This is a genomic window from Dokdonella koreensis DS-123 (genome assembly GCF_001632775.1).
In the GTDB taxonomy this organism is placed as follows: Bacteria; Pseudomonadota; Gammaproteobacteria; order Xanthomonadales; family Rhodanobacteraceae; genus Dokdonella; species Dokdonella koreensis.
In genome coordinates this window covers 574,529-805,214 of sequence record NZ_CP015249.1, presented here as the reverse complement: position 1 = coordinate 805,214, position 230,686 = coordinate 574,529, and the positions used below count along the sequence as shown (strand labels likewise).

The following is a 230,686-nucleotide window of genomic DNA, read 5'->3' as shown; positions in this document are numbered from 1 at the left end:
TACTGCAGCGGCCCGACCAGCCGTCGGACGCCGGCAGCGTGGCCACGATGTAGGGCACATCGACATCCCAGTTGCCGAAGCCGCCGAAGATCTGTTCGCCCACGCCCAGGCGCGTGATGCTCAAGCGCCGCCGCAGTTGCACCGGCAGGCCGTTGCCGGGCACGTCGATGTCCACGTTGGTGAAGCTGGTCTGGCCGTCGTGCAGGTTGACGCTGTCGCCCAACAACTCCGAGGTCAGCGGCGAGACTTCCTGCGCGCTGCGCAGGCGGTCGGCGTACTCCTGGAACGGAGACGCGTACGCGCCGCCACGCACGCAGGTCTCCTCGTCGTCATCGTCGCCGGTGCATTCCCGTTCGGAGACCGCCGCTGACGGCGCGTCCGCGCCGGGCGGCCCGACCGGCGGCGCCGCCACGCCCAAGACCGGCACGGCCAGTGCCAGCAGACCCCAAACCGCAACGATCAGTCCCCCGGAGGGACGAAGTCCACGCAACACTCGGTCCGGCACGGACATGCAACACTCCTTTGCAGGCCGGACCGATTCCTCTCGGCGATGAGGCACGGCGCGTTGCGCGCCGGCCCGAACGTCTCAACGGAGAGCCGATCCGATGCCTTGACGATGACGCCGGGGTGACCCCCTGCGGGCTTCCCTGCAGCGTGGACCGACCTTAACCGATACGCGTCGGTCCTGGGAAGCGGACTCTTGTGACGAAAATGCACAAGGCGCTTTGGCGTCCTTCTTCCCCGCGCAAGCTCGTCACCCATCATGCCAGCGGCCTGTCTCCCGAGACGCGACAGCGGCATTCTTTCCAATAGCGGCGCCGCACCAATGCGCTTTGGGAAACGACCGCCGTCAGTCCTTGCGTAGCGACGTCATCGGATCGAGGCTGGAGGCACGTCGCGCCGGCAGGTAGCTCGCCATGAGGCCCACCAGCACCATCGCCAGCGGCATCGTCGTGAAGGTGGCGGCGTCCACCGGTTGTACGTCGTACAGCAGGCTGCCGAGCGCGCGCGTGAACGCGAGCGCCGCGAGCAGGCCGATGCCGACGCCGACACCGACCACGCGCGCGCCTTGCAGCACCACCAGGGTGCGCACCTGCGAGGCCCGCGCGCCCAGGGCCATGCGTACGCCGATCTCGCGCGTGCGCTCGGCCACGATGTAGGACAGCACGCCGTAGAGGCCCACCGCACCCAGCACCAGCGCCAGTATCGAGGTGATCCCCAGCGTCAGCAGCGTGAAGGTCAACTGCACCATCGAGCCCTCGACCAGGCCGGCCATCGTGTACACGCGGTACATCGGCGCTTCCGGCGCCACCTCGCGCACCAGTGCGCGCACGTCCGGCGCGATCGTGTCGGCGCGGCTGGTGCGCACCACGTAGCCGGGCGAGGAAACCGGCCGGCCGCCCTTCTCGGTGGTGTCCACCAGCGGGAAGTAGACCACCGGCTCGGGCTTGGCGCGGAAACCCTGCTGCAGCACGTCCTCGACCACGCCGACCACGGTCTCCCAGCCGGTCTGGTTCTGGCGCTGGAAGCGCTTGCCGACCGGGTCCTCGCCCGGCCACAGCAACTGGGCCGCGGACCGGCTGACGACGACGTTGCCGAGCGTACTGCCGTGGTCGGCATCGGTGAACGCGCGCCCGCCGAGCACGGCGATGCCCATGGTCTTGAAGTAGTCGCCGGCGCTGTAGGTGTAGCTGATCAGTGCGCGGTCGTCCGGATTGGCGCCCGCGGCCTCGGTGCGCACGCGCATGGTGGCAGTGCCCTCGTCGAGCGGGACGTTCTCCACCAACCCGGCGGACTGCACGCCGGGCAGCGCCGCCAGGCGCTCCAGGAACGCCAGGTGGAAGCGCGCATAGGAAGGGGCGTCCTTCAGTTCCGCCCGGTCCGGCGCGAACTGGAACGTGAAGATGTCCTGGGTGTCGTAGCCCGGATCGACCTGCTGCAGCGCATAGGCGCTGCGCAGCAGCAGGCCCGAGCCGATCAACAGCACCAGGGCCAGCGCGGTCTGGCCCATCACCAGGCCGTTGCGCACCCAGTGGTGCCGGCGGGTCATGCCGCGACCGCCCTCGCGCAGGCGCGTCAGGTCCGGCCTGGCCGCGCGCAGGGCCGGCAGGCCGCCACAGACCAGGGCGACCACCCCGGCCAGCGCGGCCGTGAAAAGCAGGGTACCCAGATCCATGCCCACCAGGTCCAGCCGCGGGATGCCCGGCGGTGCGGCGTGCAGGAACAGCGGCAGCGCGCCGGCCGCCAGCACCAGGGCGACACCGCCGGCCAGTGCGGCCACGATGATCGCCTCGGCCAGCTGCAGGCGTACCAGCTGGCCGCGTGCCGCACCCAGCGCGCTGCGCACGGCCAGCTCGCGATGGCGACCTTCGGTACGCACCAGGAACAGGTTGGCCACGTTGGCGCAGGCGATCAGCAACACGATCGCGGCCGCACCCAGCAACACCCACAGCGGCCGCGCGATCGAGCCGAGCAGTTCGTCGGCCAGCGGGCGCACCACCGCCCGGTGCAGCGCGACCGTGCGCGCATAGCCGGGCGCCGCATCGCCGAAGCGCTCCGGTGCGCGGCGCGCCAGCGCGGTCAGCTCGTCGGCCAGCGCCTCGGGTGTGACGCCGGGCTTCACGCGACCGATCAGCGGATAGTCGAAGTCGCCCACTTCCTTGATGTCCGCCGGCTTGATCGTGCTCGATACCCACAACCGCGTATCGCTGCTCGGGTAGCGGAACTCCGGCCCCATCACGCCGATGACGGTGCGCTCGGCGCCCGAGGCCCAGACCGCGCGGCCGATCACGCCCGGGTCGCGCCCGAACCAGTCCGCCCACAGCGCATCGCTGATGACCACGGTGCGGCTCTCGTCCGCATCCACCGGGAGGCGGCCGAGCACCGGCGTGGCGCCCAGCGTGGAGAACAGCGAATTGGTCGGCCAGGACATGCGCACGCGTTCGGCGCGATCGCCCACGCGCAGCGTCGAGGTGAACGAGTTGGAGGTCGACACATCCTCCAGCAGCTTGGATTGCTCGTGGTACTGGATGAAGAATTCCGGCGCAGCGTCGAACTCCGCCGGCAGCTGCGACCCCGGTGCCGAGGAGGCGATGTAGACCAGCCGATCCGGCTGCGCGTACGGCAGGCGATCGAGCAGGACCGTCTTGACCACGCTGAACATGCCGACCGTGGCGCCGATCGCCAGGCCCAGCATGCCCACGGCGATCGCGGTGAACCCCGGGGTGCGCTTCAAGGTGCGCATCGCCTGACGTAGATCGGTCAACCACTGGTTCATCGTCGCTCTCTCATCCGCGGTCGCGGGACGGGCCATGACGCGATGCGATCGGCGATCGCACCGTCCGCCCCACGCTCGGTGCGCGGGGCACCGGTGGGTGCAGCAAGCCGCATGCCAGCAATTCCATTCTGAAAAATCAGTGGCTTGCGACACGCAAAGGGCACCACCGTGTTCACCGCCGCAAACGACCTGTCCGCCGCCGAACAGCCGTCACCGGCTGCGGACACCGCTGCCGGCCCCTCCCGCGGCTATCCCGATTCGTCGCGATGCTTGCCCGATCCGACGGCCGCTCGGTGCGACGCCGCTACCGGGCCGACACCGCTGCTAGCATCGCCCGGGTCCGGAAACGCCGTCCTGCCGCCCCCTGCCCATGACCGGTCCCGCCGCCCCTCCCCTCGCCGACGCCAGTCTGCTGGCCGCCACGATTGCGCGATTCGCGCCGGTCGACGGACTTCGGGCGACGCCGATCGCGGGCCTCAAGCTTTTCCGCGGCTCCACGCCGACCGAGCCGACGCATTGCGTCTACGAGCCCAGCCTTGCGGTGATCGCCCAGGGCGCCAAGCGCGTCGAACTGGCCGACGAGGTCTACGAGTACCGTGCCGGCCAGGCCTTGCTGACCTCGCTCGACCTGCCGGTCATCTCGCGCATCAGCCAGGCCTCGCCGGAGCGGCCGTACCTGGGCCTCGCCCTGACTCTGGACAGCCGCACGATCATGCAGCTCGCGGTCGAGGCGGACCTGCCGCCGGTGCGCGAGGCCGCACCGCGGGGTTTGCTGGTCGGCGGCATCGACGATGCGCTGATGGATGCGCTGGCGCGCCTGGTCCGCCTGCTCGACCAGCCGGCCGCGATGGCGCTGCTGGCGCCGCTGGTGCAAAAGGAGATCACGCTGCGGCTGCTGATCGGCCCGGACGGCGCACGCCTGCGCCAGCTGGCCGCCGCCGGCTCGCGCGGGCACCAGGTGGCGCGCGCCGTCGCCTGGCTGAAGCAGAACTTCGCGCAGACGCTGCGCATCGACGACCTCGCCACGCGGCTGCATATGAGCCCGTCCAGCTTCCGGCTGCATTTCCGCTCGGTCACCGGCATGGCACCGCTGCAGTACCAGAAGCAGCTGCGCCTGCAGGAAGCGCGCTGGCTGATGCTGAACTCGCACCTGGACGCCGCGAGCGCCGCCGCCCGCGTCGGCTACGAGAGCGCCTCGCAGTTCAGTCGCGAGTACAGCCGCGTGTTCGGCGCCCCGCCGGCGCGCGACATCGCGCAGTTGCGCAAGCGGGCCGTCGGTCCCGGCACGAGCACCGAAGCGGCCGCCCACGTCGCCTGAGCGGCGTGGGCGCCGGCCGCGGTGCGACACCACCGCACCCGCTTGCGCCTGTATCCCGGACACCTTCCGGGAGACCCGAGCGATGAAGCGCGCACACCCTTTCCAGCTCCGCGCCATGGCCATCCTGGCCGCCGTGACCACGCTTGCCGCAGGTGCCGCCCACGGCCAGACCGAAGTCTGGCGCCGCGCCGAGCGCATCGACCTGCGACCCGATGGCAGCCCGACCGCGCTGCGCTTCGCGCTCACCAGCGTCTCGATCAGCGACGACGGCCGCTGGGTCGTGTTCGCCTCGCTGGCAAGCGATCTCGTCACCGGCGACAGCAACGGCCGCGCCGACGTCTTCGTGCGCGATCGCCACGACCAGACCACCCGGCGCCTGAGCCTGCGGCCCGACGGCAGCCAGACCGGCGCCGCCAGCACGTTCCCGACCGCCAGCGGCGACGCGCGCTTCGTGAGCTTCGTCTCGATCGACGACCAACTGGTGCCCGGCGACGGCAATTTCGGCCGCGACGCCTTCCTGCTCGACCGCGACGCCGACGGCAACGGCGTCTTCGACGAGCCCGGCACCGCCCAGATCACGCGGGTCGGTGTCGACGGCACCGAAGCGCAGCTCGCGGCCGGCGTTCGCGACCTGGCCGGGGCGGTCAGCGCGCACGGCACGCACATCGCATTCGCCACCGCCCAGGCGATCGCCGGCGACGACACCAACGCCGCGTCCGACGTCTACGTACGCGATCGCCAGGCAGCAGCCACGGTGGCGATCAGCCGGTCCACCGACGGCGTCATCGGCGACGACGACAGCCCGGACGGGTTCGCGGCACCGATCCGCCTCAGCGACGACGGCGCACGCATCGCGTTCACCTCCGACGCCGGCAATCTCGTCGGCGGCGACGGCAACGCCGGCGTCGACCTGTTCGTACGCGACCGGGACAGCGACCGCAATGGCGTCTTCGACGAACCCGGCGGCACCACCACCGTGCGCGCCAGCGTCCGTTCCGACGGCAGTGCGCTGGGGCTCGGGCCGTTCGTGCAGTACGACTTCAGCCGCGACGGCCGCATGCTGGCGATGGCCGCACCCGACCCCGGCGGTCCCAACCCGTCCGGCCGGTCGATCTTCCTGCGCGACCTCGCCAGCGGCACGATCGCGCCGCTTGCTTTCGTGGCCGCCCAGTGGGTGAAGGGACCCGCCACGTGCTGTCGCAACGAGTCGCCCCTGCTGGCGCGCCACGCCGCGGTGGTGGCCTTCACGGCCAGCCAGGCGTATGTCCTGGACGGCACCACCACGACGCGCGGGGATGTCTTCGTCCAGACCCGGGACGGTGCGCTGACGCGAATCACCGACTACCCGGTGCCCACCTCGCTCTACGACGGGGATAGCTACGAGGCCGTTGCGCTCTCGCCCAACGGCGCTTACCTGCTGGTCCACCACATCAAGGCCGGCGGCAGCATGGGCCCGAACGAGGGCTACTACGTCTACCGGCGCGAGGCGATCTTCGCTGCCAGCTTCGAATGAACCGCGCCCGCCGGCGCACGGGCGGCCACGCCGACGATCGGCAGCCGGGGGTGGCGCACCACCGCGATCGCGGCGAAACCGGCCTCGCCGAGCCGGGCCCCGCAGGCATGGGCAATCGGTTCGAGCTGCGCCGCCGCAGGCGGCTCGAACACCAGCCATAGCCGGCCGCCCGGCACCAGCACGCGGGCCAGCACCGCCAGCTCCACCGTTGGCTGCTGCCAGAACACGTTGACATCGACGGCGAAGGCCCGGTCGAAGCACGCCGCGGGGACCGCCAGCTCCGCCAGGGCGACCTGCTGCAGCGTCACCCGGCCCGCCACCAGACCAGGCGCCACGCGCCGCCCCGCCGTCGCGACCGCCGCCGCCGAGCGATCGATGCCGGTGACGTGACCGCCGGCCAGCTGCGGCCACAACCGTTCGATCGCCCTGCCATTACCGCAACCGATCTCCAGCACGGTATCGTCGGCGCGCGCTTCCAGGCGCGCCAGCGCCCAGGCGATCCGATCCGGCAGCGCCGGGCTCATGCATCCGGTCCCGGCAGGCACGGCATCGGCCCGTCCTCGGCCAGCGCCTGGAAGCGGCCGGCCCGCACCGACGACAGCAACCCGCGCCGAGACAGGAACACGGCGTGAACGAGGCCGTCTTGCATGAGCCACCATCGACCGCCGGAATGTCGAGCATTCTCGCGTATCCACCACCGCGTTGCCGGGAGCGGTGCGTGAACCCCGCGCATCAGCGTATCGATCGATGTCGCGTAAGCCGCGGGCGCGAACCTGATCCTTCCGTATGCGAGCGGCCACATGCCGATACCGCCGGACGGCATGCCTCGGCACGCAGGTTCGCCCCGACTCGTGCGCGCTTCACGCCTTGGCGCCGGATGCGGGCCTCGCCTTGCGTTGCCGCTTCGGCTTGGCGTTCTCCACATCCGGCTCCGGCACCGGCAGGCCGCGCGCGTCGAGCTTCGGCTTGGGCTTGTACTTGCGCTTGAAAGCCGGCGCCAGGAACAGCTCGTCGTACAACGCCTTGAGCCGCTGATGCGCCCGGTAGGCGTAGCCGGCCATCTCGATGCAGGCCAGGTGATGTTCCTCGGCCACGTCCATCCAGTCTTCCAGCATCCGCTTGCCGTCCGGGTACTGCACCGCGGCCAGCAGGTCGTCTTCCGGCTCCACCAGGGCGGCCATCGCCCAGCGGCGGCGCCTGGACTGCTCGCTGCGCGCGTCGACCAGATCCTTTTCCCAGGTTTCCAGCTCCGCCACGGTCATCGCCGGCGCGTGGCAGAAGAACGGCGAGTAGCCCTTCAGCGGCAGCACCTCGCCGCTCTCGATGCCGGACTTCAGGTCCTTGCGCGGCGGCGCTTCGCGAAAGATCCAGCGCGGCCAGTTGCCCAGCCACATCGGCTTCTGGTTGGCGACGACCTTGTCGGAGAACCGCACGATCCCGCCGATGGCGGGGGCAACACGCGCCTGTTTCATGGCAATCACCTCTCTCCTTGGTTGCATGAAACATCCGCCCGGCACGCGGCACTGCGCGATCCGGCGGATGTCTTCGTGTCCCGGTGGCGCCGGGATGCCGGGCGGCGCGGAACCGTGGGTTCCGAGCCAAGGGGAGCAGTCTGCCGACCCGGCGTATCACCCGCTGAGATGATCCGGTCGAGAGGCGCGTGATTGCCGCCTGGATCCGGATCCCGAATCAGGCTGTTTGCTGTTCCGCAGGGGCCGAAGGCCGTGCCGGAAGCGCGCCCGGGCGACCCGGGCCGATCCGATCACGGCATTCCGTTGCAGCTACTTCAACCAACCTCTCGCAATCGCCTTCCGGCTCAACACGATCAAGCCGATCGCGATCACCAGCACCAGCCCCTGCAGCACCACCGCCACCGGTCCGGCCAGCGTGGCGGCGTCCGCCAGGACGAACAGGCCGTAGTCCTGAACCACGATGCCGATGAGCGACAGGACGAACACGGGCAGCGCCCATTTCTTGCGCAGCAGCAGTGCGATGCAGCCCAGTACGCCACCGAAGACGGCGATGGCGGTGGCGATGACGGCCCAGGTCGGGCGGGCGGCATAGAGCGCCTGGTGCGCTTCGGGCAGTTGCGCGATGTCGGCGGGCGTGAGGCGAAGATCGGAAATGAAGGCCGCGCAACCGAGCAGGTTCCACAGCAGCGCAACGATGGCAACGACGGTGAACCAACGGGGTGGAGCGTTCATGTGTTCCTCCGGGTGCTCGGGGTGGGGATGAAGCAGCGATGACGATGCGGCGCGTCGACGAGACGCGGCGATCGCGTCCGCGCAAAGACAGGCGCGCCACCGAAGGCGGGAATGACGGCCGGCGGCGCCGTATCCGCGAGGCGGGACCGGTGCGGATGATAGGACCTGCGGCATGCGAGCGGGGACCAGGGTGAACCGGGCGTGGCACGTCGGGGTGACACGCTCGTGCAGCGCACGTCTCGTGTGCCCTCCGTGATGCCCGGAGGCGATTGGCGATGCGCTGCATCGGCATGCACCTCATGAACACGATGGAACACGGGACCGCTCCGCTGCGTCGCGCGCGCCGGCTGCCGCGCCGGCCTGCGCGGCAGCGGAACCGCATTTCCCCGTGCGCCTTGCACATGCCTTTGTCTCCCACGCCTCTAGGACATGAGCGGCACGAGCATCCACACGCCTTGAGCGGTGGCTGCCCGCCTGCAGGCACAGCGCCGGTGCGCCTGCCCCCTGGATCGACTGCGCGGTCACTCTAGGCCAGCGGATGGTGCCCCACAAGTGACGGCCGACCGAGCGTATCGGCCACGACGCGCGCCGCGCGCCGGAACGTACGGCCCTGGAACCGTGCCACCGTCGTCGGGGTGAGATGCGCTGCACGGCCGCGTCGTCCGGCAGGGCGCCCGTCGCGATGCCCAGCCAGCCCCGCCGCGGCGTGCGCCGGCGGTGTGATATTGATGACCGCACTGCCCATCACCACGGCCGGACCATGCTGCATCACCTCTCGCTCGGCGTCACCGACATCGCCCGCTCGGTCGCGTTCTACGACGCCGTACTGTCGAAGCTGGGCTTCGAACGCGTATGGTCGGACCTTGACGACGGGCCGGCGGACGCGGCGGTGGGCTACGGTCCGCCCGGTGGCGGCGACAAGCTGGCGCTGAAGCAGCGCGCCGGCGCGCAGGTGGCGCCGGGCCCCGGGTTTCACCTGGCGTTTGCAGCCCCGAGCCGGGCGGCCGTGCATGCATTCCATGAAGCCGCACTGCGCCACGGCGGCCGGGACAACGGGCCGCCGGGGCCGCGGCCGGACTATGGCGCGCACTACTATGCGGCGTTCGTCGTCGACCCGGACGGCTATCGCATCGAGGCCGTCATCAACACGCCGGGCTGACCGTCTCCCGGCAGCGGCGCACACCGGGCCTGGAGTACCGGTTGCGATCCTCAAGCCTCGCGCTGCGGATCGTGCGCGTCGCCGAGAGCCACAGCCCCACCAGCGCCCATGCCCATACCCATGCCACCGGCGCCACCACCGCCGCCGCCCTTGCCGCCTCCCTCGCGCGCGCCCTCGGCCTTGGCCCCACCTCCCTTGCCGGAACCGCCGGCCGGTCGCGTGGGTCCCTGCCGCGGAATCGCCAGCTGCGCGGGCACCGGCTCCAGGTCCAGCACCTGGCGGATGAACGTGCGCAGGGACACCACCAGCTCCGCGGTGTGCACCGGGCGGCCAGCGGCCAACTCGGCGGCGGCCTGGGCCGCCAGGCGCACCTGCTCCTCGGTGCCCAGCAGCAGGATGTCGGAAAGGGCAGCCTCGACCGCATCGCGCACGCGGCGCGTGCGGTCGCTGGCAGGCCAGGCGCTGTCCGGTGCTTCCGGGTCGGCCGCGTCGGCAATGCGCTCGCTGCGCAGGCGCAGGTCTCGCAGGTGCGTGGGGTCCACGCGCAGGTCGCCGGTGAACGACCCGCCCAGCGTCTTGTAGGCGGCGATCAATGTACGCAACCGCTCGTTGATCTGGCGGTTCTCGCGCTCGCGGCGCTGCTGGATGGTCTGCATGACCACCAGGCGGATGCCGACACCGATCAGCGTGATGACGGCCAGCCCCAGCACCGTGGTCAGCAACGCCTGCCAGGAACTGAAATCGAGATTGCGCATGCGGCACTCCGTCGGGGGATGCTCACGCCCGGCTCGCCCGGAGCGACGTGCGCACCGGCGATCGTGGCGCCTGCGGCGTACTGTACCGCCCCCCGGAGCAGCCGGATGGGAACGGCCGGGACACGGCGGGCGAGCCTTCCGGCCGATCCCTGCACCGGCGGCAGCGCCGATCGCGCGCACGGCGCGCCCGCCGGAGAGCTGCCTGGCAGGATCGGGCAAGCCTGGAGCAGGATATGGCTGGCGCTCCCGGCCCCGCGACGGCGATACTGCCTCGCGCGTTTCGCGCCCTGCCCTGCGGCTCCGTCCACGCGCCTGCGGCGCCCTGCCGCGCGCCATACCGGACTGACCGCGCAGGTCGCCGCGACAATGCACACACTCCCCCACCCTACGGAAACCGCTCCGCCATGAACGTCAAGGCCTACGGCGCGCATGCCGCCGACAAACCGCTCGAACCCCTCAGCATCGAACGCCGTGCCCCCGGTCCGCGTGACGTACAGGTCGACATCGCCTACTGCGGCGTGTGCCATTCGGACCTGCACACCGTGCGCTCGGAGTGGGGCGGCACGCTGTACCCGTGCGTGCCCGGCCACGAGATCGTCGGCCGCGTGACCGCGGTGGGCGCCGAAGTGTCGCGCTTCGCCGTGGGCGACACGGTGGGCGTGGGCTGCCTGGTCGGCAGCTGCCAGCAGTGTGCGTCCTGCGCGGAGGGGCTGGAGCAGTACTGCGAGAACGGCTTCGTCGGTACCTACAACGGCCCGACGGCCGACGCACCGGGCCACACGCTGGGCGGCTACGCACAGCGCATCGTGGTGGACGAAGGCTTCGTGCTGACGATCCGCCACCCGCACGACCAGCTGGCCGCGGTGGCGCCGCTGCTGTGCGCGGGCATCACCACCTATTCGCCGCTGCGTCACTGGCAGGTGGGCCCGGGCAAGACGGTGGGCATCGTCGGCATCGGCGGCCTGGGCCACATGGGCGTCAAGATCGCGCGGGCGATGGGCGCACAGGTGGTGGCGTTCACCACGTCCGAGGCCAAGCGGCAGGATGCGCTCGCGCTGGGTGCACACGAGGTGGTGATCTCGCGCGATACCGACGCCATGCGTGCGCAGGCCGGCCGCTTCGACCTGATCCTGGACACGGTGGCGGCCAGCCACTCGCTGGATGCGTTCTCGACCCTGCTCAAGCGCGACGGCACCCTGGTGCTGGTGGGCGTGCCGGAGCATCCGCACCCGTCGCCGGCCGTGGCGCCACTGATCTTCAAGCGCCGCGCGATCGCCGGCTCGCTGATCGGCGGCATCGCCGAAACGCAGGAGATGCTCGATTTCTGCGCCGAGCACGGCATCGTCGCCGACATCGAGCTGATTGCGGTGCAGAAGATCGACGAGGCCTATGACCGCATGGTCCGGAGCGATGTCAAGTACCGCTTCGTGATCGACAACGCCACGCTGGCCGCCTGAGGCCCACGACCGGTCGGCGCACGGCCTCGCAACGGCGCATCGGACCGTTCGATCCTCGGCGGAAAAAGCAGCCGCCCCGCTGAGGGTCGGGACGGCTGCCCGGCGGTGGAACGGGCGCTCTTGCAGGGACGCCCGCCATCGACGTGCCCCCATCCACCCAGGAAAGGGGCGCGTGTCCGGCCCAACGAAGCCGCCACCGCCGGTGAAACGGCCCGCTTGCGGCCGCGCCATCATCGACGGCATCCAGACGCGGCTCAATGCTCGCCCGAGCGGCCGATCCATGCCGCGGTGCGGTTGGTCCCCGAGAGCGCCACGCGCCGGTGCGGACGGTGGCGGCGGCACGCCGCCACCCCGGTCATCGCCCCATCGATCTTCGATCTTCGCCGGCGACGTCCGCACGTCGGGCCGATGGTGTCGCGGGGGCGGCACACGATGTTGCAGCCGGCCCACCGCCGCTCGCCCGCGTGAAGCCGGTCACGCCCGCATGGCCGGCACGGCCCTACGCTCTGACCCGCAGGGGGCGCCATCACGTAAGGAGACACCGATGAAGAGAGTCAGCTTCCCGCTCGCGGCAGCAGCGGCCTTCCTGGGCTGGACCGGGTCGGCACAGGCGCTGCCGCCCGAAGTCGCGTGCTATGTGGAAACGCCCGCGCTGGATCAGTTCACGCGGCCGGTCTGTTCGGACAGCCACTACAGCGTGGGCACGACCACGGCCGTGTTCGAGGTGTTCAACCTGGCCGCGGGCGTGGCCTACACGCTGGACTGGGACCACGCCGGCTGCATCGACGACGAGGTCCAATGCGTGCTGCCGATCGCCAGCAGCACCGTCAGCGGCTCGATGATCAACGTCACCGTGACGGTCACCAACCTCGCCACCAGCGAAGTGACGGTGACGTCCGTACGGGCACGCAATCTGGTCGATCCCTAGGCCGGGCGGTGGAGAACAGCCGGGGCCGCCGTTGCCGGCAGCCCCGGTCCTTGCGGGCTCGCCGGACCGGTGCGCGCGGCGCAGGTTTTCGCCGCCGTCCGCACGGTGCTCGATCGCCGCACACGGTTCGCTCCCTGCCGGGACGGAACAGGCCGATAATCGACACCGGGCCGTGCCGCCCAGCCGATCGCCAGGAGCCCGTCATGTCCGCTCTCGCCACGCTCGCCGCTGCCCTCATCGCCACGCAAGCCGCCCAGGCACCGCCGCAGCCCACTGGAGCGGCCATCCCGCAGCAGCGCGCGGCGGTGGAACGCTCCGAACGCATCATGGCCGAGGCACAGCGCCGGCCGGGCCTGCTGGCGCAGTACCTCTACATGCGCGACGCGTACACCGGCAGCACGGCGGTGCCGTTCCGCCTGATCTTCAACCAGTACCTGAGCTGGTTCCAGACCTGGGTGGGCGACTACGCCGATGCGCGCACCACCTTCACGATCGCGCAGACGGCGCAGAAGGGCGACAGCCCCTCGCCACTGGACGGCGGCTACGCGGCGACGCCGGCGGTTGAGGCGATCACGGAACTGGCCCGGGACCGCCAGGCGGTGTTCTTCAACGAGAACCACTCCAACGCGCTGACGCGCACGCTGACGGTGCAGATGCTGGCACGGCTGCGCGCACTCGGCTTCGATCATTTCGCCGCCGAAACGCTCTACTCCACCGACAAGAAGCTCGGCGAGCGCGGCTACCCGACGTCCGCCAGCGGCTTCTACACCGAGGAGCCGGTCTATGCGGAAATGGTGCGCACGGCGCTGAAGCTGGGCTATACGGTGGTGGCCTACGAGGCCGAGTCCGACGCGATCGCCGATGCGCGCGAGCGCGAGCAGGCGCGCAACCTGATCCGCCGCGTACTGGACAAGAACCCGCATGCGCGCCTGGTGGTCAACGCCGGCTACGCCCACATCCAGGAGGCCGGGCGCTACTTCGACGGCAAGGCGATGGCGCAGCATTTCGCGCAGTTGTCCGGCATCGATCCGCTGACGATCGAGCAGACCTTCATGACGCCGCATGCCGTGGCCCGGGACGACCACCCGGTCTACGCGGCGGTGATCGGACCGACGCACACGGACCGGCCGGTGGTGTTCCGCAACGCGGCCGGCGCGGCCTGGTCGCTGCGGGCAGAGGCCTACGACGTCAGCGTGTTCTTCCCGCAGGAAGTCTGGCGGCGCGGCCGGCCGACCTGGCTGGCGCTGGACGGCGAGCGCCTGCCGTACCCGGTCACCAGCGCGCTGTGCGACAACCAGTATCCCTGCCTGGTGGAGGCGCGCTACGCGAACGAGCCGGACGAGGCGATCCCGGCGGACCGCGTCGTGTTCGATCCCGCCAACGACGCCCGCAACAATCGCGACCGCGTGCGCACCTCGGCCGACGCGGAGCCGACCGCGGAGCTGTACCTGCGGCCGGACCGCTACCGCATCAGCGCGCGTTCGGCCGACAATCGCGTCCTCGGCCGGCGTACCGCGGAGGTGCGCACGGCAACCGCCGCCAAAGGATCCTGACCGCATGAGCCTCGACACCATCCGCACCGAGCGCGCACCCGCGCCGGTAGGCGCCTACCCGCATGCCCGCCGCGTGGGCGACCTGCTGTTCCTGTCCGGCGTGGGTCCGCGCCTGCCGGGCAGCGGCCAGATTCCCGGCAACCTCACCGGCCCGGACGGAACACTGGCCGCCTACGACATCGACGCGCAGACGCGCCAGGTGTTCGCCAACGTGCGGGCAGTGCTGGAAGCGAGCGGCGCACGCTGGGAAGACCTGGTGGACGTGACCGTGTTCCTGACCGACATGGCACGCGATTTTTCCGTCTACAACCGCATCTGGGCCGAGCACTTCCCGGACGTGGACACCGCCCCGTGCCGCACCACGCTCGGCATCACCGCCCTGCCGACGCCGATCGCGATCGAGCTCAAGTGCGTCGCCGCGCTGCGGCGCGCGTGACCGCGCTGGCGTACCCTACGCGCCTCGCACACCGACAGGCGACCACCGATGCTTGCCCCGCCCATCAATCTCCAGCGCTGGATCGACGAGCACCGGCACCTGCTCAAGCCGCCGGTCGGCAACAAGTGCATCTACGACGGCGACTTCATCGTGATGATCGTCGGCGGGCCCAACGCGCGCACCGACTACCACTGGGAGGAAGGCCCGGAGTTCTTCTTCCAGCTCGAGGGCGAGATGGTGCTGAAGATCCAGGAGGACGGCGCGGTGCGCGACATCCCGATCCGCGCCGGCGAGGTGTTCCACCTGCCGCCGCGCATCCCGCATTCGCCGCAGCGCCTGCCCGACTCGGTGGGCCTGGTGATCGAGCGCAAGCGGCTGGCGCACGAGGACGACGGGCTCCTGTGGTTCTGCGAGCGCTGCAACCACAAGATCTACGAGGAGTACTTCCACCTGGTGGACATCGAGCGCGACTTCGGCGCGGTGTTCGAGCGCTTCTACCGCTCGCACGAGCATCGCACCTGCGGCGCCTGCGGCCACCTCAATCCGGCGCCGGCGCGCTACGTGGCGGAAACCTAGGCACAGCCGCAACCGACGGCACGCGATGCACGGGTGACTCCGGCACGGCCCGTACTCGCACCGCGCACGTTCCTCGTCCAGCGGACACACCCGGCCCGCCGCGTCTCCCGCCGGCCACTGCGCGAACGCTGGCCCTTGGCGGCAGCGGCCGGCGACGCTCCTGGGCGGCGGATTCGGGGCCTGCGGCGGGCAAACCGAAGGCCGGCGCATGAACGCGGCCCGCAGCGGTACCGGCGCGCGCGCCGCTCTGGGATGATGCCGGCCTGATGCTGCGGCCCCTGCTCCAACTCAAGCCGCGCGACGTGCCCTACCGGGTGGCGCTGCGCAACACCCTGGCCGTGGTGGCGCCGCTGGCGATCGCGGCGGCCACCGGCCATACCGCCGCCGGCGTGGCGATGGCCACCGGTGCGCTCAACACGATGTTCTCGGACCAGCCGGGGCCGTACCGGCTGCGCATGCAGCGCATGCTGCTGACCGCACTCGCGGCGGGCCTGTCGGCGTTCGCCGGCATCACGCTGGGCGCCGACACCACGCTGCTGGCGATGGCCGCGCTGCTGTGGGGCTTCGGCGGCGGCCTGCTGGTGGCGCTGGGGCCGGAACAGGCGCGCACCGGCCTGACCAGCATGATCCTGCTGATCGTCACGTCCGACATGCACCGGCCGCCGGAGGAGGCAGCCGTCGCCGCGGCCCTGATCTTCGCAGGCGGCCTGCTGCAGACCGCCACGGCGATCGCGGCATGGCCGCTGCAACGCTACCGCCCCGAGCGCTTCGCGCTGGCGACGGTGTTCCGCCAGCTGGCGGCCACCGCACGCCAGCATCCGGGACCGGACCAGGCGCCGCCGACCACGCAGGCGGTGCAGGATGCCGTCCTGCTGCTGCACGGCCAGCACCGCGCGCGCGGCGTGGCTGTGCAGGCCTTCCGCGTGATCGCCGAGATCTGCGAGCGCATCCGCCTGGAGCTGCTGGCGCTGTGCGAGATCCACGAACGCCTGGCCGAGCCGCAGGCACGCGAGCGCCTGGGCGGCGTGCTGGAACATGCCGCCTGGGTGCTGGACGGCCTGGCCTACGCGCTCGAGCACGCCGAGTCGCCGACCGCCGCGGCGGCCGCGGTGGCGACGCTGGATCCGCTGGTGGCCGCCCTGGCCGACACCCGCACCAACGCGGTGGACGGCTACCTGCTGCGCATCGCGGTCGCGCGCGGCCAGGGGCTGGCCGGCCAGTTGCGCTCGGTGGTGCGCAACAGCGAGTTCGCCGGCAGCCGCGGCGAGATCCGCGCCGAGCAGATGGAGGCCCGCCTGCCGGCCGCCCTGCAGCCGCGTGGCACGCTGGCGACGCTGCGTGCCAACCTCAACCTCGCCTCGGTGGCCTGCCGCCACGCGCTGCGCTGCGGCGTGTGCCTGGCGATCGCGGTCGCGTTCGAGCGGCTGCTGGCGATCCCGCACGGCTTCTGGATCCCGATGACGGCGGCGATCGTGCTCAAGCCCGACTTCGCCAGCACCTTCAGCTTCGGCGTGCTGCGCGTGGCCGGCACGCTGGCGGGCCTGCTGCTGACCACCGCGATCGCGCACCTGGCGATGGACGACATGGCCGCGCGGCTCGTGCTGCTGGCGGTGTTCTGCTTCGGCTTCCGGCTGCTGACGACGATGCACTACGGGCTCGGCGTCGCGCTGCTGACCGGCCTGCTGGTCATCCTGCTGTCGTTCGACGGCCTGTCGCCGGCCGACACGATCGTGCCGCGCGGCATCGCCACCGTGCTCGGCTGTGCGCTGGCGCTGGCCGCCTATGCCCTGTGGCCCACCTGGGAGCGACTGCGCGTGCGCACCGCCCTGGCGGCGATGATCGACGCCTACCGCGCCTACGCGACCGCGCTGCTGACCGAACGCGACGCGGCGATGATCGAGACGCGCACCGCCGCCCGCGCCGCGCGCACCAACGCCCAGGCCTCGATCGACCGCCTGCGCGGCGAGCCGCAGCGCGACCGGCGCGAGCTGGTGCTGGCCGAAGCCCTGCTGGCCAATGCCAACCGCCTGGTGCGCGCCTGCATGTCGCTGGAGGCCGTGCTGCAGGACGCGCCCGACCTGCCCCAGCGCGACCACGTGCTGGCCTTTGCCGGCCGTGCCGACCAGGCGCTGGCGGCGATCGCCGACGCGCTGCGCCGCAATACGCCGCTGACGCTGCCGTCCCTGCGCGGCGAGGAGCGCCTGCTGGCCGTCGAGCTGGACCCGGGCGCCGCCGGCGACGAGGCGACGCGAACCGCGATGATCGCCGTGGCCGACACCTGCGACCGCATCGCCGACAGCGTCGATACGCTGGCGTATCTGCTGCGCCCGGCCGCCAGCTGACTCGCCATTTCAGGTCGTCGGTTATCGCACCTCAGCCGCATCACAAAGCGATACCTCCCCAGCCGCTCCAGGTGCTGCGCCGATGCGCCATTGCCTCCGCCTCCGCACGTAGGATGCGCGCCCGATGGGGCCCCTGAGGCGCGGTGGGCCGGTGCCGGATCAGCCCCAAGGCGCGGGCAGGGAGGTCCGCACGTTCGTCGTCGGCACAGGAGGTGCTGTCGACGAACCCCGGCGCCGGCTCGCGCACCCGCAGGACAGGAGTCCGGAGGGCGCGCCTCCGGGGTGCCTCTCTCTTTGACTGCTTTCTCTGACTGCGCGCATCCCTGCGCTCCGCCCTCCGGGCCGGCTTCGCCGTTCGCGCCGCTCCTGCGGCGCAGTGGACACGCAAGAGAAAGTGACTCGGCCGCCGACAGGCGGACGCGACCCCGAAGATGCCTCCCCGAAAACCGCGGAGGTAGCGACGCCTCCGAAGGAGATGGGCCTGCCGGCGCAGAACAAGCGCCGACGACCGCAGTACCGCCCCGCCGGGAAAGGTAAACTCCGCCCCATGCTGAAAATCGACACCCACGCGCACATCCTGCCCGACACCTGGCCCAACCTCGCCGAGAAGTACGGCGACGACCGCTTCCCGGTCATGGTGCGCAGCGACGGTCACCACCGCATCTACAAGGACGGCAAGTTCTTCCGCGAGGTCTGGGCCAGCGCCTTCGACCCGGAGGTGCGCATCGCCGACTACGCGCGCTTCGGCGTGGACGTGCAGGTGGTCTCCACCGTGCCGGTGCTGTTTTCTTACTGGGCCAAGCCCAGCCAGGCGCTGGAACTGCATCGCTTCCTCAACGACCACACTGCCGAGATCTGCCGCCGCTACCCGCGCAACTACGCCGGCATCGGCACCGTGCCGCTGCAGTCGCCGACGCTGGCGATCCAGGAAATGGAGCGCTGCATCGAGCAGCTGGGCCTGTCCGGCGTGCAGCTCGGCTCGCACATCGAGAACTGGAACCTCGACGCTCCGGAGCTGTTCCCGTTCTTCGAGGCCGCGGCGGACCTCGGCGCGGCGCTGCTGGTCCACCCCTGGGACATGATGGGCCGCGAGACGATGCCCAAGTACTGGCTGCCGTGGCTGGTCGGCATGCCGGCCGAGCAATCGCGCGCGGCCTGCTGCCTGATCTTCGGCGGCGTGCTCGAGCGCCTGCCGAAGCTGCGCGTGTGCCTGGCGCACGGCGGCGGCGCCTTCCCGTACACGATCGGCCGCATCGAGCACGGCTTCCGCATGCGTCCGGACCTGGTCGCCACCGACAACGCGCGCAACCCGCGCGACTACTTCGAGCGCCTGTACTTCGACTCGTGCGTGCACGACCCCGCGGCCCTGCGCTACCTGATCGACGTGGCCGGCGCCGAGCACGTCATGCTCGGCACCGACTATCCCTTCCCGCTCGGCGAGCAGGAGCCGGGCAGCGGCATCACCGCGCTCGGCCTGCCGCTGGACCGGCAGGCCCGGCTGTTCCACGGCACCGCGCTGGAATGGCTGGACCTGCCGCTGAACCGCTTCGCGAACGATCCGGAGTCTTCCGAATGAACCTTCTGCGCATTCCGGTTGCGCTGGCCCTGCTGGGTGCGTCCGCCCTGGCCGGCGCCCAGGCCCGCACCAGCTACGATCTCAACGAAGGCCGCGTGCGCTTCACGGTGCCGCCGGACTGGGCGGCGATCATGGAGAAGACCGAGGGCAACCCCCAACTGGTGGTGTTCCGCGTGCCCGACCCCACGGCCGAAGGCAGCGAGGACATGGCCAGCGTCACCGTCAAGACGCAGGCACTGCGCGGCACCGCCACGTTCGGTGGCCTGGTGCAGGAAGAGTTCGAACTGTCCAAGCAGCAGACCGGCTACGAGCGCGACCCGACCGGTGCCGGCGAGAACGTGCACCAGTACTTCGTGCAACGCGGCCCCACCCGCTACCTCGTGCACGACCGCTTCCGCGAGAACCGCGGCGTGTGGGTCCACATCCGCTGCCAGCGCCCGCTGCTGGCGGCGACGCCCGCCACCTGGAACCAGCAGTTCGACGCCGCCTGCCAGCGCGTGGTCGCCTCCACCGGAGGCGGCGCATGAGCGCTGCCGTCGAGCACTCCTCGCAGGAAGACTGGGCACTCGGCCAGGACGCGGCCGACCCGCTGGCACGCCTGCGCGACGAGTTCCTGATCCCGCGCCACGGCGAGCACGAAGTGGCGTACTTCTGCGGCAACTCGCTGGGCCTGCAGCCACGCGCCACGCGGCCCGCGCTGATGGCCGAGCTGGACGCCTGGGCCGAGCACGGCGTGGAGGGCCACTTCCGCGGCGCACTGCCGTGGATGGACTACCACAGCTTCGTCCGTGACGACCTCGCCGCCGTCGTCGGCGCGCAGCCGCAGGAAGTGGTCGCGATGAACTCGCTGACGGCCAACCTGCACCTGCTGATGGTCAGCTTCTATCGCCCCACCGCCGAACGGCCGGCGATCCTGATCGAGAAGAACGCCTTTCCGTCCGACCGCTACGCCGTCGAGTCGCAGGTCCGCTTCCACGGCTTCGACCCCGCCGACGCGCTCATCGAGCTGGAAGGCGACGAGAGCGGCGGCACGCTGTCGCAGGACGCGATCCTCGACGCGCTCGACCGCCACGGCCCGCGCATCGCCCTGGTGCTGCTGCCGGGCGTGCAGTACCTGACCGGGCAGGTGCTGGACCTGCGCGCGATCACCGAGGCGGCGCACCGCAAGGGCTGCGTGGTCGGTTTCGACCTCGCCCACGCCGCCGGCAACCTGCCGCTGGCGCTGCACGACACGCACTGCGACTTCGCCGTGTGGTGCAGCTACAAGTACCTCAACTCCGGCCCCGGCGCCGTCGCCGGCGCCTTCGTGCACGAGCGCCACGCGCACACGCCGCGCCCGCGCTTCGCCGGCTGGTGGGGCCACGACCGCGCCACCCGCTTCCGCATGGGGCCCGATTTCGTGCCGACCCCCGGCGCCGACGGCTGGCAGCTGTCCAACCCGCCGGTGCTGGCGCTGGCGCCGCTGCGCGTCTCGCTGGCCTTGTTCCGCACGGCCGGCATGGCCGCGCTGCGCGCCAAGTCCGAGGCGCTGACCGGCTACCTGGTCTGGCTGATCCGCAGCGAGGTACCGGACGTGCTCGACATCCTGACCCCGGACGAACCCGCCCGCCGCGGCTGCCAGCTCTCGCTGCGCGTGCGCGGCCCGCGCGACGCCGGCCGCTCGTTGTTCGAGTACCTGGAGGCACGCGGCATCGTCGTCGACTGGCGCGAGCCGGACGTCATCCGTGCCTCGCCGGTGCCGCTGTACAACCGTCACATCGACTGCCTGCGGCTGGTCGAGGCGGTGAGGGCGTGGCGGTCTGCGGCCTGAGGCACTGCACGGCGGCGGCATCCATGGGCCGAGAATCTACATCCATGCGTGTACGTAAGATGTGGCGGCGCCTCTGGCGCGTGCGACCGCCCGATAGACGGTGTGCAACTGACGCGCCCCCGGGCTGCGAGGACCTGGCACGCAGTCAGCCAATCGGGGCTCCGCTAGTGGATCCGCCTCCGGCGCTGGCTCAACCAGCCAATGCCAGCCAGCAGCAATAACACCGCCGCCCCAAGCCTTACCATGAACGACAGTGAAGGCACGGGCTCTGGAACAGGCGGCTCGATCAGCGTACCGCTGATGGAGACGGTGTAGATCAAGACGCGCCCCGCATAGGGAGGCGCCGCGGTATCGGCATGTCGCCAACTGAATGCCAGCGTCGAGCCGTCATCCGAGAGATCTAGCTCCGGGGCGTGGCTTGGATGGATCGGGCCTAGAGAAGCACTGACATTGACCATCTCGCCGGTCCGACGATCCTTGACGTATATGGCGGGCGTCACACCGGGATCAGGCAAGATGGTCGGCGAGCGAGAGGTGAACGCGAGATAGCGGCCATCTGCGCTCATGACAATGCGCTGCCCGCCTTCCGGAGCAGGCGCATCATCCCAGGATCGGCTGACCAGTTCGATAGTACCTGTATGGATATCGAGCAGATACACATTAGGGAAAGGAGTATCAGGATCGACGCCCTGTACAAACTCGGTACCGTAGGACGAAAACGTCACGTACCGCCCGGCAGCTAGACTGCGTGCACCCAGATCGACCGAAAAACTGGGGCCGGGATAGGTGAACTCACCACCATGCCAAGGTCGCGTCAGCCGCCGCTTGGCTCCGGTCGACCGATCATGCAAGAACAGGTTGCTGACCTGCCCTGGATTGTCCTCCGTCAGATTGCTTGCGCAACTACTGAAGACTATATATCGGCCATCATCAGAGACAACGCCAAATATTCCGGAACTGCAGTTCCCTTGAATGCCATCCTGCGTCCCCGATACGAGCTCAAACTCCCCGCTTTGCCAGTCCCTCAGGTACAAATCGAATCCAAATGGGCCGTTGATATCAGGTCCGCCGAGAAGATTGTCGGCGCTCGCGAATAGGAGCTTGCGCTGCTGAAACATTGTTGCGGCAAAAGAAGTGCCGCGCACATGCGGCTCTCCAGCGCCATCCCTGCCCACTAGAATGGTCGTTTGCGCATCAACGTCACGCAGAAACACATTGACGATCCCGTTGTCGTGGTAATCCCAAGGCAGGACTGGATCGAGTCGTCCATTGGAGTTGAAGAGAACGTATCTCCCATCACTTGAAGGGAAACCAGGCCCACTATTGAACCGATGCTCCTGATTCAGGCTGTCGACGCTGATACGTGCAACCTGCCTGGTGGAACGATCAAGAATGAAGACATCGGAGCGCTCGTTGCTGTCTCCCGTGACGACATCGTCAGATAGACACAGGAAGGTCATGTAGTCCGCCCGCGACGACAGCATTGGTGATCCGCATGGACCAAAAGCCGGACCGCCCCCATAGCCATACGTTTCCAGCATGGGCGGGCCGATCGACAGCGCAGCACACGCATGCCCCACCAGCGCCAACTGGAAAGCGAAGGACAGGCAGCAAGCTCTACTGAAAGCCATTGGCAAATATTAGATCAGGGCGCGCACGGAAAGCCTCGACGATCGGCGCTATCCGCGCCAAGCCGTCATGCACCTTGGACTGTCCGCATGTAGAAGACAATCCGGCCGATACTCCCCAAGCCTTGCCAGTGGGAAGTAGAGACTGACGTCCCTGCCATCGCCTCTTGAAGACCATCAGTGACAGGTTGCCGATGGCTTGGTGTGATCGCTGCTCGTTATAGCTCAGCATCCATCGCGCCATTTGCGCCCGCGCATCATTCGGTGCCTGAAAGCAGTTCGCATCGAGCACCCCGGCTCGAAACGTTCCGTCGAATCGCCCGACGTAAGCGTTCCGAGCCGGGCAGCCGGGCTCGGCAAAGTGCCACGCAACACCGGCTGCCCGTGCCCGCATCGTATCGCTTCGGAACTCAGGGCGGTTTTTGTTTCGGATCATCGCCCGGGCTCGCCGCGCCATTCGCACAGTTGCCCATGCGTGGGTACCACACGTGCATCGCTGATACTGAAACGGCCAACACCTCGCGCGCAAAATCATCGATCACATTGAACATTCGAAACGCCTAGCCGTTACTCGAGGCGTCATGCATGAAGTCCATCAACCAGCCAGTTCGGCGATCGGATACACCAGCGGTTGACATTCGCATCCGGTGGATGTCGGCGGCAGCGCCGGCACAGCGTAAACTCTTGCTCCCGGCACAGTCGGCGCGCTCGCTCGCATCTGGCGCCGCTGTTGTTTCGGTGACAGCCCAGTGGATCGCGGTGCACTGCCCGCGCGACACCATTGATGTGTTCGCCAGCATCGGCGGGCGAACCTGCTAGCTCACGCGGAACCGTCGCGATCTCAACCACCCCAAACCGGCGAACAGCAAGACGATCGCGGCGCCGGTACGCGCGATGGCACCCATCGATGGCACCGGCTCGGGCGCAGGCGGCTCGGTCGGCGTGCTGCCGATCGAGACGGTATAGACCAACGTGCGGCCGGTATAAGGCGCCGGTGCCGTCTCCGGATAGCGCCACGCAAAGGCCAGTGTTGAACCGTCGTCGGACAGATCCAGGTTGGCAACAATGCTCGGATGCATTGCGCCCAGTGGGGCACTCGCATTGACGACCTCTCCGGTCCAGCGGTCTTTCACGTAGATAGCGGGCGTGGCTTCAGGACTGGGCAGAATGTCCGGCGAGAGCGACGCAAACGCGATGTATCGACCGTCGGCACTCATGTCGATGTTCGTCCCGCCTCGTGCCGCAGGCGATCCATCCCAGGCGCGGCTGACCAGCTCGATACTCCCATCGCGAATGTCGAGTAAATAAGAATTATAGTTATAAGAATCTGATCCAATTCCCTCAACGAACTCTGTTCCATTCGAAAAGAACGTCACATAACGATCGGCAATGATTCGACGCGCCCCCACTCCAAACACGTAGGCGACCCAACGATAAGAGAACTCGCCACCATGCCAGGGCCGGGTCAGGCGGCGCTTTTCTCCCGTAAGACGATCATGAATGAACAGATTACTGACCTGCTGTGGATTATCGTCGGTCAGATTACTTGAGCAGCTATCAAAAACCACATAACGTCCGTCCCTGGATAACACACCTACCGTCCCGGACCCGCAATCCCCTTGAACCTTGCCATCCGCACCGGAAATCAACTCCACACGTCCGGTCCGCCAGTTCCTTATATAGATATCGTAGGCAAAAGGACCATTTGCATCCGTCTCCCCCAAGAGATTGTCCGTACTGGCGAACATCACTTCGTCCGACTCGAAACCAGCCGCACTGAGCACAGTCCCACTGAATCTTGAAGCACCCAGAAAATCCTTGCCCACCAGCACAGTAGTGCCAGAGAGAATGTCACGCAGGAAAACATTCCCTATCCCGTAATCATAATACTTCCACGGCAGAACCGGATCCAACGGTCCGTTCGATCCGAAAAGCACCATGCTGCCATCGTCGGAGGGGATACCCCATCCGCTATCGAATCGATAATCTTGTTGAGCGCTATCGACACTGACCCTCACGACTTCTCGAGTCGTCCTGTTCAACAGAAAGCTGTCGGCACGATCATTCTCATCTCCTGCCACTACGTCTCCGGACACGCACAAGAATGTCAGATAGGTGGCTGTTCGAGAGAGAACGGGACCTCCGCACGGGCCGAACGCTGGCTCACCCCAGTGACTGTACGTTTCCAGAACCGGAGCCCCAAGCAAGAGAGCTGCCGAGGCCTCGCCAGCCCCGAACAGGAACACCCCAGTCAATAGGGCTCTATTGAAATCCATTGGCAAAAATCCTGTCAGGACGTGCGCGAAAAGCCTCGACGATAGGCGCTATGCGCGCCAGAGTATCATTGGCCTTCGATGGCGGATAGGTAAAAGGCGGCTCTCCTACATTGCGCCCTATCGGCACTGCGCCCGGAAAGGTCCCCGTCTCGAACAAGCTTCCAGCCCACGAGAGTCCAGGATTGGAATAAGCATCGATCAGAGGGCACGCTGCATCACTTGAACACAACGGACCAGCGGCGCCCGTGTTTCTCGAATAGGACATGACGGTACGGAACGCAAATTGCGGTTGTGCCAGATTTGCGTTGCGGTGACCGAATGACCACGGACAGGAAGGAAATCCGGAGCTCGGCATCTCCATATTGGCGGGATCATGCTCCATGCCCAGCAAATGCCCCAGCTCATGAGCAAAATTCAGACGATCGGCGGCACAATCGGGGTCGAATACCATATAGGCCTTTCTTTCAAACTCCGGCCCCGGCCCGATCGGCGGAGAGTAGTTGTAGTACCGCTGAACAAAAGCCACTCCGCATGAAAGTTCTTCAGTCCCATCTTTTCGGGCAAGAGCGACTATATCCGCACCATACGTATCCCTCAGCGCCCTGACCGCCGGGGTGCCTGGATAGGTCCAACCGGGATACACACCGGGCGTCTCTATTGTTCCGGCCAATCGATTCAGACCAACCGCAATGGAGGCAAGATCGTAAGGCGGCGATGCGGTCTCCGGAACGGCTTGGATTCCACTCAAGTAGAACCTGACGGAGTTAACCAGGCTATTGCGGAGACTCTGGTTGGCCTCGTCGATTTCCCTTTGCGCCACCACCCTGACTCCGCCGAGCGTGCTTCCGTTCGCGATGAAAACTGCCGACGTGTACAGCACCAATACATCAATCTTGCTGACCGCCGTAGGCAAAGGACCCGGGCATGAGAGATCCCAGCTGCCAGGCCCGGCCGGGTGCTCGTTCGTCGCCGGCTCCAGGGGCAGTTCGCTTTGGGAGTCATTCACCGCCATCTGCGGCGGCTCGTTCCGCTCCGGATGAAGCTGCCACCAGTCCGGATTGACGAGTCCCAGCTCTGTCCGCTTGCCCTCGCGGGGATTCAACGCGTACTTCCCGCCCGACCCCCAGATGCGCCCGGCCAGATAGCCCTTCTCGAAGGTCAACGCAACGACGTAGCCGTCCGTTCGCCCGTACCAGCGCCACGAAAAATCTTCGGGAGCGACGTTCGGATCCGGCAGCTCGATCGTCTCCGGGCCATCACCGACCAGCAGGATCATGTAGCCCTGCCTCGGCGACCAGAACTCCCGGTGGACAACGATTTCACGCTGTCCCGGAAGATTCAACGTAATTGCCTCAGCCGGCTGCTGGATCGCCTGCTGATCAATCTCGATATGCCACGTCTGCGACCAGGGACCCGGCTCGGCCGGCGGCTCCTGTGTCTGCACTTGCGTGAACAGCCTCGGCGGCTGCTCCTGCGCGAGCGCGGGAATCGCCGCCATCGCACACCCATGACAATCCACTGCAACGCCTTCGACCACCGCGACATGTACACCCCTGTTTCCCTGTTTACGGACAGCCGAATGGCCCTGAATGACTGCGACAAGACGCGCATGCCCCAGAGAATCCGCGCAACCGTGAGTAGCGGCCGAATCGGAGAGCCGGCTCGTTGTCCGGCACTGGAAGAGCCTGTCGCAGGAGTGGCTTCTGGCGCCTGACGGACGCGTACCGGAGGCCGGACCGCTTATCCGCCCGCACGCGCAAACGCCACGCGTTCGCGGTATCGTTGCCGCCAGGGGAAGGAGGGCCTGAACCGCTCCGTCCCGTCCGGGTGCAACGCATGCGGGGGACCTAAGAGCTGTGACGTCCAGAAACCTGCTCCTGGCCGCCGCCTTGGCGGCCGCCTGCGTGCTGCTCCGGCTGTTCCAGGTGCCGATGGCCGGCGTGCCGGCCAGCTCGCTGCTGTACCTGCAGGCGGGCCTGCTGTTGACGATCGCGATGTTCGACCCGGGCCGCCGCGTGCTGGCGATCTGCCTGGGCGCGACCGCGCTGACCTGGATCGCGCAGGTCTGGCCGGTCTACGGCGCGCGGGCGCTGATCGGCGTACCGCTCTACGCCGTGCATTTCCTGCTGGCGGTGGGTGGCGCCCGGTTGGCGGGCTGGCCGCGCGCGAACGCCGCGCCGCTGGGCACCGGCGACATCCTGCGCTTCGTCGGTGTCTGCCTGCTGCTGCTGCCGGTGCTCTCCGGCTCGGCGGCGGTGCTGATACCGCTGCTGGCCCTGGACCAGCCGGCGCCGCCACTGGTCGAGCGCATCGTCGAGGCGGCGGTGGCCACGCACCTGGGCATCCTGGTGCTGACGCTGCCGGCGGCGTTCTGGCTGACCGAGGACGGCGCCGAGCGGCGGCTGCGCGCGGACGCGGTGCTGCCGGCGGCGGTGCTGCTCGGGCTCGGCTTCGTCCTGGGTCGCTGGCAGGGCACGGCGTTCGGCGAATCGCTCGGCGCGTGGATGCTCTCCTACCGGCTGCTGGCCGCGGCAGCGATGGCCTGGTGCGTGATGCGGCTGCCGGCACGCTGGTCGATGCCGGCCGTGGCCGGCGTGATGCTGATCCTGGTCTACGCGGTGGCCGAGCGTGCCGACGAGGCGACCAACCTGCTGCAGCCGGTGCTGCTGGGCCTGGAACTGCTGGTGCTGGAGGTGCTGCTGCTGGTCCTGCACGTGGCGACCCGCGACGGCCGGCTGATGCACGAGCGCCTGATCGAGGAAGCGAGCTACGACAGCCTGACCGGCCTGCCGAACCTCAAGGCGCTGCGCCGGCGCGTGGCCGCGGACGACGGCACCGACGAGGAACTAGGCTACCTGGTGGTCGACAACGCGGACCGCCTGCTGGCCGGACTTGGCCTGAATGCGCACACGGCGCTGATGCAGGCCGTGGCGGCGCGGCTGGCCGAGCGCGTGGCACCGTACTACGTGACCAGTGCGCAGTTCGTGCTGATGCGCCGCAGCGAGGACCAGCGCCATCCGGACTGGCAGCAGGTCCTGCAGCGGCTGGAGAGCTTCGATTTCGAGTGGAACGGCATCCACTACCGCGTGGTGCCGTACGTGGGACATGCGCGCATCCGCAACAGCCAGGCGGCCGGACTGGACGCGGCGATCATCGCGGCGTCGCAGGCGGCGTTCCAGGCGCGCATCCTGCGCGAGGTCATGCCGCTGAAGGAGGGCGATACCGCGCGCATGCAGGACGTGGCGGCGGCGCAGCGCAAGAAACTGGACGAGGCCTCCAACACGCTGGCCCTGCTGCGCACCGGCGAGGTGGCGCTGTACTTCCAGCCGATGCGTCGCATCGACGATCCGCAGCGCGGCCCGGTGTCGGCTGGCGAGGTGGTCTGCCGGCTGCGTACGCCCGAAGGGGAGCTGCTCTCGCCGGCGCACTTCACGCACGAGCTGGAGGCGGCCGGCCGGCTGGTGGAGCTGGACCGCGCGGTGATCCGCGAGCTGTTCCGCTGGATCCGCGCGAACCGCCAGCAGCTGGGACACATGCAGCACATCGGCATCAACCTGACGGCCCAGAGCATCACCTCGCCGGGATTCGTGCGCGAGCTGCTCGGGCTGATGCGCAACCCCCCGCTGGCATCGGACGTGTTCTGCTTCGAGATCACCGAGTCGGCGGCGATCTCGGACCTGGAGGTCAGCCGTCGCTGCCTGAACGACCTGCGCATGCTCGGCTGTCACGTGGCGATCGACGACTTCGGCACCGGCATGCAGAGCTTCGAGCGCCTCAAGCAGCTCCCGTTCGACATGCTCAAGATCGACGGTTCGTTCGTGCGCAACGCGTTGCGCATCGACAGCGACTACCAGCTGGTGCGCGCCTCGGTCACGATCGCGCATGCATTCGGTGCGGAGGCGGTGGCCGAGTATGTCGAGAACGCCGAGGTGTTCGGCTGCATGAAGGAGCTGGGCGTGGAATGGGTGCAAGGCAACCTGCTCGGCAAGGCGGCGCCGATCGAGTGGCTGGTGCGCCCGGGGCCGTGGCCGACCTAGCCGCGGCCGCCGGCACGCCCCCCGCTGCCGGACACAGCGCCCGCGACACCCCGGCCGGGGCCTTCGCACCCGCGGCTTGCATGCCGCGCTGCCGGCCCTGACGCCCCAGCCCCTGGCAGCACAGGCTGTGGCGACCGCGACCGGTCAAGCATGGATCGACGCGGCACCAGCAGGCAGAATCGGCGTCCCCGCCACTGCCGCACAGGCCCGCATGAATCGTCCCGCCATCACACTCGTCGGCGCCGGCCTGGTCGGCGCGCTCCTGGCCACCCTGCTCGCGCAGCGCGGCTTCGCGGTGGAGGTGTTCGAGCGCCGGCCCGATCCGCGGCGGGTCGGCTACGCGGGCGGGCGATCGATCAACCTGGCGCTGGCCGAGCGCGGCCTGCATGGGCTGCGCCTGGCTGGCCTGACCGAGCGGGTGATGGAACTGGCGGTCATGATGCGCGGGCGCATGGTGCACCACCCGGACGGGCGCACTGAACTGCTGCGCTACGGCCGCGACGATTCGGAAGTGATCTGGTCGATCAGCCGCGGCCGCCTCAACATCGCGCTGATCGATGCGGCGGAAGCGGCGGGGGCGCGCATGCACTTCGACCAGCGGCTGGAGGCGGCGCACTTCGGCGATGCGGTGACGCTGACGTTCCACGACGAGGCCGACGGCAGCACCCGTACGCACGTGGCCACCTCGGTGGTCGGCGCGGACGGCGCCGGCTCGGCCCTGCGCGCGGCGATGAATGCGGTGGCGCCGCTCGGCGAGCGGATCGAGCCGCTCGGCCACGGCTACAAGGAACTGGAAATCCCGCCGCTTCCGGCGCTTCCCGCCAGCGCGTTGTCATCGGAACAGGCCGCGGCGCAGGCACGCGGCGAGCGCTTCGCGATCGAACCCAATGCGCTGCACATCTGGCCGCGCGGCAGTTACATGTGCATCGCGCTGCCCAATGCCGAAGGCAGCTTCACGGTGACGCTGTTCCTGGCCAACGAGGGCGACCCGAGCTTCGCGACGATTCCCGCTCCGGCAGCGGCGCGCGCGTTCTTCGCGCGCGAGTTCCACGACGCACTGGCCCTGATCCCGGACCTGGAGGCGGATTTCGCCGCCAACCCGATCGGCGTGCTGTCCACGCTCTACCTCGATCGCTGGCATCACGGTGGCCAGGCGCTGCTGGTCGGCGATGCGGCGCATGCGATCGTGCCGTTCCACGGCCAGGGCATGAACTGCGGCTTCGAGGATGCGGTGGAGCTGGCCGACCTGCTCGCCGAGCGGCCCACCGCGTGCGAGGCGGTGTTCGCGGAGTTCGCGCGCCGGCGCAAGCCCAATGCCGACGCGATCGCGGCGATGGCGCTGGAGAACTACGTCGAGATGCGCGATCGCGTGGACGATGCGGACTTCCTGCTGATGCGCGCGCTGGACCGCCAGCTGGCCGAGCGCCATCCGTCGTTGTGGATGCCGCGCTACGCGATGGTCACGTTCACGCGGATGCCGTACGCGGTCGCGTTCGAGCGGGGCCGCCTGCAGAGCGAACTGCTGCGCGGCTTCACCGCCGGCAAGCAGCGGCTGGACGAGATCGACCTGGCCGCCGTCGACGCCGCGGTCCGCACGCGGTTGCCGCCGCTGCCGGTGTGAACGCGCACGCGCCGGCCGCGGTCGCCGCGTCGGCACGCCGGCTGCTGGCGCTGTACCGCGCCGCGCACTACGCCGTACGCCTGCCGGGTGGCCGCCGGATCGCGCTGGTGCTCGACGCCAAGCCGCATCCCACACTGGAAGCCTGGCTGTGCGGTGCGGACTGCGCCGTGCTGACCGCCTGCAATCCGTACTCGCAGCCCTTGCCCGCGGCCGAGAACCGCAGGCGCCAGCGCGGCCTGCTGGCCGAGCTGCGCGAAGCCGGGGCGCGCGTGCTGCCGGCGGCAGGCCATGGCGACGGCTGGCGCGAACCGTCGCTGCTGGCGGCCGGTGTGCCGCTGGGACTCGTCGACGCGCTGGCCGTGCGCCACGAACAGAACGCGATCATCGTGGCGGATGCGGACCGGCGGCTGCGATTGCGTCTCTACCGGCGCGACTGGCGCGAGGCACTGACGGACGCACGGGACCACGGCGACTGGGCAAGGTAGGCGCGCATCCGCGCACTCGCCGGGCGGTCACCTGCCGCCCCATCGTGCGATGCCGGACCGCGCGGCGACCACAAAAAAACAAACGCCGCCCATCCAGGGCGGCGTTTGCGGTGCAGGCGCATACGGGACTAGGGGGACCGGATACACCATTGCTTTCAGGCATCGACACGTACGGGGGAGTGCCGATACCTACGACTATAAACGCAGGCCCGCACGAAAACCGGACACGCGGTCGCGAAGATACGAAAATTTTCGTCGCAGAAATTTTTTGGCCGTCCAAATCGATGATTTGTCGACGATTCCACCCGCGTTATGCCGGGAAGTTATGGACGGCTATTTGAAGCAGAGCGCCTGACGTACCCATCCGGGCTGCAACGAAACCGTCATTCGTGAGGGACCGGCTGAACGTTTTTCGCGTGGTCGTACAGGGCTTTTCGCGGCGCACCGGTGATCGCCGCGGCGAGCTTGGCCGCACGCGCGGGCGGCAGCTCGGAGGTCAGCGTGGCGAATACACGCCGCCCTTCGGCCAGCACGCGATCGGCGTCCTCACCGTGGGCGCCGCCGACCAGCACCACGAACTCGCCGCGACGCTGGTCGGCGTCCGTGGCGACGCGCTCGGCGAGCGCGCCGAGCGGCTCGGCCAGGATCGTCTCGAAGCGCTTGGTCAGCTCGCGCGCGAGCACGCCTTCGCGCGCGGGCCCGAACACGGCGGCCATGTCGGCCAGCGATTCGGCGATGCGGTGGCTCGATTCGTAGAAGATCAAGGTGCGCGTTTCGGCCGCGAGCAGCTGCAGGCGCTCGCGGCGGCCCGCCGGCTTGGCCGGCAGGAAACCCTCGAAGACGAAGCGGTCGCTCGGCAGTCCGGCCACCGACAGCGCCGCGATCGCCGCGCAGGCGCCCGGGACCGGCGAGACCACCAGGCCCGCCGCACGCGCGGCGCGCACCAGCCGGAAGCCCGGATCGCTGACCAGCGGCGTGCCGGCATCGCTGATCAGCGCCACGTCCTCGCCCTGGCGCATGCGCTCGACCAGCCGCTCGCACTGCTCGCGCTCGTTGTACTCGTGCAGCGCGACGGTCGCGGCGGCACTGCCGACGCGCGCCAGCAGCGGTGCGCTGTGCCGCGTGTCCTCGGCGGCGATGACCGTGACGCGGCGCAGCACCTCGGCGGCGCGCAGCGTCAGGTCGTCGAGATTGCCGATCGGGGTGGCCACGACCCAGAGCTGGCCGGGAGAACCGGACATGCGCGCCTCATGCGAATCCATTGGGAACCGGCATTGTAGGCTGCCGCCCCGGAGCGCCGTTCCGGCCGCGCTCCGGGGCGCCTGTTATCATCGCGTTCCCAGCCGGCCGCCTGCGGTGCCCATGTCTTCCGAACGCCGTTTCCGCCCTGCCGTGGTCCTGACCGTGGTCCTGGCCCTGCTGGCCGGCGCCTGTTCGACCCTGCCGGTCGGCCGCCCGGCCGATGCAGGCCTGGCCGACCGTGCCGAACAGCTCTACCGGGACGGCCAGCTGGACGAATCGGCCAACCTGTTCCTCAACCTGGCCAGCCAGAGCCGCGCCGATGCCGCCGCGCACTATCGCCTGCGCGCGGCCGAGGTGCTGCGCGACGCCGGCCGCCTGGATGCGGCCGCGCAGGCGATCGCCGACATCCGGCGCCGCCGCCTGCAGGGCGACGAGCCGCAGCGGCTGGACCTGCTCGATGCCGAGATCGCGCTCGGCCGCGGCGACGCGACCCATGCGCTGGACCTGCTCGACCGGGCCGAGGGAGAAGCGCTCGCGCCGGCCCTGCGCCTGCGGCAGCTCGAGCTTCGCGCACGCGCGCAGGCGACGGCGGGCGACCGCTTCGCCGCGGCGCGCACGCGGGCGGCGATCGATCCGCAACTGGCCGGGGCCGATCGCGACCACAACCGCAGCGAGATCGTCGAGACCCTGCTGGCGCTGGAGCCGGCGGCGCTGATCGCCCGTGCCGAGACGCTGCAGGCGGATGACCCGCTGCTGCCGTGGATCGAGCAGGCCCTGCGCCGCAAGGGGTCGATGCTGCCGCGGCAACTGCCGCAGGCCAACCGTCCGGTCGGAACGCTGACTCCGGACGACAGCGGCCAGCTGCAAGCGGAAGGGTATCGCCCGCTGCGCCAGGTCGCGCTGCTGCTGCCGCTGTCCGGCCCGCTGGCGGGCGTCGCGCAGTCGATCCGCGACGGCTTCTTCACGGCGTACTTCGCCGACGCCTCCGAGCAGCGGCCGACGGTCCGCGTCTACGACGCGGGCGATACGCCGGCGGCGGCGGTGGCGGCCTACCAGAAGGCGGTGGCCGACGGTGCCGACCACGTGGTCGGACCGCTGCAGCGCGAGTCGGTCGGCGAGCTGTTCCGCCAGCCGCTGCCGGCGCGCGTGCTGGCGCTCAACCATCCCGACAGCGGCGAAGTGCCGCCGCCGGGCAATGCCGAGTTCGGCCTGCTGCCCGACGCCGAAGGCGCCCAGGCGGCGCAGCGCATGCTCGATCGCGGCATCGCGAGTGCGGCCGTGATCGCCGCCAAGACCGACTGGGCCGAGCGCGCGGCGCTGGCGTTCCGCACCCAGTTCGAGGCCGGCGGCGGCCGCATCGCCGGCGAGGCACGCCTGCTCGACAACGAGGTCAACTACCGCAACGCGATCACCCAGGCGACCGCGAGCCTCGGGGCGGACGGCGGCATCTTCATCAGCATGCGGCCGCAGCAGGCCCGCCTGCTGGTGCCGCAGCTGGCGATCGCCAGCATCTCCGCGCCGGTGTTCGGCACCTCGCACATCTACGCCGGCGACCCGAACTCCGGCTTCGACCGCGACCTCAACCAGGTCGAGTTCTGCGATGCGCCGTGGCTGTCCACCCCGGTGCCGGGGCGCCCGGACCGCGGCAACATCTCCAACCAGATCGCCAGCGCCAACGGCGTCGGCGCGCGCCTGTTCGCGTTCGGCATGGACGCCTACGCGCTGCTGCCGTACCTGGGCTGGATGCTGCAGCATTCGGACCAGTACATCGACGGCGCCACCGGCCAGCTCACCGCGGACAGCTTCGGCCGCATCCACCGCCGGCTCGGCTGGATGCGCTTCGAGAACGGCATCGCCCGACCCGCCCAGGGCGTCCTCAGCCCGGTACCGGCGGCTCCCGCGCTGCAATGAACATGCGCCTGGCCGGCGCCCGCTACGAGGCGCTGGCGCTGGCGCACCTGCAGCAGGCCGGTCTGCGGCTGATCGCCCGCAACGCCACCTACCGGCAGGGCGAGCTGGACCTGGTCATGAGCGAGGGCGAGACCGTCGTCTTCGTCGAGGTCCGCTACCGCCGGCACGCGGCGTCCGGCAGCGGCCTGGAATCGGTCGGCGCCGCCAAGCGTGCGAAACTGGTCCGCGCCGCCGGGCTTTTCCTCGCGGCGCATCCGGCGCTGGCGCGAAGGCCCTGCCGGTTCGACGTCGTCGCGTTCGGTGCCGACGCCGGCGCCATCGACTGGCAGCGCAACGCCTTCGACAGCTTCTGAAGAGGTCCGCCCCATGAATGCTTCCCGTCCGCTCCTCGCCGTGCTCGCCGCCGCCTCGCTGCTGCTCGGCGGCTGCGCGGCCCTGGTCGTCGGCGGCGCCGCCGCCGGTGCCGGCGCAGCGCACGACCGGCGCTCGACGCGCACGGTGTTCTCCGATCGCAACATCCAGCTGTCCGCCTACGACGACCTCAACAAGGACAAGGAGCTGGCGCTGAAGAACAACGTCTCGATCGTCGTCTACAACGGCGTCATGCTGCTGGTGGGCGAGGTGCGCAGCGCCGAGCTCAAGCAGCGCGCCGAGGGCATCGTGGCCGGTTTCGCCGGCGTACGCCGCCTGGTGAACGAGATCGAGGTGCGCGAGCCGGAGGGCTTCTGGTCGCGCCGCCGCGACAACACGATCACCGCCCACGTCAAGACCGCCCTGCTCGACCTCACCAGCCTGCAAGGCTTCGACCCCACGCGCATCAACGTGACCACCGCGCACCGCACGGTCTACCTGATGGGCCTGGTCGACGACGAGGAAGACGAAGCCGTCTCCAGCATCGCCCGCAACGTCAACGGCGTGGAGCGGGTGGTCAAGGTCTTCGAGTACCGCGACTGACTCCTCCTTCCCGTCCACCGACCGCCCCGGCCGCCGCCATGCCGCTTTCCCCGCCCGTCCTCGACCGCCTGCGCACGCTGTTCCCCGGCGATGCGCTGCTGACCGCGCCTGCCGACTGCGCGCCGTACGGCCGCGACGACTCCAAGCGCGAGGCGCTGCCGGATGCGGTGGTGCTGCCGACCACGCACGCCCAGGTGCTCGACCTGGTGCGGCTGTGCCGCGAGCACCGGCTGCCGCTGTTCGCGCGGGGCCGCGGCACCGGCACCACGGGTGCGGCGGTCCCCCTCGGCGGCGGCCTGGTCGTCGGCTTCGAGCGGATGAACAAGATCCTCGCCATCGACGCCGACAACCGCGTCGCCGTGGTGGAGCCAGGCGTGCTCAACGGCGACCTGCAGGCCGCCGTCGCCGCGCACGGCTTCTTCTGGCCGCCGGACCCGGCATCGGCCGCCACCTGCACGGTGGGCGGCAACATCGCCTGCAACGCCGGCGGGCCGCGCGCGGTCAAGCACGGCGCCACCCGCGACAACGTGCTGGCCGTGCGCGCGGTGGCCGGCAGCGGCGAGGATTTCCGCTTCGGCAAGGCGACCAGCAAGGCCGCCACCGGCTACGACCTGGCCCGGCTGATGGTCGGCTCCGAGGGCACGCTGGCGCTGGTCACCGAGGCGACGCTGAAGCTGGTGCCGCTGGCCTCGGCACGCGCCACGCTGCGCGCGACCTACGTCGACATCGAGACGGCCGCGGCCGCGGTGGCGCGCATCATGGCCCAGCCGGTGACGCCGTGTGCGCTGGAGTTCATGGATGACGAGGCGTTGCGCCTGGCACGCCTGCACGGCGGCGAGGCGATCCCGGTCGCCGGCGCGCTGCTGCTGATCGAGGTCGACGGCGAGGCCGACGCGTTGCCGGCCGCGGCCGAGGCACTCGCCCACGCCGCCCGCGGCGCGGGCCTGATCGACCTGGCGATCGCCAGCGACCCGCGCGACGTCGAGGCGATCTGGGCCGCACGCAAGGCGCTGAGCCCCAGCCTGCGCTCGATCGCGCCGAAGAAGATCAACGAGGACGTGGTCGTGCCGGTCAGCCGGCTGCCGGCCCTGGTCGCCGGCCTCAAGGCGATCTCGGCACGGCACGGCATCCCGATCGTCAACTTCGGCCATGCCGGCAACGGCAATGTCCACGTCAACCTGCTCTATCACCCGGACGACCCGGCGCAGGCGGCCCAGGCGCCGGCCTGCCTCTCGGCCGTGTTCGACCTGGTGCTGTCGCTGGACGGCACGCTGTCGGGCGAGCACGGCATCGGCCTGGCCAAGCGCCCATTCATGCGGCGCGCGCTCGATCCGGTCGCCATCGAGCTGATGCGCCGGATCAAGACCCAGTTCGACCCGGACGGCATCCTCAATCCGGGCAAGCTGCTACCGGACTGAGTACGCCGGCCCTGCCACCGCGCGACCGTTCCGCGTTCCCGGGCATCCGGTCCTGGCGCCTGCCGCGCCCGGCATCGCGCTGCGTGCGGCCCCCAGGGTCCTTTCCCTCCCCGAAACCGGATTCCACGATGCTGCGTACCCTCTCGCTTTCGCTGTGCCTGGCGGTGTCGGCTCTCGCTCTGCCACCGGCCCGGGCCGATGTCGCCCAGCCCGGTGACGACCCGCAGATCGCACAGGCCTTCGACGCCGACCAGCGCGAACGCGCCGAGCTGCCCCGGCAGACCTCCCAGGACGCGCTGCGCAGCTTCGCCCGGCAACTGGCCCTGCACGACGCCGAACGGCGCGTGGCCGTGCAGGCCGCGTTGCGCGAGCAGCGCCTGCGCACCGCGGCCGACTACCGCAAGGCGGCCACGATCATGCAGCACGGCCAGACCCCTGCCGACTACCTGATCGCGCATGCGCTGGCGACGATCGGCAGCACGCTCGCGCCGGACGATCGCGAACTGCGCTGGCTGGCAGCGGCCACGACTGATCGCTGGCTGCTCTCGCGCAAGCAACCGCAGTGGTACGGCACGCAGCCGGTCTGCGATGCGCGCGCGACCCCGCCGACCTGCCGGCTGGACGTCGCCGAGACCGCGGTCAGCGACGACGAGCGCGCCGCCGCTGGTATCGCACCGCTCGAGGAACTCAGGCGTGAGGCCGACGCGCGCGCGACGAAGCTCGGCGCCCAGTTGGGCGCGTCGAAATCACCGTAGCTGCCAGCGAAAGCCCGGTCCGCGCCGAGACCACGGCGCTCCCGGCGTGACCTGGTACGGGCGTCGCTTCGTTCGCGCCCGAGTCATGCACCGCTCCGGGGCCTGTGCGACGACGCCTGTCCCGCGGAAAAAGCGGCCGGCCTGGACAGGAGCGGGGCGCGCTAGAGCCAGCCTTCGAGATCCGGGCTGACCGCGGAGGAAACATGCAAGTCGCGCCGGGGGCCACGGCGTTCGTAGACGTCTACCTGGCCGTCGACCTCGATCTTCATGTATTGCGGGAACCCGGCCGGCGCGTGGCCGTCCACCCACAACGTGCCGTGGTAGAGACCGGTTCTCGTGTCCAGCACCGTGCCGTCGGATCGGGCCTTCACGATGACGACGACGTCGTAGGAGGCATGCACCGTCAGCTCGACCACCACATCTTCCGGAACGCCGTAGCGTGCTTCGTACCAGGATGGCAAGACGTCGCCGGCGACCGTGAAGGTGGACGGATCGAGCGGTCCGTCCGCGCAACCGCTGGTTCCGATCGTGAGCGTTCCGACCAGGGCCAGGAAAGCACGCCGATTCATGGACCGGTCCCTCGTCGACTAGGACAGCGCGTACAGCGCGAGCCCCAGCACCAGCGCCGCATAGACCCCGGCCAGCACGTCGTCGAGCATGACGCCGAGGCCGCCTTCGACGCTACGATCGGCCCAGGACACCGGCCAGGGCTTCCACACGTCGAACAGCCGGAACAGGAAGAACGCCGCGGCGATCCATCCCCAGTGAAGCGGCAGCGCCAGCAGCGGCAGCAGCGTGATCCACTGGCCGACGAACTCGTCCCAGACGATGACGCCGGGATCCTCCAGGCCGAGCCGCTTCACGACCACATGCGAGGCCCAGACGCCGAGCGCGAATGCGGCCACGAGACCAGCCAGGTAGACCGGCAGCGGGCAGCCGCTCAGCGGCAGCCACAGCAGGACGGCGACGGCGGAGCCGGCGGTTCCCGACGCGAACGGGCTGAAGCCCGAACCGAAGCCCGATGCGATCCAGCCGGCCGGATGGCCGAGCACGGCGCGGCGCTGCGCCGCGTCGAGCCTCATGCGAAATGCTCCCAGCCGCGCGCCGGCAGTGTGATCGGCGCACCGTCGGCATCGAGCGCGCGCACGCCGGCCCCTTCCACCACGCGGCCGATCCGCGTGGCGCCGCAGCCGATCCGCGCCAGGTCGCGCTGCAGGTCGCCGGCGCGGTGCGCGGGTGCGGTGAAGGCCAGCTCGTAGTCGTCCCCGCCGGCCAGTTGCAGGCGCGCGCGGTCGGCCGCCGCAAAGGCGCCGAGCAGGGCCGGGCTGGACGGCAGGGCGTCGGTCTCGATGTCGATGCCGACGCCGCTCCGGTCGGCAATGTGGCCCAGATCGGCCAGCAACCCGTCGGATACGTCGATACAGGCGGTGGCGGCGCCGCGCAGGGCCGCGCCGGCGGCGATGCGCGGCTCGGGCCGGTCCAGGCGCGGATCGAGCTGGGCGCGCAGGGCCGGATCGCCGGACCGGCGCCGCAGCCACAGCGCGGCGGCGGCGTCACCGAGCGTGCCGGTGACGAAAACCGCGTCGCCGACGCGCGCGCCGTCGCGGCGCAGTGCCTGTTCCGGCGGCACGAAGCCGTGCACGGTCACCGTGATGGTCAGCGGCCCGGAGGTGGTATCGCCGCCGATCAGCGCGACGCGATGCTGGGCGGCCAGGGCGCCGAAGCCGGTGCAGAAGGCCTCGACGAAGGCGGCATCGGCGGTCGGCAGCGTCAGCGCCAGCAGCGCCCAGGCGGGCGTGGCGCCCATCGCGGCCAGGTCGCTCAGGTTGACGGCCAGCGCCTTCCAGCCGATGTCCGCCGCCGCGGTGTCGGCCGGGAAATGCACGCCGGCGACCAGCGTGTCGGTGCAGATGGCCAGCTCGTGGCCGGGCGGCGGCAGCACCAGCGCGGCGTCGTCGCCGATCCCCAGGCGCACGTCGTTGCGCTCGATACCGGCACGGCGGCGGATCAGGTCGATCAGGTCGAACTCGCTCATCGGCGGACTCCTGCCCCGCGCCGGCGTGCTAGCGGCCGCGGTACTCGGGGGCGCGCCATTCGGCGGCCAGCTTGTCGAGCACGCCGTTGACGTAGGTGTGCCCGTACTCGGAACCGAAGCGCTTGACGACCTCGATCGCCTCGTTGATGACGACGCGGTACGGCACGTCCGGCCGATGCCGCAGCTCCCAGGCCGACAGGCGCAGCACGGCGCGCTCGATCGGGTCGACCTGCGCGATTTCGCGGTCCAGGTGCGGCTTGAGGCCTTCGTCGAGTTCGCTGCAGTGGGCCTCGACGCCGCGCAGCAGCTCCTCGAAGTACTCCAGGTCGGCGATCTCCATGTCCTGCTCGTGGCGGAACTGCTCGATCACGAGGGTCATCTTGCTGCCGGACATCTGCCAGGCGTAGAGCGCCTGCAGCGCACGACGGCGGGCGCGGGCGCGGGCGGCCGGGTCGACGCCGGTTACGCGATGCGAGGGGTTCACAGGAGCCTCCACAGGTCAGCCATTTCGATCGCCGCCAGCGCGGCCTCCTCGCCCTTGTTGCCGTGTGCACCGCCGGCACGGGCCTGGGCGTCGGCATGACGCTCCACCGCCAGCACGCCGTTCAGCACCGGGATGCGGTAGTCGAGCGCGACGCGCATCAGGCCGTCGGCGCAACCGTCGGCGACCTGCTCGTAGTGACGCGTGTCGCCGCGCACGACACAGCCGAGCGCGACGATCGCGGCATGGCCGCCGGCTGCCGCCAGGCGGGCCGCGACGGCCGGGATCTCCCAGGCGCCGGGCACGCGCACGACGTCCACCGCAGCCGCGTCGACGCCGTTCTGCGCGAACGCGGCCTGGGCGCCGGCGACCAGGGCATCGACGATGCCGGGGTTCCAGCGGCTGGCGACGATCGCGTAGCGCGCGTCAGGGACGGGGCGAAGCTCGCCGGCGAGGTTGGGCATGGGCTTGGGTTGCGCGACGGCACGGGGCGGGCGGCGGCCCGGGGGGGAGCATTATCCACGGATGCCGCGGCCGCGTGCGTGCGCGGTGCGCTCAGGTTTCGTCCCAGCTGGCCACGTCGAGGCCGAAACCGCCGAGGCCGACCAGCTTGCGCGGGGTACCGAGCACGCGCAGGTGGCGCACGCCCAGGTCGCACAGGATCTGCGCCCCCAGGCCGTGCTGGCGCCATTCGGCGGCAGCCGCCGCGGGACGGGCCGGCGCCTGGACGAGCTTGTCGAGCAGCGCGGCCTCGGCGTCGACCTCGCTCAGCACGACGACCACGCCGCGGTCCTCGTCGGCGATCCGGCGCAGCGCGGCGGTGACCGTGAGGCCGAGGTCCTCGCGCTTGAGGTGCAGCACGTCCGACAGCGTATTGCGCACGTGCACGCGCGTGAGCACCGGCGCGCCGTCGTCGACGCAGCCGCGCACCAGGGCGTAGTGCAGCGCGCCCTGCAGGCGATCGCGGTAGACCACCAGGCGGAACGTGCCGAATTCGGTCTCGACCGCCACGTCGCACAGCCGCTCGACGGTCTTCTCGGTCGCCAGGCGGTAGCGGATCAGGTCGGCGATCGTGCCGATCTTGAGACCGTGCCGGGCGGCGAAGCGCTCCAGCTCCGGCCGCCGCGCCATCGAGCCGTCCTCGGCCAGGATTTCCACCAGCACGCCGGCCGGCTCCAGACCGGCCAGCGCGGCGAGGTCGCAGGCGGCCTCGGTATGGCCGGCGCGCGCGAGCACGCCGCCGGGCTGGGCGGCGAGCGGGAAGATGTGGCCGGGCTGGACGATGTCGGCCGGGCCCGCGTCCGGCCTGACCGCCGCCTGGATCGTGCAGGCACGGTCCTGCGCGGAGATGCCGGTGGTGACGCCCTCGGCGGCCTCGATCGAGACCGTGAAGTTGGTGTGGTACGGCGAGGTGTTGTCGCTGACCATCGGCTTGAGGCCCAGCTGCCGGCAGCGTTCCTGCGTCAGCGGCAGGCAGACCAGGCCACGGCCCTCGCGCACCATGAAGTTGATGTCCTCGGGCCGCACCTTGGCGGCGGCCATGATGAGGTCGCCCTCGTTCTCGCGGTCCTCGTCGTCGAGGATGACGACCATGCGCCCGGCGCGGATGTCCTCGAGGATCTCGGGAATCGTGTTGAAGCTCATGGCGTGTCTCCGGCCGGTGCCAGCCGCAGGCGCTCGATGTAGCGCGCCAGCAGGTCCACCTCGAGATTGACCGGGTCGCCGGCGCGGCGCGCACCGAACGTGGTGACGGCCTGCGTGTGCGGAATCAGGTTGACGCCGAAGCGGCTGTCCTCGACCGCGTTGACCGTCAGGCTGACGCCGTCGATGCAGATCGAGCCCTTGGCGGCGATGTAGCGTGCCAGCGCCGGTGGCGCCTCGAAGGTCCAGCGTTGCGAGCGCGCCTCGTCGGCGACCTCCACCACCCGGCCGATGCCGTCGACGTGGCCGGAGACCAGGTGGCCGCCGAGACGGTCCGAAAGCCGCAGCGCCTTCTCGAGGTTGACGGTGTCGCCGGGCTGCAGCCCGCCGAGCGTCGTCACGGCGAGCGTCTCGACCGAGACGTCGGCGGCGAAGTGGCCGGACCCGACCTCCAGCGCGGTCAGGCAGACGCCGCCCACCGCGATGCTGTCGCCCTCGGCGACGTCGTCGAGCGGCAGCGCGCCCGCATCGACGCGCAGGCGCACGTCGCCGCCGCGTGGCTCGATGGCGGCGATCCGGCCGACCGCCTGGATGATTCCTGTGAACATGCGCAAGCTATCCGTTGGTGACTTGAAGAAGGGCCGGCGCCGGACGCCGCGGGCGCGCGGGCCGGTCAGTCCGGCCGCAGCAGCAGCCGCAGGTCGGCGCCGATCGCGCGCCGGTCGATCGTCCGCAGCCGCCAGCGCGAGGCCATGTCGGCCAGCGTCGGCAACGCCAGCAGCGGCTGCGCCCGGTCGCCGAGCAGCACCGGCGCCACGTAGAGCAGCAGTTCGTCGACCAGGCCGGCGGCGAACAGCGCGCCGCCGAGCACCGGGCCGGATTCGACCTGCAGCTCGTTGACGCCGCGCGCCGCCAGCAGCGACAGCACGGCGGGGAGATCGAGACGCGGCAGGCCGGTTTCAACCGTCGTGGCGACCGGCACGCACTCGACGCGTGCGAACCGCGCATCGACGGGGACAGCATCGACGGCATGCACGACGAGGGTCGGCGCGCTGCCGTCGAGCACGGCGGCTCCGGCCGGTGTCCGCAGCGCGCGATCGAGCACGACGCGCAGCAGCGGGGGAATCGGCGTGTCGCCGGCCTCGGCCAGGCGCAGCGTCAGCCGCGGATCGTCGGCCTGCACGGTGCCGCTGCCGGTCAGCACCGCAGAGCTGCGCGCGCGCCAGCGCTGGACGTCCTCGCGGGCCGCCGCACCAGTGATCCATTGGGAGGCGCCGTCGGCCAGTGCGACGCGCCCGTCCAGGCTCATCGCCAGCTTCAGCCGCAGCCACGGCCGGCCGCGCTCGATGCGGCTGAAGAAGCCGCGGTTGAGCTCGCGGGCCGCCTCGCGCAGCAGGCCGCACTCGACCGCAATGCCGGCCGCGCGCAGGCGCTCGAGCGCGCCACCGGCCTCCTGCGCGGCATCCTCGCTGGCGATCACCACGCGGGCGACGCCGGCGGCGATCAGCGCGTCGGCGCACGGCGGGGTCCGGCCGTGCAGGCCGCACGGTTCCAGCGTGACGTAGGCGGTGGCGCCGCGCGCGCGGCTCCCGGCGGCGGCGAGCGCCTCGACCTCGGCGTGCGGCCCGCCGGCCAGGCGGTGCCAGCCTTCGCCGACGACCTCGCTGCCGTGCGCCAGCACGCAGCCCACACGCGGATTCGGGCGCGTCGTCACCAGGCCGCGCTCGGCCAGCCGCAGCGCGTGCGCCATGTGGGCGTGGTCCAGCGCGGTCGCGGCAGGCGGCGAGGAAGGATCGGTCATCGCGAGGGCGGCCGGAAGCCGCGTCAGAGCTTGCGCTTGCGCGCGCCGGCATCGCCGAGCAACGGCAATTGCAGGCCTTCGAGCACCGGCAGGTCGCGCTCGAGCATCTCGATCTCCTCGCGGAACGCCTGCACGTCGGCGAAGCTGCGGTAGACCGAGGCGAACCGCACGTAGGCCACCTGGTCGAGCTTCTTGAGCTCGCGCATGACCAGTTCGCCCACGCGCAGCGACGGCACCTCGCGCTCGCCGCTGCGGCGCAGGTCGTCGAGCACCGCGCGGACGGCGACGTCGACCGCCTCGCTCGCGACCGGGCGCTTCTGCAATGCGCGCTCGAAGCTGGTGCGCAGCTTGCGCTCGTCGAAGGCCTCGCGACGCCCGTCGCTCTTGGCGACTGCCGGCAGCTTCAGCTCGGCGGTCTCGAAGGTGTTGAAGCGTTCGCCGCACTGCTCGCACTCGCGCCGGCGCCGGATCGTCGATCCGTCCTCGGAAACCCGCGAATCGATCACGCGGGTGTCTTCGTGCTGGCAGAAGGGGCAGTGCACGGGGGCTCAGCCGTAGACGGGGAACGCCTTGCACTGGGCGGTGACCCGCTCGCGCACGGCGGCGATCACCGCCTCGTCGCCCGGGGCGTCCAGCACGTCGGCGATCCAGCCGGCCAGGGCGACGCTCTCGGCCTCGCCGTAGCCGCGGGTGGTGATCGCCGGCGTGCCGATGCGCAGCCCGGAGGTCACGAACGGCGAGCGCGGGTCGTTGGGAACGGCGTTCTTGTTGACGGTGATGTGCGCGCGGCCGAGCGCGGCCTCGGCGTCCTTGCCGGTCACGTCGCGGCCGATCAGGTCGATCAGCATCAGGTGGTTCTCGGTGCCGCCCGAGACGATCTTGTAGCCGCGCGCGATCAGGGTCCTGGCCATCGCCTTGGCGTTGACGACCACCTGCTGCTGGTAGGTCTTGAACTCCGGCTGCAGCGCTTCGAGGAAGGCCACCGCCTTGGCGGCGATGACGTGCATCAGCGGACCGCCCTGGATGCCCGGGAACACGATCGACTGCAGCTTCTTCTCCAGGTCCTCGCCCAGGCCCTTGGCGACGATGATGCCGCCGCGCGGGCCGCGCAGCGTCTTGTGGGTGGTCGAGGTCACCACGTGCGCGTGCGGCACCGGATTGGGGTAGACGCCGGCGGCGATCAGGCCGGCCACGTGCGCCATGTCGACGAACAGGATCGCGCCGACGCGATCGGCGATCGCGCGCAGCCGCGCCCAGTCCACGACCTGCGAATACGCGCTGAAGCCGCCGACGATCATCTTCGGCTGGTGCTCGACCGCCAGGCGCTCGACGGCGTCGTAGTCGATCCGGCCCTCGGCATCGACGCCGTACTGGATCGCGTTGAACAGCTTGCCGGAGATGTTGACCTTGGCGCCGTGCGTCAGGTGGCCGCCGTGCGCGAGGCTCATGCCGAGGATCGTGTCGCCCGGCTGTAGCAGCGCCAGGTACACGGCCTGGTTGGCCTGCGAGCCCGAGTGCGGCTGGACATTGGCGTAGTCGGCGCCGAACAGCTCCTTGACGCGGCCGATCGCCAGCTTCTCGGCGATGTCGACGAATTCGCAGCCGCCGTAGTAGCGCTTGCCCGGGTAGCCTTCGGCGTACTTGTTGGTCAGCACGCTGCCCTGCGCCTCCAGCACGCGCGGGCTGGCATAGTTCTCCGAAGCGATCAGCTCGACATGGGTCTCCTGGCGGGAGGCTTCGGCGCGGATGGCGCCGGCAAGTTCCGGGTCGAAACCGGCGATCGCGAGATCCTTGGCAAACATGGACAACCTGCTGGCAGCGGAGAAACGGGGGATTTTAGCCCGGATTGCCCGCCGCCGTCCGGCGCCGCGCCGCCGCGCCAGCGCGCCGGGCCGGCCGGCACGGATGCCCTGGCCGCCGCGGGTCCGGAACGCGTGGCGGGCGGGCCTCCTTCGCGTCCACGCATGACGCGCCGGGCACCGATCGGCGATAATCGCGGCCCTTCTTTCTTCCGGGCAGACCCGGCGCCGGCCTCCCGGCCGGCCGTGGCGCGGCCTGCCCTCTTCCGGAGTCCGCATGCAGTACATCTACACGATGATCGGCGTCAGCAAGGTCGTCCCGCCCAAGCGCCAGATCATCAAGGACATTTCGCTCTCGTTCTTCCCGGGCGCCAAGATCGGCCTGCTCGGCCTGAACGGCGCCGGCAAGTCGACCGTGCTGCGCATCATGGCCGGCGTCGATACCGACTACCAGGGCGAGGCGCGGCCGCAGCCGGACATCAAGATCGGCTACCTCGCGCAGGAGCCGCAGCTCGATCCGGAAAAGACCGTCCGCGAGGCGGTCGAGGAAGGCGTCTCCGAGGTGCTGGACGCCCAGAAGCGTCTGGAGGAGGTCTACGCCGCCTACGGCGAGGAAGGCGCCGACTTCGACAAGCTCGCCGCCGAGCAGCAGCGCCTGGAGAACATCCTGGCCGCCAGCGACGCGCACGCGCTGGAGCGCCAGCTGGAAGTGGCCGCCGACGCGCTGCGGCTGCCGCCCTGGGACGCCAGGATCGGCACGCTGTCCGGCGGCGAGAAGCGCCGCGTGGCGCTGTGCCGCCTGCTGCTGCAGAAGCCGGACATGCTGCTGCTGGACGAGCCGACCAACCACCTGGACGCCGAGTCGGTCGAATGGCTCGAGCAGTTCCTGGCGCGCTTCCCCGGCACCGTCGTGGCGGTCACCCACGATCGCTACTTCCTCGACAACGCCGCCGAGTGGATCCTGGAACTCGATCGCGGCCGCGGCATCCCGTGGAAGGGCAACTACTCGTCCTGGCTCGAGCAGAAGGAAGAGCGCCTCAAGCAGGAAGAGAACCAGGAAAAGGCGCGCCAGAAGGCGATCGCCCGCGAGCTGGAATGGGCACGCAGCAACGCCAAGGGCGGCCGCAGCAAGGGCAAGGCGCGCCTGGCCCGCATCGAGGAGCTGCAGTCGGTCGACTACCAGAAGCGCAACGAGACCAACGAGATCTTCATTCCGCCGGGCGAGCGCCTGGGCAGCTCGGTGATCGAGTTCAAGGGCGTGTCCAAGTCCTTCGGCGACCGCATGCTGATCGACGACCTGTCCTTCGTCGTGCCGGCCGGCGCGATCGTCGGCATCATCGGCCCCAACGGCGCCGGCAAGTCCACGCTGTTCAAGATGATCACCGGGCAGGAAACGCCGGACAAGGGCGAGATCAACAAGGGTCCGACCGTGCAGATCGCCTACGTCGACCAGAGCCGCGAGAAGCTCGAAGGCAACCACAACGTGTTCCAGGAAGTCTCCGGCGGCTCGGACATCCTCAACATCAACGGCATCGAGATCCAGTCGCGCGCCTACATCGGCCGCTTCAACTTCAAGGGCCCGGACCAGCAGAAGCTGGTCGGCACGCTGTCCGGCGGTGAGCGCGGCCGCCTGCACCTGGCCAAGACGCTGCTGCAGGGCGGCAACGTGCTGCTGCTCGACGAGCCGTCCAACGACCTGGACATCGAGACCCTGCGCGCGCTGGAAGACGCCCTGCTGGAGTTCCCCGGCAATACCTTCGTGATCTCGCACGACCGCTGGTTCCTCGACCGCATCGCCACGCACATCCTGGCGTTCGAGGGCGACTCCCACGTGGAGTTCTTCCAGGGCAACTACCGCGAGTACGAAGAGGACAAGAAGCGCCGCATGGGCGAGGAAGCCGCGCGGCCGCATCGCGTGCGCTTCAAGAAGCTGGCCTGAGCGACCGCCGGCGGGGCGCGCCCTGCGCGCCGCCGGCCCCCTGGCACCGGAGACTCCCGATGAACTTCATGGCCTCGCTGGCCGCTGCCTGGCAGCGCAACGACTCGCTGGTCTGCGTCGGCCTGGACCCCGAACCGGGCCGGCTGCCGCCGCACCTGGGCCAGGGCCCGGCGGCGATCGGCGCGTTCTGCCGCGCGATCGTCGATGCCACCGCGGACCAGGTGTGCTGCTACAAGCCGCAGATCGCGCACTTCGCCGCACAGCGCGCCGAAGTGGTGCTCGAAGACCTGATCGCCTACATCCACGCGCGGCATCCGGGCGTCCCGGTGATACTCGACGCCAAGCGCGGCGACATCGGCTCGACCGCCGTCCACTACGCCACCGAGGCGTTCGACCGCTACGGCGCCGATGCGGTCACGCTGAACCCGTACCTCGGCCGCGACTCGGCGCAGCCGTTCCTGGACCGGGCCGACAAGGGCGTGGTCCTGCTCTGCCGCACCTCCAATCCCGGCGCCGCCGACTTCCAGGACCTCGACGTCGGCGGCCGCCCGCTCTACCAGCGCGTTGCCGAGACGATCGCGACGCGCTGGAACGCCAACGGCAACTGCCTGCTGGTGACCGGCGCGACCTGGCCGGAAGAAATCGCCGCGGTGCGCGCGATCGTCGGCGACCTGCCGCTGCTGGTGCCCGGCATCGGCGCCCAGGGCGGCGACGTCGAGGCTGTGATCCGCAACGGCGCCACCGCGGCCGGCACCGGCCTCCTGATCAGCTCGTCACGGGCGATCCTCTATGCCGCCTCGGGCGAGGATTTCGCCGAGGCCGCGCGCAATGCGGCAGCCAGCCTGCGCGAGACGATCAATCGCTGCCGCGGCACGACGCGCTGATCCCGCCGGGGAATCCCGGTCACGCCGGCAGCGCCGCCCGCTCCCGCCACCACAGCGGTAGCGCCCGCAGCGCGAAATGCCCCCAGATGCCGAGCCAGACCAGCGCGCGCAGCAGTGGATTGCGCGCCGCCGGATCGAATCTGGCGAAGTAGCGCCACATGCCGCGGTGCTTGTGGCGGGCGACGAACAGCGGCCGGTGGCGGCTGGAACTGCCCTGCGCGTGCTGCACCTCCACCGCGTAGGCCAGACCGACCGCGCGGCCGGCGCCGCGCACCCGCCGGCACAGGTCCAGGTCCTCGCAATGCAGGAAGTAGCCTTCGTCGAAGCCGCCGAGCCGCTCGAACACCGCGCGCGGCAGCAGCATGCAGGCGCCGGAAACCGCCTCGACGGTCTCGACCTCGGTCGCGACCGGGGGCGGCGGCTGCTCGACACCGGCCAGCGCCGGCCAGCGCGACTCCCAGCGCGCCAGTCCGGTGACCGTCATCAGCGCGCGCCGCAGCGTCGGGTCGCGGCGGCGGACCGCCCGCGCCGTGCGGCCGTCGGCGTCGCGGACGTGCACGCCGAGCAGGCCCAGCCCGGGATCGGCGGCCAGCAGCGCACGCAGCCGCGCGAGGGTGTCGTGCTCGACCTGGCAATCGGGATTGAGGAACAGCAGCGCGTCGCCGCGGGCGACGGCGGCGCCGCGGTTGCAGGCCGGTCCGAAGCCGAGATTGGCGCCGTTGCGCAGCACGCGCAGGCGGGCGTCGCCGGCGTGACGAGCCTCGACGGCTTCGGGCTGGCCGTCGGCGGAGGCGTTGTCGACCAGTACGACCTCGACCGGCGCGGTCGAGGCCAGCACGCGATCGATGCAGGCGCCGAGCAGCGGCCCGCTGTCGGCACTGACGACGACGACGGTGGTCAGACCTGCGGTGCCGGCGCCCATGGCCTGTGCGGCGCGCGCGTCAGAGTCCGGAGAGCAGCTTCTCGCCCTGCTCGCGCGCATGCGCCCACAAGGCCGGCCAGGCCTCGAAGCCGGCGGCCAGCTGGGACAGTTCCGCGCGCAAGGCGGTCGCGGCGTCGCCGGCACTGTGCGTGTCCGGCCAGTCGCCCAGACGCGGCGTGCCGTTGGCGAGCAGCGCCCGGCCGTTGGCCTCGATGATCGTGCGCACGTCGGCCTGCCAGTAGACCGGCGCATCCGAGGCCGACTCGAACTGCTGCTGCAGGCGCTCGATCAGGTCCGACCGGGCGAAGCTGAGGTATTCCTGCAGGTGGCGCTCGCGCGCGCCTTCGTCGGCACCGGCGATGTCGCGCAGGTGCCCGGCCAGCAGCGTCAGGCGCTGCGCCGGGTCGCTGGCCAGGAAATCGGGCAGCTGGCGCTGGATGTAGTCGCTGACGAAGTGGTTGAAGCGCGGCGTGTGCGCGGCCTGCGTGCGGTCCGAGCGCTTGCGCGCGGCTTCCTGCACGTGGCCGATCACCACCGGCAGCTCCATCACCAGCGCACGCGGATGGATCAGCCGCGTGACGGTCGAGAACAGCGCATCCTCGCCGCGACCGACCGGGTTCGTGCACGGCAGCAACACGCTGTTGTCGAGCGTGAACGGCGTGAAGTAGCCGATCGTCGCCAGGCGCGCCTGCTGGAAGCCGTACCAGAGGCTGCCGGCCTCGATGTTGCGCAGGTAGCTGTCGCGGTCGCGGCAGAAGTCCGCGCGGCCGTCGGCGGCGATCTGGTAGAGCCAGGTGCCCAGCTCGGTCCGTGAACTGCCGGTGGTGCCGTGCATCGTCGCCAGCACCTGAGCGCCGGCGCGCAGGTGCTCGAGCCGGCCCAGGCTCAGGCTGCGCAGCGCGGTGCGCTCGATCGCGTAGCGGGCGCTGCCGCTGATCGCTCCCAGCGTCTGGCCCGAGGCCTCCAGGTGGAGTTCGAACGGGTCCTCGACGATCTCCTCGCCGGCGCCGAGCGATTCCTCGACGTTGCGGAAGAAGCGGACATGGGCCGCCGTGGTCGGATTCGGGTCGAGTCCGGCGCGTGCGTCCTCGCTGCGCCGCAGCGGCAGGCGCTGGTCGTCGTCGAACATCGCCAGCCGGGCGCCGGCGGACAGCAGCAAGGCGAGGTTCCAGCCGCGTCCGCCACCGAAGCGCGGCTGGGCCGGGTCACGCTGCAGCAGGTACGGCAGCGCCGCGCGGGCGGCGGGCACCGCCTTGGCCAGGCGCTCGACCAGACGCGCCTGCTCGGCATGCCCCAGGTAGGTCACCTTGGCGCCGGTGGCGCGCGCGAACTCGCGCAGCAGGTCGCGGTGCCGGTCGATCGACTCGGAGCGCACCGAGTCGTCGATCACGACATAGTGCCGGCCGGCCCGGAAGCGGCGCTCGTAGTCGGTCAGCGACAGCAGCAGGCGCTCGAGCTGCGCCGGCCGGTCGCAGGCACGCACGAACACCGCGCGCAGCGGCGCCGGTTCCACCGCGGCGGTCTCGCCCAGCCGCTCCAGGAACGTGCGGTCCTCGACCACCAGGCCGCGGCCGACCAGGCTCTGCAGCACCTGGGCCACGCCTTCGCGCGGCACGTTGAGGCCGGAGACGGTCGAGAGGATCCGCGTGACGTGCTCGTCCATGCTGCGGAACTCGCGGCACTGGTCCAGCGCCTGGAGCACCTGGTAGGTCATCACGTGCGTTTCGCCGGTCGAGCGCACCTGGAAGATGCACTCGTTGTTCGACAGCGAGGCGACCATGCCGTCCTCGGACGCGAACAGCGGCGCCTTCGGATCGGGACGCAGTGCCGGTGCGGCCGGTGCCGCCATGCCGACATTGCCGTAGTTGATCTGGAAGTTGAGGTTGCTGCTCATCGGGTACCGTCGAGGGGTGCGCTGCGGACCACGGTCCGGCGATCGGCGCACGGGCGGGGCGCGTATTCTACGCGTCCGCCCGGCCTGCCGCATTCAGGCGGCCTGCCGCGGCCCGCAGCCGGCTCAGCGACTGGGCCAGCGCGCCAGCAGGGCGCGCACCGGGGCACCGGCGGCGAACGCCTGCTCGACGATCGCCGCGTGGTCGTGCACCAGGGCCTGCGCAGCCGCGGCCTGGCCGGCGTCGGCCTGGGCGGCCGCCAGGCGGATGGCCAGTTCCGCGACCAGCGGATGGGCTGCGCCCAGGCGGGCCGCCAGGGCGTCCAGCGCCGCCCGGCGCTGGGCGATCTCGGTCGCGGCGTCGCCGCCGTGGCGGGCGATCTCGGCGACTACCGAAGCGGCGCGCGCGCGCAGGTACGGATCGGCGGCCGTTGCCGCCGCGGCGATCGCCGGCTGCCGCTCGTGCGCGGCGGCGAAGTCGCCGCGGCGGACCTGCCACTCGACATCGAGCAGGCGCGCCTTGGCGGTGTTGGTGTCGTCGGCGCCGTAGCGCGCCAGGTAGCCGGCCTGCACGTGGTCGATCAGGCCCCGCGACTCGGCCAGATCGCCGCGGCGGAGCAGCAGCCGCGCCAGGTTGTACTCGGCGCGCAGGACCGGTGCGCTGTCCGGCGCCAGCGACTGCCGGCGCTGGACCAGCGACTGCCGGAACAACGGCTCGGCCGCCGCGTAGTCGCCCATGTCCTCGTAGACCGAGGCCAGGTTGTTCAGCGGCGCCTGCCCGCTGGAGCCGAGCTGGGCGTAGAGATCGATCGCGCGGCGGTAGTGTGCCGCGGCGTCGCCGAAGCGCCCCAGGTCGTGCAGCGCCGAGCCGACCTCGTTCTCGGCCAGCGCGACGTGGTCGCTGATCTCGCCGTACAGCTCGCGGGAGAGCGCGAGGTTGGCGGCATGCAGCTCGGCGGCGCGGCCGGCCTGGCCGGCGCGTGCGTAGGTCGCGGCCAGCGCCTGCAGCGAGATCTGCACCTGCGGGCTGCGCTCGCCGTCGCGCTCGCGCTTGATCGCGATGGCCTCCTCGAACCGCGCGATGGAGGCAGCGTAGTCGCCGCGGCCCCGCGCGACCAGGCCGAGGTTGTGCAGCGTGGTCGCTACCGGCATCGACTGGGTGCCGGCCAGCTCGCGCCGGATCGACAGGGCCTGCTGCAGCAGCCGCTCCGCCTCGTCGAAGCGGTCGTCGGCCTCCAGCACGACACCCAGCGTATTGAGCGAATCGGCGATCGCCAGCGATCCGGGCGGCGCATGCTGCTCGCGCAGGGCCAGCGCCTGACGCGCCGCGCGCTCGGCGTCCTCGACCGGTCGCGCGTTGTTGGAATAGACGACCGCGAGCTGGCTGAGCGCCGCGGCGGCCGCCAGCGGCTGGTCCACGTCCGGGCGCTGGTAGTGCGCCGCCGCATCGGCGAGCAGCTCGGCCGCGCGCCGGCTCTCACCGATGTGGCGGTAGGCGGTGCCCAGCACGTCGAGCAGGCGTGCCTTGACCGCCGGCGCCGCGTCCAGCTCGCTCCGGATGCGGGCGGCGCCCTGGTCGAGCACGTCGCGCGCGCTGATGTCGCGCGCCTGCCCGGCGCGCGGATTGGAGACCTCGAACACCGACACCAGGTAGTCGCTGACGCGCTCGGCCGTGGCGGCCTGCAGGCGCGCCTCGCGCTCGGCACGCACGGCGCGATCGCGCTGGGCGGCCAGCTGCACGGTGAAGCCCGCGATCACGGCCAGCGCCAGGCCGGCGGCGGCGAACAGCGGCCAGCGCCGCCGCACCAGGCAGCCCAGCGCGTAGGGCAGCGTCCGCGCACGCGCGCTGACCGGGCGATGCTCCAGGTGGCGCCGGATGTCCGTGGCCAGCAGATCGACCGATCCGTAGCGGCGTGCCGGATCGCTTGCGGTCGCCCGCAGCACGATCGCGTCGAGGTCGCCGCGCAGGCGCGCCCCCCAGGGCACGCCGGCAGCCAGGCTGCTCGGGCAGACCTCGGCCGCGCCGAGGCGGGTGATCGTGTGGTCGCCGGCATCCAGGCGGGCGCGCCGCCCGGCCAGCAGCTCGAACAGGATCAGCCCGAGGGCGTAGACGTCGCTGGCGGTCGTGACCGCCTCGCCACGCAGCTGCTCCGGACTGGCGTAGCGCGGGGAGAACCAATCCCCCGGCGCGGCGGCGGTCGCCTCGTGCTCGATCGCGCGGGCGATGCCGAAGTCGAGCAGCACCGGCGCACCGTCGGCGCGCACCAGCACGTTGGACGGCTTGAGGTCGCAGTGGACGATCAACCGCTGATGCGCGAACGCGACGCTGCGGCAGATGCGCACGAACAGCGCCAGCCGCGCCGCCAGGTCCAGGTCCTGCTCGCGGCACCAGCGGTCGACCGGCACGCCCTCGACGTACTCCATGACCAGGTACGGCTGGCCGGCGGCGGTGGCGCCGCCGTCGAGCAGGCGGGCGATGTCCGGATGCTGCAGCGTGGCCAGGATCTGCCGCTCGCGGGCGAAGCGGGCGATGCCGTCGGGGCCTTGCGCGCCGAGCACGACCTTCAGCGCTGCCTGCTGGCGGAAATGGCCGTCGGCGCGTTCGGCCAGGTACACCGCGCCCATGCCGCCCCGGCCGAGCCGGCGCTGCAGCCGCCAGGCCCCGACCCGATCGCCCGGCCGCGGCTCCAGGGCCGTGCCGGTAGCGGCCGCGGCACCGGTCATGGACAGGGTCGGCGCGTCGGCCAGCGGATCGGCGGGCAGGCCGGAATCGGCCCCGGCCCCGGCAGCGGACGCGGCCTGCAGCCGGGCGAACGGCGGACCGTGCGGGTGCGGACACAGGTCCGCGAGCGCATCGTCATCGGGCGGGCCGGCCATGGGCGGATTCCGTCGTCGATCCGGAGGCCTCCGCAACGGGGGCCGTGGTGTACAAGTATAAGCGCCGCTGCCGGCCCGGGCGGCGCCCTCAGGCGGTGTCCGAGGGGGCCTCTCCGGACCCGCGCGAGACGACCACGGCGGCCGCCAGGTCGCCGGTGACGTTCAACACCGTGCGGCTCATGTCGAGCAGGCGATCGACACCGAGGATCAGGCCGATGCCCTCCGGCGGCACGCCGACCATGCCGCAGATCATCGCGATCACCGGCAGCGAGCCGGAGGGTATGCCGGCGGTCCCGATTCCGCCGAGGATGCAGACGAACATCACCGTCAGCTGCTGCAGCAGGCTGAGCTCGACGCCGAAGAACTGCGCCAGGAACAGCACGGTGACGCCCTCGAACAGCGCGGTGCCGTTCTGGTTGGCGGTGGCGCCGATGGTCAGCACGAAACGCGACACCCTCGGCGGCAGCTTCAGCTCCTCCTCGGCGACCTTGAGCGCGGTCGGCAGCGTCGCATTGCTGGAGGATGAGGTGAAGGCCATGACGATCGCCTCCTGCGACCCGCGGAAGAACGCGAGCGGCGACATGCCGCCGAACCAGCGCACCGCGATCGAATAGACCACGAAGAAGTGGATCGCCATCGCCAGCAGCGCGACGCCGACATAGCCGGCCAGCTTGACCAGGAGATCCCAGCCGAACTGCGCGGCCAGGTTGAAGACCAGGCAGGCGACCGCGTACGGCGCCAGCCGGATCACGCCGTGGATCAGCGTCATCGAAATGTCGAACACGCCCTGGAAGAACTCCTTCACGCGCGCCGTCCCCGGCGTGTCGGTCGCCACCAGGCCGATACCGAAGATCAGCGCGAAGAACATCACCGCGATGATGTCGTTGGCGGCGGCGGCGCGGATCACGTTGTCCGGGACGATCTGCACGATCATGCCGATGCCGCCGGCCTGCTGGCTGCTGGCGACGATGGTGCCGGCACGCTCGGCGGCATCGCTGATCAGCGACTGGGCCACCTGCGGGTCGATGCCGTCGCCCGGCCGGAACAGGTTGACCAGCACCAGGCCGATGACCACCGCGATCGTCGACACCACCACGGTGTAGACCAGCGTCCGGCCGCCGATCCGGCCGAGCGACCGGATGTCGCCCATTTCCGCGACGCCGAGCACCAGTGCCGAGAAGATCAGCGGAATCACCAGCATGAACAGCAGGCGCAGGAAGATCTGGCCGACCGGCTGGGTGACGTAGGTCGTCAGGACCTGCAGCCAGCCGCTGTCGGCGCCGGCGCCCACGTGCACGACCAGGCCGGTTGCCAGACCGATGAGAAAGCCCAGCAGCAGGCGTAGATGCAGCGACATGAGGCGTTTCCCCGGCGATGGCGACACCGAAGCCTACCGTCAGCCGGCGCCGCCGCCTAGGCGCGGGCGGCCCGCCGGCGCCTTCCCCAACGAAAAGGGCCGGCTTGCGCCGGCCCTTTCCTGACACTGCAGAGGCGAACCTCAGTTGCCGGTGCCGCCGAAGCGGTAGTTGATCTCGGCGAAGATCGACCGGCCGTACGCGTCGTAGTTGAACGAATCGTAGTACGGGTAGGTCGTGTTCGACCGATCCCTCGGCGGACGCTTGTTGGTGACGTTGTTGGAGATCAGCGACAAGGTCACGTCGTCCACCGTGTAGCTGACGCTGGCGTTGTACGTGGTCCACGGACCGATCGTGTTGACCTCGTTGAACGCCAGCGTCTTGCCGCGGCGCTGGCCGTACAGCGTGGTGCTGAAGCCGCCGTAGTTCCAGGACACGCTGGCGCTGGCCATCCACTTCGGATCACGCGGGAAGTCCAGGAAGGTCAGCTCGTTGATCGTCGGATCGCCCGGGTAGGTGACGTACTCGTGCTTGAGCAGCGTGTTGTAGTCGAAGCCGAACACGAAGTCGCCGGCCGAGTCGGTCTGCAGGCGGTACTGGGCGTTGGCGGTGATGCCGCGCACCTTCTCCTTGGACACGTTGATCGGGTAGGTCCGGATCGAGTTGATGCCGCTCTCGTTGGGACCGGTCGGGTTGAGGTTACGGTCGATCAGGCCGAGCACCGCCACGCAGTTGGGCGAGTTGATGTCGACCGGCGAGCCGCCGACCGTCGCGCCACGACGGCAATCGGCTTCCAGCTGCAGCATCTCGTCGAGCGAGCGCGACTGCACCTGGTCGTCGATCTTGATCTCGTAGACGTCCGCCTTGAACGCGAGGTTCGCGGTGGGCGCCCAGACCACGCCGATCGTCGCCGACTTGGCGTTGACGTTCTTCAGGTCCAGGTTGCCCGACTGGATGCCCGAGACCTGCTCGTTGTTGTAGCGGCAGGCGTTCATGTCGACGTTGTCACCGAACTCCTCGCGGCAGCGGTAGTAGTCGGTCATGCCGGGCGCGAAGAAGCCGCTCTCGCCCTGGTACAGGCCGGCCATGTCCGGTGCACGGAACGCGGTGGCGTAGGTGCCGCGCAGCAGCAGCGAATCGGCCGGGCGGAACTCCAGGCCCAGCTTGTAGGTGAACTTCTCGTCGCTGCGGCCGGACGCCTTGTACTGGTCGTAGCGGGCCGACGCCGTGGCGGTCAGCATGCTGGTCAGCGGCGCGTTCATCTCGGCTGCGATCGCATAGCGGTCACGCTTGCCGTAGCCCTGGGTACCCGAGGCGCCCCAGACTTCGCCGGCGATCAGGCGCGGATCCGGGGAGTCGTCCCACAGCTGGTTGCCGGCCTCGACCAGGGCGGCGAAGCCGACCGGACCGGCCGGCAGCTCGAACAGGCTGAGGTTGGTGACGGTCGCGTTGACCTTCTGCGTGTAGGTGTGCGACTCGCCGCTGATGTAGTCGCTGAACGAGCGGTACTGGTCCGGCGTGATGACCGAGTAGAAGCGGTCCCAGTTGACGTTGTAGACCGGGTACGCGCCGAAGAACGGATCGGTCGCGCCGGCCACCGGGTCGCCGAGGAAGAAGCGGTCCACCAGCGCGCCGAGCGGACGCAGCTGCTTGGAGCGCACGACGTTGTCCGACCGGTGGTAGTAGATGTCGTAGTCCCAGTTCGAGTCGCCGATCGTGCCGCGCACGCCGAGCTGGCCGACGTAGGTCTTGTTGCGGTCGAAGCTGTTGTTGAGACCGAAGATGCCGGTCTGCGACGAGTCGAACACGTGCTGCAGCGAGATGATCGAGCCGACGGTCGGATCGTAGAACGGGCCGGCGCCGGCGCCGCTGCCCCACCAGCTGTAGCTGGAGCCGGCGAAGTACTCGACCGTGTTGACGTTGTACATCAGGCTGCCGTAGGCCTGGGTGTTGTCGTTGATGTCGAAGACACCCTTGACGTAGCCGTTGGCCGAACGGCGATCGTTCATGATCGACGAATAGCCGTTGGTCAGCGGCGAACCGCAGGCGTAGCCGCGGCCCAGGTTGTCCTCGAAGCGGCGCACCGTGCCGCCGTAGGCGCTCGACACGCGGTCGCACCACGCGCCCGGATCGACGAAGTCGTCGGCGACCTCGCCGAGCAGGTCGCGGACCAGGTAGTTGAACGACGGCTGGCCGCGGCCGTTGGGGTTGTCCAGCGTGGAGTCCATCCAACTGCGCTGGAAGCGGTAGATCGGCTCCTGGTTGCGCAGCTCCAGGCTGTAGATCAGGTTGAAGCGCTCCCAGCTGTTGCCGCCGGTGAACTGCAGGCGCTGGCTGTCGCCGCCGCCCTCGGAGTAGCCACCGACGCGCAGGTTCAGCGCGTAGCCGTCCATCTTCTGCTTGAGGACGATGTTGACGACGCCGGCGATGGCGTCGGAGCCGTAGATGGCCGACTGGTTGCCCGGCAGGATGTCGATGCGCTCGACCATCGCCATCGGGATCGAGGAGATGTCGACGAAGTTGCCCGAGCCGTTGTAGAGCAGCGGGTAGTCGGCCATCGGGCGGCCGTCGATCAGGTACAGCGTGAAGCCCGGATCCAGACCGAACAGGCTCAGCGTCTCGGCGCCCTGCGTGAAGCTGGCCGAGGTCTGCGCGCCCTGCACGACGCCGTTGGCCTGGGGCAGCGCACGCAGCACGTCGGACACGCTGCCGAAGCCCTTCTTGGTGATCTCCTCGTTGGTGATCGTGATCACCGGCGAGGCCGTTTCGACCTGCGAGCGGCGGATCAGCGATCCGGTGACCGTGACGGCTTCGAGCTGTTCGGTCTTCTCGGCGCTCTCCTGCCCCTGATCCTGCGCCCAGGCCTGCGAGGCCAGGAACGGCAGGGCCAGCGTGGCGGTTATGGCTGCGACCAGCATTTTGCGTTGCATGTTCTTTCCTCTCGTGACGTAGATGCCCGCACGCGTATCGCCGTGCGGACCGGTCGGGTCTCTCTATCCCGCCGCGGGGAGTCGGTCAGCAGGTGAAGCCGCCGTTGCACGCCTTCACCTGCCGGCCGGTGGCGTCCATTCCTGCGGTCGCTGAACACGGTCCGATGGACCACGCCCGCTTTCCGGCAAACGCTCCTCGCGATCGAAAAACGAAAACCTTCGTAGTTAGTCCGCGCATCGACCCCTCAAGGGGGCGCTGTCGGCACGTATCGCATGCCGGCATCGGACGCGTCCGATGCCGGCGGTTAACCGTTCTCGAACGATATACGAATCTCATCGTAATGAACGCTTGTCAAGTCACCGAAGGTAGGGGACCGCGCCGTTGCTCACTCTGGATTTGGCCCGGACCGGTTTTTTTCGCGGTTTTTCCGCCGATCGAGGCGGTTTGCGCGGTGCCGGCGGCCTCGCATGCGTGCAGCACCTGCACCCTGCCGCTGTACGATCGACGCCGTTCGACCAGCCGGAAGATCGCCGTGCGGCCCGCCCCTGCCGCGCGCCCGGTCCGGCAGGCGCCCTGCCCCGGGACGGCCGCCGCGTCGCCGTCCGATGGCGGACACCGGCGGCCGCCGAGGGTGCCGGGCCGGGCATCCGCGCGCGCGATTGCCGTATGATCGACCGGTCGGCCCCGTAGCTCAGTTGGATAGAGCGCGCCCCTCCTAAGGGCGAGGTCACAGGTTCAACTCCTGTCGGGGTCGCCAGCCGTCCGTCCGCGGTGCAGGGGTGGGGCGGCAGCGAGGCGCGTTCCGCCCTGGCGGGCGAGGCCTCCGGGGGCTCGGTGGGGGTTTCGAGGACGCGTGCATCCGGGCCGGCGACGGGCCGGTGCCTCCGGTCCGCGCGGGGTCGCGCGGCGCAGGCCGCCTCCAATCCGGGAGTATCGATGAGTCCAAGCAAGGTGGAAGCGGGCGAGCAACGGGGCTGGATCGTGCCGATCGGCGGCGCCGAGGAGAAGGAAAGCGCGCCGCGCATCCTCAAGCGCTTCGTCAACGTCAGCGGCGGCCGCGACGCCGACATCGTCGTCATCCCGACCGCCAGCCGCCAGTCCGATACCGGCGCGCGCTACGAGAAGATCTTCCGTGAACTCGGCGCCGAGCGCGTCGACGCGCTGGATTTCGCCCATCGCGACGACGGCAAGCGCGAGGACCGGCTGCGGCGCATCGAGCAGGCGACCGGCATCTTCTTCACCGGCGGCAACCAGCTGCGCATCTCGACGATCCTCGGCGGCACCGCCGCCGCCAAGCTGATCCGCAGCCGCAACGCGCACGGCATCACCGTCGGCGGCACCAGTGCCGGCGCCAGCATCCTGAGTGAGCACATGATCGCCTTCGGCGACGAGGGTTCCTCGCCGAAGGCCGGCTCGGTGCGGCTGGCACCGGGCCTGGGACTGACCAACCGCTTCGTCATCGACCAGCATTTCCGCCAGCGCGACCGCCTCGGCCGCCTGGTCACTGCGCTGGCCTTCAACCCGTTCGCGGTCGGCATCGGCCTGGACGAGGACACCGCGGCGTTCATCGCGCCCGACAACACGCTCGAGGTCGAGGGTACCGGCGCGGTCACCGTGGTCGACGCCGACGGCGTGGAGTTCTCGTCGATGGCGCAGGTCGAGGAAGGGCAGCCGGTCTGCCTGCTCGGGTTGACCGTGCACATCCTCACCGCCGGCGCCACCTTCAACCTGCACACGCGCAAGGCCTCGGCCGGCACGCTGGCCGACGGCTGAGCGATGGCGACCGGCGCCCGCCACCGACACGGACGCGCACCCCCGGTGCCGTGCCGCGCTGGCCGCTAGAACACCGCTGCATCCACCGATAAAGGCATCGACTCCACCGTCCAGAGGTCCTCATGCGCATTCTCGATCGTTCCGTGTACGTCGGTCCTTCGCTGTACGCCCACTTCCCGGTGATCCGGCTGGAACTGGACCTGGGGCCGCTCGAGAGCTGGCCGACCGGACGACTCGGGGCGGACTTCGTCGACGGACTGGTCGCCGCGCTGCCGACGCTGGCCGAACACGGCTGCTCGTACCGCGAGCCGGGCGGCTTCCTGCGCCGCATGCGCGAGGGCGAAGGCACCTGGCTCGGCCACGTGCTCGAACACGTGGCGATCGAGCTGCAGAACGTGGCCGGCGAGCAGGTCACGTTCGGCAAGACGCGCAGCGTCGGCGACGACCGTCCGGGCGTCTACACGGTCGTCTACGAGTACGCGCAGCGCGAGGAAGGCATCGCCGCCGGCGAGCTGGCGATGCGGCTGATCGCCTCGCTGCTGCCGGTCGAACTGCGCCCCGCCGGCAGCGTGCCGGAAGGCTGGACCTTCGACGAGGCACGCGACGAGTTCATCCGCTACGCGCAGCGCCGGGCGCTCGGCCCCTCGACGGCCTCGATCGTGCGCGCCGCGGAAGAGCGCTCGATTCCCTGGCTGCGCATGAACGACCAGTCGCTGATCCAGCTCGGCCACGGCCGCTACCAGCAGCGCATCCAGGCCACCGTCACCGGCCGCACGCCGCACATCGCGGTGGAACTGGCCAGCGACAAGGAGGAGACCAACAAGATCCTCGCCTCGCTGGGCCTGCCGGTGCCGCGCCAGGAGCTGGTGCAGACCGAGAGCGCCGCCCTGCGTGCGGCGCGCAAGCTCGGCGGCACCGTGGTGACCAAGCCCTACAACGGCAACCACGGCCGCGGCATCACGATCAACATCGGCACCGAGGAGGAGATCGCCGCCGGCTTCAACGCGGCGCGCGAGCACTCGCGCTCGGTGATCGTGGAAACCTACGTGCCGGGCGACGACCACCGCCTGCTGGTCGTCAACGGCGAGCTGGTCGCGGCGACGCGGCGCACGCCGGGCCACGTCGTCGGCGACGGCCGGAGCACGGTGGCCGAGCTGATCGAGATCGTCAACCAGGATCCGCGCCGCGGCGTCGGCCACGAGAAGGTGCTGACCAAGCTCAGCCTCGACGCGCAGGCCGCCCTGATGCTCGAGCGCCTCGGCTACGACGCCGGCAGCGTGCCCAGGGACGGCGAGGTCGTCTACCTGCGCTCGACCGCCAACCTCTCCACCGGCGGCACCGCCACCGACGTGACCGACATCATCCATCCGGACAACCGGGCGATGGCCGAGCGCGCGGTACGGGCGATCGGCCTGGACGTCGGCGGCGTGGATTTCATCTCGCCGAACATCGCCGAGAGCTACAAGTCGGTCGGCGGCGCGATCTGCGAGGTCAACGCCGCACCCGGCTTCCGCATGCACGTCAGCCCCAGCGAGGGCACGCCGCGCGACGTCGCCGGCCCGGTGGTCGACCTGCTGTTCCCGCCCGGTACGCCCTCGCGCGTGCCGATCGCGGCGGTCACCGGCACCAACGGCAAGACGACGACGGCGCGCATGCTGGCGCACATCGCCAAGATGGCCGGCTACACGCCCGGCCTGACCACGACCGACGGCGTCTACATCGACGGCCAGCGCACGGTCGAGGGCGACATGACCGGACCGGTCTCCGCGCGCATGGTGCTGGCCGATCCACAGATCGACCTGGCCGTGCTGGAGACCGCCCGCGGCGGCCTGCTGCGCGCCGGCATGGGCGTGCCCGAGGTCGACGTCGCCGCGGTGCTCAACGTGCAATCGGATCATCTGGGCCTCAAGGGCATCGACACGCTCGAGCAGCTGGCCGAGGTCAAGCGCATCGTCGTGGAGGTGGCACGCGACTGCGCGGTGCTGAACGCCGACGACCCGAACGTCCTGAAGATGTCCGGCTACACCGACGCCAAGGTCATCTGCTACGTCACGATGAATCCCTCGCACGCCCTGGTGCGCGAGCACGTGCGGGCCGGCGGCCGCGCCTGCGCGCTGGAGGCCGGCGTCAACGGCCACATGATCACGCTCTACGACAAGGGCAGCCACATCCCGCTGATGTGGACGCACCTGATCCCGGCGACGCTGGAGGGCCGCGCGCTGCACAACGTGCAGAACGCGATGGTCGCCGCCGCGATGGCGTTCTCGCTCGGCATCAAGCTGGACGCGATCCGGCAGGGCCTGCGCACGTTCGACACGACGTTCTTCCAGGCACCGGGCCGCATGAACGTCTACAACGAGCATCCCTTCAAGGTGCTGATGGACTACGGCCACAACGCACATGCGGTCGGCGTCATGGCCGACCTGGCCCAGCGCCTGGACGTCAGCGGCCGCCGCGTCGTCGTGCTGGCCGGTCCCGGCGACCGCCGCGACGACGACCTGCGCGCGATCGCCGAGGCGGTCGCGGGCCGCTTCGACCACTACATCGTCCGGCGCGACGACGCGCTGCGCGGCCGCGACGGCGACGAGGTGCCGCGAATCATCGCCGCGGCGCTGCGCAACGCCGGGGTGCCGGCCGAGGCGATCACCCAGATCCCCGACGAGCAGCAGGCGGTGGACCACGCCCTGCGCGGCGGCCGTCCCGGCGACCTGCTGCTGGTGTTCGCCGACGCGCTGACCCGCACCTGGAAGCAGATCACCAAGTTCCGCCCGGAAGGCGCTCCGCCGCCGGCCGAGCGCAGCGAACCCGCCCTGCTCGCCGCGGTGCCCGAGGACGTGGCGCTGGTCGACATGGACGGCCTGGTGCGCGACGAGCGCGGCATCCGCTTCGCGCGCGAGAGCGACGACTGACGCATGAGCGAGGTGTTCGACGATTCGCGTCGGCTGACCGGCATCAACCTGTACTTCCCGGCCACCGGCGCGGCGCTGGAGACGGTCGGCATCGCCGTCGATGCCTCGCTGGTCCTGCGCTGGCAGGCCAACCTGGCGGCGGCGCGACAGGCGCTCGGCTGGCCGGCGGAGGCGGTGGTGGCGCGGCTGCACGCCGCCGGCGCGTCGCTGGCGATGGCGGCGCCGCCCGACCAGCTCTACGCGGCGACCGAGGTCAACGAATGGGCGCTGGAGGCCGCACTCGGCGAGCGCCTGCCGCCGGCAGCGCGCCGGTACGCCCCCGGCCATGCCGCCGCCTGGGACCCGGACCAGGCGCTGCCGACGCTGCGCGCGGCCGCCGCCGCCGAAGCCTGCCCGCGCCTGGCCGCGCTGCTGCGGCAAGCCGCCGCGCGCAGCCTGCCGGCCCTGCTCGACGACGACGCGCTGACGCTGGGCGAAGGCACCGGCGGCCGCACCTGGCCGCGACCGGCCCTGCCGGCCGTCGACGAGGTGGACTGGGACGCGCTGGCGGCGATACCGGTCGCGCTGGTGACCGGCTCCAACGGCAAGACCACGACCACGCGCCTGGTCGCCGCCATGACGGCCGCGCACGGCTGGATCACCGGGGCGAGCTCCACCGACGGCGTCGTCGTCGCCGGCGAGACGATCGAGAGCGGCGACTACTCCGGCCCCGGCGGCGCGCGCGCGGTGCTGCGCGACCGGCGCGTGCAGGCCGCCGTCCTGGAAACGGCCCGCGGCGGCCTGCTGCGGCGCGGCCTGGCGGTCGCCGGCGTGCAGGCGGCGATCGTCACCAACATCAGTGCCGATCATTTCGGCGAATACGGCATCCACGACCTGGACGACCTGGCCGACACCAAGCTGGTCGTCGCCGGGGCGCTGGCGGTCGGCGGCGTGCTCGTGCTCAACGCCGAGGACCCACTGCTGCGCGCGCGCGCGCCGGCCGGCACGCGCCGGCTGGCCTGGTTCGCGCTCGACGCCGACCATCCGCTGCTCGCCGCACAGCGCGCACGGCACCTGCCGGCCTGCGGCGTGCGGGCGGGCCGGCTGCTGCTGAGCCTGGCCGGCGTCGACCACGACCTCGGCGCGGTCGACGCGATGCCGCTGTCGGTGCAGGGCCATGCTCGCTACAACGTCGCCAACATCACCGGCGCGGCCCTGCTGGCGGCCCTGCTCGGCGTGCCGCCGGCGACGATCGCCGCCGTGCTGGCCCGGTTCGGCGGCACCAACACCGACAATGCCGGGCGGCTGATGCGCTGGTCGTTCGGCCCGACCCAGGCCTGGCTCGACTACGCGCACAACCCGGCCGGGCTGGAAGGCCTGATCGCGGTCGCGCAGGCCGCGCGCGGCCCGGACGGGCGCCTCGCCCTGGTCCTGGGCCAGGCCGGCAACCGCGAGGACGCCGACATCCGCGCGCTCGCCTCCACCGCCGCGCGCTTCGCGCCGGACCTGGTCGTGCTCAAGGACATCGAGAGCTACCTGCGCGGCCGCGCCAGCGGCCAGATCGCCGCGATCCTCCGCGACGAGCTGCTGCAGGACGGCCTGGCCGACGGTGCGATCCATACCTGCCTGGACGAGGTCGAGGCGGCGCGCGTCGTGCTGCGCTGGGCCCGGCCGGGCGACGCCCTGGTGCTGCCGATCCACGACGCCGCGGCGCGCACGGCGGTGATCGCCCTGCTCGACCGTCTCGCCGCCGAGGGCTGGCGGCCGGGCCGGCCGCTGCCGGGCGAAGCGGCGGCCTGAACGCGGCAGCGGGGCACGGCATCGGCCCGGGCCGGCCCATTTGTTAGAATCGCCGGTCTTCCCGCGCCGCCGTCCGGCGGCCGCCCGCCTTCGCTTCAGGAGCTTCCATGTCCGCTGACATCCTCAAGGCCCTCGGCCTTGGCGCATCCAATTCCGGCACGTATCTGGGCCACGGCGAGTGGTCTGCGACCACCGATGCCGGCGTGCTGCGGTCGGTCAACCCGGCCACCAACGCGCCGATCGCCGACGTCCACGCCAGCAGCCCGGCCGACTACGAGACCGTCGTCGCGCGTGCGCAGGCCGCGTTCAAGGTGTGGCGCACGATGCCGGCGCCGCGCCGCGGCGAAGCCGTGCGCCTGTGCGGCGAGGCGCTGCGCACGCACAAGGACGCACTCGGCTCGCTGGTCGCGCTCGAGATGGGCAAGTCCAAGCCCGAGGGCGACGGCGAGGTGCAGGAGATGATCGACATCGCCGACTTCGCGGTCGGCCAGAGCCGCATGCTGTACGGCTACACGATGCACTCCGAACGCCCGGGCCACCGCATGTACGAGCAGTGGCACCCGATCGGCCTGGTCGGCATCATCAGCGCGTTCAACTTCCCGGTCGCCGTGTGGGCGTGGAACTCGTTCCTCGCCGCGATCTGCGGCGACATCTGCATCTGGAAGCCGTCGAACAAGACGCCGCTGACCGCGGTCGCGTCGATGCGCATCTGCAACGAGGCGCTCGCCGCCGGCGGCTTCCCGGACATCTTCTTCCTGATCAACGATGCCGGCACCGAGCTGGCGCAGCGCTTCGTCGACGACGCGCGCATCCCCCTCATCAGCTTCACCGGCTCCACGCAGGTCGGCCGCACGGTCGGCGAACGCGTCGCTCGCCGCATGGGCCGCAGCCTGCTCGAACTCGGCGGCAACAACGCGATCATCCTCGACGAGAGCGCGGACCTGAAGCTGGCGATCCCGGGCATCGTGTTCGGCGCGGTCGGCACCGCCGGCCAGCGCTGCACGACGACGCGCCGGCTGATCGTGCACGCGTCGATCTACGACACCGTGCTCGCCACGCTGACCAAGGCCTACCGGCAGGTCGAGGGCAAGATCGGCGACCCGACCGATCCGGCCAACCTGATGGGGCCGCTCAACAGCAAGGCCGCGGTCGATGCGTTCCTCGCCGCGATCGAGAAGGCCAAGGCGGCCGGCGGCACCGTCGTCACCGGCGGCACCGCGATCGACCGCCCGGGCAACTTCGTGCTGCCGGCGATCGTGACGGGGCTCGAGAACAGCGATGCGGTCGTCCAGCACGAGACCTTCGCGCCGATCCTCTACGTGATGAAGTACACGACGATCGACGAAGCGATCGAGATGCAGAACGGCGTGCCGCAGGGCCTGTCCTCGTCGATCTTCACGCAGAACCTCAAGGTCGCCGAGCAGTTCCTGTCCGCGGCCGGCTCCGACTGCGGCATCGCCAACGTCAACATCGGCACCTCCGGCGCCGAGATCGGCGGCGCCTTCGGCGGCGAGAAGGAAACCGGCGGCGGCCGCGAATCGGGCTCCGATGCGTGGAAGGCCTACATGCGCCGCCAGACCAACACGATCAACTACTCCGACGCGCTGCCGCTGGCCCAGGGCATCAAGTTCGACCTGTAAGCGGCCGGCGGCGGGCCCGGACACGGCCCGCCATCCGCACGCCCATCGCGCCTGCCGGTCCGGCGACAGGCGCGCGATGAACGCCGGCCCGCCCGGCACGCGTGCTCGCGTGCCGGGCGGGCCGGGTCGAGCACCGGGGCCGCAGGGCTCGGCCACGAGCGACCGGTCCGAACGATCCGGCCACCATCCAACGATCCGGCAGCGGGTGCGGGATCGAACGCGTCCCGGCCGGCCTGCGCCCCGGGAACGCCGTGGTGACGCGGACGCGCAGCGCCGCGCGTTACCGCTATCCTGCCCACTCCTTCCCGGAGCGGACCGCCGATGTCCATCGATTCCACGCAGCGTTTCAGCAACCGCGTCGACGACTACGTCCGCTACCGGCCCGACTACCCACCGGCACTGATCGACTGGCTGCGCAAGCAGCACGGTCTCGTCCCGGGCTGGGCCGTGGCCGATATCGGCGCCGGCACCGGCATCTCGTCCAAGCTCTTCCTGGATGCCGGCGCCCAGGTGATCGCGGTCGAGCCGAACACCCCGATGCGCGCCGCCGCCGAGCGCTGGCTGGGTGGCGAGCCGCGCTTCCGCGCCGTCGCCGGCACCGCCGAGGCGACCACGCTGCCGGCGGCCAGCGTCGACCTGGTGACCGCGGCGCAGGCCTTCCACTGGTTCGACCCGGCTGCGGTCCGGCAGGAGTGGGCCCGCATCCTCAAGCCCGGCGGCCTGGCCGCCGTGTTCTGGAACTCCCGGCTGCTGACCGGCACGCCGTTCCTCGAAGGCTACGAGCGCCTGCTGCTCGACCACGGAACCGACTACGTCAGCATCGCCGAGCGCTACGCGGACGATGCGGCGATGCAACGCTGGTTCGGGGCCGGCTATCGCGGCATGGCGCGCTTCCCGCACCGCCAGCGGCTCGATTTCGAGGCGCTGAGCGGCCGGCTGCTGTCCTCTTCGTACGTGCCGCGCGAAGGCCAGCCCGGGCACGTGTCGATGCTGGCGGCGCTGCGCGAGCTGTTCGACGCCACCGCGGCGGACGGCGTCGTCGGCTTCGACTACGAAACGCGCATCTTCGTGGGCACGCTGCCGCCGCCGGCGTGATAGGGACGCGGTGATAGCAATCGGCACCGCCTCACGTCCTGGTCCGCTGAAGGCCCGCACGGTGCGGACCATGATCGCCTCCTGCCATGCTCCGATACCTGCCGGCCCTCGTACTGGCCGTTTTCCTGCCCACGCTCGCCGGGGCCACCGACACCAGGGACGCCATCGAACGCGGCCGCTACCTGGCGCGGATCGCCGGCTGCCACGACTGCCATACCCCCGGTTTCACCGGCAGCGGCGGCAAGACGCCCGAAGCGCAGTGGTTCACCGGCGACCGGCTCGGCTTCTCCGGGCCGTGGGGCACGACCTACCCGAGCAACCTGCGGCGCACGATCGGCGGGCTGGACCTGGCCGCCTGGAAGGCCTACGCGCGCTCGGCCGTGCTGCGTCCGCCGATGCCGTACTGGGCCATCAATGCGATGACCGATGCCGACCTCGAGGCGCTCTGGCACTTCACGCGCTCGCTGGGGCCGGCCGGCGAGGCCGCGCCGTCGGCCCTGCCGCCCGGCACGGAGCCGCCGCTGCCGGTGTTCCGCCTGGAGCTGCCGCCCGCCGCGCCGCGCTAGCGCGTGCCGTCCGTCCCCGGGAACGGACGGCCCCGGCGGGACAGGCACCGGCGCGGGTCTGCGGGTACACTGCGCGCCCTCGGAGAATGCCATGACCCCAGCCTCGTCCGTTTCCGCTGCGCCTGCGGCGCACCTTGCCGCCGGCGCCCGCACCTGGCGCCCTCCCGGGCCGCGTTGACCGTGTACGCGCTCGTCCGCCCCTGGTTGTTCCGGCTCGACGCCGAGCGTGCCCATGATCTTGCGCTCAAGGCGATCGAAGTCGCCTACCGCGCGGGGTTCGAACCGCTGGTGGCGACGCGTCCGCCGCCGCTGCCGGTACGCGTGTCCGGCCTCACCTTCCCCAATCCGGTGGGCCTGGCGGCGGGACTGGACAAGAACGCCGCCCATGTCGACGCGCTGGCCGCGCTCGGCTTCGGCTTCGTCGAGGTCGGCACCACAACGCCGCGCGCGCAGCCGGGCAATCCCCAGCCGCGCATGTTCCGCCTCCCCGAGCATGCCGCGATCATCAACCGCCTCGGCTTCAACAACGCCGGCGTGGATGCACTGGTCGCCAATGCCGAGCGCGCGAAGTTCGACGGCGTGCTCGGCATCAACATCGGCAAGAACAAGGACACGCCCAACGAGCGCGCGGTCGAGGACTACCTGTATTGCCTGGAACGCGTCTACGCGCGGGCCAGCTACGTGACCGTGAACATCTCCTCGCCGAACACGCAAGGCCTGCGCGACCTGCAGGAAGAGGAAACGCTCAAGCGCTTCATCAGCACGCTGCGCGACGCGCAGGAACGGCTCGGCGCGCGCCACGGTACGCGCAAGCCGATGCTGCTGAAGATCGCGCCGGACCTGTCCGAGCCCGAGCTCGACGCGATCGCCGAGGTGCTGACCGCGACGGCGATCGACGGCGTGATCTGCACCAACACCACCATCGACCGCGCTGCCGTCGCCGGCCATGCGCTGGCCGGTGAGGCCGGCGGCCTGTCGGGCCGGCCGCTGCGCGCGCGTGCCACGGCGGTGCTGGAAGGCATGGCGCGCCGGCTCGGCAACCGCGTGCCCCTGATCGGCGTCGGCGGCATCACCGAAGGTGCCGATGCGGTGGCCAAGATCGCCGCCGGCGCGGCCCTGGTGCAGTGCTATACCGGTCTGATCTATCGCGGCCCGCGCCTGATCGGCGAATGCGTGGAAGCGCTGCGCGCCGTGCGCGGCCGGCCGGGCGGCGCGTCCTGGACCTCGTCCGTGGCCGAGCGCACCTCGTGAACGGCTACCGGACCGGTGCGGCGATCGCCGAGCATCCCGGCTACACGATCGTCGAGAACGCCTCGCTGCGCGGGCGCAACACGCTGCAGGTCGCGGCGCAGGCGGCGCTGCTGATCGACGTCAGGAAGCCGCAGGCGCTGGCCGAGGTGTTCGCCTATCCGGCGCTGCGCACGCAGCCGCTGCTGGTGCTCGGCGCCGGCAGCAACATCCTGTTCGCCGGGGACTGGCCGGGCATCGTGCTGTCGATCGCGGCGCGCGGCATCGGCGTGGTCGAGGACCGCGGCGACGGCGCGCTGGTCCGCGTCGAGGCCGGCGAGGCCTGGAACGACGTGGTGGCCTGGTCGCTGGCCAAGGGGTTTGCGGGCCTCGAGAACCTGGTGCTGATTCCCGGCCTGGCCGGCGCGTCGCCGATCCAGAACATCGGTGCCTACGGCACGGAAGTGGGCGAGTTCATCGAGACGGTCGAAGCGTTCGACCGCGAGGCGGGCCGGCTGGTGCGCCTCGGCAACGCCGAATGCGCGTTCGGCTACCGCGACTCGCGCTTCAAGCGCGCGCCCGATCGCTACGTCATCACGGCGATCGAGCTGGCGCTGCCGCGCAGCCGCCCGCTGCGGACCGGCTACGCCGGCATCGGCGAGGAGCTGGCCGCGCTCGGCGCCGCCGTGCCGACGCCGGCCCTGGTCGCCGAGGCGATCGCGCGCATCCGCACGCGCAAGCTGCCCAACCCGGCCCTCATCGGCAACGCCGGCAGCTTCTTCAAGAATCCGGTGATCGATGCCGACGAAGCCGAAGCGCTCAAGCGCGCGCATCCGGCGCTGCCGGCCTGGCCGGCCGGCGACGGCCGGACCAAGCTGGCCGCCGCCTGGCTGATCGAACAATGCGGCTTCAAGGGCCTGCGCGAAGGTGACGCCGGCGTCTCGGACGAGCACGCCCTGGTGCTGGTCAACCATGGCCACGCCAGCGGCGCCGAGCTGCTCGCGCTGGCGCGGCGGATCGTCGACACCGTCGCTCAGCGCTTCGGCGTCGTGCTCGAACCCGAGCCGCGCATCGTCGGCGCGTCCTGAACCGCCTCCTCGGCCGCCTTGCGCGGCCGCCGCAGCGGTGTCGGCAGGCTGGCGGCATCGCGCGCCAGCAGCGGATCGAGCAAGGTCCTGCGCAGGTCCTGGGCCACGGCCGCATCGCCGCCGTCGCGCTGCAGCGGATAGAGCCGGGCCGCCAGGAACAGCACGTCCGGATCGGCATCCCCGCGCGCCACGCGGTTCTCGGCCAGTAGCGTGCCGAGCAGGTCGCGCGCCGCGGCGTCGTCGCCGCGCCGGTGGTCGATTTCGGCCAGCAGCACCGCGCTGCGCACGGTATCCGGATGGCCGGGGCCGATCAGCCGGCGCCGTGCGGCATAGACGCTTTCGGCGCAGGGGCGCGCCTGGTCGAGCCGGCCCTGGTTCTTGTAGATCGCGCAGAGCACGTCCTCGGACTTGAGCGTGTCCGGATGCTCGGCCCCGAGCGTGCGCCGGCGCGCATCGAGCACCTGCCGCTGCAGCGGCAGCGCCTCGGCCTGCCGGCCGCTGCGGTCGAACAGCGCCGCCAGGTTCTGCATCGAGCGCAGGGTCTGGAAGTGCTCGGGGCCCAGGACGCGCCGGCGCGCGTCGATGACCTGCTCGAGCAATGGCTGGGCCTCCTCGAGCCGGCCCATGTCGATCAGCGACGAGGCGATGTTGCTCAAATCGTTGAGCGTGGCCGGATGCTCCGCACCGGCCGTGCGCCGGCGGATCGCATGGGATTCGCGCTGCAGCGCCAGCGCGCCCTCGAAATCGCCGCTGATCGCGCGTGCGGCCGACAGGTTGGTCATGACGCCGAGCGTCCCCTCGCCCTCCGGGTTGGCGCGCCGGCGTTCGGCGTAGACCTGCTCGAACGCGACCTTGGCCGCGGCCACGTCGCCCAGCCGCGCCAGCGTGATGCCGAGGTTGTTGCGCAGCGTCAGCACCATGTCGTCGTCGTCCGCTACCGAGAGCCGCGCCTCGTCCAGCAGCGCCTGCTGCAAGGCGCGCGCCGCGGCCAGCTCGCCGCGATCGGAATGGACCTGGGCCAGCTCCACGCCGACCTGCCGGCGCTCGAGGCTCGCCGCCGGCGTGCCGCGCGTGCGCTCCCAGGTGGCCTGCAGCAGCGCCAGGGCCTCGTCCTGGCGCCCCTGGCGGTTCAGCGCCCGGCCCAGCTCGGCCGCCGAGGCCCAGGTCCGGCGGTCGTCCTCGCCGAACTGCACACGGCGCAGCTCCCAGGCGCTGCGCGCAGCCGCCTCGGACTGCGGAAACAGGCCGATCGCTTCGTAGACCTCGGCGACCGCGCTGTCGAGATCGGCCGCCAGCGCCGGCTGGCCGGCGAAGTCGCGGGCGATCGCCGTGCGCGCCCGCGCCAGCAGCTGGCGGTCGAGCACGGCACGGGCGACATCGGCGCCGTTGAGCGCCGCAGCGACGCGCTCGAACGCCGGCACCAGCGCCGGATCGCCGGCCTGGTCGATCTGCACGCGCTGGCGTTCGAGCATGTCCTTGCCCATCGCCTCGACGTCGATGCCGGCCAGCATCGACTGCTGGAACGCGGCGACCTGCTCCAGTTCCAGGCGCCTGGCCTCGGCCACCGCACGTTGCGCCCGGGCCTGCATCAGCCCGTAGACCGAGAACACCAGGCCGAGCACGATCGCGACGGAGGCCGCGGCCGTGGCGGCGAACGCCACCCGGTGGCGACGCAGGAACTTGCCGGCCACGTAGCCGCGCCGGTCGCCGACCGCGACCAGCGGGCGCTGCGCCAGATAGCGGCGCAGCTCCTGCGCCAGCTCGCCGGCCGAGGCGTAGCGTTCGGCCGGATCGTGCCGCACCGCCTTGACCACGACGAAGTCCAGCTCGTTGCGCAGGACGCTGCGCAGGCGGGCCGGACGCAGCCCGCGCGCGCGCGCCACCTCGGCCAGGCGCTCGGTGCCGGACTGCTCGAGCACCTGCGAAGGCGCGCGCAACGTCGTCCGCTCCGACCCGTCGGGGGCCACCACGCGGTCGCGGCTGTCGGCGGACGGACGGCCGCCGGTCAGGAGCTCGAACAGGATGATGCCGAGCGAGTAGACGTCGCTGCGCGCATCGACCAGGAACTGCGTGAAGCCGGACTGCTCCGGGCTCATGTAGGTCGGCGTGCCGGCGATCTCGCCGCCGGTGCTGCCGTCGGCGAACAGCCGCGTCGCGGCGGTGGCGATGCCGAAATCGATGATCTTCGGCAGGGCGCCGCCGTCGACCTCGGCCACCAGGATGTTGTCGGGTTTCAGGTCGCGGTGGACGATGCCCTTGGAATGGGCGTGCTGCACGCCGTCGCAGACCTGCGCGAACAGGGCGATGCGCGCGTCCAGCGAAAGGCCGCGCGTCTCGCAGTAGCGCGCGATCGGCAATCCCTCGATGTACTCCATCGCGAAGTACGGCGCACCGGCATCGGTGGTGCCGGCGTCGAAGATCTGCGCGATCGCCGGATGCTGCATCTGCGCGAGCATCTGCCGCTCGACCTCGAAATAGGCGCGCTGCAGCGTGTCCAGCTGGGTGCCGCGCAGCAGCTTGAGCGCCACCGACCGGCGCACCGGCTCGACCTGCAGCGCCCGGTAGACCGTGCCCATTCCGCCACGCCCCAACGGCGCCTCGATGCGGTAGTGCCCCACGCGCGTGCCGGCGTCGAGAAAGCCCGAGGCATCACCGTCCGGATGCGCGCCGGGCAGCCCGACGGTCTCGATGTCGCTCTCGCCGAATGGACCTTGCACGGTGTTTCCCCTGCCGAGGTGCCCATCGTACACAATGCGGCGGCGCGAGCCGCCCTGCCGCCCGCGCGGCCATGCGCCGGGCCATCCGGCAAAGCGCGGGAACGGTCACGGTTGCGCTGCAGCACTCGGGTATGCTGCCGAGCGTCGCCATACCCCGCCGCCGCGAGGAAACCTCCGATGGAACCCGCCAGCGTTGGCCTGCCCGCCTCCGCCTTCCGCCGCCGGCTGCTGACCGGCCTGGCGGCCGCCGTCGGCACCGAGCCCGTCCCGGCGATGCGCCGTCCCGGCAAGGCGCCGCTGGCCGTCGCCGACCCGGCACCCGGCGAGACGCCGGCCACGTTCGCGACGGCGCCGGACCGCGTGGGCTGGCTGCAGAAGGCGACCTACGGCTTCAGCACGCCGGAGGACTACGACCTGCTGCAGCTGCCGGGCGCGACCGCCGACGAGAAATGGACCCACTGGGTCGAGCGCCAGCTGGCCCCGGCGTCGATCGCCGATGCGGACTGCGACGGCCGCCTCGTCGGCGCCGGCTTCACCACGCTCAGCAAGACGCTGCAGCAGCTGTGGGCGCAGCACTACGGCGACACCACCAACTACTACAACCGGATGCTGCCGGCCGCCGAGACCGAATGCGCGACGATGATCCGCGCGGTCTACAGCAAGCGGCAGCTGTTCGAGCGCATGGTCAACTTCTGGCACGACCACTTCAGCGTGTTCGGCTGGGAGTACGACATCGGCCCGATCTTCGCCCACTACGACCGTGAAGTGATCCGGCCCAACGTGTTCGGCAACTTCCGCGCCTTGCTCGAGCAGGTCGCCACGTCCACGGCGATGCAGTTCTACCTGGACAACTACGCCAGTCGCGGCGCCGACTTCAACGAGAACTACGCTCGCGAGCTGATCGAGCTGCACACGCTGGGCGTGGCCAACTACTTCGGCCCCGGCGACCCGTTCGCGGTCGAATGCCTCGATTCGCTGATCCACTGCCCCGCGTCGATGCCGGCCGGCTACGTCGACAACGACGTCTACGAGGCCGCCGGCGCGCTGACCGGCTGGACGATCAGGAACGGCCACTGGCAGTACCCGGCCGACAACGACGGCACCTTCGTCTACCGCTCCGATTGGCACGACCGCCGCAACAAGATCTTCCTCGGCGAATACCTGCCGGCCAACCAGCCGGCGATGCAGGACGGCCGCATGGTGTTCGACCGGCTGGTCGCGCATCCGGGCACCGCCCGCTTCATCGCCGGCAAGCTGTGCCGCCGCTTCGTCGGCGACACGCCGTCGCAGGCGCTGATCGACGCCGTCGCCGTGCAGTTCAACACCCACATCAACGCACCCGACCAGATCGCACGGATGCTGCGCACGATCCTGCTCAGCGCCGAGTTCAAGACCACCTGGGGCACCGGCATGCGCCGGCCGTTCGAGATGACGATGAGCGCGCTGCGCGGCCTGGGCGCCAATTTCGCGCCGCGGCCCGACAACACCAGCGCGTGGACGATGACCGAACGGCTGGTCTCGCACCTGCAGCAGACCGGTCACCGGTCGTTCTACTGGGGCCCGCCCAACGGCTATCCGGACCGGCAGAGCGCCTGGGCCAGCACCGGCTCACTGGCGATGACGCTCAAGCTGCTGGCCTGGGTGCCGGAAATGCGCGTCAACAACGACGGCAGCTCCGCGTTCCTCGCCGACATCGTCGCGCAGACCCGGGTCGCGATCCCGAATGCCGGCGCGCGCACCGCCACCGCGATCATGACCTACTGGTCGACGCGGCTGCTGGGCTACCAGCCCGAACCGACGCTCTCGGTGGCGACCGCCTTCCTGCGGCAGAACGCCGGCGCGGGCGATCCGGTCAACATCGACGAGGACGTCTGGAACACCGGCAATCTCGCGCGCCACTACACGCAGCAACGCCTGCGGACCGCCGTCGGCATGCTGCTGATGAGCCCCGACTACTTTCGCCGGTGACCGCCATGACCTCGCTCGACCGTCGCGACTTCCTCAAGCTCTGCGGTGCCGGCGCGCTGACGGCCGGCGTGGTGCCCGGTGCGCGCCTGGCCTTCGCGGCACCGGAAGCGAACGCCTACGACACGCTGGTGATCGTGTTCCTGCGCGGCGGCTGCGACGGGCTCAGCCTGGTGCCGCCGACCGGTGGCAACGACCGCGCCCACTACGAGATCGCGCGCCCGGACCTGGCCATCCCGGCCAGCGGCACCGGTGCCGCCCTGCCGCTGGCCAATTCCGGCAGCGGCTGGGGCCTGCACCCGCGCGCCGCCGCCCTGCACGCGCTGTACCAGGCCAACAAGCTGGCCGTGGTGCTCGGCGCCGGCATGCCCGCGCCGGTCACGCGCAGCCATTTCGATGCGCAGCAGACGATGGAGTACGGCACCCCGGGCAGCACCGGCTCGGGCACCGGCTGGCTGACCCGCCACCTGACCAGCGCCGGCCTGCCGGCCAACATCACGATCCCCGCGCTGTCGGCGGGCAGCATCACCGCATCGAGCCTGCTGGCCTCCACCGAGGCGATCACGATGGGCAACGGCAACGACTTCCGCGTCGACAGCTCGGCCTGGAGCTGGAACGCGCGCGACCACTACCGTGACGACAACGGCAACATCACCGCGCCGGCCAGCTTCCGCGGCCTGGTGGAATGCCTGCCGGACCTGTGGGCCGGCAACTCGGCGCTGGAGGCGGCCGGACGCCAGACCCTCGACGCGCTGTCGATCATCCGGCCGATGAACTTCGGCAACTACGCGCCCGGCAACGGCGCCAGCTACCCCAACGACGGCTTCGGCAACCAGCTGAAGATGATCGCGCAGATACTCAAGGCCGACCTCGGCCTGCGCGTGGCGGCGATCGACGTCGGCGGCTGGGACACCCACAACGGCCAGGGCGTGCCGACCTCCGGCTACGACCCGTTCGGCAACACCGTCGAGTCGCTGGCACGCGGCCTGGCCGCGTTCTACACCGACCTCGACGGTGCGGGCGCGGCCGGCTACACCAGCCGCACCAGCATCGTGGTGATGAGCGAGTTCGGCCGCCGCATGCGGCAGAACGGCAGCGACGGCACCGACCACGGCTACGGCAACATGATGATGGCGCTCGGCGGCTCGGTGAACGGCGGCCGCGTCTACGGCCTGGACGTCTTCGCCGGCCTGGCCGACCAAGCGCTGTTCGAGGGCGAGGACGTCATGGTGACCACCGACTTCCGCCGGGTGCTGTCCGAGGCGCTGATCCGCCGCCTCGGCAATCCGCGCCTGGGCCGCATCTTTCCGGGCTACGGCGGCTACTCCCCGATCGGCGTCTTCCAGGGCACCGACCTGCCGCCGGACTATTCCGGCGGCCAGGACGCGATCTTCCGCAGCGGCTTCGAGCCGGCCTGACCGGCGCCGCTGCGACACTGCGGCGGTTTGACCGTCCCGGAGCGCACTGGGATAATCGTGCGGTTTCGCCGAGAGACAAGGTCACCAGACGCCACCTGTCGGCAGCCGTCGTGGATATCCAACCCGTTTCCGGAGTGCCCGTATGAGTTTTCGGCGAATCCTGTCCCTTGCGCTGCTGGTCGGTACCGGCGCCGTGCACGCCGCGGGCGACGCCCCCAAGCCGGTCCTCGGCGACGCCAAGGCCGGTGAGGCCAAGGCCGCGGTCTGCGGCGCCTGCCACGGCATGGACGGCAACGCCGCCGACAAGATGTATCCGAAGCTGGCCGGCCAGAACGAAGCCTACGTCGCGCACCAGCTCGAGCTCTTCAAGAGCGGCAAGCGCAACAACCCGATCATGATGCCGTTCGCCGCCACGCTGTCGACCCAGGACATGCACGACCTCGGCGCGTTCTTCGCGACCAAGGCCTCGCTGCCCGGCGTGGCCGACGACAAGCTGCTGGCACGCGGCAGCCAGCTCTACCGCGGCGGCGACGCCAAGGCCGGCGTGCCGGCCTGCATGGCCTGCCACGGGCCGGGCGGTCGCGGCATGGCCGGCACCGGCTACCCGCAGCTCGGCGGCCAGTGGGCCGACTACGTCACCACGCGCCTGAAGGGCTGGAAGGACGGCAGCGGTGCGATCGACGACCCGCACGCCGCCGTGATGCAGGCGATCGCCGAGCGCCTGTCCGAGGAGGACATCGCCGCGGTATCGTCGTACGTCGAGGGCCTGCATACCGCGGGCGCCAAGACCCAGACGGCCGCCAAGTAGGCCGCCGCGCGGAACCTTCGGCGCGAAACAGGCTCCCAGGGTCGAGCCGATCCACCGGTCCCGGCCGCCATCGCTCAACGTGCCCCACACGGAGTCTCCATGCTCAAGCATCTCGTTTTCCTGCTGACCGGCCTCGTCGCGGCCTCCGCCTCGGCCCAGACCGCCGCCCCCGGCCAGCAGTGGCAGGCCGGCAAGCACTATTTCCTGATCGAGCCGCCGCAGGCCGCCGCCGGCGACAAGATCGACGTCGTCGAGGTGTTCTCCTACGGCTGCCCGGCCTGCAACTCCTTCGCGCCGCTGGCCGACAAGCTCAAGGCGGCCCTGCCCGCCAATGCCGCGATGCGCTACGTGCCGGCCTCGTTCAACACCGCCGAGTCCTGGCCGCTGTTCCAGCGCGCGTTCTTCACCGCGCAGGCGCTCGGCATCATCGACAAGTCGCACAACGCCACCTTCACCGCCGTCTGGAGCAACGGGCCGCTGTCGATCCGCGACGCCGCCAGCGGCCGCATGATCAAGCCGACGATCGAGGACGCCGCCAAGTTCTACGCGCAGTACGGCGTCAGCCCCGAAGACTTCGTCGCCACCGCGAACTCGTTCGCGATCAACACCAACATGAAACGCGCCGACGCCTGGATCAAGGCGACCGGCGTCGATTCGACGCCGACCATCGTCGTCAACGGCAAGTACCGCATCACCGGCCTGTCCGCCGGCAGTTGGGAAAACGTCATTCCGCTGGTGCAGTTCCTGGTGCAGAAAGAGACCACCGGCGGCTGACACCGCACTGCGGTTGACGCCACCTGCCCGCCCCCACGAGGATTCCAAGCATGCTGCGTTCGATCACCCTGCTGCTGGCCGGCCTGCTCGCCGTGACCGCCTGCCACGCCGACGACAAGGCCGCCGCGCCGACCGCGACCTGGGTCGAAGGCAAGAACTACTTCCCGATCGACCCGCCGCAACCGACCAGCAGCGGCGACAAGATCGAGGTCGTCGAGGTCTTCAGCTACGCCTGCGTGCATTGCGCGCACTTCGAGCCGTACGCCCAGCAGCTCAAGAAGGAACTGCCCTCGTACGCGGCGTTCTCGGCGATGCCGGCGATCTTCAACCCGTCCTGGGAGCCGTTCGCGCGGGCGTTCTACACGGTCCAGTCGCTGGGCGCGCTCGACAAGACGCACCAGGCGCTGTTCGACGCCCTGCACCGCGACCGTGAGCCGATCCGCGACATCAACGACCTGGCGCAGTTCTATGCCCGCCACGGCGTGGACGCGAACAAGTTCCTGTCGGCGGCGACCTCGTTCGAGGTCGAGTCGAAGCTGGCCCGTTCGCGGCAGGTGGTGCCGCAGTACGGCATCGACGGCACGCCGTCGGTGATCGTCAACGGCAAGTACCGGATCACCGGCCAGTCGGCGGGCGGCTTCGCCCAGGTGGTCGAGCTGACCCGTTGGCTGGTCGAGCGCGAACACGCCGCCAAGGCCAAGCGCTGACGGTGGTGCGCGGTGCCGGCCGGCCCGGGGAAACCTGACCGGTACCGCTTGCGCCCGCCGGCGCCGACCCCTACGTTGGTTCCGTGAACAGCCCTCCGGCCCCGGCCGCCCCGCCACCTCCGGCCCAGCTGCGGCTGCTGAGCTGCAACATCCTCGCCGGCGGCAGCATGCGCCGCTACCGCGACTACGTGACGCGCGGCCTGCATCATGTGCTGCCGGCCGCCGGCAAGCGCGCCAACCTCGACGGCCTGGCGCGCGTCTGCGCCGATTTCGACGTGGTCGCCCTGCAGGAAGCCGATGCCGGCAGCCTGCGGTCGGGCTTCCTCAACCAGACGCAGTACCTCGCCGAGGCGGCCGGCTTCCCGTTCTGGAGCCACCAGCCGAACCGCCGTGTCTCGCGCATCGCCTCCTCGAGCAACGGCCTGCTGGCGCGCCGCCAGCCCGACGAGGTGCTCGCCTACCCGCTGCCCGGGCGCATTCCGGGCCGCGGCGCGCTGTGGGTCCGGTTCGGCCGCGGCGACCGCGAGCTGGTCGTCGTGATCGCCCACCTGTCGCTGGGACAGCAGGCACGGATGCGCCAGCTCGATTTCCTGGCCGAGCTGATCAGCAGCCATCCGCACACCGTGCTGATGGGCGACCTCAACACCACCGCGCAGAGCCCGGAGCTGCGCCGCTTCTGCGAACGCACGACGCTCGCGGTGCCGGGCGACCCGCCGCTGACGTTCCCGAGCTGGCGGCCGAACCGCGCGATCGACCACATCCTGGTCTCGCACGGCCTGGTCGTGGACGACCTCTGGGCGGTACCGCACCCGGTGTCCGACCACCTGCCGATCGCCGCGACGATCCGCCTGCCCGAGCCGCTGAGCGACCTGGCGGCACCGCCGGTCGACGACACCCGGCTCGCCGCTTCCTGAACGCACGCGGCCGACGCCGCGGCCTCCCGCAGCGCGGAAACCCACGCCACGCCGCGTTACACTGGCCGCCACGCCACCTGCGACGATGATGCGAAACCACTCTGTTCTTCACCGCGGCCTGGCCGGCCTCCTGCTGATGCTCGGCGTCACCGGCACCGGCGCGGCCCCGGTCGATCGCTCGGTTCAGCGGGCGCAGTTCCCGGCCGTGCTGACACTGGCCGAGCGGGGCCCCGGCGACAGCTGGAAGCGCCTGGCGGCCGGGCTGGAAGACTATCCCCTGTTCCCGTACCTGGAGTACGCCGCCCTGCGGCGAGGCCAGGGCAAGCTGCAGGCCGGCGACGTCGATGCCTTCCTGCAGCGCTTCCCGGACACCCTGCCGGCCCGCGACCTGCGCAACGCCTACCTGCGCCAGCTCGCCTCGGCCGGTGACTGGGCCGGCTTCCGTGGCCATTGGCAGGACACGCCCGACCGCGACCTGCGCTGCGCCTGGCAACGCGCGCGTGTGGCCGCCGGCGAGAAGCCGGTCTATGCCGACCAGATCGCGCCGCTCTGGCTGCAGCCGCGCGCGACGCCCGCCGTGTGCGATCCGCTGTTCGAATGGGCGCGCGGCAACGGCGTGATCGACGATGCCGCGGTGTGGGAGCGTCTGCTCGCCGCCGCCGAGGCCGGCAATCCCGAAACCGCCGCCGCCATCGCCGCCTACCTGTCGCCGGCACAGCGCAGCGAGGGGCAGAGGATCACCGCCGCCGTGCGCGATCCGGCCGCGGTACTGGCCAAGGCCAGCACCTGGCCGGACCAGCCGCGCAACCGCGATGCGGTGGCCTATGGCCTGGCGCGCTATGCACGGCGCAACAGCGCCGCCGCCGAGACGCTGTGGGCCGGCCTCGCCAAGCGGTTCACCTGGGACGCCGCGCAGAAGAACCGCATTCTCAACGCACTGGCCGTGTTCCGCTCGACCAGCTACTCGCCCGATGCGCTGGCCCGCCTGAAGGCGCTGCCGGCGGACGCCGGTGACGACGCCTCGCGCGAATGGCACGTCCGCGTCGCACTGGCCGGCGGCGACTGGAACGAAACCCTGGCCGCGCTGGAGCGCCTGTCCGACGCGCAGAAGACCGATGCACGCTGGCGCTACCTGCGGGCGCGGACCCTGGTCAAGCTCGACCGCAAGACCGAAGCGCAGCCGCTGTTCACCGACCTCGCCGCCGAGGCGAACTTCCACGGTTTCCTGGCGGCCGACTGGATCGGCGCTCCGTATGCGATCTGCCCGCTCTCCCTGCAGGCGACGCTGGCCGAGGAGCAGGCAGTCGCCGAACAGCCGGACCTGGCGCGCGCGTTCGAGTTCCACGCGCTCGGCAAGCTGAGCGAGGCCCGCCGCGAATGGGATTTCGCACTGGCCCGGCTCGATGCCGCCCAGCGCCCGCTGGCGGCCGACCGCGCCTATCGCGAAGGGTGGTACGACCGCGCGGTCTTCGCGCTCTCCGCCGATCCGCAGACCGTGCGCCTGTACGAGCAGCGCTTCCCGCTGGCACAGCAGCAACGCGTGCTGCGCGAAGCGCGTGGCGCGGCGCTGGAACCGGCCTGGGCCTACGCGATCATCCGCGCCGAAAGCGCCTGGGTGGCCGATGCGCGATCGCACGCCGACGCCTACGGGCTGATGCAGCTGCTGCCGGCCGTCGCCAAACAGGTCGCGCAGGCCAACAAGCTGCCGTACGGCGGCGCCGGCGACCTGTTCGATCCCGGCCTCAACATCCAGCTCGGTACCCGTTTCCTGGCCCAGATGGCGCGCCAGTACGCGGGCAGCCCGTGGCTGGCCAGCGCCGCCTACAACGCCGGCGGCGCGCCGGTGGGACGCTGGATCGACGCGCGCGGCACCCTCGAACCGGATTTCTTCATCGAGACGATCCCGTACAAGGAGACGCGCGAGTACGTCGCCCGCGTGATGGCCTTCAGCGTGATCTACGACTGGCGGCTCAACGGCGCGGTGATTCCGCTCAGCGCGCGGCTGCCGCGGATCGGCAGTCCGTATCAGCCGCCGGGCGAGGACAGCGCACGCAAGCAGGTGATGTGCCCGGCGACCGCCGCGACGCCGGCCGCGCCGGTGGCGGCGAACTGAAGTACCGGGGCGCAGCCGTGCAGGCCGTCGTCGATTTCATCCTCGAGCTCGACCGGCTCAAGCAGGTCACGCGCAAGATCCGCGTGCGCGGCACCGAGCGCTACGAGAACCCGGCCGAGCACAGCTGGCAGATCGCGATGCTGGCCCTGTCGCTGGCGCCCTGTGCGGCCGAGCCGGTCGATGCCGACCGCGTCGTGCGCATGCTGCTGGTCCACGACGTCGGCGAGATCGACGCCGGCGATGCGTTCTTCTTCGCCGAGGGCGACGCGCAGGCGCGCACGGCCGCCGAACGCGCGGCGGCGGCGCGGATCTTCGGCCTGCTGCCGGCCCCGCAGGCCGCCTCGCTGCTGGCGCTGTGGGACGAGTTCGAGACCGGTGCCAGCGCCGAGGCCCGCTTCGCCCATGCCGCCGACCGGGCGATGCCGGTCCTGCTCAACCTCGCCAACGCGGGCCAGAGCTGGCGCGACAACGGCGTCAGCCACGCGCAGGTGGTCGGCCGGCTCGCCGGACCGATTCGCGCCGGCTGCCCGGCGCTGTGGGACTACCTGGAAGGCCGGCTCGACGAGGCGCGCCGCAACGGCTGGTTCGGCGCCTGACGCCCCGGCGCTACGGCTCGAAGCCGCTGGCGAAGATCGCGTCCGGTGGCGGCATGCGGAACGCGGCCACGATCGGATGGACCAGGTCGCCGGTGCGGTGGTTGTCGCGCTCCTCGGCTACGCCGGTCGGCACGCCGAGGTAGCTCACGTCGGGGTTGGAGAAGTAGGCGCGGCGCGGGCAGCCGGCGGTGCAGACCGACGAATAGGACATCACCGTGCGGTAGCTGCCGTCCACGACATGGCCGAACGACCACGGGAACGAGGCCGAGGCCGGCGAGGTGCCGTTGGCCGGATCGTGCTCCATGCCCATGTTGTGGCCGTGCTCGTGCGCGTAGCTGAGGTTGCCGACGGCACAGGTGCGCGCGGTGACCTGGAAGGCCGAATCCGCGAAGCCCGGCCCCGGCGAGCGCATGACGTAGCCCACGCCGCAGGCCCCGGCGCCGTTCTCCACCAGCAGCGAGACCAGGTCGGCGCCGACCGCGTCACGCCGCGCGCTCACGTCCGGGTCGCCACTCAGCCAGGTGAGGTCGGCACCGATCGAGCCGCTGTCGCTACGGGCGACCGGCATCACCGCGACCAGGCGGAAGCGCACCGTCATCGCGCTGTTGACGAAGGCGGTGTTGGACGCGTCCACCGCCGCCTGCGCATGCGCCTCGACGGCCGCCACGCTGCCGAGCGCCGCGAGCACCGGCGGCGTGTAGGCGATCATCACGTCGACCGGCTCGTCCGGCAGGCCGCGTCCGGCCATCGCCGGCTCCGACGGGGACGCGACCGGGAGCACCTCGATCGCGCCGCCGCACGGCGCGAACGCGGTGCCGTCCAGCTCGGCCAGCACGCTGTCGCCATCGGGCTGCGCGATCAGCTCGTAGTTGCCCTCGGCCGTGCTCAGCAGGCCCGCCAGCGCGCCCGCGTGGAAGGTCAGCTGGACGAAATGGCCGGGCGAATCGTCGACGCGCCCCACCCACAGCCAGCCGCTGGCGCGGGTCTCGAACCGCGTCCGCTCGGCACGCAGCGAGCGCCCGAACAGGTCGATCCGCACCGCATCGGCCGGCATCGTCCCGGCGGCCGATTCCGGCAGTGCGATCCGCTGCGCCCGGCGCGCGGCCGGCTGCAGCTTCGCGATGTCGACGCCGCCGTCCCGCCGCGCGAGATGCCAGTCCTGCGCCGCGGCCGACATCGGAAACGAAAGAACCACCAGCCAGGCTGCCAGACGATGCATCGTGCTTCCCCTCGATCGCTGCGGACGCGGCCGCCACCGGGACACCGGCAGCGACCGGGCGTCCACGCAGGCTCAATCGACGGGAGGTTCGTCCAGGCGCAGGGTCAGGCACTTGGCCGACCCGCCCGCCTTGATGAACTCGTCCAGCGGCGTCTGGATCGTAGCAAAACCCGCCGCGGCCAGTGCCTCGCACAGCCGGTCGCCGGCCCGATTGACGATCACGCGGCGGCCGAGAGTGATCGCGTTGCAGGCGAATGCCTGCGCATCGGCCTCCTCGACGGCAAGGCGGCGATCGGCCGGGACGCGCGCCTCGATCGCCGCCCGCGAGCCGGCATCGAAGGCTGCCGGGTAGTAGAGCAGCCAGCCGCCGGCCAGCGGGCACAGGCAGGTGTCGAGGTGGTAGTAGCGCGGGTCGACCAGGCGCAGCGGAACGGTCTCGACGCCGATCAGCGCCTGCACCGCCTCGGCGGCCGCCGGGTCGGTGCGGTGGCCATGACCGAACCAGAGCCGATCGCAGGCGCGATCGAACAGGGCATCGCCGGCGCCCTCGAACGCGAGGCCGTCCGGCAGCGGCCGCACGTCGAACCCCTGGGCGGCGAACCAGGCGATGAAGCGGGCTTCCTCGCCGCGCCGCTCCGCATGCCTGAAGCGGCTCGGCACGAAACGGTCGCGATGGACCAGGCCGGCGTTGGCGGTGAACGGCATGTCCGGCAGGCCCGCCACCGGCTCGATCGTTTCCAGCGAAGCATGCGGCGCCAGCAACTCGCACAGCGCATCCCACTGCGCGCGGGCACGTGACGGGCGTGCCTGGCCCAGGTTGCCGGCCATCCACGGATTGATGACGTAGCCGACCTCGAAATACGTCGGCGGGCACAGCAGCAGGCGAGCGGTGGGCGGCATCGGGATTCCTTCGGAAAAACGGGAGGGAAGCCGCGTCGGCGCCAGCATACCCCGGCACGCTGCCGCCGCCGGCGCAGGCACGGGCGTCCGGCGGCCCGCCGCAAGACGCCGGCCGAGCGCGCGAGGCCCGGATCAACGATAATCGAGCGTCCATGTCAGGCGTTTTGCAATGAAACCACTGACGATCCTCATCCTCGGCGGCACCGGCTTCGTGGGGTCCCGCCTGGTCCCGCGCCTGCATGCCGACGGGCACTGCATCACGATCCTGTCGCGCAACCGCGAGCGCCACCGCGACCTCGGCGTGCTGCCGCGCGTGCGGATCGAGAACGCCGACGTCCACGACCGCGCGGTGCTCGCACGCTGGCTGCGCGGCACCGATGCCGCCATCAACCTGGTCGGCATCCTCAACGAGCGCGGCAACGACGGCGGCGGCTTCCAGCAGGTGCACGTCACGCTGACCGAAGGCCTGCTGGAGGCCTGCCGGACGGCCGGCGTGCGGCGCCTGCTGCAGATGAGCGCGTTGCGCGCAGGCGAAGGCGACAGCCACTACCTGCGCACGCGCGGCGAGGCCGAGCGGCGCGTGCGCGAAAGCGCGATCGACGCGACGATCTTCCGCCCCTCGGTGATCTTCGGCCCCGGCGACGGCCTGTTCTTCCGCTTCGTCGATCTGCTGCGGCTGACGCCGGCGCTGCCGCTGGCGCGCCCGCAGGCGCGGCTGACGCCGGTCTACATCGGCGACGTCGCGGAGGCGTTCGCGCGCGCGCTGGCCGACCGCGCCACGATCGGCCGGACCTACGAGCTGTTCGGACCGCGCAGCCTCAGCCTGATCGAGCTGGTGCGCTGGACCGCCCGGCTGGCCGGCCGCCGGCGCTGGATCGTGCCGCTGCCCGATGCGCTCGGCCGTTGGCAGGCCCGCCTCGGCGAATGGCTGCCCGGCAAGCCGATCTCGCGCGACAACTTCCGTACCCTGCTGCTCGATTCGGCCGGCAGCGTCGACGGCCTGGCGGCGCTCGGCATCCGCGCGATGCCGATGGAGGCGGTGATGCCGGGCCTGCTCGGCGGAACGTCGCGACGCGCCTAGCCGGCCGGCGCGGCGTCCTCGGCGGCAGCCGGGAGGTCGAGCTGGTACGGCGGCGCGAACCAGAACGGGATGCGGTACTCGACCGGTTCGTCCAGTTCGCCGTCGCCGGCGTCCGACCCGTGCGGATTCCAGGTCACCACCAGTTCGTGCCGGCCCGGCGCGAGGCCGGCCAGCGGCAGGTAGGCCTGCAGCCCGCGGATACCCAGCTGGCGGCGCTCGGCCGTGATGAACTCGGTCATCGCGACCGGCCGCTGGTCGAGCTGCACCTGCCACAGCGCGGCGAGGCAGCCGGGGGCACCCTTGCTGTCCGGCGACGGCGCGCAGCCGGCGGCGCGCATCACCGGATTGTCGCGCCGCGGCAGGTACGGCAGGAACACGCGCAGCTGCGAATCGGCGACCATGTCCGACGGGATCAGCGGCAGGCGCAGCAGGCGGTCGTGCTCGCCGCGCAGGTTCTCGTAGAAGGCGCTGCGCAGGCCGACCTGCTTGGCCTCCAGGTAGGTATAACTGCCGAACGGCGCGAACTGGCGCGCCAGCGTGATCGGAACGACGCTCGCCAGCGAGGTGATGAACACCATCACCGTGAAGCCGAGGAAGAACGCGCGCCGCGACAGGTTGCTCTGCAGCGACAGCTGCACCGGCAGGATCAGCCGCTGCGGCGAGAACATCCCGAGCAGGCGCAGCAGGCGCTCGACGATCGCCTGGCGCAGCGCCCCGGGCGCCGGCGGCCGGTCGCGCTGCCAGCGTGCGGGCAACAGGTCGAACAGGCCGATCAGCAGGCTGGTCCCCATCAGCAGGCCCATGTAGACGTAGAAGACGATCATGCCGGTCCGCTCGGGCAGCCCCAGCCCCTCGACCACGGCGACCGTCACCGCGAACAGGATCGCCAGGCTGGCCGCCACCCACAGGACCGAGAGCACGACCAGGCTGACCAGGGCGAAGACCACGGACGCGAAGCGGTCGGCCGCGTCGATCGCGGTATCGAGGTCGACCACGATGCGCTGGTAGTACCCGCGCGTGATCGGCCCGCTGTTGCGCAGGCTGGTCCATCGGATGCCGCCCGGAAACGTCGCCTTGAGGCCGATCAGGCCCACCCAGTAGCCGCGCACCGCCAGATGCAGCAGGAAGGCGGTGGCCATCGCGTAACAGAGCCCCGAGGCGAACTGGTAGCCGACGGTCAGCAGGACGTGGCGCATGCCCTCGTAGTGCAGCTCGGCTTCGCTCCAGCGCTCGAACAGCCAGCCCGGCAGCGAGATCAGGCTCAGCAGGCTGATACCGGAGATCAGCAGCTCCAGCTCGTCGGTGCGCTCGCGCAGCCGCTCGAACGCGACGCGGCGCTCCGTCGCGGTGGTTTCCTGCGGCGTGTCGGTGGGCTGCGGGGCGTTGCCGTTCATCGCGGTTCCGGAAAGGAGGCCTGGCTCCGCCGGCTGGACGCGCCGGTAGCGGTCCGGGGGCGGCGGAAATCGCCGCAGTATCGCATTCCGGCCGTTCCCGGCCATCGTCCCCGATACACACGCCACCGATCGCCGGCGGCACCGTCCCTGCGAGCCCGATGCCGCGGCTCTGACTTCCGAGGGATGGCCGCACGGCCGGCGCCGGGTATCCTGCCCGCTTTCGTCCGTAGGAGACCTCACGATGCGCTGGAGTCCGTCCCTGCTCGCCGCCCTGCTCTGCCTGGCTGGCCCCTCCGCTGCGGTCACGCTGGAACAGGCGATGGCCGATCCGGACTGGATCGGTCCGCCGGTCGAGCGCCCCTACTGGAGTGTCGACGGCACGTCGGTCTACTACCAGCTCAAGCGCGAGGGCTCGGGCATCCGCGACCTGCGCCGCGTCACGCTGGCCGATGGCGCGGACGGTGTCGTCGACCCGCCGGCGATGGCGGCGACCGACGGGCCGGACCCGGTCTTCGACGCGACGCGCACGCGCGCCGCCTTCATCCGCAACGGCGACCTGTTCGTGCGCGAGACCGCCAGCGGGCGCCTGCTGCAGGCTACGCGCTCGGCCGAGCGCGAGACGGCGCCGCAGTTCTCCGCGGACGGGCGGCAGGTGCAGTTCCGCGTCGACAACGACTGGTTCGCCTTCGACATCGCGACCGGCGTGGTCGCGCCGGCCGTGATCCTGAAGACCGGCAAGGACCCGGCCGCGAAGAAGCCCGACGACCTCGGCGAGCTGCAGCTGCGCCTGTTCTCCACGCTGCGCAAGGTCAAGGACGATCGCGAGGCGCGCCGGCAGCATGCCGAGGCGTTCCAGGCCGGCGACCCGACCCGCGCGCCGCTGCCGGTGTTCCTCGGCGAGGAGGCCGACATCGTCTCCAGCGCGCTCGCGCCGGATGGCCGCTGGCTGCTGGTCGGCACGCGCGCCAAGGGCTACGAGGCCGGCCGCGTCGCCAAGATGCAGACCTGGGTCACCGAATCGGGCTACGAGGAAGGCGAAGACGAGCGCGTCCGCGTCGGCCGCAACGCGCCGGCGCCGCAGACGCTGTGGCTGGTCGACCTGGCCGCGCGCAGCACGCGCAAGCTCGCCTACGGCGACCTGCCGGGCATCACCGACGACCCGCTCAAGGCGGTGCGCGAGGAGAACGCCAAGGACGCGGCCGCGGCCGCGGGCGAGGGCGACACGTCGCAGGCCGGAAAGAAGGACAAGACGAAGGCCAAGGACAAGGCCGCCGACAAGCCGGCCGAACGCGCCCTGGAACTGACCGGCTATGCCTGGTCGCGCGACGGGCGCCATGCCGCCGTGCAGCTGCGCAGCATCGACAACAAGGATCGCTGGATCGCGACGGTCGATTTCGCGGCCGGCGCGCTGGTCGCCCAGCACCGGCTGACCGATCCGGCCTGGATCAACTGGAACTTCAACGAGTTCGGCTGGGCCGACGACGCGCGCACGCTGTGGTACCTGTCCGAGGAAACCGGCTACTCGCAGCTCTACGTCAAGACACCCGGCGGCAAGGCCAAGGCACTGACCGACGGCCGCTTCGAGGTGTCCTCGCCGCGCCTCTCGCCCGACGGCCGCTTCTACGTGCGCGCCAACGTCGAGGCGCCCTACGCCTACGACGTCTATCGCGTGGCGATCGGCGGCGGCCCGCTGGAGCGGGTCAGCCGCTACGGCGGCCTGGACGACTTCACGCTGTCGCCGGATGGCAGCCGCCTGGCAGTACTGCATTCCTCCGCCTACGTGCCGCAGCAGCTGGCGGTCCTGGCCGCCGACGGCAGCGGCGCCCCGCGCGAACTGACCGATACGCGCAAGCCCGACTACCGCGCGCTGCGCTTCGCGCCGGTCGAGATCGTCGGCGTGCCCTCGTCCAAGAGCGGGCGCCCGATCTGGTCCAAGCTCTACAAGCCGGCCGACTTCGATCCGACCAAGCGCTATCCGGCCGTGCTGTTCGTGCACGGCGCCGGCTACCTGCAGAACACGCACCAGGGCTACCCGAACTACTTCCGCGAGCAGCTGTTCCACAACCTGCTGGTCGAGCGCGGCTACGTGGTACTCGACATGGACTACCGCGCCTCGGAGGGCTACGGCCGCGACTGGCGCACGGCGATCTACCGGCAGATGGGCCATCCGGAGCTGGAGGATCTCGTCGACGGCGCGCGCTGGCTGGCGGCCGAGCAGGCGGTCGATCCGCAGCGGGTCGGCCTCTACGGCGGCTCCTACGGCGGCTTCATGGCGCTGATGGCGATGTTCCGCGCGCCGGAGGTGTTCCACGCCGGCGCGGCGCTGCGGCCGGTCACCGACTGGACCAGCTACAACCACGGCTATACCTCCAACATCCTCAACACGCCGCAGGTCGACCCGCTGGCCTACCGCCGCTCCTCGCCGATCGAGTTCGCCGACGGGCTGCGCGGCCCGCTGCTGATCGCCCACGGCATGATCGACGACAACGTGCTGTTCCAGGATTCGGTGCGGCTCTACCAGCGCCTGATCGAGCTGCGCAAGGACGATTTCGAGCTGGCCGGCTACCCGATGGAGCGCCACGGCTTCGTGCATGCCGATGCCTGGTTCGACGAGTACAAGCGCATCCTCAAGCTGTTCGAGACGCACCTGCGGCGCTGAACCGCGATCCCGCCGGCCGCGCCTGCGGCCGGCGGACGCGACACGCCGCCGGTCCGGGTGCGTCCGAGGTCAGGAGCGAACCGGCGCCTGGAAGCACAGCCCGTAGCGGTCCGGATCGGACAGGTAGAGCTGGCGCATGCCGTACGGCGCATCGGCGGGCGGACGCAGGTCCGGCAGCCGCGCCTGCAGCGTCGCGTAGACCGCATCGACGTCCGCGCAGCCGAAATACAGGCAGGTATCGCCGTGCCATTGCTGCCGCGCCGCCGCGCGCGTCGCCGGCCGTTCGCCGGCGTCGTAGGCCGTATTGAGCATCACGTGCGCCGGCCCCAGCCGCAACCACATCCAGTGCGAGAAACGCCCTTCCGGCGCGTCGACCAGCGGCGAAGCCTCGACCACCTCGAAGCCGAGCGTGTCGCGGTAGAACGCCAGTGATTCGGGCATGTCGTAGACCTGCAGCAGGGGCGCCAGGCCGTTCACGCGGATCGTCATCGTTCGCCTCCTCGCTCGGAAAAGAACCTCGGCATGGCAGGCCGGCGCGCCGGCGTCGTCACAGCAACCGCATCAGGAACGACGGATGCCGGCGCTTGAGTCCGCCGAACCACCGGCAGGCCGGCCACAGCAGCGCCAGCACCAGGAGCCAGACCGCGAACACGCCGGCCAGGCCCACGCCGTAGCCCGGCGGCGGCTGCAGGTTGGGCCACGACCCGCTCCAGAACAGGTAGTCCAGCGGCCAGCCGAGCACGGCGGCCGCCAGCAATGCCAACCCGTGGATCAGGAACAGGTGCACCGCGTAGAAGAAGAACGGGACGCGGCCGAAATCACGCAATGGCTGCAGCAGCCGCGGCACGTCGCGGATCGACCGCCACGCGACGGCGCCGGCGCACAGCGCGAGCAGGCCCAGCGTGGCCAGCGAGAACTGCAGCGAAGGCGGGTACTTGCGGATGTTGATGAAGGACATCACCGCTTTCGCGCCGGCGAACGGTTCCGCCGCGCCGCCACCGATGCCGATCGCGCGCAGCAGCACGAACGCGGCGATCATCACCCCTCCCGCGACCAGCAGCCGGGCCGCCGCCGGCCGTCCCGCGCGCAGCCACAGCGGCGCGGAGGCGAAGCCGGCGAGCATCAGGGCCGCCCACGGCAGCACGGGATAGAGCACCAGCCGCGTCCCGATACCGGCGAGCTCGACGACACCGCCACTGACGAACAGGGCGTCCAGCGCCGGTGTCGGCAGCGACCGGCCGACCAGCAGCGGCTGCAGCAGCACGAAGGCGCAGGCCAGGCCGAGCAGCCCGCGTTTCGGCAGGCCGACGCAGGCCGCCAGCAGGATGAAGGCGGCACCGAGTCCCCAGATGACGCCGAACCACATCCAGCCGGGCCTGAACGACCAGGCGAAGCCGAACACGAGCAGTTCCACGGCGATCAGCCACAGGCCGCGCACGGCCAGGAACCGCGCCAGCGCCGCCCGGGGCATGCCGGCCCGCTCCATCAGCCAGGCGCCGGCGCCGGCGATGAAGAAGAACCCCGGTGCGCACAGGTGGGTGACGCCGCGGGTGAGGAAGTAGCCCCAATCGGTGGCCGCCACGTCGGTCGGGTCGAACGTCGCCGACGTGAAGAAGATGCGGACGTGGTCGAGCGCCATCAGCGCGACGATCAGCCCGCGTACGACATCCAATGTTCCATCACGCGCCGGCCACACCCGATCGCGCACGGCAGTGCTCATCAGCCCGTCGCGCTGATTCTGCTCACCGCTGCGGTCTCGACCGGCCATCGCTGGTCCCCGTACCACACGCGCCGAAACTAGACCCGAAGCACGCCGGCGGCAAGCGCCGAATGGGCCATGGCCGGCTTGGCGTCCCCTCAGGGGGACCGGATTGGACGCACGGAGCTGAACCACCTGTGGCCACGGCCTGCAGGGCTGCGCCAGGTCGGCGACGCGGCCCCCGTGCCGGACCGACCGCATCGCCATCCCGATCCGGAGGCCGTCACTGAGCTTTTCCGCCGGCCGCTTGCCAATTACCCTAATTGGGCATTTAATTGCCCGGAATGGGTAACAAAGCCTCCACGCACCCCGCTCCTGATGCCCGCAGGCCCGCGCTGCACGCCCTCATACCGGCTGCGCGCACCAGCATGGCCGACGCACTGTTCACCACCACCCAGCAGCGCGTGCTGTCGCTGCTGTTCGGTCAGCCGGATCGCAGCTTCTTTACCAAGGAACTGATCGACCTGGCCGGCAGCGGCTCTGGCGCTGTGCAACGCGAACTGGCGCGCCTGCGGGATAGCGGGCTGATCGTGCAGACCATGCTTGGCAACCGGAAGCACTATCAAGCCAATGCGCAGGCGCCGATCTTTGTCGAACTGTGCAGCATCGCGGCCAAGATGCTTGGCCCCGCCGATGCCTTGCGCCAGGCCTTGGCCCCTGTCGCCGATGAGCTGCAACTGGCCCTGCTGTACGGTTCCGTCGCCAAGCGTAGCGATACCGCTCAAAGCGACTTCGACCTGCTGCTGGTCTCCGACACGCTGCGCCTGGAGCAGGTCTATGCCGTACTGGCTCCGGCGGAGAAACAGCTGGGCCGCGCGATCAGCCCCACGCTGTACACGCAGGCCGAGTTCCGCCAGCGGTTGGCACACCGCACTCCCTTCCTGACCAAACTGTTGGCTGGAACGACCATCGCCTTGATCGGAGACAAGGATGCCGTCGCCACCGCTGGATAATCTGGTTCGCATCGGCCGGTTGAAGACCGAGCCACCGGCACAGGCCGAGTTCGATGGTCTGGTCCGGTCGGGACAGGTGCGCCTGGCTGATGCCGCCAACGCGGGGCTGAGCCTCGAAAGCCGATTCGACGTGGCTTACACCGCCGCGCATGCGCTCTCGCTGGCGGCCATGCGCTGGCATGGCTACCGATCCGAGAACCGCTACCAGGTCTTCCAGTGCCTGCCCCACACGCTGAGGCTGGAGGCCGTGCAGTGGCGCGTGCTGGACCAGGCCCGCCACAAGCGCAATCTGGCCGAATACGAGGGCGGCCTGGACGTGGACGAGGCGCTGGTGGAGGCGCTGGTCCGTTGCGCACGAACCGTGGCCGAGCGGGTGGCAGCGTTGGGGCCGGTGCCGACGGGCTGAGTCGTCATCGACCATGACCAGGGGCAGATGCCGGGCGATCCGATACACAGTCTGCGCAGATCGTTCCGCGAACGGATCCTCGCAGGTCGTCCGCGATACTACGCAGGCCTCAACGCCGACAGCCAGCGATGAGCTGGCTGGCCGCCAGCTCGACGATCCACACGCGCAGTTGCCGGCGCCAGATGAAAGACGCTTCCATGCACAAGAAAAAGGCCCTGCTGATAGGCATCATTGGAAGCCAATGAACCAACAGGGCCTTCTGTCCGACATCGGAGAGTCGGATCCTTTCGGGTTCAGCGCTTCATCGCGCCGAAGAACTCGTCGTTGGTCTTGGTGTTCTTCATCTTGTCGAGCATGAACTCGATCGCCGCCAGCTCGTCCATCGGATGCAGCAGCTTGCGCAGGATCCAGATCTTCTGCAGCAGGTCCGGATCGATCAGCAGCTCCTCGCGCCGGGTGCCGGAACGGTTGATGTCGATCGCCGGATAGACGCGCTTCTCGGCGATGCGCCGGTTGAGGTGCACTTCCATGTTGCCGGTGCCCTTGAACTCCTCGTAGATGACCTCGTCCATCTTCGAGCCGGTGTCGATCAGCGCGGTGGCGATGATCGTCAGCGAACCGCCCTCCTCGACGTTGCGCGCGGCGCCGAAGAAGCGCTTGGGCCGCTGCAGCGCGTTGGCGTCCACGCCGCCGGTCAGCACCTTGCCGGAACTGGGCACGACGGTGTTGTAGGCGCGGGCCAGGCGCGTGATCGAATCGAGCAGGATCACCACGTCCTTCTTGTGCTCGACCAGGCGCTTGGCGCGCTCGATCACCATCTCGGCCACCTGGACGTGGCGCACGGCCGGCTCGTCGAAGGTCGAGGAGATGATCTCGGCGCGCACGCTGCGCTGCATCTCGGTGACTTCTTCCGGGCGCTCGTCGATCAGCAGCATGATCAGGTGCGCGTCCGGATGGTTGTGCACGATGGCCTGCGCGATGTTCTGCAGCATCATCGTCTTGCCGGCCTTGGGCTGGGAGACGATCAGGCCGCGCTGGCCGCGGCCGATCGGCGCGACCAGGTCCAGGATGCGGCCGGTGATGTCCTCGCTCGATCCGTTGCCGCGCTCCAGATGGAACGACTTGCGCGGGAACAGCGCGGTCAGGTTCTCGAACAGGATCTTGTTCTTGGACGCTTCCGGCGGCTCGCCGTTGATCGTGTCGACCTTCAGCAGCGCGAAGTAGCGCTCGCCTTCCTTCGGCGGCCGCACGCGCCCGGTGACGTAGTCGCCGGTGCGCAGGTTGAAGCGGCGGATCTGCGAGGGCGAGACGTAGATGTCGTCCGGGCCGGCCAGGTACGAGGCCTCGAAGCCGCGCAGGAAGCCGAAGCCGTCCTGCAGGATCTCCAGCACGCCCTCGTCGTAGATGCCGCCGCCGGCGCGCGCATGCGCCTTGAGGATCAGGAAGATGATGTCCTGCTTGCGGGCGCGGGCGACGCCTTCCTGGATGCCGAGCGTCTCGGCCAGCGCGAGCAGCTCGGCCGGCTTCTTGTGCTTCAGTTCGTTCAGTGCGATCAGCGGGCCGTTGCCGCCGCCGTTGCGCTCGTCGTATTCCTCGTCGAGCATCTGCGGGTCACGGTCGCGATTGCGGTTGTGGCGGTTGCGCCGGTCGCGGCGGCCGCCCTGGCGATCGCGCTGGTCGCGCTGCTGGCCCTGGCCGGACTGGCCGCCGCCGGACTGCGCGCCGCCGTCGTTGTTGCCACCGTCGTTGCCGTTGTTGCCACCGTCGGACGGGGGCGGCGCGACGTCGGCCGGCGGCGGCGCCGGATCGACGACGAGCGTGGTCTGGGCAGGATCGGCATTGCGCGGCGCACGCTGACGCGGCGCGGCGGAACGCGGCTTGTCGGCGGCCTTGTCGCCACCTTCGGGGATATCGTTTTCGGACACGGGCAAACCTCGCTGGGCGCCGTAGCTGGGGGGCAAATCGGAGGGGAAGTAACGCGGGCGTGTTTCTGGGGGAGCGCGAAAGCTCCGCACGTGGCTTTACGTTAGCACCGGCCTCGCCGGCCGTCCAGCATCGCGGCGGCGCGGCGGGCCGTACGGTTCAGCCGGCCGTGACGCGGGCCTTGCGGCGGCGGCCGTGCCGGAACGCGGCGGGGCCGAAGCGGCGACGCCGGCCGGACCGGCAGACGGCGCCGCGCGGGTCGTTCAGATCGTCTTGTCGATCAGCTGCGCCAGCTGGGTCTTGCTGACCGCGCCGATCTGCGTCGCCTGGACCTTGCCGTCCTTGAAGATCATCAGGGTCGGAATACCGCGCACGTTGTAGTTACGCGGGGTCTTCTGATTCTCGTCGATATTGATCTTGGCGACTTTCAGGCGCCCTTCGTAGTTGGCCGCCAGATCGTCGAGAATCGGTGCGATCATCTTGCACGGACCACACCATTCCGCCCAGAAATCAACGAGAACCGGCTCGGAAGACTGCAATACCTGGCTGTCGAATTGGTCGTCGCTGACGTGGGCAATCAGTTCGCTCACGGGGTTTTCTCCAGATAATCGAGGAAGGCGCTGCGCGCCGGGGGCCTAAGTTCGGCTAAACTTGCGCGCCGGGGGCGGCGGACTGATCGGGCGGAGGTGCGAATGCACGCCGTCATTTCAGCCCAATCACCCGCTTCATGCAAGGGCGTTCCGGACGCCGAGGCGGCCACTGCCGACCGCCACCGAGGGCCGGAACCTGCCCGAGGCGACACGACATACCGGACCGCAGCCGCTTCGTGCACCCGCGGAACCGGGCCATCACGATTCGCAACAGATCAGGGCGCAAGCGCCCTTTGCAAGGGCCTGCAGGCAGGCCCGCCCGAGCGATGCTCCACGGACCGACACTGGAATGCCAGACCAACATCAGCCTCTCACCGACGTCTTCTTCGACAGCTTCGACCTGCATCCAAGCCTGTTGTCCAGCCTGCACGCCGCAGGCTTCACCCGTTGCACGCCGATCCAGGCGCTGACCCTGCCGGTCGCGCTGACCGGCCGCGACGTCGCGGGCCAGGCGCAGACCGGCACCGGCAAGACCGGCGCCTTCCTGGTCGCCGTGATGAACCGCCTGCTGACGCGTGCCGCCGTGCCCGAGCGCAAGGACGGCGAGCCGCGCGCGGTGATCCTGGCGCCCACCCGCGAGCTGGCGATCCAGATCGACAAGGATTTCCGCAATATCGGCCGCAACACCGGCCTGCGCTCGGCGCTGATCTACGGCGGGGTCGACTACGACAAGCAGCGCGAACTGCTCAAGGCCGGCTGCGACATCGTCATCGCCACGCCGGGCCGCCTGATCGACTACCTCAAGCAGCACGTCGTCTCGTTCCGCTCGGTCGAGGCCGTCGTGATCGACGAAGCCGACCGCATGTTCGACCTCGGCTTCATCAAGGACATCCGCTTCCTGCTGCGGCGCATGCCGCCGCGCGAGGAGCGCCAGGGCATGCTGTTCTCGGCCACGCTCAGCTACCGCGTGCTGGAGCTGGCCTACGAGCACATGAACAGCCCGGAAAAGCTCGCGGCCGAGACCGAATCGGTCACCGCCTCGCGGGTCCGGCAGGTCGTCTACTTCCCGGCGACCGAGGAGAAGATGCCGCTGCTGCTGAACCTGCTCGGCAAGCTCGACGAGCATCGCAGCATCGTCTTCATCAACACCAAGGCGATGGCCGAGCGCGTGACGCGCTCGCTGGAACGCCAGGGCCATCGCGTCGCGACGCTATCCGGCGACGTCCCCCAGGCCAAGCGCGAACGCCTGCTGGCGCGCTTCCAGAAGGGCGACATCGAGCTCCTGGTCGCCACCGACGTCGCCGCGCGCGGCCTGCACATCCCGGCCGTCTCGCACGTGTTCAACTACGACCTGCCGCAGGATGCCGAGGACTACGTCCACCGCATCGGCCGCACCGCGCGCCTGGGCGCCGAGGGCGACGCGATCAGCTTCGCCTGCGATCTCTACGCGATGGGCCTGCCGGACATCGAGACCTACATCGGGCAGAAGATCCCGACCGCCGCGGTCGATCCGTCCCTGCTGATCGTGCCGCCGCCGAAGCCGCGATCGGAGGGCATGCCGGCCGACAGCGACGAGGATGCGGCCGACGACGCGCGCAACACCGCCGGCGCACCGCCCAAGCAAGGCGACGGGCGTCACCGCAGCGGGCGCGACGGCGAGCGCTCGCGCAGCCGGCCGGGCGAGCGGCGTGGCGAAGCACGCCCGCCGCGCGCGCCGCGTCCGCCCCGCGAGGCCCCAGCGCCATCCGCACCGGCACCGGTGCAGCCGCCGGCAGCGGCCGCCGCTGCCACCGCCGGTCCGGTCACCGCTGCTCCCGCCGACGGCGCGCCGGCCAAGAAGCGACGCCGGCGCGGTGGACGCGGGCGCGGACGCCGCGAGAACGGCGAGTCGATGACGCTGCCCGCTGCCACGGCAACCGCACCGGAACCCCGCGGCGAGAACAAGCCGCGGCGGGAGCGCCCGGCGCGTGCCGCAGGCGGCGATGTGCAGCCGGCCGCCGTTTCGGCACCGGCAGCGCAAGCCCCGAAGAAGCCGGGCTTCTTCCGCAGCCTGGCGCGCCTGTTCGGCAAGCACTGAACGGCCCGCGTGCCGCGGTGCGCGTATTGCGCGCCGCGGCGGATCTTCAGCGCCGGACCAGTTCGACCCGGCGGTTCCTGGCGCGTCCCTCCTCGTTGTCGTTGGCAGCCACCGGCTCGCCGGCCCCGGCGCCACGTGACGCCAGCCGGGCCGCGTCGATGCCCTGCCGTTCCAGCCAGGCGACGACCGTGGCCGCGCGCCGGCGCGACAGGTCCAGGTTGTAGGCCGCCCCACCCTGGGCATCGGTATGCCCGACCACGGTCAGGCGCAGGTCGGGCTGCGTGCGCAGCAGCCGCAGGATCTCGGCCAGCGTGGGTTCCGAATCGTCGCGGAGCGTGTCCTTGTCGAAGTCGAAGTGAATCCCGTAGAGGCTGATGCGTCCGCTGTCGGCGATGCCGCGGCTCATCGCGTCGGCGTCGACGAAGCCGATCTTGTCCGCGTCCATGGCCTGGGTCTGGACCACGCGGATGAAGGCGTGGTTGCCGCGATCGTGCTCGGCGATCGAGAGACTGGCGTAGACCGTGCCGTCCGGTCCGTCGCGGCGCGCCAGCAGGTACCGGGCCTGGGTGCCGAAGTAGTTGCGGATGAAGTCGCCGTCCAGGCGCGGCAGTTCGGGATTGGCGTCGAGCGCCAGCGCGAAGTCGTACGGGGCGGTGTTCGGCGAGCGGCCCGGCCGCGTCAGGTAGCACGAGCCGTTGCCGGTCGCGCAGGTGAACAGCGTGCGGAAGCCCTTGCCTTCGAGGCTGGCCTGGTAGTTGCGCAACACTTCCAGCGAGGACCGCCCGGCCGGCAGCCGGTAGTACAGCAGCGTGACCGCGCCCTCCAGCCGCAGCCAGCCCGGTGCGCCGGCGCCGCGCGCGCCCGAGATCGGGCCGTTCATGACCTCGACCTCGTCGAACGCGGTGTCGTAGCGGCCCACCTGGTCGGCGCCTTCGTAGCGGCCGATCAGTGGATGGTCGCCGCCGCTGGCGGCAGCGACCGCCGCGCCCAGCAGACCGGTCAATAGCACCACCGCCCGGCGGGCGTGGTCGAGACGGATAGGCATGTTCGCTCCTCGTCGGCTGTCTACCGGGAGGGATACGGGCTATCGCGGCGACAACGGACATCCGCAGGGCACGCGGCACGGCAGGCGAACGGGCGGACCGGACCGGCCGCGCGGCGACGCCTGCCGCGGGCCGGGCGCGATCACTCGCGCAAGGCGTCCTCGATCTTGAGCCGCAAGGGATCGTCGGCAGTCAGGATCTCGCGCGCGGCGGCCGCGGCCGCGTGCAACTCGTCGGCCGCCGGCGCCGGCTGGCCGGCCCGGCGCAGCGAGAGTGCGAGTTCGTAACGTGCCTGCATCGTCCCCTTGTGCGCCTCGCCGAACACGTCACGCTGCGTGTCGCGTGCGCTGCTGCCGACCTGGATCGCCTCCTCGACCCGCCCGGCCTCGCGCAGGGTCTGGCCGAGCTCGACGCGGGCCTGGGCGATCGCGGTCTTCTGCGACGGCGAATCCCCCAGGGCGGTGATCGCCTTCTCGAACCAGGCGATCGCGTCTCCCGGCCGGCCACGCCCGCTCAGCACGCGCGCCTGGACCAGGTACGCGCGGGACGGGACCGCCCCCAGATGCACGCCCTGCGCGTCGGTCTTGAACGGCTCGAGGATCGGGGCGACGAGCGACTCGGCCTCGTCGAACCGGCGCTGCGCGACGAGATTGGCGGCGAGATTGGCATTGAGCTGCGCGACCGTCCTGCGCTGCTTGCGGAACGCCGGATCGCTTTCGACGTCGGCGATCATCCCGCGGACCAGCGCATCGGCCTCGTCCAGGCGGCGCTGCCCGGTCAGCGATGTCGCCAGATTGAGGCGCGTCCAGAACATGTCGGCGCTCTTGAGCGTCAGGCGCTCGCCGTAGACCGCCGTATAGATGTCCAGGGCCTGCCGCAGCAGCGCTTCCGCCTCGGGCTCCCGGCCCAGGCGCCGCATCAGCGAGGCTTCGTCGAACAACAGCTTGGCCCGATCCGGATGCGGCTGGACGAAGATCTGCGAGGCCAGCGCGTTGGCCTGCCGGATCCGGACCAGCGCCTCTTCCGGGCGGTTGAGCCCGACCAGGGTCTCGGACAGCTGCGCGGACAGCACCAGCTCGTCGTAGCGCGCCGTCTCGCCGTGCAGCGCGCGGATGCGGTCCAGGCCGCGCTGCGCGACGTCGATGGCATCCTCGCCACGCTCCGCGGCCAAGTCGAGCACCCGGGCCGACAGGTAGTAGGCCTTGGCCAGCTTGGCCGGATCGGGATGCGGCAGGCCTTCCAGGGCCTGCACGGCCGCGGCGCAGACATCGACACCGCCGTCCATCGCGCGCGCGTTCGCCTGGCGCAGCGCGCAGTCGGCCAGCACGACATCGGCACGGGTGGCGGCGTCCACGCCCGATGCCGCCGCCAGCGCCTGCGCCCTGGCCAGGTTCGACACGGCGTCCTGCGGCGCCCCGTTGTTGATCTCCAGCTGGTAGGTCTCGGCCTGCAGCAGCGCGAGCAGCGGCGGCAGCAACCGCGCGTCGTTCGGTCCGTACAACGTTTCGCCGAGCGCGAGCGTCTGCTTCAGCAGCGGTATCGCCTCGCTGTAGCGGCGCAGGTCCAGGTAGATCCTTCCGATCGTCATCAGCATGTCGAACCGGGTGGACGCGTCGGCCGAGGTCTCGTCCTGCGCCCGCCGGGCGCCGTCGGCGAGCAGATCCTCCACCGACGGCATGCGATCGGCCGTCGCCAGCGGGGACGCACTGCGGAAGAGGCCCGAGACGAACGCCTGCATCGCCTCGGCCCGGCCGGCGGCCAGCGTCGCCGCACGCGCCTTCCAGGCCATGCCGGCCACGCCGGCCAGCAGCGAGGCCACGGCGACCCCGGCGAACGTCACTGCCACGCGATTGCGCCGGACGAACTTGCCGAAGCGGTAGCCCAGGCCGTTGCCGGAGACGCGCACCGGCACGCCGCGCAGCCAGCGCGCCAGGTCCTCGGCAAAGGCTTCCACGGTCGCGTAGCGGCGGTCGGGCTCCTTGGCGAGCGCGGTCTGGACGATCCGCGTGAGATCGCCGCGCACGTCGGCGCGGTAGCCGCGCAACGTGGTACTGCGCGCGGCCAGCCGCGCCGCCGCGGTGTCGTCGCCCGCGTCCGCGCCGGCAGGACGCAGGATCGCCGCCGCCAGCGGCTGCGGCGGCACCTCGCGCACGGTGCGTTCGGCGGCGTCCAGGTCGCCACGGTCGAGCACGTAGGGCAGCACGCCGGCGACCAGGTCGTAGAGCAGGACGCCGAGCGCGTAGATGTCGGTGGCGACGCCGACCGCGCCGCCGCCGAACTGCTCCGGCGCGGCGTACTCGGGCGTCAAGGCGTAGCGGCTCCCGAGCGTGGTCCGTGCCGAACGGTCTTCTTCGTGGCCTTCGAGCAGGCTGGCGATGCCGAAATCGAGCAGGCGCACGTCGCCGCGCTCGTCGACCAGCACGTTCGGCGGCTTGAGGTCGCGATGCACGACCAGTTGCGCATGGGCATGCCGGACCGCGGCGCAGACGTCGAGGAACAGGCGCACGCGTGCGCGCACGCCGAGCCGCTGCGTATCGCACCACCGCGTGATCGTCTGGCCCTGCACGAAGTCCAGCGCGAACCAGGGCCGGCCGTCGGGCGCCACGCCGCCGTCGATGAGCCGTGCCAGATTCGGGTGCGACAGGCGCGCCAGGATGCGCCGCTCGCGCAGGAAACGCGCATTGACGTCGTCGAAGTCGAACCCGCGCCGGATCAGCTTGATCGCAACGGTCTGGGTGAAGTCGCTGTTCTCGCGCTCGCCGCGATAGACCACGCCCATGCCGCCGCGACCGAGCCGCTCGACCACGCGGAACGGCCCGAGCCGCGTGCCGATCAACGCATCGGCGTCGGTGCCGTCCGGCGGCGCGGACGGGTCGGGCGTGGCCGCGTCGAGCCGGCCGGCTTCGCGCAGCAGCGCGTCCACGCGGCTGCGCAAGGCCTCGTCGATGCCGCAACGGGCGGCCACGTAGGCCTCGCGTTCGCCCGGATCGGTATCGAGCGCATCGCGAAGAATCCGCACGACCAGGCGATCGCGCTCGTTCACGGCCGGGCGGTCCGGCAACGGCGCGACCGCCCGGGGCGACAGCCGCCGGCGCGTGGATGCACCGGCCGGCCGTTCATGCGTCGAGCCGCTCCTTGAGCCAGGCGCGTGCCGCGATCCAGTCGCGCTGCGCCGTGCGCTCGGCGATGCCGAGCGTGGCGGCCACCTCGGTGACGCCCAGGCCGATGAAGTAGCGCAGCTCCACGACCTTGGCCATGCGCTCGTCGAAGGCTTCCAGCTCCGTCAGCGCCTGATCGAGGCCGGCCAGGTCGGTCCCATCGGGGATCGGCAGTTCCAGCGCCGCGGCGAAGTCGTCGCGCAGCCAGCCGCCGCCGTGCTTGTCGGTTCGTGCCGCCCGCGCCCGATCGACCAGGGTCTGGCGCATCATGCGCGCCGCCGCGTTGAGCAGATGCGCCGTGTTCTGGAAGTCGGCCGCCGGCCGATCGAGCAGGCGCAGCAGCACGTCGTGGACCAGGGCCGTGGTCTGCAGCGTGGTATGCCCGCTCTGCCCCCGCAGCTGGCTGGCGGCGATCCGGCGCAGGTCGGCATAGACCAGCGGCAACAGCCGGTCGAGCGCCACCTTGTCGCCGTCGCGCCACTGGTTCAGCCAACGGGTGACGCTGTCGTTTGCCGCCTCGCTCATGCGCCGAAGGTAGCCCTTCGGAACCGGTCCTGCCAAGCCATGGGCGACGGATCGGCGGAGGCGGGCCGGCGACGGGCCGCGCAGGGCCCGCCGCCGTGGCATGAACCGTTCGCACGGCCCTATTCGTGCCCGTAGCGGAAGATGATGTCGTTGGAGAAACCCTCCGGCAGCGCCTGCGACGTGAAGTACATGCGCTGCCAGGTGCCGACGGTTTCGTCCTTGGCCCAGCCGGCCATCGTGAAGCCGCCATTGGGCCCGGCGACGACATCGGCGAAGATCGAATCGCCATAGGCGATACCCATCGTCCGGAACGACAGGAAGCTGCCGTTGGTCGCGTTGATGACCGCCAGCTGCGGGTCGTCCACCAGGTTCGGGTCCCAGTAGCCGGCCACGGCGAGGTTGGCGCCGTTGCGTGCCATCGCGCGCGGCACCGTCGGGCCGAGGTTGACCGTGCAACCGGTGCCGCAGCCGCCGAAGACGATCTTGCCGCCGGTGCCGAACTCGCTGTAGAGGCCGCCGCTGCTGTTCATGCGCAGCACGCCGACGCCGGCGCTGAAATCGCGCGCGACACTGGCCGTGACGTAGATGTCCTCGACGGTGCTGAGGCCGCCGCCACCGATGACCGTGTGGTAGTCGGTGTGGAGCGCGACCGCACGGTCTTCGCGGTTGCCGCCGTTGTCGAACGCCACGCAGGCGACGCCGCCGTTGAACCCGGTATCGAGGCTGCCGTTGCCGTTGAACCGCGCCACGCACGGATCGTGGTCGCCGCTGTTGTCGTACTTCTTCGTGAAGGCGACGTAGAACTTCGGCGCGAGCGGCACGGTCAGGCCCTTGGCGTGGTCGAGCGCGATGCCGGTGATCGGGCAGAGGCCGCCGATCTGCGCGTTGCCGCAGCCACCCGCGCTGCTCGACAGCGTGAACACCGACGCGCCGCCGTTGCCGAACCCGGTGTCCACGCTCAGCGTGCCGTCGGCGCCGATCTTGAAGCGCGCGCTCCAGAACTTGGTCCACCAGCCGCCGGCCGAATTGCCGCCGAGCAGCGTCAGCGAATTGCCGAGAATCGCCATGTCGCGCGCGTTGTTGTAGACGTCGTTGTCGGGATGGATGAACCACCAGCCGACGAAGCGGCCGGTGTCGGCGAAGACGACGACCGCCGGCCGGTACTTGTCCAGGCCGTCCGGGTACATGTCGTCGACCAGCACGTAGATGTAGCCGCTCCGCTGGGCGATCGCGGCCACGTTGGTCACGCGCGGACTGTTGGCGGCGCCGTTCGGATACAGGATGTACTGGTTGGCGTTGTGGCCGAACGGCGCGCTGATGGCCGGCCAGGTCACGCGCCGGCCGGACGGGCTGTAGCGGACGAGGCCCAGCTGCTGGGCGCCGGCGCCGGCCGGCACCAGGCCGGCCACGACGACGTCGCCGCCGGGCAGGCGGACCAGCTTCTGGCCGTCGTAGCTGGCGTTGGAGGTGCCGGCGAAGCGGTCCACGGAGATGCCGCCGACGGCGAAGAAGCGGTCGTAGACGTAGTCGTTGGCGCCGTTCGGCAGCTCCGGCTCGCTGGCCGGGAGGGTCAGCGGCCCGATCGGCTTGGGCTGCGCCGTCGCCACCACGGCGCAGAACATCAGGACCAGCCCGGCGCCGAGGCGCGCCAGCGCGTGGCGCATCGGCAGGCCATCGGAACGGATCTGAGCTGAATCGGTGTTCATGTCGAATCTCCTTGCTTCCAAAGTTCAATCGTTCCGGCGCCCGGCAACGGCAGGCGCACGGGGCAGGTCCCCTTCGCCTCCGGATACGCGAAAAGCCGGCGCGGTCAGACATGGCCCCGGAAGCCGGCCGAATGCGCCGATGGCCGCGCCGCTCGCAGCGGGCACGCCGCGGCTTTGCTACGCTTGGCCGTCTTTGTCGCGCGGGGCGGGTAAGGGGGATGGTCGGACGGATGTCCAGCGTCGATCGCGAGCGCTATTCGGGCCTCGGCGCCGGACTGGCCTGCGTGCTGCTGGGCGCCGTCGCGGTCTGGCTGCTGGCGCGCCTGGTCTGGCTGCTGCTGGCCGGGGCGCCGCCCCCGATCGCCGCCGCGTCGGCGACACCGGCCGGATCGGCAGCGACACCGGCCACGTCGATCGCCAAGTGGCACCTGTTCGGCACCCTGGACCGGATGCGGCCCGACGGCCGCCTGGCGCCGGCGACGACCCTGGCCCTGACATTGCGCGGCACGCTGGCCGATGCCGACCCGCAGTCGGGCGTCGCCGTGATCGGCGACGGCGAAGGCGGCGAGCGCGCCTGGCGCGCCGGCAGCGAGATCGCGCCCGGCGTGCGCCTCAAGGCGGTGTATCCCGAGCATGTCGTCCTGCTCCACGACGGTGCCGAGGAGACACTGCGGCTGCCGCGCGAGACCCGCCTGGCGCCGGCCGCGCCGGTACCGGTCACGCCCACCACCGTTCGCAGCGGCGGCAGCCGGCCGGCGTTTCCCGCCGACCCGGCGGCAGCCGCCCCGGCGGCGGCGTTCACGCCGCCGCAGATGGCGCACGGCGCCGTCGACTGGCAACAGGCGATGGACCAGCTCAAGGGAGGCGCCGACCTCGCGCGCCACCTGCAACCGGTTCGCCAGAACGGGAAGATCGTCGGCATGCAGCTGACCGGCGTCGACCCGGCCTTGCTCGCACGCTACGGCCTGCAGGCCGGCGACGTGGTCACTGCCGTCAACGGCGTGACGGTCGGCTCGTCGATGCCGAGCCCGCAGTTGCTCGCCAGCCTGCAGGGCGGCGGCGCGGTGCGGGCACGGATCCTGCGCAACGGCCAGCCGATCGAACTCACCCTGAACACCCAATGATGCCGACCATGAGCACCACGCGATGACCCGAGGCCTCCGTCTCCGACCGCTACTCCTCGGTACCGTCCTGGCGGGTGCCGCCGTCGCGCAGCCACCGCCGTCACCCGAGGCGGCCCCGGCACCCGGCCATGTCACGACCGCCGACGGGCGCCACACCCTGAACCTGCGCGATGCCGACATCCAGGCGCTGATCGCGACGGTGTCGGAGATCACCGGCAAGAACTTCATCATCGGCCCCAACGTGCAGGGCAAGGTCAACGTGGTCTCGGCGCAGCCGATGCGGCCGGCCGAGATCTACGACGTGTTCCTCTCCGTCCTGCGCGTCCACGGCTATGCCGCCGTGCCGTCGGGCAGCATGGTCAAGATCCTGCCCGAGGCGATGGCCCAGCAGGACGCCGCGCCGGCCAGCACCCGCACCGGCAGCGCCGACGAGCTGGTCACCCAGGTGGTCCCGGTGCGGCACGTCTCGGCCGGCGAGCTGGCCGGCGTGGTCAAGCCGCTGATGTCGGCCGGCGCCCAGGTCATCGCGCACGGCTCGTCCAATGCGCTGGTCGTGTCCGATCGCGCCAGCAACGTGCAGCGGCTGGTCGGGCTGATCCAGCGCATCGACACGGTCTCCGACGCCGAGGTGGAGGTGATCCCGCTCGGCCACGCCAATGCGGCGGAAATGGCGCGCACCCTGACCCTGCTGGCCGACGACAAGAGCGCGCAGGCCAACGGCGAAGCCGCCCGCGTCTTCGCCGACACGCGTACCAACTCCGTGCTGCTGGCCGGCGCCAAGAGCACCCGGCTGCGCATGCGCGCGCTGATCGCGCATCTGGACACGCCGATCGAGAGCGGTGGCGACACCCAGGTGGTGTACCTGCGCTACGCGACCGCCAAGGACCTGGTGCCGATCCTCGAGAAGGTCGCCTCGACGCTGAGCGGCATCGCGCCGCCGCAGGCACGCGAAGGCGAATCCGGTGCGCTCGGCGGCAGCGCGCCGCCGGCGACGATCCAGGCCCACGACCAGACCAATGCGCTGGTCATCAGCGCGCCGCCGGCGATCTTCCGGTCGCTCGCCTCGGTCGTGCGCCAGCTCGACGTGCGGCGCGCCCAGGTGCTGATCGAGGCGGTCATCGCCGAGGTGGCCGACTCGACCGCCAGCGAGATCGGCGTGCAATGGTTCACCGCGCCGCAGCGCGACGACGGCTCGATCGGCCAGGGCGTGATCGGCGGCACCAACTTCGGCGGCCCGAACGGCACGTCGAGCCTGCTGGGCCTGGCTACCAATCCGCTCGGCCTGGCCGGCGCCGGCGGTCTGTCGCTCGGCTACGTCGACGGTACGATCAGCCTCGGCGGCGAGGAAGTCCTCAATCTCGGCGCCCTGGTCCGGGCGCTGCGCGGCGACGGCAAGAACAACGTGCTGTCCACGCCGTCGATCCTCACGCTCGACAACGAGGAGGCCGAGATCAAGGTCGCGCAGGAGGTTCCGTTCCTGACCGGCCAGTACACCAACACCTCGACCAACGGCGGCGCGAACCTGCCAACCAATCCGTTCCAGACGATCGAGCGCAAGGACGTGGGCATCGTGCTCAAGGTGACGCCGCAGATCAACGAAGGCAATTCGGTGCGGCTCAACATCCACCAGGAAGTCTCCTCGCTGGCGCAGCCGGTGACCGGTGCGGTGGACCTCATCACCAACAAGCGCGAGCTGACCACCACCGCGCTGATCGAGGACCGTTCGCTGCTGGTGCTCGGCGGCCTGATCGACAACAACGTCACCGACAGCGTGTCGAAGGTGCCGGCGCTCGGCGACATCCCGCTGATCGGCAACCTGTTCCGCTACCGCTCGAACAAGAGCGACAAGCGCGACCTGATGGTGTTCCTGCGGCCGCAGATCCTGCGCGACGCGGCGACGGAAGCGGCGGTGTCCAGCGAGAAGTACAACTACATGCGCACCGAGCAGCTGCAGCTGCGCGGCGACCGCCAGGCGCTGACGCCGCGCGACCGGCGCCCGTTGCTGCCGGACGTGCACGACTTCCTGCAGTCGCCCTCGCTCGATCCGCCGGCACCCGCAAAGCGCGGAGAGCGCCGGTGAGCGAAGTCCGGCCGGCGCGACCGGGCTTCGGCTACGCGCGCCGCCACGGCGCGACGCTGACCGGCTGGGTCGACGGCGAGGCGCAGATCGCCTGCCGGCCCGGCGTGCGTCCGCAGGTCCTGGCCGAACTGCGCCGCCATTTCGGGGCCCCGCTCCGGCTGGCACCCTGCCCGGCCGATGCCTTCGAGCGCCTGCTGCGCACGCTCTACGAGCAGGGCGACGACGCGCGCACGATGGTCTCGGACCTCGACGACACCGCCGATCTGAAGGCGCTGGCCGACGACCTGCCCGAGCCGGAGGACCTGCTCGAGAGCGACGACGACGCGCCGATCATCCGCCTCATCAACGCGCTGCTGACCGAGGCGGTCAAGGAAGGCGCGTCGGACATCCACATCGAGCCCTACGAGAACCGGCTGGTGGTGCGCTTCCGCATCGACGGCGTGCTGCGCGAGGTGCTGGCGCCGCAGAAGGCGATCGCCGCGGCCGTCGTCAGCCGCATCAAGGTCATGGCACGCCTGGACATCGCCGAGAAGCGCCTGCCGCAGGACGGCCGCATCGGCCTGCGCATCGCCGGCCGGCCGGTGGACGTGCGCGTGTCGACGATCCCGGCGGGGCGCGGCGAGCGTGTCGTGCTGCGCCTGCTCGACAAGCAGGCCGGCAAGCTCGACCTGGCACAGCTCGGCATGGACGAGGCCACGCGCGCACGGCTGGAGGACCTGATCGGCCGGCCGCACGGCATCGTCCTGGTCACCGGCCCCACCGGCTCGGGCAAGACGACGACACTGTACGGCGCGCTGCTCAAGCTCAACGACAGCTCGCGCAACATCATGACGGTCGAGGACCCGATCGAGTACTACATCGACGGCGTCGGCCAGACCCAGGTCAACGCGCGCGTGGACATGACCTTCGCGCGCGGCCTGCGCGCGATCCTGCGCCAGGACCCGGACGTGGTCATGGTCGGCGAGATCCGCGACCTGGAAACCGCCGAGATCGCCGTGCAGGCGTCGCTGACCGGCCACCTGGTGCTGTCGACGCTGCACACCAACTCCGCCGTCGGTGCCATCGCACGCCTGCGCGACATGGGCGTGGAGCCGTTTCTGCTCGCCTCGAGCCTGGTCGGCGTGCTGGCCCAGCGGCTGGTGCGTGCGCTCGACCCGGCCGACCGCGAGGCCTATCCGGCCACGCCGGCCGAGCTGGCGGCCTTCGGCAAGCCGGCCGACACGGTCGCCACGCTCTACCGTCCGCGCGCCGGGCTCGACAACCGCCATGCCGGCTACAAGGGTCGCACCGGCATCTACGAGCTGATTCCCGTGGACGACACGCTGCGCCGCCTGATCCACGAAGGCGCTTCGGAAGCCGAGATCGAGCGCCATGCGCGCAGCCGCGCGCCGTCGATCCTCGAAGACGGCTGGCGCAAGTGCGTCGCCGGCCTGACCTCGGTCGAGGAAGTGCTGCGCGTCACGCGCGAGGATTGAGGGACCGGCGGACGGTCCGGGGCCGGCCGCCGCTCAATCGCCGAAGCCGTCGCGGAAGATCAACTCCGCGACACCACCTTCGATCTCGAACGCCCCGATGTCGCAACGCGCGATGCCGTCGCCGTCGTGCGGACACGGGATGTCATGCATGCAGGCGGCACCCGGCGGCGGCAGCGATTGCGCCCGCTGCGAGGGCGGCCTTTCAGTCCCGGTCGGCGGTCGGCCAGGCCCGGATCTGGCCCAGGTCCGGCAACGCGCGCTGCCACAGCGCCTCGAAGCCGCCGGCCAGCTCGACCGCCAGTGCCTCGTCGTGCACCAGCAGGGAGGCGAGCCGGCCGTCGCCCGCGAACGGATGATCGACGGCGAGGACGACGTGCTCGTCGTCGACCAGGTGGAACGGGTGCCCGATCTCGGCGCAGTAGCGCAGGCAGGCCGGATCGGGCAGCGATTCGCCGAACGTGCGCAGGAAGGCCTTGACCGCCGCGCCCTCGCGCCGGCCGAAGCCGATCATCAGGCGATGCTCGAAGCCGGTGCGGCGCCGGCTGCGGGCGATCAGGCGCAGCACGTCGAAGCCCGTAGCCTGGGCCTGGGTGAACGCGCGCAGGTCGCCCGGTTCGAGGTAGGACAGCACGCGTCGCCGCGCGCCGGCCAGCCGGCTGACGTGGCGCTTGACGTGGCTTTCGCTGCCGAGCGCCAGATCCGCACGGCGCTCGCCGCCCTGCAGGCGGTGCGGCAGCCGTGCCAGCGCCGTGCGCACGTCCTGCAGGCGCCGCGCGGTACGCTCGGCCTGCTCGCGCACCTGGGCGGCCAGGCGATCGACCAGCAGGTCGGCCGGCAGCGATTGATACAGGCGCGGCCGCGAGCGGCGGATGTCGACCAGGCCGTCGCGGCCGAGCGCCTCCATCGCCATGTAGATCTTGGAGGTGGGAATGCCGCCGTCGCGGCACAGCGTGGCCGCGTCGGCCACGCCGTGCACGGCCAGCGTGACCAGCGCGCGCTTCTCGTAGCTGCCGAGCCCGGCCTCTTCCAGCAGCGCGAAGTCGGACCAGGCGATCGGCATGTTTCTACTCCGGAAAGTAGATGAAAGTGGCGTCAGTATCGGCCGATACTGGTATCCCGACAACGCCTGGAGAACCCGCGTGACCGAACCCCACCCCCGTTCCGTGATGCCGCTGCGCTTCGTCGAATCGGTCGATGCGACGCGCCTCTTCTACCTGGAAGCCCTCGGCTTCGAGTCGCTGATGGGCGTGGTCGGCAAGGACGGCGCGCTCGACTTCGCCATCGTCCAGCGCGAAGGCGCGATGCTGATGCTCTCGCGGCCGGAAGATGCGGGACCGACCCGCGGCCCGTTGTCGATCTACATCGAGGTCGGCGACGTCGATGGGTACCATGCCGAACTGGTCGGGCGCGGCGTGGCGATCGTGGAGCCGCCGACCACGCAATGGTGGGGCGACCGGACGTTCTCGGTCGCCGACCCCGCCGGCGACGCGCTGTACTTCTGGCAGACCGTCGCGGACATGGCGCCGCCGCCCGGCGTCACGCTGATCTGACGAGGCGCGGCAGTGGCCGCGCCGGGCCGCGGCCGCGCTACTTCTTCTTCGTCGGCCGCCGCCACCCGGCCACGGTGGCCTGGCGCGCGCGGGCGATCGTCAGTTCGCCGGCCGGCGCCTCCTTGCTGATGACCGAGCCGGCCCCGATGGTCGCGTCCTTGCCGACGGTGACCGGCGCGACCAGGGCGGTATTGGAGCCGATGAAGGCGCCGTCCTCGATCCGCGTCACCGATTTGTTGGCACCGTCGTAGTTGCAGGTGATCGTGCCGGCGCCGATGTTGACGCCGGCGCCGACCTCGGCGTCGCCGAGATAGGTCAGGTGGTTGGCCTTGGAGCCGGCGCCGATCCGCGTCTTCTTCGTCTCGACGAAGTTGCCGACGTGCGCGCCTTCGGCCAGCTCGGTACCCGGGCGCAGCCGCGCGAACGGGCCGATCGTGCAGGGCCCCGACGTGACGACGCCGTCGAGGTCGCAATGGGCGCGCACTTCGGTACCGGCGGCCAGGTGCGAGTCCTTGATCCGGCAGAACGGGCCGATGCGCACGCCGTCGTCGAGCTCGACCTGGCCTTCGAGGATCACGTCGATGTCGATCTCGACGTCGCGCCCGACGCGGACGTCGCCGCGGACGTCGAAGCGGACCGGATCGGCGAAACGCACGCCGCGCGATGCGAGATCGGTCGCCCGCAGCCGCTGGTAGAGCCGCTCCAGGGCGGCGAGCTGCCAGGGGTCGTTGGCGCCGAACACTTCCTGCGGGTTGAGGCACAGGCTCGCCTCGGCCGGCTCGCCTTCCTCGTTGGCCTGCGCGTAGACGTCGGTCAGGTAGTACTCGCGCTGCGCATTGCTGTCGGACAGGTTGTTGATCCACACGCGCAACCGGCGCGCATCGGCGGCCAGGATGCCGCTGTTGACCCAGGTGATCGTGCGCTGCTCGGGCGTGCAGTCCTTTTCCTCGATGATCGCGCGCACGCGGCCGATGCCGTCGCGCACGACGCGGCCGTAGCCGTACGGATTTTCGAGCTGGGTCACCAGCGCCGCCAGCGGCACGCGGATCGCCAGCAGCTTGCGCAGCGTGTCCACGCCGATCAGCGGCACGTCGCCGTAGAGCACCAGCACGCGCGCGTCTTCCGGCACGCCCGGCATCGCCAGCTGCACGGCATGGCCGGTGCCGCGCTGCTCGGCCTGCTGGACCCAGGTCAGGTCGCCGAGGTCGGTGGTCTGCGCCCGGACCTGATCGCCCAGGTGGCCGTAGACGACGTGGATGCGCGCCGGAAGCAGCGCGCGTGCCGAATCGAGCACGTGCGCCAGCATCGCGCGGCCGGCCAGCGGCATCAGCACCTTGGCGCGCGCGGACTTCATGCGCTTGCCCTCGCCGGCGGCGAGGATGATGACGTGCAGCGGAGCTTCGTTCTCGGACATGGCAGGCCTTTGCTGGAATCCTCGGAGACGGATGCGCCGGATGAGCGCCGGCGCGCGCGATCGGCGACGTTACCGCAAATCGGGGCGAATCACCTCAGAATCGGCCGGCGCACCGCCGCCGGCGCCTTCAGGCGAGCCGACGTCGACGACCGGGCGCCCGTCGACCTGCCGGAACACGAAGCGATAGTCGATGTGGAACGGCAGCGCCCGCGTTTCCGGAACGTATTCGATCTCGAGGTCACCACCGGGCAGGCGCCGCCGCTGCTCGACCGCACGCGTCTCGGTCAGCGGGCTGAACCGCCACGTCGCGCAGGCCGCGTGGACGCTCGCCACGAATCCGGCGGCGGCCTCGGGTGTCGGGTCGAGCGCGCGCACCTCGACGACCCGCCCCAGCGCGTCGACGATCAGCCTTGCGCGCACCACCTGTGGCGCGAGGCGCCGTGCGAGCAGCTCGACCGGATAGGCGGGCAGCGGGTTGTCCGCCGCGGCGCGCGGCTGGTCATAGATGGCGTCTTCGGCGAACGCGTAGCGGTCGGACGCCGAGGGCTCGATGCGCTGTGCGCTGACCTCGCCCGACGGTGACGGCGGCGCCTGCGGCGGCACGGTCCGGCACGCCGTCGTCGCCGACGCGATCAGCAGGCAGGCCAGCCAGGCCGGCCCGCTGCGAAAACGACAACGCCGGCACGAGGCCGGCGTTGTCGTTTGCCACCCTGTGGTCGCAGGGAACATCGTGGACGATCGGTCAGTGCCGCAGGCTGCGCCGCAGCTGCTCCAGCGCCTGGAGCTGGGCCACCGCCTGTGCCAGCTGGGCCTGCGCCTCGGCGATTTCCATCGCACCGTTGCGGTCGGCCAGTGCACGCTCGGCCTCTTCCTTGGCGCGGCGTGCCGCAGCCTCGTCGAGATCGGCAGCGCGGGCTGCCGTATCGGCGAGGATCGTCACCAACTCCGGCTGCACCTCGAGGATGCCACCGGAGACATAGAAGAACTGCTCTTCGCCGTCCTCGCGCTGGACCCGGACCTGGCCGGGCCGCAGACGCGTGATCAACGGCGCGTGCCGCGGCGCGATGCCGAGCTCGCCGACCTCGCCCGATGCCACGACCAGGGTCGCGTCACCGGCGAAGATCTCGCTCTCGGCACTGACGATTTCGCAGCGGATCGTACTCATGTCGCCTCCAGGCCCTTAGGCCGCCTTCTTCGCCATCTCGGCGGCCTTGGCGATCGCCTCGTCGATGCCGCCGACCATGTAGAACGCCTGCTCCGGCAGGTGGTCGACTTCACCCTCGACGATCATCTTGAAGCCGCGGATCGTCTCCTTCAGCGTCACGTACTTGCCCGGCGAGCCGGTGAACACCTCGGCCACGTGGAACGGCTGCGAGAAGAAGCGCTCGCACTTGCGTGCGCGGTAGACGGTCTGCTTGTCCTCTTCGGACAGCTCGTCCATGCCGAGGATCGCGATGATGTCCTTGAGTTCCTTGTAGCGCTGCAGCGTGCCCTGCACCTTGCGGGCGACGTCGTAGTGCTCGTGGCCGATGACGTTCGGGTCGAGCTGGCGGCTGGTCGAGTCGAGCGGGTCCACGGCCGGGTAGATGCCGAGCGAGGCGATGTTGCGCGACAGCGTCACGGTCGAGTCCAGGTGCGCGAAGGTGGTCGCCGGCGACGGGTCGGTCAAGTCGTCGGCCGGGACGTAGACGGCCTGGATCGACGTGATCGAGCCGGTCTTGGTCGAGGTGATGCGCTCCTGCAGCACGCCCATTTCCTCGGCCAGCGTCGGCTGGTAGCCCACCGCGGACGGCATACGGCCGAGCAGCGCCGAGACCTCGGTACCGGCCAGCGTGTAGCGGTAGATGTTGTCGACGAACAGCAGCACGTCCTTGCCCTTGCCCGACGCGTCCTTCTCGTCACGGAAGTACTCGGCCATCGTCAGGCCGGTCAGCGCGACGCGCAGGCGGTTGCCCGGCGGCTCGTTCATCTGGCCGTAGACCATCGCCACCTTGTCCAGGACGTTGGAGTCCTTCATCTCGTGGTAGAAGTCGTTGCCTTCGCGGGTACGCTCACCGACACCGGCGAACACCGACAGGCCCGCGTGCTGCTTGGCGATGTTGTTGATCAGCTCCATCATGTTGACGGTCTTGCCGACGCCGGCGCCGCCGAACAGGCCGACCTTGCCGCCCTTGGCGAACGGGCAGACCAGGTCGATGACCTTGATGCCGGTTTCCAGCAGCTCGTTGGCCGCCGCCTGATCGGCATAGGACGGCGCCGAGCGATGGATGACCCACTGCTCCTTCTCGCCGATCGGACCAGCCTCGTCGATCGGGTTGCCGAGCACGTCCATGATGCGGCCGAGCGTGGCGTTGCCGACCGGCACCTTGATGCCTTCGCCGGTGTTCTTGGCGATCAGGCCGCGCTTCAGACCGTCGGTCGAGCCCAGCGCGATCGTGCGGACGACGCCGTCGCCGAGCTGCTGCTGCACCTCGAGCGTGATCGCCGTGCCTTCCACCTTGAGCGCGTCGTACACCTTCGGCACGGCATCGCGCGGGAACTCGACGTCGATGACGGCGCCGATGATTTGTACGACTTTGCCCTGGCTCATGACTCTGCTCCGAATGACTCTTTTGGGTTCATATGAGCGCCGCCTGGGCGTCGCTCCAATCCGACAGTGCGACCACGGAGGGCCGCTCCTTGATCTTCGCGATCACGGACGATCGCGTTCAAACCGCCGCCGCGCCGCCGACGATCTCCGAGATTTCCTGCGTGATCGCCGCCTGGCGCGCCTTGTTGTAGATCAGCGTCAACGAACCGATCGCCTTGGTCGCATTGTCCGACGCGCTCTTCATCGCGACCATGCGGGCCGCGTGTTCGCTGGCCAGGTTCTCGAGCACCGCCTGGTAGACCAGCGACTCGACGTAGCGGACCATGACGTGGTCGAGCACGGTCGGCGCATCGGGTTCGTAGATGTAGTCCCACTGGTGCTTGGCCGACAGGTCGTCCGACGGCGGCAGCGGCAGCAGCTGGTCGATCACCGCACGCTGCGTCATCGTGTTGACGAAGTTGCTGTAGACCAGGTTGACGCGATCGATGCGGCCTTCGGTGTAGGCGTCGAGCATGACCTTGATGACGCCGATCAGGTCGGCGATCTGCGGCTTCTCGCCCAGATGCGTCACGCTGCCGACCATGTTGACCTTGAGGCGGCGGAAGAAGCCGAGCGCCTTGTTGCCGATGCACACGACATCGACCGCGACGCCCTTGCTGTCCCACTCGCGCACGTCCGCCAGCACGCGGCGGAACATGTTGGAGTTGAGCCCGCCGGCGAGGCCGCGGTCGCTGGAGACGATGATGTAGCCGATCCGCTTGACCGCGTCGCGCTCGACCATGAACGGATGACGGTAGTCGACGTTCGCCTGGGCGATGTGGCCGACCAGCGTCCGCATCAGGCGCGCGTACGGACGCGACGCCTTCATCAGGTCCTGCGCCTTGCGGATCTTCGAAGCGGAGACCATTTCCAGCGCGCGTGTCACCTTGCGGGTGTTCTGCACGCTCTTGATCTTGGTTTTGATTTCCCGTCCGCCGGCCACGTCTACCTCGTGCTGTCGATTTGCTTGACGTCAGTGCGCGCGTTCGCGCGCGCTTACCAGCTGCCCGTCTTCTTGAACTCTTCGATGCCCTTCTTGAAGCTGGCCTCGAAGTCGCCGTTCCAGTCGCCGGTCTCGACGATCTTGGTCATCAGGTCGCCGTAGTTGGCGTGGAAGTGCGCGTGCAGCGCCTTCTCGAACGGCAGGATCTCGGCGACCTTCAGGTCGTCGAGGTAGCCCTTCTCCGCTGCGTAGACCGACAGTGCCAGCTCGGCGATCGACAGCGGGGCGTACTGCTTCTGCTTCATCAGCTCGGTGACGCGCTGGCCGCGCTCGAGCTGGGCGCGGGTGGCCGCGTCCAGGTCCGAGGCGAACTGCGCGAACGCCGCCAGCTCGCGGAACTGCGCCAGCGCGAGCTTCACGCCGCCGGACAGCTTCTTGACGATCTTGGTCTGCGCCGCACCACCCACGCGCGACACCGACACGCCGGCGTTGACCGCCGGGCGGATGCCCGCGTTGAACAGGTCGGTCTCGAGGAAGATCTGGCCGTCGGTGATCGAGATCACGTTGGTCGGCACGAAGGCCGAGACGTCGCCGGCCTGGGTCTCGATGATCGGCAGCGCCGTCAGCGAGCCGGTCTGACCCTTGACCGCACCGTTGGTGTGCTTCTCGACGTACTCCTCCGAAACGCGCGCGGCGCGCTCGAGCAGGCGCGAGTGCAGGTAGAACACGTCACCCGGATACGCTTCGCGGCCCGGCGGGCGGCGCAGCAGCAGCGAGATCTGGCGGTAGGCCCAGGCCTGCTTGGTCAGGTCGTCGTAGACGATCAGCGCGTCTTCGCCGATGTCACGGAAGAACTCGCCCATCGCGCAACCGGAGTACGGCGCGATGTACTGCATGGCCGCCGACTCCGACGCGGACGCCGCGACGATGATCGTGTGGTCGAGCGCACCGTGCTCCTCGAGCTTGCGCACCACGTTGGCGATCGAGCTCTGCTTCTGGCCGATGGCGACGTAGACGCATTTGATGCCCGAACCCTTCTGGTTGATGATCGCGTCGACCGCCAGCGCCGTCTTGCCGGTCTGACGGTCGCCGATGATCAGCTCGCGCTGACCGCGGCCGACCGGGATCATCGAGTCGACCGACTTGTAGCCGGTCTGCACCGGCTGGTCGACCGACTTGCGCCAGATCACACCCGGCGCGACCTTCTCGATCGCCGAGGTCTGCGTGGCGTTGATCGGCCCCTTGCCGTCGATCGGGTTGCCCAGCGCGTCGACCACGCGGCCCAGCAGCTCGCGGCCGACCGGCACTTCCAGGATGCGCCCGGTGGTCTTGGCGGTGTCGCCCTCGCGCAGGTGCTCGTAGTCGCCGAGCACCACCGCGCCGACCGAGTCGCGCTCCAGGTTCAGCGCCAGCGCGAACGTGTTGCCGGGCAGTTCGATCATTTCGCCCGACATCACGTCGTTGAGGCCATGTACGCGCACGATGCCGTCGGACACGCTGGTCAGCGTGCCTTCGTTGCGCGCTTCCGCACCCAACTTGAACTTCTCGATACGGCTCTTGATGAGCTCGCTGATTTCGGACGGGTTGATCTGGGTAGCCATGGTCGTTTCCGTATGGGGCGGGCTGGTCGTCCGCCTGCAAGTTCGATTAGTGGGTCAGTGCCTGCTCGAGGCGGGTGAGGCGGCCGCGCACGGACCCGTCGATCACCACGTCGCCGGCATCGATCACCGCGCCGCCGAGGATCGCCGGATCGATCGCCTGGTCGAGCTCGATGTCGCGCCCGAAGCGCCGCTTGAGCGCCTCCTTGAGCTTGTTCGCCTCGAAGGCGTCGATCGGCGCCGCGGCCCGCACGCGCACCTTGAGCACGCGTTCGGCCTCGTGCTTGAGCGCCTCGTACAGCGCGCCGATTTCCGGCAGCACCGCCAGACGGCCGTTCTCGGCGAGCAGCCCCAGGAAGCGGGCGAAGGCCGAGTCGGCGCCCTCGCCTTCCGGCAGGAACAACGCGACGAGATTCTCCCGGCCGATCCGCGGATCGCCGAGCAGCGCTGCCACGCGGGGATCGGCGGCGACCTGCGCGGCGAAGCCCAGGCGCGTGGCCCAGGCGCCGAGCGTGTTGTCGCCGCGCGCCAGCTCGAATGCGGCGCGTGCGTAGGGTCGGGCCAGGGTCAGTGCGCTGGACATGGGATCAGATCTCGGCCACGAGCTCGTCGATCAGCGCCTTGTGGGCGCCGGCATCGATTTCGCGGTGAAGGATCTTCTCGGCACCGGCGACGGCCAGCGACGCGACCTTGCCGCGCAGCTCCTCGCGCGCCTTGTGGGCCATCGACTCGATCTCGGCAGCGGCGATCGCCTTCTGCTTGGTCGCCTCGACGATCGCGTCCTGCTTGGCCTTCTCGACGATGGCATTGGCCTGCTGATGCGCACGCTCGATGATCGCGCCGGCCTCTACGCGGGCGCCCTTGATCTCCTCGGCGACGCGCGCGTCGGCATCGGCCAGCTCCTTGCGGGCGCGGTCGGCGGCGGCCAGGCCGTCGGCGATTTTCTTCTGGCGTTCTTCAAGCGCCGCATTCAGCGGTGGCCAGATGAACTTCATCGTGAACCAGACGAGGATCGCGAATGAGAGCATCTGACCGAAGAATGTCATGTTGAGATTCATGACGTGTCCTCGACATAGGTGTGACGCCGGCCTTTCGGAGGCCGGCGACCGGTCGGCCGCATCGCGGGGATGCGGCCCTCGAAGCGGCTTACAGGCGCGAGGTGATCTCGCCGACCAGCGGGTTGGAGACCGCGAAGAACAGCGCGACCGCCAGACCGATGATGAACGCCGCGTCGATCAGGCCGGCGAGCAGGAACATGCGGCCCTGCAGCATCGGCACCAGCTCCGGCTGGCGCGCCGCCGACTCGAGGAACTTAGAACCCATGATGGCAATGCCGAGGCAGGCACCGAGGGCGCCCAGGCCGATGATGATGCCGATGGCGATCGCGGTCAGGCTCTGCACTTGTGCGATGAATTCCATGATGTTCTCCGGGTATGGCAGGTGATGATGAAAAGGGTGGGTGACTCGGGGGAAACCGTTCTTGGCCGCGCAGGGCCGTCAGTGGCCTTCGCGCGCGCCGGCGATGTAGACGACCGTCAGGATCATGAAGATATAGGCTTGCAGCAGGATGATCAGGATGTGGAAGATCGCCCAGGCCGCATTGGCGAGCACGCCGGGGCCGAACGAGATCCAGCTGCCGAGCAGGCCGGCGATCAGCATGAATACCAGCTCGCCGCCGTACATGTTGCCGAACAGTCGCATCGCCAGCGAGATCGGCTTGACCAGCCACTCGATGATGTTCATGGCCAGGTTGACCGGGGCCAGCAGCACGACCATGAAGCCGTGTGCGTGGAACGGCGCGGTCAGCAGTTCCTTGCCGAAGCCCAGGCCGCCCTTGGCGGACAGGGCGTGGCCGATCAGGATGAAGAAGACCGAGACCGACAACGCGAAGGTCGTGTTCATGTCCGCGGTCGGCACCGCGCGGAAATAGGTGTGGTGCGCCACTTCGGCGCCGGCGGTGGTGTGCACCAGCCAGCCGGCCAGGTCGAGCGGCAGCAGGTCCATCGTGTTCATGAAGACGATCCAGATGAAGATCGTCAGTGCCAGCGGCGTGACCGAGCGGCGGTCGCCGTGGAACGTGTCGCGGACCTGGCCGTCGATGAACTCGAGGATCAGCTCGACGAAGGCCTGGCCCTTGGACGGCACGCCGGGGGTCGCCTTGCGGGCGGCCAGGCCGAACCAGAGCAGGAACAGGAGGCCCAGCACCAGCGACACCAGCCAGGTGTCGAGGTTGAAGCCGGAGCCGATCTCGACCACGTTGTGGTTGAGATGGTGTCCGATGTACTCGTTCAGACCACCCGATTGCGCTTCGCTAGCCACGTCGACTCCAAGAAACCGTCAATGCTCGAAAAGCAGACCACCCAACTGCGACACCAATGCGACGGCTACGCCGATCAGTACCGCCAGGGGCGGGAACAGGCCCGATCCGATCGTGACCACCAGGGCGACGCCGATCCAGACCCACTTGATGACCTGACCGAGCACGATCGCGCCGAGCGCTGCGGTCGGCGCTACCACTCGCCTTCCGAACGCACGTCGCGCAGCCAGCCAGTATCCCGATGCGATGATGATCCCGCCGATCAACACCGCCAGTGCCGCCGAGGCGCCCCACCCTGTCGCACACAGCGCCGCCACTGCGGTCGCGCCAAGCTGCAGGAGCGTGGTGCGAACCGCCACCCGCCAACCGAAGGCGATGGAATTGCGCACGAAGGCACCCGATCCGGCGAGCGTTAGGAGGCTGCTGCGGCGAGCCAAGCGAACCGGCCCGACCAAAGCCTGAAGATTTTAACTTTGCCGTGCTGCGGTAGCAACCGCGCAGGACTTTGCCGCATTGCAGCGAGGCCCTCGGAAAAGCCGCCGGGGGCCTGTCTCTGCGAGGCGCCCTGTCGGGCCCACCCGGCCTCGGAGCCCGGCTGCGCCCAAATGCCGCACCCGCGGCGCCGGCTCAGTGCAGCGAATCGGAGGCGGGTGCTCGCGGGGACAGCGGATCGGCCGGCGTTCCGGCCACCTGCCAGAGCGCTTCGAGATAGCCGCTGCCGAAGCCGATCGAGCCGATCGCCTCGAATTCGTAGGCGCCGGTGTCCGGATACCAGCTGGCATTCGGATCGATCTCGCGCAGCACCAGCGCATCGGCCTCGACATCGGCCAGCTGGCCGACGTAGCTGATCTCGCCCTCGTCGTCCTCGACCATGTTGATCGACAGCAACGGCGCGCAGGCCGCGGCGGAACGGGCGATGCCGACCCAGTCCTCGAGCCCGAAGCCCTCCGGGACGGTGAGCTGCTCGCCGCGCAGGGCCAGGGCCTTCAGCACGAACTCCGCGGCGGGATCGCTCTCGACCAGGCTGAGGTCGGTGATCGCCACGGCGAGATATCCGTCGAAGCGCAACGCATCGCCGATCTCGGCGATCAGGCAGAAGTCGCGGGAGAGGCCGATCACGAAGCCGTGGATCACCCCGGGGTGGATGCGCTCGCGCTGGAATCGCATCGGAATGCGGCTTTCCATGCCTTCACGCAGGGCCGCGCGGATGCCGCGGGCCTTGAACGGTACGACGGTACTCATGCGGACTATGGTCGGACGAATGACGCCCGGGCGCAAGCCGCCGGCCCCGGCCGGCCGCCGCGGCACCCCCGCTCAGGTCCGCTCGAGCCGGTAGCCGTGCTGGTAGATCGCCGTCAGCCGCCAGCCGTGCTCGCCGCTGAGCTCGAGCTTCTTGCGCAGCCGGCTGACATGGGTGTCGACGGTCCGCGTGGACACCTGGGCGCTCATGTTCCAGACGTTCTCCAGCAGCGCATCGCGGCTGACGATCCGGCCGAGCCGGCGGAACAGGAAGCTGGCCAGGTCGAACTCGCGCTGGGTCAGCTCGATTTCCCGCCCCAGGATGCTGGCCTTGCGACGCTTGAGGTCGATCAGGTAGGGCGCCGATTCGATGCGTTCGGCCGCATCGGCCTCCGATCCCACCCCGCCCCGGCGGAGCGCGGCGGCCACGCGTGCCAGCAGCTCCAGGCGCTTGGGCGGCTTGATGACGTAGTCGTCGCCGCCGCTGGCGAACCCCTTGACCAGGTCCTCTTCCGCCGCACGGGCCGTCAGGAAGATGACCGGCAGTTCGGCATGAATCGACTCGCGCAGCCATTCGACCACGTCGATGCCGGTGGCATCGGGCAGCATCCAGTCCAGCAGCAGCAGGTCGATGCCCGCCGATCCGTGCTTGCGGCGGTACTCGTTGGCGTTGCTGAAAAGGCGGACCGTATAACCCGCCTCGTGCAGCCAGTGGGCGACCAGCGCCGCCTGATCGGGATCGTCCTCCAGCACGCCGACGACGATGTCGCGCTTCGCCGACGAGGCGCCGCTGGCGCCGTCGTGGTAGGGATTGCGGGGGCTTCGCGTTGGATCCGTCATCCGGCCAGAAAATCCGATCGCTCGATGCACGCCACTCGACCACGCCGCGGCGCAGCAGTCAATCCCACGCTGCCGGAAAACCGCCGGACGACACGGAACAACCGGCTGCGCACGGCGGCTGGACCGGCCTCGGCCATGCCCTGGAAAGCGAAAATCGTCCGGTCAGGCCGGTGTCGGGATCGACGCCGCGCGGGGGCGCCGGGGCATGTAGCGCAACCAGACCAGGAACACGACCAGGGCGTCCAGGACGATCAGGGCCTGCCACAGGTAGAGGTGGAACCATTCGAACCAGAGCCGGCTCCACTGACCCAGGTAGAACAGGCTGATGATGCGGACCAGGTTCAACGCCTGGATCGCCAGGAAGCCGAGACCGATGCCCAGCACGCGATAACGCCACGGTGCCGGAAACGCGATGATCGCCGAGACCAGGATGATGACGGCCTCCAGGCCGTTGCAGCCGCGCTCGATGCTGATCGCGAACCCATTGGAGGCGCTGCGGATGATGTTGCCGGTGGCGGTCGCATCGGCATCGAAGAGCTGGATCAGCCAGACGCTGATGTCCGCCAGCAGGCCGGTGAACGGCACGATGAAATGACGCTCGACCGGCTCGATCAGATCGAGCGGGAACAGGATCGCGACGCACAGCAGGAATATCAGGATGAATCGGGTCATCGGATAAGTCTACGTCGGCGACGAAGCCCGCGGCCAGACCACCGCCGCCTGCCGGCGCGCGAGCCTCTGCCGGCAGGCAGCGGCAGTGCCCCGCGACGGACGTGGCGCCTGCCGGATCGTGCGGTAGCATCACGCCATGAATCCCGCCCCCAACCTGTTCCTGGTCGGCCCGATGGGTGCCGGAAAGTCCACGATCGGACGGTCGCTGGCCGCCGCCCTGGGCCTGCCGTTCGTCGATCTGGACCACGAGATCGAGCAGCGCACGGGGGCCGCGATTTCGTTGATTTTCGATCTGGAGGGCGAAGCGGGCTTCCGCGCGCGCGAGTGCACGCTGCTGGCGGAATTCGCCGGGCACGAGGGCATCGTACTCGCCACGGGCGGCGGCGCCGTGCTGTGGCCCGACAACCGCGAGGTCCTGCGGCACCGCGGCTTCGTCGTCTGGATCGACACCGACGTCGACACCCAGCTGGCACGTCTCGCGCACGACCGCAAACGCCCGTTGCTGGCGACGCCGGACCGCAGGCAGCGCCTGACCGAACTGGCCCGCGAACGCGATCCGCTGTATGCCGAAGTCGCCGACCTGCAGTGCATGTCCACCGGCCGCGGACAGAGCGCCTCGTTCGTGATCGACCTGGCCGCACACCTGCAGGTCCATTGGCAACGCCCTTTTCAGGAAACATCCGCATGAGTGTCACCGAGGTAGACGTCGTCCTGGGAGATCGCAGCTACCGGATCCGCATCGGCCGCGACCTGCTGCGGCAGCCGGCCCGGTGGCGCGACGCCGTCCGCGGCCGTCACGTGCTCGTCGTGACCGACAGCACCGTCGCGCCGCTGTATCTGGCGCGCCTGGAGGACGGCCTGGATGGGTTCGACCACGCCGTCGTCACGATTCCCGCCGGGGAGCGGCACAAGACGCTGGCGCAGACCGAACAGGTCTTCGCCGCGCTCGCCGGCCTCGGTGCGAGCCGCGACGCGACCGTCATCGCGCTCGGCGGCGGCGTCGTCGGGGATCTGGCCGGCTTCGCCGCCGCGTGCTGGATGCGCGGCATCGACTTCGTCCAGATGCCGACGACCCTGCTGGCCATGGTCGACTCGTCGGTCGGCGGCAAGACCGGCGTCAATCTGCCGGCCGGCAAGAACCTGATCGGCGCGTTCCACCAGCCGCGCAGCGTGATCATCGATACCGACACGCTCGATACGTTGCCGGCGCGCGAATATCGCGCCGGGCTCGCCGAGGTCGTCAAGTACGGCGCGATCAGCGATGCGGCGTTCTTCGGCTGGCTGGAGCAGCAGGCCGACGCCCTGGTCCGGCGCGAGCCGGCGGCCGTGGCCGAGGCCATCGCCGTGAGCTGCAAGAGCAAGGCCGACATCGTCGCCCGCGACGAGCGCGAGGAAGGCGAGCGGGCCCTGCTGAACTTCGGCCATACCTTCGGACATGCGCTGGAGACCGAAGCCGGCTACGGCACCCTGCTGCATGGCGAAGCCGTGGCGATCGGCATGACGCTTGCCGCTTCGCTATCGGCGCACATGGGAAAGAGCTCCCATACGGACACCGACCGGCTCATTTCGTTATTGAAGCGACTCGAACTACCGACGGTTGTCCCTCACGACATCAGCCCGGCACGCCTGATACAGCACATGCGGCTGGACAAGAAGAATCTCAGTGGAAAGATTCGAGCTGTACTTTGGCACGGTGTCGGGCGCGCTGGAGTGACCATCGTGGAAGATGAACAACTTCGCTCGGTGCTTGAATGACGTGAGCGCCGCCACCCGCACGGAAACGCGATGCGGTGAAAGCACGGGACCAGCCGGCAGGTGTCGAAGTCAGGCGGCTGGATCAGCACTCCGACCTTTCATCAGTGCCGTCGGCGCTCCCATATTGGGTAAACCACCCCCTAAGCACGCCGCTGAAGAGGTTGGCGTCAAAGCCCTCTCCGCAGGAAACCTGGGAGAGGGCAAGGCCGCCAGTGCCTCAGTACTGACAGACCCGCTGTGAGTCTGAACCAATCAGGTTGTTGCTCGCGTCATAGACGCTCACGGCGACAAATCCGTCCGGACTGATAATGGTCCCTGGACACCCATAGAAGCAGAGCAGTTGAGATGTGCCGCACCCGAGCAGCGTAGCGGAGCCTGCCGGGTAGGCTGTCCATTCCCAGCGGAACGGCTCCGGTGCGGAACCTTCCACATCGGCCCAGCAGGCCTCGGAATCACAGCCGAACACAATGGATGCAGCGAAGCTCGAGGGCGCTATCACGAGCAGAACCGCCGCCAAGACTCCTCTCATAACAGACATCTTCATATCCCTATCTCCTTGTCGCCGCATATGCGGCCTGCGAATACTCACATCCATCCACCCGCACTAATGTGAATTTATTCACCTAACCACAAATAGATATGTACACCTTTGCGTAACCGGCACGACCACTCTTTTCTTTCGGCTTGGCCGCCCTTGAGCCGACCGCCGCACTCGACCAGCGCGTGGACTCTCACTTCGCCGACCGCATCTGGCCCCTCCACGCCTTCCGGATTCCGAATACCACCAGATACCGATCGGATTGGCTTCTTCGCATCCAGGGCTTTAGAAGAATTCGCGCTGTCGCCACGTCTGCACACGACAGATCCGCGGCCGGGACAGAAGCGCAGCAAAAGCTCGCGCATCACCGCGAAAGCGATGCCGATACGGCACGCGAACAGAAACAACGCGCCGGCCAACGCCTGGCGACAGCCAAGCTCAAATCCGCATCAACACTCCACCGAGGACGGTGCCCCGGCCTACAGCACGTCTTTCCTGACCGGATATCCCCCGAATCGGGTCCAATAAAAAAGACGGCCCCTGAAAGGGGCCGTCTGAAGTCAAGCGACAACGCGTCGTTATCAGAAGCGCTGCTGGTACTTGAGGTAGTAGAAGCGACCGATGTCGAAGCCGCCGTAGTAGTTGAACTGGCTGTTCGGGTTGGAGTACATGAACGGCCCCTTGTGATCGAACGCGTTGTTCGCGCCGATCGCGATGGTGCCGTTCCACGGCGCCGTCCAGCGGAACTGGAGGTCGTGGAAGGTGTTGGACCCCGTGCGGTTGACCGGATTTTCCGCGAAGTCGACCCGCGGCGGAGTCGTTTCGTTGCCCGGGTTCCAGTACGGATAGCCGTAGCCGGGATCGTTACATTCCGGACCACCCTCGACGTCGTAGGTGCAGTCTTCCTTCATGCCCGAGTAGTAGCGCATACCCCAGGTGGCGCCGAAATCGCCCAGGCTCCAATCCAGCTGCAGGTTGGACTTCGTACGGAAGGCGCTGTTCCAGCCAGTGTTGTTGAACGGAAGCTCCGGTGTACCCGGCTCGCTCTTGCTGTCCCAGCGGGTGACGTACGAGGTTTCCCAGGTGATCATGAAGCGGCCGAACGAGAACTCCGGCAGGCGGTAACGAACGCCGAGGTCGTAGCCTTCGGTTTCGATCCAGCCCATGTTGCGCATGCCGTAGACGAGGTAGTTGACCGCGCCGTTTTCCGGGTTACGCGTGAAGTTCTGGCAGCGGGCGACGATGCCGCGCTCGTAGCAGTCCGACAGGATGTTCGAGAAGCTGTCGGTCGTGACGAGGTTGTCGATCTTGATGCGGTACCAGTCCAGGGTGATGTCCAGGCCCTGGATGTAGCTCGGGCTGTACACCGCGCCCAGGGTCTTGCTGACCGAGGTTTCCGGCTGGAGGAACGGGTTCGCGCCGCCGAGGAACGGATAGTTGGTCTGGCAGGGAACGCTGGCGCAGGGAACCAGGCCCTGGCCGAGCTGCTGGTAGTCGGCCGGCAGCGGCGCGTGGCCGCCGAAGCCCGACGTACAACGCTGGGAGACCGCATCCGGCGGACGGACGCCACCGTTCTGCAGGGCGCACGGGTCGTAGTAGGTCACGTACGACTGGCTCAGGTCGCCGTACAGGTCACCGATGGTCGGGGCGCGGAAGCCCTCGGCATAGGTACCGCGGATCAGCAGGTCGTCGATCGGCTTCCACTTCAGGCCGAACTTGCCGTTGGTCGTCTTGCCGAACGTGTTGAAGTCCGAATTACGGCCAGCGACGTTGAACGACAGCTCACGCGCGAACGGAATGTCCTTGAGCACCGGGATGTCGAGCTCGAGGTAGTATTCCTTGACGTTGTAGCCGCCACCACGTCCGCCTAGGGCGAGCTCGGTGGTCAGGCCAGCGGCCGTCATCGCGTCGGGAACGAAATCGCCTTCCTCGCGACGGTACTCGTAGCCAGCTGCGAACGACAGGTCGCCGGCGGGCAGCGTGAACAGCGCACCGGTCAGGTTCGCCGTGTAGTTGACCGTCTTCGACCCGCCGGTCGACGTGGTCGGGGCGAGGATGAAATCCTGCACGGCCTGATCGCCCAGCGAGTTCTCGAGGCCGCTGCCGTACGGCGCCAACGGGTTCCACGGCACACACCGGTCGAGCGGAATTGGATTGGCCGCCGTACCGCACTGGATGACACCGGCTTCATTGCGGAACGACGGGCCGAGAGCCGCGGCGATGTTGGCAACGTTGTAGTTGCCGGTGCCGTGGCGGACGAAGTCGTTCTTGTTGTAGAAATAACCGACGTCCCAGTTCCAGGAGTGGTCACCGACGTCGAACCAGCCTTCGAAGCCGCCGGTGAAGCGATACGTACTGAAGTCGCTGAAGGTGCCGCGCGGCACTTCCCAACCGCGACGGTTCCAGTGGACGCTGCGCGGCGTCTCGAAGCCGTGGTGGCTGCCGAACGGGTTGAAGTAGCTGTCAGCCGACATCGGCGCGCCGAGCGACGCGCTCTGCAGCGGGTAGCCCGCGACCGTGTTCTCCGTCTCGCGCTTGTTGTACAGCACGTCCGAACGGAAGGTGATGTTGTCGGTGATGTTGAAGCTGCCGGAAACGAATACCGACGTACGCTCCATGCCCGACAGCAGGTTCATCTGCTCGTTGGAATTGGCGTAGTAGATGTTGTCTTCCGGGAACTGGATGTTGTTCCGCTGGCGGATGTAGTTGTTGAAGTCGTACGGGTCGCCATTGAAGCCTGGGCCGAGCGTATAGCTACCGGGGATGCCGCCGCCCGGAATGAGGTTGCCCCACTGGCTGACCGGGCTCCAGCCCGCACCCGGATGAAGCGGTTGCGGAACCTTGGAGAACCAACGGTCCTTGGCCCAAACCGGATCTTCCTTCGCGTAGGACACGCTCATCGTGACCGAGCTGCGCTCGCCGGTCGAACCGATGGTGAAGTCGTACTGCTGGCGCTCGCCGTCGTCTTCGTCGTACTGGCCGAGATAGACGTTGGCTTCGGCGCCTTCGAAGCGGCTGCGCGTGATGATGTTGATGACGCCCGCGATCGCATCGGAGCCGTACACCGAGGACGCGCCGTCCTTCAGGATGTCGATGCGCTCGATGATGCCGACCGGGATCGTGGCGACGTCCTGGTAGCCTTCGGAGTTGGCGCCCAGGCGCTTGCCGTTGACGAGGACGAGGGTGCGCTGCGGACCGAGGTCACGCAGATCGATATACGAACCGCCGGCACTCTCGTTGGCCGTCAGAGCGTCGGAACGGCTGAATGCCGGGGAGCCGGCGGCCGTCACGTTCAGCAGGATGTCGGCGACCGAGCTGAAGCCCTGCTTCTCGATCTGGGCACGGTCGATCGTCAGAACCGGCTGAGCGGTTTCGACGTCGGCCTTGCGGATGCGCGAACCGGTGACGACGATCGTCTCCAGCTTGTCGGCTCCGGCTTCCTGCGCGAAGACAGGGCTGCCGGTCAGACCGACCGCGGTGGCCGCGCCCGCGTACAGGGCGAAGCGCACGGCTTTGAATAGCTCGTTGCTGTTCAATCTCATTTTGTCACTCTCCAACGTCAGAGTTTTGTTGCCACGGTTCGGGGGCTGTTCAGGCCCCTGCCATCCTGAAAAAGCTCTTGAGGCCCTCGGGAGCCTTCGGTGGTAGGCGATGCTAACAACAATTTTACGGCAAGGGAACCCCTGGACAACCTTTTGCGGGACGCTGAGCAGCGCTCGTTTTCTTCTTTATATTCATTGCGTTGCACAATTCACGCTGCTCGCTTGATGCAGCGATACGCCCCGGGCGGGCCCATTTGGGGCGGGAAGGCGGCCCGGCCCGGGCACGCGCGTTCCCGGCTGCCGGAACCGTGATGGTTGGGGTGTGGTTCATGGCCGACGGCGTGCTGCACCGGCCTGCATTGCGCGTTGTCAGGCGTCTTCGCAGCGGAGATCATGAACCATGACCGACCCGCACCGCCCCTACACCGTCGCCCTCACCGGCGGCGTGGCATCTGGGAAGTCGACCGTCGCCGAGCGGTTCGCCGCGCACGGCATCGACGTGCTCGACGCCGACCTGATCGCCCGCGAGCTGGTGCAGCCCGGTGCGCCGGCCCTGCACGAGATCCGCCAGCGATTCGGCCGGGAAATGCTCGATGCCGCCGGTGGCCTCGACCGCCGACGGCTGCGCGAAGCGGTCTTTTCCGCACCTGCCGAGCGGCAGGCGCTCGAGGCGATCCTGCATCCCCGGATACGTCGCGCGCTGCGCGAACGCGCCAGCGGGATTCGCAGCCCCTACGGCCTGCTGGCGATTCCGCTGCTGGCCGAGTCGAACGGCAGCTACGACTGGATCGACCGCGTCCTCGTCGTGGACCTGCCGCGCGAGCTCCAGCTCGAACGCCTGTCCCGGCGCGACACGCTGGCACCCGGCCTGGCCGAGGCGATGCTGGCGGCACAGGCCGGGCGCGCGGAGCGGCTGAGGCTGGCCGACGACGTCATCGACAACAGCGGATCGCTCGCCGCGCTCAATGCCCAGGTGGAGCGGCTGCACCACCGGTACCTGGAGCTCGCCGGCGATCGAACCGGCGCCTGACGACATCCTGTGTCAGGCGAGCGGTCCGCGAATCGCGGCGACCCCTTGCCCACCGGCGGCCCGGGCCGCCTCGATGTCGCCGGCATCCAGACCGCCGAGCGCATAGATCGGCAACGCGAACTCGCTCGCCAGTGCCGAGAAGCGCTGCCATCCCAGCACCGCGGCCGCTGGATGGCTGGTCGTTTCGCGCACCGGCGACAAGGTCGCGAAGTCGGCGCCGATCCGTTCCGCGTGAGCGAGTTCATCGGCGCGGTGGCAGGAAACGGCGACCCATTTCCCGGCCGGCATGGGCCGGCGCTCGAGCGTCGCCGCGACGCGGGCCGGCAGGTGCACGCCATCGAGGCCGAGCACCGTGGCGAGCTGCCAATCGGCATGCAGCAGCAGGCGCGCGCCGGCCGCGCGGCAATAGTCGCGCGCGGTACGGGCGATGCTTGCGAGGCGATCGCGGGTCCAGGCCGGGAGGCGCAACTGGACGAGCCGGATGCCGCTTTCGAGCGCGTTGCGGATGCCGGCGAGGACTGCATCGCCCTGGTCCATGGCGAGCGGCGGCGTGATCAGGTAGCGCTCCGGGAGCCGGAGCGCGGCGATCACCGGCCGATCCGCCTCGGGCATCGGCAGCTCCGGCAGCGCCGAAGGCGCGATCCACGCCAGCGACTGGCCCTCGCAGGCCTGCGGCTGGCCGGCGTAGCCGGTCACTTCCCAGACGTCCAGGACGATGCGCTTCTCCGGATAGCGATGCGGCACCGATATCAGCGGATGAGCCGCCTGGACGACGATGCCGACTTCCTCGCGCAGCTCCCGCACCAGGGCGTCCAGACGCTGCTCGCCCGGCTCGAGCTTGCCGCCGGGGAATTCCCAGAGGCCGGCCAGGTGGGTGCCCTGCCGGCGCTGGGCGACGAGGATCCGCCCGTGCGGGCTGCGCACGACGCCGGCCAGGACATGGACGAAAGGACTGCTCACACCCGTGCCGGCCGGACGCCGCTATGCGTGGGAGGGACGCACGGCCGCCACGACGCTCAGGTCAGCCGGCCGTGGCACTGCTTGTACTTGCGACCACTGCCGCACGGACACGGATCATTGCGACCGACCTTCGGGGCGTCGCGCAGTGCCTGCGCCTGTGCCGGCTCTTCTTCCGCCGGCGCTTCCTCGCCGAGGCCGCCCGGGCCGGCGTGCTGGAACTGCATCGCGCGCGCCTGTGCCTCGGCCTGGCGCTGCTGCTGCTGTTCCATCGCCTGGACCTCCTCCTCGGTGCGAATACGCACCCGGGCCAGCACCTGGACCAGCTCGTGCTTGATCTTCTCGAGCATCTGCTGGAACAGCGAGAACGCCTCGCGCTTGAATTCCTGCTTGGGCTGCTTCTGCGCGTAGCCGCGCAGGTGGATGCCCTGGCGCATGTAGTCCATGCTGGCCAGGTGTTCCTTCCAGGCGTTGTCGAGCACGGTCAGCATGACGTGCTTCTCGAGCTGGCGCATGACGTCCGAGCCGAGCATCGCCTCCTTCTCGCGGAAGACGCGGTCGGCGGCGTCCAGGACGCGCTGGAGCACGCCCTCGGCGTCGACCTCCTCCTGCTCCTCGACCCAGCGGACCAGGCCGACCTGCAGGCCCAGCTCCGACTCCAGCTCCTTCTCGAGGCCGGGAAGGTTCCACTGCTCGTCGACCGAGTTCATCGGAACGAAGCGCTGCACCGTCTCGGTCAGCGTGTCGATACGGATCGCCGACACGGTCTCGGCGACGCTGTCGCTGTCGAGCAGTTCGTTGCGCTGCTCGTAGATGACCTTGCGCTGGTCGTTGGCGGTGTCGTCGAACTCGAGCAGTTGCTTGCGGATGTCGAAGTTGTGCGCCTCGACCTTGCGCTGCGCCTTCTCGATCTGCCGGCTGACCATGCGATCCTGGATCGCATCGTCTTCCTTCATGCCGAACATGCGCATCAGGCGGCTGACGCCCTCGCCCATGAAGATGCGCAGCAGGTTGTCCTCGAGCGAGAGGTAGAAGCGGCTCGATCCGGCGTCGCCCTGGCGGCCGGAACGGCCGCGCAGCTGGTTGTCGATGCGCCGCGACTCGTGCCGCTCGGTACCGATGATGCGCAGGCCGCCGAGCGCCAGCACGTCGTCGTGGCGGCGCTTCCATTCGGCCTTGACGCGCTCGCGCTCGGCCTCGGAGGCGTCTTCCGGCAGCGCGGCCAGCTCCGCCTCGAGATTGCCGCCGAGCACGATGTCGGTACCGCGACCGGCCATGTTGGTGGCGATCGTCACCGCACCCGGCCGGCCGGCCTGGGCGACGATGTGCGCCTCGCGCTCGTGCTGCTTGGCGTTGAGCACCTCGTGCGCGATGCCGGCCTTCTTGAGCAGGCCGTCCAGGTACTCGGACGCCTCGATCGAGGCCGTGCCGACCAGCACCGGCTGCCCGCGTTCCTGGCATTCCTTGATGTCCTCGACGATGGCGTCGAACTTCTGCTTGCCCTTGAGGAAGATCACGTCGGCCTCGTCCTTGCGGATCATCGGCCGGTGCGTGGGGATGACCACCACTTCCAGGCCGTAGATCGACTGGAACTCGTAGGCTTCGGTGTCGGCCGTGCCGGTCATGCCGGACAGCTTCTTGTACATGCGGAAGAGGTTCTGGAACGTGATCGACGCCAGCGTCTGGTTCTCGCGCTGGATCGGCACGCCCTCCTTGGCCTCGACCGCCTGGTGCAGGCCGTCGGACCAGCGCCGCCCCGGCAGCGTACGGCCGGTGAACTCGTCGACGATGACCACTTCGCCGTCGCGCACGATGTACTCCACGTCGCGCTGGTACAGCGAATGCGCGCGCAGCGCGGCATTGAGGTGATGCACCACGGCGAGGTTGGAACCGTCGTAGAGGCTTTCCTCCTCGCCGATGATGCCCTCGCGGCGCAGCAGCGCCTCGATGTGCTCCATGCCCATCTCGGACAGGTGCACCTGCTTCTGCTTCTCGTCGACCCAGAAGTCGCCCTCGCCCTCCTCGCTCTCCTGGCGCGACAGCTTCGGCACCAGCTTGTTGATCTTGACGTAGAGCTGCGGCGATTCGTCGGAGGGACCGGAGATGATCAGCGGCGTGCGCGCCTCGTCGATGAGGATCGAGTCGACCTCGTCGATGATCGCGTAGTGCAGGCCGCGCTGGTAGCGCTGGTCCTTGCTGACCGCCATGTTGTCGCGCAGGTAGTCGAAGCCGAACTCGTTGTTGGTGCCGTAGGTGATGTCGGCGGTGTAGGCGGCCCGCTTGTTGGAATGGTCCATGCCGGGCCAGACCACGCCCACGTCCATGCCGAGGAAGTTGTAGAGCCGCCCCATCCAGGCCGAGTCGCGCTTGGCCAGGTAGTCGTTGACGGTGACGACGTGCACGCCCTTGCCTTCCAGCGCGTTGAGGTAGACCGGCAGCGTCGCCACCAGGGTCTTGCCCTCGCCGGTGCGCATTTCCGCGATGCGGCCCGAATGCAGCACCATGCCGCCGATCAGCTGCACGTCGTAGTGGCGCAGTCCCAGCACGCGCTGCGAGGCTTCGCGCACGACGGCGAAAGCCTCCGGCAGCAGGTCGTCGAGCTTGGTCCCGTCGGCCAGCCGCTGCCGGAACTCGTCGGTCTTGGCGCGCAGCGCGGCATCGTCGAGCGCCTGCATCTGCGGTTCCAGCGCGTTGATCTGGGCGACGCGACGGCCGAGCTGGCGCAACACGCGCTCGTTGCGGCTACCAAAAATGCCGGTCAGGAAGGAGTTGAGCATCGGTCGTCTTCGAGTGGGAACGGGAAACCGCAGGCGCAGCAGCGCGGTCGAGCCGCCCATGATAAGGCGGCATGCGGCGTATGACCAAATCCGGGGTGGGGATGCGCTGCAGCCCTTTCAAGCGGCGCCGGTCGGCGGAACGCAGGTGCGTTCGACGGGCGCGGGGCGCCCGCCGGAAGCCAGAACGGGCTCCCGCGGGGGCCGCAGGACGGATCAGACGCGGCTGGCCCGGCTCGAACGCACGTAGACGGCCGGATTGACCGGCCGGCCGTTCAGCCAGACCTCGAAATGGCAGTGCGGGCCGGTCGACCGGCCGGTCGAGCCCACCTTGGCGACGACATCGCCGATGTGGACGCGCGTGCCGAGCTCGACCATGTTCTGCGAGTTGTGGGCGTAGCGGGTCATGTAGCCGTTGCCGTGGTCGATCTCCACGACATTGCCGTAGCCGCTGCGCTGCCCGGAGTAGGTCACGACGCCTTCGGCGACCGCCATCACGTCCGAGCCGTAGGGCACGTCGAAATCGATGCCCAGGTGGCTGGCGCGGTGGCCGGTGATCGGGTCGGTGCGCACACCGAAGCCGGAAACGATGTAGCCGCCGCCCACCGGCCAGCCGGTCGGCAGCAGCGCATTGTCGATCTTGCGGTCGAGCAGCATGTTCTCGATCATGCCCAGTTGCGCTTCCTGGCGCTCGAACTCGGCGCGCAGGGTGTCGATGCCGGCGGTGATCGGCATGGCGGCGCCGGCCACCAGCGGTGCCTCTTCCGGTCCGCCGAGCGCGGGGGCCGCGGCGAAATCGAATTCGCCGTCGTCGAGCTTGCCGACCTGGGTCAGGCGTTCGCCGAGTGCGTTCAGGCGCGTCGCCTGCGCCTGCAACTGCCCCAGCTGCAAGGCCAGGGCGTCCAGGTCGCGGCCCGAGTCGCGCGCCACTTCGTCCAGCGCCTCGCGCTGCACGAGGATCGTCTGGCGCAGGTCGCGGATCTCGCCGAGCATGCGCCCTTCGGTGTCGACGCTGACGCGTCCGACGGCGAAGCCGCATCCGAGGAACAGCACGACGCCCGCAATCGCCAAGCCCGTACAGAGGGCGCGTCCGCGCCACGTCGAAAGATCGATGTTCCTGGAGGTCGCGCCGGCCTTGCCGAGGATTATGATGTTCATGGACGCCCGTGCCGAAATTCGTATCGCCATGCAGCCTGCCCAACGCCGACGCTCCGCTACCACGACCGGTCTTTCCCCGGCCGCCACGTGCGTCGATCTCGGCACCCTGGCCCAGCGCGCTCACGCGCTGGAAGTGCTCGATGGGCGGCTACGCCGCCTGTTGCCCGAAGCGATCGCCCGCGAATGTCGCCTCGCGGACATCCGCAACGGACGCCTCGTCTTTCTGGCGAACAGTTCGACCTGGGCCGGCCGGCTCAGGCTGCACGAGGCAACCCTGCTGGCCGAAGCCCGTTCCGCCTTCGATGGCCGGATCGAACGTTTCGCCGTGAAAGTGGCACACCGGCCGCCCGTTCCCCCGGAACCGACCTGGCAGAAACCGCTTTCGGCTGGCACTGCCCGTCATCTGCGGACAGCAGCGCAATCCATCGCGGACCCTGAACTCAAGGCCCTGTATCTCCGACTGGCCTCTCTGGCCAACCAATGACCCCCCGCATCGGGCGGAGCCGGGGCGGCTACGCCTTTGACGCCGCGGCGGATGCCTGCTTGGGGCACCCGCTCACATGTATACAACCGCCTCAGATCGCCTGCGCCGGATGCGCGTAGGAGATCGGAGCATTGCTGTCGTCCTTGAACGTGACCTCTTCCCACGCCGATGCATCGGCGACCAGCGCGCGCAGCAGCTGATTGTTGAGCTCGTGGCCGGACTTGTGGCCGTAGAACGCGCCGATCAGGCTGTGGCCGAGCAGGTACAGGTCGCCGATCGCGTCGAGGATCTTGTGCTTGACGAATTCGTCCTCGTAGCGAAGGCCGTCCTCGTTCAGGACGCGGTAGTCGTCCAGGACGATCGCGTTGTCCATCGAGCCGCCCAGCGCGAGGTTGCGCTCGCGCAGCATCTCGATGTCGCGCATGAAGCCGAACGTGCGTGCGCGGCTGACTTCCTTGACGAACGAGGTCGTCGAGAAGTCGATCTCGCTGGTCGAGCTGCGCCGCGTGAACATCGGATGGTCGAAGTCGATCGAGAAGCCGACCTTGAAGCCGTCGAACGGCTCGAAGCGCGCCCACTTGTCGCCGCTCTCGACCTTGATCGGCTTCTTGATGCGGATGAAGCGCTTGGGAGCGGCCTGTTCCTCGATGCCCGCCGACTGCAGCAGGAACACGAAGGGACCGGCGCTGCCGTCCATGATCGGCACTTCCGGGGCCGACAGGTCGACATAGGCATTGTCGATGCCGAGTCCGGCCATCGCCGAGAGCAGGTGCTCGATCGTCGCGATGCGGACATCGCCCTGGATCAAGGTACTGGAGAGCCGGGTGTCGCCGACGTTCTCGGGGCACGAGCGGATATCCACCGGCGGACTAAGGTCGACCCGGCGGAACACGATGCCCGTGTCCACCGCTGCCGGCCGCAAGGTCATGTAGACCTTTTCACCCGTGTGGAGACCCACGCCCGTTGCTTTGATTACATTCTTGAGCGTGCGCTGTCTGATCATTTTTATGCTGTGACCCCTGGGGCAGGATCTACAAAAACGCGGGGGATGCTACCACAGCATTTTTTGGCGGGACAAGCAAAACGATGCGCGAACCCGACAGAGTGTCGCTATTTCGCAACACTTGCCGGGTTCGGCGGAGACGCGTGCCCGCGCCGGCCCGGGAACGGGGCCGGCGTGGGAAAGGCCCGCCGCGACGCCACGCGGCGGCAGCGGTCCTTCAGTCGGCCTGGCGCCGCAGGAAGGCCGGGATGTCCAGATAGTCGCTCGGGACGTCGGCGATGGCCGTCGCGGCCACGGCCGCCGGAGCGACCGCCGGCACCGTCGCGCGCTGCGGGATGCCCAGGTAGTCCACCTCGCCGGTGGTCGCGTTGCGCACGACCCGCATCGGGGCGCGCATCACCTCGCGCTCCCGTTCGCGGACCGGCACCGGCTGCCGGGCCACGGCCTGGTTGAGGCCGGTCGCGACGACGGTGACGCGGATCTCGTCCTGCAGCTCCGGGTCGAGCGCGGTACCGATGACGACCGTGGCGTCCTCGCTGGCGAACTCGTGGATCACCTGGCCGATGTCGTCGAACTCGCGCATCGTCATGTTGGCGCCGGCCGTCACGTTGACCAGGATGCCGCACGCGCCGGACAGGTTGACGTCTTCGAGCAGCGGGTTGTTGATCGCGGCCAGCGCGGCAGCCTGGGCGCGATCGTCGCCGCGCGCCGACCCCGAGCCCATCATCGCCATGCCCATTTCGGACATCACGGTGCGCACGTCGGCGAAGTCGACGTTGATCAGGCCCGGACGGGTGATCAGGTCGGCGATGCCCTGGACGGCGCCCAGCAGCACGTCGTTGGCGCTCTTGAACGCCGACAGCAGGGTGACGTCGCGGCCGAGCACGGTCAGCAGCTTCTCGTTGGGCACCGTGATCAGCGAGTCGACGTACTGGCCCAGCTCCTCGATGCCCTTGTGCGCCACCTGCATGCGCCGCCGCCCCTCGAACGGGAACGGCTTGGTGACGATCGCCACGGTCAGCACGCCCATTTCCTTGGCCAGCTGCGCCACGACCGGCGCCGCGCCGGTACCGGTGCCACCGCCCATGCCGGCGGTGATGAAGACCATGTCCGCGCCCTGCAGCAGTTCGCAGATGCGCTCGCGGTCCTCCAGCGCCGCCTGGCGGCCGACCTCGGGGTTGGCACCGGCGCCCAGACCCTTGGTCACGTTGGCGCCGAGCTGCAGGGTGTACTTCGCCCCGCTGTTCTTGAGGGCCTGGGCGTCGGTGTTGGCGCAGACGAAATCCACGCCCTCGACCTGCCCGTGGACCATATGGCTGACCGCGTTGCCGCCGCCGCCGCCCACACCGATCACCTTGATGACGGCGTTCGGCGCCATCTTTTCGATCATCTCAAACATGTTCCCATCCTCCGCTGCTGCAATTCGATTTCAAGGGTGACTACCGAAGCCGTGACCCGTCCCGGTCCGGTTCGTCCTCGCCGGCTGGCGTGCCGGCGGCTGCGGTCGTTTCGACCACCACGCGGCATCTCCCTCGCCGCGGTTCAAAAATGTCGGTTCCTCGGGCGCCTCGCGCTCCTCTTCGGGGTCCGCTCGTCAGAATTCGCCCTTGAACCAGGTGCTGAGCCGGTGCCACAAGCCGCCGACCGCCGCCACGCCGGTGCCGCCTGCACGCCCGCCGGCGTCCTGGCGGGCACCGTGCACGAGCAGGCCGACGCCGGTGGCGTGGATCGGACTGGCGACGACGTCGATCAGGCCGCCGACGTGCTGCGGCAGTCCCAGGCGCACCGGCATGTGGAACAGTTCCTCGGCCAGTTCCAGCGCGCCTTCCATGCGGGCGGCGCCGCCGGTCAGCACCACGCCGGCGCGCACCAGCTCCTCGCGGCCACTGCGGCGAAGATCGGCCTGCACCATCTCGAAGATCTCCTCGTAGCGCGGCTGCACCGCCTCGGCGAGGTTCTGGCGCGCCAGCCGCCGCGGCGGCCGGTCGCCCACGCTGGGGACCTGGATCGTCTCCTCGGCGTGCGCCAGTTGGGCCAGCGCACAGGCGTAGCGCACCTTGAGCTCTTCGGCATGCGCGGTCGGCGTGCGCATCAGGTGTGCGATGTCGCTGGTCACCTGGTCGCCGCCGATCGCCAGCGACGTGGTGTGGCGCAGGGCGCCGCCGGTGTAGATCGCGATGTCGGTCGTGCCGGCGCCGAGGTCGACCAGGCAGACGCCGAGCTCCTTTTCGTCGTCGGTCAGCACCGCGCCGCTGGACGCCACGGCCGCCGGGATCATGCGATCGACCTGCAGCCCGCAGCGGTTGATGCACTTGGTGAGGTTCTGCACGGCGCTGGCCGCGCCGCTGACCAGGTGGACGTTGGCCTCCAGGCGCACGCCGGACATGCCGACCGGATGGCGGATACCCTCGTGGCCGTCGACCAGGTACTCCTGGGCCTCGGTGTAGAGCACGCTGCGGTCGGCCGGAATCGCGATCGCGCAGGCGGAGTTGCGCACCGCGTCGAGGTCGGCCTGGGTCACCTCCTTGTCGCGGATCGGCGCGGTGCCGTGCGAGTTCTCGTCCTTGATGTGGCTGCCGGAGATGCTGGCGTAGACCGAGCGGATCTGGCAGCCGGCCATCAGCTCGGCCTCCTCGATCGCGCGCTGGATCGAATGGACGGTCGACTCGATGTCGACGACGACGCCGCGCTTCAGCCCGTGGGCCGGGTGCGAGCCGATACCGATGATCTCGATCGGCTCGCCGGCACCGTGTTCGCCGACGATCGCCACCACCTTGGACGTGCCGATGTCCAGGCCGACGATCAGATTGCGTTCGCTCTTGCGGTTCATCGTCAGGCCCCGGGTTGCATGGATGTGGCGGCCGGTGCCCGGGCGGCCGCATCGGCCCAGCGCACGGCGAAGCCGTTTTCGTAGCGCAGGTCGATGCTCGCCGGCACGCCGTTGCTGCCGGACGCCAGCCGCGGCCAGACGTCGAGGAAGCGCCCCAGGCGCTGTTCGGCGGCCTCGCGGCCGAGCTCCACCGTGGTGCCGCTGGCCAGCGTCAGGCGCCAGGCGCCGCGCGAGGACAGCGCTACCTCGGTCACTGCCAGCCCGCTGCCGGAGAACTGGCGCAGGCAGCGCGTATGGAACGCGACCACGTCGGCCAGCTGGTCGTCCGGGCCGGACAGCTGCGGCAGGCCCTGCAACTGGTCGGCGCCGGCGACGGTGAACAGCGTGCCGGCGCGGCTGATCAGCTGCTTCTCGCCCCAGCGGGCGTACGGCAGCTGCTCGTAGACGGTCAGTTCCAGCGTGTCGGGCCAGCGCTTGCGGGCGTCGACCCGCGCCACCCACGGCAGGCCCAGCAAGGCGGCGCGCACGTCGTCCAGGTCGAGCGCGAAGAATCCGGCGTCGAGCTTCGGCGCCACCGCGGCGCGAATCTGCTCGGCGCTGACGTAGGCGTACTCGGCGCTCACCTGCAGCTGGCGGATCGGCCAGCTGTGCGCGGCGAAGCGGCCGGTCAGCACGCCGGCCACCGGCAGCCCGATCAGGGTCAGGGCGATGCCCCACGCCAGCAGCTTGAGCAACACGCCGCCCTTCATGGCGCCTCCCTGGCAAGGCTGGTCTCCAGGATCCGCCAACACAGCGTGCGGAAGTCGATACCGACCTGGGCCGCCGCCTTGGGCACCAGCGAATGGCTGGTCATCCCCGGCGTCGTGTTGACCTCCAGCAGGTAGTTCCGGCCGGCCCGGTCGCGCATCAGGTCCACCCGGCCCCAGCCGCTGCAGCCCGTCGCCAGGAACGCGGTCAGCGCCAGCGCGCGCACGTCGGCCTCGGCGGCCCCGTCCAGCCCCGGGCACAGGTACTGCGTGTCCTCTGCCACGTACTTGGCGTGGTAGTCGTAGAACGCGCCCTTGGGCACGATCCGGATCGACGGCAGCGCCACGCCGTCGAGGATGCCGACGGTCAGCTCGTCGCCGTCGATCAGCTGTTCGATCACCAGTTCACCGTCGTAGCGGGCCGCCAGCTCGATCGCGGCGGGCACGTCGGCCTCGGTGAACACGCGCGTGATGCCGACGCTGGAGCCCTCGTGCGACGGCTTGACGATCGCCGGGAAGCCCAGCTCGCGCAGCGCCCCGGCGATGTCCTCGCCGCGCCCGAAGGCCAGGTAACGCGGTGTCGGCAGGCCACGCGCCTGCCAGACCTGCTTGGTCCGGATCTTGTCCATCGCCAGCGCCGAGCCGAGCACGCCCGACCCGGTGTACGGCACGCGCAGCGAATCGAGCGCGCCCTGCAGCACGCCGTCTTCGCCGCCGCGGCCGTGCAGGATGTTGAACACGCGCGCGTAGTGGCCGGCGCGTAGCGCGTCCAGCAGGGCCGGGATGCCGTCGACCGGATGCGCGTCGACGCCGCTGGCGCGCAGCGCCTCGAGCACGTTGCGTCCGGAATCGAGCGAAACCTCGCGCTCGGCCGAATCGCCGCCCAGTGCCACGGCGACGCGGCCGAACCGGCGTGGATCGCTGACCTGGGTGCTCATGCCGCCTCCGATTTGAGATGTCCGGCAGCGGCGAGCTCCACCGCCACCGCGCCGATGTCGCCGGCACCGGCCAGCATCAGCAGATCACCGTCGCGCAGCAGCGCCGGCAGTACGTGCGGCAGTTCGCGCGGGTGCTCGATCACCACCGGATCGACCCGGCCGCGGGCGCGGATCGCGCGTGCCAGCGCGCGCGCGTCGGCACCGGCGATCGGCGCCTCGCCGGCCGGATAGACCTCGGTCAGGACGAGGACGTCGACCTCGGACAGCACGTTGGCGAAGTCGTCGAGCAGGTCGCGCGTGCGGGTATAGCGGTGCGGCTGGAACACCACGGCGAAGCGCTTGTCGGGCCAGCCGCCGCGGGCCGCGGCGAACGTCGCCGCCAGCTCGCGCGGGTGATGGCCGTAGTCGTCCACCAGCATGACGCTGCCGTCGTCGATGGCCAGATCGCCGCGGCGGTGGAAACGCCGGCCCACGCCCTGGAATTCGCGCAGCGCCTTCTGCATGGCCGCCGGTTCGACGCCGATCTGCCAGCCGACCGCGCAGGCCGCCAGCGCATTGAGCACGTTGTGGCGGCCGGGCATGTTGAGGACGACCGGGACCGGCTCGGCCGATTCGGGCAGGTGCAGATCGAACGACATCTGGTTGCCCTGCTGGTGGATACCGGTGGCGCGCACGTCGGCCTCGGCGTCGATCGCGTAGGTCAGCATGCGGCGCGGCGCGGCTCCGGCCAGGCGCGCCAGCTCCGGGTCGTCGACGCAGAGCACGGCCAGGCCGTAGAACGGCAGGCGGTGCAGGAAGGCATCGAACGCCTTCTTGACCGCCTCGAAGTCGCCACCGTAGTTCTCCAGGTGGTCGGCGTCGATGTTGGTCACGATCGCGACGATCGGCGACAGCATCAGGAACGAGCCGTCCGACTCGTCCGCCTCGGCGACCAGGTATTCGCCGGTGCCCAGGCGCGCATGCGTACCGGCGGCGGTGAGCTGGCCGCCGATCACGAACGTCGGGTCGAAGCCGCCCTCGGCCAGCACGCTGGCCACCAGGCTGGTCGTGGTCGTCTTGCCGTGCGTGCCGGCGACCGCGATGCCGCGCCGGAAGCGCATCAGCTCGCCGAGCATCTCGGCGCGCGGGACCACCGGAATGCGGCGTTCGCGCGCCGCCATCAGCTCGGGGTTGTCGGCGACGATGGCGCCGGAAACCACGACGACGTCGACGTCGACGATGCTCTCGGCCTCGTGGCCGCGCACGATGCGGATGCCGAGCGCCGCCAGCCGGCGCGTCGTCGCGCTGTCGGACCGGTCCGAGCCGCTGACCGTGTAGCCGAGATTGAACAGCACTTCGGCGATGCCGCTCATGCCGACGCCGCCGATGCCGATGAAATGCACGCGGCGGAAGTCCTGCATGATGTCGCCGTGGCGATGGATGCGCGAAGGCGTCATGCGGCCACCTCCAGGCAGACGTCGGCGATGCGCCGGGCCGCGTCGGGCCGGGCCAGCCTCCGCGCGGCCACGGCCATGGCCACGAGCTGCCCGCGCTGCGCCGTCAGTTCGTCGATCGCGACGCCCAGGCGGCTCAGGAAGCCGTCGCCCTCGGGCAGCAGGCGGGCGGCGCCGGCATTCGTCATCGCCTCCGCGTTGCATGTCTGGTGGTCGTCCACCGCGTGCGGGAACGGCACCAGGATCGCCGGGACGCCCGCGGCGCAGAGTTCGGCGATGGTCAACGCGCCGGACCGGCAGATCGCCAGGTCGGCCCAGGCATAGGCCGATGCCATGTCGTCGATGAATGCATCGACCGTGGCTTCGATGCCGGCCGTGGCGTACAGGCGGCGAGTGGCCTCGACATGGGCCGCGCCGCACTGGTGGCGCACCTCGAACGCGCGATGGCCGCCGCGCCGGCTGAAGACCGCCGGCAGCTGCCCGTTGAGGCTCTGCGCGCCCTGGCTGCCACCGAGCACGAGGATGCGCAGCGCGCCTTCCCGGCCGGCCAGGCGCCGTTCCGGCGCGGGCAGATCGGCGATCGCGACGCGCACCGGGTTGCCGACCCATTCGGCGCGCGCATCGGCGAATGCGTCGGCGAAGCCGCTCAATACGCGTGTCGCATGGCGCGCCAGCAGCCGGTTGGTCATGCCGGGAACGCGGTTCTGTTCGTGGACCACGAGCGGCAGGCCGACCGTACGGGCGGCCAGCCCGCCGGGCGCGGCGGCGTATCCGCCCAGTGCCAGCACGCTGCGCGGCCGCAGCCGGCGGAGCAGCCGGCGCGCAGCCAGCAGCGCGATGCCCAGGCGTGGCAGCGCCATCAGGCGCGTGGCCAGGCCCTTGCCGCGCACGCCGCCGAACGCCAGCGTCTCCAGCGGGAAGCCGGCGGCCGGCACCAGGGTCTGCTCCAGACCGTGCTGCCCGCCGAGCCAGACCACCGGTACGCCGCGCGCGCGCAATTCGCCGCCGACGGCGATGCCGGGGAAGATGTGCCCGCCGGTACCGCCGGCCATGATCAGGACCGGGGCGTCGGTGTCGTGTGCGCTCATGTCCGCACCTCCTCGAGCGCCGAGACCGCCACCGCCTGGGCCGCGGCGTTCTCCGCGCGCGAGACCTCGTAGCTGCAGCGCGCCAGCAGGCCGATCGCCACGCAGGTCATCAGCACGCTCGATCCACCCGAGCTGATCAGCGGCAGGGTCAATCCCTTGGTCGGCAGCACGCCGAGGTTGACGCCGATCGAGACCAGCGCCTGCAGCGTCAGCATCAGCACCACGCCGAAGGCGCAGTAGCCGGCGAACCGCTGGCCGCGCTCGACCGCACGCAGGCCGATCGTGAAGCCGCGCGCCGCCAGCCAGCCGAACAGGACCAGGACCAGGACGATGCCGGCCAGTCCCAGTTCCTCCGCGAGCACGGCCAGGATGAAATCGGTATGCGCCATCGGCAGGTAGAACAGCTTCTGCACCGAGCCGCCGAGGCCGACGCCGAGCCACTCGCCGCGGCCGATCGCGATCAGCGCCTGGGTCAGCTGGAAGCCGTCGTTGTACGGGTCGGCCCAGGGGTCCAGGAACGAGGTCAGCCGCTTGATGCGGTAGTCCTCGCTGAAGGCGACCCAGACCATCGCCGGAATCGCCAGGCAGCCGAGCAGCGCCAGGTTGCGCAGCCGCGCGCCGCCGAGCCAGACCATGCCGAGCGTGACCGCCACCATCAGCACCGCGCTGCCGAAGTCCGGCTGCGCCAGCAGGACGACGACCATCAGCAGGGCCATGCCGAGCGGCTTGATGACGCCGAACAGGCGCGTCTGCACGCCGTCGCGGTGGCGCACCAGGTAGCTCGACAGCCACACGATCATGCACAGCTTGGCCGCCTCGACCGGCTGGAAGCCGGAAATGCCCAGGTGCAGCCAGCGCCGCGCGCCGTTGATGCGCAGGCCGATGCCGGGGATGAACACCAGAAGCAGCAGGCCGAAGCCGGCCAGCAACAGCAGCAGCGCATGGCGCTCGACCCATTCCAGCTCGGTCCGCGCCACGACGATCGCCAGGCCGATGCCGAGGGCCAGGAACAGCAGGTGGCGGTTGAGGTAGTAGAACGCGCCGATCTTCTGGCCCTCGGCCACCGCGATCGAACTGGAGGCGACCATCACCACGCCGAGGCAGGCGAGCGCGATCGCCGCCAGCAGCAGGCCGGCGTCGTACCGCCCGACCGGCTCGCTGCGCCGGGTCGCCTGGGTGTTGGCGGAGAAGTCGAACAGCAGCATCAGCGCACCTTCAACGTGGCCAGGCCGATCAGCACCAGCACGACGCTGATGATCCAGAAGCGCACGATCACGCGCGGCTCGGGCCAGCCCTTCAGCTCGAAGTGGTGATGGATCGGCGCCATGCGGAACACGCGCTTGCCGGTCAGCTTGAAGCTCGCCACCTGGATCATCACCGAGGCCGTTTCCAGCACGAACACGCCGCCCATCACCAGCAGCACGATCTCCTGGCGCACGATCACGGCCAGCGTGCCGAGTGCCGCGCCGATCGCCAGCGCGCCGACGTCGCCCATGAAGACCTGGGCCGGGTAGGCGTTGAACCAGAGGAAGCCCAGGCCCGCCCCGGCCAGCGCGCCGCAGAAGATCGCCAGCTCGCCGGCACCCGGAATCGAGGGGATCTGCAGGTAATTGGAGAACACCGCGTTGCCGGCGAGGTAGGCGAACGCGCCCAGCGCGGTCGCGACCAGCACCGCCGGCATGATCGCCAGGCCATCCAGGCCGTCGGTCAGGTTCACCGCGTTGGAGAAGCCGGCGATCATCAGGTAGGCGAGCGGGACGAACAGCAGGCCGAGCGGCACCGCCACCTGCTTGAACAGCGGCAGGTACAGCGCGGTCTCCGACGGCGTCGTCGCGGTCAGGTACAGGGTGACCGCGACGGTGAGCGCGAACACCGATTGCCAGAAGTACTTCCAGCGCGCGGCCAGGCCGCGGCTGTCCCTCAGCACCAGCTTCTTGTAGTCGTCGTAGAAGCCGATCGCGCCGAACGCCAGCGTCACCGCCAGCACGATCCACACGTAGCGGTTGCGAAGGTCCATCCACAACAGGGTCGACACGGTGATCGCCAGCAGGATCAGCCCGCCGCCCATCGTCGGCGTGCCCGCCTTGACCAGGTGCGTCTGCGGACCGTCGCTGCGCACGACCTGGCCGGCCTTGAGCTCGGCCAGCTTGCGGATCACCGACGGGCCGACCAGCAACGACACCGCCAGCGCGGTCAGCGCGCTCATGATCGCCCGGAAGGTCAGGTACTGGAACAGGTGGAAGCCGCTGATCCAGTCCTCGAGCAGCTTGGCGAGTTCAAGCAACATGGCGCGTCTCCTCCGCCTTGGCGCCTTCGCTGCCCGACTCGTCGTCGAGCAGCGCGCGCACGACGCGGTCCATCGCCGAGGACCGCGACCCCTTGACCAGCAGCACCGTATCGTGCCGCAGCAGGCCCCGCAGGGCGGCGATCAGCGTGGCCTGGTCGGCGTGATGCATCGCGCCCGGGCCGAACGCCTGCACGGCTGCGGCGCTGCGCGGCCCGACCGCGTGCAGGCGGCCGATGCCGCTGCGGCGGGCCAGCGTGCCGGTCTGCGCATGCAGGGCCTCGCTGTCGGTGCCGAGCTCGCCCATGTCGCCCATCACCAGGACCGTTTCGCCGTGCTCGGCGGCGAGGATCGCGATCGCCGCGGCGAACGAGCCGGGGTTGGCGTTGTAGCTGTCGTCGATCAGCACCGCACCGTCGGCCAGGCGATGACGCAGCAACCGGCCCTGCACCGGCGGCGCGGCCTCCAGGCCGGCGCGGATCGTCTCCAGCGGGACGGCGAGCGCCAGCGCCAGCGCGCTGGCCGCCAGCGCATTGAGTACGTTGTGGCGCCCCGGCAGCGGCAGCGCCACCTCGACGGTGCCGGCCGGCGTGCACAGTTCGAAACGGCCGCTGCCGATGCGCTGGGCGTTGACCTCGGCCGACAGGTCCAGGCCGTAGCGCAGGATGCGCCGCGTACCGGCCAGGCCGGCGAAGTAGCCGGCGAACGCGTCGTCGGCATTGATCACGGCAGTGCCGTCCGCCGGCAGGCCGGCGTAGATCGCACCCTTGGTCTCGGCCACGCCCCGCAGGCTGCCGAGCCGCTCCAGATGCGCCGGTGCGACGTTGTTGACCACCGCGATGTCCGGCCGCGCAATGTCGACGAGATAGGCGATGTCGCCGGGCTTGCCGGCGCCCATCTCGAACACGGCGTACTCGACGTCGTCCGGCATCGCCAGTACCGACAGCGGCAGGCCGATCTCGTTGTTGAGGTTACCGGCGTTGACGTGCGTGCGGCCATGCCGCTCGAGGATCGCCGCGACCAGGGTCTTGACCGTGGTCTTGCCGTTGGAACCGGTGATGCCGACCACCCGCGCGCGGCTGGCCAGGCGCGCGGCGCGCGCCAGGTCGCCGAGCGCACGCTCGGTGTCGGCGACGAGGACCTGCGGCAGGTCGATCGCGAGCGGGCGCTCGACCAGGGCCGCGACCGCGCCGTTGGCGGCGGCCTGGGCCACGAAATCGTGCGCATCGAAACGCTCGCCACGCAGCGCGACGAACAGGGCACCGGCCTGTGCGCGGCGGCTGTCGGTGGCGACGGCGCCGACCGTCCGGTCCGCGCCGACCAGGGTGCCGTGCGTCGCCGCCGCGATCCGCTGCAGGGACTGGGTCAGCATGGCCGTGCCTCCAGTGCTGCCTGGGCGACGGCCCGGTCGTCGAAGGGGATGCGGATGCCGCCCACTTCCTGGTAGGGCTCGTGTCCCTTGCCGGCGATCAGCACCACGTCGCCGGCCCGGGCGGCCTGCACCGCCTCGGCGATCGCGCGCGCGCGATCGCGCTGTACGCGGACGCGTTGCGGATCGGTGAAGCCGGCGAGGATCGCCGCGACGATCGCATCGCCATCCTCGCCCCGGGGGTTGTCGTCGGTGACGACGACGCGGTCCGCCAGTGCCTCGGCGATCGCCGCCATCTGCGGCCGCTTGCCGGCGTCGCGCTCGCCGCCGCAACCGAACAGGCAGACCAGCTCGCCGGCACAGTGCGCGCGCAGCGTGGTCAGCGCCTTCTCCAGCGCATCGGGGGTGTGTGCATAGTCCACGACCAGCAGCGGCGCGCCGTGCCGCCCGCCGAGCCGGCTCATGCGGCCGGCGACCGGCTCCAGGGCCGCCAGTGCGTCGACGATGCCGTCGAAGTCCACGCCCGCCAGTCCCAGGCAGGCGACCACGGCGAGCAGGTTGGCGACGTTGAAGCGGCCGAGCAGGCGGGTGCGGACCGGGCCTTCGCCCCAGGGCGTGCGCAGGTGGAAGGCCAGCCCCTCCCCGGACGTCGTGATCGCGCTGGCACCGACGTCGGCCCCCGGCGCATCGAGGCCGTAGGTCAGCCGGCGCGTCGCCGCACCGATGCCGCCCGCCAGTTCGCGGCCGAACGGATCGTCGATGTTGACGACGGCAGCCGCCAGCTCCGGCCAGTGGAACAGCGCGGCCTTGGCTGCGCCGTAGGCCACCATGTCGCCGTGATAGTCCAGATGGTCACGCGTCAGGTTGGTGAAGACCGCGACCTGGAACACGACCGCATTGACACGTCCCTGGTCGAGGGCGTGCGAGGACACCTCCATCGCCACGTCGGTCGCGCCGGCATCGCGGAACTCGGCCAGCAGGGCCTGCACCGCGATCGCATCGGGCGTGGTCCGCTCGCCGGCCTGGATGGCGCCGTGCAGGCCGGCGCCGAGCGTGCCGATCGTCGCGCTGCGGCGGCCGGCATGGGCCAGCGCCTGCGCGAGCAGCTGCACGGTGGAGGTCTTGCCGTTGGTACCGGTGACGCCGATCACGCGCAACGCCCGCGACGGATCGCCGTGGAATCGCGCCGCGATCGTACCGAGCCGCTGGCGCAGGTCATCGATCCAGACCAGAGGCGCGGCGGACGGCAGCGGCGGCGCGCCGGCCGGTGCCGGCGGCTCGGCCAGGATCGCCGCCGCGCCCCGGGCCAGCGCGGCCGGCGCATGGACCAGGCCGTGCACCTGCCCGCCGCGCAGCGCGACGAAGGCGTCGCCGGCCGCGATCCGGCGCGAGTCCTCGCTGAGACCGCCGATCACGACATCGCCGGCATCGACGATGCCGGCGAGCAGGTCACGCAAGGTTGTCGGATGCTGGCGGCTCATTGCGGCACGCCCTCCTCGTAGCGCGACAGGTCCGAGGCTTCGTCGGGAGCCGGCGGCGGAGGGACGATGGTCGGCCGGCCGTCTGGCGATCCGGTGTACCAGTTCTGGACGTTGTCGGGCGGTACGTCGAGCAGGCGCAGCGCTTCGGTCATCACCTTGCTGAACACCGGCGCGGAGACCAGGCCGCCGTAGTACGGCGCCCCGCCGCGGCCGCCGCCCGGATCGTGGATGACGACCACGCCGACCAGGCGCGGATCGGTCACCGGCACCATGCCGGCGAACAGCGAGACGTGGCGGCTCTCGTAGCTGCCGCCGGTGGCGCGGCGCGCGGTGCCGGTCTTGCCGGCGACGCGGTAGTTGGGCACGCCGGCCTTCGCGCCGCCGCCGACGGTCACCACGGTCTCGAGCATCGACACCATAGTGGCGGCGATCTGCGGCGAGAGGACTTCCACGTCCGGATTGAGCGTGCCCTTGACGAAGGTCGGCGGCCGCAGCCGGCCGCCGTTGGCGAGCGCGGCGTACGCCTGGGCCAGCTGCATCGGCGTGACGTTGAGGCCGTAGCCGTAGGAGATCGTCGCCTTCTCGACCGGGCCCCAGCTGCGCGGCGGCGGCAGGAAGCCGGGCGACTCGCCCGGGAAGCCGCTGCCGCTGACCTCGCCGAAACCGAAGCGGTGGAGCAGGTCGTAGAAGCTCTCGTTGGGCAGGGTCAGCGAGATCTTGATCGCGCCGACGTTGCTGGACTTGGTGATGATGCCGGTGACGTCGAGCAGCCCGAAGTTGCGGATGTCGCGGATCGTGTAGCCGCCGGCCAGCAGGTAGGTACCAGGCGTCGTGTCGACCGGCGTGTTCGGCTTCCACTTGCCGCTTTCCAGGCCGGCGGCGACCGTGAACGCCTTCATCGTCGACCCGGGCTCGATCACGTCGGTCAGCGCGCGGTTGCGCCGGTAGGCCGCGTCGCCGCTGCGCGCATTGGGGTTGTACGAGGGCTGGTTGACCATCGCCAGGATCTCGCCGTTGCGCACGTCGAGCACGATCATCGAGCCGGAGGTGGCGCTGTTGCTGATGATGGCGCTCTTGAGCTCGCGGTAGGCCAGGTACTGGATGCGCCGGTCGATCGACAGCGTCAGGTCGCGCCCGGGCTGAGCTTCGCGGACCAGTTCCACGTTCTCGACGACCTGGCCGCGCAGGTCGCGGATCACGCGCTTGACGCCGGGCTGGCCGGCCAGCCATTCGTCGAACGCCAGCTCCAGCCCTTCCTGGCCGCGATCGTCGACGTTGGTGAAGCCGAGCACGTGGCCGGCCACTTCGCCGCTCGGGTAGTAGCGCCGGAACGCGCGCTCGCTGGCGACACCGGGGATGTGCATGGCCAGGATCTCTTCGGCCACGTCCGGGTCCACCGGGCGCTTCAGGTACATGAAATCGCGGCCGGCGGTCTGCGCCAGGCGCTGGGTCAGGCGCTGGGTCAGCGACTCGACGTCGACGCCGAGCGCGCGCGCCAGGTCCGGCAGCTGGTCGCGCCCCTTGTCGAGCACTTCGCGCGGGATCGCCCAGATCGCCTCCACCGGCGTGGACACGGCCAGCGGCTCCCCGTTGCGGTCGAAGATCGTGCCGCGTGAGACCTGGATCGGGATGTCGCGCAGATGGCGCGCGTCGCCTTCGCCCTGGTAGAAGTCCTTGCGCACGATCTGCAGGTCGACGGCGCGCACGATCAGCGCCGTCGATGCCAGCGCCAGCACCATGACGACGAACGACATGCGCTTGCGCAGGCTGGGCGGGCGCACGCGCACGGTCATGCGCGCCTCCGCAGCGGATGCGCGTATCGGTTTTGAGCGAGAGCGGTTCCCCTCACTTGTCCGTTCACCGTTTGATGACGACCGTTTCCGCGGCGGTCGGCGACACCATGCCGAGCCGTTCGCGGGCGATTTGTTCTACGCGGTTGTTCTCGGTCCAGGTCGCCTGCTCCAGCTGCAGCCGGCCGAACTCGAAATTCAGATCGTCGCGCTCGTTGGTCAGCCGGGTCAGCTCGACGAAGCGCTGGCGGCTCTCCTGGCGCGCGTAGACCACGCCGATCGCACTGCCGACCACGACCGCCGCCAGCACCGCCATGACGCCGATGCGCAGGATCATCGGCGCTTCTCCGCAACCCGCAGCACCGCGCTGCGGGCCCTCGGGTTGACCGACAGCTCCGCCTCGCCCGCGAACTGCGCCTTGCCGATCGCGGCCAGCGCCCACGGCTCGACGGTCACCGGCGGCAAGCCGCGCCGCACCGGCGGCTGCGATTGCGTACCGCGGATGAAACGCTTGACCACGCGGTCCTCCAGCGAGTGGAAACTGATCACCACCAGGCGCCCGCCCGGCGACAGCCTGGCGAGCGCACCCTCCAAACCTCTCTCCAGCGCGCCCATCTCGTCGTTGATGTGGATGCGCAGCGCCTGGAACGTCCGCGTCGCCGGGTGCTTGCCACGCTCGCGGTAGCCGATTGCCTTCGCGACCAGGGCGGCCAGCTCGCCGGTCGTGGCGAGCGGCGCCGCGGCGCGCTGGGCCACGATCGCGCGGGCGATGCGTCGGCTGAGCTTTTCCTCGCCGAAGCGCCACAGCACATCGGCGATCTCCCGCTCGTCCGCCTCGGCCAGCCACTGCGCGACGCTCGCGCCCCGGCTCGGGTCCATCCGCATGTCCAGCGGACCGTCTCCCTGGAAACTGAAGCCGCGCGCCGGATCGTCCAGTTGCGGCGACGAAACGCCCAGATCAAAGAGCACACCGTCAAGACCCGCCTGCGTTTCCGGCCAGTCCGCGAGTTCCGCGAAGCTGCCGTGCCGGATCCGCACCCGTGCATCCCCGCCAAATTCCGCCATCGCGGTCGCGATCGCCTGCGGATCGCGGTCCATCAACAGCAGGCGGCCTTCGGGACCGAGCCGCTTCAACACCTCGCGCGCATGTCCGCCGCGACCGAAGGTGCCGTCCAGATAGATTCCGTCCGCCTTCACCTCCAGACCTTCCAAGGCCTCCGCCAGCAGCACCGGAACATGCAACGCGCCCTCCGTCGCTTGGGTTCGTCGGTCCGTCACAAGCGCAGGTCTTCCATGTCCTCCGTGATCTGCTCCTCGCTGATCGTCTCGCGGATCTTGGCGAGGTGCGCCTGCTCGCTCCACAGCTCGAACTTGTTGCCCATGCCCAGCAGCACGGCCTTCTTCTCCAGGCCCGCGGCTGCACGCTGGCTCGCCGGCACCTGCACGCGGCCGCTGCCGTCCGGCTCGACATGAGCCGCCGCGCCGACCAGCTTCATCTGCAGGTTGCGGTGCACTGCCTTGACGCTCGGCAGGGCGTTCACCTCGTCGCGTACGCGCTCCCATTCCTTTTCCGGGAAAATCCAAAGGCAGCCGTGCTCGAACGGGTTGTAGGTGATGACGAGGCGGTTGCCGCTGACGCGGGCAACGGCCTCCCGATGAGCGGCGGGTATGGCTACCCGGCCCTTCTCGTCGAGCGTGACTGCGGTTTCGCCCTGGAACATGATTTGCGCGAGGCCGGATCCACAAAACACCACAAAACACCACTACATCCCACCTTATGTCGCACTATCGGCACTGTCAAGAAAAATCCGGTGTCGCTTCGTTACGTTCAGAAAGCCGGCCTCGCGCGACCGTGCCGCCACTCTCTCCGAGGATTGCGCCGGCGTGGCCGAACGCGCCCGGCCATGCCCGCCGCGGACCTGTGCCGCGCCGTGCAAAGAGGCGTGGGAAGGAGGCGGATCGGGATACGGATACACGCCTGTCCCAGCCGGCGTCGGCGAGCAGGGCGCGGGCGACGAAGACGATGCCGGTGACGTCGGCAGCAGGACACCGCCCGGCACGGACGCGGGTGCCGGCGATCGCATCACTGCAGTCGGGGGCGCGCTGGAAGCATGTCGTCGGAGGGCCGGCCGGCGCACGCCAAGGGCCACCCGGAAACCCGGAGCGCACGGGTGGATCGCGGGGAAGCCCTTCCCGCCGCTACCGACGCCGGTCCCACGATCGGGTCAGCCGGCGACGCACGACGCAGCGACCCACCGCCATCGGCCGTGACGCTCTACCGGGTCGCGAGGCGCCCCGAACCGGTGCACCGCCACGACCGACCGGCGAAGCGGGACGGCAGCCGCAGCCGTGGAACGAGCGCGCGTCATGCGTCGCCGGCGCGGCGTGATGGAGGCGCTTTCAAGATCAGGGCCGGCCGCCACTGGAAGCGCCTGCGCGGCGCCCGGCCTTCCGCGTCCGATCCGCAACGTCTTCCGCGGAATGACCGCCCTGCCGGCGCCGGCGGGGAAAGGGCACGACCGCGCATCGCCGGCAATCCCCGGCGATGCGCCATCCCGAAAAATACCGCGCGGCAACGCTCCGCTGCCTGCGCTTCCTGCGGCACGCGGTACCGCCAGGCCCCATGAAGGACTCCGCGCCACGGCGCATCCGCCGCACGCTCCGCGGAGCGATGCCGGGCCGCAGCGCCTGGAGGGCTGCGCCCCCCGGCGCCGGTCGATCGAACCGGCCTGCGCTGCGTTACTCCGCGGATTCGAATCCGCTGCGGAAGAGGCCGTCGGGCGTCGGTTGCGTCTCGAACGCACCGATATCCACGCCGGCCCCGAACGCACGCACGTGATAGCCGCCGCGCTGGTCGACAGCGAGACCCGCAGCGTTGCTGCCTGCGTCGATCGCGGGACTGCCTTCGGCCAGCGCGTGCGTGCGCGTGGGGCCGCCGTAGTCGGCGAGCGGCAGCAGCAGCGGATCGCCGCCGAGGGTGTCGCCGGGCAGGTTCAGGCCGCTGGCTTCGCCGACGAGATTGCTGGACCCGGCAATGGTGATGAGATCGGGAATGAACGCGGCGAGGTCGGTACCGAACATCACCTCACTGCCGGCCTGGTTGTTGCTGATGATCGAGCTGTAGATCCGGTAGGCGTTGATGGTGTCGTTCGATCCGATCAGGATGCCGCCGATGCCGAACGGGCTGGCCTCGTCGACCGCGTTGAAGGCCACCGTGCTGTTCATCATCACCATCTCGTCCATGATCGCAATGCCGGCCCCGTAGAAGCCGGCCGTATTGTGCGACACCGTGCTGTTGACGATCTCGAGGCGGGAGACGTCGGGCACGCCACCGAGCTGAACGATGCCGCCCGCCAGCATGCCGGCATGGTTGTGCTCGATCGTCGAGCCCGAAATCACCGCGGTGCCGCGGGCGGCGATCGCGCCACCGGCGACGTCCATGGCACCGCCCGAGTTCTCCACCCGGTTGTCGTTGAACGAACTGCCGAGGGCGTACAGGCCGACGGTGTTCACGCCACCGCCCTCCGTGATGCTCTCTTCCTCGTCATCGGACGAGGCCGACGAGACCGCGTTTCCGGACACGACGCTGTGCAGGATCCGCACGGTGCCCCTCGAATCGATCCCTCCGCCATAGACTTCGACGTCGGACCCGGTGTGGGTGGACAGCACCCGGTTCCCGCTGACGACGCTGCGGGCAATCTCGACGTTGCCGGCAACACCCTCCTGGTTCAGCCGTGTCAGGAGTCCGCCGCCACCGACGACGCGCGCCGCATCGGCCGAAACGGTGTTGTCACGGACCGTGCTGTGCAGCAGGGTGATGTCGCCTGCGGCGAACAGGCCGCCGCCACCCGCGTAGTCGGACTGCCCGGATGCATCGTGCGCCGTGCAGCCGGCGACCGTGGCATCGACGAGGGCGATGCTGCCGTGGCTGGACGAGACGCAGCCGCCGTTGCCGTCGATCACCCGGCCGCGGGTGAGCGTGACGGCGTGCAAGGCCAGCGTTCCGTTCCCGGTATGCAGGAAGATGCGACTGGCATCGGCAGCGTCGATGACCAGCGTGTCACGACCGGGCCCGGCGATGACGAGGTCATCGGCGGCCGTTTCGATTTCGCCGCCCTGCAGCACGATCGTGCTGCACGCCAGCTGGCGAAGATCGATGGTGTCGCCGCTGGCCGCGCTGCCGAGGATCGTCCGCAGCGTTCCGCTGCCGCCATCGTCCGAGCAGGTCGTGACCGGCAGGGTCCGGGCCGGGCTGACCGGCGCGGCGGCAGCGTGATGAGCCGGCGTGCGCGGGCTCGGTGCTTCGGACCCGCCCCCGGAAGACCGATGCAGCGAATGGGCTCCGAGGACCGTCGGCGCGACCGCGGCTGGCTGTGATTCCGGCGGCCCATGCGCCGACGCCTGCAGGGCGCCGGCGGACAAGGAGACGACCAGGCAGAGGCAGGCAACGCGTGGCTGGCGCCGGCCCCTCCGTCCGCGCGCTGGAAAGAATCGGATCACTGAACCATCCTCATGTCGAACCGGACGAGCCCGGCGATCCAGCGTGGGCGGTGGGTCGGGGCGGCGCGATCGGGCACCCTGTCCGTTCGATGCCGCTTTCCTTTCCTTTTGCCTTCCCCTCCTTTGGAATCAAGACGCTACAGGGCGAGGGCCGGCCCCGTCGACGACGGCGATCGCGGCGGCATCATCAGCTCGGTCGGGATGGCGCGTTCGCCGGCCAGGCTGCGTGCATGATCCAGTGCCGCGCTCCACGCATCCGTCCTGCCCATGGCGTGATACAGCTCGACCAGCAGCAGGGCACTCGTGAAGTCCTGCTCCGCATAGCGGGTAATGCGGCCGGCGACCGTGCCGGCACGGGCCAGATCGCCGGCGGCGATCAGGGCGCGGCCGTAGGAAACGGCGACCAGGGCCACATCGGCCGGCACGCCTTCGCGCTCCACGCTCAGCATGGCGTCCGCATACAGGCTCAATGCGGCATCGTGCCGGCCGCCGGCCTGCGCCTCTTCCGCCTCGGCGAGCCGGCCGTAGAGGATGGCGATGGTGTTGCCCGTCGCCTCGGCCCATGCGACGAACTGCTCGACCTGTTCCCGGGTCTCGGCAGCGCGCCCCAGCTTCGCCAGCGACTGGACGACGGTCAGCCAGCCGCTGGCGCGGATCAGTGCCGTGTCCGGCCTGGCGGGCATCCCGCTGACCTGCCTCGCGATGGCGTGCGCGGTTTCCGCGTCCCCGGCCTGCAACTCCAGATCCGCCCGGCGCACGCGAATCATCGCGGCGATCCGCGCTTCGTGCACCGGATCCACATCGGTGGCCAGGGCCGCGTACGACGCACGCGCTTCGCTCAGCCGCCCCACGGCTGCCAGCGACATGGCGCGGGCGTATTGCAGCTGGTGCCGCGGGATCGGGTTCTGCAGGCGGCCCAGCAGCGGCACGGTACGATCGCTGGTCGCGACGGCATCGGCGTACTGCAGCAGGTTGTACTGGGTCAGGATCTGGTTGCTGCGGACATTGGCCAGTTCGTTGAGCGCCCCGAACTGCTCGAAGCGCTCGGCGACGCGCGCGAAGATGGGCAGCGAGGACAGGGGCCGGTTGCGGCGGTTCTCCATCAACCCTTCGCTGTATTCGGCCGCAGCCAGCTCGAACTGGTCGTCGATCGACTGGAAGACGGTCCGTGCCAGCGAGAAGTCGTCGCTGGCCGCAGCATACTGGCCCTGTTCGATGTAGCTGATGCTGCGACCGACATAGATCTGGCCCAGCGTGACCGGTTCGTGCCGGTCGTCGAGCAAGGCGATCGCTTCATCGAACGCCGCCTGCGCCTCCACGAAATCACCGAGCACCCGCGCGGCGCTGCCCAGCTTGCTCAGGATGCGCGCCCGCAGCACGGGATTGGATTCCGCACCGATTTCCGCGCGCAGCGCGGCCAGCTTTCGATAGGCCGCCTCGGTGCGGCCCGCCTGGTAGTCGATCTGGGCACTGCGCAGGCGCAGCTCGGGCAAAGCCTGCTGCTCGGGCGTGGCCGCCTCCAGCAGCCGACTGGCGGTTCCCACGTCGCCGGCCAGCATCGAGGCCTCGATGCGCTGCGACAGTTCGGTCAGCGGCAGGTCGGCCACGTCCGCCGCGACGATGCGCGTCGGCCTGCCGAGACGCACCAGCAGCCGCTCGGCTGCGTCCCGGGCGACCAGGATCGGATCGTCGCCGCGTGCCTGCACCTCGTGGCGCTTGCCGTGGACGTCGATCATCTCGACGCGCAACAGCCACGTCGCATCGAGCCGGCGCAACGTCGACTCGACCAGCGAGCGCGCACCGGTAGCCGTGCGCAGCGCGGCCTTGTCGATCGTGCTGTCCGCATCGATCAACCGCACGACGCTCTCGCTCGGCACGATGGCGACACCGCCGTCGCGCAGGTGCTGGGCCATCAGGTCCATCAAGCCGAAGCGCAGCCACGCCTCCGCGGAGCCCGCGGCCACCTCCACCGGCAGCACCGCCACGCGACCCGCCGAATCCGGCGCCGACGGAGTCACCGCGCCGCGCGGGTCCGACGGGCCGTCGCCGGTAGCCGTCGCGCGAAACTGCCAGGCGGCCGCCATCACGATGACCGTCGCCCCCAGCACCACGCCGATGACCGCGCCCATCGTCATCCGGCGCCGCCGGGCCGACGGCACGCGCGCTGGAGCGGGCGTGCCCCGGGCCGGACCGGCGGCAGCCTCGAACGGGGGATCCGCATCGGCGCGCTCTTCCACCCGCACGTCGGCGACCCAATGAAAGCCGAAGCGCGGCACCGTTCGAATGACGTTCTGCTCGTCGCCGGTGTCGCCGACCGCACGACGCGTCTTCAGGAGGGTCTTGCCGAGAACGGAATCGGATACGCCGGTCTTTCCCCAGACGGCGGCGACCAGCTCGTCGCGTCCGACCGCACGGCCACGACGTTCGAGCAGGTACGCGATGCAGTCGAAGACCGTCGGCGACACGCTCACGTGTTCGCCGTCGCGCAGCAAGGTCCGCGCTGCAATGTCGAGGCTGCACACGCCGAAATGGTGGATTCGCCGCGTCATCCGGGCATGGTAGCTTCAGCCCCTACGCCGGGAAAGCGCGTGCAGCCGCATGCGCACGCGCTGCGCTCGACATCGCCCGACCGGTCCGGAGCGCGCGTGGCGTCCGCTCGACGCGGACGGGACGAAGCGGCGTTCATCCGAACGCGCCGGTCGAGGACGCAGCGTCCGCGCGCCTTCGTGACGGCGTCGGCGCGCGGCGGCGGCGGACGCGAGGCCGGCAACGATCGACGCTTCGCGAGCCGCATCGGCCACGGCGGGCACACGGCTCACGCGGGCGTCACGCTCATCTGCTGCCGATCCGCTGCGGCCGCAGCGGCGATCAGCGCTCGTCGCGCTGCCGGCGCCGCCGATCGACGCCCTGGCGGTAGATCCAGGGCACCAGCGCGCCGGCGATGCCGCCGGCCATCGGCCCGGCATAGGCGGCCAGGCCGGCCAGACCGGCAGCCAGGCCGAAGACGATGCCGAGCAGGACACCGACCCCGGTCGAGGCCAGGAGGACGAGCCAGTCGATCTTCGATGCCATGGACCGCTCCTTCGAGCGCCGCGATTGCCGTCCTGCCCGAGTGCGCCGGCAGCAGCGGGTATCCGGCGTCCACGGGACGGGGATGTGGTGGGCCGTGTAGGGCTCGAACCTACGACCAAGGGATTATGCGTACCACTTCGGCTTTCGCCGCCCGTTTCCGGTTCGTGGTCTGGACTCTGTCTTGCCTTTCGGCCTTCCCGTCGAGTCTCTACACGTTCTCCCAGCGGGAGCTTCGCTCGGCGTTGGCATGGCGGCATTGCCGCGTTAGCGTCCACCGAATTTGAGAAGTTCTACTTCAGGGCAGGACACGCCTACCCCGAGCAACCCGTACGGAGGAGCCATGCGCCGTGGCGTTTAGGCCTCTCCACCAAGTCCCCTGCTCTAACCAACTGAGCTAACGGCCCGAAGCGGGCGATTCTCGCACGGCGCCCGGATGCTGCAAAGCCGCCGCACCGGCCCTGCCGGCCGCACGACGAGATCGCGATCATCCGCCGGGCTTCGCTGCGGGGGTGCCGCAACGCCGCCGGCTTCAGTCCACGCGCGCGCCGCAAAATGCCGGCGCGGCCGTCCTCAGCGGGTGACGATCTCCGACTCGACGACGGTGTCGAGCACGTAGGCCACCGCCGGCGCATCCGCCGGCGGATCGGCGATCCGGTAGCGTGTCAGCCGCAGCACGGTACGCACGCCCGGCTCGTGCACGTAGCCTTCGATGTCCTGGTACAGCGCCTGCCATTCGCCGGGCGCGCCGGCCACCAGCCCGTCCGCATCGTAGTGCCGCTCGCGCACGCTGAGGCATTGCTTGTCGGGAATCAGCGGATGGCTGCACGCCACCGTCTGCGGCGCCACTTCGAGAAACACGCGCTCGCCGGCATTGCCGTAGCGCGTCGCCGCCGTCGGCCGGCCGGCGAACACCAGGCGATCGCCCTGCGCGGTCCGCAGCGTCAACTGCGGCGGATCCTGTGCCGTCTGCAACGCCAGCTCGGGCCGGCCCTGCAAGCGGCTGCCGATGGCCTCGTCCAGGGCGGCCAGGGCCGGATCGGGGCAGGCCATCATCGTCTGGACCAGCCGGTCGACCGTCAGGCGTCCTTCGCCCAACGCGTACGCGCCGCCCATCCGGTTGCAGGCATTGACGACCGCGAGCCGGTCGTCGACGAAATCCAGCTGCAGCGGCTTGTCGGCCCGCGCGAACAGCGCGGCGATACGCTCGCCCTTGGCGTCGCTCGCCTCGCTGAGGACCCAGTGGTAGCGGCCGAGCGCGGTCCCCTCGGCCGCCGGTGCTGCCGGCCGGTCCGGCGCCCCGTCGTGCGGCGGCGGTGACGATGGCGGTGACGGCGGCGTCTCAGGCGCGGGCGTGCAGGCCGCGACCGCAAGCGTCAGCAATACGATGGCTGGTTTCACGTGACCTCCCGCATCCGGCGTACCGCGGCGAGTATGCCCGTTTCCGCGCAGCAGGCCGGCACTGACGGCACCCTTCGCCGCGGAGGCCGATACACACCGTTCAGGATGTCGCGCTCGCCGGCACACCGCCACGCCTCGACCGATCGGCACTCGACCGTCCGGCGTGGAACCGGCATCGTGCGGCACCGGGCACCGCCTTCCTGCCCGGCCCGTCGATTCCATCGCAACGCCCGCGAGCCTGCATGACCACCGCCTCCGCTCCCCCTCCCCGATCGCGTCTTCATCCAGCCTGGAGGTTCACGCTGGCCCTGCTCGCCGGCGGCGTACTCGGCGGTTTCTTCGGCGCGGCCCTGGCACGCTTCGCCCCGCAGGGGCTGCCGCGGTTCCAGGCCTGGGACATCGCCGGCCTGCTCGGCGTCTGGTTCGGGGCGATCCTGATCCACGAAGGCGGGCATTGGCTGGGGGGCCGCATCGCCGGCATGCGCCTGCTGCTGATGACGGTCGGGCCGATCCGGCTGACCCGCGACGCGGACGGCTGGCGCTGGAGCGCGTTCCTGCGTGCAGGCAGCTTCGGCGGCCTCACCGTGATGGCACCCGACCCGGACCGGCCGATCGCTCCGCAGTTGCTGCCGATGATCGCCGGCGGCCCGCTGGCCAGCCTGCTGCTGGCGCTGGCCGGCCTCGGCCTCGCGCTGGCCGGCGACGGCCGGCTGATGCTGTACGGTGCCGCCGTCGCCGCGCTGTCCGGATTCCTGTTCGCGATCACCGCGGTGCCGCGGCAGATCGGCGGCTTCCTCAACGACGCCGCGCGATGGCGCGAGCTGCGACGCGGCGGCGCGGCCGCCGAACAGCAGGCACTGCTCGGTACGCTGGTGGCACAGAGTCTGGCCGGCCGCCGGCCACGCGCACTCGACGCCGGCCTGCTCGAGCGCGCCCGTGAGCTCGACGACGGCAGCGATCCGCTGCGCAGCGCCACGCTGCACTTCCTCGCCTACTCGATGGCCTGCGACCGTGGCGACGTGACGACGGCCGCCGCCGCGCTGGACGCCGTCGCCGAACGGGCCGAGGCGATCCCGCAGGGCCTGCGCCAGGCCTTTGCGATCGAGCTGGCGTACTTCCAGGCGGCCCACCGCAACGACGCGCCGGGCGCACGCGCGTGGCTGGAGCGCGCGCGCGGCGGCCTGGTCGAGCCGAGCGTCCGTGCCCGCACGGCAGCGGCGCTGGCGCTCGCCGAAGGCCGTCACGACGACGCGCGCGCCGCGCTGGCGAAGGCCGAGGCCACCCTGCCCCGGTACTACGACCGGGGCGGTGCTCATCTGCTCGCCGACCAGGTGCGAGCCCTGCGCGAGCGCCTGGCGGCGCGTTGACCGCGTCGTCCCGGCGGAAACGAAGAAGCCCGCCGAAGCGGGCTTCCGTCGCAGCCGGGCCGGTACGCGCCGGGCCGATGTCGCGGCTTACTCGATGTCCAGGAACGAGCGCAGCTGCTCGGAGCGGCTCGGATGACGCAGCTTGCGCAGGGCCTTGGCTTCGATCTGGCGGATCCGCTCGCGGGTGACGTCGAACTGCTTGCCGACCTCCTCGAGCGTGTGATCGGTGTTCATGTCGATGCCGAAGCGCATCCGCAGCACCTTGGCCTCGCGCGGCGTCAGGCCGGCCAGCACGTCGCGCACGGTCTCCATCAGGCCGATGTTGGTCGAGGACTCCACCGGCGACACGATGCTGGTGTCCTCGATGAAGTCGCCCAGGTGCGAGTCCTCGTCGTCGCCGATCGGGGTCTCCATCGAGATCGGCTCCTTGGCGATCTTGAGCACCTTGCGGATCTTGTCCTCGGGCATCTCCATCTTGACCGCCAGCTCCTCCGGCGTCGGCTCGCGGCCCATCTCCTGCAGCATCTGCCGGCTGATGCGGTTGAGCTTGTTGATCGTCTCGATCATGTGCACCGGGATGCGGATCGTGCGCGCCTGGTCGGCGATCGAGCGCGTGATCGCCTGGCGGATCCACCAGGTGGCATAGGTCGAGAACTTGTAGCCGCGGCGGTATTCGAACTTGTCGACCGCCTTCATCAGGCCGATGTTGCCTTCCTGGATCAGATCCAGGAACTGCAGGCCGCGGTTGGTGTACTTCTTGGCGATCGAGATCACCAGGCGCAGGTTGGCCTCGACCATCTCCTTCTTCGCCCGGCGCGCCTTCGCCTCGCCGATCGACATCGCGCGGTTGATCTCCTTGATGTCGGCCACCGACAGGAACAGGCCCTTCTCGATCGCGACCAGCTTCTGCTGCTCGGCGATGATGCCGTCGCGGTGCGCCTTGACCGCCGGCGACCACTTCTGGCGCTTGCGTGCCAGCTCGTCGGCCCACTCCAGGTTGATCTCGTTGGTCGGGAAGAGCTTCAGGAAGTCCTTGCGCGGCATCTTCGCCTGCTTGATGCACACGTCCATCACCGCACGCTCGTGGTGGCGGATGTTGGTGACGACGTCGCGCAGCTTGCGGACCAGGGCGTCGACCATGATGGCCGGCAGCTTCAGGCGCAGGAACTCCTCGGCCATCTGGTCGCGCAGCTTCTGCGTCTTGCGATCGGACAGGCCGTGCTTCTCGGCCGCCTTCTGGAACTTGGCGTAGCCCTGGCGCAGCTCGTCGAAACGGCGCGCGACCTCGGCCGGGTCCGGACCGGTGTCGCCCGGACCGGCTTCCTCGCCGTCGGCTTCCTCCTCCTCCTCGGCCTCGGCGTCCTCGCCTTCCGTCTCGGTCGCCTCGGCGACCTCGACATTCGGCTCCTCGATGTCGGCGAAGCCGGCGATGACCTCGGACAGGCGCTTCTTGCCCTCGGTGTGCTGGTCGTATTCCTCGATCAGCAACTGGATCGACCACGGGAAGCTCGCCAGCGCCGACTGGACCTGGTTGAGGCCTTCCTCGATGCGCTTGGCGATCGCGATCTCGCCTTCGCGCGTCAGCAGCTCCACCGTGCCCATCTCGCGCATGTACATGCGCACCGGGTCGGTGGTGCGCCCGACTTCGGCGTCGACCGCGCTCAGCACGGCCACTGCTTCCTCGGTGGCGGTCTCGTCGTCGGCGCTGGCCGGCGCATCGGGGCGCAGCAACTCGACATCGGGCGCGATCTCGTGCACCTCGATGCCCATGTCGTTGATCATGCCGATGATGTCTTCGATCTGCTCCGGATCGACGATGTCGTCGGGCAGGTGGTCGTTGACCTCGGCATAGGTCAGATAGCCCTGCTCCTTACCCTTGATGATCAGGGTCTTGATCTCGGACTGCTGCTCCTGGTTGTGCTCGCTGGCCATGTAGGTGGTGTTCCCGGGAAGGCAAAGGAAGTGAGTATAGAAACGGTGTCAAGGGCGCTGCCGGGCCTGGCGCAAGCCAAAGCGCCCGCGCGGCCTCGCAGCCGAAGGCGATCCATACGAAAGACGCCAAACGGCGGCGAAGTCTGTCGGCCCGCAACGGAAATTCACATTGAGGACCGGCGGCGGCAGGGCCTGACCGCCTACAGATGGGTCCGCGCCGCCCGGATTCCAGGGCCGGGGCCGGCCGCCGGCGGTCAGCCGGTTTCCAGCCAGAACGTCACCGGCCCGTCGTTGACCAGGGCGACCTGCATATGGGCGCCGAAGCGCCCGGTCTGCACGTCCGGATGGCGGTCGCGCGCCAGGTGCACCAGGCGCTCGAAGCCGGCCTGGCCCGCTTCCGGCGGGGCTGCCGTGCTGAAGCTCGGCCGCAGGCCGCTGCGGGTATCGGCTGCCAGCGTGAACTGCGGGACCAGCAGCAGGCCACCGCCGACGTCGCGCAGCGAGCGGTTCATGCGGCCCTGCGCGTCGGCGAAGACGCGGTAGCCGAGCAGCCGCTCGATCATCCGCTCCACCTGCGGCTCGCCATCCCCCGGCTGCACGGCCACCAGCGCCAGCAGGCCGGCACCGATGCGGCCGACCACATCCGGGCCGACGGCGACGTGCGCCTCGCTGACGCGCTGGATCAAGGCGATCACGGGATGCTCCACGGGCGGGGCCGGCATCCTCGCCGCCGGTGCCGGCGGCCGTCAACCGCAGCCGGGATCGACCCTCGGACCGGTCCCGGGGGTCGGCTTTTTGCCGGCGAGCCCCTACTATCGCGCGTCTGCTCATGAACGCCCCTCCCCTCTCTCCCCTGCTGGCACTGCTCTACGGCTGCCTGCGACTGGCCGGCCGCCTCCCGCTCGGGATGCTGCACCGGATCGGCAGCGCCTGCGGGCGCCTGATCTGGCTGCTCAACGGCCGCCTGCGCCGGGTGACCGAGCGCAACCTGTCGCTACTGTTAACGCAGGAGAGCGCCGAAACCAGACAGCGGCTGGTGCGCGAGGTCCTGCGCGAGACCGGAAAGTCGATGACCGAGGTGGCGATCGTCTGGTCCGGCTCGCCCCAGCGGGCGCTCGACCTCGTCCGCGAGGTACGCGGCCAGACCCACCTGGACGCCGCGCTGGCGTCCGGCCGCGGCCTGATCATCGCCGCGCCCCACCTGGGCTGCTGGGAGCTGCTCAACTACTGGCTGGCCGAGCGGATGCCGTTGTCGATCGCCTATCGGCAGCCGCAGCGCCCGCGCTTCGAGCCGCTGCTGCTGCGCGCGCGCGGCGCATTGAACGTCGAGCAGGTCCGCGCCGAAGGCACCGGCGTCCGCGCGCTGTACCGACGCCTCAATGCCGGCGGCGTGGTCGGCATCCTGCCCGACCAGCGCCCGAAGCGCGGCGAGGGCGAGTTCGCGCCGTTCTTCGGCATCCCGGCGATGACGATGGTGCTGCTGCCGCGCCTGGCGCGGCATACCGGCGCGACGGTGCTGTTCTCGTTCGCCGAGCGGCTGGCCGACGGCGCGGGCTTTCGCGTGCACCTGCTGCCGGCCCCCGAGGGCATCGCCGATCCGGACCTCGCCGTGGCCTGCGCCGCCCTCAACCGCGGCGTCGAGGACTGCGCGCGCATCGCCTTCACGCAGTACCAGTGGACCTACAAGCGCTATTCGATCCAGCCGCCGGGCCGCGCGAATCCCTATGCCGTCGGTGCCGACGACGAGGAATGAAGGCCGCCGGCGCGGCGGGACGCGCCGGCGGCGGTTCGGCGCGCGCGCGCGGATCGGGTAGGATGGTGCGTCGCCCGCGGTGCCGTTCGCTTCGCGCACCGCCAGCCAGCTCGCCGTTCCGGGCGGGCAAGCCGCGGCAGCCGCGCGCCACGCCGGCGCGCGATCACAACCGGCATCTCCTCCCCAGGCCCTCCATGCGCACCATCCAGGCCGACGAACGACCGTCAGCGGCCGCCTCGGACCGTCACATCGCCCGCCCCGCCGGCCCATCCGCCGCCGCGCTGTCGGTCGAGGCACTGCGCCAGGTGTACGGCACGCAGGTCGCCCTCGACGGCGTCTCCTGGCAGGCCGAGCCGGGCCAGGCCGTCTGCCTGCTCGGCCACTCCGGCTGCGGCAAGACGACACTGCTACGCCTGGTCGCCGGCATCGAGGCGCCGACCGCCGGGCGCGTGCTGCTCGACGGCGAGGAACTGAGCGGCCCCCAGCGCCAGGTCGCGCCGGAACGGCGCGGCATCGGCCTGGTGTTCCAGGACTACGCGCTGTTCCCGCACCTGAGCGTCCTGGCCAATGTGATGTTCGGCCTGCGCGGCGGCAGCCCGGCGACGCGGCGCGCCGTGGCACTCGCAGCGCTGGACCGGGTCGGCATGCAGCGGCATGCCGACGGCTTCCCGCATACCCTCTCCGGCGGCGAGCAGCAGCGTGTCGCGCTGGCCCGGGCGCTGGCGCCGCAACCGCGTGTCCTGCTGATGGACGAGCCGTTCTCGAATCTCGACCGGCGCCTGCGCGACCAGGTGCGCGACGACACGATGGATCTGCTGCGCGAGGCCGGGACCACCACGGTGATCGTGACCCACGACCCGGAAGAGGCCCTGCGCATCGCCGATCGCATCGTCCTGCTGCGGCAGGGCCGCGTCGAGCAGACCGGGGCACCCGAGGCGCTGTACCGGCACCCCGCCTCGCTGTTCGCGGCACGCTTCTTCTGCGACCTCAACGAGATCCCCGGCGTCTGCCGCGCCGGCCAGGTGGAAACCCCGCTCGGCCGCCATGCCGCGCCGGGCCTGGCCGACGGCACGGCCGTGCGCGTCTGCCTGCGGCCGCAGGACATCCGCCTCACCGCCGGAGCCGCGGCCGCCACCGGCCGGCTGGTCGACCGCGTGTTCCTCGGCGAGGCCGAGCAGCTGCGCGTCGCGGTGGACGGCCTGGCGATGCCGCTGCGGCTGCGGCGGCCCGCGGCCGCCGACCTGCCGCCCCCCGGAACCGCGGTGGGCCTGGCAATCGCCGGGGACCGGGTCCTGGTCTATCCGGACGCGGCGGCCGCGCCCTCTCCTTTCCCACGATGACGAGACCGACCATGACGATCCCCGCCCCGCTGCGCCGCCGCGCTTCCCGTTTCGCCGTCGCCCTCGCCGCCCTGCTCGCCGTGCCGGCCCTTGCCGCCGGCGAGGTCAATCTCTACACGACCCGCGAGCCGGGACTGATCCAGCCGCTGCTCGACGCCTTCACCGCCGACAGCGGTATCAAGGTCAACACCGTCTTCGTCAAGGACGGCCTGGCCGAACGCGTCGCCGCCGAGGGCCGCCGGTCCCCGGCCGACGTCCTGATGACCGTCGACTTCGGCAACCTGATCGACCTGGTCGACAAGGACCTGGTGCAGCCGGTGCGGTCCGAAGCACTCGCGGCGGCGATCCCGGCGCAGCTGCGCGACCCTGAGGGCCGCTGGTTCGCGCTGTCGGTGCGCGCCCGCGTGCTGTACGCCTCCAAGGACCGCACCTCGCTGAGCCGCTTCACCTACGAGGAGCTGGCCGATCCGGCCTGGAAAGGCAAGATCTGCATCCGTTCGGGCCTGCACCCGTACAACACGGCACTGATCGCGGCCTACATCGCCCACCACGGCGAGGCGGCCGCCGAGACCTGGCTCAAGGGCGTCAAGGCGAACCTGGCGCGCAAGCCCGGCGGCGGCGATCGCGAGGTCGCGCGCGACATCCTCGGGCAGCTGTGCGACATCGGCGTCGCCAACTCCTACTACGTCGGCCGCATGCGCAGCGGCAAGGGCGGCCCCGAACAGCAGAAGTGGGGCGATGCGATCAACGTGGTGCTGCCGACGTTCAAGGACGGCGGCACCCAGGTCAACGTCTCCGGCGCCTCGGTTGCCCGGCACGCGCCGAACCGCGAGGCGGCGGTGAAGCTGCTCGACTACCTGGTGTCGGAAGCAGCCCAGACCATCTACGCGACGATCGACTTCGAGTATCCGGTGCGCCCGGGCATCGCGGCCGACCCGATCATCGCCGGTTTCGGCACCCTCGCTCCGGACCCGCTGCCGCTGACCGAGATCGCCCGCCACCGCAAGGCGGCCAGCCTGCTGGCCGAGAAGATCGGCTTCGACAACTGACGCGGGCGCGGACGGCACGATGCGCCTTCTGCACGGACCGCGAGGCCAGCACCCTTCCGGCTGGCGGCTGGCCGCCGGGGCGATCGCCGCCCTGGTGCTGGTCCCGGTCCTGGCCCTGGTGGTCGCCGCGCTCGGCGGCGACAGCGGCGTGTGGCCGCACCTGCTGGCGCACGTGCTGCCGCCGACCCTGCTCGACACGACCATCCTGCTGCTCGGCGTCGGCGCGCTGGTCATCGCGCTCGGCACCGGCAGCGCCTGGCTGGTGACCGCCTACGACTTCCGCGGCCGCGGCGTGCTGGACTGGGCGCTGCTGCTGCCGCTGGCAGTGCCGACCTACATCGTCGCCTACGCCTACATGGACCTGCTGCACCCGATCGGGCCGGTCCAGACCCTGCTGCGCGAGCTGCTCGGCCGGTCCGGTCCGCAGGACCTGCGGCTGCCGGAGATCCGTTCGCTCGGCGGCTGCGTGCTGCTGCTGGGCTTCGTGCTGTATCCGTATGTCTACCTGACCACCCGCGCGCTGTTCCTGATGCAGTCGGCCAGCCTGATCGAAGCGGCCCGCACGCTCGGGACCGGCCGCGGCGGCGTCTTCGTGCGCGTCGCGCTGCCGCTGGCGCGGCCGGCGATCGCGGTCGGGGCCAGCCTGGCGCTGATGGAGACGATCAACGACGTCGGCGCATCGGAGTTCCTCGGCGCACGCACGCTGACGATCTCGATCTACTCGACCTGGATCAACCGCTCGGACCTGGCCGGCGCGGCGCAGATCGCCCTGGCGATGCTCGTGCTGGTGGCGGCCCTGCTGGCGCTGGAGCGTGCCGGACGGCGGCGCCAGCGCTATGCCACCGCCGCCCAGCGCGCGCGGCGGATGGAACCGCGACGCCTGCACGGACCGGCCGCCTGGAGCGCGCTCGTGCTGGGAAGCGTGCCGGTGCTGGTCGGCTTCGTCGCGCCGAGCGCCTATCTGGTCGCCGAGACGATCAAGCGCGTGCGCTTCGCCGGTTTTCCCGCCGGCCTGCTGCGCATCGCCTTCGACACGGTGCTGCTGGCCGGTACCGCCACCCTCGTCACCGTCCTGCTCGGGCTGGTGGTGGCCTACGCGGCGCGCATCGCGCCGGGCGCCTGGTCGCGCGCGTTCGAGCGCGTGGCCGGCCTCGGCTATGCGCTGCCGGGCACGGTGCTGGCGATCGGCCTGCTGTTTCCGCTGGGCCTGCTCGACGGCCTGCTCGCCGACCTCGGCGAGCGCTGGTTCGGCCTCGGCGGCGGCCTCCTGCTGCTCGGGTCCGGTGCCGCGCTGGTCTATGCCTACAGCGCGCGCTTCCTCGCCGTCGCCAGCGGCGGCATCGCCGCCGGGCTGACCCGGGTCGCGCCGGTACTGGACCAGGCGGCCCGCACGCTCGGCAGTACCGGCGGCGGCGTGCTGCGGCGGGTGCACCTGCCGCTGATCCGCCCGGCGCTGGCCGCGGCGGCGCTGCTGGTCTTCGTCGACTGCATGAAGGAACTGCCGGCGACGCTGCTGCTGCGGCCGCTGAACGTCGAGACCCTGGCGACCCGGCTCTATGCCGAGGCCGCACGCGGCACCTACGAGGAAGGCGCGATCGCCGCTCTGATCATCGTCGTGGTCGGCCTGGTGCCGGTCGTGCTGCTGGCCCGGGTCGGGCGCAGCGTCGCACAGTGACCCGCGCCCCGGCCGGCGCCGCCCCGCGCGATGCCCGTCAGCCGCCGCGCTTCTCGAGCCGGCGCAGGAACACCGCCATCTCCTTGCCGGCCTGCACGTCGCCGCGCGCCTCGGCGACCACGATGCCCTCACGCCAGGCCGCGATCGCGCCCGGCCGGTCGCCAGTCTGCTCCAGCGCACGGCCGAGCAGTTTCCAGGCCGCCGAATAGCGCGGGTCGAACGCCAGCGCGGCGCGCAGCGCCTCGGCCGCGGCCGCTGCGTCACCGGCCGCCAGCAGCGCGTTGCCGAGCGAGTAGCGCAGCAGCGCACCGTCGCGCGGACCGCCGATCTGCGCGCGCAGCGTCTCGATCATCGCCTTCTCCGCGGCACGAACTCGTCGCGATGCACGTCGTGCGTCACGACGGTCTGCTCGCGCGACGGCGGCACGAAGTACTCCGCATGGGCCAGCGTGCGGCACATGTCGTCGAAGCCGCTCTGCCAGTGGTCGCGCATCGCGATCGGCCCGAACGCGTAGTCCTTGTATTGCTCTTCGTGCGGCTTGGCGCGATAGATCAGGTGGATGATGTTGTAGACCCGATCGCAGATCCACGGCTGCAGGTGCTCCATCGTCGCCGCCGGCAGCGCATCGGCCCCGGCACGGTCGATCAGCTCGCGCAGCGCAGCGCGCAGCTTCTGCAACCGCGCCATGGTGTCGGTGCCCAGGCGCGTGCGGCTCGAGTACTGGATGTCCTTCTGGCGCTCGAGCACGTCGAACACCGTCTGCGGCAGGGTGCCGCTGGCGCTCCACAGGTCCACCTGCAGGGCCAGGGTGTCCGCGCGCGGCAGGTCCGACAGCACGTACTGCAGCGGCGTATTGGACACCACACCGCCGTCCCAGTAGTGCTCACCGTCGATCTCGACCGCCGGGAATGCCGGCGGCAGCGCGCCGGACGCCATGATGTGCTCGGCGCGCAGGACGGTCTGGCGCGAGTCGAAGTAGACGACGTTGCCGGTGCGCACGTTGACCGCGCCGACGCTCAACCGCGTCGCACCGCTGTTGATGCGATCGAAGTCGACCAGGCGTTCGAGCGTCTGCTTCAGCGGCGCGACGTCGTAGAAGCTGGTCGCCGCCGCGCTGCCGTCGCGGAACAGGAACGGCGACAGCGTGCGCGACTGGAAGAAGCCCTGCTGGCCCTGCAGCAGCGCACCGACCGCGCTGGCGGCACCGAGCCAGGCCAGGCGGGCCTCGTCGAACGCGGTGCCGAACGGCGTGCCGGCAGTGCCGGCGCCCAGCGGCAGCGCCTCGACCAGCTGGTTCAACCACGGCAGCGAGCCGCCGAACGGACCGGCCGGCCGGCTGATCGTGTCCCAGAACGTGCGCAGCCGCTCGACGCGCACCCCTTCCTCGTTGCCGGCCAGGATCGCGGCGTTGATCGCGCCGATCGACACGCCGGCGAACCAGTCCGGCCGCAGGCCCGCCCCGTGCAGGGCCTCGTAGACGCCGGCCTGGTAGCCGCCGAGCGCGCCGCCGCCCTGCAGCACGAGGGCGATCTTCTCGTAGCAACCGGCCGCGATCTCGGCCGGCGTGGCGCCGGCCCGCAGCGACGGCGCCGGTGCCGCGGCCTCCGCGCGCCGGCGCGGCCGGCTACGCCGGCCCGGCGTGTTCATTCCATCACCCAGCCGTGGCTGACCAGCAGGCTCTGGCCGGTGAGGGCATTGGTCTCGAACGCGGCCAGGAACAGCGCCACCGCGGCGACGTCGTCGACCGTGGTGAACTCGGTGTCGACGGTCTCGCTGAGCATGACCTTCTTGATGACCTCATCCTCGCTGATGCCCAGTTCCTTGGCCTGCTCGGGAATCTGCTTCTCGACCAGCGGCGTACGCACGAAGCCGGGGCAGATCACGTTGGCGCGGACCTTGGCCGGGCCGCCTTCCTTGGCCACCGTGCGTGCCAGGCCGAGCAGCGCGTGCTTGGCCGCCACGTACGGCGCCTTGAGCTTGGACGCGGTCTTGGAATGGGCCGAGCCCATGTAGATGATCGCGCCGCCCTGGCCGCGCGCGTACATGTCCTTGAGGCAGGCACGCGTGGTCAGGAACGCGCCGTCGAGGTGGATCGCGATCATCCGCCGCCATTCCTCGTAGGTGAAGTCCTGCACCGGCTTGACGATCTGGATGCCGGCATTGGAGACGAGGATGTCGACCTTGCCGAAGGCCTTGATCGTTTCGGCGACGCTGGCCTCGACCTCGGCCTCGCTGGTCACGTCCACCTTGACGCCGATCGCCTTCGCGCCGGTGGCGGCCAGTTCGGCGGCGGCGGCCTGCGCGCCTTCGAGGTTGAGGTCGGCGATCGCCACGGCCGCACCGTTGGCGGCGTAGACCTCGGCGATCCGCTTGCCGAGGCCGCTGGCGGCGCCGGTGATGTAGGCGACTTTTCCGGAAAGTGACATGGGTGACTCCTGGGGGGGCGGGAAGACGGTGGCGCGTCGGACAGCGGCCGGCGACCGGCGTTCCGTCGGCCGGCCGGGTCGATTCAGCAACCATAGCGCAGCCCGATGACGGGCCGGAACGTGGCATGGACCCCGCGCCGAGGGCGAAGGCCCGCGGTCCATGGCGTGCGCTAGGACGCCTCGTCGCGCGCGGTGGCCTTGGCATCGACGCCCAGGTCCTTGAGCTTGCGGTACAGGTGCGTGCGCTCCATGCCTACCGCCTTGGCCAGCTTGCCGACACTGCCGCCGGCCGCGGCGAGCTGGTGCAGGAGGTAGGCGCGCTCGAACTGCTCGCGCGCCTCGCGCAGCGGCAGCGAGAAATCCACCCCGAAATCGCCGCGCTCGGCGCGGGGGGCTTCGGGCGCCGGCACGGTGGGGCCGAGGCTGCCGAGCGCGTTCTCGACCTCGTCGAGCGCGACGTCGGGCGAGCTGCCGAGGATCAGCAGCCGCTGCACCAGGTTGCGCAGCTCGCGCAGGTTGCCCGGCCAGGCGTAGTGGCGCAGCCGGTTCTGCGCCGCCACCGGGAAGTTGCGGTACGGCAGCTTGTCGCGGGCGGCGAAGAAGTCGGCGTGGTAGCGCAGCAGCTCGGGGATGTCCTCGGCCCGCTCGCGCAGCGGCGGCACCGCAAGCGGGACGACCTTGAGCTGGTAGTAGAGCTCCTCGCGAAAACGCCCCTCGCGGACCAGGGCTTCCAGGTCCTGCGCGGTGGCGGCGATCACGCGCACGTCGGTCGCGATCGCCTCGCTGCCGCCGCAGCGCAGCACCGCGCGGCGATCGAGCACGCTCGAAAGCCGCTGCTGCAGCTCCTGGTCGAGCTCGGCGACCTCGTCGAGGAACAGCGTGCCGCCCTTGGCCTGCTCGATCAGGCCGTACTCGACGCTGCCGCCGTCCTCGGTGCCGAACAAGGCCTTGGCGACGTGCTCGCTGGTGATCGAGCCGGGCGCGACGGTGACGAACGGACCGCTGCGGCGCGCGCTGCGCTCGTGCAGCCAGCGGGCCAGCATCTCCTTGCCGGTGCCGGCCTCGCCCTGGATCAGCACGCCGGTGTCGTGGGTCGCCAGCTTGTCGAGCTGGGCGCGCAGCGACTGCATCGCGACGCTGGAACCGATCGGCTCGGCCGGTGCCGGCAGGCGGCTCTTCAGTCCTTCGTTCTCGCGGCGCAGGCGGCCGGCTTCGAGCGCACGCTCGATCGTCAGCAGCAGCTTGGCCAGCGAGATGGGCTTTTCGACGAAGTCCCAGGCGCCCAGGCGCGTGGCTTCCACCGCCGTCTCGATCGTGCCATGGCCGCTCATCATGATGACCGGCCCGGGCAGGCCGCCGCGCTCGCCCCATTCGCGCAGCAGGCTGATGCCGTCGACCCCGGGCATCCAGATGTCGAGGAGGACCACGTCCGGCCGCTGCTGCCGGCGCGCTTCGCGCGCGGCGGCGGCCGATTCGGCGACGCTGACCGAATAGCCTTCGTCCTCGAGGATTTCCTTTACGGTCGCCCGGATGTCCGGCTCGTCGTCGACCACGAGTACATGGGGGTTCGCCACGGCGGGCCTGCGTTGCGAAAAGGAGACATGCAGCATAGCGCAGGCGCGCGCGCAGCGGCACCGTCGGCCCGCGACGATCCGTCGCCGGCCCGGCCGCAGCGGCGCGTCAGCCGGCGCGGCCGAAGTAGCGCAGCCACAGGCGCATCTGCAGCTTGCGCAGCAGGTTGGCGGGCTTGCGCGCGCGCGGCCGCAGCCGTCCCGTCAGCAGCGCCTCGGTCGCGGCCAGCACGCGCTGGCTGGACCGGCCGTCGCGGTACGGGTGGATCCGCGCGGCCAGCGCATCGAGCTCGGCGCGCAGCGCCGGCTCCGCGGCGAACGCACGGCGCAGCGCCGGCTCCAGCGCCGCCGGCTCGGCGATGTCGATCATGTATGGCTGCACCGCATTGTTGCGGAACGTCACCACCGGCTTGCCCTGCAGCGCGAACTCCGGGACGACCGAGGAGGTATCGCAGACCAGCACGTCGGCAGCACGCAGCATCGGCACCAGCGCATCCGCCTCCAGGAACCGCGCATGGGGGCCAACCAGCGCACGGTAGCGCGCGACCAGGTCCGGCGCGGTCTTCGGATGCAGCGTGAGCAGCCAGTAGCGGTCGCCGGCGGCGACCTGGCGCGCGATCTCCGGCAACAGGGCCGACGCGGAACTGAGCCGCTCGGTGAACGTGGAGGCGTACATGACGACGGGCCGGCCCGCGGCGGCCGCACGCAGGTCCTCGCCGATCGCGGTGGCGGCGAACAGCGGGTCGAGTTTCGGCCAGCCGGTCTCGGCGACGACGAAATGGCCGAGCCGGTCGGCCAGCGCCTGGAACGGCTGCGTCGTCGCCGGCCCCTGCGTGCAGTACAGGTCGAACCAGCCGCGGATGCGGAAATGGCCGCGCGCCTCGCTGCGCTTGCCGACGCTGAAACCGTGGAAGACCTGCACCTTCGCGCCCGGAAAGAAATGCGGCACCCAGTTGCTGGCCGAGAACACCGCGTCCGGACGCCAGCGGCGCACGGCGGCTGCATCGGGCAATCGCACCTGGCCCGGCACGGCGGCCTGCGCGGCGGCCGAACCGTCGAGGAACCACGCCACCTCGGCGCCTTCGGCCTGGGCGGCCGCCGCGATCGGATGCAGGATCGGCAAGGCGTAGAGTTCGGTCCCGAAAAGCAGATAGCGGCGCATGCGGTGCGAGGGCCGGCGTCAGGCGTATTCCGGCCTGGGAATCCTGGTCCAGGGCGGGGCATCTTACGCAGCGCCGCCGGCCGCTGCCAGCGGCGGCGGCGCGGGGTCTCACTCCTCGTTCGGCGAGTCCTCGGTCTCCTCGCCGATGACCGGCACCTGCCCGCCACGGCAGGCCGGTGTCACCGCATCGGCCCGGAACAGCCACCACTCGCGGCGGTTCGCGTTGCCGACGTGGATCGCCCGCGCGCGGTCGACGCACGGCCCCATCGCCCTGCCGAGCACGAACACCCAGCGCCGGTCGGGCGCGGCCTCGAGCCAGCGGATCGACGCACCGAGCTGCGTGTGCCAGGGCTTCAGGAAGCCGAAATCGGTCGCCGGCTTGTCGAGCAGCAGCAGGTTCTGCTCCTTCCAGGCGACCAGCCCGAGCTCGCCGTCACCCACCAGTTGCTCGGTGCGGCGCATGACGTCCGACGCGGACGTGGAGGCATTGAGCACCGGATAGGCCCACAGGCCCCACAGCAGCCAGATCACGCCCAGCAGGGCCACCAGGCCGGTCACCGCGCGGCGCACGCGGAACACCACCGCCGCAGCCAGCGCCGCCGCGCCGATCGCGATCATCAGGTGCCAGAGTGCGACGCCGCCATCGGCCAGCCCGCGCTGGACGACCAGCGCGTTGGCGCGCGCCCAGCCGCCGCCCAGCGCCGCGAAGCCACCGCCGAGGAACAGGCCCGCCAGCAGCAGGCTGAGCGCGAAGGCGAGCCAGCGCAGCCACGGACGCCGGATCAGGTCTTCGAGGAACGGCCCCGCCACCAGGGCGAACATCGGCAGCGCCGGCATGATGTAGACGTCACGCTTGCCCTTGGGCAGCGTGAAGAACAGCACGATCAGCACGATCCAGGCCAGCGGCAGCAGGAAACGGGCGTCGCGCGCGCGCAGCCGCTCGCGCCATTTCGGCACCAGGCCGGGTAGCGCCAGCGCCAGCGGCAGCCAGCTCGCGGCGATCACGCCGAGGTAGTACCAGGCCGGCTTGTGATGGTCCCAGGAATCGGTATAGCGCCCGGCGGTCTGCCGGAACAGGATGTCGTTCATGTAGGCGCGATGCTCGGGCGAATCGCTGGCGTGCACCGCCAGCAGCATCGGCACGATCCACAGTCCGACCGCCAGCAGGAAGGCCACGGCGCCGCCCAGCCAATGCAGCCCGCCGCCGCGGATCGGCGACAACCCGTTCCAGCCGCGCCAGCGCGCGAACAGGAACGGCACGAACATCAGCAGTGCAAGGATGCCCACGCCCTTGGTGATGACGCCCAGGCCCGCCGCGAAGCAGCCGAGCCAGTAGGCACGCCAGTCCGGGCCGAGCAGGAAATGCCGCAGCAGGCCGTAGTTGGCCAGGGTGATGAAGAACGTCACGGTCGGGTCGATCTGCGCGCGCTTGGCCTGGTAGACGAACTGGAACGTCACCAGCAGCGCGCCGGCGGCGTACAGGCCCACGCGTGCGCCCCACAGGCGACGCCCGGCGTCGTAGACCAGGAACAGCGTACCCAGCGCCGCCAGCAGGGACGGCAGCAGGAAGGCGATGCGCCAGTGCCCGGTCACGGTGAACGCCGCGGCCTGCAAGGCCATGAACAATGGCGGCTTGTCCGAGTACAGCTCGCTGCCGCGATGCGTGATCAGCCATTGGCCGCTCTCGACCATCTGCTCGGCGACCAGCGTGAAGCGCGGCTCGTCGGCCGGCCAGGGATCACGCAGGCCCATGCCCGCGGCCAGCACGACGAAGGCGGCCAGGAAGAACAGCAGCAGATCGCGGCGCGAACGGGGGTCGGAAGGAAACGGCGGCGCGGACATGGGATCGATCGGCAAGCGGCGCCGGACGGCGGAGGCGGCGATCGTACCAAGGCCGAACGGCTCCCAGAACGTGTCGTCGACGCACACGGATGCGAAGCCCTCGGGCACCTGCACGGCGCGGCGCGTCCACCCCGAAAAACCGGCGCCGGAGGGGTCGGCGCCGGCCCGCCGCGGGCACGCACCGTGGCAGGTGCGGACCGGCCGGCGGGAAAGGCCGGGCCGGCGGCGGCTTGGCAGCGCCGGCCGCATCGGGCAGCCTTGCGGGCCGTCTTCCTGCGCGAGCCCTCCCCGGATGCTGCCCACCGTCGAAATCGAAACCGCTCCCGATCCGCGCCACGCGGTGATCTGGCTGCACGGCCTGGGTGCCGACGGCCACGATTTCGGCCCGATCGTCCCGGAGCTGGTCGACCGCGACTGGCCGGCGCTGCGCTTCGTGTTCCCGCACGCGCCAGTGCGCCCGGTCACCATCAACGGCGGCATGCCGATGCGGGCCTGGTACGACATCGCCGGCACGACGCTGGCCGAGCGCCAGGACGAGGCGGGCCTGCGCGCGTCGTTCATCGAACTCGATGCGCTGATCGGGCGTGAGATCGAGCGCGGCGTACCGGCGGCGGCGATCCTGCTCGCCGGCTTCTCCCAGGGCGCCGCGGTGGCGCTCGGCGGCGGCCTGCGGCATCCGCAGCGGCTGGCCGGCATCGTCGGCCTTTCGGGCTACCTGCCGCTGCACACCCGGTTGCCGGACGAACGCGCGGCCGCCAACGGCGACGTCCCGGTCTTCCTGGCGCACGGCAGCGCCGATCCGGTCGTCCCCGAGGCGCTCGGCCGGATGAGCCGCGACCTGCTGCGCCAGCTCGGCTACACGGTCGACTGGCACGACTACCCGATGGCCCACCAGGTCTGCGCCGAGGAAGTCGCCGACCTGCGCGACTGGATCGGTCGCACGCTGTTCTAGGGCGTGTCATCAATCCCCCGGCAGGTCGCGTTGGCCCTGGAAAGTCGTCAGGGGGTGTAGTGTGGCGCCGCGCCTGACTGGCCGTCAGGTCAAGCCGCGCAACGCACGCTGGCGGCTTTCCAGGGCCAACCCGTAGGGCCGCTCTTGCGTGCGCCCGGGACTGCGTCATCGCTCGGGCGTGGACCCACGTCCACTTCCTCCCTCTTCCTTGGCCCGGACGCACGCAAGAACGGCGCGGCCTACCGAGGGATTGATGACACGCCCTAGCGCGCACGCGCGCCAGGACGTGCGGCCGGTAGCATCGGCGCGGTGGCCCGCGCGCTACCATCGCCAACGGGATCACGACGGGGAGCGCCGGTGAACGACACCGCAGGCCGCCACTGGCTGCCGCAGTTCTGCAGCCTGCCGACGCTGTTCGCGGTAATCGTGGTGGCCGAGCTGGTCGCCCTGGTCGTCGTGCTCACGCCGAATGCGCCGGGTCCCCTGCTGCCGCGGATCGGCATCGTCAGCGTCTACCTGCAATGGCTGGCCCTGCTCAATGCCGTCGTGCTGTGCTCGCTGCGCGGTGTGCTCGACCGCCTGTCGCCGCGCAGCGGCCTGCTCCTGGCCTGGCTGGTCATGATCGGCGTCACCGCACTGGCCGCCGCGCTGATCCAGGCGATGGACCATGCGCTCGGGCTCGGGCTCACCGGCACCGACCCGGGGCCGGTCCGCTTCGTCGCGGCCAACGCCGCGATCTGCGCGCTGATCGGCGCCGCCCTGCTGCGCTACCTGTTCGTGATCGGCCAATGGCGCGAGCGCGTGCAGGCCGCGTCGAAGGCGCAGGTCGATGCCCTGCAGGCGCGCATCCGGCCACACTTCCTGTTCAACAGCATGAATACGATCGCCAGCCTCATCCGCACGCGGCCGGCCGAGGCCGAGGGCGCGGTGGAGGACCTGTCCGACCTGTTCCGCGCGGCGCTCGGCTCGGCCGATGCCAGCGGCACCCTCGGCGAGGAACTGGACCGGGTCGATCACTACCTGCGGATCGAGGGCCTGCGGCTGGGCCCGCGGCTGGAGGTGCAACGCGACCTGGTCGCGCTGCCGCGCGAGCTGCCGCTGCCGCCGCTGCTGCTGCAGCCCCTGGTCGAGAACGCGATCTATCATGGCATCGAGCCGTTGCCGGACGGCGGCACACTGCGCCTGCAGGGGCGGCGCCTGGCGTCGGGCATCGAGGTGCGCATCGACAACCCCTGCCCCGCCACGCCGGCACGGCGCGGCGGCAACGGTCATGCGATCGCCAACATCCGCGCGCGCATCGGCTACCATTTCGGCGATCGCGCCGCACTGGAAACCGTTTCCGGCACGGAGCGCTTCACCGTCGTGCTGCGACTGCCGCTGGAATCCATCCGATGAAAGTCCTCGTTGTCGACGATGAGCCGCTGGCGCGCGAGCGCCTGATCGCGCTGCTCGGCGAGATCGGCGGTGCCGAAGTGGTCGGCGAGGCCGGCAGCGGGACCGCCCTGCTCGAAGCGGCGCCGGCCCTGCGTCCGGACGTGGTCCTGCTGGACATCCGCATGCCGGCGATGGACGGCCTCGAGGCGGCCCGGCACCTCGCCGCGCTGGACGCGCCGCCCGCCATCGTGTTCTGCACCGCCTACGACGAACACGCCCTGGCGGCCTTCGACGTGCACGCGATCGACTACATCGTCAAGCCGGTGCGCGGCGAACGCCTGCGCCACGCGCTCGAACGCGCGCGCCGCTACAGCGGCGAGCAGCTGCGGCAGGCCGGCGACGGCGCGGCAGGACGGCAGCGCAGCCATCTGTGCGCACGCGTCCGCGGCAGCCTGGTGCTGGTACCGATCGAGGACGTGGCCTACCTGCAGGCCGAGGACAAGTACGTCGTCGTCCACCACGTCGGGGGCGACGTGCTGATCGAGGAGCCGCTGAAGGACCTGGAGGAGGAGTTCGGCGACCGCTTCGTACGCATCCATCGCAACTGCCTGGTCACGCGCAGCCGCCTGCTCGGGCTGCTGCGCACGACCGATGGCCGCATGCTGGCACGCGTCGAAGGCACCGGCACCGAACTGGAAGTCAGCCGCCGCTGCCTGCCCGGCCTGCGCAAACTGGTGAAGACCCTTTGAACATCCTGCGAATCGCCACCCGCCAGAGCGCGCTCGCGCTGTGGCAAGCCGAACACGCCGCCGCACTGCTGCGCCAGCGCCATCCGGGCCTGATCGTCGAGCTGCTGCCGATGACCACGCGCGGCGACCGCATCCTCGATCGCCCGCTGGCCGACATCGGCGGCAAGGGGCTCTTCCTCAAGGAACTGGAAGTGGCCATGCAGGAGGGCCTGGCCGACATCGCCGTGCACTCGTTCAAGGACGTGCCGATGGAGCTGGAGCCGGGCTTCGCGATCGGCTGCGTGCTCGAACGCGCCGATGCCGCCGATGCGTTCGTCAGTAACGGGTACGCGCAGATCGCCGCGCTGCCGCAGGGCGCGCGCGTGGGTACCTCGTCGCTGCGCCGGCAGGCCCAGCTGCGCGCCTTGCGTCCGGACCTGGCCCTGCTCGACCTGCGCGGCAACGTCAACACGCGCCTGGCCAAACTCGACGCCGGCGAGTACGACGCCATCGTCCTGGCCTGTGCCGGCCTGGAGCGCCTCGCGCTCGGCACGCGCATCCGCAGCCGGCTGGCCGCGCCGCACTGGCTGCCGGCGGCGGCGCAGGGCGCGATCGCGATCGAGATGCGCAGCGGGGACGCCCGGATCGCCGACCTGCTGGCGCCGCTCGACGATGCCGGCACGCATCGCTGCGTAGCGGCCGAGCGCGCCTTCAGCCAGGCGCTGGCCGGCAGTTGCCAGGTCTCGCTGGCGGCCCAGGCGATCGAGACCGACCGCGGCCTGCACCTGTGGGGATTGGTCGGCGACGCCGCCGACGGCACGCTGCTGCGCGCTCAGGCGCAGGGACCGGCCGACGACCCGCAGGCGCTGGGCCGGGTCGTGGCGGCCGACCTCGTCGCGCAGGGCGCGCTGCGCCTGCTCGGCCGGGCCTGACGCCGCGGCGAACCGATCACGACACCCACCCGGCGACTGCCGCCGGGTGGGTCGGGAGCGACCTCAGAAGTTGTAGACGAGGTTGGTCGTCAGCAACTGGTCGGTCTTCTTGGCGCCCTCGGTCACGTCGGTGTTGTGACGCACCTGGTAGCCGAGCTTGAGCGCGAACTTCTCCGACATCGACACGGCCAGCCCGGCGTCGTTCTGCAGGAAGGTGTTGTCGCTGCCCGCTTCGGTCAGCAGCACGTTCTCGAACGTGGTGGTTTCGGTCAGCTTGTGGCGGAACGAGATCAGGCCGCGCGCGACGACCTCGCCGTCCGAGCCCGGGCGCACGCGCGTGGCCACCGGCGGGTCGCCGATGAAGACGTCGTAGGGCTGGACCTGGTAGCGCTTGTAGCCGGGGCCGATCTCGAAGCTCAGCTCGGTGCGCTGGTTCTTGAGCGCGGTATAGCCGTAGCCGACCGACGCGATCCACTGGTACTCGAACGGCGAGAAGTCGTCGTTCTCGTAGCGCAAGGCGCCGACCAGGTAGCTGCGCTCGTCGAGCTTGTAGCCGACCGAGCCGCCGGCCTCGTAGCGGTTGGCGGTCAGGTCATAGCGCGTCACGTTGACCGTCTGGCCGTCGACCTGGGTCGCCACCGTCACCTCGCCCTTGCTGCGCAGGGCATTGAGAAAGACGTTGTTCTTCCAGGTGTCGTCTTCCTGCTTGAACTGCAGCTTGATGTTGACGTTCTCGGACTTGCTGTTGCCGCGCGTGGCTGCGATGCCGACTTCGCCGGAGCCGGACCAATCCGAATTCTCGGCCTGGGCAGCCAGCGGGAGCACCGCCAGCACGGCGGCGCAGAGCAGGACGTTCTTCATTTTTCTTCCTTCTAAAAGCGGGACAGAGCGCCGGAATGAGGCGTGCGGCGCCGCAACATGCTAGTTCCGCGGCTTGAATCGCGAGTGAACATGAGGCCGGCCGGCACCGGCTTCAGCCGTAGTAGGCCTGCACGGCGTGGCGCGCCTGGGCGAAGAACAGCCAGCGCTGGACGAAGACGCCGAGCATCGCGCTGGCGGTCGCCACGAGCGCACAGGCCGGCATCCAGGCCGGCAGCAGCAGGGCGAGCCCGATCGCCGCCAGCGGGACCAGGAACAGCAGATGGGTGGTGATCGTGCGCAGGCGCGCACCGTGGCGGCGGGCCAGCACGAATCCCATCTCGCGGGTCAGGTAGTTTTCCTCGGTGTGCGGTGCCTCCACGCTGTGCACGCCACCGGCGCGACCGAGTCCGGTGGCCGCTGCGGCATCGGGGCCGTCGTCCAGCCGCTGCCGCCAGTACGCATGCTGGAGCGACGACGCCGCCACGACCACGGCAGCCAGCCCGAGCAGCCAGATCGCGGCCGTACCGGCGGCGGCCGGCTCGGCCGGTTCGACCGCCGCGACCGCGGCATACGGACCGACCAGCAGCCAGAACCAGAGACCGCCGGTCTGGAGCGCCAGCAGTCCGTACAGCGGCGTGACGCGCGCGTCGTTCCAGGCGCGCACCGTCTTGAGCGAAGCGTAGATGCGCGCCGTGCAGAACACCGTCGCCGCGGCCAGCACCGCGAGCAGAGCGAAACCGAGGCGGATCCGAAGACCGCTGTGCACGGACTCCACGCGCCAGGCGAGCAGCGCGCACAGCGGCACGCAGGCCAGCGACAGCACACCCTCGCGCGACAGCCAGGAGCTGCGCCACTGGCTGAGCGCGCGCCAGGCACGCAGCGGCTTGCCGAGGTGGGCCACCGAGGCCAGCAGGCCCGCCGACGTCAGCACGAAACCCGCAACCAACGGCACCAGGACCGCCATGCGATCCGGCGGCGCAGCCCCCACCAGCACCGCGGCTCCGACCAGGAACCACAGGCCGTAGCCGGCCCCCGACAGCGTCGTGAAGAAGATGATCGAAAACGCGGGGCGCATCGGCTCTAGTCTTCGACGACGACGGCGGTGCCGGTCGCCGACACCATCAGCATCCCGCCGCCGTCCTTGATCTGGATCGTCTCGTAGTCCAGATCGACACCGATCACCGCATTGGCGCCCAGGCGCTCGGCCTGCTCGGCCATCTCTTCCAGGGCCGTGTCCTTGGCCGAGCGCAGGACCTTCTCGTAGCTGCCGGCGCGACCGCCGATGACGTCGCGGATGCCGGCGAAGAAATCGCGGAACACGTTGGCGCCGAGAATCGCATCGCCGCTGACCAGGCCGAGATAACGGACGATCTTGCGGTCCTGCAGCGTGGACGTGGTCGAGATCAGCATGGGGTTCTCCTCACGGGGGCGGCGGCACGTCGTCGACGCGGCGCGGGGCGCTCCGGCGCCGCGTCGACGACGACGGCACCTTAGCGCGACAGCACGCGATCGAGCCAGCGCAGCAGCGGCGGCAGGCTGGCGGCGTCGAAGGCCTCGCCGGCATCGGATGCAACGGCCTCCTCGGCCACGGCGCCGGCACGGCGCGGTCGCGGCGGCAGATAGCGGTTGACCGGCTGGTAGCCGAGTTCGGGCATCAGTGCATAGCCCTGCCGCTCCGCGACCAGGCGCGACACCGCCGACTCGGGATCCCCCAGGTCGCCGAAATGCCGCGCGCGCGTCGGGCAGGCCTTGACGCAGGCCGGCTGGCGGTCTTCGGGGGCCAGGCTTTCGTTGTAGATGCGGTCGATGCACAGCGTGCATTTCTGCATCGTCCCGTGCCGCGTGCTGAACTCGCGCGCGCCATAGGGACAGGCCCAGGCACACAGCTGGCAACCGATGCAGGTGTCTTCGTTGACCAGGACGATGCCGTCCTCGACCCGCTTGAAGCTGGCACCGGTCGGGCAGACGGTGACGCAGGCGGGTTTCTCGCAATGCAGGCACGAGCGCGGGAAGTGCACGGTCATCGCCGCCGCCGCGCCGCAGCCCGATCCGGTCCCGCCGCCGCTACGGACCGGCGCCACGCCCGCCTCGGCGGCGGCCGCGAGCACCGTCTGCGCCAGCGTGGGGCCGGTGTCGGCGGCCACCTCGTAGCTGTGCACGCGATTGAACCAGACGCCGTCCGGCTTCGCGCCATAGGCGTCGGTGTCCTCCAGCGGCCCGAAGTCGCCACCGTCGTTCCATTCCTTGCAGGCCACCGCGCAGGCATGGCAGCCGACGCAGGTGTCCAGGTCGATCACCAGGCCGAGCTTCTTCTGCGCCGGTGGCGGCAGCATCGTCATGCCGTCCTCCGCAACGGTGCCGTCTCGACGCGGTGGCCGGCCTGGCGCGGTGCCGGATCGGCCTCGATGCGCACGCGCAGGTCGAACCAGGCGGCCTGCCCGGTCACCGGATCGGCATTCGCGTAGCGATAGCCGTCGGCACGCGACGGCAGCAGTTCGTCGATCAGGTGGTTGAGCAGGAATCCGTCGCGGCTCTCCGGCGCGTCGCCCGCCAGCTTCCAGGCGCCGCGGCGCTTGCCGATCGCGTTCCAGGTCCACACGGTGCCGGGCGCGGTGCCCGCGTGCAGGCGCGCCTGCACGCGGATGCGCGCCAGCGGCGAGGCCAGCCAGATCCAGTCGCCGTCGGCCACGCCATGCAGCGCGGCCGTGGACGGATGCAGGTACAGGAAATTGCGCGCCGCGATCTGGCGCAGCCAGGCGTTCTGCGAACCCCAGGCGTGGTACATGAACATCGGCCGCTGGGTGACGGCGGCCAGCGGATAGGTTTCGGCCGCTGCTGCCGGGACCGGCGCGAGGTCGGTATCGGCGTACCAGAACGGCAGCGGATCGAAGAAGCGCGCGATCCGCGCGCGCTCGCGTGCCGGCGGCTGGATCGCGCCGTGGCCCTGCGCGGCCAGCCGGAATCGCTGGAGCTTCTCCGAGTAGAGCTCGATGACGACCGGCGCCGTCGAGCCGACGAAACCCATCGTCCGCGCCCAGTCCAGGTAGTCGCGGTTGGCCATCTTGTAGTAGCGGCCCGCGGCGGGCACCGCGTGGTGCCAGTAGCAGTCGTGCGCGGCATAGCGTTCGAGCTGGGCCGGATTGGGCTCGCCGACGCCGTGCTTGTCGCCGTTCGCGCCGCGCCAGCCGGCCAGCAGGCCGATGCCCGGCGCGCGCTCGTGCTCGACCATGTACTGGGCGAAGCCGCGCGGGTAGCGCGGCGTGCCGTCCTCGTGCGTCATGCCCGGCAGCCCGAGGCGCGCCCCCAGGTCGAGCAGCACGTCCTGGAACGGACGCACGTCGCGATCGGGCGCCACCACCGGCCGGCGGATCGCATCGCTGGCCGCATCGGCGTCGGAGATCGGCCGGTCGAGCAGGCTGATGCAGTCGTGGCGCTCCAGGTAGGTGGTATCCGGCAGCACCAGGTCGGCGAGCGCGACCGTTTCCGACGCGTAGGCGTCGGCGTAGATCACGTGCGGGATCCGGTACTCGCCGGTCGCCGGATCGCGATCGGTCAGCATCGCCCGCGTCTGGCCGACGTTCATGGCCGAGTTCCAGCCCATGTTGGCCATGAACAGCAGCAGGGTGTCGATGCGGTACGGGTCGCCGGCCCAGGCGTTGCGGATCACCGACTGCAGCATGCCGTGCGCGGCGAACGGATGCTCCCACGAGAACGCCTTGTCGATGCGCCGCGGCTTGCCGTCGGCGTCGACCAGCAGGTCGTCCGGCCCGTGCACGAAGCCCAGCGGCGCGGCATCGAGCACGCCGTTGTCCTTGCGGCTGCGCCCGGGCCGGTTCGGCGGCGGCACCGGCTTCGGAAACGGCGGCTGGTAGCGGAAGCTGCCGGGCACGTCGATCGCGCCGAGCAGCATCTGCAGCACGTGCAGCGAACGGCAGGTATGGAATCCGTTGGCGTGGGCGGAAATGCCGCGCATCGCATGCATCGCCACCGGTCGGCACGGCATGTCGGCGTGGACGCGCCCGTGCGTGTCGGTCCACGCCTGCTCCAGACGCAGGTCGTGATCGAACGCGGCCTGCGCGAGCTCGGCGGCCAGCCGGCGGATCGTCGTCGCGGCGACGCCGCAGCGTTCGGCGACACGATCGGGCGCGTAGTCGGCGGCCAGGTAGCGCTCGGCCAGCAGCTGGAAGGCCGGGACGGCGCTGCGGCCGTCCGCGAGCGTGTATTCGCCGACCACCTGCGGTGCGATGTCCGGCAGGTCGGCCCGGGCGTGGCGCAGCGTGCCGCCTTCGCGCACCGCGCACAGGGGATGGCCCTCGGCATCGCGTGCGAACAGGCCGTCGTCCGCGGCACCCGGCGCCCGGATCACCAGGTGGTGCGCGTTGGTGTAGCGCACGAGGTAGTCGAGATCGATGCGGTCCGTACGCAGCAGCTCGTGGATCAGGGCGCCGGCCAGCAGGCCGTCGGTGCCGGGGTTGATCGGCACCCATTCGTCGGCGATCGCGCCGTAGCCGCTGCGCACCGGATTGATCGCGACGATCTTCGCGCCGCGCGCCTTGAGCTTGCCGAGGCCGAGCTTGATCGGGTTGGAGTCGTGATCCTCGGCCACGCCCCAGAGCATCAGGTAGCGCGTGAGCTCCCAGTCCGGCTCGCCGAACTCCCAGAACGACCCGCCGAGCGTGTAGAGGCCGGCCGCCGCCATGTTGACCGAGCAGAAGCCGCCGTGCGCCGCGTAGTTGACCGTACCGAACTGCTGCGCCCACCAGCCGGTCAGGGCCTGCGACTGGTCGCGGCCGGTGAAGAAGGCCAGTTCGTCCGGGTTGCGCCGGCGGATGTCGCCGAGCCAGCGCGCGGCCAGGTCGAGCGCCTCGTCCCATTCGATCTCGCGGAACTCGCCGGCGCCGCGCTCGCCGACGCGCAGCAGCGGCTTGGACAGCCGTGCCGGCGAGTAGTGCTGCTTGATGCCGGCCGAACCTTTCGCGCAGATCACGCCGCGATTGACCGGATGGGCGGGATTGCCGTCGATGTAGCGGACCTTGCCGTCCTTCAGGTGCACGCGGATGCCGCAGCGGCAGGCGCACATGTAGCAGGTGGTGGTGGCGATGGCATCGCCGGTCGGCGTGTTCAGATCGGGCGTGGCGTGCTGCATGCGCGGCTGGCGGTCCGTCGCGCGACCCGCGCGCGGCGGGGCCATGGTACCGGAAGCGCCACCGGTGGTGGCGGGGACGCGGATGTCGTCAAGACCGGCGGTCCGGACGAGGTGGAGCGATCAGTCTCCGGAACCGTCGCCGAAGATCGGCACCCGCGCCAGCGTCGCGGCACGCGGCGAACAAGCCATTGCCCGTTCGGCCTGGATTTCGCCGGCCGGATGCAGGCCGGCGACGAAGGCGCTATCGCCTCGGGCGGCGATCGATCGTGCGCCGTCGTACGCGCTCGTCCCGGGACTTCTCGCGCCTGCGTGACGGGACGGCAGCGCAGGAACGAGAACCGTGGCGGACCGGCCGGTCCATCGAATCCGCCACGGTGGGCTGCCGGTTACTGCCCGGCCGGGAGGGCCGCCAGCTTCTCGTTGAGATCGCGCGTCAGGCGGGCGATTTCGAGATCCGGATTCTGCGGCGCCTGGCCAGCGCGCTCGAGCATGCGGTTGGCGACGTTGCGCACGGTCTCGTTGTCGGTCTTGGCCAGCACGCTGCGATAGAGCGCCGGCAGCTCCGAGGCGCGGTTGGACTGCAGGTAGACCCGCGTCAGCGCGCGCAGGTCGCCGAGCACCGCGCGTTCCTCGGCCGTGGCCTTGAATGCGAAGTCGCGGTGGCGGCGATGGACCGGCTTGCCGGCCGTATCGGGCGCCGCGACCGGGGTCTGGTCCTGCGCGAAGGCCGGCGCGACGGGAGCGGCGGTCAACAGGATGCCGGCAAGAGCCAGCGCCAGCGTCGTGGAAGAAAGCGTCTTGCTGATGTTCATCGTGGGTGCTCCAGGGGGGATGGGGTGGTGCGGACAGATCAGACACCTTTTGGCCCTCCACATGGCCCGCGAATCTGCAAGATCCACGAAAAGATCGGTAAAGTGCCGCCCCGGGCCTGCTCCCTGAACGGGGCGCGCCGGCCCGCTCCCTCCGCACATCACGCCTGCCTCATGACTGTTCGTCCCAACGCCTTGTCCTGGCTGCTGCTTTCGCTGGTCGTCTTCGCAGCCGACCAGGCCACCAAGGAAATCGCCTTGCGCAGCCTGGCCCCGTACGAGCCGCACGTGGTGATCCCGGGCCTGCTCAACTGGACGCTCGCGTTCAACACCGGTGCGGCGTTCAGCTTTCTCGCCGGTGCCGGCGGCTGGCAGCGCTGGCTCTTCACCGCCCTCGCCATCGGCATCAGCGCGCTGCTGGCCACCTGGCTCGCGCGCACGCCCCGGGGCGACTGGCGCAATGCGCTGCCGCTGTCGCTGGTGATCGGCGGGGCGATCGGCAACCTGGTCGACCGGCTGCGCCACGGCCAGGTCACCGATTTCATCGACGTGATCCTCGGCGGCTGGCATTTCCCGGCGTTCAACATCGCCGACTCGGCCATCTGCGTCGGCGCCGTGCTGCTGGTCCTCGGCGGGCTGTTCGGTGGGAAAACCACCCCGGCTGGCGGATAATCACGGCCCATGCAGGTACTACTGGCCAACCCGCGCGGATTCTGCGCCGGTGTCGACCGCGCGATCGAGATCGTCGAGCGCGCAATCGACACCTTCGGCGCGCCGATCTACGTGCGCCACGAAGTCGTCCACAACCGCTTCGTCGTCGACTCGCTGCGCGCACGCGGCGCGGTGTTCGTCGACGAGCTCGACGAGGTGCCGGACGGCGCCACCGTGATCTTCAGCGCACACGGCGTCTCCCGCGAGATCCGCGACGAGGCCGCGCGCCGGCAGCTGTCGGTGTTCGACGCCACCTGCCCGCTTGTCACCAAGGTGCACATCGAGGTGGCACGGCACGGCAAGGCCGGGCGCGACGTGGTCCTGATCGGGCATGCCGGCCATCCGGAAGTCGAGGGCACGATGGGCCAGTGGAGCACCGCTAACGCCGGCCGCATCTACCTGGTCGAAACGCCCGAATGCGTGGAACGGCTGGAGCCGCGACGGCCGGACCACATCGCCTACGTCAGCCAGACGACGCTGTCGGTGGACGACACCCGGGCGGTGATCGAGGCCCTGCGCCGGCAGTTCCCGGCGATCCTGGGCCCGCGCCACGACGACATCTGCTATGCCACCCAGAACCGGCAGGACGCCGTGCGCCGGCTCGGCCAGGAATGCGACATCGTGCTGGTGGTCGGCTCGCCGAACAGCTCCAACTCCAACCGGCTGCGCGAGCTGGCGCAGAAGCAGGGCGTGGCGGCCTTCCTGATCGACGGTGCCGACGACATCCGCCCCGAATGGGTGCGCGGCCACGCCCGCATCGGCGTCACGGCCGGCGCGTCGGCACCCGAGAGCCTGGTCCGCGGCGTGGTCGAGCGGCTGCGCGAGTGGGGGGCCGGCGAGGTGCGCGAACTCGACGGCGAGCCCGAGAACGTCACCTTCGCCCTGCCCAAGGAACTGCGGCTCAAAGTGGTCGGCTGAGGCCAGCGGCGGCGCCGGCGCGCCATTCGTCCGCCAATTGCTACCTCGTACCCGATAGCGGTTGCCTGCGCCCGCCCGGCTGCCTAGCCTGCACGCTCGCACCGTTCGGCTCCGCCCAGGGGGAGCAATGCCCGCAGCACCTGCGTCACGCCACCGCCGAGGCCGGACCGCCGCGCGCGGCTTCACGCTGATCGAGATGATCACGGTCATGGCGCTCCTGGCGATCCTCGCCGCCATCGCGTTTCCGGGCTTCCGCGAGCTGACGGTCAACATGACCGTCACGGACACCACCAACGACCTCGTCGGCGCGCTCAACCTGGCCCGCTCGGAGGCCGTCAAGCGCGGCCGGCCGGTGGCGGTCATCGCCAACGGCGGCGACTGGTCGGCCGGCTGGCAGGTCGTGTCGGCACGGATGGAGGACGGCACGCTGCAGGCGGTCCCCACTTCGCCCGGTGACGAGGCCGCCTGCGCTGCCGACATCGAGAACGGCGTCTCGATCTGCATGCGCCACCGCGGCCCGGTCGCTGCCGACTACCGCATCCTCGGCGCCGCCTCGGGCGGCGGCGAGGACGGCGTGGTGCTGTTCGGGATCAGCGGCGACCTGCGCCAGGCCGCCAGCTTCGACCTCAACGTCTGTCGCCCGCCGAGTGATTCGGGCGACGCCGGCTCGCGGCACATCGCGATCGCCGGCAGCGGCACGATCACGTCCCGCCGCGACACCACCGGCTCGCCCGCGGGCAGCTGCACATGAGCGACGCACCGATGAAGCGAATACTGCGACCGTCCCGCGGCTTCAGTCTGCTGGAAGTGCTGGTTGCATTGCTGATCTTCAGCCTGGGGCTGCTCGGCCTGGCCGGCCTGCTGGTCGTGTCGGTCAAGGTCAACAACGGCGCCTACATCCGCACCCAGGCCAATTTCCTCGCCCAGTCGCTGGCCGACCGCATGCGCGCCAACATGCCCGCGGTGTGGGAGAACGGCTACGACGGCGACTACCCGGAAACCGGCACGCCGCCGGCCTGCGCGGTCGGCGCGGCGTGCTCGACCGACGACGTCGCCACGCGCGACCGCACGCTGTGGAGCCAGCAACTGGTCGACCTGATGCCCAATCCGACCGCCACGGTCCTGTGCGAGCGCAACTCGGCCACGGTCGTGTCGGCCGTCAGCCAGCGCGACCGCACGCCCTACGACGGGCTGTGCACGATCACGATGCAATGGACCGAAGCCGGCCTCGACACACAGGACGAGGACGCCGGCACACGGCAGCAGACCTTCGCCTGGGTGTTCCAGCCATGAGCACGCGGCCTGCAATGACCGGTCGGCGTCACGCGTCCACCGGGCGCCGGTACGCGTCCGGCTTCAATCTCGTCGAGCTGATGATCGCGATGGTGCTGGGCCTCCTGCTCAGCCTGGGCCTGGTCACGCTGTTCAGTGCGACCAACACGACCAGCCGCGTCCAGGATGCGCTGGCCCGGATCCAGGAGAACGGACGCTACGCGGTCACGCGCATCGACAGCGACCTGCGCATGATGAACGGCCAGTTCCGCAGCAACAGCAGTCCGATGAACTGGCGCCCGACCAGCAACGGCCCGGTCTACCGCTCGGCGGCGCCGATCGTCAACACCACCGCCGCGCTGGTGTTTCCGGACCTGACGGTCGCCGCGCCGGCCGGCTGGCCCGCCGACACGGTCTATCCGCTGAGCTCGCGCTTCTTCGCGCAGGGCTACGAATGCGGCAGCGGCGACTGCGATCCCGCCGTCCCGCCCGCGCCGTTCCTGCCGTCGGCCGGCAGCGCCGCCGGCGAGCGCGTCACCGGCGCCGACGTGCTGACGCTGCGCTACCAGCGCGGCACCGGCTGGGGATACCGCGTGGTCGACCCGAGCGTCGTGCCGCCGCAGCTCGAACTGACGACCGTCACCGGCGACGACCCGCTCAACTTCCAGAGCGGCGACCTCGCCCTGCTGTCCGACTGCAGCGGATCGATGATCGTCCAGGTCGACGCCGGCGGCACCATACTGACGCCGACCAACCTGATCGAGGCCGACCAGTTCAAGCCGAGCCCGGGCACGGGCGCCTGCGATCCGCGCGTGTTCAACTTCTCCCGCGACTTCGTCAGCGTCACCTACTGGCTGCGGCTGGACGCCGACCCGGCCGTTGACGGCCGCGTGATCCCGGCATTGATGCGCAACCAGAACGGCGAGGTGCAGGAGCTGGTGCAGGGCGTGGAGCGGCTGGACTTCCTCTACGGCATCCAGAGCACCGACGGCGCGATGGCCTACCTGACCGCCGACGAGGTCGACAGCCTCGGCGACAACGCGACCTGCTTCCCGCCGGCCAACCGCTTCGAGTACGTCCTGGGAACCGGCTACCTGGAACCGGGCTGCCTGTGGCGCACGGTCCGCAGCGTCGAGGTCCATGCGCTGTTCAACACCGTCAACGACCTCAACACGATGGCGGTGGCCGATACCGCCTATCGCTACAGCATCGACGGCACGACCGAACCCACGCCACCGGGCGACACGATGCCGGTCAGCCAGCTTCCCTCCGGCCGCATGCTGCGCAAGGAGTTCATCTCCCTGCTGTCGGTGCGCAACGGCAACCAGTGATCGCCCGCGAGATCGCCATGAAACCTTCCCGCCTGCCCCGTCCCGTCTCCGTGCCCGCGCGCGGCGCCGTGCTCTTCGTCGCCCTGATCTTCCTGATCCTGCTGACCCTGCTGGCACTGACCGCCTCCAGCACCTCGGTGCTGCAGGAACGCATGACCGGCGGCATGCGCAACCGGCAACTGGCCCTGATGGGCTCGGAGAGCGCCTTGCGCAACGGCGAGTTCTCGCTCTGGTCGTCGCCGACCGGCGCCGAGAGCGCCTTGCCGCCGTGCGGCTTCGGCCTGAACACGACCGGCGAGATCTGCCAGTGGACGCGCATCAACGGCGAGCCGCGGGCGGAGGTCCTGGCGTTCCGCTCCAGCCGCACCTGGGACGATGCGCCGAACGGCAGCTACGAGTACGGCCCCGCGCTGCACGGCCTCTCCGGCGATGCCGAGACCGCCTCGCTGGCCTCGCAGCCGCAGTACCTGGTGGAAGGGCTGGGCCTGGACATGTCCGGCTACGAAGGCATGACCGGACGCATGGGCGGCGCGCGCCTGCAGGAGGCCGGCGGTACCGGCCCCAATCCGAAGCGCGCGCTCTACCGCGTCACCTCGCGCAGCCAGGGTGGCAGCAGTGCCGCCGCGGTGCGCGCGACCGAGTCGGTGTACTCGATGTACACCACCAACAACCAGTCCAATCCTTCGGGACCGTGAGGATCCGGCGATGAATGCAACTTCCCTGTTCGACTCGGCCCGCGTGACGCTGCAGGCCGGCGCGCTGTGCCTGCTGGCCGGGCTGGCCGCACCGGCCGGCGCCGAGACCGTCGACCTGCATCCGACACCGCCGGACCTGACCTCGACCGTCGCACCGAACCTGATGCTGACCCTCGACGACTCCGGCTCGATGGGCCGCAACTTCATGGGCGACCAGCGGCCGTACTCCGGTGCCGGCTGGGGCGCGACCGACCAGCAGAACACGACCAGCGACGCCTCGTATCCGTCCGGCGGCGGCCCGTACCTGTGCGCCGGCATCATCGACCCGCGCGTGACCGATCCGGACAACCCGCGCTCCTGGGCGATGAACGGCGCGTACTACAACGCGACGGCCGGCGTCGTGTACGACCCGCCCCTGCTCGTCGACGGCGTCACCAAGATGCCCAATGCGCCGTTCGCCGCTGCCTGGGACAACGGCATCGTCCACAACCGCCCGAGCAGCCCCAGCGCCAGCACGACGCGCAATCTCGGCAGCGGCTCGCGCTTCTGCGGCAATTCGGCCGGCTACTACCGGCTCAAGGACACCGTCGCGTTGACGCTCGACGCCGATGGCCGCATCGATACTGCGAGCCGGACCCGGCTGTTCACGTCCGGCAACTGGGAGTGGGTGAGCATTGCGACGGACGGCACCGCGGCACAGAAGCAGAACTTCGCCAACTGGTACTCGTACTACCACACGCGCCACCTGGCCTCGAAGACCGCCGTCTCGCGCGCGTTCGCGCCGTTCGACGAGAACATCCGCGTCGCCTGGCAGAACATCAACAGCAACCAGATCAACAACAACACCGCGATCTACAAGTTCCGCAACGAGACCGCCAACACCAACGTCCGCACGCGCTTCTACAACTGGCTGTTCAGCTCGCCGGTCTCCGGCGGCACGCCGAACCAGGCCGCCACGGTCCGTGCCGGCGAGTTCTTCCGGCGCGACACCGGCAGCCGCGACACCAATCCGTACTGGGACCGCGATCTCAACCGCGAACTCAGCTGCCGCCAGAACTTCCACATCAACATGAGCGACGGCTACTGGAACGGCGGCACCAGTACGACGGATACCAACGACCGCTCGCCGGCCACACGCGACCTGCCCGACGGGCGCACGTATTCGACCAGCGACACCGAGAGCTCGATCTTCTGGCACGAGAACGGCGCCGACGCGCGCAGCATGGCCGACATCGCGTTCCATTACTGGGCCACCGACCTGCGCCCGGACTTCGCCGACGACGAACGGACCCGGCTCAAGGTGCCACCGTACATCCCGGACCGCTCGACCGACCTGTTCGGGCCGGCGCTGGCGAATGGCGAGGACCCGCGCGACAACAAGGAAATCTACTGGAATCCCGCCAACGACCCGGCCAGCTGGCCGCATCTGGTCCAGTACATGATCGGCTTCGGCATCTCCGGCACGATCCCGAAGAACGAGAACACCTACGAGCGCCTGCGCCGCGGCCAGCTCACGTGGCCGGAGACCGTCGCCGGCACCGACGACGCGCGCAAGGTCGACGACATCTGGCACGCGGCAGTCAACAGCCGTGGCGAGTTCTTCGCGGCCAGCAACCCCAACGAGCTGGTCTCGGCGCTGAGCGCGATCATCTCCAACATCATCGCGCGGCGCGGCTCCTCGACCGCGCTGTCGGCGACGATGGCGATCCTGACCTCCGGCACGCAGGGCTTCTCGGCCGGCTACGACACGACCGACTGGTCCGGCGTGCTGACCAAGTCCAATCTCGATCCGACCACCGGCGAGGCGATGGCGCCGCTGTGGGATGCCGGCTGCGTGCTGACCGGCGGCAACTGCGTGACGACCGGCCAGTCGGGTCTGCCGGTCACCGATCCCGCCCGGCGCAAGATCTTCACCTGGAACGGCAGCGGCGGCATCCCGTTCCTGTGGGGGAGCCTGAGCTCGGCCCAGCAGACCGCGCTCAACAAGCATCCCAATCCGTCGGTCACGGCGCCGGACGACCTCGGCAGCCGTCGCGTGGACTACCTGCGCGGCGTGCGCACCGCCGAGACCGAGGCGCCGCTCTTCCGTCGCCGCGGCTCCGTGCTCGGCGCCATCGTCAACTCGCAGCCGGTCTACGTCTCCGGCCCGACCGGCGGCTGGGAGGACAGCTTCCCGCCCGGCTCGCCCGAGGCCGAGGCCGCCGATCCGGCCACCGGCGCGGGTAGCTACGCGGAATTCATCTGGAACTACCGCGACCGCGCGCCGACCGTCTACGTCGGCGCCAACGACGGCATGCTGCACGCCTTCAACGCGGTCAACGGCAGTGAGCGTTTCGCCTACGTACCCAATACGCTGTTCGGCACCGGCAAGCTCAACCAGACCACCGACAAGGCCAACGTCGTCAGCGTCGACGACATGCCGGTCGTGCAGGACGTCTTCATCAACAACCAGTGGCGCAGCGTGCTGGTCGGCTCGCTGCGCCTCGGCGGCCGCGGCATCTATGCACTCGACGTGACCGATCCGGACAGCTTCGGCGCGGGCAACGTGCTGTGGGAGTTCTCCGACCATTCCGACGGCGGCGAGGCCCTGGGCTATACCTACGGCTCGGCCAACATCGCGCGGCTCAACAACGGCAAGTGGGTGGTGCTGGTGTCGAGCGGCTACTACCCCTCGTCGAACCCCGATCCGTACGGCTTCCCGGACCCGGCGCGCCTCGACGAGAACGCCGATCGCACCTCGCTGCTGATCCTGGACCTGGAGACCGGCGCACTGATCCGCGAGATCCAGACCACCGGCGCCGACACCACGTTCGGCCTGTCGACGCCGGCCGGCTACGATTCCAACGGCGACCAGGTCGACGACGTCGTCGTCGCCGGCGACCTGGCCGGCAACCTCTGGCGCTTCGACGTGTCTTCCGCGGACCCGTCAGCCTGGTCGGCCGACCTGATGTTCAAGACCTACGGCGGCGGCAATCCGGGCGATGCCGGCCGGCAGCCGATCTCGGTGATGCCGGTGGCGATGCGCGACTTCGCGACCTTCAAGCCGGTCTGGATCTTCGGCACCGGCAAGTACCTCGGCAAGGACGACCGCTCCAACGAAGGCACGCCGTCGAACGAAGGGCCGCAGGCGTTCTATGGGATCCGCGACTACGGTCCCGGCGCCGCCGAGTACCCGATCACCGCCGACCAGCTGGTCGAGCAGGAGCTGACGCAGGACGGCAACAACCGTTCGATCACGTCGAACTCCGTACCGGCGTCGAACCGCGGCTGGAAGATCCCGCTGGACATCGATACCGAGGTCAGCGAGCGCAGCGTCATCGGCATCACGCCGCTGTACGCGAGCAATCGCGCCGTGCTGACGACCTTGATCCCGAAGGGCGACGACCCCTGCGATCCGGGTCGCCGCGGTTCGGTCATGGTCGTCGATGCGGCAACCGGTGGCGTGCCCGGCAACGGCTTCGGGGGCATGCCGTACCTGGCCGGCGCGCAGTCCGATACCGTCGGCGTCGTCGTCAATTCCACGGCGATCCCGATCAGCGGCTATCCCTCGCTGGTCAGTCGCCTCGGCGCCTCCAGCCTCGTCATGCCCGGCATCCCCGAAGTGCAGATCCCCGACGCGCCCAACTACCGCGGCGCCTGGCGCGAGCTGCTCGACCTGTTGTGACGCCATCGGCCGGCGGCGCCTCGGCGCTGCCGGCCCTGCCCTACCGAAGCTCAATCAGGGGTCCGCGATGTACATCCGCAAGAAGAAGGGTTTCACGCTGCTCGAGCTGATCATCGTCGTGGCGATCATCGCCGTCCTCGCCGCGATCGCGCTGCCGGCCTATGGCCGCTACGGCTTCCGGGCGCGCCGCGCCGACGGCCACGAGCTGCTGCTGCGGATCGCCGCCGCCCAGGAGCGGTTCTACACGAACCGCAACCGCTACGGAACGGACATGGCCGAGCTCGGATTCGCCGGCGACGCCTCCGAGCGCGGGTTCTACACCGTGGCGATCGCGACCGCCAACGGCGACCAGACCTACACGCTGACCGCGACACCGCAAGGCGTGCAGTCCGAGGATGCCTGCCTCGACCTCACCCTGACCAGCACCGGGCTCAAGGACCAGAGCGGCGAGGCGACCAACGGCAACTGCTGGTAGGCCAAGGCCGGCCGCGCCGGGCGAAGCGGCTGCCGAGGGCTTGAAACCGGCCGCCGCGGCATCCATGCGAGGACGCACGTCCTGCGGCCTTCGTCCATGTCCTCATCCTCCGCGGCGCCGCCGCGCAAGTTCGGCACGTACCGCCGCCTGCTGCCCTATCTCCGCGAGCAGCGCGGACTGATCGCCGGCTGGCTGGTCTTCCTGGCCATTTCCTCCGCGGCCACGCTGGCGCTGCCGGCGGCCGCGCGCTTCATGATCGATCGCGGCTTCAGCCAGACCGATCCAGCCTTGCTCAATGCGGCGTTCATCGGCCTGTTCGCGGTCGCGGTGGTGATGGCCATCGCCGGGGCCGCGCGCTTCTACTGCGTGACCCTGCTCGGCGAGCGCATCGCCGCGGCCTTGCGCGCGCGTCTCTACACGCACCTGCTGACCCTCGACCAGGCGTTCTTCGAGCGCACGCGTTCGGGCGAGCTGGTCTCCCGGCTCGCCGCCGACACCGAGCTGGTGCAGACGGTGGTCGGCTCGACGCTGTCGCTGTCGCTGCGCAGCGTCGTGATGCTGGTCGGCTCGACGACGATGCTGATCGTCACCAGCCCGCGCCTGGCCGGACTGACCGCGCTGGTGATTCCGGCGGTGATCGTGCCGATCGTCTTCCTCGGCCGCCGCGTCGAGCGGCTGTCGCGCGAAAGCCAGGACCGCATCGCCGATGCGTCGGCGGTCGCCTCCGAATCGCTCAACGCGATCCACACGATCCAGGCCTACACGCGCGAGCCGCGGGAAGCCGAGCGCTACGGCGACGCGGTACGGCACGCGCTCGCCACGGCACGACGGCGCATCGGCACCACGGCCCTGCTGACCGCGCTGGTGATCCTGCTGAGCTTCGGCGCGATCACGCTGGTGTTGTGGGCGGGCGCCCATGCCGTGATCGCCGGCGACATGAATGCCGGCGTGCTGGCGCAGTTCGTGCTGTATGCCGTGGTCGCCGCCGGCTCGGTCGGCGGGCTGACCGAGGTCTGGGGCGAGCTGCTGCGCTGCGCCGGCGCGCTCGGCCGCATCAGCGAACTGCTCGACACGCCGGCCGCGATCCGCTCGCCGGCCGCACCGCGGCGCCTGCCGCAGCCGGTGCGCGGGGCGCTGGCGTTCGAGTCGGTCGGCTTCCGCTATCCGTCGCGGCCGGACCGCCCGGCGATCGAGGACCTTTCGCTGCGCATCGAGCCGGGCGAGACCGTGGCCCTGGTCGGCCCATCCGGCGCCGGAAAGACGACGCTGTTCCAGTTGCTGCAACGCTTCCACGATCCGCAGCACGGCCGCATCACGATCGACGGCGTGGACCTGCGCGAGCTCGACCTCGCCGACCTGCGCGCGTGCTATGCGCTGGTCCCGCAGGACCCGGTGCTGTTCGGCGCCAGCGCCGCCGACAACATCCGCTTCGGCCGGCTGGACGCGGACGAGGCGGCGATGATCGCGGCCGCCCGGGCCGCCGAAGCCAGCGAGTTCCTGGAGAAGCTGCCGGAACGCTACGCGACCTACCTCGGCGAACGCGGCGTCCGGCTGTCCGGCGGGCAGCAGCAGCGGGTGGCGATCGCACGTGCCGTGCTGCGCGACGCGCCGATCCTGTTGCTCGACGAAGCGACGTCGAGCCTGGACGCGCAGTCCGAACGCCTGGTGCAACAGGCGCTCGACCGCCTCATGCGCAATCGCACCACCCTGGTCATCGCCCACCGGCTGGCCACGGTCCAGCAAGCGGACCGCATCGTCGTCCTCGATGGCGGGCGGATCGTCGCCCAGGGACGCCATACCGAACTGATCGCCCAGGGCGGTCTCTACGCCGAGCTGGCCCGGCTGCAGTTCGATGTCGCGCCGGCGGCGCCGGCCGACGCGTGAAATCCGGGTGCCGCGCGCGCCGGACGGCGCGGCCGGTCAGTCCGCCAGCAGCGCCGAGAGGATCATCGGGACCTGCGCGGTCGCCGCCTCCAGGTGCGCGAAGATCTCCGGCAGGCTGATCTCCTGCTGGTCGCCGCAGCCGGCGGCCCAGTTGGCGACCAGCGCCAGGCAGGCATAGTCCAGCTCCAGCTCGCGCGCCAGCGCGGCCTCGGGCATGCCGGTCATGCCGACCAGGTCGCAGCCGTCACGGCGCAGGCGCGCGATCTCGGCCACCGTTTCCAGGCGCGGCCCCTGCGTCGCGCCATAGCAGCCGCCGTTGACCACGGCGACACCGGCCTTGCGCGCGGCGACCAGCAGCTCGGCACGCAGGCCGGCGCTGTACGGGTGGCTGAAATCGACATGGCGCACTTCGGCGCCCTCCACGTCGCAGAAGCTCGACAGCCGCCCATGCGTGTAGTCGATGATCTGGTCCGGCACCACCACGGCGCGCGGCCCCATGTCCTCGCGAATGCCGCCCACGGCGTTCACCGCGACGACGCGGCGGGCACCGAGGTGGTGCAGCGCCCAGACGTTCGCGCGGTAGTTGACGCGGTGCGGCGCCACCGAGTGGCCTTCACCGTGGCGGGCGAGGAAGGCGATCCGCTTGTTGCCCACGCGCCCGATGACGATCCGGTCCGAGGGCGTGCCGAAGCGCGTGTTGACGACGTGCTTCTCGGCATCCTCCAGCCCGGGAAAGCGGTAGAGGCCGGTGCCGCCGATCACGGCCAGGTCGATGATGTCGCTCATAGTGCGTAGATTCCCGGCAGGTTGCGGCCTTGCTCGTGATAGTCCATGCCGAAGCCGAACACGTAGCGATCGGGCACTTCGACGCCGACGAAGTCGGCGGCCAGCCCCGGCACGGTGCGGCCGTGCCGCTTCTCGCAGAGCACGGCGATCAGCACGCGCTGCGCGCCCTGCTCGAGGCAGAAGTCGCGGATGCCCTTGAGCGTGGTGCCCTCGTCGAGGATGTCGTCGACCAGCAGCACGGTGCGGCCGCCGAGCAGCAATGCCGGCTGGCGCAACCAGACCAAGCCGCCGCCCAGGGTGCCGCCGCGGTAGCGCGTCGCGTGAACGTAGTCGAACTCCAGGCCAGCCTTGATCCGCGTCGCCAGCTGGCCGGCGAAGACCAGGCCGCCTTGCATGACCGGCAGGAACACCGCGGTCTCGTCGCCGAGATGTGCGTCGATCTCGCGGCCGACGCGCGCGATCGCCGCGGTCAGCGCCGCCTCGTCGTGGACCAGCTCGGCGCGCTGCCGCGCGGTGGTGAAATCGATGTCGCTCATGCTCTCAAACCCTCGCTGTGGCATCGAGCGCGGTGACGCGCGCGATGAAGCTGTCCCGCTGCGGATTATCCACCAGTGCCTCCCAGGCCTGCGGTGCCGCTCCCTGCAGCAGCGCCAGGCGCCCGGCCGGACACGCCGGCACCTGGGCGGTGGCGTCCAGCGCCTCGGCCACGATCGACGGATTGCAGGCCAGCACGAGGTCGCAGCCGGCCTGCCGGTGCGCCTCGATCCGTGCCGCGATGCCACCGACGCCCTCGGCGGCCGCCATGCCGATGTCGTCGCCGACGACGAGCCCGCGGAACCCCATACGCTCGCGCAGCACCTCACCGATCCAGACCGGCGAGAAACCGGCCGCACGGCCATCCACCGCCGGGTAGAGGACATGGGCCAGCATGACGGCTTCGGCACCGGCGGTCACCGCGTCGGCAAACGGCAGCAGGTCGGTCCGCAGCAGCTCGTCGAGCGGGCGCGGATCGACGGCGGCGTCGAAGTGGGTGTCCTCGGCCACCGAGCCGTGTCCCGGGAAGTGCTTGAGCGTGGCGGCCATGCCGGCGATGCGCATGCCGCGAAGGTAGGCGAGCAGCAGCTCGGACACGACCAGGGGATCGGCATGGAACGCGCGTTCGCCGATGGCGCGGTTGCCGCGCGCGAGGTCGGCCACCGGCGCGAACGAGATGTCGACGCCGATCGCCCGCATCTCGCTGGCCATCAGCCAGGCGTGTTCCTCGGCCAGCGCCACGGCCAGCGCCGGATCGCGGTCGTGGATCTCGCCGATGCGCGCCAGCGCGGGCAGGCGCGTGAAGCCGTCACGGAACCGCTGGACCGGGCCGCCCTCCTGGTCGACGCAGACCACGAAGTCCTGCGGGCGGCATTCGCGGATCGCCTCGATCAGCGCGGCGACCTGCTGCCGATGCTCGAAGTTGCGCGAGAACAGGATCACGCCGCTGACCTGCGGCTGCGCGAGCCACGCGCGGTCGACGGTCGTCAGCGTCTTGCCGGGGATTCCGATGATCAGCATGGGCGTTGCACGAAGGTAAGGGTTGAATGCGTCGCTGTCTTGACCGGATGCCGGCAGCCGGGTGGCCAACCGGCGGCGTGCCTCACGGCAGGTCCTCGCCGGCCCGCTCGGACGGTGTCCAGCGCGTGTACGGGCGATCGACCAGGTTCACGTTGTAGTAGCGCGGCAGGTGACTGACCTCGCGACCGAGCCAGTCCGGCGCCGGATGCCGCCGGTCCTCGGCGTCGAGCTCGATCTCCGCCACCACCAGGCCGGCATTGTCGCCGAGAAACTCGTCGACTTCGAACACGTGGCCCTCGATCGCGACGAAATGCCGGACCTTCTCGATCCGTCCACCCGCCAATGCCAGCATCGCCTCGGCGTCGTCCGGCGGGATGGGATACTCGAACTCCTGCCGCGTGATGCCGACCTGCAGCGACTTGATGTTGAGCCAGGCGCGCTCGCCGGCGATGCGCACGCGGACCGAACACCGCGGCGCACCCGCAATGCCCGGCAACGGCCCGGCCAGATAGGCCTGGACCATCCGCAGGCGACGCGAGGCCTGTGCGCGCCAGGTCTCGCCGGCGACCAGGAACTTGCGTTCGATCTCCACGGCCACGGCGCGTCTCCTCAGCGCTCGAACAAGGCGATCGATTCGACGTGCGCCGTATGCGGAAACATGTCCATGACGCCGGCCGTGCTGAGGCGGAAGCCGTGGCGCTCGACCAGGATACCGGCATCGCGCGCGAGCGAGCCGGGATGGCAGGACACGTAGACGACGCGATCGGTGCCCTTGCGCGGCAGGTAGTCGAGCACCGCGGCGGCGCCCGATCGCGGCGGATCGAGCAGCAGCTTGTCGTAGCCGGCCTTGGCCCAGCCGGCGGCGCGCTGGTCCTGCGCGAGATCGGCGGCATGGAACACCGCGTTGTCGATGCCGTTGTGGCGCGCGTTGTCACCGGCACGCGCGACCAGGCCGGCCTCGCCCTCGACACCGACGACACTGCCGGCCCACCGCGCGATCGGCAGCGTGAAATTGCCGAGGCCGCAGAACAGGTCCAGTACGCGATCGTCCTCGCGCAGGTCGAGCAGGTCCAGCGCCTGCGCGAGCATGCGCTGGTTCATGCCGGCGTTGACCTGGATGAAGTCGAGCGGCCGGAACATCAGCTCGACGTCCGCCGCCGGGATGCGGAAGCGCAGGTCGATCCGCTCCGGTTCGAGTGCCTGGACGCTGTCGGGCCCCTTGGGCTGCAGCAGGATCGCCAGGTCGTGGGTGCGCCCGAACGCGACCAGCCGGGCGCGATCCTCGTCGCCGAGCGGCACCAGGTGCCGGAACACCAGTGCCGTCGTCCGGTCGTCGGCGGCGATCTCGATCTGCGCGATCTCGCGCTTGGCGTCGAGACCGGCGATCAGTTCGCTCAAGGCTCCGATCCGTTCGCCCACCTGCGGCAGCAGCGTATGGCAGACCGAAAGATCGGCGACGAAGCGCGGGTCCTCCTCGCGGAAGCCGACCAGCACCTTGCCCTTTTTTTCGACCCACTTGACCGAAAGCCGGCCCTTGCGCCGGTAGCCCCAGGGTGCGTCGGTCAGCGGTTCCAGCCAGGTCCGCGGGGCCACCTTGCCGATCCGCTCGAAATTCTCGGCCAGCACGCGCTGCTTGGCGGCGATCTGCCGGTCCGTCGGCAGGTGCTGCAAGGCGCAGCCTCCACAGGTGCCGAAGTGCACGCAGCGCGGCTCGATGCGCTCGGCCGAGCGCACCAGCAGCTCCTCGACCTTGGCCTCGTCGAAGCTGCGATGCCTTCGCACGATGCGGATGCGTGCGCGCTCGCCCGGCAGCGCGCCGGCGACGAAAACGGCCTTGTCGTGGAGGCGGGCGACCCCGCGGCCATCATGGGACAGATCGGTGATATCGACTTCGGCTAGCGGCTGCATGGCGGAAACGACGAACGGCCCGCCGCGAGCGGCGGGCCGTTGCAGGGATACGGGGGAGTGCGGGCTACTTCTGCTTCCAGGCGCCGGAAGCATCCTGATAGTACCAACCCGGACGCGCCTGCTGCAGCCACTGCTTGGCGAAGGTCTCGCGGATCTGCGCCTCCCACTCCGGATGGTCGTTGGCGACGGCGATCTCGCGATAGACCGCCTGGCGGTCGCGATTGTCGTCGGCGACCGCCTGGTTGAGCGCGGCGCGCTCGGCCAGCGGCACGGCAGCGGCATCGCGGATCGCGATCTGGCCGTCGCGCGTCAGGCCGACGGCGCCCGAGGTGAACGCGGCCGCGAGGCGGCCGTCGAAGCGCTGGCGCATGCGCGTCTGGATCGCCTGCAGCTGCGGCGTCTGGATGCTGAGGTCCGGCGTCTGCGCCTGCGCGCTGGGAATCAGCAGGTCGATCAGCATCGCGCCGGGCGGCTTGGGCTCGTGCTTGGTCTCCGGTTCCGGCTCGACCGGCTTGCCCTCCGGCACGTCGCCGAACACCTTGCCGACGAACTGCTCGGCCGCCTTCTCGGCGGCCGCGGCGGGAAAATAGACGTTGATCGTCACGCAGGCCACCGGCAGCGCAGCTGCCAGCGCGAGTGCGGACCAGACGACGAGCTTGCGCATGCCTACTCCTTCGTTGACGCGTTCATTCGATGATCGGGCCCTGCCCCGAGGTCGCCTCACGGATGCGCTCGACCAGCACCGGCCAATCGACACGACGCCGATGGCCGACGATGCTGATGCGCGGAAGCCCGGCGCCCTCCACGATAGTGTAGCCGTCCCCGGCTGAACCCACCGGCGCGGACGCCGGCTCGATGCCGGCCATCGTGCAGACCTCGGCCTGGAGCCGGCAGCGGATACCGAAGCGCCGATAGCCGAAGGTGTCGAACAGTTGCAGCGCCATCGTCTGCAGGTTGGCGGTCAGGCCTCCACCGCCGCCCAGCGAGGCGACGTCGTTGACCGCCTTGTAGCTCATCCGGCCGCCCCCTTTCGTGCGCAGCCAGGCGTCGAAGCCGACCAGGCCCCAGTCGACCAGCCGCAGGTCGGCGATGGTGCCGTCCAGACGGCCGGTCATGCCACCGAGCGAGAACGCACTGGTCACCTGCTCCAGGTCGAAATTCTGGAAGTGGATGTCGGCGGCCAGCGACGGTGCCACGCCGAACGGGCGCTCCAGCCGCAGGCCGCTGAGGCCGAGGTAGCCGTCGAAGACGTACAGGTCCAGGCCGCCGCGCAGCTCCACCGTGTCGCCCGCCAGCACCACTTCGGGAATGCCGCCGGAGAGGTTGCCCGGAAAGCTCGGCCAGCCGAAGACCTTGGAGAGCTGCGCCATCTCGATCGCCGCGATGGCGAACGAGGCGCTGTAGCGCTCGCCGCGCGGCGAACGCGGCAACAGGTCCAGGCGCTCCAGCCGGATCTGCCCGCCCAGCACGTCGATGCCGATGCCCTCGACCAGGGCGAGCCGTCCGCGACGCGACGCGAACCGGGCGCTGGCACCGCCGAGCGGAATCTGCAGCAGCTCCATCGACCGCCACTGCAGCGCGGTGGGCGGCCGGTCGGCGCGATGGCGCCAGTCGATACCGCCGTCGAGCCCGGTCACCGCGAAGCGGCCGCCGCCGTCGTGCAACGTGACCGAGCGCGCGGCGAAATCGAGCCGCTCCAGTCCGTCCGCGCCGAAGGCCAGATGACCGGACAACGCGCCATCGGCGGCGATCTCGCCATAGCCCTTGGCCGCCAGCGCGCTCTGCGCATAGCGTGCCAGCGCCGGCGCCAGTTCGACCTGGCGCAGGTCCAGCTCCAGCGCCGCAACGCCGGGCACCTCGCCGAGCGCGATGCGCGCGCGCGCATGCACGTCGAGCACACCGGGATCGCGCCAGTCCAGGGCATGGACGTCGATCCGGCCATCGGCCAGTTCGGCATCCAGGCCGACGGCGACCGGTGTCGACGGGAAGCGGACGTAGAGGGCGCCGGCCAGCACCTCGCCGCCTTCGATCCGCGCATCCACTCGCAGGCGTGGCTGTGTCACCGGGCCTTCCAGCTGCAATGCGCCGCCGACGCCGAGGCCGGCCGCAGCGTAGAGGCCGTCGGCGCTGTCGTAGCGGAGCCCGCTGGCGGCAAAACGGGCCTGCAGCCAGGGACCGCCGTTCTCGCGCAGGTCGATGTCCAGGCGGTCGAGCACCACCGTGCCCCCCAGTACGGCCAGTTGTGCCGGTTGCGCGAGCGCCAGGCCATCAGGGCGCAGGTGCAATGCCACGCTGCCGCGACCGATACCGACGCCGGCCACGGTTGCGGATGTCCAGCCGAGCCGGCTGACCGCGCTTTCTCCTTGCCCGGCCCAGGCCAGGCGGCCGTGCAGGTTCTGCCACGCCGCCGCCGTGCCGTCGCGCACCGTCACGCCGTCCAGGTCGACGGCGAACCCAGCCAGGCGGCCTTCCTCGGCGCGCAGGCTCGCACGCACGGCGCCGGTCACCTGCAACCGATCCAGCCCGGCAGCGCGCCAGGCGGATCGGCCGTAGCGCTGCACCGCCCCCGGAAGCCGCGCACCCTCGACATCGAGCGCCAGGCGGACCAGCGGCGCCGGAGCCGCGGGATCGAGCGAGGCGCTGCCGGTGGCGACCAGGCCATCGGCATCGCCCCATTGGAAACGATCGATCTCCCAGCGACCGTCAGCACCTTCCTGCAGCGCCAGTTCCAGATCGGCCGGCGCATCGGCCAGACGGATGCGCTCGCCGCCCCCGCTCAACGTGCCGTCGACGAAGCCGACCTGCGCGTGGGCCCGCATCCGCCCGTCGATCCACTCGACCTCGGCCTGGCCGTGGCCGTCGAGTTCCTCGATCCCGAACGCGCGCGCGGCGTCCTCCAGACCCAGGTCGGCCACCGCGAAGCGCCCGTCGACTCGCTCGCCCGGCGTCCAGTGCAGGTCGGCATCGACGTCGCCGCCCAGCAGCCGCATCCGCGCGGGCAGCCAGGCCGAGAGCGCCTCCTGCAACGGTGCCAGCGGAAGCCGCTGCACCTGGATGTGGACCGGACCGGCATTGCGCGGCACCGTCAGGTCGATGCGGGCCGCGCTGCCGATGAAGGCCAATCCGATCTGCTGCGGATCGGCCCGTACCTTCAGCTCGCCGGCAAGGCCGGCGCTCCGCAGCGGCCCCGCACAACCGCTCTCCTCGCCGCGCTGCTGCAGCTGGCAGCGCCATGCCAGCGCATCGCCCGACCAGCGCAACGCCGGCACGGCCAGCCGCGCCGCCTCGACGACGACCTCGCCGCTCGCTTCATCCACCTGCAGCCGCAGGTCGGACGCCTGAAGCGCCGGGCCGTCGATGCGGTCCACGGCCAGCGCCAGGCGGCCCGCGCGCACCGGCGCGGGCAGCAATGCGGCGACGAGGATCGCGAGCGCGAGGCCCAAACGGACTGACATTGACGGGTCCATCATGACGGGCCATTCTGACATCAGGACCTGTCATTCACTCCCGGGCCGGTCGCGTTGGTCCTGAAACGTCGTCAGGAGGTGTTGCGTGGCGCCACGCCTGACTGGCCGTCAGGTCCAGCCACGAACGCACGCTGGCGGCGTTCCAGGACCAACCCGCACGGCCGCTTTTGCGCGTGTTCGGGGTCTGGACGAGCAGTTCCCGGACACGCAAACGTGGCGAGGCCTGCCCGGGAACGGATGACTCGCCCTGGAGTCGATGAAGACCGCTTCAATGCCAAGGATTGCCGATGCCCCGCATCCTCGTCGCCGACGACAACCCGCTGACGCTGCAGTTCTTCACCGAGGCGATCCGCCAGCTCGGCGGTGAGTGCGTAGCGGCCGTGGACGGCCGCCAGGCGGTGATCCTGGCCGCTGCCGAACCGTTCGACCTGCTGCTCTTCGACGCCCGCATGCCCCAGTTGGACGGCCCCGGCGCGCTCAAGCGGATCCGTTCCGGCACCGGCCCGGCCCGCCACGTCGGGGCCTGGGCGACCACGGCGTCGAACGATCCGGACATCCACCGCTCGCTGCGCGAGGCCGGCTTCGACGCCGTGGTGCTCAAGCCGATCAGCGTGGAGGCCCTGCACGCGCTGCTGCTGCAGCACCTGCCCGAACTGAACCTGCCCGAGGATCGCAGCGGCTGGCTCGACGACGACCAGGCATTGCGCGCCGCTGGCGGTGATCGCGGCATCGTCGACGCCCTGCGGGCATTGCTGCGGCAGGAACTGCTGGCGCTGCCGCGCGAACTGGCGGACCTGGCTCAGGCCCGTGATACGGCTGCGCTGCGCGACCGGCTGCATCGCCTCGAGGCGTCGGCCGGATTCTGCGGCGTGCCCGGCCTCACCGGCGCGATCGCCGCCCTGCACAAGGCCCTGGATGCCGGCACCGGCTGGCCCGACGATGCGCTGGCCGAGTTCCGCGCCTACTGTTCGGCGATCGGCCGGCTGCTGGATTGAATCCCGGCCAGCGTCATGCCCCAGGCGTGCAGGCTGGCGCCCCCCAGGTGGTGCCGAATCACCCGGCGCATCAGCCGGCGCAGCTGTTCCAGGCCCTCGGCATCGGGCAGGCGGTCCTGCGCCAGCGCGAGCAGGCTGCCGCCGCCGACGCGCAAGCCGCCGGTCTCGCCACGCCAGGGCCGCGGTCCGGCTTCCGGATCGTAGGCGTAGTCGGCCTGCGCATCGATCGGCGCTCCGGCACCGCCGCTCGTGGTCAGCACCAGCGCATAGCCCAGGTCCGACAGCAGGTCGCGCTCGAAGCGTCGCAGCGTCCAGGCGACCGGTTCGGCCGTCGTCAGCCGCCGCAGGCAATCGGCATAGCGCTCGAACGCCGTCGCGTGGGGATCGCCGCGCCCGACCAGCCGTAACACCAGCTCATTGACGTACATCGCTGCCAGCAGCGGCTCGCCGACGTAGCGGGCCGGTGCGGCAGCGGGCTCGACCGCGGTCAGCGTGCCGAGCTCGCCGCGCGCGATCCAGTCGATCCGCAGCGCCTGCAACGGCTGCAACAAGCCGCGCGGCAGTCGCGTCCGCTCGCGGCGGACGCCCCGCGCGATCAGCCCGACGCGGCCGTGGTCGCGTGTCAGGCATTCGATCAGCAGCGATGTCTCGCGATAGGGCCGCGCATGCACGATGAAGGCGGACTGGCCCTCGATCCGCTGCATCGCTCAGCCGTCGTAGCCCAGGCGCCGGAGCGCCGCCTCGTCGTCGCTCCAGTTCTCGCGGACCTTGACCCAGAGCTGCAGGAACACCTTGCGGCCGAAAAGCTTCTCCATCCGCAGGCGCGCCGCGGTGCCGATCGCCTTGAGCCGCTCGCCGGCCTTGCCGACGACGATCGCCTTCTGTCCGTCGCGCTCGACCCAGATCGCCGCGGCGATCCTCGCCATCGCTCCCTCGTCCTCGAAACGCTCGATCTCCACGGTGGTCGCGTACGGCAGTTCGGCCGAGAGCTGCAGCATCAGCTGCTCGCGAATCAGCTCGGCGGCCAGGAAACGCTCGCTGCGGTCGGTGAGTTCGTCCTCCCCGAATGCCGGCGGCCCCTCGGGCAGGCGCCCGGCGATGTCGTCGAGCAGCGCGGCCAGGCCGTCCTGGCGCCGCGCGCACAGGAAGTGGACGCCGGCATAGTCGCGCGTGCGGGTCAGCTCCGCCGCGAACGGCAGCAGGCGCCCCTTGTCCGGCACCAGGTCCACCTTGTTGAGCACCAGCAGCTTGGGCGCCGCATGGGCGGCGGCCAGCCGCCAGACGGCCTCGTCCTCGTCGGTCCAGCGGCGCGCATCGGCGACGTGGACGATCAGGTCGGCCTCCTCGGGTGCCTGGCGCGCCACGCGGTTGACGTGCCGGTTGAGCGCCCGCCCGCCCGCCGCGTGCAGGCCCGGCGTATCGACGAACACGATCTGCGCGCCTTCGCGCGTGGCGACGCCGAGGATGCTGTGGCGGGTCGTCTGCGGCTTCGGCGAGACGATGCTCAGGCGCTCGCCGATCAAGGCGTTCAGGAGCGTGGACTTGCCGACGTTCGGACGTCCGATCAGGACGACGCGACCGCAGCGGTGGGACGGGTCTTGGAGGGTCATTCGGCGAGTTTCGCGATCACGTGTTCGAGGGCCTCGGCGGCGGCGCGCTGCTCGGCGGTCCGGCGGCTCGACCCTTCGGCGCGGGTATGGATCGAGAGGGCCTCGATCGTGCAGGTCACCTCGAAGGTCCGCGCGTGGTCCTCGCCGCGGCTGTCGGTCAGATCATAGACCGGTACCGGCAGGCCTTCGCCCTGCAGGAGTTCCTGCAGGCGCGTCTTGGGATCCTTCTCGGTCCGGCCGGGCGCGGTTCCGACCGCCGTGCCGAAGCGCGACCTGACCGCTTCGCGACAGGCGGTCCAGCCGCCGTCGAGGTAGATGGCGGCGATCACCGCCTCGTAGGCGTCGGCCAGGATCGAGTCGCGGCGATGGCCGCCGCTCTTCATTTCGCCGCCGCCCAGGTGCAGTCGCTCGGGGAACGCTTCCTCGCGCGCCCGCTCGGCCAGCGCGACGCCGCTGACCAGGCTGGCGCGCAGGCGCGTCATCTCGCCTTCGTCGGCACGCGGGTGCAACTCGAAGATCAGTTCGGCGACGATCAGATTGAGCAGGCTGTCGCCGAGGAACTCCAGCCGCTCGTTGTTCGGCTGGCCGGCACTGCGATGGGTGAACGCCTGCCGCAGCAGGCGCGCGTCGTCGAACGCGTGGCCCAGGGCGATCGCTGCCTTAATAGCCGCCCCCGAGGTTGACCGACTTGTCGAAGCTGACGACCAGATCGACGTTGTAGGCGAACGGGATGCGCTTCTCGTAGGCGACGCGCAAGGTCGCCTCGCCACCCTGGCGCAGCACCGTGATCGCCTGCGGCGGCACGCTCTTGCTGTCCACGTACTGGGTGTCGAACTTGATCTGCAGGCTGCGCCGGATCTCCTCGGGCGAGGCCTGCGCCGCATTCGGCTCGTTCTTGACCAGTTCCATCGACTTCACCACGCCCATGTACTCGGTGTAGGCGGGTACCAGGCGCATGGCCAGATAGGCGAAGAAGCCGACGACGGCCAGCAGAACCAGGAAGCCGATCAGGGTGATGCCGCGCTGGCGGCCCGGTCGGGCGCCGGGACGGCTCGGATTGCGATGACTCAACATGGTGATCCCCTCCAGGCAAGGTCCAACACGACGCACGGGTGCCGCACCGGCCCGGCAGCGGCTCAGCGGATGACCGTACCGATACGCGAAAGGTCGAAACCGCCGGTGCAGAAGCTGCCTGAACAGTTCATCCAGATCAAGAAGGCCTTGCCGACCAGGTTCTCCTCCGGGACGAAGCCCCAGAACCGGCTGTCGGCGCTGTTGTCGCGGCTGTCGCCCATCACGAAGTACTGGCCGTCCGGCACGGTCCAGGTGCCTTCCGGGCCCGGCGGCTGGTTCGGGCGGACCAGGATGCGGTGCTCCACGCCCAGCAGGTTCTCCTGCTTGGTCTGAGCGCCGGCCAGGTTCGGCCCGCCCGGCTCGGACGGCCCCACGTACGGACCGACGTAGGTGTCGGCGACCTGCTCGCCGTTCACGTAGAGCGTGCGGTTGCGGTAGGTCACCTGGTCGCCCGGCACGCCGATCACGCGCTTGATGTAGTCCTGGCGCGGATCGCGGGGGAACCGGAACACGGCCACGTCGCCGCGCTTGGGCTCGCCGGTATCGAGCACCTTGCTGTTGAGCACCGGCAGGCGGACGCCGTAGGAGAACTTGTTGACGAGGATGAAGTCCCCGACCAGCAGCGTCGGCATCATCGAGCCGGACGGGATCTTGAACGGCTCGGCGATGAACGAGCGCACGACCAGGATCAGCAGCAGCACCGGAAAGAACGAACGCGCGTACTCGACGATCGTCGATTCGCGCAGTGCCGCCTCGGCGCGCAGCCTGCGCTCCTCGGCGGGCAGCGTGTCCATGGCGCGCAGCTCTTCCGCGCGGCGCCGGCGACCGGCGGCGAAGAACAGCCAGTCGACCAGCCAGACCAGACCGCTGACCGCGGTCAGGATGACGAGCAGCAGGGCAAGATTGAAATGCACGCCGGTTTCCTTCTGAACGTAGTTACTTGTTGTCGACTTGGAGCACGGCCAGGAACGCTTCCTGCGGAATGTCCACGCGGCCGACCTGCTTCATGCGCTTCTTGCCTTCCTTCTGCTTCTCCAGCAGCTTGCGCTTGCGCGAGACGTCGCCGCCGTAGCACTTGGCCAGCACGTTCTTGCGCAGCGCCTTGACCGTCGAGCGCGCGATGATCTGCGCGCCGATGGCGCCCTGGATCGCGACGTCGAACTGCTGGCGCGGGATCAGGTCCTTCATGCGCTCGACCAGCTCGCGTCCGCGCCGATCGGCAGCGGCGCGGTGCAGGATCAGGCTCAGCGCGTCCACGCGGTCGCCGTTGATGAGCACGTCCAGGCGCACCAGCGGTCCCGCCTGGAAGCGGTCGAAGTGGTAGTCCATCGACGCATAGCCGCGCGAGACCGACTTGAGCTTGTCGAAGAAATCGAGCACCACCTCGGCCAGCGGCAGCTCGTAGCTGATCTGCACCTGGCTGCCGAGGTAGTTGATCGAGCGCTGCGAGCCACGCTTCTCCTCGCACAGCTTGATCACGTTGCCGATGTGGTCGGGCGGCGTGAGGATGTTGGCGACGATGATCGGCTCGCGGATCTCTTCCACGTACTGCGTCGCCGGCAGCTTGGCGGGGTTGTCGAGCAGGATCACGCTGCCGTCGGTCTTGACGACCTCGTAGACCACGGTCGGCGCCGTCGTGATCAGGTCCAGGTCGTACTCGCGCTCGAGCCGCTCCTGGATGATGTCCATGTGCAGCAGGCCGAGGAACCCGCAGCGGAAGCCGAAGCCCATCGCCTCGGAGCTTTCCGGCTCGAAGTTGAGCGCCGCATCGTTGAGCTTGAGCTTCTCGAGCGCCTCGCGCAGCGCCGGATAGTCGTCGGCCGAGACCGGGAACAGGCCGGAGAACACGCGCGGCTGCACCTGCTGGAAGCCGGGCAGCGGCCGCGGCGCCGGATCGGCGTTCAGCGTCAGGGTGTCGCCGACCGGCGCACCGTTGACTTCCTTGATCGACGCGGTGACCCAGCCCACCTCGCCGCCGCCGAGCTTGGGCCGTACCAGGCGCTTGGGCGTGAACACGCCGACCTGGTCGACCTCGTGCCAGCGGCCGGTCGACATGACCAGGATCTTGTCCTTGGGCTTGATCTCGCCCTGCATGACGCGCACCAGTGAGACGACGCCGAGGTAGTTGTCGAACCACGAGTCGATGATCAGCGCCTGCAGCTTGTCGGTGTCGCGCGGCTTCGGCGGCGGGATGCGGGCGACGATCGCCTCGAGCACCTCGACGACGTTCTGGCCGGTCTTCGCGCTGATCGGCACGGCGTCGGTGGCGTCGATGCCGATGACCGCCTCGATCTCGGCCTTGGCGCGCTCGATGTCGGCGGTCGGCAGGTCGATCTTGTTGAGGACCGGGACGACCTCGAGCCCCTGCTCCACCGCGGTGTAGCAGTTGGCGACCGACTGCGCCTCGACGCCCTGCGCCGCGTCGACGACCAGCAGCGCGCCCTCGCAGGCGGCCAGCGAGCGGCTGACCTCGTAGGAGAAGTCCACGTGCCCGGGCGTGTCGATGAAGTTGAGCTGGTAGGTCTTGCCGTCGCGCGCGGTGTACGGCAGCGAAACACTTTGCGCCTTGATCGTGATGCCGCGTTCGCGCTCGATCGGATTGTTGTCGAGCACCTGCGCTTCCATCTCGCGCTCGGTCAAGCCGCCGCACAGCTGGATGATGCGATCGGCGAGCGTCGACTTGCCGTGGTCGACGTGGGCGATGATCGAGAAGTTGCGGATAAGGTCCATCGGCAGGGGCGCAATCGGGGGAAGGGGATCCGGATGGATCGACGCAAGCCGGCCATTATCGCAGAAAACCGCTGCCCCACGGCCGCCGGATCTGCGCATACGCGGACGGCGCGCCGGAGGGCGCGCCGTTCATCTGCGAGAGCCGCCGGAAGCCCCGGATCAGCCGTTGTCGCGGGTCTTGGGCACCCCGATGGCGACGAACTGGGTGACATCGCCACGCCGCACCAGCAGCATGACCGAATCGCCCGGCGCGACGCCCTTGACCGCCCCGTTGAAGTCGGCGACGGTCTTGATCGGCGTGCGGCCCACGCGCAGGACGATGTCGCCCGGCGCCAGCTGCGAGGCACGCGCCGACCCGCCGACCCGCGTGATGACCACGCCCTCGTCCTGGAGATCGAGCTGGCGGCGCTGCTCGGGCGTCAGGTTCTCGACCGTCAGGCCGAGCGGGTTGGAGGCGGTGGCGCCGGCGGCACCGCCGCCGGTACCCGCGGTCAGTTCGGCCGGCTGCTCGCCGACCGTGATCGGCACCGTGATGGTCTTGCCGTCGCGGAAGATCGACAGCTCGGCCTGGGTACCCGGCTTGGTCAGGCCGACCAGCGGCGGCAGGTCGGCCGAGCTGACCACTTCCTGGCCGTTGAAGCCGAGGATCACGTCCTGCAGCTTCACGCCGGCCTTGTCGGCGGCCCCGCCGGTGGTCACGTTGTTGACCAGTGCTCCGCCGCTGCGCGGTAGGCCCAGCGCCTTGGCGGTATCACGATCGACGTTCTGGATCTGCACGCCGATCATGCCGCGCGACACGCGGCCGCTGGTCTTGAGCTGCTCGACCGTATTCATCGCCAGGTCGATCGGGATCGCGAACGACACGCCCATGTAGCCGCCGGTGTTCGAGAAGATCTGCGAGTTGATGCCGACGACCTGGCCGTCGAGGTTGAACAGCGGGCCGCCCGAATTGCCGCGATTGATCGGCACGTCGGTCTGGATGAAGGGGACGTACTGCTGTCCGCCGCCGGTGTTGCGGCCGATCGCGCTGACGATGCCGGCGGTCACCGAGTGGTCCAGTCCGAACGGCGAGCCGATCGCGACCACCCATTGCCCGGGGCGCAGCTTGCTCGAGTCGCCCAGCGTCACCGCCGGCAGCGCGGCCGCCTCGACCTTGAGCAGCGCGATGTCGGTCTGCGGATCGGTACCGACGACCTTGGCCTCCAGGTCGCGGCGGTCGGACAGGCGCACGCGCACCTCGTCGGCACCGTCCACGACATGGTTGTTGGTCAGCACGTAGCCGTCGGCGGAGATGATGAAGCCCGAGCCCAGCGACCGGCGGGGCCCTTGCGGACGCGGCGCCTGGCCGCCCGGCCCGCCCGGGCCGAAGAAGCGGCGGAAGATCTCCGGAACCTGCTGGTCCTCGTCCTGCAGCGCGTTGTCGACGCTGCCGGTCGCCTCGACGTTGACGACGGCAGTCCCGTAGCGATCGACCAGGTCGGTGAAGTCCGGAAGGTTGGCCGCCTGCGCCGCCACGGCGGCGAAACCGACGACCGGGACCAGCAACCAGCGCGCGAAGAATCGGGTCATGGCAAATACCTGTGGGGATGTGGTTCTTGTTGGGGAACCGCTTGGATGAGGACCATCACCGCAAAGTTCCAGGCGCACGGCGCTTGCTCCGTGGCCGGTTTCAGCACGGCTTCATCAAGGCGCCGCGGCGTCGACCGACAGCGCGATCTTCTCGATCGTCTCCTTCGGCACGTTGCCCAGCGCGGTGATCCGCCACGGATCGGCGATCCGGGTGTAGACGCTCAGGACACCGCGGCTCATCGCGATGTCCGACTCGGGCGAATTCTCGGTGCGGCGCTCGACGTAGACCGAGACGCTGACCAGGCCGTCGGAGACCACCAGATGTTCGGCGTCGGCCCCGCCGTCGGCGGGGCGCCGGCTGCCGGCGAGCGCGAAGCCCGGCGGCAGGTCGCCCAGTCGCCAGCGCGAATTCTCGATCGCGACCTCGCCATCGGGCAGGGTCGCGCGCTCGATCGGCCGGCTCGGCAGCAGATCGGCGGCACTCGGGGCGCTGCCGATCGTCAGGTTGACGAACATGAACTGCTCCAGCGGCCGCTGGTCGACGGTGACGATCGCCGCGCGCAGCAGCGCATGGGAGTCGCGCTCGATCCACAGCCGGTAGCCGTAGCGGTAGCCGTCGCGCGGAACCACTTCGACGATCTGCGCGTCGTAGCCGGCGACCCGGTCGGTGCCGCCGAGCCGGCTCGAGTACGAGGCCTGGTAGCGTTCGTTGCGGGTATCGGGCAGCAGCGGCAGCAGCTGCTGCCGGTTGGACGGGAACACGGTGGGCGTGCGCGGCCCCTGGATGCAGGTGACCGTGTTGCCGGCGCGGATGACCTCGTTGCGCGGCCCGGAGAGGCTGATCAGCCGCTCGCGCTCGTTCTCGCCGCCGGCGTGGAAGATCCGCAAGGCGTCGATCCGCCCGCCGTGCTGGTAGATCAGCGAACCGTGGTAGTCCAGGTCGCGCATCGCCGCATTCATGCGGTCCAGCAACTGGGGCGCCTCGACCTGCTGGCCGAACGCGACCGGCGAGCAACCGGCCCACGCGATCGCCATGACCGCCACACTGCGCCGGAATCCATCCCTGAAGCTCATCGTCGGGGCATCACCGTTCGGAAAGGGGCGATCGGCGCTCAGCGGTTCGGGTTCGGGTCATTGGCGGCCGGCGCGGCCGCCGGCGGCTGCGCCGGCGTCGCCAGCAGGATGTAGGGCACGACGCCCGACTGGCCGGCGGCACCGACCGCCTGGTAGTGCCGGATCAGGTAGGACTGCATGCGCGGATCGAACGAAGCGACCGGCTGTGCCCAGTCGCCCTCGCCGGCCGTGGCCGAAGCCGTCTGGACCGGCAGCAGCACCGAGCTCGACGCCGGCGTGCGCAGCTCCTGCGGCAAGGTCGATACCGAGGCGGGCGCTGCCGCGACCGGCGCACCCGACCGGGCGGCCATGGTTCGCGGCGAAGCGGTCGCACCGGCGTCCACGGTCTCGACGGCCGGGCGGGTCAGCACCAGCGCCGCGACCGCCACGGACGCGGCCACCGCGCCGCCGGAAGCCCAGCGCAGCCAGGTGCCGCCGGCACGCCGCTGCGGAACCGCCTCGGCATGGATGCAGGCGAGCACGCCGGCCGAGAAGCCGGGGCGCAAGGCATGGATGTCCTGGCGGCGCAGCGCCTGGCGGGCGACGTGGAAGCGCGCCCAGGTGGCACCGAGCGCGTCATCGCGTTCGAGCCGTTTCAGCAGGAAGCGGCTCTCGTCGCGCGGAAGCTCGCCATCCATCAGGGCAGACAGGTGCTCGCGGTAATCGTGGCTCATGGCTCGTCAACCTTCCTCGTCCGACAGCAGCGGACGCAGTTTCTCGTCAATGGCTTCGCGCGCCCGGAAGATGCGCGAACGCACCGTGCCGATCGGACAGTTCATCGATTCGGCGATTTCCTCGTAGCTGAGCCCGTCGACCTCACGCAGGGTGATCGCGGTACGCAGCTCTTCCGGCAGACTTTCGACCGTCTGGAACACGGTTCGTTCAATTTCCTGGCGCATCAATTCACGGTCGGGCGTCGCGGTCTCCTTGAGCCGCAGGGCACCCTCGAACTGGACCGCATCCTCGATCGCGACATCCTCGGTCGGCGGGCGCCGGCCTTGCGACACCAGCCAGTTCTTGGCCGTATTGATCGCGATCTTGTACATCCAGGTATAGAACTGACTGTCGCCTCGAAATGCGCCGATGGCACGGTACGCACGCAGGAAGGCCTCCTGCGCGACGTCCTGCGCCTCGCTCCAGTCCGACACGTAGCGCGACACGACGCCGACGATCTTGTGCTGGTACTTGCGCACCAGCAGGTCGAACGCGCGCTTGTCGCCGTGCTGGACGCGCTGCACCAGCGCCTGATCCAACTCAGTTTCGCCCATCCGGGCCCATCTCCCAAAGGGTCTGTCGGTGATCGCCCGGGCGGGTCGAGCGGCAGACTAGACCATCAATACTCGAATAAGTTTCATCCGTCGACCTGCGGAGGCCGCCGGGACGGTGTTGGCGCAGCGCCGGTTCAGGACGCCCCGGACGGCTCGGCGATACGCCGGAACAGGCGCTCGCGCTCGATCAGCATCGCCTCGAAGGTGGCGGCGGGAACCGGCCGGCAGAACAGGTAGCCCTGCAGCACGTCGCAGCCGTGGGCGCGAAGGAACTCGACGTGGCGCTCGACCTCCACGCCCTCGGCGACCAGGGTGCGCCCGAGATTATGCGCCATGTCGATCGTCGCGCGGACGATCGCCTCGTCGTCGGGGTCGACGCCGATGTTGCGGACGAACGCCTGGTCGATCTTGATGCTGTCGGCCGGAAACCGCTTGATGTAGTCGAGCGACGACTGGCCGGTACCGAAATCGTCGATCGAGGTGCGGCAGCCGATCTCGCGCAGGGCCTGCAGCGTGGCCAGCAGGTTCGGGATCGCCTTGAGACTGATGCTTTCGGTGACTTCCAGGTCCAGCGAGCGCGGGTCCAGCCCGGTCTCGGCCAGCACCGCGCCGATCCGCTCGACCAGGTCGCCCTGGCGCAGCTGCAGCGCCGAGAGGTTGACGCTGACGCGCAGCGGCAGGCCGAAACGGGCCTGCCAGCGCCGCGCGTCCGCGCAGGCCGCGCGCAGCACCCACAGGCCGAGGTCGACGATCAGCCCGGTCTGCTCGGCCAGCGGGATGAAGAAGCCCGGACTGATCATGCCGAGCTCGGGGTTCTCCCAGCGGATCAGCGCCTCCATGCCGACGATGTCCTCGGTCCGCCCGTCGATCTGCGGCTGGTAGTAGACCCGCAGCTCGCCGTTCCGCTCCGCCTTGCGCAGCTTCTCCTCCAGCGCCAGGCGCTGCCGCTGCGACTCCTCGGGCATCACCACGTAGGCCTGGTAGTTGCTGTGGCCCATGCCCTTGGCCGAGCGCATCGCTTCCTCGGCCTGCAGCAGCAGGCGATCGGCGAGGATCGCATCGTCGGGATGGAAGCTCAGGCCGATCGTCGTGCGGACGCGATGGCCGGGGTCGATGCCGGCCGGCAGCGGCGCGTCCATCGCGCGGACGATCTTGTCGGCGATCCGCAGCGCGTCCTCGCGCTTGACGATGTGGCGCAGGATCACGACGAACTCGTGGCCGGAATAGCGCGCCACCGTGTCGTACGCACGCACGCACGAACGCAGCCGCTGCGCCACCACCGGCAGCATGCGATCGCCGGAAACCGGCGCCTGCGCGCCGTCGCCGGCCGGAAACGGCTCGACCTCGATGAACAGGATCGCGAAGCTCTCGCCGGTGCGATGCGCCTGCTTGATCGTCGAGTCCAGGCGGTCGCTGAACAGCAGGCGGTTGGGCAGGCCGGTCAGCGCGTCGCGCAGGCCGCGCGCGCGCCCCTGCTCGCGCACCTGGCGGATCTCCAGGTCCAGGCCGATGCGCATCGCGATGACCTGCAGGCCGTCGCGGACCAGGCCGTCGATCTCCAGCGGCGCCGCCCGCGCCATCAGCCAGGCGCCGATCACCGTGTCGCGCTCGTCGCGCAACGGCAGGCCGATCATGCATTCGTAATGGCGAGCCCGCAGCAGGCTCGATGCAGGGACGACGCGCCAGGCATCGCGTCCTTCGAGGATGTCGTCGCCTTCGACCAGCAACCGCAGCAGCGGCTCGCGGTCGCTGCTTTCGGTGAGGCCGAACGGCAGCGCGCGGTCTTCCGCCGCGACCACTCGCGTGAACTCGGCGCTTTCCGGGCACAGCATCGCCACCACGCCCCAATCGCACTCGAGCCAGTCCATCGCATGGCGCAGGATTTGTTGCAACGCGGCATCGCCACCCGATGCGCGGCCGATCGCTCCCAGCGTCGACAGCGCCAGCCGGTAGCGTCCCAGGTCGCCCGGGTCGCGAAACGTGTAGACGTGGACCGGATGCCCGTCGCTGATGCTCAGGCGCACCTCGGCATCGACCGGATAGCGCGTCCCGTCGATGCGCTCGCGATGGCCGGCGAAGCGCGCACTGCCCTCGCCGGCCAGCCGGTTGAGACATTCCAGGCGCCATTCGACCGACGGCAGGGCGTCGAAGGCTTCCGCCCGCGCGCCCACCACCTGGACGCGCGCATGGCCCGAGCGCTGCAGGAACGCCGGATTGGCGTCGAGAACCCGCCCGCTCTCGGCGTCCACGACCAGCAGCTCGTCCTGGCTTTCGTCGAAGGCAAAGCGATAGCGATCCCCGGCGACCGGCCCACGACCGGGCAGGCGCAGGCCGCGGGCGTCCAGCGCGGTCGCGATCCGTGCCAGCACCTCGTCGATGTCGACCGGGACGCGCACCCAGTCGGCCACGCCCCGGGCGAGCAGGCGATCGCGCCCCGGCATCGATCCGGCTGCGCCGACGGCGACGAGGGCGATGACCGTCGGCGGATCCAGGGGCGCCGCCTGCCGCAGCTCGCTGCAGAACGCGGCCGCGACGCGCTCACGGTCGCCCAACTCCAGCAGGACCAGCTCCAGGCGCTCGACCTGCCCCACCACCAGGCGCGCCTGCGGCACGTCGGCGACGGCGTAGATCGCATCGAAATCCAGCCCGTCGAGCGCCGCGCACAGGCGATCGCGGTCCCCGGCGTTGCCGGTGACGATCAGGGCCGAGCCGCGCTGGAAGCGGGTAGGAGAGGCGGTGCCGGCCATCGGTCAGCTCATCCAGCGCCCGTCGCGCAGGCGCGGCCGGAGGCGGACCTGCCAGGCGTCGCGCAGGCGGTCGAACAGCGGATCGACGTCCTCGGGCAGGTCGAACGCCGCGCCGACCAGGACCAGCTTGCGCTCGTTGCCGCCGCGCAGGCGGCCGATGCGCCGCAGCAGCGCCGGCACCGGCGGCTTGAACTGGTCGCCGAAACCGCGGAACAGATAGACCCCGAAATGCATGCTGTGCAGGATGTAGCGCAACGCATCGACGAGGCGCTGCGACCCGGCCACGCACACGTCCGGCTCGCGCAGCGAGCGAATGCCCCGTTCCGGATCCCACAGATAGATCGAGCGGCCGCTGCGCGTCGCCAGCAGGCGGAACTGCGCCAATGCCTCGTCCGGATCGGCCGTCTCGAGCGCCGCCAGGTTGCCGGGAACGGCGAGGATCGCGTCGAACAGACGAGGCGTGATCTGCGGATCGGCCGTCATGTCATGAGCCTGCTTGCGCCTCCCCCGGGGCTAAGCGACTGCCGGTTCCCGCGCCCGCACCGTCCCGGAACGGATCGCGCCGAGCCCTGCGTTGACCCGGTCGGCAACTTGCCCGGATTATAGCCGTCATTCCGCGCCTTGCAGGTAGATGCCATGTTCGAGGGCCTTCGTTTCCAGCACTGGCAGATCGACATCGACGCCGAGGACATCGCGACCCTGACGCTGGATCGCGCCGGAAGCCCCGTCAACGCGCTCAGCCGGGCGGTGCTGGACGAGTTCGACCAGATCGTCGAGCGCCTGTCGTTCGAGCCGCCGCGCGGCCTGGTCATCCGGTCCGGCAAGAGCGCGGGCTTCGTCGTCGGGGCGGACCTCAAGGAGTTTGCCGGCTACGAGCAGGGCGGCAGCGTGATCGACCAGATCCGCAACGGCCAGGCCGTGTTCGAGCGGCTGGCGCGCCTGCGCTGCCCGACCGCCGTCGCGATCCACGGCCACTGCATGGGCGGCGGCACCGAGCTGTCGCTGGCCTGCAACTACCGCATCGCCAGCGACGACGCCTCCACCCGCATCGGCCTGCCCGAGGTCAAGCTCGGCATCTTCCCCGGCTGGGGCGGCTCGGCGCGGCTGCCCCGGCTGATCGGCGCGCCCAAGGCGCTGGAATTCATGCTGACCGGCCGCACCGCCTCGGCCGCCAGCGCCAGGGCGCTGGGCCTGGTCGACGCGATCGCCACCCCCGAACGCCTGCTGGACGTGGCCAAGGAGTGGGTCCGCCGGCGCCCGGCGCCGCCGTTCGGCCGGCGCGCGCTGGCCTGGGCGACCAACCTGTGGCCGGTACGCCAGGCCCTCGCACCCGTGCTGCGCAAGCAGACGGCCGCCAAGGCGCGGCCGGAACACTATCCGGCACCGTTCGCGCTGATCGAGACCTGGCGCCGCGGGGGATCGAGCATCCGGCAGCGGCTCGACCTGGAGGCGCGTGCCGTCGCCAAGCTGGCGCAGACGCCGACCTGCCGCAACCTGATCCGGGTGTTCTTCCTGCAGGAGCGGCTCAAGGCGCAAGGCGCCGGCGTCGAGCACGGCATCGTCCGCATCCACGTCGTCGGTGCCGGTGTCATGGGCGGCGACATCGCCGCCTGGGCGGCCCTGCGCGGCTTCGAGGTGACGCTGCAGGACCGCGAGGACGCCTACGTCCGGCCCGCGATCGAACGCGGACGCGCCCTGTTCGCGAAGAAGCTGCGCGCGCCGGAGCGCGTCGAGGCCGCCTCGCGGCGCCTCGTGGCCGATGTCGAGGGCGCCGGCGTCGCCGAAGCCGACCTGGTGATCGAGGCCATCTTCGAGAACCTGGAAGCCAAGCAGGCCCTGTATCGCCAGCTCGAGCCGCGCATGAAACCCGGTGCGCTGCTCGCCAGCAACACCTCCAGCATCCCGCTCGACGAACTGCGGGCCGCCGTCGCGACGCCCGGCCGCTTCCTCGGCCTGCACTATTTCAATCCGGTCGCGCTGATGCCGCTGGTCGAGATCGTCCGCCACGACCGTCTCGACCCCGCCGCCGAGAAGCGTGCGGCGGCGCTGTGCAAGGCGCTCGACAAGCTGCCGATCGCGGTCGCCGGCACGCCGGGCTTCCTCGTCAACCGCATCCTCATGCCGTACCTGCTCGAAGCGATCCGGATCCTGAAGGAAGGCGTGCCGGCGCCGGTGATCGACAAGGTGGCCAGGAAATTCGGCATGCCGATGGGCCCGATCGAGCTGGCCGACACTATCGGGCTCGACGTCTGCGCGTCGGTCGGCCGGGAGCTGGCACCGTTCCTGGGACTGGACCTGCCCGAAGGCATCGATACGCAGCTCGAGGCCGGGCATCGCGGCAAGAAGACCGGCCAGGGCTTCTACCGCTGGGAGAACGGCAAGCCGGTCAAGCCGGAGGTCGATCCGAAGTACGTCGCGCCCGCCGACCTCGAGGATCGCCTGATCCTGCCGCTGCTCAACGAAGCGGTCGCCTGCCTGCACGACCGCGTCGTCGACGACGCCGACCTGCTCGATGCCGGCGTGATCTTCGGAACCGGCTTCGCGCCGTTCCGCGGCGGTCCGATCGCGCATATCCGCGCCGTCGGCGCCGCGACGCTGGAGGCGCGGCTCGGCGCTCTGGCCGCCCGCCACGGGCCGCGCTTCACGGCCCGTCCGGGCTGGGATTCCCCCGCGCTGAAAGGCTGAACGGGCACCGCCGCTCAAGCCGTACAGGCTATTCCCCGCCCCGCCCCTTTTGTGCCAACTGACGCACAAAAGGCACCTGTAAACACTTACAGGTTTTTCATTTGCCGCAAGCCGCGTACCTCTATGCGCGCCTCGCGGCGGATGAGGCCCTGGCTTTTCTGACGACCTCGCTGCCCCGATGCGGCCTTCGGCGACCCCGCAGGCAGGAGCGTTGGCGTACGGCGGGCTGAGCTTCGCGTTCAGCTTCGCCTGTGCGTCTTTCTGGACACGCCACGCGGATCGCGTGCGTGCATCACGTCAGAGGAATCACATCATGGACATGCTTCGCACCACTCTCGATACCCCTCACGGCAATGGCCGTGACTCACGGCTCCCTGCGCGGCTGCGCCCCTGGCTCGTCGCACTCGCGGCATTCGGGCTCGCCTGGGCAGCCCTCGTGCAGGCCGCACCGATTGCGATTCCCAACGGCGACTTCTCGAACGCGGCCAACAACGGCTCGGTGGGTGGCGGCGTGCTCGGCGGAACGGGCACCAACGTCCAGATCGGCGCCGGCCCCTGGCGCGCGAACTACTGGGGCGTCGCCGGCCTGCTCGCGCCGCCGGTCCTGGAAATCGGCAACGGCCGCGCCGCGATCGGCGGACTGGCCGGCCTCAGCGTGCTCGGCATCCTCAACAACGGCGGCTACTTCCGCCAAACCCTGCCGGTCGCCTGGGAGCCCAACCGGCGCTACACGCTCAAGGCCGACATCAACGCCGGCTCGGTGCTCGGACTGGCGCTGATCAACAGCCAAGGCGTCGGCTCGGCCCTGGTGTCGGGCACCACCCGCCTGAGTTCCACCACGTCCGCCTCGCTGGTCACGCTGAATCTGCTCGGCGGCAACCTCTACGAGCTCGCGCTGACCTACGAAACCGGCCCCACGGTCAGCGGCAACATCGGCATCGACCTGTTCTACGAGCCCAGCGGCGTACTCAGCGCCAGCCTGCTCGGCGCGGTCGACTTCAGCAATGTCCGCCTGGAGACGCGCCTGCTCAACCAGACGCCGACCGGCCTGGTGGCGGTCGACGCCGACCCGCGCAGCGCGATCGTCGATACCGAAGTCGATCCGCCGCTGTCGATCCAGGTGGTCGACCAGCTCGGCGACGGCATCCAGGGCGTCACCGTGACCTTCACCGCCCCGACCACCGGCCCCAGTGCGACGGTCACGCCGAACCCGGCGACGACCAACGCCAACGGCGTCGCCGAGGTGACGACCACCGCCAACACGATCGCCGGCACCTACACGATCACCGGCGAGGTCCAGGGCGTCACGCCGCTGCTGGAGTTCCAGCTCGAGAACCTGCCGGGTCCGGCCGCGAGCGTCAACGGCATCAGCGGCGCCGCCCAGAGCGCGGTGGTCGGTTCGCAGTTCGGCCAGCCGCTGGTCGTCAAGGTCGCCGACGAGTTCGGCAACGCGGTGCCGAACGTGCAGGTGGCCTTCGCCGCGCCGGCCACGGGTGCCAGCGCCACGTTCCCGTCGTCGACCGTACTGACCGGCGCCAACGGCCAGGCCGGTGTCACGCCGACCGCCAACGGCACCGCCGGCGCCTACAGCATCACCGCCAACGTATCGGGTGTCGGCCAGGCCGCCAGCTTCCCGCTGGTCAACCTGCTCCAGAGCGACATCGGGCCGGGCGACCAGGGCGAACCGTCGCAGAACGGCGAGCCGGACACCGTCTTCGCCTGCGCGCTGATGGTGCGGATCGTCAACGGCCAGGGCGTGCCGCAGGAAGGCTTGGCCGTGGACTTCACCGCGCCGGCCTCCGGACCGTCGGCCCTGCTCTACGACGGCGCAAACTCGGGCCTGTCGCTGCGCGTGGATACCGACGCCGACGGCTACGCCTTCGTCGAGGCAGTGTCCAACGGCATACCGGGCCGCTTCCAGGTCAGTGCCCAGCTGGCCTTCTCGCTGACCTCGCCGGTCCTGTTCAACTTCAACAACCTGGCAGCCGGTGACCCGGTCCTGAGCTACGGATTCGACGGCCCCTGCATCCGGGCCCTCGGCCCGCAGGCCGCCGAGCCCGAAGAGGAGAACGCCGCCGACTGACGGTTCACGGTGTCTGCGCGCTCCGCCGACGTGACGTAGCGCCAGTCGGGAGCCCACGTACTTCCCGGGTACGTGGGCTTCTTTTTTTGGTTCCTCACCCATTCACGGCGATCAGCTGCTGCTTTTGTCGCTCTCGCTTCCGCTGCCGCTGTTGGCGCCTAAAGCGAGCCGAGCATCGCAGGCCGGCCAGGCCGGAGAGCTGCCCCGTGTCTGAGCGAAGCGAGTTGGGGCGCCGTGCCTCGTCGTCCGAGAAGCGCAGGGGACCGGCGCGGCGCAGCCGTGCCGGCTCGCGCCGGCGACCACGGTTTTGGTTACTTTTGCCAAGACAAAGAATTTCCTGGAGAAATTCTTGACGTCGCGCAGCGACGGCCCGGAGGGCGGCGGCCAGGGATGGCGGGCCGCAAAAGTGACCCGCACGCGCAGCGTGCGGAAGCTCTTGCTCTTAGCTTGTGCCGTGGCTTTTGAGGGATTGCCGGCACGGAGCAAAGCAGGAGCAGGATCAAGAGCTTTCGTCCGCTGCGCGGCCGAGTCCCTTTTGCGGCAGCCATCCCTGGCCGCCGCCCTCCGGGCCATCGCTGACGCGATGTCAAAAATGTCTCCCGGACATTTTTTGACGGGCCAAAAGGAACCAAAAGCCCTCTCGCCCGGCGTCCCCTGCGCTTCTCGGGCGACGAGGCACGGTGAACCTGCCCCCTGAGAACGGACGCCAAGAAGCGCGATGCTAGGCGGCCTGCTTCACCTTCTTGGCATAGTCGTTGGGCGACAGATAACCAAGCGCGGAGTGCAGACGGACAGGATTGTAGAAGCCATGAATGTAGCGGGCGATGGCGGCATAGGCCGTTGCCCTGGTGGCGTATACGCCGGTGGCTTCTTCGTTCTTGAGCGTCGCGAAGAAGCTCTCGGCGACAGCATTGTGCCCTGAGGGCAGGCTGCGCGCTCCCAGCAGTTGCCCTTGCGGCTCATGCTCGCCACGAAGCCGTGCGCGGCCAGCGTTTTGGCGAACTCACCGCTGGCGTACTGGCTGCCGCGGTCGGAGTGGAAGATCACCCCAGGCGCTACTGGTGAAGCCGACCAAGCATTGAGGAACGCCTGACGCACCAGATCGTCGGGCATCCGTTCGGACAGGCTGTAACCCAGGACTTGCCGGGTGCGCAGGTCGATCACCGCGGCCAGATACAGCCAGCCCTCGCGCGTGGGCAGATAGGTGATGTCCCCGACCCAGACTGGCAGCGGATGATCCACCGCGAACTGCCGATCCAGGTGATTGCCGACCACCGGCCGGCTGTGCCGACTGTCGGTGGTGCGCGCTTTGAAACGGCCTTTGACCTTGCCGCGCAAGCCTTCCTGGCGCATCAACCGGGCTACCCGCTTGTGTCCCACGGCGTGGGCGCGAGCGCGCAGTGCACGCACCAGACGCGGTCGACCGTAGGTGCCGCGACTGCCCGTGTGGAGCGAGCGCAGCTCGACGCGCAGCGCCGCCTCTGGATCGGATCGGCCCTGGCGATGCAGCCAGTCGTGAAAGCCGGAAACCGACGCTGACAGCACGCGGCACAGTAACCGAAGCGGATAGCGAGCCCGTTCACGCGCGACGAAGGCGTACCTCACTTGGACTCCTTGGCGAAGAACGCCGTCGCTTTTTTTAGGATCTCGCGCTCCATCTTGAGTGTGGCGTTCTCGGCCCGCAGCCGAGCCAGCTCACTCTCCAGATCACCGATCGGCTGGCGATTGGGCGAACTGAGTGGACGACCGGCGCGCGAGGCGTCCAGCCAGTTGCCCAACGTCTTGACCGAGATGTCCAACTGCCGAGCCGCCTCGGACCGCCCGACCGATTCGGCTAAGGCAACCGCCTGAGTCTTGAAGTCGTCCGTGTAACGACGACGTGTGATGTGCTGCATAGCAATCTCCAGGTTGCGATCAATGTATCGCTTCCTGGCGTCCGTTCCGACGGGGCAGGTTCACGGCGCCTCAACTCGCTTCGCTCAGACACGGGGCGCCTCTGCGGCCTCCTCGCCCTGCGATGCTCGGCTTGCTTTAGTGCGAAAAAGCCAAGAGCCAAAGCCGAAGCCAAAGCACGAGCCGAAGCCGGGGCCAAAGCCGAATGACCCCGCCAATGGGCGAAGAACCTACTTTTGCGGGACGCGGCGCGTAACGCGCGAGTCCCGGCACCGCGGCAGCTTGACGACGATGTGCTCCGAAGAACCGCCGGAGCACCCGGCAACCGCCCCCCAACCTCATATCCCCGAAGCCCCGGCTACGCTCTAGAATGCCCCGACGTTCCTCGGCCGTCCCCGGCCGGCGTGGACCCCGGTGCACGGCGGAGCCATCGCCGCCGTCGCAGCGGGGCCGCCGCCGACGATTCGGGCGGCCGGTCGATCGCCTTCCCATTCCCCCCCGCTCCAGCCCGGACACCGGCGAGCACGACTCCGTACGATCCATGACGTCATCCAATGCCCTGCAGAACCTGATCGACGGCCGCCTCGTTCCTCCGCGCAACGGCCGCTACCTCGACGTCGTAGAGCCGGCCACCGGCCAGGTCTTCGCACGCTGCCCGGCCGCCGACAGCACCGATGTCGAGGCCGCCGTCGCCGCCGCGCGTGCGGCGTTTCCCGGCTGGGCCGCGACACCGGCCGATGTGCGGGCACGCCTGCTCGAACGGCTCGCCGACCGCGTCGAGGCCGAGCTCGACGCCCTGGCCGAGCTGGAATCGCGCGACAGCGGGAAACCGGTCGCGCTGGCGCGCCGGGTCGACATCCCGCGGGCGGTCGCCAACCTGCGCTTCTTCGCCCATGCGATCACCCAGTGGCCCAGCGAATCCCACCCGATGGAAGAACGGGCGCTCAACTACACCCTGCGCCAGCCGCTGGGCGTGGTCGGCTGCATCAGCCCGTGGAACCTGCCGCTGTACCTGTTCACCTGGAAGATCGCGCCGGCGCTGGCCGCCGGCAACACGGTGGTCGCCAAGCCGTCCGAGGTGACGCCGTGCACGGCCGCCCGGCTCGGCGAGCTGGCGGTCGAGGCCGGCCTGCCGCCGGGCGTGCTCAACATCGTCCACGGCACCGGGCCGGACTGCGGGCAGGCGATCGTCGAGCACCCGTCCATCAAGGCGATCTCGTTCACCGGCAGCACGCGGACCGGCGCGGCGATCGCCGCCAGCGCGGCCCCGCGCTTCAAGAAGCTCTCGCTGGAGCTGGGCGGCAAGAATCCGGCGATCGTATTCGACGACTTCGACTTCGAAGCCGCCAGTCTCGACACGATCGTCCGTTCCGGTTTCGCCAACCAGGGCGAGATCTGCCTGTGCGGTTCACGGCTGCTGGTCCAGCGCTCGATCTACGAGCGCTTCCGTGCCCGCTACCTGGAGCGCGTGCGCGCACTGCGCGTCGGCGATCCGCGCGACGCGGACAGCGACCTCGGCGCCCTGGTGTCCGAGCCGCACTATCGCAAGATCCTCGCTTGCATCGAGCGCGCCCGTGCCGAGGGTGGCACGATCCTGACCGGCGGCGGTCCGGCGACGGTCGCGGGCCGCTGCGCGGACGGCTGGTTCGTCGAACCGACGGTCGTGGAAGGACTGTCCAACGACAGCGCGACCAACCAGGAGGAGATCTTCGGTCCGGTAGTGTGCCTGATCCCGTTCGACGACGAAGCCGACGCGATAGCCCTCGCCAACGGCACCGGCTACGGCCTGGCCGCATCGCTGTGGACGCGCGACCTCAAGCGCGCACACCGGGTCGCGGCGCGGCTCGAGTTCGGCCTGGTCTGGGTCAACTGCTGGCTGCTGCGCGACCTGCGTACCCCGTTCGGCGGCGTCAAGAACTCCGGGGTCGGCCGCGAGGGGGGTGTCGAGGCCCTGCGATTCTTCACCGAGCCGAAGAACGTCTGCCTGGCCCTGGATTGAAGCCCACGGCACCGGCGCTTGCCTCGCCGGCGCCGGTTGCCTAAGGTGACCGCCAGCCACGAACGAAGGGAGACCCGCATGTCCGACCATCCGGCAACGGTCCAGGCGACCGCCGCGAGCGCGCAACCGCGCATCGTCCGCAACACCTACCTGCTGCTGTCGATCGTCATGGCGGTGGCGGCCGTCGGCGCCTTCATCGGCCTGCAGACCGGCATGCGCTGGAGCCTGGGGATGTGGCTGCTGTTCATGGCGGTCTTCATCGGCGGCCCGTTCGCGATCAACGCGACGAAGAACGGCGACACGGCGATCTGGCTGACGTTCGCCTGGGGCGGGCTGGTCGGTTTCCTGCTGAGCCCGCTGGTCGCGGCCTACCTGAAGCTGCCGGGCGGCCCGTCGATCGTCTTCAACGCGCTGGCCGGCACCGCGGCCCTGTTCGTGGGCCTGTCCGCCTACGCCGTCAGCTCGCGACGCGACTTCAGCTTCCTCGGCAGCTTCCTGGTGGCCGGCTGCATCGTCGTCCTGCTCGGCATCGTCGCCCTGCTCTTCCTGCAGATCCCGCTGCTTTCGCTGGCGATCTCGGGCCTGGCGGTGCTGCTGATGAGCGGCTTCATCCTCTACGACACCGGCCGCATGATCCACGACGGCGCCGCCAACCCGGTCCACATCACGGTGTCGCTGTTCGGCAACATCGTCGTGCTGTTCTCGCACCTGCTGAACCTGTTCTCGTTCTTCAGCGGCGACGACTGACCGCCTCCGGCGCACCCCCGGCCGCGGCCGGCCCGTCGGCGCCCGCGTCAACACCGGCTCCGCCGCGCGAACTGCGCGGCGGAATGGCGGTCGTAGCCTGCCTCGCCGTCGATCCGTGCCGTTCGGGTAAAGTAGTTCCCCATGTACCTTGAGTTCTATGGCCTGCGCGAGCCGCCGTTCTCGATAACGCCGGATCCGCGCTACGTTTTCCTGTCCGAACGGCACCGGGACGCGCTCGCGCACCTGCTGTACGGCATCGGCAAGGGCGGCAGCGGCGGCTTCGTCCAGCTGACCGGGGAAGTGGGCACCGGCAAGACGACGCTGTGCCGGCTGCTGCTGGAGCAGCTGCCCGAGAACACGCGCGTCGCCCTGGTGCTGAATCCCAAGCTCTCGCCGGTGGAGCTGATCGAGACGGTCTGCGAGGAGCTCAAGCGCGACATCGAGGGCAAGCGCGGCAGCCTCAAGGCGCTGACCGACACGCTCAACGCCTACCTGCTCGACGCCTATGCGCAAGGCCTGCGCGTGGTACTGATCATCGACGAGGCGCAGAACCTGTCGCCGGAGTCGCTGGAGCAGGTGCGCCTGCTGACCAACCTGGAAACGCCGACGCAGAAGCTGCTGCAGATCATCCTGCTCGGCCAGCCCGAGCTGCGCGAGATGCTGGCGCGCCCGGAGCTGCGCCAGCTGACCCAGCGCATCACCGCGCGCTACCACCTGACGCCGCTGGACCGCGACGAGACCGAGGCCTACCTGCGCCACCGCATGGCGGTCGCCGGCTGCGCGCGCATGCCGTTCTCGCGCCTGGGGCTGCGCGCGCTGTACCAGCGCTCCGGCGGCATTCCGCGCCTCATCAACATCATCGCCGACCGTGCCCTGATGGCCGGCTACGCGCGCGAGCAGAGCACGATCGGTGAGCGCCTGGTCGCCCGCGCGGCGGACGAGACGCTGCCCGGTCACGCGCGCTACCTGGCGCGCCGTTTCGGCGCGTGGGCGCTCGGCGCCGCGATCGTCGCGGCGCTGGTGGTGGCCGGCCTCTGGTACACGCAGCGCGTCCCGCTGCCGGTGCCCTCACCCGTGGTCGCCGAGCAACCGCCGCCGGCCGATCCCGCCGCCGGCCGGCTGGTCGCCAAGCTGCAGGCCACGCCCGATTCGGAGCTGGCCGCGTTCGGCCAGCTGCTGGCGCGCTGGCAGGTCGATTCGAGCCAGGTATCGGTCCGCGACGCGGTGCGCTGCGCGGCGATGGTCGCCCCCGGCCTGGCCTGCCTGCGCGGTCGCGCGACGCTCGAGCAGCTGGCGCGGTTCGACCGGCCGCTGATCCTCGCGCTCGGCGGCGGCGATGCGCCCGCCGGCTTCGCGCTGCTGCGCGGCGTCGGCCAGGAACACGTCCTGCTCGACCTGGGCGGCGAGAACATCGAGCTTCGGCGCGCCTCGCTGCAACAGCACTGGAACGGCGACTTCCTGGCCCTGTGGCGCCTGCCCGAGGCGATCCCGGCGACGCTCAAGCGCGGCGACGGCGGACCGGCGGTCGGCTGGGTCAAGGACCGGCTCGCCGCCTACGACAAGGGCCCCGGTGCCGGTGACGGCACGACTTTCGACGCCGCCCTGGAAGACCGCGTGCGCCGCCTCCAGCAATCCTACGGCGTCAAGTCCGACGGCATCATCGGTCCGGAAACGCTGTTCGCCCTCTCCGCCCTCGACGATGCCGGACCGCATCTGGCACGCACGGTGAAGTAAGCTGCCGCCCATGTCGCTGATCCTCGAAGCCCTCAAGAAATCCGAAAACCAGCGCCGGCTCGGCGAGATGCCGAACCTGGCCACGCCGGTCATGCACACGCGGCGGCGGCGCAGCCTGCTGCTGCCGCTGTTGCTGGTGCTGATCGCCGGTGCCCTGGCGGCCGGATGGTGGCTGCAACGCACGCCGGCTCCGGCTCCGGCCCTGGCCGAGGCGCCGGCCCCGGGCGCTGCCCCCGCCACAGCGGCACCGACCGGCGCCGCCGGCCAGCCCCGCGAGGCCGCGCAGGCACGCGTGCCCCGGGCGACCGAAGCAGCCAAGCGGCCGCCGCGCGACGCAGCGGCGCCCGCCGATGCGACGGTGGATCATCCGGCCGGCGCGAGCGCACCGGTCGCCGTCGCACCCGCGGCCGTGCCACCGGCGGGCACTGCGCCGGCGGCCACGGCACCGGCACCCGTCACACCGCCGCCGGCCACGCCCGTCGCCACTCCGGCGGCGCCCACCGGTACGGCCGTCGCGCCGGCACCGGCAAGTCCGACGGCGACGCCCGCAGTCGTACCGTCCCCCGCAGCCCCGCCGGCGCACTCGTCTGCTCCGGCCTTGCCCCGGATGTGGGAGTTGCCGTACGCGACCCGCAAGGACCTGCCGGCACTGCAGGTGACGATGCAGGTCTATTCCGAGGAACCGGCCAAGCGCTTCGTGATCCTCAACGATGCGCGCCAGGCCGAAGGCGCCGAGCTCGGCAAGGGCCTGTACCTGCGCGAGATCCGCCAGGACGGACTGGTTCTGGAGATCGACGGCACGCGCTTCTTCTACCCGCGCGGCGGTCGCTGATGAGGTCGCCGGCCCGCTCCGGCCGCCGGCAGCCCACCCGCATCGGTTGACCCCGGGAGCATCGCGTGTTCGTCCAGCTGCCGAGCCGCCGCAAGCCGCATCCGCCCTGGGCGACGCTGCTGATCGTCGCGGTCAGCGTCGTGGTCTTTCTCTGGCTGGTGACCGAGCCGCCGGACGAGCGCGGCGAGCTGCTGGCGCAATGGGGGACGGTGCCCTCGACCCTGCTCGACGGCCGTGCCCCCTGGCACCAGCAGCTGCTGGAGCTGCGCGCGGCGCGGCTCGTCACCGCGATCTTCATCCACGCCGACTGGCTGCACCTGACCGGCAACCTGCTGTTCCTGATCGTCTTCGGCGTGCCGGCCGAGCGCGCACTGGGCTCGACCCGCTTCCTCGCCCTGTTCCTGGTCGGCGGTGCGCTGGCCAATCTGGCGGGCGCCTGGACACTCGCCTCGATCCGCTCGCCGATCATCGGTTCGAGCGGCGCCGTGTCGGCGGTCGTCGGCGCCTACTTCGCGCTGTTCCCGCGCGCGCGCCTGGGCCTGGTGCTGCCGCTCGGCGTGTTCCTGGAGTTCGTGCGCATTCCCGCGCCGCTGCTGATCGGATTCTGGATCCTGCTGCAACTGCTGTTCACCTATGCCGGACCGACCTTCGGCGCGGTGGCTTGGTGGACGCACATCGCCGGCTTCGCCGTCGGCATCGTGTTCGCGCTGCTCTCGCGCCCGGCGATCGCCCGGCGCCTGCGGCACTGAGAAGCCGGACGTCTTTCAGACCTCGGATCGTGGCTCCGGATGACCCGGCGCGAATCGAGCGCGCCGATGTCCGATCGCTACTCTCGCTCTCGCTCTCGCTCTCGCTGTTGCTGTTGCTCTCGCTGTTGCTGTTGCTCTCGCCGTTGCCGTTGCCGTTGCTGTTGGCGCCTAAAGCGAGCCGAGCATCGCAGGTCGGCCAGGCCGGAGAGCTGCCCCGTGTCTGAGCGAAGCGAGTTGGGGCAGCGTGCCTGGCTGGCCGAGAAGCACAGGGGACCGGCGCGGCGCAGCCGTGCCGGCTCGCGCCGGCGACGACGGTTTTGGTCACTTTTGCCAAGACAAAGAATTTCCTGGAGAAATTCTTGACGTCGCGCAGCGACGGCCCGAAGGGCGGCTGCCATGGATGGCGGGCCGCAAAAGTGACCCGCGCGCGCAGCGTGCGGAAGCTTTTGCTCTGATCTTCTGCCGTGGTTATCTGGTGAGGATTGCTGGCGCAGAAAAGAGCAACAGCAACATCAAGAGCTTTCGTCCGCTGCGCGGCCGAGTCCCTTTTGTGGCGGTCCATCCCTGGCCGCCACCCGTACGGGCCATCGCTGACGCGATGTCAAAAATGTCTCCCGGACATTTTTTGACGGGCCAAAAGGAACCAAAAGCCCTCTCGCCCGGCGTCCCCTGCGCTTCTCGGACGACGAGGCACGGCGCCCCAACTCGCTTTGCTCAGACACGGGGCGCCTCTGCGGCCTCGCCGACCTCCGATGCTCGGCTTGCTTTAGGGCGGAAAATCAAGAGCAACAGCCATAGAAAGAGCCACTGCCAAAGCCAAAGCAACAACCAAAACCAGAACCAAAACCGAAGCCGAAGCCGAAGCGCCAACAGCTCAAGGCTCGACGGCCGCGCGCGCGCCCCAGCAACCGAGCGCGCCGCGTGTCGGAGTCAGTGCGCCTGGTCCCAGTTGGTGCCGCTGCCGACCTCGACCAGCAACGGCACGTCCAGCTGCGCTGCCGCCGCCATGTGCTGGCGCACGCCTTCGGCGATCTCCTCGACCGCATCGGCGCGCACCTCGAACACCAGCTCGTCGTGCACTTGCATCAGCATGCGCGCGTGGTCCTCGCGGCCGGTCAGCCAGGTATCGACCGCGATCATCGCGCGCTTGATGATGTCCGCCGCCGTACCCTGCATCGGCGCATTGATCGCGGCGCGCTCGGCGCCGGCGCGCTGCGCCTGGTTGCGGGCGTTGATGTAGTCCAGATACAGGCGGCGCCCGAACACCGTCTCGACGTAGCCGTCGCGGTGTGCCTGTTCGCGGATGCGGTCCATGAACTCGCGCACGCCCGGATAGCGCTGGAAATAGCGGGCGATGTAGTCCTGCGCCTCGCCGCGACCGATGCCGAGCTGGCGCGCCAGCCCGAACGGGCCCATGCCGTACATCAGGCCGAAGTTGATCGCCTTGGCCGCGCGCCGCTGGCCGGCATCGACGTCGCCCAGCGGCACCGCGAACACCTCGGCGGCGGTCGCGCGATGGATGTCCTGGTTGCCGTGGAAGGCCGCCAGCAGGCCGGCGTCGCCGGACAGGTGCGCCATGATCCGCAGCTCGATCTGCGAATAGTCCGCCGCCACTATCCGCCAGCCTTCCGGCGCGATGAAGGCCTGGCGGATGCGCCGCCCCTCCTCGGTCCGCACCGGGATGTTCTGCAGGTTCGGATCGGCCGACGACAGCCGGCCGGTCGCAGCGGTCGCCTGGTGGTAGCTGGTGTGGACGCGTCCCGTGCGCGGGTTGACGATCTCGGCCAGCTTCTCGGTATAGGTCGACCGCAGCTTGGCCAGCCCGCGGTATTCCAGGATCAGGCGCGGCAGGTCGTGCTCGTGGGCGATCGCCTCCAGCGCCTCCTCGTTGGTCGAGGGCTGGCCGGTCGGCGTCTTGAACACGGCGGCGAGCTTGAGTTCGTCGAACAGCACC

At 70.3% G+C, this 230,686-nt stretch carries 191 protein-coding genes, 1 tRNA gene and 1 pseudogene (2 of these 193 cut by a window edge); 79 read left to right on the top strand and 114 right to left on the bottom strand.

Annotated features, from left to right (window positions below; genetic code table 11):
* Positions 1-511 carry the 5' portion of an RHS repeat domain-containing protein gene (locus I596_RS03125; RefSeq protein ID WP_083965334.1) on the bottom strand. It extends 4,478 nt beyond the left edge of the window, so 511 of the gene's 4,989 nt are visible here — the first part of the coding sequence; the start codon lies at positions 509-511; its stop codon lies off the left edge, out of view.
* Positions 512-850: 339 nt separating this feature from the next.
* Positions 851-3,277, bottom strand: a complete 2,427-nt coding sequence (locus tag I596_RS03120) for an ABC transporter permease (RefSeq protein ID WP_190278974.1) — start codon at positions 3,275-3,277, stop codon at positions 851-853.
* A gap of 370 nt (positions 3,278-3,647) precedes the next feature.
* Here I596_RS03120 and I596_RS03115 point away from each other — a divergent pair, with 370 nt between their 5' ends.
* Positions 3,648-4,595, top strand: a complete 948-nt coding sequence (locus I596_RS03115) for an AraC family transcriptional regulator (RefSeq protein ID WP_067644055.1) — start codon at positions 3,648-3,650, stop codon at positions 4,593-4,595.
* Positions 4,596-4,710: 115 nt separating this feature from the next.
* A complete protein-coding gene (locus I596_RS03110) occupies positions 4,711-6,108 on the top strand; it encodes a TolB-like translocation protein (protein ID WP_150131985.1) in 1,398 nt (465 codons plus the stop codon).
* Here I596_RS03110 and I596_RS03105 read toward each other — a convergent pair.
* The 3 genes from I596_RS03105 to I596_RS03095 all read right to left on the bottom strand — a co-directional run bounded on the left by I596_RS03105 (position 6,069) and on the right by I596_RS03095 (position 8,312).
* Positions 6,069-6,632 carry a class I SAM-dependent methyltransferase gene (locus I596_RS03105; RefSeq protein WP_067644049.1) on the bottom strand — a complete coding sequence of 188 codons (564 nt, stop codon included), beginning with the start codon at positions 6,630-6,632 and terminating at the stop codon, positions 6,069-6,071. The genes I596_RS03110 and I596_RS03105 overlap by 40 nt on opposite strands.
* Before the next feature lie 336 nt (positions 6,633-6,968).
* Positions 6,969-7,580, bottom strand: coding sequence for a hypothetical protein (locus tag I596_RS03100; RefSeq protein WP_067644046.1), 612 nt, complete (start codon positions 7,578-7,580; stop codon positions 6,969-6,971).
* A gap of 309 nt (positions 7,581-7,889) precedes the next feature.
* Positions 7,890-8,312 carry a hypothetical protein gene (locus I596_RS03095; RefSeq protein ID WP_067644043.1) on the bottom strand — a complete coding sequence of 141 codons (423 nt, stop codon included), beginning with the start codon at positions 8,310-8,312 and terminating at the stop codon, positions 7,890-7,892.
* Positions 8,313-9,072: 760 nt separating this feature from the next.
* Between I596_RS03095 and I596_RS03090 the strand changes: the two genes are divergently transcribed.
* Positions 9,073-9,471 carry a VOC family protein gene (locus tag I596_RS03090; protein WP_067644038.1) on the top strand — a complete coding sequence of 133 codons (399 nt, stop codon included), beginning with the start codon at positions 9,073-9,075 and terminating at the stop codon, positions 9,469-9,471.
* 50 nt (positions 9,472-9,521) lie between these two features.
* On the opposite strand, the gene I596_RS03085 is transcribed toward I596_RS03090, so the two are convergent.
* Positions 9,522-10,226: a hypothetical protein gene (locus I596_RS03085; RefSeq protein ID WP_067644035.1), complete on the bottom strand. Its 705-nt coding sequence runs from the start codon at positions 10,224-10,226 to the stop codon at positions 9,522-9,524.
* Between the two features lie 404 nt (positions 10,227-10,630).
* Here I596_RS03085 and I596_RS03080 point away from each other — a divergent pair, with 404 nt between their 5' ends.
* From I596_RS03080 to kynU, 9 genes are all read left to right on the top strand, one after another.
* Positions 10,631-11,683 (top strand): NAD(P)-dependent alcohol dehydrogenase, encoded by a 1,053-nt coding sequence (locus tag I596_RS03080; RefSeq protein ID WP_067644032.1) that lies wholly within the window; start codon positions 10,631-10,633, stop codon positions 11,681-11,683.
* A 544-nt stretch (positions 11,684-12,227) separates the two neighbouring features.
* Positions 12,228-12,611 carry a hypothetical protein gene (locus I596_RS03075; RefSeq protein ID WP_067644028.1) on the top strand — a complete coding sequence of 128 codons (384 nt, stop codon included), beginning with the start codon at positions 12,228-12,230 and terminating at the stop codon, positions 12,609-12,611.
* 203 nt (positions 12,612-12,814) lie between these two features.
* On the top strand, positions 12,815-14,164 hold the full coding sequence (locus tag I596_RS03070) for a hypothetical protein (protein WP_067644025.1): 1,350 nt from the start codon (positions 12,815-12,817) through the stop codon (positions 14,162-14,164).
* Positions 14,165-14,168: 4 nt separating this feature from the next.
* On the top strand, positions 14,169-14,600 hold the full coding sequence (locus I596_RS03065; RefSeq protein ID WP_067644022.1) for a RidA family protein: 432 nt from the start codon (positions 14,169-14,171) through the stop codon (positions 14,598-14,600).
* Positions 14,601-14,648: 48 nt separating this feature from the next.
* The gene (locus tag I596_RS03060) at positions 14,649-15,176 is read left to right on the top strand and encodes a 3-hydroxyanthranilate 3,4-dioxygenase (RefSeq protein WP_067644019.1); all 528 of its coding nucleotides are present in this window, start codon (positions 14,649-14,651) and stop codon (positions 15,174-15,176) included.
* 266 nt (positions 15,177-15,442) lie between these two features.
* Positions 15,443-17,518, top strand: a complete 2,076-nt coding sequence (locus tag I596_RS03055; protein ID WP_067644016.1) for an FUSC family protein — start codon at positions 15,443-15,445, stop codon at positions 17,516-17,518.
* A gap of 547 nt (positions 17,519-18,065) precedes the next feature.
* Positions 18,066-19,094, top strand: a complete 1,029-nt coding sequence (locus tag I596_RS03050) for an amidohydrolase family protein (protein ID WP_067644013.1) — start codon at positions 18,066-18,068, stop codon at positions 19,092-19,094.
* Positions 19,091-19,621 (top strand): hypothetical protein, encoded by a 531-nt coding sequence (locus I596_RS03045; protein ID WP_067644010.1) that lies wholly within the window; start codon positions 19,091-19,093, stop codon positions 19,619-19,621. The genes I596_RS03050 and I596_RS03045 overlap by 4 nt, the downstream gene beginning before the upstream one ends.
* Positions 19,618-20,904 (top strand): kynureninase, encoded by a 1,287-nt coding sequence (gene kynU / locus I596_RS03040; protein WP_067644007.1) that lies wholly within the window; start codon positions 19,618-19,620, stop codon positions 20,902-20,904. The genes I596_RS03045 and kynU overlap by 4 nt, the downstream gene beginning before the upstream one ends.
* 164 nt (positions 20,905-21,068) lie before the next feature.
* Here kynU and I596_RS18375 read toward each other — a convergent pair whose 3' ends face one another.
* The 3 genes from I596_RS18375 to I596_RS18675 form a co-directional block, all read right to left on the bottom strand.
* Complete coding sequence (locus tag I596_RS18375; protein WP_190278973.1) at positions 21,069-22,445, bottom strand: TolB family protein; 1,377 nt, start codon at positions 22,443-22,445, stop codon at positions 21,069-21,071.
* Between the two features lie 76 nt (positions 22,446-22,521).
* A complete protein-coding gene (locus tag I596_RS19275; RefSeq protein ID WP_223303947.1) occupies positions 22,522-22,926 on the bottom strand; it encodes an integrase core domain-containing protein in 405 nt (134 codons plus the stop codon).
* A 16-nt stretch (positions 22,927-22,942) separates the two neighbouring features.
* Positions 22,943-23,083 (bottom strand): hypothetical protein, encoded by a 141-nt coding sequence (locus I596_RS18675; RefSeq protein WP_190279036.1) that lies wholly within the window; start codon positions 23,081-23,083, stop codon positions 22,943-22,945.
* 34 nt (positions 23,084-23,117) lie between these two features.
* Here I596_RS18675 and I596_RS18370 point away from each other — a divergent pair, with 34 nt between their 5' ends.
* Positions 23,118-23,351, top strand: coding sequence for a hypothetical protein (locus I596_RS18370; protein ID WP_150131983.1), 234 nt, complete (start codon positions 23,118-23,120; stop codon positions 23,349-23,351).
* Here I596_RS18370 and I596_RS18365 read toward each other — a convergent pair.
* Together I596_RS18365 and I596_RS17960 are read right to left on the bottom strand one after the other, a co-directional pair.
* Complete coding sequence (locus I596_RS18365; RefSeq protein WP_150131982.1) at positions 23,348-24,613, bottom strand: TolB-like translocation protein; 1,266 nt, start codon at positions 24,611-24,613, stop codon at positions 23,348-23,350. The two genes, I596_RS18370 and I596_RS18365, sit on opposite strands and share 4 nt — an antisense overlap.
* Positions 24,614-24,794: 181 nt before the next feature.
* On the bottom strand, positions 24,795-26,306 hold the full coding sequence (locus I596_RS17960) for a M12 family metallo-peptidase (protein WP_083965330.1): 1,512 nt from the start codon (positions 26,304-26,306) through the stop codon (positions 24,795-24,797).
* Positions 26,307-26,664: 358 nt separating this feature from the next.
* On the opposite strand from I596_RS17960, the gene I596_RS03030 reads away from it, so the two are divergent.
* The 3 genes from I596_RS03030 (at position 26,665) to I596_RS03020 (ending at position 30,951) form a co-directional block, all read left to right on the top strand.
* On the top strand, positions 26,665-28,845 hold the full coding sequence (locus I596_RS03030; RefSeq protein ID WP_067644001.1) for an EAL domain-containing protein: 2,181 nt from the start codon (positions 26,665-26,667) through the stop codon (positions 28,843-28,845).
* 211 nt (positions 28,846-29,056) lie between these two features.
* Positions 29,057-30,466, top strand: a complete 1,410-nt coding sequence (locus I596_RS03025) for an FAD-dependent oxidoreductase (protein WP_067643998.1) — start codon at positions 29,057-29,059, stop codon at positions 30,464-30,466.
* The gene (locus tag I596_RS03020) at positions 30,463-30,951 is read left to right on the top strand and encodes a DUF3293 domain-containing protein (protein ID WP_067643995.1); all 489 of its coding nucleotides are present in this window, start codon (positions 30,463-30,465) and stop codon (positions 30,949-30,951) included. The genes I596_RS03025 and I596_RS03020 overlap by 4 nt, the downstream gene beginning before the upstream one ends.
* Before the next feature lie 383 nt (positions 30,952-31,334).
* Here I596_RS03020 and rsmI read toward each other — a convergent pair whose 3' ends face one another.
* The gene (gene rsmI / locus I596_RS03015) at positions 31,335-32,192 is read right to left on the bottom strand and encodes a 16S rRNA (cytidine(1402)-2'-O)-methyltransferase (RefSeq protein ID WP_067651361.1); all 858 of its coding nucleotides are present in this window, start codon (positions 32,190-32,192) and stop codon (positions 31,335-31,337) included.
* Between the two features lie 121 nt (positions 32,193-32,313).
* Here rsmI and I596_RS03010 point away from each other — a divergent pair, with 121 nt between their 5' ends.
* The 5 genes from I596_RS03010 (at position 32,314) to I596_RS02990 (ending at position 37,231) form a co-directional block, all read left to right on the top strand.
* The gene (locus I596_RS03010; protein WP_067643992.1) at positions 32,314-34,104 is read left to right on the top strand and encodes a penicillin-binding protein activator; all 1,791 of its coding nucleotides are present in this window, start codon (positions 32,314-32,316) and stop codon (positions 34,102-34,104) included.
* 2 nt (positions 34,105-34,106) lie between these two features.
* Positions 34,107-34,457, top strand: a complete 351-nt coding sequence (locus I596_RS03005; protein ID WP_067651359.1) for a YraN family protein — start codon at positions 34,107-34,109, stop codon at positions 34,455-34,457.
* 13 nt (positions 34,458-34,470) lie between these two features.
* On the top strand, positions 34,471-35,058 hold the full coding sequence (locus I596_RS03000) for a BON domain-containing protein (protein WP_067643989.1): 588 nt from the start codon (positions 34,471-34,473) through the stop codon (positions 35,056-35,058).
* 38 nt (positions 35,059-35,096) lie between these two features.
* A complete protein-coding gene (locus I596_RS02995; protein WP_067643986.1) occupies positions 35,097-36,476 on the top strand; it encodes an FAD-binding oxidoreductase in 1,380 nt (459 codons plus the stop codon).
* 128 nt (positions 36,477-36,604) lie between these two features.
* Complete coding sequence (locus tag I596_RS02990; protein WP_067643983.1) at positions 36,605-37,231, top strand: hypothetical protein; 627 nt, start codon at positions 36,605-36,607, stop codon at positions 37,229-37,231.
* A 161-nt stretch (positions 37,232-37,392) separates the two neighbouring features.
* On the opposite strand, the gene I596_RS02985 is transcribed toward I596_RS02990, so the two are convergent.
* From I596_RS02985 to glyA, 10 genes are all read right to left on the bottom strand, one after another.
* Entirely contained in the window at positions 37,393-37,800 is a 408-nt protein-coding gene (locus tag I596_RS02985) for a hypothetical protein (RefSeq protein WP_067643980.1), read from the bottom strand.
* An 18-nt stretch (positions 37,801-37,818) separates the two neighbouring features.
* Entirely contained in the window at positions 37,819-38,313 is a 495-nt protein-coding gene (locus I596_RS02980) for a phosphatidylglycerophosphatase A family protein (RefSeq protein ID WP_067643977.1), read from the bottom strand.
* Positions 38,310-39,266 (bottom strand): thiamine-phosphate kinase, encoded by a 957-nt coding sequence (gene thiL / locus I596_RS02975; protein WP_067643974.1) that lies wholly within the window; start codon positions 39,264-39,266, stop codon positions 38,310-38,312. Before thiL ends, I596_RS02980 begins: the two co-directional genes overlap by 4 nt.
* 28 nt (positions 39,267-39,294) lie before the next feature.
* Positions 39,295-39,750 carry a transcription antitermination factor NusB gene (nusB, locus tag I596_RS02970; protein WP_067643971.1) on the bottom strand — a complete coding sequence of 152 codons (456 nt, stop codon included), beginning with the start codon at positions 39,748-39,750 and terminating at the stop codon, positions 39,295-39,297.
* Entirely contained in the window at positions 39,747-40,211 is a 465-nt protein-coding gene (gene ribH / locus I596_RS02965) for a 6,7-dimethyl-8-ribityllumazine synthase (protein ID WP_067643968.1), read from the bottom strand. Before ribH ends, nusB begins: the two co-directional genes overlap by 4 nt.
* A gap of 91 nt (positions 40,212-40,302) precedes the next feature.
* Positions 40,303-41,391 (bottom strand): bifunctional 3,4-dihydroxy-2-butanone-4-phosphate synthase/GTP cyclohydrolase II, encoded by a 1,089-nt coding sequence (locus tag I596_RS02960; RefSeq protein WP_067643965.1) that lies wholly within the window; start codon positions 41,389-41,391, stop codon positions 40,303-40,305.
* Positions 41,388-41,996 (bottom strand): riboflavin synthase, encoded by a 609-nt coding sequence (locus I596_RS02955; protein ID WP_067643962.1) that lies wholly within the window; start codon positions 41,994-41,996, stop codon positions 41,388-41,390. Before I596_RS02955 ends, I596_RS02960 begins: the two co-directional genes overlap by 4 nt.
* Positions 41,997-42,061: 65 nt before the next feature.
* Positions 42,062-43,138, bottom strand: a complete 1,077-nt coding sequence (ribD, locus tag I596_RS02950) for a bifunctional diaminohydroxyphosphoribosylaminopyrimidine deaminase/5-amino-6-(5-phosphoribosylamino)uracil reductase RibD (RefSeq protein WP_067651356.1) — start codon at positions 43,136-43,138, stop codon at positions 42,062-42,064.
* Positions 43,139-43,212: 74 nt separating this feature from the next.
* Positions 43,213-43,731 (bottom strand): transcriptional regulator NrdR, encoded by a 519-nt coding sequence (gene nrdR, locus I596_RS02945; RefSeq protein WP_067643959.1) that lies wholly within the window; start codon positions 43,729-43,731, stop codon positions 43,213-43,215.
* A gap of 6 nt (positions 43,732-43,737) precedes the next feature.
* Positions 43,738-44,991 carry a serine hydroxymethyltransferase gene (glyA, locus tag I596_RS02940; RefSeq protein WP_067643956.1) on the bottom strand — a complete coding sequence of 418 codons (1,254 nt, stop codon included), beginning with the start codon at positions 44,989-44,991 and terminating at the stop codon, positions 43,738-43,740.
* 274 nt (positions 44,992-45,265) lie between these two features.
* Between glyA and ettA the strand changes: the two genes are divergently transcribed.
* Both ettA and pyrF read left to right on the top strand, forming a co-directional pair.
* Complete coding sequence (gene ettA, locus I596_RS02935; RefSeq protein ID WP_067643953.1) at positions 45,266-46,927, top strand: energy-dependent translational throttle protein EttA; 1,662 nt, start codon at positions 45,266-45,268, stop codon at positions 46,925-46,927.
* A 59-nt stretch (positions 46,928-46,986) separates the two neighbouring features.
* A complete protein-coding gene (pyrF, locus tag I596_RS02930) occupies positions 46,987-47,811 on the top strand; it encodes an orotidine-5'-phosphate decarboxylase (RefSeq protein WP_067643945.1) in 825 nt (274 codons plus the stop codon).
* Between the two features lie 19 nt (positions 47,812-47,830).
* On the opposite strand, the gene I596_RS02925 is transcribed toward pyrF, so the two are convergent.
* The 5 genes from I596_RS02925 to I596_RS02905 all read right to left on the bottom strand — a co-directional run bounded on the left by I596_RS02925 (position 47,831) and on the right by I596_RS02905 (position 57,786).
* Positions 47,831-48,733, bottom strand: coding sequence for a glycosyltransferase family 2 protein (locus tag I596_RS02925; RefSeq protein WP_067643942.1), 903 nt, complete (start codon positions 48,731-48,733; stop codon positions 47,831-47,833).
* Between the two features lie 19 nt (positions 48,734-48,752).
* On the bottom strand, positions 48,753-50,627 hold the full coding sequence (locus tag I596_RS02920) for a hypothetical protein (protein WP_067643939.1): 1,875 nt from the start codon (positions 50,625-50,627) through the stop codon (positions 48,753-48,755).
* Positions 50,628-50,750: 123 nt separating this feature from the next.
* Entirely contained in the window at positions 50,751-53,501 is a 2,751-nt protein-coding gene (locus I596_RS02915; protein WP_067643936.1) for a serine/threonine-protein kinase, read from the bottom strand.
* A gap of 88 nt (positions 53,502-53,589) precedes the next feature.
* The gene (locus tag I596_RS02910; RefSeq protein WP_067643932.1) at positions 53,590-54,858 is read right to left on the bottom strand and encodes a dicarboxylate/amino acid:cation symporter; all 1,269 of its coding nucleotides are present in this window, start codon (positions 54,856-54,858) and stop codon (positions 53,590-53,592) included.
* 141 nt (positions 54,859-54,999) lie between these two features.
* Entirely contained in the window at positions 55,000-57,786 is a 2,787-nt protein-coding gene (locus I596_RS02905; protein ID WP_067643929.1) for a TonB-dependent receptor domain-containing protein, read from the bottom strand.
* Positions 57,787-58,467: 681 nt separating this feature from the next.
* Here I596_RS02905 and I596_RS02900 point away from each other — a divergent pair.
* From I596_RS02900 to murB, 9 genes are all read left to right on the top strand, one after another.
* A tRNA-Arg gene (locus tag I596_RS02900) sits at positions 58,468-58,544 on the top strand.
* Positions 58,545-58,723: 179 nt separating this feature from the next.
* Positions 58,724-59,560, top strand: coding sequence for a cyanophycinase (locus tag I596_RS02895; RefSeq protein ID WP_067643926.1), 837 nt, complete (start codon positions 58,724-58,726; stop codon positions 59,558-59,560).
* A 122-nt stretch (positions 59,561-59,682) separates the two neighbouring features.
* Positions 59,683-62,469, top strand: a complete 2,787-nt coding sequence (gene cphA / locus I596_RS02890; RefSeq protein ID WP_067643923.1) for a cyanophycin synthetase — start codon at positions 59,683-59,685, stop codon at positions 62,467-62,469.
* Positions 62,470-62,472: 3 nt separating this feature from the next.
* Positions 62,473-64,248 (top strand): Mur ligase family protein, encoded by a 1,776-nt coding sequence (locus I596_RS02885; RefSeq protein WP_067643920.1) that lies wholly within the window; start codon positions 62,473-62,475, stop codon positions 64,246-64,248.
* A 107-nt stretch (positions 64,249-64,355) separates the two neighbouring features.
* A complete protein-coding gene (amaB, locus tag I596_RS02880) occupies positions 64,356-65,888 on the top strand; it encodes an L-piperidine-6-carboxylate dehydrogenase (RefSeq protein ID WP_067643917.1) in 1,533 nt (510 codons plus the stop codon).
* Between the two features lie 321 nt (positions 65,889-66,209).
* The gene (locus I596_RS02875; protein ID WP_067643914.1) at positions 66,210-66,983 is read left to right on the top strand and encodes a class I SAM-dependent methyltransferase; all 774 of its coding nucleotides are present in this window, start codon (positions 66,210-66,212) and stop codon (positions 66,981-66,983) included.
* 86 nt (positions 66,984-67,069) lie between these two features.
* Positions 67,070-67,549, top strand: coding sequence for a c-type cytochrome (locus I596_RS02870; RefSeq protein WP_067643911.1), 480 nt, complete (start codon positions 67,070-67,072; stop codon positions 67,547-67,549).
* 180 nt (positions 67,550-67,729) lie between these two features.
* A complete protein-coding gene (locus I596_RS02865) occupies positions 67,730-68,800 on the top strand; it encodes a quinone-dependent dihydroorotate dehydrogenase (protein ID WP_067643908.1) in 1,071 nt (356 codons plus the stop codon).
* Positions 68,797-69,864 (top strand): UDP-N-acetylmuramate dehydrogenase, encoded by a 1,068-nt coding sequence (murB, locus tag I596_RS02860; protein WP_223303904.1) that lies wholly within the window; start codon positions 68,797-68,799, stop codon positions 69,862-69,864. The genes I596_RS02865 and murB overlap by 4 nt, the downstream gene beginning before the upstream one ends.
* Here murB and I596_RS02855 read toward each other — a convergent pair.
* The gene (locus I596_RS02855; RefSeq protein WP_067643905.1) at positions 69,810-72,581 is read right to left on the bottom strand and encodes a serine/threonine-protein kinase; all 2,772 of its coding nucleotides are present in this window, start codon (positions 72,579-72,581) and stop codon (positions 69,810-69,812) included. The two genes, murB and I596_RS02855, sit on opposite strands and share 55 nt — an antisense overlap.
* Before the next feature lie 177 nt (positions 72,582-72,758).
* Between I596_RS02855 and I596_RS02850 the strand changes: the two genes are divergently transcribed.
* The 8 genes from I596_RS02850 to I596_RS02815 all read left to right on the top strand — a co-directional run bounded on the left by I596_RS02850 (position 72,759) and on the right by I596_RS02815 (position 81,876).
* The gene (locus I596_RS02850; RefSeq protein WP_067643902.1) at positions 72,759-74,549 is read left to right on the top strand and encodes a DUF1800 domain-containing protein; all 1,791 of its coding nucleotides are present in this window, start codon (positions 72,759-72,761) and stop codon (positions 74,547-74,549) included.
* 5 nt (positions 74,550-74,554) lie between these two features.
* Positions 74,555-75,964: a DUF1501 domain-containing protein gene (locus I596_RS02845; RefSeq protein WP_067643899.1), complete on the top strand. Its 1,410-nt coding sequence runs from the start codon at positions 74,555-74,557 to the stop codon at positions 75,962-75,964.
* A gap of 142 nt (positions 75,965-76,106) precedes the next feature.
* Positions 76,107-76,772, top strand: coding sequence for a c-type cytochrome (locus I596_RS02840; RefSeq protein ID WP_067643896.1), 666 nt, complete (start codon positions 76,107-76,109; stop codon positions 76,770-76,772).
* Between the two features lie 99 nt (positions 76,773-76,871).
* Complete coding sequence (locus I596_RS02835; protein ID WP_067643893.1) at positions 76,872-77,546, top strand: thiol:disulfide interchange protein DsbA/DsbL; 675 nt, start codon at positions 76,872-76,874, stop codon at positions 77,544-77,546.
* A gap of 50 nt (positions 77,547-77,596) precedes the next feature.
* Complete coding sequence (locus I596_RS02830) at positions 77,597-78,253, top strand: thiol:disulfide interchange protein DsbA/DsbL (protein ID WP_067643888.1); 657 nt, start codon at positions 77,597-77,599, stop codon at positions 78,251-78,253.
* Between the two features lie 83 nt (positions 78,254-78,336).
* Complete coding sequence (locus tag I596_RS02825) at positions 78,337-79,167, top strand: endonuclease/exonuclease/phosphatase family protein (protein ID WP_067643885.1); 831 nt, start codon at positions 78,337-78,339, stop codon at positions 79,165-79,167.
* Positions 79,168-79,252: 85 nt separating this feature from the next.
* On the top strand, positions 79,253-81,280 hold the full coding sequence (locus I596_RS02820) for a transglycosylase SLT domain-containing protein (protein ID WP_067643882.1): 2,028 nt from the start codon (positions 79,253-79,255) through the stop codon (positions 81,278-81,280).
* A complete protein-coding gene (locus tag I596_RS02815; protein ID WP_223303903.1) occupies positions 81,232-81,876 on the top strand; it encodes an HD domain-containing protein in 645 nt (214 codons plus the stop codon). The genes I596_RS02820 and I596_RS02815 overlap by 49 nt, the downstream gene beginning before the upstream one ends.
* Before the next feature lie 10 nt (positions 81,877-81,886).
* On the opposite strand, the gene I596_RS02810 is transcribed toward I596_RS02815, so the two are convergent.
* Together I596_RS02810 and I596_RS02805 are read right to left on the bottom strand one after the other, a co-directional pair.
* Complete coding sequence (locus I596_RS02810; RefSeq protein ID WP_067643879.1) at positions 81,887-83,095, bottom strand: reprolysin-like metallopeptidase; 1,209 nt, start codon at positions 83,093-83,095, stop codon at positions 81,887-81,889.
* Positions 83,096-83,167: 72 nt separating this feature from the next.
* Entirely contained in the window at positions 83,168-83,995 is an 828-nt protein-coding gene (locus I596_RS02805; RefSeq protein ID WP_067643872.1) for a dimethylarginine dimethylaminohydrolase family protein, read from the bottom strand.
* A 169-nt stretch (positions 83,996-84,164) separates the two neighbouring features.
* Here I596_RS02805 and I596_RS02800 point away from each other — a divergent pair, with 169 nt between their 5' ends.
* Positions 84,165-85,076, top strand: a complete 912-nt coding sequence (locus I596_RS02800; RefSeq protein WP_067643869.1) for a complex I NDUFA9 subunit family protein — start codon at positions 84,165-84,167, stop codon at positions 85,074-85,076.
* On the opposite strand, the gene I596_RS02795 is transcribed toward I596_RS02800, so the two are convergent.
* A complete protein-coding gene (locus I596_RS02795; protein WP_067643866.1) occupies positions 85,073-86,470 on the bottom strand; it encodes a hypothetical protein in 1,398 nt (465 codons plus the stop codon). The genes I596_RS02800 and I596_RS02795 overlap by 4 nt on opposite strands.
* A gap of 241 nt (positions 86,471-86,711) precedes the next feature.
* Between I596_RS02795 and I596_RS02790 the strand changes: the two genes are divergently transcribed.
* Positions 86,712-89,129, top strand: coding sequence for a S9 family peptidase (locus I596_RS02790; protein WP_067643862.1), 2,418 nt, complete (start codon positions 86,712-86,714; stop codon positions 89,127-89,129).
* A gap of 69 nt (positions 89,130-89,198) precedes the next feature.
* On the opposite strand, the gene I596_RS02785 is transcribed toward I596_RS02790, so the two are convergent.
* A complete protein-coding gene (locus I596_RS02785; protein ID WP_067643859.1) occupies positions 89,199-89,618 on the bottom strand; it encodes a VOC family protein in 420 nt (139 codons plus the stop codon).
* 58 nt (positions 89,619-89,676) lie between these two features.
* Positions 89,677-90,849: an acetyltransferase domain-containing protein gene (locus tag I596_RS02780; RefSeq protein ID WP_067643856.1), complete on the bottom strand. Its 1,173-nt coding sequence runs from the start codon at positions 90,847-90,849 to the stop codon at positions 89,677-89,679.
* A gap of 407 nt (positions 90,850-91,256) precedes the next feature.
* Here I596_RS02780 and I596_RS02775 point away from each other — a divergent pair, with 407 nt between their 5' ends.
* Both I596_RS02775 and I596_RS02770 read left to right on the top strand, forming a co-directional pair.
* Positions 91,257-91,841 (top strand): nucleotidyltransferase domain-containing protein, encoded by a 585-nt coding sequence (locus I596_RS02775; protein WP_223303902.1) that lies wholly within the window; start codon positions 91,257-91,259, stop codon positions 91,839-91,841.
* A complete protein-coding gene (locus I596_RS02770; RefSeq protein WP_067643853.1) occupies positions 91,819-92,247 on the top strand; it encodes a hypothetical protein in 429 nt (142 codons plus the stop codon). Before I596_RS02775 ends, I596_RS02770 begins: the two co-directional genes overlap by 23 nt.
* 293 nt (positions 92,248-92,540) lie before the next feature.
* On the opposite strand, the gene rho is transcribed toward I596_RS02770, so the two are convergent.
* Both rho and trxA read right to left on the bottom strand, forming a co-directional pair.
* A complete protein-coding gene (rho, locus tag I596_RS02765; protein WP_067643850.1) occupies positions 92,541-94,172 on the bottom strand; it encodes a transcription termination factor Rho in 1,632 nt (543 codons plus the stop codon).
* A gap of 261 nt (positions 94,173-94,433) precedes the next feature.
* Positions 94,434-94,760: a thioredoxin TrxA gene (gene trxA, locus I596_RS02760; RefSeq protein ID WP_067643848.1), complete on the bottom strand. Its 327-nt coding sequence runs from the start codon at positions 94,758-94,760 to the stop codon at positions 94,434-94,436.
* A gap of 349 nt (positions 94,761-95,109) precedes the next feature.
* Here trxA and rhlB point away from each other — a divergent pair, with 349 nt between their 5' ends.
* Entirely contained in the window at positions 95,110-96,837 is a 1,728-nt protein-coding gene (gene rhlB / locus I596_RS02755) for an ATP-dependent RNA helicase RhlB (protein ID WP_067643845.1), read from the top strand.
* A 46-nt stretch (positions 96,838-96,883) separates the two neighbouring features.
* Here rhlB and I596_RS02750 read toward each other — a convergent pair whose 3' ends face one another.
* From I596_RS02750 to I596_RS18355, 4 genes are all read right to left on the bottom strand, one after another.
* Positions 96,884-97,882 (bottom strand): OmpA family protein, encoded by a 999-nt coding sequence (locus I596_RS02750; RefSeq protein WP_083965323.1) that lies wholly within the window; start codon positions 97,880-97,882, stop codon positions 96,884-96,886.
* A 140-nt stretch (positions 97,883-98,022) separates the two neighbouring features.
* Complete coding sequence (locus I596_RS02745) at positions 98,023-100,923, bottom strand: serine/threonine-protein kinase (RefSeq protein ID WP_067643842.1); 2,901 nt, start codon at positions 100,921-100,923, stop codon at positions 98,023-98,025.
* Positions 100,924-100,996: 73 nt separating this feature from the next.
* Positions 100,997-101,563: an ECF-type sigma factor gene (locus I596_RS18670; RefSeq protein WP_067643839.1), complete on the bottom strand. Its 567-nt coding sequence runs from the start codon at positions 101,561-101,563 to the stop codon at positions 100,997-100,999.
* A gap of 119 nt (positions 101,564-101,682) precedes the next feature.
* Positions 101,683-103,269 carry a hypothetical protein gene (locus I596_RS18355; protein WP_067643836.1) on the bottom strand — a complete coding sequence of 529 codons (1,587 nt, stop codon included), beginning with the start codon at positions 103,267-103,269 and terminating at the stop codon, positions 101,683-101,685.
* A 230-nt stretch (positions 103,270-103,499) separates the two neighbouring features.
* Here I596_RS18355 and I596_RS02730 point away from each other — a divergent pair, with 230 nt between their 5' ends.
* The 3 genes from I596_RS02730 to gspE are packed head-to-tail and all read left to right on the top strand — an operon-like array spanning position 103,500 to position 107,948.
* Complete coding sequence (locus I596_RS02730; RefSeq protein ID WP_190278971.1) at positions 103,500-104,393, top strand: type II secretion system protein N; 894 nt, start codon at positions 103,500-103,502, stop codon at positions 104,391-104,393.
* 22 nt (positions 104,394-104,415) lie between these two features.
* Positions 104,416-106,473, top strand: a complete 2,058-nt coding sequence (gspD, locus tag I596_RS02725) for a type II secretion system secretin GspD (RefSeq protein ID WP_067643830.1) — start codon at positions 104,416-104,418, stop codon at positions 106,471-106,473.
* Positions 106,470-107,948 (top strand): type II secretion system ATPase GspE, encoded by a 1,479-nt coding sequence (gspE, locus tag I596_RS02720; RefSeq protein ID WP_067643827.1) that lies wholly within the window; start codon positions 106,470-106,472, stop codon positions 107,946-107,948. The genes gspD and gspE overlap by 4 nt, the downstream gene beginning before the upstream one ends.
* Positions 107,949-108,150: 202 nt before the next feature.
* Here the strand turns inward: gspE and I596_RS02715 are convergent, their stop codons facing one another.
* Positions 108,151-109,008, bottom strand: coding sequence for a TrmB family transcriptional regulator (locus I596_RS02715; RefSeq protein ID WP_067643823.1), 858 nt, complete (start codon positions 109,006-109,008; stop codon positions 108,151-108,153).
* 79 nt (positions 109,009-109,087) lie between these two features.
* Here I596_RS02715 and I596_RS02710 point away from each other — a divergent pair, with 79 nt between their 5' ends.
* Positions 109,088-109,498, top strand: coding sequence for a VOC family protein (locus tag I596_RS02710; RefSeq protein WP_190278970.1), 411 nt, complete (start codon positions 109,088-109,090; stop codon positions 109,496-109,498).
* A gap of 37 nt (positions 109,499-109,535) precedes the next feature.
* Here the strand turns inward: I596_RS02710 and glmU are convergent, their stop codons facing one another.
* From glmU to xrtH, 14 genes are all read right to left on the bottom strand, one after another.
* On the bottom strand, positions 109,536-110,912 hold the full coding sequence (gene glmU / locus I596_RS02705; RefSeq protein WP_067643817.1) for a bifunctional UDP-N-acetylglucosamine diphosphorylase/glucosamine-1-phosphate N-acetyltransferase GlmU: 1,377 nt from the start codon (positions 110,910-110,912) through the stop codon (positions 109,536-109,538).
* 69 nt (positions 110,913-110,981) lie between these two features.
* A complete protein-coding gene (locus I596_RS02700) occupies positions 110,982-111,641 on the bottom strand; it encodes a hypothetical protein (RefSeq protein ID WP_150131979.1) in 660 nt (219 codons plus the stop codon).
* Positions 111,642-111,654: 13 nt separating this feature from the next.
* Positions 111,655-112,077 carry a F0F1 ATP synthase subunit epsilon gene (locus I596_RS02695; protein ID WP_067643810.1) on the bottom strand — a complete coding sequence of 141 codons (423 nt, stop codon included), beginning with the start codon at positions 112,075-112,077 and terminating at the stop codon, positions 111,655-111,657.
* A gap of 15 nt (positions 112,078-112,092) precedes the next feature.
* Positions 112,093-113,502, bottom strand: coding sequence for a F0F1 ATP synthase subunit beta (gene atpD, locus I596_RS02690; protein ID WP_067643807.1), 1,410 nt, complete (start codon positions 113,500-113,502; stop codon positions 112,093-112,095).
* A 118-nt stretch (positions 113,503-113,620) separates the two neighbouring features.
* Positions 113,621-114,484 carry a F0F1 ATP synthase subunit gamma gene (gene atpG, locus I596_RS02685; protein WP_067643804.1) on the bottom strand — a complete coding sequence of 288 codons (864 nt, stop codon included), beginning with the start codon at positions 114,482-114,484 and terminating at the stop codon, positions 113,621-113,623.
* Positions 114,485-114,537: 53 nt separating this feature from the next.
* Entirely contained in the window at positions 114,538-116,085 is a 1,548-nt protein-coding gene (gene atpA / locus I596_RS02680) for a F0F1 ATP synthase subunit alpha (RefSeq protein ID WP_067643801.1), read from the bottom strand.
* A gap of 46 nt (positions 116,086-116,131) precedes the next feature.
* The gene (locus I596_RS02675) at positions 116,132-116,665 is read right to left on the bottom strand and encodes a F0F1 ATP synthase subunit delta (RefSeq protein ID WP_067643798.1); all 534 of its coding nucleotides are present in this window, start codon (positions 116,663-116,665) and stop codon (positions 116,132-116,134) included.
* Positions 116,666-116,669: 4 nt separating this feature from the next.
* Positions 116,670-117,140, bottom strand: a complete 471-nt coding sequence (locus tag I596_RS02670; RefSeq protein WP_067643795.1) for a F0F1 ATP synthase subunit B — start codon at positions 117,138-117,140, stop codon at positions 116,670-116,672.
* Positions 117,141-117,228: 88 nt separating this feature from the next.
* The gene (atpE, locus tag I596_RS02665; RefSeq protein ID WP_067643792.1) at positions 117,229-117,501 is read right to left on the bottom strand and encodes a F0F1 ATP synthase subunit C; all 273 of its coding nucleotides are present in this window, start codon (positions 117,499-117,501) and stop codon (positions 117,229-117,231) included.
* 78 nt (positions 117,502-117,579) lie between these two features.
* Positions 117,580-118,401: a F0F1 ATP synthase subunit A gene (gene atpB, locus I596_RS02660; protein WP_067643789.1), complete on the bottom strand. Its 822-nt coding sequence runs from the start codon at positions 118,399-118,401 to the stop codon at positions 117,580-117,582.
* Between the two features lie 18 nt (positions 118,402-118,419).
* The gene (locus tag I596_RS02655; RefSeq protein ID WP_190278969.1) at positions 118,420-118,788 is read right to left on the bottom strand and encodes an ATP synthase subunit I; all 369 of its coding nucleotides are present in this window, start codon (positions 118,786-118,788) and stop codon (positions 118,420-118,422) included.
* A 238-nt stretch (positions 118,789-119,026) separates the two neighbouring features.
* Positions 119,027-119,641: a hypothetical protein gene (locus tag I596_RS02650; RefSeq protein WP_067643786.1), complete on the bottom strand. Its 615-nt coding sequence runs from the start codon at positions 119,639-119,641 to the stop codon at positions 119,027-119,029.
* Between the two features lie 72 nt (positions 119,642-119,713).
* Positions 119,714-120,478 carry a response regulator transcription factor gene (locus I596_RS02645; RefSeq protein WP_083965318.1) on the bottom strand — a complete coding sequence of 255 codons (765 nt, stop codon included), beginning with the start codon at positions 120,476-120,478 and terminating at the stop codon, positions 119,714-119,716.
* A gap of 162 nt (positions 120,479-120,640) precedes the next feature.
* A complete protein-coding gene (gene xrtH, locus I596_RS02640; RefSeq protein WP_067643783.1) occupies positions 120,641-121,150 on the bottom strand; it encodes an exosortase H in 510 nt (169 codons plus the stop codon).
* Between the two features lie 136 nt (positions 121,151-121,286).
* Here xrtH and I596_RS02635 point away from each other — a divergent pair, with 136 nt between their 5' ends.
* The gene (locus I596_RS02635; RefSeq protein ID WP_067643780.1) at positions 121,287-121,838 is read left to right on the top strand and encodes a shikimate kinase; all 552 of its coding nucleotides are present in this window, start codon (positions 121,287-121,289) and stop codon (positions 121,836-121,838) included.
* Positions 121,835-122,905 (top strand): 3-dehydroquinate synthase, encoded by a 1,071-nt coding sequence (gene aroB, locus I596_RS02630; protein WP_067643777.1) that lies wholly within the window; start codon positions 121,835-121,837, stop codon positions 122,903-122,905. The genes I596_RS02635 and aroB overlap by 4 nt, the downstream gene beginning before the upstream one ends.
* 1,119 nt (positions 122,906-124,024) lie before the next feature.
* Here aroB and I596_RS02625 read toward each other — a convergent pair.
* Positions 124,025-126,985, bottom strand: a complete 2,961-nt coding sequence (locus I596_RS02625) for a TonB-dependent receptor plug domain-containing protein (protein WP_067643774.1) — start codon at positions 126,983-126,985, stop codon at positions 124,025-124,027.
* A 400-nt stretch (positions 126,986-127,385) separates the two neighbouring features.
* Between I596_RS02625 and coaE the strand changes: the two genes are divergently transcribed.
* The gene (coaE, locus tag I596_RS02620; RefSeq protein WP_067643772.1) at positions 127,386-128,015 is read left to right on the top strand and encodes a dephospho-CoA kinase; all 630 of its coding nucleotides are present in this window, start codon (positions 127,386-127,388) and stop codon (positions 128,013-128,015) included.
* A gap of 12 nt (positions 128,016-128,027) precedes the next feature.
* Here the strand turns inward: coaE and I596_RS02615 are convergent, their stop codons facing one another.
* From I596_RS02615 to I596_RS02605, 3 genes are all read right to left on the bottom strand, one after another.
* Positions 128,028-128,975 (bottom strand): Nudix family hydrolase, encoded by a 948-nt coding sequence (locus I596_RS02615; protein WP_067643769.1) that lies wholly within the window; start codon positions 128,973-128,975, stop codon positions 128,028-128,030.
* Positions 128,976-129,031: 56 nt separating this feature from the next.
* Positions 129,032-131,749, bottom strand: a complete 2,718-nt coding sequence (gene secA, locus I596_RS02610; protein WP_067643766.1) for a preprotein translocase subunit SecA — start codon at positions 131,747-131,749, stop codon at positions 129,032-129,034.
* A gap of 213 nt (positions 131,750-131,962) precedes the next feature.
* The gene (locus tag I596_RS02605) at positions 131,963-132,904 is read right to left on the bottom strand and encodes a M23 family metallopeptidase (RefSeq protein ID WP_067643753.1); all 942 of its coding nucleotides are present in this window, start codon (positions 132,902-132,904) and stop codon (positions 131,963-131,965) included.
* On the opposite strand from I596_RS02605, the gene I596_RS02600 reads away from it, so the two are divergent.
* Positions 132,903-133,388: a DciA family protein gene (locus tag I596_RS02600; RefSeq protein WP_190278968.1), complete on the top strand. Its 486-nt coding sequence runs from the start codon at positions 132,903-132,905 to the stop codon at positions 133,386-133,388. The genes I596_RS02605 and I596_RS02600 overlap by 2 nt on opposite strands.
* Positions 133,389-133,479: 91 nt before the next feature.
* On the opposite strand, the gene lpxC is transcribed toward I596_RS02600, so the two are convergent.
* From lpxC to I596_RS02505, 19 genes are all read right to left on the bottom strand, one after another.
* Positions 133,480-134,391 carry a UDP-3-O-acyl-N-acetylglucosamine deacetylase gene (gene lpxC / locus I596_RS02595; protein WP_067643751.1) on the bottom strand — a complete coding sequence of 304 codons (912 nt, stop codon included), beginning with the start codon at positions 134,389-134,391 and terminating at the stop codon, positions 133,480-133,482.
* A gap of 217 nt (positions 134,392-134,608) precedes the next feature.
* On the bottom strand, positions 134,609-135,790 hold the full coding sequence (gene ftsZ / locus I596_RS02590) for a cell division protein FtsZ (RefSeq protein WP_067643749.1): 1,182 nt from the start codon (positions 135,788-135,790) through the stop codon (positions 134,609-134,611).
* A 195-nt stretch (positions 135,791-135,985) separates the two neighbouring features.
* Positions 135,986-137,221 carry a cell division protein FtsA gene (ftsA, locus tag I596_RS02585; protein ID WP_067643746.1) on the bottom strand — a complete coding sequence of 412 codons (1,236 nt, stop codon included), beginning with the start codon at positions 137,219-137,221 and terminating at the stop codon, positions 135,986-135,988.
* 2 nt (positions 137,222-137,223) lie between these two features.
* Positions 137,224-137,970 carry a cell division protein FtsQ/DivIB gene (locus I596_RS02580; protein WP_067643743.1) on the bottom strand — a complete coding sequence of 249 codons (747 nt, stop codon included), beginning with the start codon at positions 137,968-137,970 and terminating at the stop codon, positions 137,224-137,226.
* A complete protein-coding gene (locus I596_RS02575; RefSeq protein WP_067643740.1) occupies positions 137,967-138,905 on the bottom strand; it encodes a D-alanine--D-alanine ligase in 939 nt (312 codons plus the stop codon). Before I596_RS02575 ends, I596_RS02580 begins: the two co-directional genes overlap by 4 nt.
* Entirely contained in the window at positions 138,902-140,341 is a 1,440-nt protein-coding gene (murC, locus tag I596_RS02570; protein WP_067643737.1) for a UDP-N-acetylmuramate--L-alanine ligase, read from the bottom strand. The genes I596_RS02575 and murC overlap by 4 nt, the downstream gene beginning before the upstream one ends.
* Complete coding sequence (gene murG, locus I596_RS02565) at positions 140,338-141,426, bottom strand: undecaprenyldiphospho-muramoylpentapeptide beta-N-acetylglucosaminyltransferase (protein ID WP_067643734.1); 1,089 nt, start codon at positions 141,424-141,426, stop codon at positions 140,338-140,340. Before murG ends, murC begins: the two co-directional genes overlap by 4 nt.
* A complete protein-coding gene (ftsW, locus tag I596_RS02560) occupies positions 141,423-142,631 on the bottom strand; it encodes a putative lipid II flippase FtsW (RefSeq protein WP_067643731.1) in 1,209 nt (402 codons plus the stop codon). Before ftsW ends, murG begins: the two co-directional genes overlap by 4 nt.
* Positions 142,631-143,713 carry a phospho-N-acetylmuramoyl-pentapeptide-transferase gene (gene mraY, locus I596_RS02555; protein ID WP_067643728.1) on the bottom strand — a complete coding sequence of 361 codons (1,083 nt, stop codon included), beginning with the start codon at positions 143,711-143,713 and terminating at the stop codon, positions 142,631-142,633. Before mraY ends, ftsW begins: the two co-directional genes overlap by 1 nt.
* On the bottom strand, positions 143,703-145,082 hold the full coding sequence (locus I596_RS02550; RefSeq protein ID WP_067643725.1) for a UDP-N-acetylmuramoyl-tripeptide--D-alanyl-D-alanine ligase: 1,380 nt from the start codon (positions 145,080-145,082) through the stop codon (positions 143,703-143,705). Before I596_RS02550 ends, mraY begins: the two co-directional genes overlap by 11 nt.
* Positions 145,076-146,560 (bottom strand): UDP-N-acetylmuramoyl-L-alanyl-D-glutamate--2,6-diaminopimelate ligase, encoded by a 1,485-nt coding sequence (locus I596_RS02545; protein WP_067643722.1) that lies wholly within the window; start codon positions 146,558-146,560, stop codon positions 145,076-145,078. Before I596_RS02545 ends, I596_RS02550 begins: the two co-directional genes overlap by 7 nt.
* The gene (locus I596_RS02540; RefSeq protein WP_067643719.1) at positions 146,557-148,353 is read right to left on the bottom strand and encodes a peptidoglycan D,D-transpeptidase FtsI family protein; all 1,797 of its coding nucleotides are present in this window, start codon (positions 148,351-148,353) and stop codon (positions 146,557-146,559) included. Before I596_RS02540 ends, I596_RS02545 begins: the two co-directional genes overlap by 4 nt.
* Before the next feature lie 64 nt (positions 148,354-148,417).
* Entirely contained in the window at positions 148,418-148,687 is a 270-nt protein-coding gene (gene ftsL / locus I596_RS02535) for a cell division protein FtsL (protein WP_425478786.1), read from the bottom strand.
* Complete coding sequence (rsmH, locus tag I596_RS02530; RefSeq protein ID WP_067643716.1) at positions 148,684-149,592, bottom strand: 16S rRNA (cytosine(1402)-N(4))-methyltransferase RsmH; 909 nt, start codon at positions 149,590-149,592, stop codon at positions 148,684-148,686. The genes ftsL and rsmH overlap by 4 nt, the downstream gene beginning before the upstream one ends.
* A 32-nt stretch (positions 149,593-149,624) precedes the next feature.
* The gene (mraZ, locus tag I596_RS02525; protein ID WP_067643713.1) at positions 149,625-150,071 is read right to left on the bottom strand and encodes a division/cell wall cluster transcriptional repressor MraZ; all 447 of its coding nucleotides are present in this window, start codon (positions 150,069-150,071) and stop codon (positions 149,625-149,627) included.
* A 1,018-nt stretch (positions 150,072-151,089) separates the two neighbouring features.
* Entirely contained in the window at positions 151,090-152,475 is a 1,386-nt protein-coding gene (locus I596_RS02520) for a choice-of-anchor Q domain-containing protein (protein ID WP_150131978.1), read from the bottom strand.
* 512 nt (positions 152,476-152,987) lie between these two features.
* The gene (locus tag I596_RS02515; protein WP_067643707.1) at positions 152,988-155,399 is read right to left on the bottom strand and encodes a winged helix-turn-helix domain-containing protein; all 2,412 of its coding nucleotides are present in this window, start codon (positions 155,397-155,399) and stop codon (positions 152,988-152,990) included.
* Between the two features lie 319 nt (positions 155,400-155,718).
* Positions 155,719-155,922, bottom strand: coding sequence for a hypothetical protein (locus I596_RS02510; protein WP_067643704.1), 204 nt, complete (start codon positions 155,920-155,922; stop codon positions 155,719-155,721).
* 570 nt (positions 155,923-156,492) lie between these two features.
* Entirely contained in the window at positions 156,493-157,320 is an 828-nt protein-coding gene (locus tag I596_RS02505; RefSeq protein WP_067643702.1) for an META and DUF4377 domain-containing protein, read from the bottom strand.
* A 242-nt stretch (positions 157,321-157,562) separates the two neighbouring features.
* On the opposite strand from I596_RS02505, the gene I596_RS02500 reads away from it, so the two are divergent.
* Positions 157,563-158,687: a hypothetical protein gene (locus tag I596_RS02500; RefSeq protein ID WP_067643700.1), complete on the top strand. Its 1,125-nt coding sequence runs from the start codon at positions 157,563-157,565 to the stop codon at positions 158,685-158,687.
* 87 nt (positions 158,688-158,774) lie between these two features.
* On the opposite strand, the gene rpoD is transcribed toward I596_RS02500, so the two are convergent.
* Together rpoD and dtd are read right to left on the bottom strand one after the other, a co-directional pair.
* Positions 158,775-160,619, bottom strand: a complete 1,845-nt coding sequence (rpoD, locus tag I596_RS02495; protein WP_067643697.1) for an RNA polymerase sigma factor RpoD — start codon at positions 160,617-160,619, stop codon at positions 158,775-158,777.
* Between the two features lie 254 nt (positions 160,620-160,873).
* Positions 160,874-161,314 (bottom strand): D-aminoacyl-tRNA deacylase, encoded by a 441-nt coding sequence (gene dtd, locus I596_RS02490; protein ID WP_067651329.1) that lies wholly within the window; start codon positions 161,312-161,314, stop codon positions 160,874-160,876.
* A 134-nt stretch (positions 161,315-161,448) separates the two neighbouring features.
* Between dtd and I596_RS02485 the strand changes: the two genes are divergently transcribed.
* The 4 genes from I596_RS02485 (at position 161,449) to I596_RS02470 (ending at position 166,436) form a co-directional block, all read left to right on the top strand.
* The gene (locus I596_RS02485) at positions 161,449-162,372 is read left to right on the top strand and encodes an LpxL/LpxP family acyltransferase (RefSeq protein ID WP_067643695.1); all 924 of its coding nucleotides are present in this window, start codon (positions 161,449-161,451) and stop codon (positions 162,370-162,372) included.
* 194 nt (positions 162,373-162,566) lie between these two features.
* Positions 162,567-163,712: an ABC transporter ATP-binding protein gene (locus tag I596_RS02480; RefSeq protein ID WP_083965315.1), complete on the top strand. Its 1,146-nt coding sequence runs from the start codon at positions 162,567-162,569 to the stop codon at positions 163,710-163,712.
* An 11-nt stretch (positions 163,713-163,723) separates the two neighbouring features.
* Entirely contained in the window at positions 163,724-164,761 is a 1,038-nt protein-coding gene (locus tag I596_RS02475) for an extracellular solute-binding protein (RefSeq protein WP_067643692.1), read from the top strand.
* A gap of 19 nt (positions 164,762-164,780) precedes the next feature.
* On the top strand, positions 164,781-166,436 hold the full coding sequence (locus I596_RS02470) for an ABC transporter permease (protein ID WP_067643689.1): 1,656 nt from the start codon (positions 164,781-164,783) through the stop codon (positions 166,434-166,436).
* A gap of 37 nt (positions 166,437-166,473) precedes the next feature.
* Here the strand turns inward: I596_RS02470 and I596_RS02465 are convergent, their stop codons facing one another.
* The 6 genes from I596_RS02465 to I596_RS02440 all read right to left on the bottom strand — a co-directional run bounded on the left by I596_RS02465 (position 166,474) and on the right by I596_RS02440 (position 173,437).
* Positions 166,474-166,788, bottom strand: a complete 315-nt coding sequence (locus I596_RS02465; RefSeq protein WP_067643686.1) for a tetratricopeptide repeat protein — start codon at positions 166,786-166,788, stop codon at positions 166,474-166,476.
* Positions 166,785-168,083 (bottom strand): patatin-like phospholipase family protein, encoded by a 1,299-nt coding sequence (locus I596_RS02460; RefSeq protein WP_083965313.1) that lies wholly within the window; start codon positions 168,081-168,083, stop codon positions 166,785-166,787. The genes I596_RS02465 and I596_RS02460 overlap by 4 nt, the downstream gene beginning before the upstream one ends.
* Positions 168,080-168,862 carry a 3-hydroxybutyrate dehydrogenase gene (locus tag I596_RS02455; protein ID WP_067643684.1) on the bottom strand — a complete coding sequence of 261 codons (783 nt, stop codon included), beginning with the start codon at positions 168,860-168,862 and terminating at the stop codon, positions 168,080-168,082. The genes I596_RS02460 and I596_RS02455 overlap by 4 nt, the downstream gene beginning before the upstream one ends.
* Before the next feature lie 170 nt (positions 168,863-169,032).
* Positions 169,033-170,436: a sigma-54-dependent transcriptional regulator gene (locus I596_RS02450; RefSeq protein WP_067643680.1), complete on the bottom strand. Its 1,404-nt coding sequence runs from the start codon at positions 170,434-170,436 to the stop codon at positions 169,033-169,035.
* A gap of 106 nt (positions 170,437-170,542) precedes the next feature.
* Positions 170,543-171,595, bottom strand: coding sequence for a CDP-glycerol glycerophosphotransferase family protein (locus I596_RS02445; RefSeq protein WP_067643678.1), 1,053 nt, complete (start codon positions 171,593-171,595; stop codon positions 170,543-170,545).
* Positions 171,596-171,703: 108 nt separating this feature from the next.
* On the bottom strand, positions 171,704-173,437 hold the full coding sequence (locus tag I596_RS02440) for an ArnT family glycosyltransferase (RefSeq protein ID WP_067651320.1): 1,734 nt from the start codon (positions 173,435-173,437) through the stop codon (positions 171,704-171,706).
* Positions 173,438-173,729: 292 nt separating this feature from the next.
* On the opposite strand from I596_RS02440, the gene I596_RS02435 reads away from it, so the two are divergent.
* The 4 genes from I596_RS02435 (at position 173,730) to hemC (ending at position 177,423) form a co-directional block, all read left to right on the top strand.
* The gene (locus I596_RS02435) at positions 173,730-174,389 is read left to right on the top strand and encodes an alpha/beta hydrolase (RefSeq protein ID WP_067643675.1); all 660 of its coding nucleotides are present in this window, start codon (positions 173,730-173,732) and stop codon (positions 174,387-174,389) included.
* Positions 174,390-174,746: 357 nt separating this feature from the next.
* The gene (locus I596_RS02430) at positions 174,747-175,784 is read left to right on the top strand and encodes a sensor histidine kinase (RefSeq protein ID WP_067643672.1); all 1,038 of its coding nucleotides are present in this window, start codon (positions 174,747-174,749) and stop codon (positions 175,782-175,784) included.
* Complete coding sequence (locus tag I596_RS02425; RefSeq protein ID WP_067643669.1) at positions 175,781-176,512, top strand: LytR/AlgR family response regulator transcription factor; 732 nt, start codon at positions 175,781-175,783, stop codon at positions 176,510-176,512. The genes I596_RS02430 and I596_RS02425 overlap by 4 nt, the downstream gene beginning before the upstream one ends.
* Positions 176,509-177,423 (top strand): hydroxymethylbilane synthase, encoded by a 915-nt coding sequence (gene hemC / locus I596_RS02420; protein WP_067643666.1) that lies wholly within the window; start codon positions 176,509-176,511, stop codon positions 177,421-177,423. Before I596_RS02425 ends, hemC begins: the two co-directional genes overlap by 4 nt.
* 63 nt (positions 177,424-177,486) lie before the next feature.
* On the opposite strand, the gene I596_RS02415 is transcribed toward hemC, so the two are convergent.
* The 6 genes from I596_RS02415 to I596_RS02390 all read right to left on the bottom strand — a co-directional run bounded on the left by I596_RS02415 (position 177,487) and on the right by I596_RS02390 (position 184,242).
* Positions 177,487-178,284: a DUF481 domain-containing protein gene (locus I596_RS02415; RefSeq protein WP_067643662.1), complete on the bottom strand. Its 798-nt coding sequence runs from the start codon at positions 178,282-178,284 to the stop codon at positions 177,487-177,489.
* A gap of 112 nt (positions 178,285-178,396) precedes the next feature.
* Positions 178,397-179,359: a dimethyl sulfoxide reductase anchor subunit family protein gene (locus tag I596_RS02410; RefSeq protein WP_067643660.1), complete on the bottom strand. Its 963-nt coding sequence runs from the start codon at positions 179,357-179,359 to the stop codon at positions 178,397-178,399.
* 5 nt (positions 179,360-179,364) lie between these two features.
* Positions 179,365-179,694, bottom strand: coding sequence for a YbjQ family protein (locus I596_RS02405; protein WP_067643657.1), 330 nt, complete (start codon positions 179,692-179,694; stop codon positions 179,365-179,367).
* Between the two features lie 80 nt (positions 179,695-179,774).
* Positions 179,775-180,623 carry a 4Fe-4S dicluster domain-containing protein gene (locus I596_RS02400; protein WP_067643653.1) on the bottom strand — a complete coding sequence of 283 codons (849 nt, stop codon included), beginning with the start codon at positions 180,621-180,623 and terminating at the stop codon, positions 179,775-179,777.
* Positions 180,620-183,475, bottom strand: a complete 2,856-nt coding sequence (locus I596_RS02395) for a molybdopterin oxidoreductase family protein (RefSeq protein WP_067643650.1) — start codon at positions 183,473-183,475, stop codon at positions 180,620-180,622. The genes I596_RS02400 and I596_RS02395 overlap by 4 nt, the downstream gene beginning before the upstream one ends.
* 341 nt (positions 183,476-183,816) lie before the next feature.
* On the bottom strand, positions 183,817-184,242 hold the full coding sequence (locus tag I596_RS02390) for a hypothetical protein (RefSeq protein WP_067643647.1): 426 nt from the start codon (positions 184,240-184,242) through the stop codon (positions 183,817-183,819).
* Positions 184,243-184,413: 171 nt separating this feature from the next.
* Here I596_RS02390 and lspA point away from each other — a divergent pair, with 171 nt between their 5' ends.
* The 9 genes from lspA (at position 184,414) to I596_RS02345 (ending at position 195,189) form a co-directional block, all read left to right on the top strand.
* Positions 184,414-184,911, top strand: coding sequence for a signal peptidase II (gene lspA / locus I596_RS02385; RefSeq protein WP_067643644.1), 498 nt, complete (start codon positions 184,414-184,416; stop codon positions 184,909-184,911).
* A gap of 9 nt (positions 184,912-184,920) precedes the next feature.
* Entirely contained in the window at positions 184,921-185,868 is a 948-nt protein-coding gene (gene ispH, locus I596_RS02380) for a 4-hydroxy-3-methylbut-2-enyl diphosphate reductase (protein ID WP_067643641.1), read from the top strand.
* Between the two features lie 127 nt (positions 185,869-185,995).
* Positions 185,996-186,619: a GspH/FimT family pseudopilin gene (locus I596_RS02375; protein WP_067643638.1), complete on the top strand. Its 624-nt coding sequence runs from the start codon at positions 185,996-185,998 to the stop codon at positions 186,617-186,619.
* Between the two features lie 11 nt (positions 186,620-186,630).
* The gene (pilV, locus tag I596_RS02370) at positions 186,631-187,161 is read left to right on the top strand and encodes a type IV pilus modification protein PilV (protein WP_190278966.1); all 531 of its coding nucleotides are present in this window, start codon (positions 186,631-186,633) and stop codon (positions 187,159-187,161) included.
* Positions 187,162-187,175: 14 nt separating this feature from the next.
* Entirely contained in the window at positions 187,176-188,471 is a 1,296-nt protein-coding gene (locus I596_RS02365; RefSeq protein ID WP_067643630.1) for a PilW family protein, read from the top strand.
* 17 nt (positions 188,472-188,488) lie between these two features.
* Positions 188,489-189,166: a pilus assembly PilX family protein gene (locus tag I596_RS02360; RefSeq protein ID WP_150131977.1), complete on the top strand. Its 678-nt coding sequence runs from the start codon at positions 188,489-188,491 to the stop codon at positions 189,164-189,166.
* 10 nt (positions 189,167-189,176) lie between these two features.
* Positions 189,177-192,830, top strand: a complete 3,654-nt coding sequence (locus I596_RS02355; RefSeq protein WP_067643625.1) for a pilus assembly protein — start codon at positions 189,177-189,179, stop codon at positions 192,828-192,830.
* A 67-nt stretch (positions 192,831-192,897) separates the two neighbouring features.
* The gene (locus I596_RS18665; protein WP_067643622.1) at positions 192,898-193,305 is read left to right on the top strand and encodes a type IV pilin protein; all 408 of its coding nucleotides are present in this window, start codon (positions 192,898-192,900) and stop codon (positions 193,303-193,305) included.
* Positions 193,306-193,401: 96 nt separating this feature from the next.
* The gene (locus tag I596_RS02345) at positions 193,402-195,189 is read left to right on the top strand and encodes an ABC transporter transmembrane domain-containing protein (protein WP_067643620.1); all 1,788 of its coding nucleotides are present in this window, start codon (positions 193,402-193,404) and stop codon (positions 195,187-195,189) included.
* A 36-nt stretch (positions 195,190-195,225) separates the two neighbouring features.
* Here the strand turns inward: I596_RS02345 and I596_RS02340 are convergent, their stop codons facing one another.
* The 7 genes from I596_RS02340 to I596_RS02310 all read right to left on the bottom strand — a co-directional run bounded on the left by I596_RS02340 (position 195,226) and on the right by I596_RS02310 (position 202,892).
* Entirely contained in the window at positions 195,226-195,975 is a 750-nt protein-coding gene (locus tag I596_RS02340; protein ID WP_067643618.1) for an S-methyl-5'-thioinosine phosphorylase, read from the bottom strand.
* Positions 195,972-196,511, bottom strand: a complete 540-nt coding sequence (locus I596_RS02335) for a hypoxanthine-guanine phosphoribosyltransferase (protein WP_067643615.1) — start codon at positions 196,509-196,511, stop codon at positions 195,972-195,974. The genes I596_RS02340 and I596_RS02335 overlap by 4 nt, the downstream gene beginning before the upstream one ends.
* A 4-nt stretch (positions 196,512-196,515) precedes the next feature.
* Complete coding sequence (gene nagZ, locus I596_RS02330) at positions 196,516-197,529, bottom strand: beta-N-acetylhexosaminidase (RefSeq protein ID WP_067643612.1); 1,014 nt, start codon at positions 197,527-197,529, stop codon at positions 196,516-196,518.
* Positions 197,530-197,611: 82 nt separating this feature from the next.
* Positions 197,612-198,127, bottom strand: coding sequence for a CYTH domain-containing protein (locus tag I596_RS02325; RefSeq protein WP_067643610.1), 516 nt, complete (start codon positions 198,125-198,127; stop codon positions 197,612-197,614).
* A gap of 11 nt (positions 198,128-198,138) precedes the next feature.
* Complete coding sequence (gene rlmD / locus I596_RS02320) at positions 198,139-199,437, bottom strand: 23S rRNA (uracil(1939)-C(5))-methyltransferase RlmD (protein WP_067643607.1); 1,299 nt, start codon at positions 199,435-199,437, stop codon at positions 198,139-198,141.
* Positions 199,438-199,501: 64 nt separating this feature from the next.
* The gene (locus tag I596_RS02315; protein ID WP_067643605.1) at positions 199,502-200,101 is read right to left on the bottom strand and encodes a YdbL family probable chaperone protein; all 600 of its coding nucleotides are present in this window, start codon (positions 200,099-200,101) and stop codon (positions 199,502-199,504) included.
* A gap of 22 nt (positions 200,102-200,123) precedes the next feature.
* Positions 200,124-202,892 (bottom strand): intermembrane phospholipid transport YdbH family protein, encoded by a 2,769-nt coding sequence (locus tag I596_RS02310; RefSeq protein ID WP_150131976.1) that lies wholly within the window; start codon positions 202,890-202,892, stop codon positions 200,124-200,126.
* A gap of 299 nt (positions 202,893-203,191) precedes the next feature.
* On the opposite strand from I596_RS02310, the gene I596_RS02305 reads away from it, so the two are divergent.
* Positions 203,192-203,899: a response regulator gene (locus I596_RS02305; RefSeq protein WP_067643598.1), complete on the top strand. Its 708-nt coding sequence runs from the start codon at positions 203,192-203,194 to the stop codon at positions 203,897-203,899.
* On the opposite strand, the gene recO is transcribed toward I596_RS02305, so the two are convergent.
* The 12 genes from recO to I596_RS02245 form a co-directional block, all read right to left on the bottom strand.
* Positions 203,866-204,603, bottom strand: coding sequence for a DNA repair protein RecO (gene recO / locus I596_RS02300; RefSeq protein WP_067643595.1), 738 nt, complete (start codon positions 204,601-204,603; stop codon positions 203,866-203,868). The genes I596_RS02305 and recO overlap by 34 nt on opposite strands.
* A 3-nt stretch (positions 204,604-204,606) precedes the next feature.
* Positions 204,607-205,509 carry a GTPase Era gene (era, locus tag I596_RS02295; RefSeq protein ID WP_067643592.1) on the bottom strand — a complete coding sequence of 301 codons (903 nt, stop codon included), beginning with the start codon at positions 205,507-205,509 and terminating at the stop codon, positions 204,607-204,609.
* On the bottom strand, positions 205,506-206,162 hold the full coding sequence (gene rnc, locus I596_RS02290) for a ribonuclease III (protein ID WP_067651317.1): 657 nt from the start codon (positions 206,160-206,162) through the stop codon (positions 205,506-205,508). Before rnc ends, era begins: the two co-directional genes overlap by 4 nt.
* A 7-nt stretch (positions 206,163-206,169) precedes the next feature.
* Positions 206,170-206,583, bottom strand: a complete 414-nt coding sequence (locus I596_RS02285; protein ID WP_067643587.1) for a DUF4845 domain-containing protein — start codon at positions 206,581-206,583, stop codon at positions 206,170-206,172.
* A 62-nt stretch (positions 206,584-206,645) separates the two neighbouring features.
* The gene (gene lepB, locus I596_RS02280; protein WP_067643584.1) at positions 206,646-207,497 is read right to left on the bottom strand and encodes a signal peptidase I; all 852 of its coding nucleotides are present in this window, start codon (positions 207,495-207,497) and stop codon (positions 206,646-206,648) included.
* A 22-nt stretch (positions 207,498-207,519) separates the two neighbouring features.
* Entirely contained in the window at positions 207,520-209,313 is a 1,794-nt protein-coding gene (gene lepA / locus I596_RS02275) for a translation elongation factor 4 (protein ID WP_067643581.1), read from the bottom strand.
* A 159-nt stretch (positions 209,314-209,472) separates the two neighbouring features.
* Positions 209,473-210,882 carry a DegQ family serine endoprotease gene (locus I596_RS02270; protein WP_067643578.1) on the bottom strand — a complete coding sequence of 470 codons (1,410 nt, stop codon included), beginning with the start codon at positions 210,880-210,882 and terminating at the stop codon, positions 209,473-209,475.
* A gap of 114 nt (positions 210,883-210,996) precedes the next feature.
* A complete protein-coding gene (locus tag I596_RS02265) occupies positions 210,997-211,917 on the bottom strand; it encodes a MucB/RseB C-terminal domain-containing protein (protein ID WP_067643575.1) in 921 nt (306 codons plus the stop codon).
* Positions 211,918-211,994: 77 nt separating this feature from the next.
* Complete coding sequence (locus tag I596_RS02260) at positions 211,995-212,669, bottom strand: sigma-E factor negative regulatory protein (protein ID WP_067643573.1); 675 nt, start codon at positions 212,667-212,669, stop codon at positions 211,995-211,997.
* Between the two features lie 6 nt (positions 212,670-212,675).
* Entirely contained in the window at positions 212,676-213,263 is a 588-nt protein-coding gene (gene rpoE / locus I596_RS02255; protein ID WP_067643571.1) for an RNA polymerase sigma factor RpoE, read from the bottom strand.
* A gap of 134 nt (positions 213,264-213,397) precedes the next feature.
* On the bottom strand, positions 213,398-216,010 hold the full coding sequence (locus I596_RS02250; protein ID WP_083965307.1) for an EAL domain-containing protein: 2,613 nt from the start codon (positions 216,008-216,010) through the stop codon (positions 213,398-213,400).
* Positions 216,011-216,013: 3 nt separating this feature from the next.
* Complete coding sequence (locus tag I596_RS02245; protein WP_067643568.1) at positions 216,014-216,493, bottom strand: hypothetical protein; 480 nt, start codon at positions 216,491-216,493, stop codon at positions 216,014-216,016.
* Between the two features lie 153 nt (positions 216,494-216,646).
* On the opposite strand from I596_RS02245, the gene I596_RS02240 reads away from it, so the two are divergent.
* On the top strand, positions 216,647-218,695 hold the full coding sequence (locus tag I596_RS02240; RefSeq protein ID WP_067643566.1) for a 3-hydroxyacyl-CoA dehydrogenase NAD-binding domain-containing protein: 2,049 nt from the start codon (positions 216,647-216,649) through the stop codon (positions 218,693-218,695).
* 313 nt (positions 218,696-219,008) lie between these two features.
* Positions 219,009-220,778: an Ig-like domain-containing protein gene (locus I596_RS02235; RefSeq protein ID WP_190278965.1), complete on the top strand. Its 1,770-nt coding sequence runs from the start codon at positions 219,009-219,011 to the stop codon at positions 220,776-220,778.
* A gap of 721 nt (positions 220,779-221,499) precedes the next feature.
* Here the strand turns inward: I596_RS02235 and I596_RS19270 are convergent.
* The 3 genes and pseudogenes from I596_RS19270 to I596_RS02230 form a co-directional block, all read right to left on the bottom strand.
* Positions 221,500-221,706 (bottom strand): IS3 family transposase, encoded by a 207-nt coding sequence (locus I596_RS19270; RefSeq protein WP_223303944.1) that lies wholly within the window; start codon positions 221,704-221,706, stop codon positions 221,500-221,502.
* A 26-nt stretch (positions 221,707-221,732) separates the two neighbouring features.
* A pseudogene (locus tag I596_RS17950) lies at positions 221,733-222,383 on the bottom strand (IS3 family transposase); the annotation flags it as partial.
* Positions 222,380-222,673, bottom strand: coding sequence for a transposase (locus I596_RS02230; RefSeq protein ID WP_067643560.1), 294 nt, complete (start codon positions 222,671-222,673; stop codon positions 222,380-222,382). The gene I596_RS02230 and the pseudogene I596_RS17950, both read right to left, overlap by 4 nt.
* A 539-nt stretch (positions 222,674-223,212) precedes the next feature.
* Between I596_RS02230 and I596_RS02225 the strand changes: the two genes are divergently transcribed.
* The 5 genes from I596_RS02225 to I596_RS02205 all read left to right on the top strand — a co-directional run bounded on the left by I596_RS02225 (position 223,213) and on the right by I596_RS02205 (position 228,732).
* A complete protein-coding gene (locus I596_RS02225) occupies positions 223,213-224,670 on the top strand; it encodes an aldehyde dehydrogenase (RefSeq protein ID WP_067643555.1) in 1,458 nt (485 codons plus the stop codon).
* Positions 224,671-224,748: 78 nt separating this feature from the next.
* Positions 224,749-225,417, top strand: a complete 669-nt coding sequence (locus tag I596_RS02220) for a Bax inhibitor-1 family protein (protein WP_067643552.1) — start codon at positions 224,749-224,751, stop codon at positions 225,415-225,417.
* A 141-nt stretch (positions 225,418-225,558) separates the two neighbouring features.
* Positions 225,559-227,151 carry an ExeA family protein gene (locus tag I596_RS02215; protein ID WP_067643550.1) on the top strand — a complete coding sequence of 531 codons (1,593 nt, stop codon included), beginning with the start codon at positions 225,559-225,561 and terminating at the stop codon, positions 227,149-227,151.
* A gap of 10 nt (positions 227,152-227,161) precedes the next feature.
* Complete coding sequence (locus I596_RS02210) at positions 227,162-227,983, top strand: general secretion pathway protein GspB (protein ID WP_067643548.1); 822 nt, start codon at positions 227,162-227,164, stop codon at positions 227,981-227,983.
* Positions 227,984-228,048: 65 nt separating this feature from the next.
* Positions 228,049-228,732: a rhomboid family intramembrane serine protease gene (locus I596_RS02205; RefSeq protein ID WP_067643546.1), complete on the top strand. Its 684-nt coding sequence runs from the start codon at positions 228,049-228,051 to the stop codon at positions 228,730-228,732.
* 930 nt (positions 228,733-229,662) lie between these two features.
* On the opposite strand, the gene polA is transcribed toward I596_RS02205, so the two are convergent.
* Positions 229,663-230,686 carry the 3' portion of a DNA polymerase I gene (gene polA, locus I596_RS02195; RefSeq protein WP_067643527.1) on the bottom strand. 1,703 nt of this gene lie beyond the right edge of the window, so the window shows 1,024 of its 2,727 coding nt (coding positions 1,704-2,727); the start codon falls outside the window, past its right edge — the gene reads right to left on this strand; its stop codon occupies positions 229,663-229,665.

Bases quoted from the DNA above. Each gene is read 5' to 3' on its own strand.
- I596_RS03120 (WP_190278974.1), bottom strand. From the start codon at position 3,277: ATGAACCAGTGGTTGACCGATCTACGTCAGGCGATGCGCACCTTGAAG.
- I596_RS03115 (WP_067644055.1), top strand. From the start codon at position 3,648: ATGACCGGTCCCGCCGCCCCTCCCCTCGCCGACGCCAGTCTGCTGGCC.
- I596_RS03110 (WP_150131985.1), top strand. From the start codon at position 4,711: ATGGCCATCCTGGCCGCCGTGACCACGCTTGCCGCAGGTGCCGCCCAC.
- I596_RS03105 (WP_067644049.1), bottom strand. From the start codon at position 6,632: ATGAGCCCGGCGCTGCCGGATCGGATCGCCTGGGCGCTGGCGCGCCTG.
- I596_RS03100 (WP_067644046.1), bottom strand. From the start codon at position 7,580: ATGAAACAGGCGCGTGTTGCCCCCGCCATCGGCGGGATCGTGCGGTTC.
- I596_RS03095 (WP_067644043.1), bottom strand. From the start codon at position 8,312: ATGAACGCTCCACCCCGTTGGTTCACCGTCGTTGCCATCGTTGCGCTG.
- I596_RS03090 (WP_067644038.1), top strand. From the start codon at position 9,073: ATGCTGCATCACCTCTCGCTCGGCGTCACCGACATCGCCCGCTCGGTC.
- I596_RS03085 (WP_067644035.1), bottom strand. From the start codon at position 10,226: ATGCGCAATCTCGATTTCAGTTCCTGGCAGGCGTTGCTGACCACGGTG.
- I596_RS03080 (WP_067644032.1), top strand. From the start codon at position 10,631: ATGAACGTCAAGGCCTACGGCGCGCATGCCGCCGACAAACCGCTCGAA.
- I596_RS03075 (WP_067644028.1), top strand. From the start codon at position 12,228: ATGAAGAGAGTCAGCTTCCCGCTCGCGGCAGCAGCGGCCTTCCTGGGC.
- I596_RS03070 (WP_067644025.1), top strand. From the start codon at position 12,815: ATGTCCGCTCTCGCCACGCTCGCCGCTGCCCTCATCGCCACGCAAGCC.
- I596_RS03065 (WP_067644022.1), top strand. From the start codon at position 14,169: ATGAGCCTCGACACCATCCGCACCGAGCGCGCACCCGCGCCGGTAGGC.
- I596_RS03060 (WP_067644019.1), top strand. From the start codon at position 14,649: ATGCTTGCCCCGCCCATCAATCTCCAGCGCTGGATCGACGAGCACCGG.
- I596_RS03055 (WP_067644016.1), top strand. From the start codon at position 15,443: ATGCTGCGGCCCCTGCTCCAACTCAAGCCGCGCGACGTGCCCTACCGG.
- I596_RS03050 (WP_067644013.1), top strand. From the start codon at position 18,066: ATGCTGAAAATCGACACCCACGCGCACATCCTGCCCGACACCTGGCCC.
- I596_RS03045 (WP_067644010.1), top strand. From the start codon at position 19,091: ATGAACCTTCTGCGCATTCCGGTTGCGCTGGCCCTGCTGGGTGCGTCC.
- kynU (WP_067644007.1), top strand. From the start codon at position 19,618: ATGAGCGCTGCCGTCGAGCACTCCTCGCAGGAAGACTGGGCACTCGGC.
- I596_RS18375 (WP_190278973.1), bottom strand. From the start codon at position 22,445: ATGCTGGAAACGTATGGCTATGGGGGCGGTCCGGCTTTTGGTCCATGC.
- I596_RS19275 (WP_223303947.1), bottom strand. From the start codon at position 22,926: ATGCGGGCACGGGCAGCCGGTGTTGCGTGGCACTTTGCCGAGCCCGGC.
- I596_RS18675 (WP_190279036.1), bottom strand. From the start codon at position 23,083: ATGTTCAATGTGATCGATGATTTTGCGCGCGAGGTGTTGGCCGTTTCA.
- I596_RS18370 (WP_150131983.1), top strand. From the start codon at position 23,118: ATGAAGTCCATCAACCAGCCAGTTCGGCGATCGGATACACCAGCGGTT.
- I596_RS17960 (WP_083965330.1), bottom strand. From the start codon at position 26,306: ATGGCGGCGATTCCCGCGCTCGCGCAGGAGCAGCCGCCGAGGCTGTTC.
- I596_RS03025 (WP_067643998.1), top strand. From the start codon at position 29,057: ATGAATCGTCCCGCCATCACACTCGTCGGCGCCGGCCTGGTCGGCGCG.
- rsmI (WP_067651361.1), bottom strand. From the start codon at position 32,192: ATGTCCGGTTCTCCCGGCCAGCTCTGGGTCGTGGCCACCCCGATCGGC.
- I596_RS03010 (WP_067643992.1), top strand. From the start codon at position 32,314: ATGTCTTCCGAACGCCGTTTCCGCCCTGCCGTGGTCCTGACCGTGGTC.
- I596_RS03005 (WP_067651359.1), top strand. From the start codon at position 34,107: ATGCGCCTGGCCGGCGCCCGCTACGAGGCGCTGGCGCTGGCGCACCTG.
- I596_RS03000 (WP_067643989.1), top strand. From the start codon at position 34,471: ATGAATGCTTCCCGTCCGCTCCTCGCCGTGCTCGCCGCCGCCTCGCTG.
- I596_RS02995 (WP_067643986.1), top strand. From the start codon at position 35,097: ATGCCGCTTTCCCCGCCCGTCCTCGACCGCCTGCGCACGCTGTTCCCC.
- I596_RS02990 (WP_067643983.1), top strand. From the start codon at position 36,605: ATGCTGCGTACCCTCTCGCTTTCGCTGTGCCTGGCGGTGTCGGCTCTC.
- I596_RS02985 (WP_067643980.1), bottom strand. From the start codon at position 37,800: ATGAATCGGCGTGCTTTCCTGGCCCTGGTCGGAACGCTCACGATCGGA.
- I596_RS02980 (WP_067643977.1), bottom strand. From the start codon at position 38,313: ATGAGGCTCGACGCGGCGCAGCGCCGCGCCGTGCTCGGCCATCCGGCC.
- thiL (WP_067643974.1), bottom strand. From the start codon at position 39,266: ATGAGCGAGTTCGACCTGATCGACCTGATCCGCCGCCGTGCCGGTATC.
- ribH (WP_067643968.1), bottom strand. From the start codon at position 40,211: ATGCCCAACCTCGCCGGCGAGCTTCGCCCCGTCCCTGACGCGCGCTAC.
- I596_RS02960 (WP_067643965.1), bottom strand. From the start codon at position 41,391: ATGAGCTTCAACACGATTCCCGAGATCCTCGAGGACATCCGCGCCGGG.
- I596_RS02955 (WP_067643962.1), bottom strand. From the start codon at position 41,996: ATGTTCACAGGAATCATCCAGGCGGTCGGCCGGATCGCCGCCATCGAG.
- ribD (WP_067651356.1), bottom strand. From the start codon at position 43,138: ATGGCGCACGCGCTGCGGCTGGCCGAGCGCGGCCTGGTGACGACGCGC.
- glyA (WP_067643956.1), bottom strand. From the start codon at position 44,991: ATGTTTGCCAAGGATCTCGCGATCGCCGGTTTCGACCCGGAACTTGCC.
- ettA (WP_067643953.1), top strand. From the start codon at position 45,266: ATGCAGTACATCTACACGATGATCGGCGTCAGCAAGGTCGTCCCGCCC.
- pyrF (WP_067643945.1), top strand. From the start codon at position 46,987: ATGAACTTCATGGCCTCGCTGGCCGCTGCCTGGCAGCGCAACGACTCG.
- I596_RS02925 (WP_067643942.1), bottom strand. From the start codon at position 48,733: ATGGGCGCCGGCACCGCAGGTCTGACCACCGTCGTCGTCGTCAGTGCC.
- I596_RS02920 (WP_067643939.1), bottom strand. From the start codon at position 50,627: ATGAGCAGCAACCTCAACTTCCAGATCAACTACGGCAATGTCGGCATG.
- I596_RS02915 (WP_067643936.1), bottom strand. From the start codon at position 53,501: ATGGCCGGCCCGCCCGATGACGATGCGCTCGCGGACCTGTGTCCGCAC.
- I596_RS02910 (WP_067643932.1), bottom strand. From the start codon at position 54,858: ATGTCGCTGCATCTACGCCTGCTGCTGGGCTTTCTCATCGGTCTGGCA.
- I596_RS02905 (WP_067643929.1), bottom strand. From the start codon at position 57,786: ATGCAACGCAAAATGCTGGTCGCAGCCATAACCGCCACGCTGGCCCTG.
- I596_RS02895 (WP_067643926.1), top strand. From the start codon at position 58,724: ATGAGTCCAAGCAAGGTGGAAGCGGGCGAGCAACGGGGCTGGATCGTG.
- cphA (WP_067643923.1), top strand. From the start codon at position 59,683: ATGCGCATTCTCGATCGTTCCGTGTACGTCGGTCCTTCGCTGTACGCC.
- I596_RS02885 (WP_067643920.1), top strand. From the start codon at position 62,473: ATGAGCGAGGTGTTCGACGATTCGCGTCGGCTGACCGGCATCAACCTG.
- amaB (WP_067643917.1), top strand. From the start codon at position 64,356: ATGTCCGCTGACATCCTCAAGGCCCTCGGCCTTGGCGCATCCAATTCC.
- I596_RS02875 (WP_067643914.1), top strand. From the start codon at position 66,210: ATGTCCATCGATTCCACGCAGCGTTTCAGCAACCGCGTCGACGACTAC.
- I596_RS02870 (WP_067643911.1), top strand. From the start codon at position 67,070: ATGCTCCGATACCTGCCGGCCCTCGTACTGGCCGTTTTCCTGCCCACG.
- I596_RS02850 (WP_067643902.1), top strand. From the start codon at position 72,759: ATGGAACCCGCCAGCGTTGGCCTGCCCGCCTCCGCCTTCCGCCGCCGG.
- I596_RS02845 (WP_067643899.1), top strand. From the start codon at position 74,555: ATGACCTCGCTCGACCGTCGCGACTTCCTCAAGCTCTGCGGTGCCGGC.
- I596_RS02840 (WP_067643896.1), top strand. From the start codon at position 76,107: ATGAGTTTTCGGCGAATCCTGTCCCTTGCGCTGCTGGTCGGTACCGGC.
- I596_RS02835 (WP_067643893.1), top strand. From the start codon at position 76,872: ATGCTCAAGCATCTCGTTTTCCTGCTGACCGGCCTCGTCGCGGCCTCC.
- I596_RS02830 (WP_067643888.1), top strand. From the start codon at position 77,597: ATGCTGCGTTCGATCACCCTGCTGCTGGCCGGCCTGCTCGCCGTGACC.
- I596_RS02820 (WP_067643882.1), top strand. From the start codon at position 79,253: ATGATGCGAAACCACTCTGTTCTTCACCGCGGCCTGGCCGGCCTCCTG.
- I596_RS02810 (WP_067643879.1), bottom strand. From the start codon at position 83,095: ATGCATCGTCTGGCAGCCTGGCTGGTGGTTCTTTCGTTTCCGATGTCG.
- I596_RS02805 (WP_067643872.1), bottom strand. From the start codon at position 83,995: ATGCCGCCCACCGCTCGCCTGCTGCTGTGCCCGCCGACGTATTTCGAG.
- I596_RS02800 (WP_067643869.1), top strand. From the start codon at position 84,165: ATGAAACCACTGACGATCCTCATCCTCGGCGGCACCGGCTTCGTGGGG.
- I596_RS02795 (WP_067643866.1), bottom strand. From the start codon at position 86,470: ATGAACGGCAACGCCCCGCAGCCCACCGACACGCCGCAGGAAACCACC.
- I596_RS02790 (WP_067643862.1), top strand. From the start codon at position 86,712: ATGCGCTGGAGTCCGTCCCTGCTCGCCGCCCTGCTCTGCCTGGCTGGC.
- I596_RS02785 (WP_067643859.1), bottom strand. From the start codon at position 89,618: ATGACGATCCGCGTGAACGGCCTGGCGCCCCTGCTGCAGGTCTACGAC.
- I596_RS02780 (WP_067643856.1), bottom strand. From the start codon at position 90,849: ATGAGCACTGCCGTGCGCGATCGGGTGTGGCCGGCGCGTGATGGAACA.
- I596_RS02775 (WP_223303902.1), top strand. From the start codon at position 91,257: ATGGCCGACGCACTGTTCACCACCACCCAGCAGCGCGTGCTGTCGCTG.
- I596_RS02770 (WP_067643853.1), top strand. From the start codon at position 91,819: ATGCCGTCGCCACCGCTGGATAATCTGGTTCGCATCGGCCGGTTGAAG.
- rhlB (WP_067643845.1), top strand. From the start codon at position 95,110: ATGCCAGACCAACATCAGCCTCTCACCGACGTCTTCTTCGACAGCTTC.
- I596_RS02750 (WP_083965323.1), bottom strand. From the start codon at position 97,882: ATGCCTATCCGTCTCGACCACGCCCGCCGGGCGGTGGTGCTATTGACC.
- I596_RS18670 (WP_067643839.1), bottom strand. From the start codon at position 101,563: ATGAGCGAGGCGGCAAACGACAGCGTCACCCGTTGGCTGAACCAGTGG.
- I596_RS18355 (WP_067643836.1), bottom strand. From the start codon at position 103,269: ATGAACACCGATTCAGCTCAGATCCGTTCCGATGGCCTGCCGATGCGC.
- I596_RS02730 (WP_190278971.1), top strand. From the start codon at position 103,500: ATGTCCAGCGTCGATCGCGAGCGCTATTCGGGCCTCGGCGCCGGACTG.
- gspD (WP_067643830.1), top strand. From the start codon at position 104,416: ATGACCCGAGGCCTCCGTCTCCGACCGCTACTCCTCGGTACCGTCCTG.
- I596_RS02715 (WP_067643823.1), bottom strand. From the start codon at position 109,008: ATGCCGATCGCCTGGTCCGACTTCGCGCTGCTGGAAGAGGCCGGGCTC.
- glmU (WP_067643817.1), bottom strand. From the start codon at position 110,912: ATGTCCGAGAACGAAGCTCCGCTGCACGTCATCATCCTCGCCGCCGGC.
- I596_RS02700 (WP_150131979.1), bottom strand. From the start codon at position 111,641: ATGTTCCCTGCGACCACAGGGTGGCAAACGACAACGCCGGCCTCGTGC.
- I596_RS02695 (WP_067643810.1), bottom strand. From the start codon at position 112,077: ATGAGTACGATCCGCTGCGAAATCGTCAGTGCCGAGAGCGAGATCTTC.
- atpD (WP_067643807.1), bottom strand. From the start codon at position 113,502: ATGAGCCAGGGCAAAGTCGTACAAATCATCGGCGCCGTCATCGACGTC.
- atpA (WP_067643801.1), bottom strand. From the start codon at position 116,085: ATGGCTACCCAGATCAACCCGTCCGAAATCAGCGAGCTCATCAAGAGC.
- I596_RS02675 (WP_067643798.1), bottom strand. From the start codon at position 116,665: ATGTCCAGCGCACTGACCCTGGCCCGACCCTACGCACGCGCCGCATTC.
- I596_RS02670 (WP_067643795.1), bottom strand. From the start codon at position 117,140: ATGAATCTCAACATGACATTCTTCGGTCAGATGCTCTCATTCGCGATC.
- atpE (WP_067643792.1), bottom strand. From the start codon at position 117,501: ATGGAATTCATCGCACAAGTGCAGAGCCTGACCGCGATCGCCATCGGC.
- I596_RS02650 (WP_067643786.1), bottom strand. From the start codon at position 119,641: ATGAGTACCGTCGTACCGTTCAAGGCCCGCGGCATCCGCGCGGCCCTG.
- I596_RS02645 (WP_083965318.1), bottom strand. From the start codon at position 120,478: ATGACGGATCCAACGCGAAGCCCCCGCAATCCCTACCACGACGGCGCC.
- xrtH (WP_067643783.1), bottom strand. From the start codon at position 121,150: ATGACCCGATTCATCCTGATATTCCTGCTGTGCGTCGCGATCCTGTTC.
- I596_RS02635 (WP_067643780.1), top strand. From the start codon at position 121,287: ATGAATCCCGCCCCCAACCTGTTCCTGGTCGGCCCGATGGGTGCCGGA.
- aroB (WP_067643777.1), top strand. From the start codon at position 121,835: ATGAGTGTCACCGAGGTAGACGTCGTCCTGGGAGATCGCAGCTACCGG.
- I596_RS02625 (WP_067643774.1), bottom strand. From the start codon at position 126,985: ATGAGATTGAACAGCAACGAGCTATTCAAAGCCGTGCGCTTCGCCCTG.
- coaE (WP_067643772.1), top strand. From the start codon at position 127,386: ATGACCGACCCGCACCGCCCCTACACCGTCGCCCTCACCGGCGGCGTG.
- secA (WP_067643766.1), bottom strand. From the start codon at position 131,749: ATGCTCAACTCCTTCCTGACCGGCATTTTTGGTAGCCGCAACGAGCGC.
- I596_RS02600 (WP_190278968.1), top strand. From the start codon at position 132,903: ATGGACGCCCGTGCCGAAATTCGTATCGCCATGCAGCCTGCCCAACGC.
- I596_RS02605 (WP_067643753.1), bottom strand. From the start codon at position 132,904: ATGAACATCATAATCCTCGGCAAGGCCGGCGCGACCTCCAGGAACATC.
- lpxC (WP_067643751.1), bottom strand. From the start codon at position 134,391: ATGATCAGACAGCGCACGCTCAAGAATGTAATCAAAGCAACGGGCGTG.
- ftsZ (WP_067643749.1), bottom strand. From the start codon at position 135,790: ATGTTTGAGATGATCGAAAAGATGGCGCCGAACGCCGTCATCAAGGTG.
- ftsA (WP_067643746.1), bottom strand. From the start codon at position 137,221: ATGAACCGCAAGAGCGAACGCAATCTGATCGTCGGCCTGGACATCGGC.
- I596_RS02580 (WP_067643743.1), bottom strand. From the start codon at position 137,970: ATGAAGGGCGGCGTGTTGCTCAAGCTGCTGGCGTGGGGCATCGCCCTG.
- I596_RS02575 (WP_067643740.1), bottom strand. From the start codon at position 138,905: ATGAGCACCCAGGTCAGCGATCCACGCCGGTTCGGCCGCGTCGCCGTG.
- murC (WP_067643737.1), bottom strand. From the start codon at position 140,341: ATGACGCCTTCGCGCATCCATCGCCACGGCGACATCATGCAGGACTTC.
- murG (WP_067643734.1), bottom strand. From the start codon at position 141,426: ATGAGCGCACACGACACCGACGCCCCGGTCCTGATCATGGCCGGCGGT.
- ftsW (WP_067643731.1), bottom strand. From the start codon at position 142,631: ATGCTGCTGTTCGACTTCTCCGCCAACACCCAGGCGACCCGGCGCAGC.
- mraY (WP_067643728.1), bottom strand. From the start codon at position 143,713: ATGTTGCTTGAACTCGCCAAGCTGCTCGAGGACTGGATCAGCGGCTTC.
- I596_RS02550 (WP_067643725.1), bottom strand. From the start codon at position 145,082: ATGCTGACCCAGTCCCTGCAGCGGATCGCGGCGGCGACGCACGGCACC.
- I596_RS02545 (WP_067643722.1), bottom strand. From the start codon at position 146,560: ATGAGCCGCCAGCATCCGACAACCTTGCGTGACCTGCTCGCCGGCATC.
- I596_RS02540 (WP_067643719.1), bottom strand. From the start codon at position 148,353: ATGACCGTGCGCGTGCGCCCGCCCAGCCTGCGCAAGCGCATGTCGTTC.
- ftsL (WP_425478786.1), bottom strand. From the start codon at position 148,687: ATGATCCTGCGCATCGGCGTCATGGCGGTGCTGGCGGCGGTCGTGGTC.
- mraZ (WP_067643713.1), bottom strand. From the start codon at position 150,071: ATGTTCCAGGGCGAAACCGCAGTCACGCTCGACGAGAAGGGCCGGGTA.
- I596_RS02515 (WP_067643707.1), bottom strand. From the start codon at position 155,399: ATGACGCGGCGAATCCACCATTTCGGCGTGTGCAGCCTCGACATTGCA.
- I596_RS02510 (WP_067643704.1), bottom strand. From the start codon at position 155,922: ATGGCATCGAAGATCGACTGGCTCGTCCTCCTGGCCTCGACCGGGGTC.
- I596_RS02500 (WP_067643700.1), top strand. From the start codon at position 157,563: ATGACCACCGCCTCCGCTCCCCCTCCCCGATCGCGTCTTCATCCAGCC.
- rpoD (WP_067643697.1), bottom strand. From the start codon at position 160,619: ATGGCCAGCGAGCACAACCAGGAGCAGCAGTCCGAGATCAAGACCCTG.
- I596_RS02485 (WP_067643695.1), top strand. From the start codon at position 161,449: ATGAACGCCCCTCCCCTCTCTCCCCTGCTGGCACTGCTCTACGGCTGC.
- I596_RS02480 (WP_083965315.1), top strand. From the start codon at position 162,567: ATGCGCACCATCCAGGCCGACGAACGACCGTCAGCGGCCGCCTCGGAC.
- I596_RS02475 (WP_067643692.1), top strand. From the start codon at position 163,724: ATGACGATCCCCGCCCCGCTGCGCCGCCGCGCTTCCCGTTTCGCCGTC.
- I596_RS02470 (WP_067643689.1), top strand. From the start codon at position 164,781: ATGCGCCTTCTGCACGGACCGCGAGGCCAGCACCCTTCCGGCTGGCGG.
- I596_RS02465 (WP_067643686.1), bottom strand. From the start codon at position 166,788: ATGATCGAGACGCTGCGCGCGCAGATCGGCGGTCCGCGCGACGGTGCG.
- I596_RS02460 (WP_083965313.1), bottom strand. From the start codon at position 168,083: ATGAACACGCCGGGCCGGCGTAGCCGGCCGCGCCGGCGCGCGGAGGCC.
- I596_RS02455 (WP_067643684.1), bottom strand. From the start codon at position 168,862: ATGTCACTTTCCGGAAAAGTCGCCTACATCACCGGCGCCGCCAGCGGC.
- I596_RS02445 (WP_067643678.1), bottom strand. From the start codon at position 171,595: ATGCGCCGCTATCTGCTTTTCGGGACCGAACTCTACGCCTTGCCGATC.
- I596_RS02440 (WP_067651320.1), bottom strand. From the start codon at position 173,437: ATGTCCGCGCCGCCGTTTCCTTCCGACCCCCGTTCGCGCCGCGATCTG.
- I596_RS02435 (WP_067643675.1), top strand. From the start codon at position 173,730: ATGCTGCCCACCGTCGAAATCGAAACCGCTCCCGATCCGCGCCACGCG.
- I596_RS02425 (WP_067643669.1), top strand. From the start codon at position 175,781: ATGAAAGTCCTCGTTGTCGACGATGAGCCGCTGGCGCGCGAGCGCCTG.
- I596_RS02415 (WP_067643662.1), bottom strand. From the start codon at position 178,284: ATGAAGAACGTCCTGCTCTGCGCCGCCGTGCTGGCGGTGCTCCCGCTG.
- I596_RS02410 (WP_067643660.1), bottom strand. From the start codon at position 179,359: ATGCGCCCCGCGTTTTCGATCATCTTCTTCACGACGCTGTCGGGGGCC.
- I596_RS02405 (WP_067643657.1), bottom strand. From the start codon at position 179,694: ATGCTGATCTCGACCACGTCCACGCTGCAGGACCGCAAGATCGTCCGT.
- I596_RS02400 (WP_067643653.1), bottom strand. From the start codon at position 180,623: ATGACGATGCTGCCGCCACCGGCGCAGAAGAAGCTCGGCCTGGTGATC.
- I596_RS02395 (WP_067643650.1), bottom strand. From the start codon at position 183,475: ATGGCCCCGCCGCGCGCGGGTCGCGCGACGGACCGCCAGCCGCGCATG.
- I596_RS02390 (WP_067643647.1), bottom strand. From the start codon at position 184,242: ATGAACATCAGCAAGACGCTTTCTTCCACGACGCTGGCGCTGGCTCTT.
- lspA (WP_067643644.1), top strand. From the start codon at position 184,414: ATGACTGTTCGTCCCAACGCCTTGTCCTGGCTGCTGCTTTCGCTGGTC.
- ispH (WP_067643641.1), top strand. From the start codon at position 184,921: ATGCAGGTACTACTGGCCAACCCGCGCGGATTCTGCGCCGGTGTCGAC.
- I596_RS02375 (WP_067643638.1), top strand. From the start codon at position 185,996: ATGCCCGCAGCACCTGCGTCACGCCACCGCCGAGGCCGGACCGCCGCG.
- pilV (WP_190278966.1), top strand. From the start codon at position 186,631: ATGAAGCGAATACTGCGACCGTCCCGCGGCTTCAGTCTGCTGGAAGTG.
- I596_RS02365 (WP_067643630.1), top strand. From the start codon at position 187,176: ATGACCGGTCGGCGTCACGCGTCCACCGGGCGCCGGTACGCGTCCGGC.
- I596_RS02360 (WP_150131977.1), top strand. From the start codon at position 188,489: ATGAAACCTTCCCGCCTGCCCCGTCCCGTCTCCGTGCCCGCGCGCGGC.
- I596_RS02355 (WP_067643625.1), top strand. From the start codon at position 189,177: ATGAATGCAACTTCCCTGTTCGACTCGGCCCGCGTGACGCTGCAGGCC.
- I596_RS18665 (WP_067643622.1), top strand. From the start codon at position 192,898: ATGTACATCCGCAAGAAGAAGGGTTTCACGCTGCTCGAGCTGATCATC.
- I596_RS02345 (WP_067643620.1), top strand. From the start codon at position 193,402: ATGTCCTCATCCTCCGCGGCGCCGCCGCGCAAGTTCGGCACGTACCGC.
- I596_RS02340 (WP_067643618.1), bottom strand. From the start codon at position 195,975: ATGAGCGACATCATCGACCTGGCCGTGATCGGCGGCACCGGCCTCTAC.
- I596_RS02335 (WP_067643615.1), bottom strand. From the start codon at position 196,511: ATGAGCGACATCGATTTCACCACCGCGCGGCAGCGCGCCGAGCTGGTC.
- nagZ (WP_067643612.1), bottom strand. From the start codon at position 197,529: ATGCTGATCATCGGAATCCCCGGCAAGACGCTGACGACCGTCGACCGC.
- rlmD (WP_067643607.1), bottom strand. From the start codon at position 199,437: ATGCAGCCGCTAGCCGAAGTCGATATCACCGATCTGTCCCATGATGGC.
- I596_RS02315 (WP_067643605.1), bottom strand. From the start codon at position 200,101: ATGCGCAAGCTCGTCGTCTGGTCCGCACTCGCGCTGGCAGCTGCGCTG.
- I596_RS02310 (WP_150131976.1), bottom strand. From the start codon at position 202,892: ATGTCAGTCCGTTTGGGCCTCGCGCTCGCGATCCTCGTCGCCGCATTG.
- I596_RS02305 (WP_067643598.1), top strand. From the start codon at position 203,192: ATGCCCCGCATCCTCGTCGCCGACGACAACCCGCTGACGCTGCAGTTC.
- recO (WP_067643595.1), bottom strand. From the start codon at position 204,603: ATGCAGCGGATCGAGGGCCAGTCCGCCTTCATCGTGCATGCGCGGCCC.
- era (WP_067643592.1), bottom strand. From the start codon at position 205,509: ATGACCCTCCAAGACCCGTCCCACCGCTGCGGTCGCGTCGTCCTGATC.
- I596_RS02285 (WP_067643587.1), bottom strand. From the start codon at position 206,583: ATGTTGAGTCATCGCAATCCGAGCCGTCCCGGCGCCCGACCGGGCCGC.
- lepA (WP_067643581.1), bottom strand. From the start codon at position 209,313: ATGGACCTTATCCGCAACTTCTCGATCATCGCCCACGTCGACCACGGC.
- I596_RS02270 (WP_067643578.1), bottom strand. From the start codon at position 210,882: ATGACCCGATTCTTCGCGCGCTGGTTGCTGGTCCCGGTCGTCGGTTTC.
- I596_RS02265 (WP_067643575.1), bottom strand. From the start codon at position 211,917: ATGGCGATCGCGTGGGCCGGTTGCTCGCCGGTCGCGTTCGGCCAGCAG.
- I596_RS02260 (WP_067643573.1), bottom strand. From the start codon at position 212,669: ATGAGCCACGATTACCGCGAGCACCTGTCTGCCCTGATGGATGGCGAG.
- rpoE (WP_067643571.1), bottom strand. From the start codon at position 213,263: ATGGGCGAAACTGAGTTGGATCAGGCGCTGGTGCAGCGCGTCCAGCAC.
- I596_RS02250 (WP_083965307.1), bottom strand. From the start codon at position 216,010: ATGGCCGGCACCGCCTCTCCTACCCGCTTCCAGCGCGGCTCGGCCCTG.
- I596_RS02245 (WP_067643568.1), bottom strand. From the start codon at position 216,493: ATGACGGCCGATCCGCAGATCACGCCTCGTCTGTTCGACGCGATCCTC.
- I596_RS02240 (WP_067643566.1), top strand. From the start codon at position 216,647: ATGTTCGAGGGCCTTCGTTTCCAGCACTGGCAGATCGACATCGACGCC.
- I596_RS02235 (WP_190278965.1), top strand. From the start codon at position 219,009: ATGGACATGCTTCGCACCACTCTCGATACCCCTCACGGCAATGGCCGT.
- I596_RS02230 (WP_067643560.1), bottom strand. From the start codon at position 222,673: ATGCAGCACATCACACGTCGTCGTTACACGGACGACTTCAAGACTCAG.
- I596_RS02225 (WP_067643555.1), top strand. From the start codon at position 223,213: ATGACGTCATCCAATGCCCTGCAGAACCTGATCGACGGCCGCCTCGTT.
- I596_RS02220 (WP_067643552.1), top strand. From the start codon at position 224,749: ATGTCCGACCATCCGGCAACGGTCCAGGCGACCGCCGCGAGCGCGCAA.
- I596_RS02215 (WP_067643550.1), top strand. From the start codon at position 225,559: ATGTACCTTGAGTTCTATGGCCTGCGCGAGCCGCCGTTCTCGATAACG.
- I596_RS02210 (WP_067643548.1), top strand. From the start codon at position 227,162: ATGTCGCTGATCCTCGAAGCCCTCAAGAAATCCGAAAACCAGCGCCGG.